Below are 211373 nucleotides of genomic sequence, written 5' to 3' on the forward strand. Positions count from 1 at the left end.
GTTACAGCATTTCTCAAAGTTAATATCTTGTTATTTTCAAGTGAAAAATTTTTAGAATAATAAAAATCAGAAATTATATTTGAAGAATTTTCCATATCATTTTCCCCCTCTTGAATAGATATGATTCTATAAGTCTAAAAATATGTAAGGTAATTACTTATCATTATATTATTATATCAAAAAATAGAAAGGCTATATAAAGCCTTTCTATAAATTAAAATTTTTATTATATCTTTTACTATATACAAAATAATCAAATACAGAACCTATAAAAAATAGTATTAAAAATTGAATCCATGAAATATCATTCCATAATCTTAAAATATATATTATATATGAAGCTAATAGCAAGTCTTCTGAAAAATTAAATGCTATAAATAATATTTTTCTGTTACCCCTTGATTTTATAAAAATTTCATGTATATAAGCAATAGCTACAACAAGAAAAATAGGTATTATAAATGAAAATATGCTTTCATTTCCAAATAAATATACTTCAAGAAGAAATAACATCATAATAAAAACAATATATCTGATACTTTTAATTATACTTTTAAGTAAAGTGTCCATACATAGACCTCCAATCAAATACTATTTTATTTATATTGAATATATCATAAAATGATAGTAGATACACATAGATATAGCAAAGTGTAACCTTTTGTAATATATTCAATTCAAAATAATGAGTGCGATTATGAGTATTTCACTACTGACAGAAATCGTATGATGCGATATAATAAACTATATGGAATTTTAGAATGGAAGCAATATATCCAAAAGATATGATAATGCGTCTATAGAGATAAAATGCAATAATAAGAAATACTAAATAAATGGAGGTAATGACTTTGGAAACAATCAAAGGGTTAAAAAGAAGCTGCTACTGTGGTGATCTTAGAGCAGAGAACATAGGGCAGGAAGTTGTACTTATGGGATGGGTACAGAAAAAAAGAAATCTTGGCGGTCTTGTATTCGTAGACCTTAGAGATAGAGGCGGAATATGCCAGATAGTATTCGATACTGAAGTTGACAAAGAAGCTTTTGAAAAAGCTGAAAAACTTGGTTCAGAATACGTAATAGCAATAAGAGGAGAAGTAAGAGAAAGACAGTCTAAAAACCCTAACATGCCTACTGGTGATGTAGAGATATTTGCAAAAGAGCTTAGACTTCTTAATAAATCAGAGACTCCTCCAATATACATAAAAGACGATGATGATGTATCTGAGGCACTTAGACTTAAATACAGATATCTTGACCTTAGAAAACCTCATATGCAGAGAAATCTTCTTCTTAGACAGAAGGTTACAAATATAGCAAGACAGTATTTTACAGAACAGAATTTCTGTGAAATAGAAACTCCTTTCCTTATAAAACCTACTCCAGAGGGAGCAAGAGACTATCTTGTACCAAGTAGAGTTAATGAAGGAAAATTCTATGCACTTCCACAGTCTCCACAGCTTTTCAAACAGCTTCTGATGGTAAGTGGTATGGATAGATATTTCCAGGTTGTAAAATGTTTCAGAGATGAGGACCTTAGAGCAGACAGACAGCCTGAGTTTACTCAGATAGACCTTGAAATGTCTTTCGTTGAAGCTGAAGATGTAATGAACACTATAGAAGGATTCCTGAAAATACTTTTCAAGGAAGTAAGAGGAATAGATTTAGAACTTCCACTTCAGAAAATGACTTATGCAGAAGCTATGAGCAGATATGGTTCAGACAAGCCTGATACAAGATTTGGATATGAGTTTACTGATATAACAGATGTTGTAGCTGGCTGTGGATTCAAAGTATTTGCAGACTGTGCAGTAAAAGGTAAGAGTGTAAGAGGTATAAATGTTGAGGGAATGGCTGATAAATTCCCAAGAAAACAGATATCTCATCTTGAAGATTGTGCAAAAACTTACAAAGCAAAAGGACTTGCATGGATGAAGATAACAGAAGAAGGTATAACTTCACCTATAGCTAAATTCTTTACAGAAGATGAGCTTAAAGCTATAACAGAAAAAATGAATGCAAAAGTGGGAGACCTTCTACTATTTGTAGCTGATAAAGATGCTATAGTATTTGATGCACTTGGACAGGTAAGACTTGCGGTTGCTGAAAAACTTGGAATACTTGAAGAGAAAAAAGATCAGTTCAATCTTCTATGGGTAACTGAGTTCCCACTATTTGAAGAAGACGAGGAAAATGGAAGATATGTTGCTAAGCACCACCCATTCACTTCTCCACTTGATGAAGATATAGACAGACTTGATACAGAGGAAAAAGATACACTAAGAGCCAAGGCTTACGATATAGTTATGAACGGATACGAAGTAGGTGGAGGTTCTGTAAGAATTTCAGATGGTGAGGTTCAGAAGAAGATGTTTGATGCTCTTGGAATGTCTCAGGAAGAAGCTCAGAATAAATTTGGATTCCTTCTGGATGCGTTCAGATTTGGTGCTCCTCCACATGCAGGTATGGCTTTCGGTCTTGATAGACTTGTAATGCTTCTTGCTGGAGAAGACAATATAAGAGAGGTTATAGCATTCCCTAAAAACCAGAATGCTGTATGTCCAATGACAAATGCACCTTCTTTTGCTGAAGAATCACAGCTTGAAGAACTTAATATAAAAGTTGATATAAAGAAGGATGAAGAATAATATAGTTGTAACAACTGGAGAGTCTATAATGTATACAAAACAGTAGACACAATTTAATGTTAAATAACTTTTACTTTTAAATATATAAAAAGTATAGACAGAATAATATACAGGATATATAATATTATCTATAAAATAAATACTTCTGAAGGGGAGTAGCTTACACATTTGTGCAGTCAATCGTCAGGCCAGTAGAAATACTCGGTTGGCTGGCAGAGTAAAATGAAATTTTAAGCTCTGATAGCAAGACCTTCAAAACAGATTTTTCTGTAGTACAGAAACTGTTTTGATGAGTCTTATATCAGAGCTTTTTTGTATTTGTATTTATTTTTGGAATATAAGAATCTAACTATAAGAAAGTAAATTAGGAGGGATAAGAATGTACTTTCAAAAGAATGTAGAGGAAACTCTGAAAGAACTGAATACCGATATAAACGGTATCTCGTCAGAAAAAGCCGCCGGGCTACTTGAAAAATACGGAAGAAATGAACTTCAGGAAAAAGATAAGGTTCCAACATGGAAGCTTTTCCTTGATAGTTTCAAAGATCCACTAGTAATAATACTTCTTATTGCGGCACTTGTACAGATTGTACTTGGAGAGACTATGGAGTCTCTGATAATATTTGCGGTAATAATACTTAACTCTATACTTGGAGTGGTACAGACGAAAAAAGCGGAAAGTTCGCTTGAAAGTCTGAAGGCACTTTCTGCTCCTAGTGCAAAGGTAATAAGAGATGGTGGAAAAGTAACTGTACCTGCAGCAGAACTTGTACCAGGAGATATAGTTTTACTTGAAGCCGGTGATTATGTACCTGCAGATGGTAGACTTATAGAAGCACAGACTCTTAAATCTGTTGAGGGTATGCTTACAGGGGAGTCAGAACCTGTACTTAAACATACAGATGTTATAAACGAAGATGCAGCTCTTGGAGATCAGAAAAATATGGTATTCAGTGGCTCACTTGTTGTATACGGAAGAGGTACAATGGTTGTTACTGGAACTGGTATGAACACAGAAATGGGTAAAATAGCAGGACTTCTTGAGGGAGCGGAAACAAAACTTACTCCACTTCAGCAGGGAATTGAAGTATTCAGTAAGAAACTTGGCGTTGGTATAACTCTTCTTGCACTTGCAATATTTGCAATACAGGTAGGTAAAGCATTTATGATGGGAACTTCTGATATGGGAGAGGTTGTTTTAAGTTCATTTATGTTTGCAGTTGCAATAGCAGTTGCAGCTATACCGGAAGCACTTTCATCAATACTTACAATAGTGCTTGCAGTAGGTACAAATAATATGGCTAAAAAACAGGCCATAATAAGAAAACTTCCTGCAGTTGAAACTCTTGGTTCAGCAAGGGTTATATGTACTGACAAGACAGGAACTCTTACACAGAACAAGATGACAGTTGTCGATTCATTTATGGTTGGTACTGATAATAGTATATTCAAGTCTGAAAACTCTATGGAAAACAGACATGCAAAACTTATGACACTATGTTCAGTTCTATGTAATGACTCATCTATAGGTGCTGAAGGACAGGAAATAGGTGATCCTACAGAGACAGCATTTATAAACTATGCTATGGCAAATAATGTAAGTTATGAAGATATAAGAAACAAAAATGAAAGAACTGCTGAAATTCCATTTGATTCAGACAGAAAACTTATGACTACAGTAAATAAAACATCTGATGGAACTCTTATGTTCACAAAAGGTGCGCCGGATATAATATTCTCAAGAGCAGATAAAGTTATAGTAGACGGTGAAGAAGTGGAATTTACTGAAGAATTAAAACAGAAATTCAGAGAAGCAAACGAGGGATTCTCAAAAAGAGCTCTTAGAGTGCTTGCATTTGCATATAAGAATGTGGACGATGGATTTGAACCTGAAATAGAGGATGAAAATAATCTTACACTTATAGGTCTGTTTGCTATGATAGACCCACCTAGACCAGAGGTTATAGATGCGGTAAAAGAAGCCAAAGAAGCCGGTATAAAAACAGTAATGATAACCGGAGACCACAAGACTACAGCAGCTGCAATAGCCCTTGAAATAGGTATAATGGAAGATGGAGATCTTGCATTTACAGGTAAGGAACTTGATGCGATATCAGATGAAGAACTTGACGAAAAACTTGAAAGAATAAGTGTATACGCGAGGGTTTCTCCTGAAAATAAAATAAGAATAGTAAGAGCATGGCAGAGAAAAGGATGCGTATCAGCCATGACAGGAGACGGTGTAAACGACGCTCCTGCACTTAAACAGGCTGACATAGGTATAGGTATGGGTAGTGGTACTGACGTTGCAAAGGATTCAAGTGACATGGTTCTTGTGGACGACAACTTTGCAAGTATAGTAAATGCTGTAGAAGAAGGTAGAACAGTATACAGCAATATAAAGAAATCTATAACATATCTATTTGCAGGTAATCTTGGTGCGATAATAGCAATACTTTTTGCGGTATTTGCAGGATGGTCAAATCCATTTACAGCGCTTCAGCTACTGTTTATAAACCTTGTGAACGACTCACTTCCAGCTATAGCACTTGGATTTGAGCCTTCTGAAAAAGGTGTTATGAAAAGACCTCCAAGACCTGCAGATGAAGGTATACTTGGTGGAGGAACAATGCAGACAGTTCTTTTCAGAGGTATAGTTATAGGTATAGTGACTATAGCGGCTCAGTATCTTGGAATGCAGGTATCTCCTGAGTTTGGAGTTGCAATGGCATTTACAACTCTTATATTCTCAAGAACACTTCAGACTATAGCAAGCCGTTCAAACTATTCTACAGCAATAAGTGTAGGATTCTTCAGCAATAGATTTGCACTGATTGCAATATGTATATGCTTTATGCTTTACTCAATAGTTCTTATACCAGGTGTGAGAGAAATATTCTCTATACCTGCTATGTTTGGAACAACAGAGCTTTCTATATGTATAGGTCTGGCACTTGTATCTACACTTATAATGGAAATATCAAAAATGTTCAGATCAAAAAATATCTAATTAACATATAAATAAAAAATACTGAAGGACCACTGTATATACAGTGGTTCTTTTTAGTTTATATAAATAGTAAAGATATGTGGAATTATTCAGAAAAATGTGGCATAATATAATTTATAACGGAAACCAGATTCGAAAATCAAAGTTAAAAAATAAAACCAAAAATAGGAGGTACACTATGAAATTATGGGGCGGCAGATTCAGAAAAGCTGAAAATAGTCTGATGGAGGAATTCAATCAGTCTTTTGGATACGATAAAATATTATATAAAAAAGATATAGAAGGAAGTCTGGCACATGTATTTATGCAGGTGAAGTGCGGACTTTTGACAGAAGAAGAAGGTAAGGCAATTGAAGATGGACTTTTAGGAATCCTTGAAGATATAGAAAATGGAAAACTTCCTCTTGAAGGCGATTATGAAGATATACATACATTTACAGAGGCAAACCTTATAAAAAGAATAGGTGATACAGGTAAAAAACTTCATACAGCAAGAAGCAGAAACGACCAGGTAGCTGTTGATATGAGACTTTATGCAAAAGAAAAAGCATTTGAAACAGCAGAACTTCTAAGTGAACTGAAATCTACAATAAAGAAAAAGGCGGAAGAAAATCCATGTATAATGCCTGGATATACTCATCTTCAGAGAGCTCAGGTTGTAACATTTAAACACCATCTGATGGCTTATTACAATATGTTTGACAGAGATGAAAAAAGAATAAAAAATGCGATAGAAATACTTGATGAATGTCCTCTTGGATGTGGAGCACTTGCCGGGACTACTCACAGCATAGACAGAGATATAACATCTGAAAAACTGGGATTCAAAAAGCCAGTAGACAACTTTATGGATGGAGTAAGTGACAGAGATTATCTTCTTGAACTTATGGGAGATTTTTCAATAATAATGATGCATTTAAGCAGATTAAGTGAAGAACTTGTTTTATGGAGTTCTCAGGAATTCAGATTTGTCGAAATAGACGATCTTTATTCTACAGGAAGTTCAATAATGCCTCAGAAGAAAAATCCTGATGGAGCAGAACTTATAAGAGGGAAAACAGGAAGAGTATATGGAAATCTTTTTGGTCTGTTTACAGTTATGAAGGGAATACCTCTTGCATACAACAAAGATATGCAGGAAGACAAAGAGGGATTTTTCGACAGTGCAGAGACAATATCAATGTGTATAAGAATAATGTCTGGAATGATAGAAACTCTTAAGGTAAGAGATGACAATATGAAAAAAGCTGTAAAAGGCGGATTCCTGAATGCTACAGAAGTTGCAGACTATCTTGTCAAAAAAGGAGTTGCCTTCAGAGATGCTCATGGAATAGTAGGAAATATAGTAATCTACTGTGAGGACAACGACAAGGCGATAGAAGAACTGTCTCTTGAAGAACTTTCAGGATTCTCAGATGTATTTGATGAGAGTATATATGAGTTTATAGATTATGAGAACATACTTGACAAAGGAATAAAGAAAAATCTTAGATAGAAAATAATATCAGGATTATGATAATAAATAAAAAAAGTCCATCTATTATGTGATAGATGGACTTTTTAATTAGTCAGTTTTGTTGTTTTTGCTTTTTCGTTTTACCACTACTTTTCCTGTATCTCTTTTTATACTCTTTTTCGTTTTCTTTCTTTTTTCTTTTGATATAGGAGTCTGAGATTTACCATGAATTTTTCTAGACTCTCTTTCAGAACTTTTTCTTCTGTTTCTACGTTTTTTTCTTATATAAAACTTTCTCAAGATAAGAAGAATTATTAATATAGCAATGATAGCTATTACAGTTTTTAATATTGCGGATAATATCTTAAATAGGCTGCTTTCTGTAAAGAAAGAGAAAATACTATCTAGATCATTATTAGCAACAAGATTTATTTTTTTTATAAGTTTCCCGTCTTTATAAACGGACATTTTACCGACTACATCACCTTTTTTTACAGGTAAATCTATATTATCAAGTTCTTTTTCTGCGGTATATTCACCGTCAAGAGGAGCTCCTTCTGAAACTAAAACAGTATAATTCTGTTCTGGTTGATAAACAAGTTCCTTTTGCTTAGTAAAAAGCTTTCTCTTGCTTTCAACAAATTCATCTTTATCAACAATTGTATATGAATCGTAGTTCTCAAATCCATAATCAATTATAGCTCTTGAATCAGGATAAATACCTTCATTTGTCGAATTGAATACTGCTGCAATAACTCTCTGTTTATCTTTGATGGCAGTTGAAAGAAGGCATTTTCCGGCGGCATTTGTAAATCCTGTTTTTATACCATCTACTATATCGTATTTTATAGGTACCTTTTTCCCGCGATAAGTCATATATCCGTTCGAAGTAAGAAACTGATTCGAGTTTGTATATACTCTTTTCTGGGGATATTGAGCTGTCGGTTCAAATGTAACACTTTCTGTTGATACAATTTCTCTGAATGTGCTATCTGTCATAGCCTGTCTTGCTATAAGAGCCATATCTTTAGCAGTAGAGTAATGGTTTGTATCAGGAAGACCATTAGGGTTATTAAAGTGTGTATTTGTACATCCGATAGCCTCTGCTTCCTCGTTCATAAGTTTGGCAAACTCTTCAATTGATCCGCTTACATACTCTGCAAGGACATAAGCGACGTCATTGCATGAATGAAGCATAAGCGCAAGAAGAAGCTCTCTTACAGTAAAGCTTTCACCTTTCTGAAGAAACATACTTGTAGGCTCTATATAAGGTAGATCACCTATAGTTACAGTCTCATCCAGATTTTTTACATGTTTTATAACAAGATATGCAGTCCATGCCTTTGTAGTAGAAGCAGGATACATTTTTACGTTTCCGTTTTTCTGATAAAGAACCTTACCTGTCTCGTAATCCAATAAAACTGCATATTTCGCTACAAGTGAAGGTCTGCTGGCAGCATAAGACGGAAACCGCGTATATAATACTGATGAAACGGAAATAATAGCGGCAAGAAGCAATGAAAATATCTTTTTCATCGCGACCTCCATAATTATTTTATTTTATATTTTAGTATATCATAAATATGTCAATAATAGAAAGGTAAGGGGGAGATAAAATGGATAAAAATCTGAATAAAAAAAAGAAAACTTTAATATTTACTGTAATTATAGCGGTAATTACAATTATGGCAGTTTATAGAAACTATTTTTCAGAGGAAAAGTACAGTATCGATGAAAGTACTCAGATAATTGAAGAGACTCAGGAAACAGATAAGGTATCAGATATAAATGAAGTTGTAGTATATATAAGTGGTGCTGTAAAAAATCCGGGAGTACTTACTATGACATCTGAGGACAGACTTGCTGATGCTATAGAAATGGTTGGGGGAACAGTTGATGGAGCGGATATGAATGCTGTAAATCTTGCTGAAAAACTTGCTGACGGAAAACACTATATAATACCTAAAATAGGAGAAAATGTGGCACCATCAGGTAATAATCAGGTTTCCGCATCAAATTCAAAAGGCAGTGACGGCAAAATAAATATAAATACAGCCACTGCTGAAGAACTTGACAAGCTTCCTGGAGTAGGGGAATCTACAGCTCAGAAGATTATTTCATATAGAGAAGAAAGTGGCGGATTTAAAAGTGTTGAAGAACTTAAAAATGTAAATGGAATCGGTGATAAAAAATTTGAAGATATGAAAGATAGTGTAACAATATAATATACATAAACCTCCTCAAATATGTTAATATAAATATGTATGACAACTTTTACAGAGAGAAAATTTCCATAAAAGGAAAACCTATTATTGAAAAAATAATTTGAAATACATAAATAGGAGGTAGTCAGATATGGCTGAAAAGAAAAAAGAATATAAAAGGCTGACAGAAATGACAACAGCCGGAGGATGAGCCGCCAAGATAGGGCCAGAAGTTCTGGCATCAGTTCTTGGACAGCTTCCTAAAAATGATAATGAAAAGGTTTCTAATTTACTTGTTGGAATAGATACTGCAGATGATGCGGCGATATATAAAATGGACGATGAAAAGGCGCTTATACAGACACTGGATTTCTTTACACCTATGGTTGACGATCCATATACATTTGGTCAGATAGCAGCTGCAAACTCGCTTTCTGATATATATGCAATGGGTGGAGAACCTATAGTTGCGATGAATATAGTGTGCTTCCCTTCATGTCACGATATGCAGGTTCTTGCAGAAATACTTAAAGGTGGATTCAGCAAGGTTGCGGAAAGTGGTGCTTTACTTGTAGGTGGACATACAGTTGATGACAAAGAGCCTAAATACGGACTTTCTGTATCAGGTATTGTACATCCTGATATGGTTCAGGCAAACTCTACAGCAAAACCAGGTGATCTTCTTATACTTACAAAACCTGTAGGTACAGGTATACTTAATACTGCTATGAAAGAGGATATGGTTTCAAAGAAAATAGCTGATAAAGTTATCGAGGTAATGGTTCATCTTAATAAATATGCTGCTATGAGTGTTAAAAACTTTGAAGTTCATTCAATAACAGATATTACAGGATTCGGTCTTTTAGGACATGTAATGGAGATGGCAAAGGCATCTGATGTTACTATAGAAATAAAGGCAGACGATGTTCCTATACTTGAAGGTGCTGTTGAAATGGCGGAAATGGGAATAATCCCTTCAGGAGCTTACAGCAATATGGGATATATACAGGACGATGTAATGATAGATGAATCTGTAAGAGAAGCTGTTTCAGACTGTCTTTATGATCCACAGACTTCAGGAGGTCTTTTAGTATCTGTAAGAGCAGATCAGGCTGAGGAAATGGTAAAAGATATGCTTAAGAACGGGGCAATAACAGCAGAGATAATAGGTTCTGTAAAAGAAAAATATGAAAATGGAAAATTTGTACATGTCATATAAATAAAACAGGAAAGAGTGGTTAGTTTGAATAAAAGAGAGTTATTTGCTATGCTTCCATCGGTAGATGAAGTTCTTGGTCAGGAGAAAATAGAAAAACTTTTAAATGATTATCCAAGAAGCCTTGTTCTTGAAGGAATAAGAGAAGTAATAGACGTAAACAGAAAGAAAATTGTTGATATAAAAGACGAAAAAGAGGCAGAGAGATTTTCTCTTACTATGGAGATGGTTGTAAATGATTCTATAGAATCAGTAAAGAGAAAATATGCTCTTTCACTAAAAAAAGTGATAAACGGTACAGGAACAGTACTTCATACAAATCTTGGAAGATCACTTATAAGTGAAAAAATAAAAGATGAACTTTGGACAGCTGCTTCAAGATATTCAAATCTTGAATACGACATTGAAAAAGGTGAAAGAGGTTCAAGATATGTTCACCTTACAGAGACTATAAAAAGACTTACAGGAGCAGAAGATGTACTTGTAGTAAATAACAATGCAGCTGCTGTAATGCTTGTACTGAGCACAATGGCAAAAGGTGGAGAAGCAATAGTATCTAGAGGAGAACTTGTTGAGGTAGGAGGATCTTTCAGAATACCTAGTATAATGGCTTTAAGTGGAGCTGACCTTGTTGAGATAGGTGCGACAAACAAGACTCATCTAAAAGACTACGAAAATGCAATAACAGAAAATACAAAAGTTCTTATGAAGGTTCATACAAGTAACTATAGGATACTTGGATTTACTGAGAGCATAGGTGTATCAGAACTTGTGGAACTTGGTAAAAAACATGATCTTCCTGTGATAGAAGATCTTGGAAGTGGTGTATTTATAGATCTTTCAAAATATGGTCTTGATTATGAACCTACAGTTCTTGACTCAATAAACCGGGGAGCGGATATAGTAACATTCAGCGGTGATAAAATGCTTGGTGGAGCACAGGCTGGAATAATCGTAGGAAAGAAAAAATACATCTCTCAGATGAAGAAAAATCAGCTTACAAGAGCTCTGAGAGTTGATAAACTTACAATATGTGCACTTGAAGCAACTCTTAGAATGTATCTTGATGAAAATACTGCGGTAGAAAATATACCTACACTTAAAATGATAACAATGCAGATGGATGAGCTTGAGAAAAAAGCTGAGAAGCTGTATGAAGAAATAAAAGAACTTAATCTGGATGCAGACGTACATATAGAGGACTGTATGTCTCAGGTAGGAGGAGGTTCTATGCCACTTGAAACTATGAAATCAAAGGCAATAGCGATAACTCCAAATCATATGAATGTAGCTGCACTTGAAAGAAAACTTAGACTTTCTGATGCACATATAATAGCCAGAATATACGATAATAAATATGTTCTTGATGTTAGAACAATATTTGAGGATGAATTTGCTGAAATTAAAAGAGAGCTTGAAAAAGCATTTTTATAGGCTTTAAGGGGGAATAAAAATGAAACATATAATAGTAGGAACAGCAGGTCATATAGACCACGGGAAAACTACCCTTATAAAAGCTCTTACAGGAAGAGAAACAGACACACTTGACGAGGAAAAGAAAAGAGGGATTTCGATAAATCTTGGATTTACATTCTTCGATCTTCCAAGTGGTAAAAGAGTAGGAATAGTTGACGTTCCAGGACATGAAAAATTTATAAAAAACATGCTTGCAGGTGCATCAGGCCTTGATATGGTTATGCTTGTTGTTGCAGCTGATGAGGGTGTAATGCCTCAGACTGTTGAGCATATAGATATATTATCATTCCTAAATATAAAAAATGGTATGGTTGTACTTACAAAATCTGATATGGTAGATGATGATTTCAGAGAGCTTGTAAAAGAGGATATAAAAGAAAGATTAAAAGGAACATTCCTTGAAAATGCAGAGATACTTGAAGTTGACTCTGTATCAAAAAGAGGAATACCAGAACTTATAGAAAAACTTGACGAAATGAGCGAGCAGATAGAGGAAAAAAATGAAAACTCACCTGCCAGACTTAATATAGACAGGGTATTTACAATAAAAGGACATGGTACTGTTGTAACAGGAACTCTTATAGAAGGAAAAATAAGCGTGGATGACGACCTTGTAATATATCCTGAGAAAATAAAGGCAAAAATAAGAAGTATACAGGTTCACGGAGAAAATGAAAATACAGCTTATGCAGGTCAGAGAACAGCGATAAATATTTCAAATGTAAAAAAAGATGAGATAGAAAGAGGGGATGTTCTTGCAGCTGCAGATTCACTAGAAGAATCTATGATGCTTGATGTAAGAATATCAATGATAAAACATGCCGAGAAACCTCTTAAACATTGGGATAGAGTAAGACTTTATCATGGTACAAGAGAAATACTTTGTAGAGCTGTTCCACTTGAAGGAGAGGAAATAGCTCCAGGTGAGAGTGGATTTGTTCAGCTTAGACTTGAGGAAAGTATAGTATGTAAAAAAGGAGATACTTTTGTAATAAGAAGTTATTCACCTATGACTACAATAGGTGGAGGTGTTATAATAGATGCATCTCCTAGAAAGCATAAAATTTCTGACAAGGATGTAATAGAAGCTCTTAAAGTAAAGGAAAAAGGAGAACTTCACGATATACTTGAGGAGTATCTGAAAAATAACTCTAAAAATTATCCGACTGTAAAGGATATGATGAGTTACAGCGGTGCTCATGAAGAAGATGTGAAAAATGCACTTGAAAAACTTGAATCAGAATCAAAGGCTGTATCTGTATTAAATCTTTATATGCATGCAACACATTACAGAAAACTTGGTGAAAAAATAGAGGAAACTCTTAGAGATTACCACAAGCATAATAGACTTAAAAAAGGTATGCTTAAAGAAGAACTTAAATCAAAAGTGGAAAGTAAATTCAAGACAAAGGAATTTGATGTAATTCTTTCTAGATTTGAATCTGAGGGAGTTATAAAAATTTCAGGAAATATAGTTTCTATGAGCGACTTTGAAGTTGTATTCAATGATAAGCAAAAGGAAACAAGAAAGAGAATACAGAATAAACTTAAAAAATGTGGATTTGAATCTGTTCCAACGATGGATGAAATAACTGAGGGTGATGTAAGAACAAAAGAGGTTCTTGAAGCGATGATAGGAGAGTCAGTTGAAATTCTGGGTGATGGATATATAATGGATTCAGATACATATAAAAAGGCAAAACAGATGCTTATAGATTATATAAAAGAACATGGTGAAATAACACTTGGAGAATATAGAGACCTTATAGGATCAAGTAGAAAGAACTGTATGATAATACTTGAAAGTTTTGACAGAAACAGAATAACAAAAAGAATAGAGAATAAGAGAGTTCTTATGTAAAAATAATGGGCGGAAATTGGGTTTAGTATAACTCAAATCCGCCCTTTTTCTAATTTGATGTTTCAAGAGTAAAAGAATCATCAAGTATTTCAAAATATTCTTCAAATCCTTTAGTTGTATAGACTTTCTTATCTTTTGTGACGAATACCGCATCAACTCCATCGATACTTTCAATAAGTTTTTTACCGTTTTCAAGTCCAAGTCCGAATGCAGATGTCGATAAAGCATCGCAGTTTATCGATTTATCAGATATGATAGTAACACTTAAAAGATTATTTTCAAATGGATAGCCGGTAAACGGGTTTAATATATGATGATATTTCTTTCCGTCTTTTTCGACATATCTTTCATAGACACCGGATGTAACAACAGATTTATTGGAAACTCTCACCTCAGCGAAAGAGTCTGAATTACCTTCTATAGGATTTTTTAGTCCGATATTATATTCTTTATTATCTTCATTATATCCTTTTGCGTATATATTTCCACCGAGATTTATTATGGCGTTTTCTACATTCTGTGTATCAAGATATTCGGAAACTTTGTCGGCAGCATATCCTTTTGCAATAGCCCCTAAATCCAGTTTCATACCCTTCTCAGGCAACATTACAGTGTTATTTTCCTTGTTTATTTCTATCTTTGAATAATCCACAAGGGATACTTTCTCTGAAATCTCGGATTCTGAAGGAACTTTTGCATCAGGTGTTCCTATAGCCCAAAGATCAGAAACAGGACCGATGGAAACATCAAAAACTCCATCTGACAATTTTGAGTATCTTATAGCTTCCTCAATTACATACATAGTTTCATCTGATACCTCAACAGGAGATATCCCGGCATTTTTATTTATTTTATATATATCACTTCCAGGAATTTTAGTACTCATCATATTATCAACATCCTGGATAGTATCATCACAACCGGCAAGTATTTTTTCGGCTTCTGATTTACTGTTTGAATATACTGTAACAGTATTTACAGTTCCAAGAAAATAATTTGTAGATGAATATGCTTCTGGAGATCTAAGTCGGAATATAGATATAATAACTGCGGCGATAATTAAGATAGCAGCTACTACTATTGCATATTTATTTCTTTTCATAAAATCCTCCCAAAATATATCTATTTTAAAAACACATTTTATAGTTATAAGATAACAATACCAATATTATATCATGAAAAATAAATATATAAAAATTAAAAGGTCGAAACAGAAATATATTTCGACCTTTAATTAATTATCTATTTAAGAGATTCCTCTATTTGTAATATAAGTTTAAAATTAGCTTTATCAAATTCATTAAAATCGTACATATTTATATCAGGAGATATAGGATTATACCAGCTCTTACCTTCAAAATAAGACTTATATGCACCTTCTTCATATATTCTTCCATTTTTTGCAAACAGTTCATTTCTGATAAGAGCAATTTCATCAACATTAAAAGAACTTAGTTCTTCTTTTGTAAGGTATCTTTCACTGCTATCAGGGAATACCATTGCATCATCTGGAATCATATATTTTTCTATAAATTCGTCACTATAATTTTTTACTTTTGCAAGTTCTGGAACATCATCTGTAGTAGATTCTTTTTTCTCATCAACATCATTATTTTCGGAAGTTTCATTTTCTATATATAATTCCTGAGAATTATTATTTTCTGAAGAGATATTGTTTTCACTCTTATTCTTATTGAAAAACCAGAAAATAGAAGCTAATAGTAAAACTATTACAACTGCTACTATAAATAATATAACCTTTGTATTTTTTTTCTTATTCATAGCTCTTACATCAGAAGCCTCTACGAACGAAATACCACCAGATAAATCATCGAGCTTGTTATGCATATCAGACTGAGAAGTATTATTTTTATCTGGAATAGATTCATTATTATCAGACTCTGAACTATTGTAATCTGACGCAGATGAAGATTCTTTGACATTATCTGATTCACTGATATTTATGCTGTTTGAATTGTATTTATTATTTTCATCAGAATCAGCTAAAGAAATTTCATTTTTAGAAGTGATTTCATCGGGATAAACATTATCATCTGTACTATTAAAATCGTATTCTGATGAATAATCATTTAGTTTTCTTCTCTTTGAATTTCTCTTATTTCTTCTTAATCGTTCAGTTTTTTTTACTGATTTATGATTTCTAGAAAAAGACTGGTTTTCTGATGAATTTTTATTATACTGAGAATTAGTTGCATCTAATGAGTTTATTTCATCTCTTATTCTGTGCATTCTGTTAAAACATTCCATTGATTCTATTTCTGAAATAATTTCGGATCTAGTTTTTTTCGGGATTGATTTTTATAACTCTGTTTCTATTATCAATACTATTAGAAATATTGAGCTTTTGAGCACTAGAGTTTTTATCTGAATCAGTATTTGTGTCAGAGATATTTTCATTATTACTTATTTTGTTATTATTATGATATTCATGCATAGAATTTTCAGGGTTAACTGCTTTTATATTATCAGTATCTATAGTTAAGTCTGATTTTGAGTTATTATTAAAGAATATTTCTTCTCTTTCGTATCTCTCAACAATTCTATCTAAGATATTATTGCATAATCCCAAATATTCATTTAATTCTGATTCTGAAAAATCGAATGAACCAATCAGAAGATTAAATTCTTTATTCCTGATATCATTTAGTGTTTTAAGTTCAGGAGTATATATAAAACCTATTCTGTAGAGGTCTGTAATTTTATCAAATGTATATCCATCAGATTTTATTTTTTCATAATCTAATACAATACCCGTTGATTTATCTATAAAATTTATAATTTGCATAAATGAAGAAAATTTATCAATTTTATATGAAGAAGAAATATTTTTTAACTGACTATACAATCTAAAGCCATAAGATAATCTGGTATCTTTTGATTTAATTGTATTATCATTAAAAATAGTATGTGTTTTTTCTTCTGTATTATTATTTTCTTCAAAATTATTGCAATTAAAATCAGGGATATTATCATAACTATTATCTGTATCAGAAGAAATTTCCTCTTCAATAGATATGTTTTCAGATAATAAATCATTAGCTGTATCTAAGATAGATTCATCTTTGTTTATCTCTGAATCATGAATATTATTATAATTATCAGTTGGTAGAGTATCTGACTCATATTCGTTTATTATTTTATTAAATATATTTTCACAAAGTTTACGATATCTACGAAGATCTTTTTTATTGAATGAAAGAGATCTATAAAGAGAATGAAACTCCTTGTTTCTTATCTCATTTAAAATCTTAAGCTCAGACTTATCAAAAAATCCCATATTATAAAGAGTAGATATTCTATTATGTGTATACTTATCACAATCTAATCCATTATATTTAAGGACTACAGCAGTACTTTTATCTATAAAATCAATTATCTGCATAAATGAAAATTTCTGGTCCATATTAAAAAATGAATTTATATTATCAAGTATCTCAGATAATCCGTACTCAGATGAAAGAGTATTAGCTTTTTCCAACCCAAACACCTCCTCTAAAAAAATAGTATATAAAAATTATATAATGAATTATGTGTTGATGTAAATATAAGATGTTCAAATGATATTACAGAAATTCTGCTAAAAGATTAGAAAATATAAAATTATTGTATTCATATTAATTTTTAGTGGATGTACTTAATTGAAAAACACATATTATGATGATATAATTTATTAAGCTAAATTAATGGGGGTGAAATCTTGAAAAAGAGAGATTTTATACTTATAGCGCTGCTTCTTATAATGTCAGCGGTGTTTTTTGTATATAATAGAAAAATTGATGAAAAAGAAGGAAAAGTAATACAGATATATTCAAATAATAAACTGTACAAGGAAATTTCAATAGATGAAGAAACAGAATTCAAAATAAAGGATGGTTCCGGATATAATATTGTAAAGGTTCATGATGGTGGAGTTGAAGTTACGGAGGCAAATTGTCCAGATAAGGTATGTGTAAATACAGGGCATATTTCAAAACCGAGTCAGACTATAGTATGTGTACCGAATAAATTAAGTATAAAAATAATAGACAGTTCATCTGATGATCACGATGCAATTGTTCAGTAGGAGGAAAATGTATGGATTTAAAAGATAAACTGACAAAAGAATACTGGGAGTCTATGTTGTCGGGAACATGGAAGGAAATTTTATCAACTGAATTTGAAAAAGAATACTTTAAAAAACTGAATTTATTTCTTGAAGATGAATACAATAATTATGAGGTTTTCCCAAAAAGAGAGAGAATATTTGAAGCTTTTAATTTAACTCCATTTGAAGATATAAAAGTAGTAATTATAGGTCAGGATCCATATCATGGAGATGGTCAGGCACATGGACTTGCATTTTCGGTTATGCCTGGAATAAAAACACCTCCATCTCTAAAAAACATATATAAAGAACTTAATTCTGAATATGGATGTTATATACCAGATAATGGATATCTCGTGAAATGGGCGAAACAGGGAGTTTTGATGCTTAATACATCTCTTACAGTCAGAGCACATGAGGCAAATTCACACAGCAAAAAAGGATGGGAAAAATTTACAGATGCAGCTATAAAGGCAATTTCAGAAAGAAGAGAATCAGTTGTATTTGTTTTATGGGGAAACAATGCGAAAAAGAAAGTAAAACTTATAGATTCAGATAAGCATATGATAATAGAAGGAGTTCATCCAAGTCCGTTGTCAGCATCAAGGGGATTTTTCGGATGCAATCATTTCAGAATGATAAATGAATTTCTTCAGGAAAAAGGATATAGCGAAATAGACTGGCAGATAGAGAATTTACAGAGCAAAATAGATATTTAATCTGTTTAAAATACAAATAAGATTTCAGCTATAGATTTTATCTATAATAAATATAAAAATATTTTAATAAATGCTTGTCAAAAGTAAGGTTATGTGATATATTATTACTGTTGAAAAAACAAACCACGGGGGTGGATGGGTGCTGGTGTGCCCTCTAGTCTTCAAAACTAGTATGAGGGGTTAGGAGCCTCTTAGGTGGGTTCAATTCCCACGCACTCCCGCCAGATTGACAGATATGCGGAACCTTTGGTTCCGCTTTTTTATTACAGAAAAATTATAATCTTTTATTATAAAATTCAGTTAAAAGGAGATATGATATGAAAGACTGGAGAATGAGAACTGGACTTGTTATAGGCGATGAAGGACTTGAAAAACTTAAAAATTCAAAAGTTATAATATTTGGAGTAGGTGGAGTAGGTGGATTTGCAGCAGAGGCTATAGCAAGAGCAGGTGTTGGAAATATAACAATAGTTGATTTTGATGATATAGATATAACCAACATAAACAGACAGGTTATAGCTCTTCATTCAAATGTAGGAAAATTAAAAGTGGAAGCTATGAAAGAGAGACTTCTTGATATAAATCCAGAGCTTAAGATAAATGCAGTAGCAAAACTGTACAATGCTGAAACTTCGGATGAAATATTATGCGAAGATTATGATTATGCGATTGATGCAATAGATATGGTGTCTTCAAAAATTCATCTTATAGAGAAATGTACGGAAAAAGGAATAAAAATAATAAGCTCTATGGGGATGGGAAATAAACTTGATCCTACTAAAATTGAAATAACAGACATATACAAAACAAGTATGTGTCCGCTTGCAAAAGTAATGAGAAGAGAACTGAAATCGAGAGGAATCAAAAAACTAAAGGTTGTATATTCTACTGAGAAAGCTATAGAACCAAAGAAAAAAATAATGAACGGAAATAAAATGACTGCAGGAAGTGTATCCTTTGTACCTTCAGTTGGAGGTCTTGTGATAGCATCTGCAGTCATAAGGGATTTAATAAATGAAATGCAGGGTTAATCAACCCTGTATTTTTTCTTTGTATAAATATTATCTTTTTCAAAATAAAATTCAAGAGTTCCATTCATATCAGTCCTGAAAACAGAACAGTCGTTGTCATTTAGAGTTTTTATAACTGTTTTATGAGGATGACCATATCTATTCCTGTAGCCGCATGATATAGCTGCAATTTCTGGAGATAAAATATCTATAAATTCTTTTGTGGATGAGGATGAACTTCCATGATGGCCAACTTTTAAAAAATCTATGTCAGAAATATTATAGCCAGAGGAAATAATATTTGATTCAACCGATTTTTCTGCATCTCCCATAAATAAAAGTTTATTATCGAAATACTTTATAAGAATGACAGCAGAATTATCGTTGTTGTTTTTAGATACGTATGACGGTGATAAAATTTCCATTTTGGTATTATTATTTATTTTAAAAGAATCTCCCTTATGAAGATATTTTATCTTTAGTGATTTTTCTCTGCACGAATCAAGTATATTATCATAGGATTCATCTGAAGTATCTCCATCGGTAATATATATTAGTCCTATATCCATTTTATCTATTATATAATCCATACTTCCAATATGATCACTATCTGTATGACTTGCAATAAGCATGTCAATTTTTCTTATTCCATTTTTTCTGAGATGTGAATAAACCTTATGTTCTGCATCCTCATCACCACAGTCTATCAAAATGTTTATATTATCTTCTGTATGTATAAGAATACTGTCTCCTTGTCCCACATCTATCACGACACCATTCTTAATACAACAAACCTTTTAGAGTGAACACAATTTAATATAAAGCAATAAGAAAAGTTTTGTAAGTGAACAAAATTTAAAAGTATAAAAAAAAGAGCCTTTCGGCTCCTATTATCTCAACTATACAAATTGTAATTTAGCGAATAGTAACTTAATTTTCTTTTTTATTAAACATATGGCGTACTTTATCTATTCGATTATTTGGTCTACGTGATTGAATAACTGGTTCACAAGTAGCAATTTGATAATCTTTTAATTCTGTCAAAAAAACTGCTTGCCCATTTGTATATAGAGTTAAAGTATTACGATATTCATTAATACAACGTACAGGAATATGTCCTGTAAAAATAATTTCATCATTTTTTGATTGACTAGTTTCAATTATTGCACAATGTTTTTGTGCATCATTATATGCACGAGAAAGGTATCCCTGTGGTGTAAAAAGTATAAACGAAAGATATGGCTCTAATAATTGCGTTCCCGCTTTTTTCAATGTTTGTTCAAGTACAATTGGGGCAAGAAAACGAAAATCCGAGGGAGTACTAACAGGGCTATAATAAACACCATATTCAAAACATATTTTACAATCTGTTACTTCCCAGCCATACAAACCTTGCTCCAGTCCATAATTAATACCTTCTCTTACTGCATTTTGGAAACTTTGATTTAAATAACCGAGTGAAACTTTGCTTTCGTACTGTATTCCACTGCCAATTGGAAGTGGAGTTATTGATAATCCAATTGATGCCCAAAATGGATTTGGTGGTACTTCAATATGAATAGTATAATCTGCCTTTTGTAATGGCTTTTCCAAATAAATTACGGTTGGATCTTCGATTCTTATGTTTATGTGATATTTTTCAATCAACAGAGAACAGATAACTTCTAACTGCACTGTTCCTAAAAAAGAAATGACGATTTCATGTGTTATCGTATCAACACAATAACGTAAAAGAGGATCAGTATCTGCAATTTCTGTAAGAGCATCCAATAATTTTTCTCTCTCTTCTATTTTTATCGGTTCAATTCTTGTTCGTAGCATTGGTACAGGCTTGTCATTCCATACATTGCATGGCAAAAGCTTTTCATTTCCTATAATATCGTTCAATCTTAATGTATTGTTAGGTATAATAAAAATATCTCCAGAACAAACTGTTTTTGTCTGTATCATTTCTCCATTTGAAGGAATATATATTTCTGTAAGTTTCACTTTCTTTTTTTCTGGCAATATAATTGTATCTCGTAAGTGTAATGTTCCACTGTAAAGACGCAAATAAACTAATCTTTGCTTATGGTCTGTATATTCAATTTTAAAAACCCTTCCACATAGTTCTGAATCATTCTCATTCATTTCAGGACAAAAAAGATTTGAAATAGCTTCGATGAGTTGTTGAGTCCCTATATTATTTCTAGCACTTCCATGGTATATAGGAAACAACGAACCTTTTTTAACACACCTATATTCTTCATACGTTAATTCTTGTATAGTCAATTTTTCTCCTGCAATATATTTTTCTAAAAGTTTATCATTTTTGGAAATTACAGGATCCCAATCATCTAAATCAATAATATTTTTAATTGATATTTCTGGAGTTAATGTTACATTTTGCATAACAATAATATCATTTGAAAGTTTTTCTTTGATATTTTGATAAATATTATTTAAGTTAATTCCATCCTGATCTATTTTATTTATAAAAATAATTGTTGGTATATTCATTTTTTGAAGTGCATGGAATAGTATTCTGGTTTGTGCTTGTACACCATCTTTAGCAGAAATTACTAAAATAGCTCCATCAAGAACAGATAAGGAACGATACACTTCTGTTATAAAATCTGTATGTCCAGGAGTATCTACAATATTGATTTTGTAGTCATTCCAATTAAAAGAAGTAACTGCTGCCTGAATTGTGATTCCACGCTGACGTTCTAAAAACATAGTATCTGTCCTTGTTGTTCCCTTATCTACACTGCCTAATTCTAAAATTGCTCCACTTGTATAAAGCAGACTTTCCGTTAAGGTCGTCTTTCCTGCATCTACATGAGCAAGAATACCAATGTTGATTATTTTCATGGAATTTCCCTCCCTACAAATTTATCTTTTAACTTAAAATCAATATTTGCTAATTTTGTTCTTTTAAACTATTCTCAAAATCAATTATCCACTTTTCTAATGTTTCTACTAATGCTAATTGTTGTTTGAACATTTGTTTTCCAACATTAGGAATATGTTGTCTATGAGAACGTCTTTCATTTAGTAATTCTTTTAATTCTAATATCTTTGATTTTATATTAGAAACAAGAATCTGTTTTTGTTCATCATCTACTAAATCTAAATTCGTGATAATAACATTAAAATCCAAATATAGACTAACATCAGAATTTGAAATATCATTCATAAGTTTATTAAAATAATCATTACCTTTGTTAGTAATAGTATATATTGCTTTATCTGGCATATTTCCCTCTTTCTCTTTATGGCTAACAATATATTCTTTTGATTCTAATTGTAATACTTTCTTATAAATAGACTGTTCACTAATTTTTACCCATCTTGGTATATTACGATATTCTATATTTTTTTTAATATCATAAGCACTTTGTGATTTTTGTTTAATAAGTCCTAATAATACCAAATCTATATTTGACATAATCTCTACTCCTTACTTAATATAATCTGTAACGCCAAGTCTATTTCCAAATGGATCTTCAAACTCGACTGCATTACCAGTTCCAATTTTAAAAGGCTCACTCAAAAATTTTATATCATTATTCAACATTTCTTTATAGAAGATTGCAACATCTTCTACTTCAAACCATATTGTAGGCTTTAAATTCTCAAATTTATTTTTGTCTTTTAAAATTATTGCAGGTTCTTCATTTCCAATATTATAAGCAACCATTCCCTTATCAGAGAAATCAAATTTCTTTTTTAACCCCAATATTTCCTCATAGTATCTTTTTGCTTCTTCCATATTATCTACAGGAAGAAAATAGTTGTCATAATTTTTCATATATTTAAGCCCTTCTTTCTACTACAAACTATACTACTATATTTTATAGTAGTTATAATTAAATGTCAATAAATAATAAAAAAATAATTGCATTTAATTCGTTTATAATTCTTATAAAAAATAGATTAGTTGCACTGAACTAATCTATTTGTATAACTGCTTGTCGTACAAAAAAGACTGTCATTACTGACAATCTTTTCGGTAAATTACTATAAATCAATAACTATAAAATTGTAATTTCTTATTCTAATTCTTTTTTATGATTTAAGTGTATTCCTATATGTCCTATTCCTAATACTATTGTTGATATAATAAGAAATATATTTCTACCATATATACCTAGTAACAGAAATGCAACTACTGGCAAAGTAGCTCCTGCAACTGGTATTCCTAACAAGCTACTATACATATCTTTCATTGTTTTATTACTTTTAAAATATCTTATCCAATATATTTCGTATAAAATCATTATAATAAAGGCAATTAACAATATACTAGACCAGTTTGATATTTTATTTATATTAAAATCACTAAATATCAATGACAGACAGGTTACTAGCATTTCTCCAAGCCACTCCAATAGTAGTAATACTTTATTTTCATTTTTTACATATTTATCATAGCCTTTAGGCTTATTTTTACTCCATATAATATTTGGTAACATCAACATTAGTAAAAATATTAAACCTATATATGAAAATCCAAAGTGAATATTCATTAACTCATCTCACTTCCATATTGTAATTTGTTATTTAATCGGAATATAGATCTCAATAACAGAATCTTCTCTATTCCAATGAAATTTATAATCATATTTTTCAAAATAAACAAATTGCCTATTTTCTACTAAAATATTATTTTTAGGTATTATTTCTTTATAAACATAATTGATAGTATCTTTTAGTTTATTCATATTACCAATATGTTCTACCCTTAAATATTTACTTTTCAAAATTATCTTTTCTGTAAAATCATTTGGTACAAAATCTTTTTTAGGAATAGATATATAATAAAATATCTTATTTTCTATTTTTTCAATAAAAGCATATTTACACCAATTACTTCCTAAATATAACTTATTATTTCTTAATTTACTATTAAATATTTTCCAATGGTTTTGTGCTAATTTTACATTATTACTTAATGATTTTGATAATTCATACCTTATTCCTATTACATTAAATTCTTCTAATTCTATTATTTGATAATCCATCTATTTTACCTCTTTAATTTGTGTGCTGTTATAATTGTATAACTATATGAATTGATTGTTATTTTTATATTATCAATTTCACAATACCAATTTTTACCCTGTTTATAGATGTTACAATTTTTATCTAAAACTTTATTCTTACAATACTCAACAACATCATCAGTATCTAATTTAAGATTTTTCTTAATTCTATCAATACCCATTTCGGTAGTGTGAACTTTATCTATATTATTAAATAATACTTGTTTATCTTCCATAAATATCTCCTCTACAAATTACTATTTATCTGTAATAATATAAATGCAGTAGCAAAACTGTACAATGCTGAAACTTCCGATGAAATATTATGCGAAGATTATGATTATGCGATTGATGCAATAGATATGGTGTCTTCAAAAATTCATCTTATAGAGAAATGTACGGAAAAAGGAATAAAAATAATAAGCTCTATGGGGATGGGAAATAAACTTGATCCTACTAAAATTGAAATAACAGACATATACAAAACAAGTATGTGTCCGCTTGCGAAAGTAATGAGAAGAGAACTTAAATCGAGAGGAATCAAAAAACTAAAGGTCGTATATTCTACTGAGAAAGCTATAGAACCAAAGAAAAAAATAATGAACGGAAATAAAATGACTGCAGGAAGTGTATCCTTTGTACCTTCAGTTGGAGGTCTTGTGATAGCATCTGCAGTCATAAGGGATTTAATAAATGAAATGCAGGGTTAATCAACCCTGTATTTTTTCTTTGTATAAATATTATCTTTTTCAAAATAAAATTCAAGAGTTCCATTCATATCAGTCCTGAAAACAGAACAGTCGTTGTCTTTTAGAGTTTTTATAACTGTTTTATGAGGATGACCATATCTATTCCTGTAGCCGCATGATATAGCTGCAATTTCTGGAGATAAAATATCTATAAATTCTTTTGTGGATGAGGATGAACTTCCATGATGGCCAACTTTTAAAAAATCTATGTCAGAAATATTATAGCCAGAGGAAATAATATTTGATTCAACCGATTTTTCAGCATCTCCCATAAATAAAAGTTTATTATCGAAATACTTTATAAGAATAACAGCAGAATTATCGTTGTTGTTTTCAGATACGTATGACGGTGATAAAATTTCCATTTTGGTATTATTATTTATTTTAAAAGAATCTCCCTTGTGAAGATATTTTATCTTTAGTGATTTTTCTCTGCACGAATCAAGTATATTATCATAGGATTCATCTGAAGTATCTCCATCTGTAATATATATTAGTCCTATATCCATTTTATCTATTATATAATCCATACTTCCAATATGATCACTATCTGTATGACTTGCAATAAGCATGTCAATTTTTCTTATTCCATTTTTTCTGAGATGTGAATAAACCTTATGTTCTGCATCCTCATCACCACAGTCTATCAAAATGTTTATATTATCTTCTGTATGTATAAGAATACTGTCTCCTTGTCCCACATCAATAATATGAACAGAAAAGATATCGCCTTTTGAACAACCTATAATCAAAAGAACAGATATAGAAGTTACCAATATGACTTTAAAAAAAGGAAATGTTTTCATTATATCACCTCAAAAAAATATGTTTAAATTTGTTTTGATAAGGGTAAAATAAGCAAGTATAATAATCTAATATTATTTTGGACGGAAAAAAGAAATAATATACATAAATATTCAATTTAAATTCATTTTAAAGTAGTATGATATGTCGATAGGGAGATGATAGGATGATAAACGGAATATTAAAGGAATTTAATGATATAAATATAGAAGCTATAGAAAAACTTACGCCATTCTTTGATATGGTGGATTATGATGCATGTGAATACTGTTTCACTACAATGTTTATGTGGCAGCATACATACAAAACAAAATACCATATAGAGGATGATTTTGCGGTTATATTCGGGGAATTTGATGGAGAGATATTCTCTGTGCTACCACTTGCATCAAGAGAAAATATGGAAAAAGCGATAAACTTTGCTATGGATTATTTTGAAAAAATAGAAAGTAAAGTATATCTTAGAGGGATAAATAAAGAGATAGTAGAGTTTCTGAAAGATAAATACGGTGAAAAATTTGAGTATATAGAAGAAAGAGATTTCTTCGATTATATATATGATGCAGAATCGCTTAGAACATTAAAAGGAAGAAAAAATCAGAAGAAAAGAAACCATTTGAATTACTTCCTGAAAGAGTACGAGGGAAGATATGAAATGAGACTTCTTACAAAAGATGATTTTGGTGCATGTATGGAACTTGTTGACAAATGGGCAATGCAGAAAGAAGAAAATGATCAGGAAGTTGAAGATGATGAAAAAATAGCTATAGAAAAGGTATTTAAAAACTTTGACAGATTTGATGGACGAGTAAAAGTATTTGGAGTATTTATGGATGGTACTCTTGAAGCATTCAGCATAGGTGAATATCTGAATGAAAATATGGCGCTTATACATATAGAAAAGGCAAATCCAGAAATAAGAGGTCTATATCCTTTTATAAATCAGCAGTTCCTTGTAAATGAGTTTCCAGATGTAGAGTTTGTAAACAGAGAAGAGGATCTGGGAATAGAGGGACTTAGAAAAGCAAAACTTTCTTATCATCCGATAAGATTTGCAGAAAAGTATACAGTAAGAGAGAAATAGGTTATTATAGATGCAGGGATTATTCCCTGCATTTATTGTATAAATAGAAATTATTAAGCACTGCATATGAAGATAAATTATTAAGAGTATAAAAAATACATTTAAAGTAAATATAAAATTATAAAAAAGCCAGATAGGAGATACGATATGAAAGTATATATAGCTGATGAAAAAAATATCAATGATATAAAAGAGATGTGGAGATACTGTTTTGCTGAAAGTGAAGCATACAATGAATATTATTTTGACAGAAAACTGAAGCCTGAGGATACAGTTGTGTGTTGTGATGATGAAAAGGCAATAGCATCTATACAACTTAATCAGTACAAAATAATGTTAAATGAAAAAGAAGAAAATGTATCTTATGTAGTAGGGGTATCGACTATGCCTGAAGCGAGAGGTAAAGGTATAATGAAGAAAATGATGAAGTTTTCCCTTGATGAAATGTATAAAAGAGGTCAGAATGTTTCTCTTCTTATGCCTATAGATTTCAGGCTTTATAGAAGATATGGATATGAAAACTGTTACGATATACTGGAACATAGAATAGATATGGAGGAACTTTCGGGATTTAGAATAGAACAAAATGTCAGAAGACTTACATTAGATGATATAAATGAACTTATAAAGTTATACGATTCTGTGAACAAAATGAACAATGGATATGTTATCAGAGATAGATTCAGATTTGAAAATATGTTTGCAGAAGCTGAAGCAGACGGATCGTATATATATGGAATAGAGGATGAATCTGGAAAACTTTCAGGATATATGGTGTATTCTATGGATTCTGGAACTTTGTTTGTAAGGGAGTTATATTTTACAGATATCAGTACTCTTAAAACAGCAATAGGATTTATATACAACCACAATACTCAATGCAGCAAGGCTGTAATAATGGAGGATATAAGAAACTGTGTAGGAAAAGTAATAAGAAACCCGAGAAAAACAGAAACTATTCAAAAGCAGTTTATGATGGGAAGAGTAATAAATTTTGATGGAGTACTTGACTCTATGGTTTCTGAATGTAATTCAGGTGTAAATGCTGAGGACTCTATAAAAGTAGCAATAAAGGATGATTATATAGAATCAAATAATGCAGTCTATGATATAAGAGCTTCTGATGATGGAATTACATATGAAAAATTTGAATATAATGAGGAAAACTCTGATGTATCAATGAATATAAACTGTATATCTCAGCTTGTCTTTTCGTATATAGATATAGATGAGGCTGATTTTGTTTATAATCTTGGAATTTCAGACGATAAAAAAGAAGTTCTAAAAAGACTTTTTGTTAAAAGAAGAAATCATATAAATGAATATGATTAAAATATAGATTGATATGAATATAAACTCAACTCCTGTAAATAATATTAGATAGAATATTATTTACAGGAAGTGCATATATGAGAAGACCAGCAGTTATATTGTGTATGATACTTATAGCAGTTTCATATATATCGACAAGCGGAAAAAATATAGTCTATGACACAACTCCAGATTATATAACGGGAATAATAAAGGACAAAACAGAAAAAGAGAAATATATAGAATATCTGGTGGATGATATTATCGTAAGGTGTAACTCTGATATAAATTCCTTTAATACAGGAGATGTGGTTAAGGTATCCGGTGAATATGAAAATATGAATGATATGGTGTACGATGATTTCAAATACGGAAGATATCTGAAAAGCTGTGGAATAGACGGATATATAAAATGCAGTACAATTGACAAAGTAGGAGAAGATACTTTTTATGTATTTATAGAAAAAATAAGGAAAACAATCAGAGAAGAAAACAGATTTCTGTACAAGGAAAAATCTGACTTTCTGAATTCGATGCTCATTGGAGAAAAAGAGTTTATGAATGAAGAGGATGAGAGGCTTTTTTCAAGGACTGGTGTGAGTCATATTATAGCAATATCGGGAATGCATATATCGATACTCTGTGTATTGATTGAATTTACAGGGAAAATACTGGATAGGAGATATACACTTATAATTTCTGATATAATGATATTTATATATTTCTTTGTGGCAGGTGGAACACCATCGGTTGGAAGGGCAGCTGCAGCAGCTTTTTTATCTCATATATGTTTTTTTTATGATATAAGAAGAGACGGTATAAATACTCTTGGATTTATAGCTTCGATCATGATAATAATGAATGAATATGTGATATACAATACGGGATTCCAGTTGAGTTTTCTTGCCGCTTTTTCTATAATATATTTCTATCCGATAATAAATGGGATTTTAAAAATCCCGATATTATCAGTGACATTGTCGGCAAATATAATGACGCTACCGATAATTGTATATCTGTTTGATGGAATTTCTGTTTTAAGTGCGATTGCCAATATTCTTGCGGTTCCATTTGTTGCATCTATTGTATATATGGATATTGTATCTATAATTTTTTCTGCAATAAGTATTATAGAATTAGGACAGATTATAGCGTTTATAAATTCATCTCTTATAGATTTTATATATTTTCTGCTCGATTGTGTAGATAAAATATGGTTTTCTTATATAGAATTTGATAAATTAGGCTTTAGTTTTATTCGGATTTATTATATAATAGTATGTCTAGGAATAAAATTTTACGGGTTTAAGGTTATCGGAGAACAGAAAAATGGATTACAGGGATATTGTTGCAAAAGTAAAAGTGAATAATTTTGACAGACTGTATCTTTTTTATGGAAAAGAGTATTATCTTCTTGAAGATGCCGTTGGAAAATTCAGGGCAGGGCTTAATCCGGATATGCTGGATTTTAACCTCGATATAATAGACGGCAAAGAGGTTCAGCTGGATCAGCTTTTAAGCTCGATAGAAACTTTTCCGTTTATGGATGCAAGAAAGGTAGTAATAGTAAAAGATTTTGAGATATTGACAGGAACAAGAAAAAACTTCTCTGACAGCGATGAAAAATATCTTCTTGAAAGGCTGGAAAATATACCGGAAACTACTGTACTTGTATTTATAGTATATGGTGATGTGGACAAAAGAAAATCCATGTTTAAAAAAATAAAAAATACCGGTGTGGTATGTGAATGCAGAAAACTTGAAGATATGGAACTTTTCAGATGGGTAAAAAGAGAATTTGAAAGAATGAATACTGTTATAGAAAATGCGGCAGTTGCATATTTTATAGAACAGCTTGGCTATAGAGATAAAAACAGTGATATGACTCTTACAGATGTAAAAAATGAAATTATAAAAGTTGCATCTTATACCGGTGCTGGAAACACTGTTACAAATGATATAATAGAAAAACTTTCTCCAAGAAAAGTTGAGAATAATATTTTTAGAATGATAGATTGTATCGGTGCAAAAAATGCACCTGAAGCGCTTAAAATATTTGGAGATATGATATTTGAAGGTGAGCCTGTACTTAGAATAATGAGCCTGATATCGAGACAGTTCAGAATAATTCTGAAGGTAAAGGATATGAAAAATGAAAAAATGAAGCCGGCTGAAATGGCATCAAAGCTCGGCGTTCAGGAGTTTGTAATCAGAAATGCTTCAAGACAGGCTGAGAACTTCTCAGATAGTATAATACTTGAAATTATGAATTATATGGTTGAAAGTGAATATAAAATAAAAAACGGTATGATAGGAGATGTTGTATCAGTTGAAATGCTGATAAGCAGATACTGCATACGGAAATAGAATGAAAAAGGTCTGAAATCTATTTATAAGGTTTCGGACCTTTTTAAGTGTATCAAAAAAAGGTGATGTATTATATAATTATATAAAAAATAACTTTATTTTGATGAAGGGAGCATAAGAGAATGAACGAAGACTCAGTTTTAGATAGATTGTATAAAATGTATGACGATTTTTATGAGCAGGAAAAGAAAGTTGCCTCATATATAATAAAAAACAGTAGAAAAGTTATAAATATGACTATAGGAGAACTTGCAAAAGAAAGTGGTGTGAGTGTGGCAACAATATCCAGGATATGCAAAAAATGTAATTCAGGTGGATTTCATAATTTGAAAATAAGTATAGCCGGAGAAATTGTTAATTCAGCTCATGGCACAAGAGAAATCGCAAATGATATTACGAGAAAAAATATAAGAGGATCTTTGAATCGCATTGCAGCAAATAAAGCTGCTGAAATACAGGAAACAATAGATATGATTGATAGCAATATACTGGAAAAAGTGATAGATTTAATAGAAAAGGCAAATATAGTAAATTTCGTTGCAGTTGGAAATACGATACCTGTAGCTCTTGATGGAGCATATAGATTGAGTGAAATAGGTATAAAAGCAGTATCTTCTCCTATATGGGAAACACAGCTTGCATTTTCTATGACACTTGAAAAAAATGATGTAATAGTTGCTATTTCGAATTCTGGGGAATCAAAAAAAGTTTATTCTATGGTTGAACAGGCAAAAAAACGAGGAGTAAAAACAATTGGAATAACGAACAATCCGGATTCTGCAATAGCTAAAATATCTGATTATCATATAAAAACAGTAACAAAAGAAAGATTATTTATGAATGAATTTTATTTTTCTAGAGTATCGGCGATGACTGTGATAGAAATAATACATCTTATATTGGCGTCAGGAGAAAAGGAAAGATATGAAAAAGTAAGTATGTGTGAAAAGATGATGGCTGATGAAAAAATTTAAACGATAATAAATATTGTGAAACAGAGTTGACCGAAAAAAAATATCGTGTTAATATATAGATGAAAAATACTCATCAATATATTAGGAGGTTGTTATGAAGGAATATAAATGGGCTACACTTGGATGTGGTGTCATAGCAAATCAGCTTGCAGAAGCTATGGAAAAAAGAGGCAAAAAACTTTATTCAGTAGCCAATAGAACCCACGAAAAGGCGGTTTCTTTTGCTGAAAAATACGGTATAGAAAAAGTATACAATAGAATAGACGATGTATTTGAGGATGAGAATGTGGATATCATCTATATATCAACACCTCACAACACTCATATAGAATATCTTAGAAAGGCTCTTGCAGCAGGAAAACATGTATTATGTGAAAAATCTATAACACTTAATATAGAGGAGCTCAGAGAAGCTATGGAAATTGCTAAGGAAAATAATGTTATTCTTGCTGAAGCAATGACGATATTCCATATGCCTATATACAAGGAACTGAAAAATATAATCGACTCAGGGAAACTTGGAAAACTGAATCTTATACAGATGAATTTTGGAAGTTATAAAGAATACGATATGAACAACAGATTTTTCAGCAGAAATCTTGCAGGAGGAGCGATGCTTGATATAGGTGTATATGCTCTATCATTTATAAGATGGTTTATGACATCAAAGCCTGATCAGATATTGTCGCAGGTGAGATATGCTCCAACAGGTGTAGATGAGCAGGCAGGAATTCTTCTGAAAAACAAAGAAGAGGAAATGGCAACAGTGATGCTTTCTCTTCATTCAAAACAGCCGAAGAGAGGAACTATATCCTTTGATAAAGGATACGTTGAGCTTTATGAATATCCAAGAGGTCAGGAGGCTGTAATAACATATACAGAAAGTGGAGAAAAAGAAACAATAAAAGCAGGAAACACTTCAGATGCACTTTTATATGAAGTTGAAGATATGGAGAAAACTGTATCCGGAAATGAAAATCTTATGTATCCTGAGTATACAGAAGATGTAATGGATATAATGACACAGATAAGAAGAGAATGGGGAATGAAATATCCTGAGGAAGAATAAATATAAAATAAGGATATATAAATAAAAACGGTATGAATGTATAAAATACAGACATACCGTTTATTTTGTTTTATATATAAAATAAAAAAACCCCCTTAGCGAACGGGGGTATAGCGATCTTTTTTATTATGGTAATTAAGCGTTCATACCATTTAATTTCTGAGCTAATTTAGCAACTTTTCTAGCTGCTGCATTTTTGTGTATAGTTCCTTTAGAAGCTACCTGGTATATTCTCTTCTGAGCGTACTGGAATCTAGCCTTAGCATCTTCTACGTTTCCTGCAGCAACTGCCTCGTCAAATCTTCTTATAGCAGTTTTTATCTGAGATTTTCTAACTCTGTTAAGAGCAGTTTTCTTTTCTATAACGCTTATTCTCTTCTTAGCTGATTTTATGTTTGCCATTCGTTTCACCTCCCATAATAACTTTATTATTAATCACTCATCGTCAACATATTAGATTTTAACAGATATAAAACTAAAAATCAAGGGAAAAATATACTTTATGAATATAATTTTTCATATCTATCTGTTTATCATTACTTATCTTATTGTATAATATACAGTATAGTGCAAATACCTGTCAATACAGCCGCTGTTTCTATTTACACAGGGCGTGATATAAAGTAAAATAGTAATTATGAAAATAAAAGAAGGAGGAAAATTGAGTGGCCAGCAAACAGAGCAGAACAAGAAATTTTAGTATAATAGCGCATATAGACCACGGTAAATCTACACTTGCAGATAGACTGATACAGAATACAGGTCTTGTAAGTGAGAGAGATATGAAGTCTCAGCTGCTTGATAATATGGACCTTGAGCGTGAGAGAGGTATAACAATCAAGCTTCAGAACGTAAGACTTGTATACAAAGCAAAAGATGGAGAGGAATACTATCTTAATCTTATAGATACTCCGGGACATGTCGACTTCAACTATGAGGTTTCAAGAAGTCTTGCAGCATGCGAGGGAGCGATACTTGTAGTTGATGCAGCACAGGGAGTTGAGGCACAGACTCTTGCCAACGTATATCTTGCCCTTGAACAGGATCTTGAAATACTTCCTGTAATAAACAAGATAGACCTTCCTAGTGCAAGACCTGATGAAGTAAAGGCTGAAATAGAGGACTATATAGGTCTTGATGCATCAGAGGCACCGCTTATATCGGCTAAAAACGGAATAAACATAGAGGATGTCCTTGAGGGAATAGTAAAACATATACCAGCTCCTGAGGGAGATGCTGAAAAACCTCTTAAAGCACTTATATTCGACTCATATTATGACGCATACAAAGGTGTTGTTGCATATGTAAGAATAGTTGAGGGAACTGTAAAAAAAGGTATGACAATCGAAATGATGAATACCAAAAAGAAATTCGAAGTTACAGAGGTTGGTGTAATGGCACCAAACCATTTTGAACTTCCGGAACTTGCAGCAGGAGACGTTGGATATATTGCAGCGAGTATAAAAGATATAAGAAGCTGTCGTGTCGGTGATACAATAACAGATGCGAACAACAGAACAGACGAACCACTTCCTGGATACAAAAAGGCAACACCGATGGTTTACTGTGGTATATATCCGGGAGAAGGAGAAAAATACGAAAACGTAAGAGATGCACTTGAAAAACTTCAGGTAAACGATGCAGCTCTTGAATTTGAAGCTGAATCATCAGCAGCACTTGGATTTGGTTTCAGATGTGGATTCCTTGGACTTCTTCATATGGAGATAATGCAGGAAAGACTTGAAAGAGAGTTTGACCTTAATATAGTAACAACTGCACCATCTGTTATATACAGAGTAACAAAAACAGATGGAGAGGTTCTTATGATACAGAACCCTGCAAACCTTCCTGAACCAGGTGAAATAAATATGATAGAAGAACCTATAGTAAAGGCTGATATAATAGTACCGAAAGACTTTGTAGGTGCTGTTATGGAGCTTTGTCAGGAAAGAAGAGGAACAATGCATAATATGGAGTATATAGATGATAGAAGAGTTATGCTTCACTATGATCTTCCTCTGAATGAGGTTATATACGACTTTTTCGATGCACTTAAATCAAGAACAAGAGGATACGGATCTTTAGACTACGAAATGAAGGGATACGTTCCATCAAAACTTGTAAAACTTGATATACTTATAAACAAGGAACAGGTAGACGCACTTAGTTTCATAATACATGAATCAAAAGCATTTACAAGAGGAAAAGCTATGTGTGAAAAGCTTAAAGACGAAATACCTAGACATCAGTTTGCAGTACCTATACAGGCAGCTGTAGGAAACAAGGTAATAGCAAGAGAGACTATAAGCGCACTTAGAAAAGACGTTCTTGCAAAATGTTACGGTGGGGATATATCGCGTAAAAGAAAACTTCTTGAAAAACAGAAGGAAGGTAAAAAGAGAATGCGTCAGATCGGAAGCGTTGAGGTTCCACAGAAGGCATTCATGTCAGTTCTTAAACTTGACAGCTAGAATTAGATTGTTTTGGGATATCCGTTATGGATATCCCTTTTTTAAAATATCGAAAAGGAGTATTTTTAAATACTATGGAAAAAGTAAATATATTAGATATAAGTGATATAAAAATCGATATACCGAAAGACGTTGAATATATAATAGAAGAATTTGAAAAAAATGGATTTGAAGCGTTTGCTGTAGGTGGATGTATAAGAGACAGTATACTTGGAAGAATTCCAAATGACTGGGATATTACAACAGATGCTCCACCAGATAAAATAGCATCTATATTCGAAAAAACAGTTGATACAGGAATAGAGCACGGAACTGTAACTGTGATAATAGACAGGAAATGCTATGAAGTTACTACATATAGAATAGATGGAGAATACAGTGACGGAAGACATCCGGACAGCGTGGAATTTTCAAAAAACATAGAAGACGACCTGAAGAGAAGAGACTTTACAATAAATGCGATGGCTTATAACTATAAAAGAGGCCTTGTTGATATCTCTGGTGGTATAGAGGACCTGAATAAAGGAATAATAAGATGTGTTGGAAATCCATACAAAAGATTTGAAGAGGATGCTCTAAGGATGATGAGAGCAATCAGGTTTTCAGCCCAGCTTGGATTCGAAATAGAAACAGATACAAAAGATGCAATAAAAAAACTGTCATCATCGATTGAGTGTATATCGAAAGAGAGGATAAATACAGAGTTTGTAAAACTTATAATGTCCGATGCATCTCAGATATATACACTTGGTGAGTGTAATCTTCTTACATATATAATAGAAGAAATTGAAAAGCTGAAAGGTGTAAAAGATTTCAGAGGGCTTGATTTATACAGAAAATCTGTCGAAATGTGCAGACTATGTGAGGGTGGAGCGGCTGAAAAAATGGCAGCTCTTATGTGGACGTATTATATATGTACAAATAATAAAGAAAGAAAAATTGAAGATATAATGAAAGCACTTAGATTTGACAATAAAACAGTTGAAAAATCTTCATATATAATAAACTATGGAGCGAGAAATATATATATAGACAGAGTGGATATAAAAAAACATCTGAACAGATTTGGAAATGCCGATAAATTCAATGAATACTTATATGTGAGAGAAGCTGAGATGAAAGCTGAGCTTGAACTTATAAAAGATGTGCAATTCTCACATGTGACAGAAATAATTGATGCATTTGACAATGAAGGCTTGTATGTAATATCTGAGATAAGAAAAATAATTGATGATATAAAAGAAAAAGGAGAATGTTTCAAGGTATCTGAACTGGAAATAACGGGGAAAGATATAATAAAAATGGGAATAAAACCGGGAAAACAGATTGGAATGATACTTGAAGAAATCCTGAAAAAAGTAATAAAAAACCCTGAAATGAACAGAAAAGATACGCTTTTAAAAGAGGCTGAAAATTTCGTAAAATTTCAAAAATATGTTTAATTATATTGTGTAAGGGTATATAATTAACGTAAGTAAGAAAAAATTCCAGTACGGGAAATAAAGAAGGGTGTGTTATTGATGATAGATTATAAAAATCTTATACTTAATTCAAAATCGGTTAGAAGTTTTAAAGAAAAGGAAGTAGAAAATAGATATTTCGATGAAATAAAAAGATTTGTCGAAACATCAAAAGTTCTTGTTCCAGAAATAGACACAGAAATATCTTTTTACAATAAAAATGAAATATATGATAAAATAGATGGACTTGCAGGATACAATGGATTCCTTATAGATTCTCCACACTATATGATTATGCTTTCAGAAGAAAAGGATAACTATATAGAAAATGCAGGATATGTGGCAGAAAAAGCAAGATTAAAAGCTACTGAGTTCGGAATAGATTCATGCTGGATAACTTTCAGCGATGGAAATGCAATACTTGAAAAACTTGGACTGCTTACAGACAAAAAACTTGTAGCTCTTATAGCATTCGGATATGCTGAAGAAGCAAAGAAAAAAGTTGTAAATGCTACAAAAACAGGAGAAAACTACTCTAAATCTGAAATGGCAAAAGAATCTGATGTAATAGCATCAGGAAGAAAAGCTGTTGAAGAAATAGTATTTATGGATAAATGGGGACAGAATGCAGATCTTGAAGTTCTTGAAGAAAGAGCTCTTCTTGAAGCTTTCTCATATGCAAGACTTGCTCCATCAGCTCTTAACAGACAGCCATGGAGATTTATAGTTGACGGAGGTAAGGTTGTACTTGCTGTAGATGTAGAAGAACTTAAAAATGAATACGAAGGAAGCATAGACTCAGGTATAGTAATGCTTTATTTCGGAGCAATAGTAGATGCTACATTAATGGATTCAAAATGGGTATTTGATGCAGATGCAAATGGATATGACGTACCAGCTGGATTCAAAGTTGTAGGATACTGCAAAATGTAATTTAAACTTAGGTTGATTTTTAGGGACAGTTTTTACTGTCCCTTTTTATTTTATAAATGCAGTAGTATTGACATTGTCTGGAAGTAAGAGGTACTGGTTCACAAGCATACGAAAACGTGTTATTATTGAAACTATAATATTCAAAGGAGGTATTTATGTACGGAATTTATATACATATACCGTTCTGTGTAAAAAAATGCAGATACTGTGATTTTAACTCATATAAAATAGATATAGAAAAGAAAAAAAGATATATAAAAGCACTTGAAAAAGAAATTGAAATTTATTCTAAAATGGATAACAAAAGAAAAATAGATACTATATTTCTTGGCGGTGGTACACCGAGTATACTTAAACCGGATGAGATAGAAAGTATATTTGAAAAACTTAACAGTTCATTTGATATATCAGAAGATGCTGAAATAACAATGGAATGTAATCCGGGTACACTTGATGAAGAAAAACTTAATGCCATGAAAAAATCCGGGGTAAACAGGCTAAGTATAGGTCTTCAGGCGGTTCAGAACGATATACTTGAATATATAGGAAGAATTCATACATTTGAAGAATTTGAAAAAACATATAATCTTGTCAGAAAATGCGGCTTTGACGATGTAAATATAGATCTGATGTACAACCTCCCAAACCAGAGGGAAAAAGAGTGGATGGAAACTCTGGAAAAAGTCGTATCGCTAAATCCGGAACATATCTCTGCATACTCTCTGATACTAGAAGAGGGGACAGAGCTTTGCGATATGTACGAAAGAGGTGAATTTACTCTAAGTGGAGATGATACAGATATAAAAATGTACAGATACACAATAGATTATCTGAAGAAAAATGGCTATATGCAGTATGAAATATCAAATTATGCAAAACCGGGAAAAGAATGCAGACACAATATAATCTATTGGAAATGTGATAACTACATAGGTCTGGGAGCAGGGGCTTCAGGATATATAGGAAATAGAAGATATTCAAATATACCGGAAGTTGATGAATACAATGAAACTGTTGAAGCAGGAAAACTTCCTGTGTTATCAGAGGAAGTGCTTACAGATGAAGAAAAATTTGAGGAACTTGTTTTTATGGGATTGAGAATGAATGAGGGAGTTCTGTACGAGGATTTTGAAAAAATATCTGGTATTGATATAAGAAAATACAGAAAAGAGATTATTGAAAGGCTGAAAAAAGATAATCTTATAGAATGTGATGAAAATAGAATAAAACTTACTCAATCAGGTAGAGAAATTTCGAACAAGGTGTTTCTCGATATAATATGTGGCTAATAGAAATCCGTATATGTTGCATGTGCAGTATATGCGGATTTTTTGCGTGAAAAAGGTTAATTTAAAAGTAACAAAAATATTTTAATCAAAGGTGTTGACAAAGAAGTTCTATGGTGGTATAAAATAGATATAAGGTTTTTAGCACTCCTACCTAGTGAGTGCTAACAAAACGAGAGGTGATAAAAATTGGAACTGAATGAAAGAAAATTAAATATACTCAGAGCCATAGTCAAAGATTATATAGAGACTGCTGAGGCAATCGGTTCAAGAACCATCTCAAAAAAATATGACCTTGGTGTCAGTGCTGCTACCATAAGAAATGAAATGGCAGATCTGGAAGAACTTGGATATCTGGTTCAGCCACATACATCTGCAGGTAGGGTACCTACAGAAAAAGGATACAGACTTTATGTAGATTCTCTTATGGGAAAAAATGAACTGACAGATGATGAGAAACATGCTATAGAAATGTGTATGGAACATAATATAGGAAATATAAACCGGCTTATGAATGAAACATCAAAAATGCTTTCTAAGCTGACAAACTATACGACAGTTGCCATAACAAAGAAAGTTCAGGATAACATAATAAAACATGTACAGCTTGTCAACCTTTCTGATGAGGACATACTTTTAATCGTTGTATCAGAAAAAGGAGACATCAGAAAAACTCACATAAAGACCACTTCAAACATAGAACAGTCTAAGCTGAACATAATCTCAGATAACCTTACAAAGAGGTTGTCTGGAAAGAGTGTATCAGACCTTGATGATAACTTTATATCATATATAAAATATCAGATAGGAGAGTTTTCAATAATAGTTGATGAGATTATAAACATGCTCAATCAGGAAAGCTCAAAAGGAGATTATTCGATGTATCTGAGTGGAGCAACAAATATTTTCAATTATCCTGAGTTCAGAGATGTAATAAAGGCAAAAGAATTTCTCAATATGATTGAGGAAAAAGAAAATATAGCAAAACTTATCAAAGAACCGGGAATAACAAAAGACAACCGGAAAATAACAATCGGGGTTGAAAATGGAGGGGAGCTTGCAAAGGACTGTAGTATTGTTACAGCAACATATAATGTAGGCGAAAATGCTCTTGGAAAGATAAGTTTTATCGGACCTACCAGAATGGATTATGAAAGACTTTGCTCTATAATAAATTATATGAGCATGCTTATCAATAAAAAATAAAAAACTGAGAGGTGTACGTCTTGGAAGAAAATAAGAAAACAAACGAAGAAATAAAGGAAACTGCAGCATCATCGGAATGTGAAGAAACCAAAGAAACAGTTTCTGAAGAAAAAGATGATAATGTTACAGATATAAATGAAAAGCTTGAGGAAAAGAAACTGAAAGATGAGATAGATTCTCTTAATGATAAATATCAGAGACTTCAGGCTGAATATGCAAACTATAGAAGAAGAACAAATGAAGAAAAAGAAACTATAGGATTATTTGCAAACGAGAAGATAATAACTGAGCTTATCCCTGTAATAGACAGTATGGAAAGAGCTATGGAATCTTCTCAGGATAAAGAAGATCAGATGTACAAAGGAATAGAACTTGTACACAAACAGCTTCTTGATACACTTTCAAAATTCGGTGTAGAGGAAATAGAAGCTGAAGGATGTGACTTTGATCCTAACTTCCACCTTGCAGTAATGCAGGAAGCAGTTGAAGGAGTTGAAGCAAACAAAGTTGTAATGGTGCTTCAGAAAGGATACAAACTTGGAAACAAGGTAGTAAGAGCATCAATGGTTAAGGTATCATGCTAAATGATATATTAAAAAAGTAAAAAATCAATTATATGTATAGATAAACAGGAGGAAAACAAAATGGCAAAAGTAATAGGTATAGACTTAGGAACAACAAACTCATGTGTTGCAGTTTTAGAAGGTGGGGAACCACAGATAATAGCAAACTCAGAAGGTATGAGAACTACTCCATCAGTAGTTGCATTTACTAAAGATGGAGAAAGAATAGTAGGGGAACCTGCAAAAAGACAGGCAGTAACAAACGCTGAAAGAACTATAAGTTCAATAAAAACTCATATGGGTACTGACTACAAAGTAAACATAGATGGAAAAGAATATTCACCACAGGAAATATCAGCTATAATACTTCAGAAATTAAAAGCTGATGCAGAAAGCTATCTTGGAGAAAAAGTAACTGAAGCTGTTATAACAGTTCCAGCATACTTCACAGATGCTCAGAGACAGGCTACAAAAGATGCAGGTAGAATAGCAGGACTTGACGTTAAGAGAATAATAAACGAACCAACTGCAGCTTCACTTGCATACGGAATGGATAAACTTGATCAGGATAAGAAAATATTAGTATTCGACCTTGGTGGTGGTACATTCGACGTATCATTACTTGAAATAGGTGACGGTACATTTGAAGTTCTTGCAACAGCTGGTAACAACAGACTTGGTGGAGACGACTTCGATAAAATAGTAATAGACTACCTTGCAGAAGAATTCAAAAAAGCTGAAGGTGTAGATTTAAGAAATGACAAAATGGCATTACAGAGATTAAAAGAAGCAGCTGAAAAAGCTAAAAAAGAATTATCTTCTACAATGTCAACTAACATAAACCTTCCATTCATAACAGCTACAGCAGAAGGTCCAAAACACTTAAATGTTGATTTATCAAGAGCAAAATTTGAAGAATTAACAGCTGGACTTGTTGAAGCTACAATGGAACCAATGAAGAGAGCAATATCTGATGCAGGAATATCAGTATCAGAAATAGACGATGTATTATTAGTTGGTGGTTCAACAAGAATACCAGCAGTTCAGGAAGCTGTTAAGAAATTCATAGGAAAAGAACCACACAAAGGAATAAACCCAGACGAATGTGTTGCAGCAGGTGCTTCAATACAGGCAGGTGTATTAACTGGTGAAGTAAACGACTTATTATTACTTGACGTTACTCCATTATCACTTGGTATAGAAACATTAGGTAATGTATTTACTAAGATAATAGAAAGAAATACTACAATACCTACTAAGAAATCACAGATATTCTCTACAGCAGCTGACAATCAGACTGCAGTTGATATACACGTACTTCAGGGTGAAAGAAGTATGGCTTACGACAACACTACATTAGGTAGATTCCAGTTAACTGATATACCACCAGCAATGAGAGGTATCCCTCAGATAGAGGTTACATTCGATATAGACGCAAACGGTATAGTTCACGTTACAGCAAAAGACCTTGGAACAGGAAAAGAACAGAAAATAACAATAACTTCTAACACTAACCTTTCTGAAGAAGAAATAGAAAGAAAAGTTAAAGAAGCTGAAATGAACGCTGAAGCAGATAAAGCTAAAAAAGAAAAAATAGAAGCTGTTAACCAGGCTGAATCAACTATATATCAGACAGAAAAAACATTAAAAGAAGTAGAAGACAAAATAAGCGCTGATGATAAAGCTGAAATAGAAAAAGCTATAGCAGATGTAAAAGCTGCAAAAGATAAAGAAGATGCAACAGCTGAAGAAATAAGAAATGCAATAGATGCTTTAATGCAGAAATTCCAGAAAGTATCTGAAGTAATGTATCAGCAGGCACAGCAGGCTCAGCAGCAGGCAGGTGCTGAACAGGCTGAAACAGGATCATCAAACAACGATGACAATGTTGTAGATGCAGATTTCAAAGAAGTATAAGATAAAAGATAACTATATTTCTGAAATAGTCCTATAAAACTTGAGTTTTGAGAGACTGAATAATATAATAATATAGTTAGGTAGAATGATATAGAAGATGATAGCTTGTAGTTTGTATTCTACAAGCTATTGTTTTAATGAGAGAAAATTAAATATTTAAAAGGGGTGCACAAAGTGAGCGGTAAGAGAGATTACTATGAAGTCCTTGGAGTTGCCAAAGGTGCAACTGCTCAGGAAATTAAAAAAGCATATAGAAAACTTGCCATGAAATATCATCCGGACAGAAATCCAGATGACAAAGAAGCAGAAGAAAAATTCAAGGAAGTAAACGAAGCGTATGAAGTACTTTCTGACGACGAAAAAAGAAAAATGTACGATCAGTTCGGTCATGACGGTGTAAACGGTCAGGGCGGATTCGGAGGCCAGGGAGGCTTCGGTGGATTCGGCGGTGGCGGATTCAGCGGAGGTTTCGGCGGATTTGAAGATATATTCGGCGATATATTCGGCGGAGGATTTGGAGGCTTCGGCGGTGGCGGAAGTGCCAGAAGAGGTCCTCAGAGAGGTGCCGATATAAGACAGTCTGTCAGAATAACATTTGAAGAAGCTGCAAAAGGTGTTAAAAAGAAAATAAAAGTAACAAGAAACGACGAATGTGACAACTGTCATGGAACAGGATGCAAACCTGGAACATCTAAAAAAACTTGTCCTAACTGTCACGGAACAGGATCTATAAGAAGCGTACAGAAAACTCCGTTTGGAAACATAGCTACAAACAGAACTTGTCCTACATGTGGAGGTACAGGTGAAATAATAGATACTCCATGTAATGTATGTGGTGGAAAAGGAAGCGTAAGAAAGACTAAGACTATCGAAGTCGATATACCAGCGGGAATAGACGATGGTCAGATGATAAAACTTGCAGGTCAGGGAGAATTCGGTGAACCGGGAGCTCCTAGAGGAAATCTGTATATAGTTGTAGAAGTTGCTCCACATCCTGTATTCAAGAGAGATGGATACGATATATACCTTGAAATACCTATAACATTTGTTCAGGCTGCTCTTGGTGATGAGATAGAGGTGCCTACACTTGATGGTAAGGTCAAATACTCTATACCAGAGGGAACTCAGAGTGGAACAGTATTCAGACTTAAAGAAAAAGGTATAAAACGTATGAGAGGAAATTCAAAAGGAGACCAGTATGTAAAGGTATCTGTTGAAGTTCCGAAAAAACTTAATGAAAGACAGAAAGAAATACTAAGAGAATTCGCAGGTGAATGTGGGTCGGGCAACCATGAAAAGAAAAAAACGTTCAGCGAAAAGATAGAGAATTTCTTTGGAAAGAAAAAATAAAATCTGATAAGGATTTTTGATATGCGAATAAAATAAACAATCCGTCGGGAAAATACATGCCTATATACGGGCAGTATGATCCAGACGGATTTTATTTTTATAATTATTAGAAAGCAAAATGATTGTTGGAATATAGTATATTATGCTTTTTTTTTTAAAAAAGGGTGAGAAAGAGTTGATTTGTATGAGGAATAGATATAAGATAACTAGACAAATAAATAAAAATACAGACAGAATGGCTCTGTCCTTTTATGTTGTAAAAAATTTTATAGATATATATAGGACACATTGTGCCCACGTTTTGCGTGGATATGATGTGTCCTTTTTGTTTGAATAAATCTTCTCTTGCTAAATTTACCTGTATATATATATGAAATTATAGAAAAGGAGGAAATGATTATGAGAAAAAAACTAATTGCGCTGTTTGCAAGTATGTGCATGATTATTTCTATACTGCCCGTCACGGCGCTGGCGGCTGCGCCGAACAGACAGGTGATCTATGTAGGCAACGAAAATGTGACAAGCGGCGGCTACTGGACGACGGACAGCGCTGGAACTGTCACCGCATTCACAGGCGAAGGCACACCGGCGGACAAATTTATCCATTATGACGCAGAGAACAATGTCCTGACCCTGCGCAACGCCACCATTAAAAAAGGATTGGATTATAATCCGGGTATTACAGGTAGCACATACATCAATAGTTCGGCCATTGGCGTGTTCAATGAGCACGGCAATGCAGAATTGACCATCAAATTGGAGGGTACCAATACAATCGCAGAGGTTAGCAAAGGGATTTATGTGTTGACGACCAGTAGTTCTGCCAGTAATGCTACCCTGACCATTGAGGGCGACGGCAGTCTGGATGCCAGCGCGAGTCAGACCGGCATCTGGGTTCAGGGCAACAGCTGCGCTGCCGCACTGAGTATCGAGAATGCCAAGGTCACTGCAACCGTAGTTGATGGCTATGGCGGCAATGGTGTTTTCGTGCAGTCCAGCGAGAACTCGTCCGTCTCTCTGACCGTGAATAGCGGCAGTCTGACCGCGACTGGCAGCGGTGAGATATATGCGGGAATTAAGTTGCAGTTTGGCTCCGGTGGTTCCGGCTCCGGCACGCCCACAGTCACCGTCAGCAACAACGCTATCGTGCGGGCCAACGGCAGTGCCGGTGGAATTACGAGTAATTCTTCTTCTCCGATCCAGTACGAAACAGGCAGCGATGGCAACGGAGGTGTCGTCTTTAACGGCAAGAATGGCACTGTGTACGGCGATGTTGAATTGCAGGAAAATTTGGAGATCAGTACGGACGAAACTCTGAACATCGGAAAGGACGCCAGCCTTACCGTGCCAAAGGGAACGACTTTGAACAATAACGGTACAATAAACAACGATGGAACCATTATCAACAAAGGTACACTGAACGGTGATGTAAGTGGCAGTGGTACGATTGAATCTATTCCTGAAATTAAAACAACAATTATGAAAGATGGAACAGTAGGTTCAGAATATAGCCAAAAACTTGAGGCTGAGGGAAATAATATTAGTTGGAGTATTGAACGTGGAAAAATACCTGATGGTTTAACCCTAAGCAATAATGGTACTATATCAGGTACACCAACTAATGCGGGTACTTATAGTTTTACTGCAAAAGCTGAAAATAAAGCTGGTAGTGCCAGTCAAGAATTTTCTTTGACAATCAATCCTACTACCTATAATGTAATAGTTGAGGAAAGTGCAAATGGTAAAGCAACCGCTTCAGAAAATTCTGCAACAGAGGGAACAGAAATTACTTTAACAGCAACACCAAATAGTGGTTGTCACCTTGTACGTTGGGAAGTTACTCAAGGTAATGTTACTATCAAAGATAATAAATTTACGATGCCGGCAGAACCTGTAACTGTAAAAGCAATTTTTGAACGCAATTCCAGTGGAGGAGGTACAGTTACACCACCATCACCTACTCACACAGAGATAATAGGAAAAGACCGTTACGAAACAGCAGCACTTATAGCTGATAAGATAGGATACTACGACACAGCTGTACTTGTAAATGCAGAGAATACTATGTCGGATGGACTTTCTGCATCTGCACTTAGCGGAAAATACAATGCACCTATACTTCTAACTAAAAAAGACAGTATCCCAGACTCTACAGTGAAAAGACTTAAAAAAGCATCTACAATATACATAATCGGTGGAGAAAATGCGATAAGTGAAAATGTGGAAAAAGAACTATCAGGCAAAAAAGTCATAAGAATAGGTGGAAGCAATAGATATGAAACATCAGAGCTTATTGCAGAGCATATAGGAAATTACGACAGGGCATTTATAGTAAACGGACTTGAAGGTGAGGCAGATGCTATGTCTGCATCAGTTGTATCGTCAAAATACAATGCACCTATAATACTTACAAACGGTAAAAATTCAGATTACGACCAAAAATCTGATACAAAATACTATGCTATAGGTGGAGAAGAAGTCCTTTCAGATTCTATCGTATCAGAATACAATGCGGAAAGAATTTCCGGAGATGACAGATATGAAACAAGTAGAGAAGTGATAGAGAAATTCTACAGCAGTTCTTCAAAATATTACTTTACAAATGGAAATACACTTGTAGATGCACTTTCAGCATCACTTCCAGCCAAAAATTACGGAATAGTGCTTGTATCTTCAAAATCAGACAACTCAGTCCTTGAAGACAAAAATACTGTTCAGGTCGGAGGAATGGATTTTGAAATATCTGCAAAATAATATATATAAAACTATGATACACGTCATATAAATATATAAAACAGGTATCTGATAATTGTCAGATACCTGTTTTTATTAATGAAATATTTACTTTTGGATACTTTCATATATTGCATTTTCAACTATATTCATAGATTCCGAAAGTTCTTCATCAGATATTATAAGTGGTGGTGCAAGAGTCAGAACATTTCCCTGTGATACCTTGAAACTCAGACCGTTTTCCAGACAGTTATACAGTATTTTTTCTGCAAGGTCTATATCTTTTTCTTTTGATGCTCTGTCTTTTACAATTTCAATGGCGATAAGTGCACCGACACATCTTATATCTCCTATACATTCAAATTTATCTCTCATTTCATATACTCTTGAAGTCATGAATTTTTCAATTTCGGAAACTCTGTCAAGTATATTATTGTTTTCTATGTATTCGATAAGAGATAATCCGATAGCTGTTCCCAGAGGACTTTTTTCATGAGTGTAATGTCCAAGTGATATTTCACTGCATACATTGTATTTTTCATTGGCTATTACAGCTGACAGTGGATAAAGAGATCCGCCAAGCCCTTTTCCTATGACAAGTATGTCAGGTTCTATGTCGTAATTCTGATAGGCGAACATTTTACCTGTTCTTCCGAATGCTGTAGGTATTTCATCAAATATCAGAGCTACATCGTATCTGTCACATATATCTCTCAGTTTTCTGTAGTATTCCTTTGGTGGAATCTGTACATCTGTACATCTTATGGGTTCCATTATTACTGCACCTATGTCACCTTCGCATCTGCATATATATTCAAGGTAGTCGAGACATTTGAATCCGCAGTCATCGCAGTTTCCAAATGGACATCTGTATGAATTGTACGGCATGATATGCTCTGTTCCTGGTAAAAGAGGTCCTATTCCCTCTCTGAAATGTGCTTCTCCGCCAACTGATATGGAGTCAAGTCCTGCACCGTGAAAAGAATCCCACAGTGATATCGTTTTGAATTTCTTTTTAGCGTATCGTACCATTTTAAGGGCAACTCCTATAGAAGCTGTTCCTGATGGTGTGAATAGAACTCTTTTGTTTCCTCCATTGAGTTCAGATAATTTTTTTGCAAGATTTATTGCTGTCTGATTTGTGTATCTTCTTGGAGAAAATGACAGATTTTCAAGCTGTGTTTTCAGTGCATTTATAAGGTATGGATGATTGTAACCAAGCTGATGAACACTGTTTCCATGAAAATCCATTATTTTTCTTTTGTCCTTTGTGTACAGATATATACCGTCTACGCTTTCGACACAGTCAAGACACGGTGTTGAAAGTGCCTGATGTATAAAATATTTGCTGTCTTCTTCAAGAATTCTGTATGTAGAGTCAGAAATGTTTTTTTTCTGCCACTCAATACGTCTGTCGCTCAGATTTATATCTCCTTCTGTTCTGTTTGCCATAAAATACCTCCTGATTTATATTTGCAGAGTAAATAATATCATATCAGTGTTAAGTAATTTTTAAATAGGAGGATAACAGCGTGTAGATATTTATAATATACGACAATAGAATTTATATGATATAATATAATTTAGAATTTATTGAAGACTAGGTATTTGATGCGGGTACAGATGAGCATTTTTTATTTGAAAGGAAAGGTGATAATATGGGTAACTGGATAGAGATAACTATAAGAACTACAACTGAAGCAGTTGAAGCTATAACTAATATACTTTATGAAAATGGAGCTGCAGGAGCTATGATAGAAGATCCTAGCGATTTCAAATTCCAGAAAAAACATGAGTACGATTGGGACTATGTTGAAGAGGAAGTATTCAAAAAAGGTGAGGACGACTGCGTAAAAATAAAAACATATATATCAGAGGAAAAGAACGTACCAGAGTTTATAGAAAATGTAAAACAGAGAATAGCACTTCTTTCTGAATGTGGTATAGATGCAGGTGAAGGTAGTGTATCTATGGATACAGTAAACGAAGCTGACTGGGCAAATAACTGGAAAAAATACTACAAGCCTACAAAAGTTGGTGAGAAGATAGTAATAAAACCTTCATGGGAAGAATATGAGGCTCAGGATGGAGATATAGTTATAGAACTTGATCCAGGTATGGCTTTTGGAACAGGAACACACGAAACAACAAGTATGTGTATATGCGAACTTGAAAAATATGTAACACCTGATTCAAAGGTATTTGATATAGGTTGCGGAAGTGGAATACTTGCAATAGCAGCTGCAAAATTAGGAGCAAATGATGTAGTAGCAGTGGATCTTGACGAGGTTGCTGTTGAAGTTGCAAAAGAAAATGTAGCAGAAAGTGGAGTTGAGGACAAGGTAACTGTTCTTCACGGAAACCTTACAGATGTCATAAATGACAAAGCTGACGTGGTTGTTGCAAATATAATAGCTGACATAATAAAAATACTTGCAAAAGATGTAAAAACATTTATGAAAGAAGATGCAATATTCATATCTTCAGGAATAATACTTGCAAAAATAGACGAGGTAGTTGAAAGCCTTGAGGAAAACGGACTTGAAATAGTTGAAGTTATAAGAAAAGGCGAATGGTCAGCTATAGTATCAAAAATAAAAAAATAGGAAAATAAATATGGACTGGACGTGGACTATGGATAGATTTTTTGTGGATAAAGCCAGTATAGATACAGAAAACGGAAAATGTACTATAACTGGTGAAGATGTAAAGCATATAACAAAGGTTCTGAGATATAGAGAAGGAGAGAAACTTGAAGTCTGTGATGGAGATGACAATGAATACGTTGCAGAGATAGTTTCTATGTCAAAGGACGAGGTAAATCTCGATATAATAGAAAAAAGAGATATAAAAAGAGAATCTGATATAAGAGTAAGACTTTATCAGGGAATGCCAAAAGGACCAAAGATGGAGTATATACTTCAGAAACTGACAGAGGCAGGAATTGATGAAATAATACTTGTGGATACAAAAAGAAGTGTAGCAAAAGTCGATTCAAAAAAAGAGGGCAAAAAGATAGAGAGATGGGAAAGAATAATGTATGAAGCTGCAAAACAGAGCAAGCGAGGAAGAATACCATCTCTGAAAGCTGTACTTAGTTTCAAAGAGGCACTTGAGGATATGAAAAGAAATGATCTTAATTTATGTCCTTATGAAGATGAGAGAAATATACCTATGATGAAGGAAATAAAAGGAACAGATGCAAAAAAAATAGGTATATTTATAGGGCCTGAAGGTGGTATAGCAGATGAGGAAGTAGCATCTCTGAAGGAAAACGGAGCAAAAGTTGTTACACTTGGACCGAGAATATTCAGAACAGAGACCGCTGGACTTGTGGCTACATCAATAGTTCAGTATGAACTTGGAGATATAGGTAGATTAGAGGAGGAATAGAGTGAAAAAAGTTGCTTTTTATACTCTTGGCTGTAAAGTGAACCAGTATGAAACTGAGGCTATGACGGAGCTTTTCGAGGCTGCTGGTTATGAAGCTGTAAACAGCGAGGAGTATGCAGATGTTTATGTTATAAATACATGTACTGTAACTCATATGAGCGACAGAAAATCGAGACAGTATATAAGAAGAGTAAAAAAGAAAAATCCTGAAGCTGTAATAGCTGTTGTAGGATGTTATTCTCAGGTTGCACCTGAAGAAATACTCGATATAGAGGAAGTAAACCTTGTTATGGGTACAAATGACAGAAGACATATAGTAGAAAAAGTTGAGTCTGTTACTCACAATGATAAAGTGTCTACTGTTGACGATATAATGAAGGTAAAGGAATTTGAAGAAATAGAAATAAGCCAGACAAACGGCAAGACAAGAGCTTTTATGAAGATACAGGACGGATGCGACAGATTCTGTACTTATTGTATAATTCCATATGCAAGAGGTAGAGTAAGAAGCAGGGATCTCGACAATATAGTTGAAGAGGTCAGAAATCTTGCTGAAAATGGATACAAAGAGGTTGTACTTACAGGTATACATGTTGCATCTTATGGAAAAGATATAAAGGATAAAAAAGTAGGTCTTCTTGACGTAATAAAGGCCATAAATGAAATAGACGGTATAGAGAGAATAAGAACAAGTTCTGTTGAGCCTATACTTTTCACAGATGAATTTGTCGAGGCTATATCTTCTATGAAGAAAGTGTGTCCTCATTTCCATCTTTCTCTTCAGAGTGGATGTGATGAGACTCTGAAAAGAATGAACAGAAGGTATACTTCAGGTGAGTATAGAGAGATTGTTGAAAGACTTAGAGAGAAAATGCCGGATGTCGCTATAACTACAGATGTTATAGTAGGTTTCCCTGGAGAGACAAATGACGAGTTTGCAAAGACAAAGAAATTCCTTCAGGATATAGGTCTTGCACAGACTCATATATTCAAATATTCTCCAAGAAAAGGAACTCCAGCTGCGACTATGGAAAATCAGATAGATCCTCAGATGAAACATATGAGAAGTGAACAGCTTATATCTCTTGGCAAAGAGAATTTCAGAAAGTTTGCTGAGAAATTTGTCGGATCTGAGATGGAAGTTCTGTTTGAGGAAATGAACAAGGATGGAAATTACGAGGGACTTACAACAAATTATATAAGAGTTGAAGTTCCATCAGAAAAAGATATATCAGGAGAGATACTGAAAGTAAAAATAACTGAGGTTAAAAATGAATCAGTAAAAGGAATTCTTGCCTAGTATATAGAAATAATATAGATAAGGTATTATAAATTGACAGTGTATACTGCTTATATAAAAATAGACTACGAGGTGATGAAAATGGATTGTATATTCTGTAAAATAGCTAATGGGGAAATACCTTCAACAAAGGTTTATGAAGATGATAAGGTACTTGCATTCAACGATCTTAATCCGGTTGCTCCATATCATATACTTGTAATACCAAAAAAACATTATGAAAGTATAATCGATGTTCCAGACGAAGAAATGGATATAATAGCACATATACACTGTGCAATAAATAAAATAGCAGCCGAAAAGGGATTTGACAAAGAAGGATTCAGAATAATAAACAACTGCGGTGAAAATGGAGGACAGGAAGTAAAACACATACACTACCATGTTCTTGCAGGAAAAAAACTTCCTAATTATGAAGCAGAGCAGAAATAATTAAGTATTTGCAGTCTGTGTAAAAAGAATGTAAAAAATTATGCAATTTGAGTTGTAAAAACACTTGATAAATGAATAAAATTAGTTTATACTAGATTAAGTGTTAGGTTTGTAATCCTTAACAGTTGTTACAGTCCCAGCATAATTGCGCTATCGAGGGGAGGGAAAAAGAATGTCAGAAGTTAGAGTAAGAGAAAACGAATCATTAGACAGTGCTTTAAGAAGATTTAAACGTCAGTGTGCTATGTCTGGCATAATGTCAGAAGTTAGAAAAAGAGAGCACTACGACAAACCAAGTGTTAAACGTAAGAAAAAAGCTGAAGCAGCTAGAAGAAAAAACGCTAAAAGATAGTAGCAAAAATTAAGCAAAGAGGTGAGGGGAAATGTCCCTTAAACAGAAGTTACAGGAAGATCTTAAAACTTCAATGAAAAATAAGGATACAGTCAGAAAATCTGTTGTTACCTTAATCAGATCTTCAATAAAGCAGATAGAAGTTGATAAACGCATCGAACTGAACGATGATGATATTATTGATATAATATCAAAACAGTTAAAACAGCGCAATGACAGTTTAGAGCAATTTCTTGATGCCGGAAGGGAAGATTTAGTTGAAGAAACTAGATCAGAAATAGAAATTTTAAAAGAGTACCTACCTCAGCAGTTAAGCGAAGAAGAGCTAAATGAGATTGTAAAACAGACTATATCTGAAGTAGGAGCAACTTCTATGAAAGATATGGGAAAAATAATGTCAGCTATAATGCCTAAAGTAAAAGGTAGAGCAGACGGAAAACTAATTAATAAATTAGTTAAGGAAAACTTACAATAATAATGTATATAATGGCCTGGATGTATGTCCAGGCTTTTAAACGTTTATCGGGAATAATTAAAAATATACAGACTTCAAAAAAATATTTCCAATTGTACAAAATATTTAATTTGTTCAATTGGAAATATTTTTTTCTGAATAAAAGAACGATTATAATACTTAACTCACATATTTTCATAATAACACAAAATTCAAAAAATTAAAAGACTTCAATTTATTCTAAAACCATAGTATTATATAACTAAGCTAAAAAGACATAAACATCAAAAAAATAAATCAAAAGAAAACGTTTATGTTGGCTTACGAAGGGAGAGGGTTTTATGAAAGTTACAGTATCTGCAAGACATATGAAGTTAACAGACGGTATAAAAGGATACACAGAGGAGAAACTAAAAAGACTGGGAAAATACCTTGATCCTGATACAGAAGTTAGAGTAACAGTCAGTGCAAAGAAAGACAGTCAGAAAGTAGAAATAACTATACCAAACGTAAATGGACGTACTATAAGAGTTGAAGAAGAGCAGGAAAATTTATATCCAGCAATAGATATGGTATGTGATACATTAAGTAGACAGATAGTTAAATACAAAACTAAATTCAAAACAAGAGTTCCTGGAAACTTCTCTATAAGATATGAAGGAATAGAAGAATTAGCTCAGGAATTAGATTATGAACCAGAAGAACCAGAAATGGTAATAGAAAGAAGAAAGAAATTTGCTCTTAAACCTATGAGCCCAGAAGAAGCTATACTTCAGATGGATTTAGTTGGACATGATTTCTATATGTTCAGAGATCGGGACAGCTTTGAAATCTGCGTTGTATATAAGAGAAAAGAAGGCGGATATGGTTTAATAGAACATGAAGAATAGATTATATAAGGGACTATCAGAAGATAGTCCCTTTTTTATTATTCAAAAGGATATATAACATTCCAGCTTTTTCTAAGAGTATCCATATACTTCATCACAGTAAGTGTAAGTTTATGATTTACAGATTCGGATTCTTTTTTACCTTTTGATATATCATTTATACATTTTTCCACTTCATATTCAAATCCTGTAATCTGATTTGAAAAATCTACAGTTTCTATACACTCTCCGTTTTTGAATATATCAGCTTTCTGAGGATTGTTTATATTATCTATAAATACATATCCATCTGATCCGTATATATATCCAGGATTTGAACTGTCTGAAAGAATGGTAGCCTGAAGTGTTGCAGATTTGCCGCTTTTCCAGTTCATTATTATAGAGTCCACCGCGTCAACACCTGATTCAAGATAAGTACATTTTCCAAATATATCTTCTATATCATTTCCGAACAGCATCATGGCAAGATGTATAGGATAAATACCTATATCAAGAAGTGCACCGCCGGCACATTCCGGTGAATTTATTCTTTTGACATCTCTTATATTGTATCCTATATTTGCAGTTAATGATTCAAGTGAACCGATTATTCCACTTTGTTCAAGACCTGCAAAGAAGTCTGCAGACGGCATAAATCTTGTCCACATAGCCTCTGATACAAATACATTATATTCTTTTGCAATATCAAAAACTTCTTTTGCCTGGCTGTAGTTAACAGTAAATGGTTTTTCAACTAGAATATTTTTACCGTTTTTTATACACAAAATAGCGTGTTCATAGTGCATAGTATGTATAGTAGCAATATATATAAGGTCTATGTCATTGTCCTTTGCAAGAGATTCATAGTCGCCATAGAATTTTTTTATATTGTATTTTTCGGCAAAAGCTTCGGCTTTTTCTAATGATGAGGCACCTATAGCATAAAGCTCTACATCATCTCTGTTCATAAGATTTATAGTTTCAGCCATTTTTCCGGCTATAAAACCAGATCCTAAAATACCTATTTTCATAAAATACCTCCCTAAAAAATGAATTATATTGAGTAAGTCAGATTAAATTAGTGCCAAATATCTTTTAATTATTTGAAATTTTTAGTTTTGACATATTTAATATGGGTATAGTTTATAATAACATAAATAATGGAGGTATATAATAATGAAAAAAACAGCTTTAATGAATCTGTCTTATGGATTATACACAATCGGAACACTTAAATACGGAAGAAAGGTAGGATGTATAGTTAATACAGTATTTCAGGTAACTTCAGAACCGGCTACTATATGTGTTAGTATGAACAAAAATAACTTTACACATGATTGTATAAAAGAAAACGGCAAGTTCAGTGTTTCTATACTTTCTGAGGAAACAAATCCTGCTGTTATCAGTTCTTTTGGATTCTCTTCATCAAAGGACAAGGAAAAATATGAAGGATTCAAATACGAATATGTTTCAAAAATGCCTGTAGTTATGGAAAATATGTGCGGATATTTAATATGTGAAGTGATATCATTTGTAGATGCAGGAACTCACAGCCTTATACTTGCAAAAGTTGTAGAATCTGATGTAACAAGTGATTACAAGCCAATGACTTATGAGTATTATCATAGAGTAGTAAAAGGAAAAGCTCCTAAAAATGCACCTACTTATGTAAAAGAAGATAATTCAGAAGAAAAATCAGCTCCAGCAGCGAAAAAATATTACTGTGATGTATGCGGATATGAATACGATGGAGATATAACAAAAGAACCGGATGACTATGTATGTCCTCTATGTAAAATGGACAAATCACACTTCAAACCAGTAATAGAGGAAGAACCAGCGGAAGATCTAAAATACTACTGTGATGTATGTGGATATGAGTATGTGGGAGATATAACAAAAGAATCTGATGATTATGTATGTCCTCTATGCGGAATGGATAAGTCACATTTCCACAAAGTAGAAGATAAGAAAGAAGAAAAGGTTGAAGAACCAGCAGAGGATTTAAAATACTACTGCGATGTATGTGGATATGAGTATGTGGGAGATATAACAAAAGAATCTGATGATTATGTATGTCCTCTATGCGGAATGGATAAGTCACATTTCCACAAAGTAGAAGATAAGAAAGAAGAAAAGGTTGAAGAACCAGCAGAGGATTTAAAATACTACTGCGATGTATGTGGATATGAGTATGTGGGAGATATAACAAAAGAATCTGATGATTATGTATGTCCTCTATGCGGAATGGATAAATCACATTTCCACAAAGTAGAAGATAAGAAAGAAGAAAAGGTTGAAGAACCAGTGGAAGATTTAAAATACTACTGTGATGTATGTGGATATGAATATGTAGGAGATATAACAAAAGAGCCAGATGACTATGTATGTCCTCTATGTGCAGTAGACAAATCACATTTCCACAAGGTAGAAGATAAAAAAGAGGAAAAAGTAGAAGAAACAGCTTCTGAGGAAGTTTATTACTGTGATGTATGTGGATATGAGTATGTAGGAGATATAACAAAAGAGCCGGATGACTATGTATGTCCTCTATGTGCAGTAGATAAATCACATTTCATAAAGAAATAAATAGTATAGAATAATTGTAAAATTTATATATTTTTAAGATAGGAGATGATAAGTCTCCTATTTTTTTATAATTATAAATGGTATAATATATAATGTAGAAGTATAAATATGGAGTTTTGTCCATATAAACAGGAGGAAGTAGTTTGATAATACAGAAAAAATTTTTAATCTCAGAACCGGAGTTTGAAAGAGAGCTTTTCGGAAATTTTGATGAGAATATAAAACTTATAGAAAGTACCCTTAATATAGATGTGACTCTAAGAGAGGGAAATATTATACTTATAGGAGACGAGAAAAATGTTGATGCTGCACTTAGTCTTATGAATGAACTTCATGCTACAGTATCAAACGGCAAAAAGCTGGATAAGCAGTCTATAATGTATTCTCTTTCTCTGCTTATGGAGGGAGAAGAAAACAGAATACAGGAGCTTGAAGGCACAATAGTTCTTACTAAAAAAGGAACGCCGGTACAGCCAAAGACAATAGGACAGAAAGAATATGTAAAACTTATAGAGGACAATGACATAACATTTGGAATAGGTCCGGCAGGTACAGGAAAAACATATCTGGCTGTTGCAATGGCAGTAAAGGCATTTAAAAGAGATGAAGTGAACAGAATTATTCTTACAAGACCGGCAGTTGAAGCCGGAGAAAGTCTTGGATATTTACCTGGAGATCTTCAGGAAAAGATAGATCCATATCTTAGACCGCTATACGATGCACTTTTCGAGATGCTTGGTGGAGATAAGGTAAATAAATATATAGAAAGAGGAATAATAGAGGTTGCTCCTCTTGCATTTATGAGAGGTAGAACTCTTGACAATTCATTTATAATACTTGATGAGGCACAGAATACCACTCCAGAACAGATGAAGATGTTTCTGACAAGACTTGGATTCGGGTCAAAGGCGGTAATAACAGGAGATGTTACACAGACAGACCTTCCTTCAAGCAAGAAAAGTGGTCTTGTACAGGCTACATACATTCTGAAGGATGTAAAAGGAATAGGTATCAAGGAACTTACAGATAGAGACGTTGTAAGACATGAGCTTGTTCAGAGAATAATCAAGGCTTATGATAAGTATGACAAGAGAGAAGCATACAAAAGAGAGCAGAAAGAAGAAAGAAAAAGAAACAGCAAAAGATAGTTAAAAAGCTATATATCAGAATAATAACTAAAAAGAAACAATAAATAAGCAGGTGAATTTTATGAGATTTATATTTGATGACAGACAGGACAAAATAGAATTAAGTGATGAGCTTTATGAAAAAATAGAAGATATTGTTTTGGAAGTACTTGACTACGAAGGATATGACGATGATTATGATATAAGTATATCTTTTGTTGACAACAAAGAAATACATGAACTTAACAAACAGTTCAGAGGCGTTGATAGAGCTACAGATGTACTTTCATTTCCAATGCTTTCAGATGAATTTGAAGATGTAGAATATGAGGAACAGTCACTGGGAGATATAGTTGTATCTCTTGAGAGAGCTCTTGAGCAGAGTGTTGAATATGGACATAGTTTTGAAAGAGAGGTATGTTTCCTTGTATGCCACAGTATGTTCCATTTACTTGGATACGATCACGATACAGAAGAAAATACAAAGGAAATGAGAGAAAAGGAAGAGGCAGTTCTTGCAAAACTTAATATTACAAGGGAGTAGTCGAATATGGATGAAAACGGAAAAAAGAAAAAAAGAAAGCAGAATATAATAAAATCCTTCAATGCGGCAATAGAGGGTATAATATATACGTTCAAGTCAGAAAGAAATATGAAAATACATTATCTGATTTCATTTGCCGTATTGGTGATAAGTCTTTTCTTTAAACTATCAAGACTGGAGTTTATAATGCTTTTGACTTCGATAACTGTAGTAGTTGTTGCGGAAATGTTCAATACAGCAGTTGAAAAAACTGTAGACCTTGTAACATCTGAATACCACGAACTTGCAAAGATAGCAAAAGATGTGGCAGCGGGAGCAGTTCTTGTAGCAGCCCTCAATTCAGTTGTGGTTGGATATATAATTTTTTATGATAAGCTGACACAGCTTTCCGGATATCTTATATATTCGATAAGAGAATCGGAACTTCATATAACTCTTATATGTATAGTTCTGGTACTTATTGCCGTTGTTGTCGCAAAGGCACTTACAGATACAGGAACTCCTATGCAGGGAGGTATGCCAAGTGGTCATTCGGCACTTGCATTTGCAATTGCCACTGCAATAACTCTTATGACAGAGAGGGTTGAAGCATCAACTCTTGCGTACATAATGGCGGTACTGGTGGCACAGAGCAGGATTGAAGGAAAGATTCATACATTCTGGGAAACTATAGCAGGAGGTGCACTAGGAGCATTAATTGCAATACGGGTATTTCAGCTCGGTTTGTTCTACTAGAAAAATGGAAATTGAAGCTGAATATGTGGTATAATAAACTTTAACACAAAATGATACAGTTTAAGGATTAGGAGAATAAATATGTTCAAATCAGGATTTGTCAGTATAGTAGGTAGACCAAATGTAGGTAAATCTACTCTAATGAATAATGTAGTCGGAGAAAAAATAGCTATAATGAGTGATAAGCCTCAGACTACAAGAAATACAATTCAGGCTGTCTATACAGATGAAGAGGCACAGATAATATTCCTTGATACACCGGGAATACATAAGCCGAAAAATAAGCTTGGAGAAATAATGGTAAAAGCTGCAACAGATGCATTCAGCAATGTTGAGATGATACTTTTTGTTGTAGACAGTTCAAAAAATATAGGTCCGGGAGACAGAAGAATAATAGAGGAACTTAGAGGTTCAAAAACTCCTGTAGTTCTTGTTATAAACAAGATAGACCAGATAGCAGATAAAGACGAACTTTTTGATATAATAAAAATGTACGACAAAGAAGGCGTATTCAGTGAAATAGTTCCAATATCTGCACTTAAAGGAAAAAATATAGAAACACTTGTTGAAGTTATCAAAAAAGGTCTTGAAGAAGGGCCAAAATATTTCCCTGATTATATGATAACAGATCAGCCGGAGAGAGTTCTTATAGCGGAACTTATAAGAGAAAAAGTTCTTCATTATGTTGATGATGAGGTTCCTCATGGAGTTGCGGTTGAGATAGAAAGAATGAGAAAAAGGGAAAACAGAGATATAATAGACGTATCAGCAGTTATATACTGCGAAAGAGATTCCCACAAGGGAATAATAATAGGAAAAGGCGGAAGAAAATTAAAAGGAATAGGAAAATCCGCAAGACAGGATATAGAACTTCTGCTTGGTTCACAGATAAACCTTCAGCTTTGGGTAAAAGTAAAGGAAAACTGGAGAAACCTGCAGAATTATATAAACAATTTCGGTCTTAATGACAATAAATAATACGACTGAAAAATATATTAAAAAGGTGGAAAAAAATGGACAGGACACGGGAAACATCGCAGGATTTGCTCGAAGAGGTCAAATCGCTAATAGAAAATCATAAATACTTTGAACTTAGAGAACTTCTTGAGGAATATCACATAATAGATATATTTGATATTATGGAATCTCTTGAAGATGAGGATATGCAGATAAAACTTTTTGAAGTACTGCCAAGTGATATGGCAGCATCAATTCTCGAAGAAAGTGGAGTTGAATTTTTCAGTAATATGATATCAAAGCTTGAGATAGAGCATGCAAAGAATATTCTTGAATGTATGTCTCTTGGAGATATGGCTGATATACTTAATGAACTTGAAGAGGATGAGAGATTAAAGATAATAGATTATCTTAATCCAGAAGATGCTGCAGCTGTAAAGGAACTTCTTTTCTATGAAGATGATACAGCAGGTGGTACAATGACAAAAGGATATATTTCAATAAACAAACATATGACAGCACTTGAGGCTATAGAACATATGAGAGAAGAGGCTGAAGATGCTGAGACAATATATTATATATATGTTGTCGACGATGATGGAAAACTTGTTGGAGTATTATCTTTGAGAGAGCTTATAGTAGCAAGAAATGACTCTATAATAGAGGATCTTATGATTGAAAATCTTGTATCCGTATATGATTATGAGGATAGAGAGGAAGCTGTAAGACTTGTATCAAAATACAATCTTGTTGCAATACCTGTAATAGATAAGGAAAATAAACTTAGAGGTATAATAAAGGTAGACGATATAATAGATGTTATGGAAGAAGAGGCAAATGAGGATATGTATAAACTTGCCGGAAGTTCAGAACATGAAATGGATGTAGCAGAGGACGAAAAATCAACTCTTCTTCAGCAGATAACTTCTTCACTTAGAGGGCGTCTTCCATGGCTTATACTTTCTCTGGCAGGTGGAGTGGTTGCATCTCTTATACTTACAAAATTTGAGGTTATAGGGGATTCAAAATTTGTTCAGCTTTTATTCTTCCTTCCTTTAATAATAGGAATGGGTGGAAATACAGGAAGTCAGGCCTCTTCAGTTACAGTAATAACACTTTCAAACAGAGATGTTGAAAGAAAGGATATTATAAAGGAATTCTGTGTAGGGCTTATAGGCGGAGTAATATGTTCTTTGATTTCGGCTATACTGATATATCTGATGTACAGAGATATGGATGTTACACTGATAGTTTCTATAACACTTCTTCTTAACATGGTTATAGGTGCTATTGTAGGTGTTTTAATGCCTCTTTTCATCAGAAAAATTGATTCTGACCCTGCGATAATATCGACTCCTGTAATATCAATGTTTCTTGATATTATAGGAATATGTATATACTATGGAACTGCCATTCTTATGCTTAAACTTATATAGATAAAAAGAAGGAAATCCTATGGGAAATATAAATACAATAAGTACTCAGGGAGTTGTACTGAGAACGGCAGGATATTCTGAAAATGATGTCGTGCTTACAATGTATACCAGAGGTCTTGGAAAAGTAACAGCAATAGCAAAAGGTGCTAAAAGAAACAGATCGCCTTTTACAGCATCTTCCCAGCTGTTTTCATTCAGTGAATTCGTGCTGAAAAAACAGAGGGGGATGTATAGAGTAATACAGGCGGATATAATCAAAAGTTTCTATGATATATCTTATGATCTGGATGCATTTTCATATGCTTCATATATATCAAGACTTGTTGAAAATTCAAGTCTTGAAAACCAGACAAATCACAGACTTTTCAATATGCTTGTAAAGACTCTGTATCTTCTTTCTGAAAAAGGTACAGACAAAGAATTTATAACAGCGGCATTTGAACTTAAGTTTTCAGATTATATGGGGATATGTCCCGTTGTGGATGTATGCAGTTTATGTGGAGACGATACAGGAAACTATTCTATATTCAATATAGAAGAAGGTGGAATGGTGTGCAAAAGATGTGCAGGAAACCTTCAAAATAATATAATTCTTGATGTAACCACAAAAAAACTTATGAAATATATACTTGAAAATGATATAGAAACAGTTAGCAGAGCAAAAGTGAATAGGATTCTTACAAAAGAGCTGTCAAAGCTTATGAAAAAATATATGACAGCTTATATGAGCAATCTGAATCTTAAATCACTTAATATACTTTATGATTTAAATCATTATAAAAAGGGAGCTGATTAGCATGAGCAACACAATAACAATAGAAATGGTAGATCAGGTAATGGAAAGAGTACCTTATGCGACATACAAGGAAGTGAAGGAAGCTCTTGTAAAATCTGAAGGAGATGTACTTGATGCAATTATACTTCTTGAAGAAGAAACATACGCATCAAAAGCAAAGAAAAAGGTTGAAGATATATTCGGAAAAAGCAAAGAGGATATAAAGGATGCCAGGGAAAATGCTGAAAAAGCTATTCCAAAGGATATAAATGAAATAAAGGCTCAGCTTAAAGAACTTTTTTCAAAAACAAATCAGATAAGAGTAATAGTTGAAAAAGATGGTAAATCAATGATGAATATACCATTTACTATAGGAGTTATGGGAACTGCCATAATGCCTATGATAACACTTCTTGGGCTATCAGCGGCTCTTATAACAAAATACAGAGTAAAAATACAGAATGAGTCAGATGGTAACATAGTCGACCTGGGAGAACTTAATGAAGAAAAAGTAAAAATACTTAAGGATATATTCCTTAATACAGCAAACGATATAAAAGAGACATTTGCTGCAAAAGAGGAAGAGGAAGACGATAAGGATGTTACAGATGACTTAATGAAAGAATATGATGAGGTTAATGAAGAAAAATAGTATAAAATACTGATATTCTTTATTTTACTTAATCTATATAATGTCAGTAAGTTGACAATCATGTTTTAATCTGATATGCTTAAAACATATGAAAGTATTGTAAAATAGCCTTTCGTGTATCTGCGAGAGGCTATATATCTATAGGAGGGATTTTTATGAATTTTCAGGAGATGATTCTTGCTTTACAGAACTACTGGTCTAAGCAGGGATGTATCATAACACAGCCGTATGACGTTGAAAAAGGTGCGGGAACTATGAACCCTAATACATTTTTAAGATCTTTAGGGCCAGAACCATGGAAGGTATGTTATGTGGAACCTTCAAGAAGACCTGCAGACGGAAGATACGGAGAAAATCCAAACAGACTTTATCAGCATCATCAGTTCCAGGTTATACTTAAGCCTTCTCCAGCTGATATACAGGATTTATATCTTGACAGTTTAAAGGTTATAGGAATAGATCCTCTTGAGCACGATATAAGATTTGTTGAAGATAACTGGGAAGGAGCAACTGTCGGAGCATGGGGACTTGGTTGGGAAGTATGGCTTGATGGTATGGAAATAACTCAGTTTACTTACTTCCAGCAGGTAGGAAACCAGGAATGCGAGCTTGAGACAGGAGAAATAACTTACGGTCTTGAGAGAATAGCAATGTATCTTCAGAATGTAGACAGTGTTTACGATCTGAAATGGAATGATGAGATAACTTACGGAGAGGTATTCCAGAAACAGGAATATGAAAACTCTGTATATTCATTTGATGAATGTAATGCGGAACTTCTTTTCCATCTTTTCGATGAATATGAAAAAGAGGCTTTAAAACTTATGGATAAAGGACTTGTTGTTCCTTCTTATGATTATGTATTAAAATGCTCTCACACATTCAACACTCTTGATGCAAGAGGAGCAATAGGAGTAAGCCAGAGAGCATCATTTATAGCTAGAGTAAGAAATATGGCTAAAGTAATAGCTGAAACATATATAAAACAGAGAGAAGAAATGGGATTCCCTCTATTAAAAAAGGAAGGTGACAAATAATGAACAACTACCTTTTATTCGAAGTCGGCGTTGAGGAAATGCCTTCAAGATTTGTTGCAAGTACTTTAAAACAGATAAAGGAAAGCGCAGAATCAATGCTTAATGAAAAAAGAGTTAAGTTTGACAATATAAAAACATATGCAACACCAAGAAGACTTACTTTTATAATAGAAGGACTTGCTGAGAAGCAGGAAAATCTTGAAGAAGAAGTAAAAGGACCTTCAAAGAAAATATCTCTTGATGCAGATGGAAACTTTACTAAGCCAGCTCTTGGATTTATGAAGAGCAAGGGACTTAATCCTGAAGATATATACTTCAAACAGGCTGGAAAAGACGAATACCTTTTTGCAACAATAAGAGAAGAAGGTGCTGAAACATCTGAAGTATTAAAAGAAATACTTCCTCTTGCAGTAAAATCAGTTGTATTCCCTAAGGCAATGCACTGGGCAGGAAAAGATATAAGATTCGTAAGACCTATAAGATGGCTTGTAGCTCTTCTTAACGATGAGGTTCTTCCTGTAGATTTAGAGGGAATAATAGCTTCAAATGTTACAAAAGGACATAGATTCCTTGGAGCAAAAGAAATAACTGTAAACTCAGTTGAAGACTATATGACAAAACTAAGAGAAAACTTTGTAATACTTGATCAGGCTGAAAGAAAAGAAATGATAGTAAAACAGGCTGAAGAAGTAGCAGCATCTCTTGGTGGAAAAGTAATAATGGATCCGGATCTTCTTGATGAGGTTACTTGTATAGTAGAATATCCAACAGCATTCTATGGAGAATTTGATAAAGAATACCTAAAACTTCCTAAAAAGGTTGTAATAACTCCAATGCAGGAACACCAGAGATACTTCCCTGTAGAGGATGGATGTGGAAATCTTCTTCCAAACTTCATAGCAGTAAGAAATGGTAACAGCCATGGAATAGAGAATGTAAAAGCTGGAAACGAAAAAGTTCTTGAAGCAAGACTTGCCGATGCTTTATTCTTCTATAGAGAAGACCAGAAGAGAGATATAAACTACTTCAAGGAAAGATTAAAAACTGTAGTATTCCAGGCTAAACTTGGAACTATATACGATAAATCTGAAAGACTTGAAAAACTTGCGGGAAGTATAGCTGACATGCTTGGATGCGCAGATGAAAAAGCTGATATAGTAAAAGCTGCAGGTATATGTAAGGCAGACCTTGTAACAAACATGGTATTCGAGTTTGATGAACTTCAGGGTTACATGGGAATGGAGTATGCTAAACTTGATGGAGAAAAAGAAGAAGTTGCAAAAGCTATATACGAACACTATATGCCTAGATTTGCAGGTGACGAGCTTCCATCATCTATACACGGTTCAGTTCTTTCAATAGCTGACAAACTTGATTCAGTTGCAGGATTCTTCGCTATAGGAATACAGCCAACAGGATCTCAGGACCCATATGCTCTTAGAAGACAGGCACTTGGAATAATAAACATACTTATGGAAAACAAACTTACTATAGATATAAGAAAAGCAGCTGAATATGCTCTTGATAACTATACTGAGATTGAATTTGATAAAGAAAAAGTTGTATCTGAGATAATGGATTTCTTTGCAGAGAGAATCAAAAACTCTTTCAGAGATATGGGAATAAGATACGACGTTGTAGATGCTGTACTTAACTCAGATGTAAGCGATATATACGACATGCATAAGAGAGCATCTGAACTTAACGAGTGGATAAACAAAGATGAGCTTGTAGAAATGCTTACTGCATTCAACAGGGTATCAACTTTAGCTGAAAAAGCTGAGGGAACTTGTGTAGACGAAAATCTTCTTAAAGAAGCTCCTGAAAAAGAACTTTATGAAGCATTCAAGTCAGTTAAAACAGAGGTTGAAGTATATCTTGATGCAAAAGAATACGGTAAAGCTCTTGATTCATTCGCATCTTTAAGACCTGCCGTTGACAACATGTTTGATAATGTAATGGTAATGGATAAGGATGAAGCATTAAAGAACAACAGATTAAATATGCTTAAGAATATATCTGATACTATGCTTAAAATATGCGATCTTAACAAAATAGAATATAAGTAAAATCTCTATTATATGACTGCCTGATGAATGTCAGGCAGTTTTTTTGTCAACAAAATAAATAGATTTAATCTATGAATATATAGTAATAAACTATAAACGGTATACAGTTATATAAACTATAATGTATATAGCATATTTTAGGAATGGGAGAGATATAATGCAGATAAATAAGAGATTAAAACAGTTTGGAGTAATAGCTGTAATAGTATTTCTTGTAATTTTATATAAAAAATATCTTAGTGGAATAGGTGTTGAAGATATAAGAATATGGGTAGATGGATTTGGAATTTTTGCACCTATTGCCTATATGGTACTTTTTGCCTTACTTCCTATAGCTTTTTTTCCTGTACCTGTCCTTGCAGTTGCAGGTGGGATAGTATTTGGACTTTTAAAAGGAACTGTTTTTACACTTATAGGAGCGTGGCTTAACAGTGCAATCATGTTTGTAATGGCAAAATTCTTTGCAAGAGAAATGGTTCTTAATTTTCTAAAGAAAAGACTGCCGGAAAAATGGTGGAATAAATTTATAGAAGCAGATGACAAAAGCTCTTTTTTTGTTATATTTGTAATGAGGCTTATACCAGCCATACCATATAATGTAATAAATTATGCAGCAGGACTTTCCGGAATAAGCTTCAGAAATTATATACTGGCTACTATGATAGGGATTTTCCCTGGAACTTTGGTGTTTATAAATATAGGAGACAAGGCATCGGATATATCAGATCCAAAATTTATAATATCTATAGCTCTTCTTGTAATATTAACTGTTGTTTCACTGATACTTGCAAAAAGAATAAATTCAGAAAAAGATATACGGGATGGAGATAAATAATATGAATAAATACAAAGAGAAAATGGAAAAAATGGTTTCTGATTGTATAGAATGCGGTCTATGTACAAGGAACTGTTTATTTTTAGATAAATATAATATTAATTTAAGAGAATTTTCCACAAGAGAAGATATAGCATACCATTGTTTTTTATGTGGAGAATGCAAAAGAGTATGTCCAAAGAATATAGACGGCAGACAAATAGCTCTAGAGATGAGAAAAAAGCTGGTTGAAGATAATTCAGGTAAAATACCGGAAAAAGGCTATTCAATGCTTGTTATGGAAAAGAAGGATTATATATTTAAAAATTACGGAAAAGCAAAAGGAGATACAGTATTATTTCCCGGTTGCAATTTTCCGTCATTCTATCCCGAAGCAACTGATAAAATAGAAAAACTATTGGAATCATATGGTATAGGTGTTGTATATGATTGCTGTGGAAAACCTATATCAGAACTTGGAATGAAAACGGAATCTGATAAAATTATAGAAAATATAAACTACAATCTTGATAGAATAGGTATAAGACGAATAGTGACAATGTGTCCGAACTGCTATTATTTTTTAAAAGACAGGATAAATGCTGAAGTAATAAGTATATACTCTCTTCTTTCAGAGCTTGGAATAGGAAAAAATATCGATATGGAAAATAAATCGTTATTCATACCTTGTCCGGATAGAGACAACCGGGAAATAATTGATAGTTTCTCATGTTTCATAAACGATACTAATAAAATAAAAATTATAAAATCTCAATGCTGTGGTCTTGGCGGATGTGCAGGGGGAAAAGAATCAGATATATCTAAGAAGTTTGCGGATGAAGCAATAAAAAATTCTGAAGAAGAGATGCTTGTATACTGTGCATCATGTGCAGGAAACTTCAGCAGAAATGGCCATAATAATGTAAAACATATTCTAAATGAGATACTGGAAATAGAAGAAAATCCAGAAAAAAGTATGAAGAGTATATTCAATAGAATGAAAAAGAAATTATAAATTATTTAATATAGAATAGATATTATCTATTCAAATAATGAAAGCCATAGTATTTTTCTATTTATATATAGGAATATACTATGACTTTTATTGTCTTAATATATAGAAAATATAAAATGTCAGATATATAATATCTATAGTAATATATATAAATTATAATAAATTTTTATAAAGGGGGAGAAGCTATTGAAAAAGCTTAGTGTAATATTGTTAAGTTTTTCTATGCTTATATCATTTATGCTTTCTGGATGTTCTCAAAAGAAAGCCTCTGAAGACGAAGATACAATAAAAGCCCGGATAGAGGAATATTCTGATGTGGACTTTATAATAAGTGCAGATGAACTTGAAAGTATAAGAAAAAACGATGATGTACTTATTTTTGACTGTAACAAGCCGGAAGTATATGAAAAAGGTCATATCCCTGGTGCAGTAAATATAGGTATACAGCCATTTTCCGATATAAGTGGTAAAATAGGTGAAGAAGGCTGGGGAACAGTTGTAGACAAGGATGAAATGGTAAAAAAACTTAAGGAACTTGGAATAGATAATGAAAAGACAGTTGTATTCTATTCAGATGTAATGAATGGACCTGGAGCCGATGGTAGAGCTGTATGGCAGCTTAGAATGGCTGGTATGGACAATGTGAAATTCCTTAATGGTGGATATACTTACTGGGTTGAAAAAGGATATGAAACTACTAAGGAAGAATCAAAGGCAGTTCCTACAGATAAAGATGTAAAACTTTCTGAACTTGATAAGAGCAGTTCTGCAACAAAAGATTATGTATATGAGAATCTTGATAAAGAGGTTATCCTTGATGTAAGAACAGACAGCGAATATGGCGGTTCACAGAATGCTGGAGAACCAAGAGGAGGACATATAAAAGGAGCAGAAAATCTTCTTTGGCAGGATCTTATGTACTCAAATGGTGTAATAAAGAGTAAAGAAGAAATAAAAGATATAATGGCTGAATACGGTGTAAAACCGGAAGATAGTTTCTGCGTATACTGAACTATGGGTATCAGGTCAGGTTATGTGACTATGATACTTGAAGCCGTTGGCTTCGATAATGTAAAGAACTATGAAGGTTCTATATACGAGTGGGGCGGAGACGAGTCAATGCCTATGGAAAAATAAATAATACAATGAGGTGCCGGTTATTATGGCACCTTTTTATTTTTTGGATATAAAATGTGAAAATGCTATTTACAGAATATGATAATAGGTTATATAATATACTATATAAGCGTGATATGTTAAAAAGTGTAGCACAAATGAAAGAAGGTGATTACCATACAGCTTAACGACAGACAATTGAAGATTATAGAGATTGTTAAGGAAAGAGAGCCAATCACAAGTGAGAACATAGCATCAAGCCTCAATGTGACGCGTGCTACCTTAAGATCTGACCTTGCGATACTTACTATGACAGGAATACTAGATGCAAGACCTAAAGTGGGGTACTTTTATTCAGGAAACAATGAAGTAAATCTTATTGGAAACAATATAAAAGAAAGAAAGGTCGAAAACATAATGAGTGTTCCAGTACTTACTAAAAAGGATGGAAGCATATATGATGCGATAGTGAATATGTTTCTTTCTGATGTAGGAAGTATTGTGATAATTGACGACGATGATAATCTTTGTGGGGTGGTATCAAGAAAAGACCTTTTAAAGGCCACTATGGGTGGAACTGATATACAGAAAATGCCTGTAGGAATGATAATGACCAGAATGCCAAATATAGTTACGCTTGATAAAAATGATACTGTGCTTACAGCAGCAAAAAAAATCATAGAGCACGAGGTCGATTCTCTTCCTGTTGTAGAAAAGTCAGAAGATGAATCAAAAATAAAAGTGGTAGGAAGAATTTCAAAAACAACAATAACCAAGTTGTTTCTTGAAGTTGTTGACAGTTAGGAGGAATGCCCGTGGAAAAGCTTATAGTATATGTTATATCTGATTCTATCGGTGAAACAGCAAGAAATGTTGTAAAAGCTGCAATGTCACAGTTTTACGGTAAGGATCCATATGAAATAAAGAGATTTCCTTTTGTAACAGATCAGAATACGCTTTCTGATATACTTACAAATGCAAAACAGCAGGATGCAATTGTAGTATATACACTTGTTGAAGAAAAGCTTATAGAATTTCTTGAAGATTTTGCTCAGAAGGAAAATATAACAACTATAGACCTTATGTCTGATATGTTAAAGAAGATAAGTGGACGTCTTAATAAAAAACCAAAGAGAGAACCGGGTATAATAAGAAAGCTTGATGAATCATATTTCAAGAGAATAGATGCAATAGAATTTGCTGTTAAATATGACGACGGTAAAGATCCTAGAGGAGTGTTAAAAGCGGATCTTGTACTTGTAGGAATATCAAGAACTTCAAAAACACCTCTAAGTATGTACCTTGCAAACAAGCATATAAAGGTTGCAAATGTACCTCTTGTTCCGGAAGTACCTATTCCAAAGGAACTTTCAGATGTTTCATCAAAGAAAATAATCGGACTTACTAACTCTCCTGAAAAACTGAATCAGGTGAGAACAGAAAGACTGAAGGCTCTTGGACTTTCAAGTAAAGCTAACTACGCTAACTTTGAAAGAATACTGGATGAGCTTGAGTATTCGGAAAAGGTATTTAAGAAGCTTGGATGTCCTGTAATAAATGTAGCAAACAAGGCTATAGAAGAAACAGCCGGGATAATCCTGGATATAATGAAAGAAAATGGACTTAATATATTCAAAGATGGAGAAATATAAAGCTGTGTAATAATAAATTTGGAGAAGTTATTGATACTCAGCTTTAGATATAAATAAAAATATTTTAGAAGGTTATAAAATAACTATTATTGGGGGATTAAAAATGGAAACTAAGTATGTTTACAGTTTTAAAGAAGGAAGTAAGGAGATGAAATCTCTATTAGGAGGAAAAGGAGCAAACCTTGCAGAAATGACAAAAATAGGTCTACCTGTTCCTCAGGGATTCACAATAACAACAGATGCATGTAATGACTACTATGATAATGACAAAGTTATAAGAGCTGAAATAGTAGCAGAAATAGAAGAGCATCTTGCAGAACTTGAAGAACTTCAGGGTAAAAAGCTTGGATGCACTAAGAATCCTTTACTTGTATCAGTTCGTTCAGGAGCAGTATTCTCAATGCCTGGTATGATGGATACAATACTTAACCTTGGACTTAACGATGATAGTGTAATAGGTCTTTGTGAAGCAACTCAGAATGAGAGATTTGCATATGACAGTTACAGAAGATTTATACAGATGTTCTCTGATGTTGCAATGGAGGTTCCTAAGTATAAGTTTGAAAACGTTTTAGACAGAGTTAAGGAAGAAAAAGGATACAAATTTGATACAGACCTTACAACAGAAGATTTAAAAGGCATAGTTGAAGAATTCAAGGGAATATACAAAAAAGAAGTTGGAGAAGATTTCCCTCAGGATCCTAAAAAACAGCTTATGCTTGCAATAGAAGCAGTATTCAGATCTTGGAACAACCCAAGAGCAATAGTATATCGTAAACTTAACGATATATCAAACAAACTTGGTACTGCAGTAAACATACAGTCAATGGTATTCGGTAACATGGGACAGACAAGTGGTACAGGTGTTGCATTTACAAGAAATCCTGCTACTGGAGAAAACAAACTATTCGGTGAGTATCTAATAAATGCACAGGGTGAAGACGTTGTTGCAGGTATAAGAACTCCTCAGAATATATCTACTTTAAAAGATGTAATGCCTGAAATATACGATCAGTTTGTAAAAGTAACTCAGATACTTGAAAACCATTACAGAGATATGCAGGATATAGAATTTACAATAGAAAATGAAAAATTATTTATACTTCAGACAAGAAACGGAAAAAGAACTGCAAAAGCTGCAATAAACGTAGCAGTTGATCTTGTTGAGTCAGGAATAATAGACAAAAAAGAAGCTATAATGAGAGTTGAACCAAATCAGCTTGACCAGCTTCTACACCCAACATTTGAAGATAAAGCATTAAAAGAAGCTCATCATATAGCAAAAGGTCTTCCAGCATCTCCTGGTGCTGCATGCGGTAAAGTTTACTTCAATGCAGACGATGTTGTAGAAGCAGTTGCAAATGGAGAAAAAGCTCTTCTAGTAAGACAGGAAACTTCTCCTGAAGATATAGAAGGTATGGTAAAAGCAGAAGGTATACTTACTGCAAGAGGTGGTATGACTTCTCATGCAGCAGTTGTTGCCAGAGGAATGGGTAAATGCTGTGTTGCGGGATGCGGTGAAATAAAAGTTGACGAAGCTGCAAAAGAAATAAGAGCAGGTGAAGATCTTGTTATAAAAGAAGGAGATTACCTATCAATAGATGGTTCAACTGGTAATGTTTATCTTGGAGAAGTTAAACAGTCTCCTGTTGAGGTAACTGGAAACTTCGAAAAACTTATGAACTGGGTAGATGAAACTAAACAGATGATGGTAAGAACAAATGCCGACAACCCAAGAGATGCAAAAGCAGCTATAGAGTTCGGTGCAGAAGGTATAGGACTTTGTAGAACAGAGCACATGTTCTTTGAAGAAGACAGAATACCAGCAGTTAGAGAAATGATACTTTCTGAAACTGTAGAACAGAGAGAAAAAGCATTAGAGAAAATACTTCCAATGCAGAGAAAAGACTTCTTCGAAATATTTGAGGTAATGGAAGGAAGACCGGTTAACATAAGACTTCTTGACCCACCTCTACATGAGTTCCTACCACAGGATGATGAAACTATAAAAGAACTTGCTGAAAGTATGGGAATACCAGCAGAAAAAATAAGAAAAAGAATAGTAGACCTTGAAGAGTTCAACCCAATGCTTGGACACAGAGGTTGTAGACTTGCAATAACTTACCCTGAAATATGTGTAATGCAGGCAAGAGCTATAATGGAAGGTGCAATACAGGCTGTTGAAAAAGGTATAAAAGTTGTTCCGGAAATAATGGTTCCATTAGTTGGTGAAGTAAACGAGCTTAAAGTTATAAGAGAAATGATAACTGAAACAGTTGAAAAAGTAATGGAAGAAAAAGGTGTAAGAGTAGACTACACAATAGGAACAATGATAGAAATACCAAGAGCATGTGTAACTGCTGATGAAATAGCAGAAGTTGCTGACTTCTTCAGCTTTGGTACAAATGACCTTACTCAGATGGGATTCGGATATTCAAGAGATGACGCTGGTAAATTCCTTGGAGAATATGTAGACAAAGAAATACTTGAAAAAGACCCATTCCAGGTACTAGACCAGAAAGGTATAGGAAAACTTGTACAGATGGGTGCTAAACTTGGTAGAAGTGTAAAACCAGAGCTTAAACTTGGTATATGTGGAGAGCACGGTGGAGAGCCATCTTCAGTAGAGTTCTGCTACAATACAGGACTTAACTATGTATCTTGCTCACCATACAGAGTTCCAATAGCAAGACTTGCTGCAGCTCAGGCTTCAATAAAAAATCCAAGATATTAATAAGTACATTAAAAATAAATAGAAAACAAAAGGTATCCTCTAAAAAGGGGATACCTTTTTTCATGTAGAAATATATTAGAGTAGTATAATTGATATTATTGTAATAATTATATTAAAATTTATATTCAGGTGGTGTATTTATGGGCAAAATAAAGGTATGGACAAAACAGAATATAAAAGTATTAGATGAAATAGAGAAAACGGGTAGATACCTGACAAAGAGAGAATTTATAAAAAAGGATCTCGGAGATGAGGCAGATCTTGTACTTGAAACATATGATTGGCTTGTAAAAAATGGACCTAAAGCTTCAGAAAAGCCTGATTATGCCGATTATCCTGTATGGGTTTCATTTTCAAAGGATGCAACAATGAAACCTGAAAAAGGATTTGCAGTTCTTGAACTTGAAATAGATGAGGATATGATAACTTATATAAATATAGAAAAATGGGGTATGATACTTAATTATTCATATATTCCAAAAGATGAAGAGGATGAGAAAAGACATAAGCAGCTTCTGAAAGACTATGGAACAGGAGATGCACAGGCATATATGAGCAGGTTTTATCCTCAGATAAAGATGGAGATACAAAACAGCTGGAAAAGACTTTTTGACGACTCAATATCAATGGGAAATAATTCATGTTATGGAAATATATGGGAGGTAAGAAAAGAATGGATATTAGGGATAACAAAATAATACTATATGCGAATCAGTCAGATACTGTACTTGATGTTATAGAAAAAGATGGTGTATGTTACTCAAAGAAAAAATATGTAGAGAAAAAATATGAGGAAAGTGCACAGGTTTTTACAACTGCGTATTCTTGGTTTGTAAAAGAGGCAGAAAAATATTCAAAAAAACCTGAAGAGGCAGAATATCCTTATTGGGCATTTGCAGATATGTATAACCTGGATATGTCTGGAGGTGGCAATTTTCTCAAACTTGAAGTTCCGCTTGATGAGGTTGTACTATTTGATGTAAGGGACTGGAACAGAATTCTATGCATGAAATATGTTGGAAAAAATGAAAATGAAGAAAATGAATTCAAGGAACTTCTTAAAAATTATGGAGTAATGGAAACAAAAGTTATGTTTACGACTTTTTATCCAGATTTAAAAAGACAGATAGAAATGAGTTGGAGTAATCTGTTCAGACATAACGACAGTATAAAATCAGGAAATGATACAACAACTTCTGGAGTACAGGCAGGACTTTGGAGAATAAAAAAAGAGTGGATAATAAAATAAAGATATCTGTATAATAAAATGATAGTATAGTTTATGTAAGGTGTAAAAGAAGGGTTTGACAATGGATTTAAAAGAAGCAATAGAAAAAAGAATATCAAGAAGAAGCTATACGGGTGAAGAGATGAGACTGAAGGAAAAAAACAGGATAAATGGTCTGATAGATAGAATAAACCGGACAACGGGTATGTCTATTGAACTTATAGAAGATGGATCATCTCTTGTATCAGGAATGAAAGGATACGGATTTTTCAAGAATGTAAAGGAAGTAATCGTATTAAAGGGCAAAAAAGATATAAAAAACCTAAAAGAAAAAGTTGGATATTACGGAGAAATAATAGTTCTTGAGGCTGAAAAACTTAATCTTGGTACATGTTGGGTAGGTGGAACGTACGACAGGAAATCAAAACTTGTGGATGTGTCAGAAGATGAAGTTGTTGTTTCGCTGATAACGATTGGGAAAGTTCAGGAAAATACTACTCTCAAAGAGAATGTAATAAGAAAGATGATACATAGAAAGAGTAAAAGCATATATGATATGAGCGATTGCGATATAGATATGCCGGATTGGTTTGTCGACGGTATGAAAAGTGTTGTAAGAGCTCCCTCTGCAATTAACTCGCAAAAAACTGTCATATCATTAAAAAATGGGATAGTCTATGCTGGTATAGCTATGGATTATCCGTTTGATGAGGTTGATCTCGGAATTGCAAAACTCCACTTTGAAATTATATGTGGAGGAAATTTTGAGTGGGGAAATAATGGAGTCTGTAACGCCGAAGAAAAAAGTGATTATACTTATGTTTTATAATTAAATACTATAAATATAGGATTGAAGTAGACTGTCTGATATTAATTCAGACAGTTTTTATTTGTTTTTAATATATTTGATAATATGTAAAATACTTTACTTCAATATGTAAATAAAACACTATTGTTTGTTTAAAAATAATGCTATAATATATATTATATAAAATATTTAAATTTCAGTTTTGTGGGTATATATTATAACAGATAAAGACATTGATATTGGTATCGTCATGGAGGTAGTGTATGTATTTTTTTAAGGAAAGTGTAATATCATTTATAGTTGGAAGTATTGCGTTATATGGAATAAATTATTTTAATTTATCATTTAATTTACTGATTATGATTATCGCCTGGTTTTTACTGATTTTGGAGGCTTGTTTCACAGCAAATGTAATAGTAAGACTTTATGAGATTATTATGAAAAAGATAATGAAATAAATAAAACCCATTTTATCAAAGTAATCTACTCGATAAAATGGGTATTTTTATGCTCAAAATTTTGCAATAAAAGAAAACAACATCAGAATAAAACCACAGATTCTAGAGGTTCTTTCCAAGGTTTTATGATTTCCGGAAGCTGATTTTGGATATACAGGGTTTATAAAAAAAGCCAGACCATATATGAAAGTACCTGCATTTGAGAAAAATTCAATTTTGGTAACTGTAGATACAGCGAATAAAATTATTAATATAGTTATCATAATACACATTTGAGTCTTAAAATCAGGTTTTTTCATAAAATCATCTCCTTTAGATATAATCCAATTCGTGATTATATTGTTAGAATTCTATTCATATATAAATTTTTCCTTTATACTGCATAAATAATCGTAAAAGTTATATCAATTGTTATATGATTATTACTTCTCAATATCTCAATGTGAATGTTATAATTATAATAACTTATATAATAGGTTGTTTGAAATTATTAGTGGAATAAGTATAAAATTTAAAAGAATGGTAATAATATATTAGGGGGAGTAAGTATGAAAGAAGAAAAAGTATTTGAAATGCTTTTTAGCAAGGTATATCCGATGTTGATAGCAAAAGCTGAAAGAAAAGGTCGTACAAGAGAAGAGGTAGAAGAGATTACCTGTTGGCTGACTGGATATAGCAAAGAAACAATCAATCAACTTCTGAATACTGATTTGTCATATGGTGATTTTTTCAGACAAGCTCCAAATCTAAATCCGAACAGAAAATTAATTAAAGGTTCCATATGTGGTGTAAGAGTAGAAAATATTGAAAATCCATTAATGCAGGAAATAAGATGTCTTGATAAATTAGTGGATGAACTTGCAAAAGGTAAGAAAATGGAAAATATTTTACGAAAGTAAATTAGTGAATCTATATATTATGAAACAAAATAATATATGAAATATATATCGACTTATAATTTATAAAAAAACGACCATACGGTAATTTTGCTGTATGGTCGTTTTCTTTATTGACTTATATTAGTTATCTTCCCTCTTTACTATCCATCCGTACATTCCATTTGATGGATTTTTCTCATATTTAACAACAGCATCAAACTTATTTCCGTCGCTGTCTTTAAATCCTTTTACCTTTGCCTCTCCCTTTTTAAGTAGGGATTTAACCATAGTCTTAGTAGGTTTCTTCTTCATTCTCTTGAAATACCGATCCTCTTTCCAAATACCGTATCTGCATTCCTTGTAGTTTACGCAGAAAAATCCTTTCTCAAATTCTTTTACATCATTTCCACATACAGGACACTTTCCAAGAACTTCATCTGTATTCTTCTGAGCTTTTGACTCTTTAGATGAATTCCGACCTGATGTCTTGCCGGCAGATTTTGATGATGAAGATTTTGAAGTTTTATTTGTGGAATCAGTTTTTCTTTTCAGAGAAGATGCTTTTACGTATTTCTTTGTCTTCTGGTTGTAGACATAGCTTTCTGTATTTATATTCTGTTTTCTGTCCATCTTCATAGTGTTGACACTTTTGACTATAAACGAGCATATATTATTTAGGTATTCTCTTCTTGTGAACTGTCCTTTTTGTATATCGCTCAGACTTTTTTCAAGTTTACCTGTAAAATCGACGTCGAGAAGTTCTTTGACAGGGAATATTTCAACGAGATTTATTCCAAGCTCTGTGATGGAGTAGGATTTACCTTTTTTTGAGACATATCCGACATCTTTTATTTTTTTCAGAACTTCAGCTCTTGTGGCAGAGGTACCTATAGAATATCCTGAAAGAACTGTAGTATCATCCTCGGATACATTTTTTCCACAGTTTTTCATAGCTTTAAGAAGAGTATCTTCTGTGTATGATTTTGGAGGAGTGGTCTGCTTTTCTACAGGTTTTATATCAAGAACATCTACAACCTCGTTCTTTTGTACTTCTGGAAGAAGATCGTTTTTTTCCTGTCTTCCGTATATTTCAAGATATCCTTTGACTTTCAGAACTTTTCCCTTTGTGACAAATAAATTTCCGTCGACATCCGTTTTTATTTCTGTATTTTCAAATTCTGCAGGAGGCATAAATGCAGCGAGAAATCTATCTCTTATAGCCTCGTACACAATTTTTTCGTCTTCAGAAAGATTTGATGGAACTATGTATGTAGGTATGATGGCACTGTGGCTGTCTACCTTTGAAGAGTCGAAAACTCTTTTTGTCTTTGAAAATTTCAGTTTATCCTCGTATGGAAGTCCTTGTTTAAGTTTGTTCAGGGTCTGCTCGGCCTTTGGAGCCAAACTTTCCTCAAGGTAAATAGAGTCGGTTCTTGGATATGTTATAAATCCACCTTTTCCTTTTCCTTCATAAAGAGACTGACATACACTTAGGACTTTGTCAGATGTGAATCTGGCGTACTTTGAAGTTATATACCCCTGAAGAGATGTAAGAGAAAAAAGTTTTGGTGCATATTCTTTGCTTTTAGTAACTTTTTTATCTTTTATTGTTCCCTTATCAGATGTTATAGAGTCTATAACAGCCTTCCGATCCTCAATAGTATCTATTTTTGATTCTTTTCCTTTAATATATTTTCCCTTGTATGTTCCTTTTTCAGTTTTGAAGTTACCTTCGATTTCATAGTATATTTTTGGAACAAAGTTTTTTATCTCCATTTCTCTGTCGTATACGAGTTTGACAGTTGGAAGTATTACCCTACCGATGTTGAGCATTTTTCCATTTCCGTATTTTAAAGTAGCTACTGATGTGAAATTGATTCCAATAAGCCAGTCTGTTATAAGTCTTGTATATCCAGCTGCCTGAAGATTAAGCATTTCATCATTTTCCTTTAGAGAGTTCATTCCTCTGGTAATATCCTCAGGAGTCCACTCATTTACAAGTATTCTTTTTATAGGTTTCTTTGGTTTTGCCAGAAAGAAAATAAGAAAAGCTATAAGCTCTCCCTCTCTATCATTATCGGTTGCGTTTATTATAAGTTCAACGTCATCTCTTTTTATTAGAGATTTGACTATATTGAACTGTTCTTTTTTATCTGATGTTACTTTGAATTTAAATTTATCCTCGGGTATAAATGGAAAGTTTTCCATTTTCCATGAACCTGAGTAGCGGTCTTTGTCATAGTCTTTCATATCATAAAGTGATACCAGGTGTCCGACCGCATATGTAACTATATATCCGTTTCCCTCAAAATAGCCTTTGTGTTTAGTTTTTGCACCTAGAAAAGACGCTATTGTTCTGGCTACAGAGGGTTTCTCTGCAAGTATAAGTTTCATTTTTTTACTCCTGTATTTTTAGTATATATGTATTATTTCCATTTATTATAGTTTAATATACAATGTAATTACTGAAATATAAGCAAATTACAATAAAGATTTATAACTTATTGTAATTAATATACAAAGTGCATATATTAGTATATAATATTTTTAGATATTTATCAATTGGAGGTCGAAAACATGTTCGAATTAAAAATAAAAAAACTTAATGAAGAGGCTATAATACCAAAATTTGCTCACAAGGGAGACGCAGGAATGGATCTTTATTCTGTATCTGAGGTCGAGATACCTGCAGGTGAGACTAGACTTATAAAAACAGGTATAGCAATACAGCTTCCATCTATGACAGAAGCACAGGTAAGACCTAGAAGTGGACTTGCACTTAAGCATTCTATAACAGTTCTTAATACTCCGGGAACTATAGATGAGGGATATAGAGGAGAGATAGGGGTAATACTTATAAACCACGGAAAAGAGACTTTTACTGTTGAGAAGCATATGAAGATAGCTCAGATGATTGTAAAACCAATATACGAGGTAAATGTTGTAGAGGTTGATGAACTTACTGACTCTGAAAGAGGAGAAGGCGGATTCGGATCAACAGGAACAAAGTAGTATCCAAAAAGGAGTGATTATAGTGAAACGTATTATTATTTATGGAAGTTGTTATGGTTCGACCAGAAAGTATGCAGAAAAACTTTCTGAATTGACAGGAATAGACTGTATATCTTTTGATAAGATAAAGGATATCGAAAAGTATGAACAGATTGTATATTTTGGTGGACTTTATGCAGGTGGTGTAGTAGGACTTTCAAAGACTTTTAAAAAGATTAGTTATGATACGGACACTGTAATTATAACAGTTGGTATAGCTGATAACAAAAGTTCTACTAATATAGAAAATATACGAAATTCTATTAAAAAACAGATTTCAGAAGGACAGTTTGAAAATACAAAAATCTTTAATCTGAGAGGAATACTTGACTATGGTACTATGGGAATCAAACATAAAATTATGATGTTTGGACTTTATCAGAGTATAAAGAAAAAGCCATATGATGAACTGGATGAAGAATCAAAGTCTATTATTGTCACATATAATAAGAGAGTAGATTTTATAAATTTTGATGATCTCGAAAAAATAGTTGAATATTTGAACGTATAATAAAAAGCTGGTGTAATATATATGATATTTACATCGGCTTTTTTATTTAATTTTTGTAGGTATATATGCAATAATATAGTATTTGACGTATAATTATATCATCGAGCTAATAAAGGAGAATTAAAATGAAAAATAGATTTAAAAATATAATTACTTTTTCTGTAATAACTGCAATATCTATGACTTTTATGTCGGGATGCAGTTCAAAAACTACATCAGATGATAAGAATGTTATAAATATATCTGCTGCAGCAAGTCTGAAAGAACCTATGGAAAAAATAGAGAAAACATATGAGGCAAATAATAAAAATATCGATATAAGGGTTAATTACGGTGCATCGGGATCTCTTATGCAACAGATAGAAAACGGAGCACCGTGTGATATTTTTATATCAGCTGATACAAAACAGGTAGAGGAACTTTCACAGAAGAAACTTACTGAAAAAGAAACTGAAATGGATTTTCTGAAAAACAGATTGGTCGCAATAGTATCGGATAATAGCGAAATGGAGAATATAGAAAGCATATCAAATACAGATGGAAAAATAGCAATAGGTGAGCCTGAAAGTGTACCAGCTGGAAAATATGCAAAGGAATACCTTGAGAATATAGATTTGTGGAATAAGCTACAGAGTAGATTTGTGTTCGCAAAAGATGTCAAGGAAGTATATTCATGGGTAAGTACGGGAAATGCCGAGCGGGGATTTGTATATTACACAGACACTGTTGGAAAAGACAATATAAAAATAATAGATGAAGCCGATGAGTTGTCAGAAATAATATATCCAATAACTGTAATAAAAGGAAACTACAGTGAAGATGTAAAAAATCTCTACACATATATAACAGATGATGATTCATCTGTGAAAGTATTCAGGGAATGTGGATATACGGTTATTGAATAGATTTTATTGACTAAAAAATTATAAGGAGAAACTGATTGATGGGATTTGATATATCACCGTTTATAATATCTCTGAAAGTATCTTTTCTGGCAACTATGATAACCTTTGTATCTGGGGTTATTGTTGCGTATTTTGTTACATTTATGAAAAAAAGAGTCAGGATAATTATGGACACAGTATTTACTTTGCCGATGGTTCTTCCACCTACAGTTGCGGGTTTTATACTTCTTGTAATACTGGGAAGGAATGGAACAGTCGGAAAAATTCTTTATAATATGGGAATTGATGTTATATTTACACAGTCAGCAGCAGTGATTGCAGCAGCGGTTGTTTCTTTTCCGATGATATATAGGACAGCGAGATCTTCATTTGAAAGAATAGATGAGGACATACTTCATTCAGGAAGAATTACAGGAATGAATGAGTTTGAATTATTCACAAAAGTAGCGTTTCCAATAGCACTTCCGGGTATAATTGGAGGAACAGTTCTCGGTTTTTCGAGAGCATTTGGCGAGTTTGGAGCGACACTTATGATAGCTGGAAATATACCGGGAGAAACTCAGACAATTCCAATGGCTATATTCTTCGCTGCTGAAGGAAATGATATGAATACGGCTTATATATGGGTATTTGTTATGCTGTCTATGGCATCAATTGTGCTTTATATTATGAACAGTATATCTGAAAAAAATAGTCATATTTAGTTTATATTTTGATTATGATATTATTTATAATGAGTAGCTATATAAAACGATTGTTTAAATAAGTTTTAAGTGGGGGATTAAAAATGTACGAGTTTAGAGATTTAAAAGAAGTATCATATTGTGAGTTAGTTGAATGTTTTAATAAGGCTTTTTCTGATTACGAGATTTCTATAGTATTAAATGAAAAAGCCATAAAATCAGAAATGAAAAGAAATGGTGTTGATAGAAGTATATCATGTGGTGCATTCTATAACAACAAAATGGTAGGATTTATAATGAACTGCCGAGGAATATATAATGATGAAGTATCAGTATTTGATTTTGCAACAGGAGTTGTCCCTGAGCATAGAGGAAAGCATGTTCTCGGAGAAATGGTAAAATTTGTAGAAGAGAGAATAAAATCAAAAGGAATAAAAAAATACTATCTTGAAGTTCTAAAAAATAACGAAAAAGCTATCAATTCATACAAGTCAAAGGGATTTGATTTTGAAAGAGAGTTTGCAGTTTTTCAATTTGATAAATCGGACTCAGAGGATATAAACCAAAATTGTGATAGTATAAAAACAGATTCTTTTGAGAATTTTAAATCAGAAGTATTAAAAGTAGAAGTAGATGTTCCATTTTCATTTGAATATAATAAAACAAATTTAGATAATAATATTGAGGATTATGAGGTTGTATATATAAAAGATGGTGCTGAAGTATTCTCTTATATCATATACATGAAGGAAAATGGAAGAGTAGCAAAGATAGCGTACTCACAAAAGGAAGATATTGTTGTACTTATAGAAAATCTTATAAACAGATACGGGAAAGTATATATAAAAAATGTAGATACAAAATACGAGGAGCTAATAAATGTACTGTATTCTATTGGTTTTAAATATATAGTAGGACAGTATGAAATGTCAAAGGAAGTTTAATGTTATACAAGCCATTGAAAGGTGGTAGTACATGATAGATATAAATATAAACAAAAAAATAGGAGATTTCAATCTCAATGTAAATATAAAATCCGAAAAAAACAGACTGTGCATACTGGGAAAATCTGGTGCAGGTAAAAGTATGCTTCTTAAATGTATTGCGGGAATAGAAACACCAGACTATGGAAAAATATCAATATCCGGTAAAGAACTGTATAACTCAGACAAAGGAATAAATCTCTCTATAAAAGACAGAAATACTGGATTTCTATTTCAGAGTTACGCACTTTTTCCTCATATGAGCGTAGAGAAAAATATATTAAGCGGTGCAGTAAAGAGATTTTCAAAAGAAAAAGCCATCGATAAAACAAACAATTTAATAGAGAAATTTGGACTTGGGGACATAAGAAACAAAAAGCCTTCAGAAATTTCAGGTGGTCAAAAGCAGAGAACAGCACTTGCAAGAGCTATAATATCAGATCCTGATATACTGATACTTGATGAACCTTTTTCAGCATTGGATATAAATTTGAGACGACAGATGGAAAGAGAAGTCAGAGATATAATAGATGAGTTTGATGGAACAGTGATTATAGTTACCCACGATGTAGGAGAGGCATACAGGCTTTCTGACGATATAGCAGTTATATACGATGGAAATATAAAAAGATCGGCATATAAATATGATATATTTGAAAGACCGGTTAGTATTGAGGAAGCTATGGCTACAGGCAGATATTGCATCGTCGAGGTAGAGAAAGAAAAAGATGCATATAGTCCTGATAGTATAGAGTATATATTATATGAAGAAATTATAGAAAAAAACGATTGGAAAAATACAGGAAAACACTGTTTTGCAATAGATAGAAGGGACATTTTTGTATCCGATGAGAATTGTGAGAATGAAGAATTTATAAATACAAATATAAGGGTTGATTATGCAGAGGTAAGTCCAGATAGTGTAAGGATATATACAGGAAAAGTATATATTGATATGGATAGAGATGTTTACGATGAGAATAAAAAAGAATATAGAATTTCTATAAAAAAAGAAAGTATAGTATATTTTGTTTGGAAATAGTTTGTGATATAAAATCATATGTACAGATAGAATATTATATATAAAAGAAGGGACAGATTCAAATTAACCTGATGTAGGTTGAATAAGAATCTGTCCTGTTTTTATAGTTATCAATTGAATAAAAATATTTTGTTTTAATTATTATATATTACTTGAATGTTACATTTTCAAGATTATCTGCATTTAATCCAAGTTTTTTCATAACATTTTTATTTACTATAAGCTGAGTATCTTCAAGAGTTGTAACAGGTATATCAGAAGGAGATTTTCCATTTAATATATCTGCTGCCATTTCTCCTGCTTTTTTACCAAGTTCTTTGTAGCTTATACCGTTGCAGGCAAGTGCTCCATTTTCAACGTGTCCTTCTTCAGTTCCTATTACCGGAATATTATTATCTGAAGCCACTTTTGATATTATAGACATTGAAGATGCTACAAGGTTGTCAGTCGGTGCAAATATTACATCTACATTTCCTGCTATAGCTGAAACTGCCTGGTTTACTTCGTTTGCCCGTGTAGCCCCTTTATCTATAACTTCTATACCTTCTTTTGAAGCGGCCTCTTTAAGAGCATCAACCTGAAGTTTTGAGTTTATCTCACTTGTGTTACATACAACACCGATTTTCTTAACATCAGGCACCATTTTCTTTATAAGGTCAAGTGCTTTTTCAACAGGTATTGCATCAGAAGTTCCTGTTACATTTCCTCCAGGATTTTCATTTGATGATACAAGTCCTGCCTCAACTGCGTCTGTAACAGCTGTAAATACTATAGGTATATCTTTTGTTGCATTAAGTGCAGCCTGTGCAGATGGAGTAGATATTGCAAATATAAGGTCTTTTTTATCGTTTACAAAGTTTGAAGCTATAGTCTGAGAAGTAGGGTTGTCATTTTGTGCATTCTGGAAATCTATTTCTATATTTTCACCTTCAACAAATCCTTTTTCTGCAAGTCCTTCAATGAATCCTTCTTTTGCCTGGTCAAGTGCAGGGTGCTCAACAAGCTGTGTTATACCTATCTTTTTAACATCCCCTGATGAACCTGCGTTAGATGAACATCCTGTAAACATCATAGCTCCTAGTGATACTGATAATAATATTGATAAAAGTTTTTTGTTTTTCATTTTATTTTCCTCCTGATTATAATTAATTGTGATTATGATTTTTTTGTCGTATAATCCAGGGATTAAAAAAGCTGTCATGGATATTATGACAGCCGGTATTTGCAAAAGAAAAGCCGCATAATATCGATCTATGCGGCATATATAAGCATGAAAACATCATTAAAAACAGACTTATTATAACCTCACAGATACAAACCCTGGAATTGTGTTCCGGCCTGTACCTGTAAGTCAGATACAGACCTAAATGTATAGGCTATAATAGTAATAATAAGTTTTGCTGTTTAATAATGCTGTAGTTTTCATATCATTTTCTCCTTTTCATTAAATTTATTCTTTAATTCAAGTTCTTAAAATATTCTGAACTTGTTATGTATATATACTAAACTCTTAGATTAATAATGTCAATAGTTTTTTTTGAAATTATCTGAAAAATAAATTTTAGTTTGTTTCAGTAGTCACAGTTTTTACTTCTACATCAGCAGGTTTTTCTATAGAAAGAGTTTTCATAGTATCCTCGTTCATAGTTATAACCGGCTCATCCATAGTTTCTACTGCTAAGTCAGCTGGAGTAGCTTCACCTTTAAGTATTTTTACAGCCATTTCTCCAGTTTTGTATCCTAACTGATAGTAGTCAACACCTGCACATGCAAGAGCTCCAGAAGTAACAGATCCTTCGTCAGATGCAAGTATTGGAAGGTTATTTTCGTTTGCAGTTTTTGCTATTATTGGCATAGAAGATACAACTAGGTTATCAGTTGGAACATAAAGAGCGTCTACTTTTCCAACTAAGCTTGATATAGCCTGGTTTACTTCTGATGATGCACTTATACCTTTTTCTACAACTGTATATCCTTTAGTTTTTGCATATTCTTTAAGAGCATCAACCTGTACTTTTGAGTTTACTTCACTTGTAGAATACATTACACCTATAGTTTTTACATCAAGTTTGAGTGTGTCTATAAGTGAAAGAGATTTATCTATAGAAAGATAGTCAGATGTACCTGATACATTTCCACCATCTTTGTTATCAAGTGATTTTACAAGTCCAGCTTCCACTGGATCAGTAACTGCTGTGAATAATATAGGTATATCCTTTGTAGCGTTATATGCAGCCTGAGCAGATGGAGTTGATACTGCATATATAAGGTCTTTTTTATCGTTTACGAAATTTGATGCTATAGTCTGAGAAGTAGGGTTATCGTTCTGTGCGTTCTGATAATCTATTTCTATATTTTCGCCGTCTTTATATCCGTTATCTTCAAGAGCTTTTATGAATCCCTCTCTGGTCTGGTCAAGTGAAGGGTGTTCAACAAGCTGTGTTATACCTATTTTTTTTACTTCATCAGATGAAGCTGTATCTCCTCCTCCAGAGCAACCTGTAAGAAGAGATGCTCCTAATATTCCTGCAAGTAGTAGTGATGTAAGTTTGCTGTTTTTTATCATTGTTCTGTCCTCCTGTTTTTTAGCCTTATGTATATTATTTATACGGGTTTATTCCCAATTTAATAATATCGATAATTAATAATCATAATATTCTGAAATATATTCTTTTGATAATCATATCTGATTTTTTGCTTTTGGTTATTGATAAATTTTTTATACTGCGTATTCGAATTTTTCAAGTATATCTTCAACAGTCATATTTTTCTTTTCTTCACCTTTTACGTCCATTACTATTTCACCTTTGTGAAGCATAACAAGTCTATCTCCGTATTCAAGAGCGTGTTTAAGGTTGTGAGTAACCATTAGAGTTGTTATGTGTTTTTTTCTGACAATCTCATCTGTAAGTGCGATTACCTCGTTTGATGTTTTTGGGTCAAGTGCAGCTGTGTGCTCATCAAGAAGAAGAACCTTAGGATCTGCAAGACAAGACATTATAAGTGATAGAGACTGTCTCTGACCTCCAGAAAGAAATCTTACTTCTGTATCAAGGAATTTTTTCAAATCAAGAGAGATTCCATCAAGAAGACCTTCAAGTTTATCTGTTTTGTATCTTAGACATTTTTTCAGATTAAGAAGTTTTCCCTTGTTAAGTGCAAGAGAAAGATTTTCTCTTACTGTCATTGAAGGGCATGTTCCAAGACTAGGATTCTGGAAAACTCTGCTTATAACCTGTGTTTTTTTGTATTCAGGCAGGCTGCTGATATCGACACCATCAAGCATTATCTGTCCTGATGTTTCTTTTAATAGACCTGAAATTATATTTAGTAAAGTTGATTTTCCTGTACCGTTACTTCCTACGATACATACGAATTCTCCATCCTGTACATCTATTGAAAGTTTATTTAATACTGTATTTGCTTCACCGTATGGGTTTGGGAAAGATTTTGTTACTTTTTTTAACTGTAGCATAGTGATTACCTCCTGAAAATTTATATTTATTTCGCTTTTTGTTTTTTCTCGATTTTTAGATTACTTACTGCAAGGAATGCGACTATTATAAGTGATGATATAAGTTTAAGATCTGTTGAAAGCATTCCAAGGTTTAGAGCAAAGTATATAGTGAACTGGTATATGAAAGCTCCTACAACAATTGCCATAGTGTCTTTTACAAATTTTACTTTTTTGAATAATGTAAGTCCTATTATTATTGAGGCTATTCCAAGTACAAGAGTACCGATACCCATTGTAACATCTGAGAATCCCTGGAACTGAGCCATTAGAGCACCAGATAATGCTATTAGTGCGTTTGATATCATAAGTCCAAGTATTTTTATGTTTCCTACATCTATACCAAGAGATTTTATCATCTGTTCATTATCGCCGACACCTTTTAGAGTGTAGCCCATTCCTGTCTTAAGGAATAAATCAAGAAGAAGCTTTGTTATTATTACAAATACAATTGCTATTATTACCGGAGAAACTGTACCTGAGAAAATACTTTTGTATGAGAAAAGTGGTATATTTGATTTTCCCATTATTCTAAGGTTTATAGAGTAAAGCATTCCCATTGTAAGTATTCCTGATAAAAGATTTGATATCTTAAATTTTATATGAAGTAGTCCTGTTATAAGTCCTGCAAGAGCTCCTCCTATAACTGCAAGAACTATACCGATTACCGGTGATATTCCGCTTGCAAGTGATATTGCTATTATAGATGCTCCCATTGTGTAACTTCCATCAGCTGTCATGTCAGGGAAGTCAAGAATTTTGTAAGTGATGTAAACCCCCAGGGCCATAATTGCGAGAATTAAACTTTGTGTAAATACTGAAATCATAAATGTAACACTCCTATTCTAATTAATTTTGAGATATTTCAATTTAATTAAAAAAGCCGCATAGATTTGAATACTATGCGGCAATAATTATACACGAAAAAGCCACATAGTCGTTTCTATGTGGCTACATATTATAATATAAAAACTATAACAAACGTAAATCCTAGCCAACATAGATACAAGTTCCTTCTGTCTTAAGGGGCCTGTATCTAGTCGCATAAGGATTAGACACAAACCCTATCTAAACTGGCTATAATAAAATCGTCTCTGAACATTTGCTAAAGTTTTCATAATACATTTCTCCTTTTCTAAAAATTGATTTTTCTAAAATTAAAATATCTATTTTCTGAATCTTTTGTGATTCGCTTTTCTATGTTATTCATTCTAACTCACAAAAAAGCATCTGTCAACAAAAAAAAGAAAAAAATTCTAAATTTATACACAATTAACAAAATAGTGAATATGAAATAAAGGGAAAACAACTCTTTTAGAGAATAAATACCTATAGGAAAAATTATGGAGGGTTGAGATATGATAATAGGAACATCAAATATGACATCTAATATAGATAATGCCTGTTCAAATGATATAGGTATCCCAATGATTGTAATGATGGAAAATGCAGTTCATGCTGCGATGAAACATATAGATACAAAAATTCATAAAAGCATATGTGTAATATGTGGTATGGGTAACAACGGAGGAGATGGTTTTGGTATAGCAAGACATCTTATACTGAAAGGAATAGATGTAAAAATATTTGCTGTAGGAAATATAAATAAATTAAGCGAGTGTGCAAAAATAAATTTTGATATACTGAAAAATATGGACGCAGATATAAAAATACTTGATGAAATAAATCTGGAGTATGCAAAAGATCGGTTTTCAAAAAGTGATGCATGTATAGATGCGCTTTTTGGAACAGGTCTAAAAAGAAATATAGAGGGAATATACAGAAAAGTTATTGAAGCGATAAATGAAAAATCAGCATATACATATGCAATAGACATGCCTTCAGGTCTCAGCAGTGATACGGGAAAAGTCATGGGTATTTCAATAAAAGCAGATAAAACAATAAGCTTTGAATTTTATAAAAGGGGATTGATTGAATATAGTTCCGACGAATATAAAGGTGAAGTTGTTGTTGAAAAAATAGGAGTACCAAAAGAAATAAAAGAAAAATTTCATAATTATGAATTTATAACAGAAAAAGAAGATATAAGTAAGTGGATCAAAAGAAGGAAGAAAAATGATCATAAGGGAAGTTATGGAAAAGTAACAGTGTTTGCCGGAAGCAGCGGATTTTCAGGTGCTGCGTATATTGCCGCGCAATCTGCTGTAAAGACAGGAAGCGGTCTTGTTACACTCGTTACTGAAAAAGAGATACAGGATATAGTTTCTCGGAAATTATCGGAGGCAATGACATGTTCATATGATGAAAAAAATAGAGTTGAAAAAATTATATGTGACTCAGATGCCATTGCGGTAGGTCCGGGAATGGGAAATAATAGCAAGACTCTTTCAAAGATAAATGAAATAATGGAAAAAACAAGCTCTACTCTTGTAATAGATGCAGATGGAATTAATTCTCTTTCAGAAAATCTGAAACTTATAAAAGATTATCCTGGGAAAGTGATACTGACTCCTCATCCGGGAGAATTATCGAGACTTACAGGAAAAAGTATTTCAGATATAAATTCAAATAGAATAGATACAGCTAAAGAAGCGGCAAGAACCACAGGAGCGATAATTCTTTTAAAAGGAAACAGAACGGTTATAACTGATGGATATAATACTTTTGTAAATCCTACAGGAAACAGTGCCATGGCAAATGGAGGAATGGGAGACTGTCTTACTGGAATTATTACTTCACTTTGCGGAATGGGAACAGAACCACTTCATGCTGCAGCTGCAGGAGCGTATATTCATGGATATATAGCGGATATTATTTCGGAAAAACAGTTTGTGGTAAATGCATCAGATATAATAAATTATCTGCCTGTCGCTATCAAAGAGATATTGAGATAATAATGAGAATATTGAAACCTAATTGTAACGTATTGTACATACAATTATAGTGTATAATATAAATAAGAAACACGACAGGAGGAGATTAATATGGCTGAATTAAGTATAGATATGATAAAAATAATGTGGTTATCAGCCGCTGTTGTATTTGGTGTTGCAGAGATATTTACAGCCAGTCTTACGCTTATATGGTTCAGCTTTGGAGCTATAATAGCAATGGTAGCATCTTCATATGTGGAAAGTATAGTTGTACAGATAATAATATTTGGTGTTACATCGACAATCATGCTTATAATAGCTACAAAATGCATAATAAAAAAAGATAAGACTTATGTATCAAATACAAATATTGATGCTATAGTTGGCAAAAAAGCTACTATAAAAGCTCTTACAGGAAAAATGATATATGGAATAGCAGTTCTGGATGGAGAAGAATGGAGCGCTGCAGCTGAAGAAGATGAACTTATCGAACCTGGAACTGTAGTTGAAGTTGTAAGAATAGAGGGAGTAAAACTTATAGTAAGAAGATGTAAGGATGATACAGAAAAAGATGATGATAAACAGGAATAGACTACGGATTATCCGTTTCTATAGAAATTAAAGTCAAGGGAGGAAAAAGACATGACTGCAGGAGCAATAGTAAGAACAATTATACTTCTTGTGCTGATTATAGCCATAGTAGTAATAGCAATATCATGTGTCAAGGTTATAAAACAGTCAAAAGTAGGTATAATCATGAGACTTGGTAAATTCAGGAAAGAGGCAAAAACAGGGGTTCATTTTCTTGTACCTTTCATAGATACAATGGCATATGTAATAGACCTTAGAGAACTTGTTGTAGATTTCCCGCCTCAGCCGGTTATAACAAAGGATAACGTAACTATGCAGATAGATACAGTTGTATACTATAAAGTTACAGATCCTGTAAGATATGTATTTGAAATAGCAAATCCTATATCTGCCATAGAAAATCTGACAGCAACTACACTTAGAAATATAATAGGTGAGCTAGACCTTGATGAAACTCTTACTTCAAGAGATATAATAAATGCCAAGATGAGAACAATACTTGATGAGGCAACAGATAAGTGGGGTATAAAAGTAAACAGAGTTGAACTTAAGAATATAATGCCTCCTCATGACATTCAGGTAGCTATGGAAAAACAGATGAGAGCAGAGCGTGAAAGAAGAGAGGCAATACTTCAGGCAGAAGGTAATAAATCTGCATCAATACTTCAGGCAGAAGGAGAAAAACAGTCTGCTATACTTAGAGCTGAAGCAAAAAAAGAAGCCATGATAAGAGAGGCAGAAGGGGAGAAACAATCTGCTATACTTGTTGCAGAAGGTGAAGCAGAAGCTATAAAACAGACTGCAATAGCAAAAGCTGTAGGAGAAGCTGAGATGATAAGAAGAGCTCAGGAGGCTACCGCAGAAGGTCTTGCAATGGTATTCAAGGCTATGAAGGAAGCGGATATAGACGAGAATATACTTGCACTTAAATCAATGGAAGCACTTGAAAAACTTGGTGAAAGTGACTCTGCAAAACTTGTACTTCCATCAGACACAGTAAAACTTCTTGGAACATTTAAGGGAATAAAAGAAGTTATGGATGATGCAGTGGAAAAATAAAAAATTATGTTTTTTAGTTACTATTTCATAAAATAAAAAATATAATAAAGTTATATTGTTAAAAAAATGTTAAAAAAGCCGCAATATACTATACTATAGTATAAATTGTGGCTTTTTTTGATGTGTCAGAAAATTATGCATATTATACACGGCATTAAAATATTGAAAAAATATGTTATAATTATTAAACGTAAAAGGTTGAAGAATTGTGGAGTTTGATTTATTAAGGAGGGAAAAGAAGTGCTTCAGTTTGAAACACAGCTAAAAAAATTAAAACATGATATTCTTGTTGAAATAGTAAAATATGCAAGAAAAGATGAACTTACAAAGGAAAATCTTGATAAGATACCAGATAAGGTAATACATGGGAAAAAAGCCACTTACAGATGCTGTATATATAAAGAAAGAGAAATAGCATTTGAAAGAGCAAGAATGGCTGTAGATATAGACCCAAATACAGAAGAGAATAGAGATGTAAATATAGATGATATAAAAATATCTGAGGGAGATCAGATAATATACATACTTGAGGCTGCATGCGACAGTTGTCCTATAAATGATTTTATGGTAACTGACTTATGTAGAGGATGTCTTGCACATAGATGTAAGGAAGCATGTAAATTTGATGCGATATACTATATAAACGGAAGAGCCTATATAGATCATGATAAATGTAAATCATGTGGTGCATGTAAAAGAGCATGTCAGTACGATGCAATAGCAGAAATAATAAGACCATGTAAATCTGTATGTCCTACAGGAGCTCTTGATATAGATCAGGATACATCAAAAGCTAAAATACATGAAGAAAAATGTGTAAACTGTGGTTCATGTATGTCTGCATGTCCATTTGGAGCTATATCAGATAGAAGTCTTATAGCACCTGTGGCAAGAATGCTTGAAGAAGGTGGAAAAAATATATATGCAATAGTTGCACCAGCTATAACAGGACAGGTTCCTCAGATAATAACTTATGGTCAGGTTAAAAATGCTATAAAAGCACTTGGATTCAAAGATATGTACGAAGCTGCATGTGGAGCAGATGCTGTTACTGTTCACGAAGCAAATGAATTTGCTGAAAGAATGGAAAATGGAGATACAATGATGACAAACTCATGTTGTCCAGGATTTGTAAGCTATGTTGATATAATGTATCCTGAGCTTAAAGATAAGGTTTCAGGGACAGTATCTCCAATGATAGCAACAGCCAGATATATAAAAAATATGGACCCTGAGGCAGTTGTAGTGTTTATAGGACCTTGTACTGCAAAGAAAAAAGAGGCTGTTAGACCTGATGTTGCAGGAGCAGTTGACTACGTTCTTACATTTGAAGAAATAATGGCGATGTTTGAAGGATTCGGTATAGAATTCGCAAAATGTGAGAGTGAAGATGTAGATGATGCTTCTATATTCGGTAGAGGATTCGGTGCAGCTGGAGGACTTACAAAAGCTATAGAAAACTATGTAAATGACTCAGAGGTAAATGTTGAATTCAAACCTGTAAAAATTTCTGGTGGAAAAGAAGCTAAGAAAGTTATGACAATGGCTAAAGTCAACAGACTTGGTGGAAACTTCATAGAAGGTATGATGTGTGAAGGTGGATGTATAAACGGTGCCGGTAAATTTATGTCTATGATGAAGGCTAAACCTTCTTTTGACAAGAAAAATGCACAGTCTACTATGAAAACAGTACTTTCAAATGAAATTCTTGAAGAGTATAAAAATATAAATCTTGAAAGAAATCTATAATAATATATAAAAATCAAAAGAAGAACTGTTTATTGAATAGCAGTTCTTTTTTGATGCGGGAAAATCAGGAAAATATTCACCGGGAAATAAGGACAATATAATTTTATGTACCGGGAAATAAAAGCAATATAATTTTATGAATATGAAAAGGTGTTTTTAATTTTAAAAAGCAAAAATAATGTTTTACCTATTGAAAATTAAAAATAAAAAATGTATAATAACGATTATGTTTTTAAAGGAGGACAAAAGTTCTCGGGAAAAGAAAGGGGTTATAGACATGAGAAAAATAGGATTCGACCACGAAAAATATTTACAGGAACAGTCAAAATACATATTAGAAAGAGTAAACAACTTTGATAAACTTTATCTTGAGTTCGGTGGAAAGCTTATAGCAGATCTTCACGCAAAGAGAGTTCTTCCGGGATTTGATGAGAATGCAAAAATAAAAGTTCTTAGCCATATGAAAGATTCTGTTGAAGTTGTAATATGTGTTTATGCAGGAGATATAGAGAGAAATAAAGTAAGAGGAGATTTTGGTACTACATATGATATGGAAGTACTTAGACTTATAGATGATCTTAGATCATATGAGCTTGATGTAAACAGTGTTGTTATAACAAGATTTGAGGGACAGCCTGCAACAACAGTATTTATAAACAAGCTTGAAAAAAGAGGTATAAAAGTTTATAAACATGGTCCTACTAAAGGATATCCATCAGATGTAGATACAATAGTAAGTGAAGAGGGATTTGGGGCAAACCCATATATAGAAACAACTAAACCAATAGTAGTTGTTACAGCTCCAGGACCAAACAGTGGTAAATTAGGTACTTGTTTAAGTCAGCTTTATCATGAAAACAAAAGAGGAAACAAAGTTGGATATTCAAAATTCGAAACATTCCCTGTATGGAATGTACCACTAAAACATCCTCTTAATATAGCGTATGAAGCGGCAACAGTGGACCTAAAAGATGTCAATATGATAGATTCATTCCACCTTGAAAAATATGGTGAAATGGCAGTAAACTACAATAGAGACCTTGAACTTTTCCCAGTTCTTAAGAAGATAATAGAGAAAATAACAGGAAAAGAGTCAATGTTCCAGTCTCCAACAGATATGGGTGTAAACAGAGTTGGATTTGGTATAGTTGATGATGAAGCAGTTAAAGAAGCTTCAATAGAGGAAATAATAAGAAGATATTTCAACACTGCATGTGATTTCAAAAGAGGTCAGGTAGATAAAGGCGCATACCAGAGAATGCAGTTTATAATGGAAGAGCTAAACCTTAAACCTGAAGACAGAAAAGTAGTAAGTCCAGCAAGAAAATACAGTAATGTTCTAAAAGAAAGAAGCAACGATGAAAATGATATATGTCCTGTAATGGCAATAGAGCTTAATGATGGAACAATACTTACAGGTAAAGGTTCAGAACTTATGAATGCATCTGCAGCACTTCTTCTTAATGCAGTAAAATCTCTTGGAAATATACCTGATGAAATGCATCTTATATCAAGAGCAATACTTGATCCGATAGTTAAATTAAAATCAGATATACTTTCAAGTAAGAATGAAGCACTAAGCTGCCAGGAAGTTCTGGAAGCATTAAGTATATGTGCAGTTACAAATCCTATTGCACAGTGTGCACTTGAAAAACTTTCAGAACTTAGAGGATGTCAGGCTCATTCAACAGTAATGATGTCAAAAGATGATGAGCAGACTCTTAAAAAACTTGGAATAGATGTTACATGTGATCCTGAGTTTGCATCTCAGAACCTATATTATGTATAAAATAAACTATAAAGACGTAGATAAATATGTTATTATATAGTTAATGCTACAAACAGCAGTTCGATTGATAAATAAATCATATCATCTGCTGTTTTTATTTTGCTGTAATACATTAATTTAGAGGGTGGTTTTATGAAAAGGAAAATTATACATATAGACATGGATGCTTTTTATGCATCTATTGAGCAGAATGATGACAGGACTTTGAAAGGGAAACCGATAGTCGTAGGAGGTTCTCCAAAAGGAAGGGGAGTTGTATGTACATGTTCATATGAAGCAAGAAAATATGGAATACATTCAGCAATGTCATGCAGAGAAGCTTATAAAAGATGTCCGTATGCGATTTTTATACGACCAAGATTTGATAGATACAAGGAAATATCCTCGATAATAAGAAATATATTTCATAAGTATACAGATATTGTTGAACCACTGTCGCTTGATGAGGCATTTCTTGATGTAACGAATAACAAACTTGATATAGAAGACCATGTTATTATAGCAAAAATGATAAAAGATGAAATAAAACTTAGAACAGGGCTTACCGCATCAGCAGGAGTATCATACAATAAATTTATAGCCAAAATAGCCTCAGATTACAGAAAACCAGACGGTATGACGGTAATAACAGAAGAGAATTCACAGGAGTTTCTGGATAGGCTTCCTGTAAAAAAATTCTTCGGTGTTGGAAGGGTTACAGAAAGAGTTCTAAAAAATCATGGAATAGATACAGGGTATGATCTAAGGATGACACCGCTTGATGAACTTGAAAAAATATTCGGTAACAGAGGTTATGAACTTTATAATCTTTCAAGAGGAGTGGACAATAGACCGGTAGAAGCGGAAAGAACAAGAAAATCAATAGGCTCAGAAACTACACTTGACAATAATATGTATATAGATGATGTAGAAACAATCGGAATACTTGATGAATTGTGTGAGGATGTAACACTTAGAATGAAAAAAGAATCAAAGGCAGCCAAAACAGTAACACTAAAAGTCAAGTTCAGCAATTTCAGAACGATAACAAGAAGCATGAGTCTGGACAAATATATATATGAAAATGAGAAAATAAGATTCTGTATAGGGGAACTGATAAACAATATAGAAGATACAAGTGATTCCATAAGATTATTTGGAGTTTCAGTTTCAAATCTTATTGATGTAGAAGATATAGAAGAAGAGATTACCTTGTTTGACTATATAAAATAATTGCAAAAAATAAACCTGAATACGGCAAAAAACGAGCCGATTCAGGTTTTTATTTTACCATATTGTATGAACTGCAAGAAAATAAACTGCAGGAATAAATATTAAAAGTCCTATGATATTATATAGAGTAAATTTTTTCATGTATGCAGAAGTTTCCTCGTTGTTTTCTGCCGCATATATTTTATATGATATAAGACTTGCAAGGGATGCGATAAGAGTTCCCATACCACCGATATTTACGCCAAGTAAAAGTTCTTTGAAATGGTCAGTGAATCCTGAAAGTAAAACTGTAGCAGGAACATTACTTATAATCTGACTCATTGCTATCGAAGTAAAGAATGTACTCTCTGGAGTTTTTAAAAGAGAGGACATGAAATCTCTAACAGTAGGTACAGCCGATATATTCCCTATAAATATAAAAAATCCGATAAATGTAATCAAAAGAGCATAATCAACTTTCATAAAAAGAGATCTGTCAACAATGAATACAGTTAGAATAGTTATAAGTAAAACTATTTTATAATCTATGACATTGAATACAGATAAAAGAATTATTATAAAAAGTGCTGAAAAAACAATTGTATCTGTTTTTGAGCTTGGATAAATAGGTTTTATATCCACTGTAAGATTATTTCTATCTGAAATAAGTGTAACAACAGCAAGAACAATAGCTGATATCAGTATAATAACACCGGTTATACGGAAAAACTCAGCAGATGGAACTGAATAAAACGAATAAATATAAAGATTCTGAGGATTTCCTATAGGAGTAAAGCAACTTCCAAGATTTGCAGCTATAGTCTGAAGAACCACTGTTTTTATTGGATTTATTCCGGCTTTTTCAAGTGTTATAAGTGAAAGTGGAACAAATGTTATAAGTGCCACGTCATTTGTTATTATCATAGACGAAAAGAATGTTATAAAAACAAGTGCAAATGAAAGTGTAGATGAATTGTTACATTTTTTTAGTATAGAAACTGCAATACTATCCATAACACTTAGTTTTCTATATGCAGATACAACTATCATAAGATTAAATAAAAGTATAAGCACCCTAAAATCTATGTACTCCATTTTTGGGGAAGATATAAATGATGATAAAACAGCGAGTATGACTGCAATTGTCATAACGGATTCTTTTTTTAAAAAATCCAAAACACGTCTAAAAAAAGAAATTCTATTTAAATTCAAACCTAAAACCTCCATGAATGATAAAATATAAATGCTAGTATATTTTATCATATTTAAAATGTTTGTCTATACTATAAAGAGGTTTAAACAGTTTATACATAAAATAATAATCATTAAAATGATTGCAATATGATATAATATATTTCATATCAAATAATATAAGAAGGTGAAAAAATGGATAATAAAAGTTCAGAGCTTGGTACAGAGAAAGTTGGAAAACTTCTTTTAAAGCTGGCTGTTCCCGCAATAATAGCACAGCTTGTAAATGTACTTTATAACATTGTAGATAGAATGTTTATAGGTCGTATGCCGGGAGGAGAACTTGCTATGGCTGGAGTAGGACTTGCATTTCCTATAATAACACTTATAAGTGCATTTTCTTCACTTATAGGGATGGGAGGGGGACCTCTTGCAGCAATAAAAATGGGAGAGCAGGATAATGAATCTGCTGAAAAAATAATGGGAAACTCATTTATATCGCTGATAATAATTGCAGTGGTACTTACTGTATTTTTCCAGATTACATCCGAAGATATTTTATGGATGTTTGGTGCGAGTGATAATACAATAGGGTATGCCATGGATTATATGAGAATATATCTTATAGGAACTATATTTGTAATGATTGCACTTGGGATGAATCCTTTCCTGAATACTCAGGGGTTTGCAAAAATGGGTATGATAACAGTTGTTATAGGAGCTGCACTTAATATAATTCTTGACCCGGTATTTATATTCGGATTCAATATGGGCGTAAAAGGAGCTGCACTTGCGACAATAATATCACAATGTGTATCAGCAATATGGGTATTTTTATTCCTTATTGGGAAAAAGACAATTCTTAAATTAAAAATAATGAATATGAAGCCATCTATGAAGGTAATACTTTCTATTACTTCTTTGGGGGTATCTCCATTTATAATGCAGTCTACAGAAAGTCTGGTTCTTGTATCATTGAATACAAAACTTCAGATGTACGGTGGGGATATAGCAGTAAGCGCCATGACAGTTATGAGCAGTATTATGCAGATGGTAACACTTCCACTTATAGGGATAATGCAGGGTGCGCAGCCTATTATAAGTTACAATTATGGAGCTAAAAACATAAAAAGAGTTAAAAAGGCATTTATACTTTCTTTGAAAACGTGTCTATTGTTTACATTAGTAACTGTATCTATGTGCCTTATATTCCCTCAGATGTTTGTAAGAATTTTCAGCAGTAACGCGGAACTTATAGAATTTACATCGTGGGCAATGAGGATATATTTTGCAGGAATGGCGATTTTTGGTATACAGATAGCATGTCAGCAGACATTTCTATCTCTTGGAAAGGCAAAGATTTCGCTTATACTTGCAATGCTTAGAAAAATAATACTTCTTGTTCCACTTATATTTATACTTCCTGCAATTATGGATGATAAACTTTTTGCCGTATTTCTTGCTGAACCTATAGCAGATATACTTGCTGTTATATCTACAGCCATATGTTTCAGTATATTCTACAGAAAAAATCTTCTAAACAAAGAGTAAATTATATATACAGATATATCATTATCAAAATAATGAAAATAAATGTGAAAATAGGTCATAAAAAATGGTATAATACTAAGTGTATAAAAAGTAACAGATATTATGATTACAAAAAATAACTGAAAGGATGTTTCAACATGGAAGAATTAACAATGCAGGAATTACTTGAGCAGCAGGAACAGGAAATGTCAAAAGTAACTCCTGGAGAAAAAATAACTGGAAAAATTACATCTATAAACAATGATGAGATAACACTTGATTTAAATATGGGGTTCATAGGACTAATACCTGCATCAGAGCTTAACCTTGAAAAAGGAGTATATGCATCTGATGTATATAACGTAGGTGACGAAATAACTGGTATAGTTACAGAAATACACCCCAAAGATACAACTATAAGAATATCAAAACTTAAAGCTGATAGAGAAGATGATTATGCAGAGCTTAAAAAAGCATTTGAGGAAAAGACAATACTTACTGTTACAGGTGTAAAAGCTATAGAAAGAGGTATATTTGCAGCATATAAAACTCAGGAATTATTTATACCTATTTCTCAGCTAGATACAAAATTTGTAACAGATACAAAAGAGTACGAAGGAAAAACACTTGAAGTATATGTAAAAGAGCTTGATAGAAGAAGAAACAGAGCTGTTGCTTCAAGAAGAGAAGTTCTTCAGGAAAGAATAGATAAAGAAAGAGAAGAAAGAAGAGCTAGAATAAAAGCTGAGAGAGAAGCGGAAAGAGCTAGAATAAAAGCTGAGAGAGAAGCGGAAAGAGCTAGAGTTAAAGCTGAAAGAGAAGCAGAAAGAGCCAGAATAAAAGCTGAAAAAGAAGCTATGTTTGATTCTCTTGAAGTTGGTCAGAAAAAATCTGGAAAAGTAACTAAAGTTATGGAATACGGAGCATTTGTTGACATCGGTGGCATAGAAGGTCTTGTACACAAAACAAATCTTTCTTGGCATAGAGTTGAAAATGTAGAGGATTACGTAACAGAAGGACAGGAAGTTGAAGTATACGTTCTTGGAAAAGATGAGGAAAAAAGAAAATTCGCTCTTGCATTAAAAGATATAAACAATGATCCATGGAAACTTGCAGCGGAAGAAATAAAGGTAGACGATGTAATAACTGTTAAAGTTCTTAGAATAATAGATAAAGGTGCATTCGTTGAAGTAAGAGATGCTGTAGAGGCATATCTTCCAATATCTGAACTTAGCGAAGATAGAGTATTAAAGGTTCAGAATGTTGTAAATGTAGGGGATGAAGTAAAAGTAAAAGTATTAAACTTCAAACCATCTGATAAGAGAATGCTTGTATCAAAAAAAGAGGCAGAAAGAGAGCCTGAAGAGGATATAAGTGAATATCTTGAAGTTGAAGATTCTCTTGGAAGTCTTGGAGAGCTTTTCAAAGATAAATTCAAGGATCTGGATGTTGAATAATCTTTCTGATTGAATCTGGAAATAGAATAGAGCATTATTATAGAAAGGCTGCTTTTAAAATTCGGGTAGAATGTATAGAGGCAGCCTTTTATAATTACAGATAAAACAGAAGAGGTACAATATTAAAAAAAGGCAGGAATTTACTTATGATAGATAGAGTTCTTGATAGAATTGGAAAAGACAGAGTATTTTCTGTTATGATGCTCGTGGTTATATGTATAAATATTTTTATAATAGGTCGTGTTTATACAGGATATGAGACTTTTTTAGTAGATAATCAGAGATATAGGTATATGGGGACCGACGGAAATACATCAAAGATAAGATGTGAAGATGGAACAGAGTATGAGCTTATAGAAACCAGACGTGGTGAGGAACGGAATACCGGTATCTATATGGAAGGAAGATACAACAGTGATTATATATTGAAAAGTAAAGACAATATGGCAACTTATATAAGTACAAATGATAGTCATAATACCATAGTTATGAAGCTTTTCAATAATAAAGAGTTCAGAATAGATGATAAACTGCAGAGTGAACTTTTAAAATCTGTAATATCGATATCAAAGGAGACCGGTGAGCTTAAATACGATTTTAAATATGAAGATCAGGTGCCATTTGAATATAAGCTCATTGAATCTGCAATAATGTATCATTCAAGTGGAAAAGAGATGCTTAATTTCTATAGTATGATATTTGTACCATTTCTTCTCACATTTATTGGTGTAATACTATTTGTATATCCAAAGGAGATTCTAGGCATTAGCGGGGTAGAGAAACTTCAGGATGGATTCCTTATGGAGTTTATCGTGTTCATAATGAGAATAATTGGAGTTGTCGGCATAATTCTTAGTTTCTATATAAAAGATATATAAAAGGGGGAATGGAGTTTGATATATAAGGTATTAAAAAAACAGAATATAGGTAAAAGCTGTATTGTTTGTGGAAATAAAAATGAACTTGGCTTAAAATCAGATTTTTATGAACTTGAAAATGGAGAACTTGTATGTGTATGCAATACAAAAGATTGGCATCAAAGTTATCCGGGAAGAGTTCATGGAGGAATATCCGCAGCACTTCTGGATGAAACAATAGGAAGAGCTGTCAGTATAGGTGATGATCAGGTTTGGGGAGTAACGGTTTCTCTGGAATTAAAATATAAAAAACCGGTTCCTACAGATGAGAAAATATATGTTGTAGGAAGAATAACAAAAGAGAACAGAAAATTATTTGAGGGAACAGGTGAGATTATTCTTTCAAATGGGGATATAGCAGCTACTGCACATGGGAAATATATGAAAATGCCTATAGATATGATTGCAGGGGAAGAATTTGGAAGCGATGAATGGTTTGAAAATCCCGACGATGTAGAATATATAGAAATACCTGATAAAAAATAAAATGGAGGTGAATTGATGGAAAATAAATTTCTGCCTATCAGTATGGATGATATGCGTGAAAGAGGATGGGAAGAAGTCGATTTTGCAATTGTAACCGGTGATGCATATGTGGATCACCACAGTTTTGGAACGGCTATAATCTCAAGAGTACTTGAAAACGCGGGATACAAGATAGGAATAATTGCACAGCCTGACTGGAAAAGTGATAAAGATTTTATGAAATTTGGAAGACCGAGACTCGGATTTCTTGTAAATTCAGGTAATATGGATTCTATGGTAAACCACTATTCTGTGAGCAAGAGAAGAAGAGATCACGATCTTTATTCTCCAGGTGGAAAAATGGGCAAAAGACCAGATAGAGCAGTAATAGTATACTGCAACAAAATAAGAGAGATTTACGGAGATATACCTGTTGTAATCGGTGGTATAGAGGCAAGTTTAAGAAGATTTTCACACTACGATTATTGGAACGATAGAGTAAGAAATTCAATCCTTGTAGATAGTGGAGCTGATATGCTTATCTACGGGATGAGTGAAAAACAGATAGTAGAAGTTGCGGATGCCATAAATGATGGATTCAATCCTAAATATATAAGACATGTAAACGGTACATGTTATATAGCAGATGCACTGGATGAAATATATGATGATTATATACTTCTTCCATCACATGAAGAAGTTGCAAGTGATAAAAGAAAGTACGCTGAAGCGTTTAAAATTCAGTATGAAGAGCAGGATCCTATAAGGGGTAAGGTGCTTGTTCAGAAACACGGGGATAAATACCTTGTTCAGAATGTACCGGAAAGACCACTTACAAGAGAAGAACTTGATGCTGTTTACGATCTTCCATATCAGAAGGCGTACCATCCTATATATGAAAAAGACGGTGGAATACCTGCTATAAATGAGGTTAAATTTAGTATAGTCAGCAATAGAGGATGCTTTGGTAGCTGTTCTTTCTGTGCGATAACTTTCCATCAGGGAAGAATAATACAGAGCAGAAGCAAAGAGTCTATAGTAAGAGAAGCTACAGAAATGACAAAGATGAAGGATTTCAAAGGATATATACATGATGTCGGTGGTCCTACAGCAGATTTCAGACAGCCTGCATGTAAAAAACAGCTTACACATGGAGCATGTAAAAACAGACAGTGCCTGTATCCTTCGCCTTGTAGGAATCTGAATGCAGATCACAGCGATTATATAGACTTATTAAGAGCAGTAAGAAATATAAACGGAGTAAAAAAGGTATTTGTAAGATCCGGAATAAGATATGATTTTGTAATGGCTGAAAAGAACGACAGATTCATAAAGGAACTTATAAAACACCATGTAAGTGGACAGCTTAAAGTAGCTCCTGAACATATCTCTGAAAGAGTTCTAGATTATATGCAAAAGCCCGCCGGAAAGACATATGATAAATTCAGAAAAAAATTCTTTGAAATAAATGAAAAGATGGGACTTAAACAGTATCTTATCCCATATCTTATGTCAAGTCATCCGGGATGTGAGCTTGATGATGCGGTTGAACTTGCGGAATTTTTAAGGGATACACATTATCAGCCTGAACAGGTTCAGGATTTCTATCCTACACCTGGAACACTTTCTACGGCGATGTTTTATACAGGGCTTAATCCTCTTGATATGAAGCCTGTATATATACCAAAAGACAGACACGAAAAGGCTATGCAGAGAGCACTTTTACAGTTCTCAAATCCTAAAAACTACGATCTTGTTCACGAAGCACTGGAAAGAACAAACAGAGAAGATCTTATAGGATATGGTCCTAAATGTCTTATAAAACCGAGAAAAGGTGATTGGAGTTACGACGAATCAAGAGACAGAAGAAATTCAGCCTCATCTTCAAAGAAAAAATCATCAGGAAAAAGAAATAATAAATCATCAGATAACAAGAAAAAAGACAACAGAAAAACAGGAAGCAAGGACAATAGAAATAGAGGAAGAAATAATACAGAAAGTAAAAGAAACAGTAAAAACGGAAATTCTAGAAAATCAGGTAAACGCACAAAAAGATAAAGATATGACAGAAGGTGATTTCATATGGCAAAATCAAAAATGGTAAAAACTAATGCTATGAGGATACTTGATGCTAATAAAATAGAGCATAAGGAACTTTCGTATCCGGTGGATAAGGATCATGTAGACGGAGTAACTGTTGCCGATAGTATAGGTAGAGATTATAGTGAAGTTTATAAGACACTTGTCGCACAGGGACACAGCAAGGAATTTCTTGTGTTTGTAATTCCGGTAAATGAATCTCTTGATATGAAAAAGGCTGCAAAAGCTGCTGGAGAAAAAAATATCGAGATGATACATGTCAAGGATATAAATAAAGTAACCGGATATATAAGAGGAGGATGTTCTCCTATAGGAATGAAAAAACAGTACAGAACATTTGTAAATGATACTGCAGAAATACTTGATACAATGATTGTAAGTGCAGGAAAGATAGGATATCAGGTGGAACTTTCACCAAAAGATCTTCAGAAACTTACAGAATGTAAATTTGCAGATATAATAAAATAGATTGAGGGTGTGTATATGAGAGTTATAAACTCAAGAGTTATAACTGATGAAGTCAAAAGACTTTGTATGGAAGCTGCTGTATATCTTGGTGAAGATGTAAAAAGCTGTATAAGAGAAAGAATTGAGACAGAAGAAAGTGAAACAGGGAAAAATATACTTTCAATACTTCTTGAAAATGCAAGGAAAGCCGAAGAAACGAAAACTCCTATATGTCAGGATACAGGAATGGCAGTATTCTTTGTAAAGGTAGGACAGGATGTAGTAGTTGAGGGAGAAACTATTACAGAGGCGATAAACAGAGGTGTGTCTGAAGGATACACAGAAGGATATCTTAGAAAATCAGTCGTATCTCCTATAGATAGAATAAACACTCAGGATAATACTCCTGCTGTAATACACTATGATTTTGTAAAAGGCGATAAAATAGAAATAGAGTTTGCAGCAAAGGGATTCGGAAGCGAAAACATGAGTGCTCTGAAAATGCTTAAACCTTCAGATGGAGTAGAGGGAATAAAAAAATTCGTTGTTGAAACTGTATCAAATGCAGGACCAAACCCATGCCCTCCTACAGTAATAGGAGTTGGAATAGGTGGTACTATGGATAAGTGCTGTCAGATAGCGAAAAAAGCATTATTTAGAGAACTTGGAAAACACAGTGATGATGAATTTACAGCAAATCTTGAAAAAGAGATACTTGAAGAAATAAATAAACTTGGAATAGGTCCTCAGGGATTTGGTGGAAGTACTACATCTTTTGCAGTTCATATAGAAACTTATCCTACTCATATAGCAGGACTTCCTGTGGCAGTAAATGTAAACTGCCACGCATCAAGACACAAGAGTACTGTGATATAGGGGGTTTAGATATGAGAAAGCTAGAGATGCCGATAACAGAGGAAATTGCAAGAGAGCTTAAAGCCGGAGAGATGGTTGAACTAAGCGGAATAATATATACAGGAAGAGATGCCGCACACAAAAGATTTGTAGCAGCTATAGAAAATGGAGAGGAACTTCCATTCAATCCGGATGGACAGGGGATATACTATGTAGGTCCTACTCCATCAAAACCAGGACAAGCCATAGGTTCAGCAGGACCTACTACAAGTTATAGAATGGACGACCTTACAATACCTCTTCTTGAAAAAGGCCTTAGAATAATGATAGGAAAAGGTAAAAGAGCAGACCACGTTATAGATGGAATGAAAAAATACGGAGCTGTTTATCTTGCTGCAATAGGTGGAGCAGGGGCATATATATCAGACTCTATAAAAGAATGTGAAGTAATAGCATATGATGATCTTGGAGCAGAGGCTGTCAGAAAACTTAGAGTAGAAGGATTAAAACTTACAGTTGCAATAGATGCTTCAGGAAATAATATATATGAAACAGGAAGAAAAAAATACGAAAAGAAATAGTTGGAGGGTATTATGAGCAAGAATTATGCAGAATTAGCTTTAAAACTTCATGAAGAAAAAGCTGGAAAAGTAAGTATATCAAGCAAGGTTTCTGTAAATGACAGAGATGACCTTTCTATAGCATATACACCAGGTGTTGCTGCACCATGTGTGAAAATATCAGAAAATCCTGATGATGTATATAAATATACATGCAAAGGAAATATGGTTGCTGTAGTAAGTGATGGAAGTGCTGTACTTGGACTTGGAAACATAGGTGCAGAAGCAGGAATACCTGTTATGGAAGGAAAGGCAATACTTTTCAAAGAGTTTGCAGGAGTTGAGGCATTCCCTATATGCCTTGATACAAATGATACAGAGGAAATAATAAAGACTGTAAAATACATAGCTCCTGTATTTGGGGGAATAAATCTTGAGGATATATCAGCTCCAAGATGTTTTGAAATAGAGGAAAGACTTAAAAAGGAACTTAATATACCAGTATTCCACGATGATCAGCACGGAACAGCAATAGTTGTTTCAGCGGCTATAATAAATGCTGTTAAACTTGTAGAGGGTAAAAATATAGAAGACCTTGAGATAGTTATAAACGGAGCAGGTTCTGCTGGTATAGCAATAGCAAAAATGCTTCTTAATATGAACGTTAAAAATGTAATACTTTGCGATAGATTTGGAGCTATAACAGAAGACTACGAAGATCTTAACTGGGCTCAGAAAGAAATGGTAAAAGTTACAAATAAAAACAACGAAAAAGGTCTTTTAAAAGATGTAATAAAAGGAAAAGATGTTTTCGTAGGAGTTTCAAGACCGGGAATGCTTACTAAAGAGATGGTTGAAACTATGGCAGATAAACCTATAATAATGGCTATGGCAAACCCAACTCCAGAGATAATGCCTGATGAAGCAAAAGCAGGTGGTGCGTTTATAATGGGTACAGGAAGATCAGATTTCCCTAACCAGATAAACAACGTTCTTGCATTCCCTGGAATATTCAGAGGAGCACTTGATGTAAGAGCAACTGATATAAACGAGGAAATGAAGGTTGCAGCAGCATATGCAATAGCAGACTCTGTATCTGATGATGAACTTGGAGTAGATATGATACTTCCTATGGCATTTGATGCAAAAGTAACTGAAAATGTTGCAGAAGCTGTTAGAAAAGCTGCAAGAGAAACTGGTGTAGCTAGAATATAATTGTTTGGAGGAGCGTCCTTAATGGTTTATCCAGAGGGCGCTTTTTATATGTTATTGAATTATAATGAACGATGATAAAAATATATTTTAATCGTTTTATTTACAGTTATTTCACTTTCAGAACACACTGTATTATGTTATTATAATATAATGGAGTAATTGTATCGTATAATAGAAAAGAGGTGTAAAAATGGGTGAAATATCTGAAAAAACAGAGCTTAGAACACTTGAAGAAATAGAGAGAAGTATAGTAAAAAGATATAGAAAACACATATGGTCAAAATTTTTAAAGGCAGTAAACGACTACAGGCTTATAGAAGATGGAGATAAAATAGCTGTTGCAATATCAGGTGGAAAAGACAGTATACTTATGGCAAAGATGTTTCAGGAACTAAAAAAATATTCAAAGACAGATTTTGAACTTGTCTTTCTTGCAATGGATCCGGGATATAGACCTGAACTAAGAAAACATCTGGAGGATATGTGTGATTATCTAAATATACCTTTGACAATATTTGAATCGGGTATATTTGAGATAACTGACAGAATAGCAAAGGAATATCCCTGCTATATGTGTGCAAGAATGAGAAGAGGAGCTTTGTATAACAAGGCCGAGGAGCTTGGATGCAACAAACTCGCTTTAGGTCATCATTTTGATGATGTAATAGAGACCACAATGATGAATATTCTATGCTCTGGGAATTTTAAGACAATGATTCCAAAGATAAATTCATCTGAAAGCAGCGATATGCAGGTTATAAGACCTCTTTATCATATAAGGGAAGAATACATAAAAAGATTTGTAAGATACAGTGGAATACAGCCTCTTGACTGTGCATGTACGGTAACAGCAAAAAAAACAGGAAATAAAAGATATGAGATAAAAGAGCTTATAGAAAGTCTTACTGATACGTTTGATAATGTTGAAAAATCAATATTCAAGGCGGCTCAAAACGTAAATATAGATTCTGTTTTAGGCTGGGAGGAAAATGGAGTAAAACATTCTTTTATGGAGAAGTTTGAATAGAGAATTTGAGGTGATAAAGATGGAGCAGATAAGTATGCTTGATGAGAAATTTATAGTTGTTGATATTGAAACTACGGGACTCGATCCTTTTGATGGATGTGAAATAATAGAAATAGGTGCAACTGAAATCTTAAACGGAGAGATAGTAAGAAACCACAATAGACTTATAAAACCGGAAAAAGAAATACCTGAATTTATAACAGGACTTACAAATATATCAAATGAGATGGTTGAAAATGAACCTACAATAAATGAGGTACTTCCAAAGTTCAGAAAGTATATAGGGGATACTACTTTAATTGCACATAATGCAAAATTTGATATAAAGTTTCTCAACTATTATCTGAGAAAACTTGGACTTAAGGAAATAACAAATTATATGTGTACGCTTGAAATGTTGAAAAGAGTGAGTTCTTATAAAGGAAAGAACAAAAAACTTGCTACAGCATGTGAGTATTATGGAATAGAAAATAAAAATGCTCATAGAGCAAGCAGCGATACATTTGCTACAGCACAGCTTTTCCTGAAAATAAGAGATAGGGTAGATTTATAAAATCTTAAGAATTTATTTTCTATTTTATGCAAAAATAAATAGTATAATTTATTAAATAGCATAGATAGGATATATATTATTAGGGGGCAGTAAAATGAGTAGCAGATATAATTTAAATAAAATAAGAAGACGAAAAGTAAGTTCTTCAGAGACCGAAAAGACACCAGTATCGTCGGGAAGAGTAAGAAGACCGTCAAATGCATTAGAAGAAAAAAATCTAAGAAAAAAAACATCTGTAAGACCTTTATATGAACCGGAGCCTGATTCAATTATAAAAAGGATGAAGTCTGTAGCAGGAGATAAGGTTTCAAGAAAAAAAGAAAAAGCTGAAACAGAAAGAAAAAGTTTTGGGGAAAGAAAAAAAGATGTATCAAGTGGATACAGTATAAAAAAAGGCTCAAAATCATCTGGAAAAGCGCGCAAAAGAAGAAGGGATTATTCGAGCGCAGGTGTAATTGCAAAGTGGATTGTAAGTATTATTCTGATTATATCTATTGCCGGAGGAGTTTTTTCATTTGGATATTATAAATATGTCACATGGGGAATGCCTGAAGTTACAAAGAAAATGGTTCAGGAAAACTATATAAGCACATCTCCTGTGTCAATAAAAGATATGCCAAAAGATCTTAGAAATGCTATTGTATCAATTGAAGATGAAAGATTTTATAAACATAGCGGAGTGGATATACAGGCCCTTGTGAGATCTCTTATACACAATATAACGACAGACTCGCGACAGGGAGGAAGCACTTTGGAAATGCAGCTTTCAAAAAATCTTCTTACAAGTTCAGAGGTATCTATAAACAGAAAAATAAAGGATATATATAATGCATATGGAATGGATAAAGTAATGAGCAAAGATGAAGTCCTGGAGGCATATCTTAACAATATATATTTTGGAAAAAATGCATATGGAGTTGAAGCAGGTGCACAACTTTATTTTGGTAAACATGTGAAGGACTTAAATCTTGCGGAGTGCGCTATGCTTGTAGGAATAACAAATAATCCTGGAATATACAGCAATTACAGTGCAGCAAAAGGTCGTCAGAAGGTTATTCTAAGAAAAATGCTTGAGCTTAAATATATAAATCAGAATCAGTATAATGAAGCTCTGGCTACAGAAGTATATTTTAAAAGTGAGATAGATAAGTAGGAGGAATATATGAGTAAATACATATTTAAGTGCGACGAAAAAGAATATTGTATAGAATCAGATAAGTGTGATGAGCTTATAAATGATGAGGAAAAACCTGTTGAAGGTTTTGATGTAGAGGAAGCTTTCAGATTGCTTAATGAATCTGATGAGATAGAATTTATGTCTGAATACTATCAGGAAGCCTGTCCTGCATGTCTTGACGGTGTAAAAGAAAAACAGAAATTCTTTAAATTTTTTGAGGCTCACTACTATATATTTACAAAAAATGGAAAATATATAATAAGTGATGTAGATAAAGCTTATAAAGGTCAGTCGTTCAACAAACTTTCTGCAGCAGGAAAGGTTGATGATAGCTATATAGTAAGTTTTATAATATGTGCGAATTGTATGGATTATATAATTCAGATAGAAAACTGCGAGGTTTAAAAAATATATTTTATATGTATGGGGGAAATCAACAATGGAATTTAGAATACTAGTTATAAATCCGGGTTCTACATCTACAAAAATAGCCGTATATGACGATGAAAAAATAATACTTTCTGAATCTATATCTCATTCATCGGAAGTTCTTTCAAAATATAAAAGTAATATGGACCAGCTTGATATGAGAAAAGAAGCGGTTCTTGAAGTACTTGAAAAAGACGGTATAGATATAAAAACTTTAAGTGCAGTTGTGGGAAGAGGTGGAGCTCTTCCTCCTGTAAAATCAGGTGCATATGAGGTTAATGACGAGATGATAGAAAGATTAAAAACAAATCCGGTTCTCGATCATGCGTCAAATCTTGGAGGAGTAGTTGCAAAATCTATAGCCGATTCTATCGGTGTTAAGGCATATATATATGACTCCATATCTGTGGATGAGATGAGTGATGTGGCAAGAATTTCAGGTCTTTCTGATATAAAAAGGGCGAGCTTAGGTCATGCTCTTAATACAAGAGCTATGGCTTTGAAATATGCAAAAGAAAATAATCTTGAATATAAGGATTTAAATTTAATTGTTGCACATATCGGAGGAGGAGCCACTATATATCTTCATAACAAAGGTGTTATGAGCGATATGATATCTGACGATGAAGGACCTTTTTCTCCTGACAGATCAGGAAGAGTTCCTTGTGTAGCTCTTATAGATGAATGTTTTTCAGGAAAATACACACAGTATGAAATGAAGAAAAAAATAAGAGGTCGTGGAGGAATATATTCTTATCTGAAAACAAATGATGTAAGAGAAGTGGAGAAGATGATTTCAGAGGGAAATAAGGATGCTGAGATTGTATACGAAGCAATGGTATATCAAATGGCAAAAGGTATAGGAGAACTTGCTACGGTTGTTGATGGAGAAGTAGATGCTATAATTCTTACAGGGGGAATAGCACATTCTAAAAAACTGACAGAAATGATTATTAAAAAAGTAAAATTTATATCTCATGTAGAGGTTATGCCTGGGGAAAATGAACTTGAGTCATTGGCATATGGAGCATTGAGAGTTTTAAGAGGCGAAGAAAAAGCCAGAGAATATCATGAATAAAATGAATAAAAAACAGGATATCCAATTGGACATCCTGTTTTTTATTGTTTATGAATTATTTTAAGGCAGCTCCATCAAGCTGTTTTTTACCTTTTCTAATAGTAAGTGCAGCATATACTATAGCAAGAATTACTCCAAGTATATATGCAACATTCATAGGAAGTCTGAATCCTATTTCCGCATTAAGTATGTATGATGATATTATAAATACATAGAACATACCTGGGATAAGAGACATTATATAATTTTTCTTATTGATAAGAAGATATATAGTTATCATAGCAAATGCGAAACATGCTATAGTCTGGTTTGCCCATGCGAAATATCTCCAAAGTATATTGAATCCCTCTGCATTTATTTTTGCGAATACAAGTATAAGAGCAACTGGCACGAATATGCATGCAGATAATGTAAATCTGTTTTTCTTCTTAGTCTGATCTATATGAAGAGCATCACCTATCATAAGACGAGCAGATCTAAGAGCAGTATCTCCAGAAGTTATAGGAAGAACTATAACACCAAGTATAGCTATAAGTCCACCTACAGAACCAAGTAAATCATTTGCAACTATACCGATAACACTAGGAGTACCGATAAGAGCAGAATCTATTCCGGCGTTGTAAACACCCATTGCAGCTGCAGACCATATCATAGCGATAAGACCTTCAAGTATCATCATATCATAGAAAGTAGTTTTACCTTCTCTTTCATTTGTTACAGATCTTGCAATAAGAGTTGCCTGAGTTGAGTGGAAACCTGAAACTATACCACATGCAACAGTAACAAAGAATATAGGAAGTATAGGTAATCCTGCAGGATGAACTCCCATCCAGTTCTGAGCAGTAAGAGGAGTAAGTTCATATCCTTTTACAAATATACCAAGTCCTACACCTATTGCAGATAATAAAAGAATAATACCGAATATAGGATAAACTCTACCGATTATTGCATCTATAGGGAATAAAGTAGCTGCAAGATAGTATGCAAATATAGCTCCGTATACAACCCATACAATTGGATTTGAAACTATAGATTCCTGATGAAGAATCTGAGTTACAACTAGATCCCCTGGAGTATAGATGAAAACTGCACCGACAAGTATCATAAGGAAACAAAGGAAAACATTGTATATTTTATAAACTCCGTTTCCAAGATATTTTCTGATAATTCCCGGCATCTGTTCACCGTTCTCTCTCATAGATATCATACCACTCATATAGTCGTGCATTGCACCGCCAAGAACACAACCTATAGGAATAAGTATAAATGCGATAGGACCGAATAATATACCCTGGATAGGTCCAAGGATAGGTCCAGTACCAGCTATATTAAGAAGCTCTATAAGTGCGTTTTTCATTTTTTTCATAGGAACGAAATCGACACCGTCTTCAAGAGTTATTGCTGGTGTTGGTCTGTCATCTGGTCCGAAAACCTTTTCACAATAGCGGCCATAAAGAAAACCTCCGCCGATAAGCATTACTAAACCGATCAAAAATGCTGTCATGCTTAAAACCTCTTTTCATAATATGATTTTTATAATTCCGGATAATTCATAATATAGTAAATGTTGTTTTAATAACAATATGAATATCCATGACAAGAGTATAACTCTTCAAGAATGAATTTTCAATATATTTAAAAAAATAACATGAAAAAATTTCTTGAATCAAAATAAAAAATAGAACAAAGAAGAAAAAATATATAATTTATAAGAAAAAAATATATATACAAAAAAATTACTAATTTATAAATAATGTTAAAAGATAAATATAGAAAAGATAAATGATAAAAAAATAACAAATAATGATTAAAAATATGTTAATAATTTTATATAAAGTCAGAATGTTAAAAAAATCATTATCATTGAACTGTTGTCAGCCTAATGATATAATGTTTCTGTAATCATTTAGGTTAAAAATATTGTAATAAAGCGGTATCTTTAGAAAAATAATGGTAAAAAAATAACAAAAGGTAGGTATTGAAATGGTTAAAGAATTAACAAAAAAGATAAATGAGTTAAAGAAGGAAAAAGATGCAATTATACTGGCTCATTTTTATCAGCCACCAGAAATTCAGGCTATAGCAGATGAAGTTGGAGATTCATATTATCTGAGTGAAATAGCAAGAGACTGTCCTCAGAAAACAGTTGTATTCTGTGGTGTAAAATTTATGGGTGAAAGTGCAAAAATACTTTCTCCGGAGAAAACAGTACTTATGCCTGTAGCTAATGCAGGATGTGTGATGGCAGATATGGCAAATGACATACAGGTTGCAGCACTTAAGAAAAAACATCCGGATGCACTTACAGTGTGTTATATAAATTCTACAGCAGCAGTGAAGGCTCACTGTGATGTATCTGTTACATCTTCAAGTGCACTTAATATACTTGGAAAAGTTGAAAATAAAAAAATAATATTCCTTCCAGATAGAAATCTTGGAGAATATATAGCAGAGCATTTCCCTGAAAAAGAATTTATACTTTGGGATGGATGTTGTCTTTTCCACGATAGAATCAAACTTGAAGAGATAGAAAAACTAAAAGAAGAATATCCGGATGCAGAGGTTCTTGTACATCCTGAATGCAGAAAAGAAATAAGAGATATGGCAGATTATACAGGAAGCACATCAGGAATAATAAAATATGCTACAAACAGTAACTGTAAGGAGTTTATAGTTGCTACAGAAGAAGGAATTCTTTATGAGCTTGAAAAACAGAATCCGGATAAGAAATTTATGATTCCAGGTGGAAGTGTAAGATGTGCCGATATGAAGAAAACAACTCTTGAAAACCTATATACAACTTTACTGAACGGAGAAAATGAAGTTGTAGTTGACGAGCAGATAAGAGAAAAAGCTTTGAAATCTCTTCTTAATATGCACAAACTTGCAGAGCAGTAAATGAAAATACAGGGGATAGAAGTATTAGAGGTATAAAAAATGAAAACAGATGTACTTATAGTAGGAAGCGGGGTAGCAGGTCTTTACTGTGCCCTTAATATAGATAACAGTAAAAAAGTTACAGTTATTTCAAAATCAAAAGTGGATAATAACAATACCTACCTTGCACAGGGAGGAATATCTACAGCTCTTGATGAGGAAGATATAAAACCTTTTGTTGAGGACACTCTAAAGGCCGGAAGATATAAAAATAGAGTTGAGGCTGTTGAAGTTCTTGCTGAAGAGTCTATAGAAAATATATCCCAGATTGTTGAGGAGTATGGAATGCCGCTGGATAAAGTGGATGGAAAAATAGACTATACAAGAGAAGGTGCTCATAGAGTAAACAGAATAGTTCACAGCAAGGATAATACAGGTGAAATAGTATTCAAAACACTTTATAAAGAGGTCCTAAAAAGAAATAATATTGAAATAATAGAAGATGCATCTCTTATAGATATAATATCAGAAAACAATGTATGCGTTGGAGCCAGAATATATAAGGATGAAAAAGAAATACATGTATTTTCAAAAGCAACTGTTCTGGCTACCGGTGGAATAGGAGGACTTTTCAAAAATTCAACAAACCAGAGACAACTTACAGGAGATGGTATAGCCATAGCTCTAAAAAATAATATAGAAATAGAGAATCTTAAGTATATACAGATTCATCCTACAGCTTTTTATGAAGAAAACAGCAATGGAAGAAGAATGCTTATATCAGAATCTTTAAGAGGAGAAGGAGCAGTTCTTAGAAACAAGGCAGGAGAAAGATTTGTGGACGAGCTTCTACCTAGAGATGTTGTTTCACATGCTATATTTGAGCAGATGAAAAAAGACAACAGTGAATATGTATATCTTGATGCAACTCATCTTGGAGAAGAATATCTTAAAAACAGGTTTACATTTATATATAACGGATGCCTTGAAAAGGGAGTAAATATAGGAAAAGAAATGATAAAAGTATCTCCTGCACAACACTATTTCATGGGTGGTATACATGTAGATCTTGACTCAAAAACTACTATGGATAATCTTTATGCAGTAGGAGAAGTAAGCTGTACAGGTGTTCACGGTGCAAATAGACTTGCAAGCAATTCTCTTCTTGAAGGTCTTGTATTTTCAAAAAGAGCAGCTCAAAGCATAAACCGTACAATATCAGATGATGAGATAGATGAAAAAGATATACCATCGCTTGAAAAAAATATAGAAGATATTTTCTGCGAAAATAGAAAAATGGTAATTGATGAGATAATAAAAAGTAGTGAGGATTTTGATTATGAATTATTTGATTATAGATAAAATGATAAAAGATGCTCTTATAGAAGATATACCAAATGAAGATATAAGTACTAATTCAGTTGTAAAAGAGGGATCTGTTTCAGCGGTGGATCTTATATGTAAAGCAGATGGAATAATAGCTGGGTTAGGTGTATTCAAAAGGGTATTTGATATACTTGGAGATGTAGAAATAGAGTTTTTTGTAAAAGATGGAGATAAAGTGAAAAAAGGGCAGATGCTTGCTGAACTTAAAGGAAGTACAAGAAATCTCCTTATGGGAGAGAGAGTAGCACTTAACTATCTTCAGAGAATGAGTGGTATAGCAACTATGACAGGAAAATATGTAGAAAAGCTTAAAGGAAGTAAGACGAAGCTTCTTGATAGCAGAAAGACAATGCCTAATATGAGAATACTTGATAAATATGCAGTGAGAATGGGTGGAGGAAACAACCATAGAATGAATCTTTCGGATGCTGTAATGCTGAAAGATAACCATATTGGTGCTGCAGGTGGCGTAAAAGAAGCTATAGAAGCAGCCAGAAACTATGCATCATTTGTTGTGAAGATAGAAGTTGAAGTTGAAACTCTTGATATGGTAAGGGAAGCTGTAGAAGCTGGAGCAGATATAATAATGCTTGACAATATGGATATGGAAACTGCAAAGGAAGCTGTAAAAATAATAGACAACAGAGCTATTGTAGAGTTTTCTGGAAATGTAACTCTTGAAAATATAGAAGAAGTCGGGAAAATAGGTGTAGATGTGGTATCTTCTGGATCACTGACACATTCAGTAAAAGCTCTCGATATAAGTATGAAAAATCTCAGAAATATATAATTATAATTAAAAAACTGTATCTTATATAGGATTTATATGGGGTACAGTTTTTTTATTGTCTATAGCTAAAGATAAATATGAAGAAAATATATTTATAAAATCTTGTATTACAAATATGTTTGTATCAATTCCTCTGTGGTATAATATTTCAGAAAAAAGGAAAAGGAGGGTGTATTATGAAATTTTCAGAATACAAATATCAAAGACCGGACTATGAATATGAGAAAAAAGTGTTTTCTGATAATATGGAAAAACTGAAAAAAGCAGAAAGCTTTGAGTCTTTCAGAAAAATACTTGATGATATAAATAAACAAAGAAATAGAATTGAGAGTATGAAAATTGTAGCATCGATAAACTACAGCATAAATACAGGAGATAAAAATAATATAGCCGAAAAAAATTACTGGGATGAAAATGCTCCTAAATATGACAAATTAAATGTGGATCTATACAAAATAATTATAGATTCAAAGTATGATAAAGAGATAATAGAAACATATGGAATGCAATTTTATAATATTATAAAATGCAGTATAAGTGAAATATCAGATGAAATAATAACAGATCTTATTGAAGAAAACAGATTATGTTCAGAGTATACAAGGCTTCTTGCAGCGGGAAATGTAGTCTTTGGTGGTGAAAAATTAAATCTATCTGAAGTGAATAAATATACGACTGACAGTAACAGAAATATTAGAAAATCAGCGGCTGAAGCATTTTCCGGATATTTTGAAGAGCATGAAGAAGAATTTGATATTCTGTTTGATAAGCTCGTAAAAGTGAGGGATAGAATTGCTAAAAAGCTTGGGTATGAAAATTTTGTAGAACTTGGATACAAAAGAATGAAAAGAACCGATTACAATGAAAATGATGTTTCAAAGCTTAGAAAAGCAGTAGAAAATTCATGGGATATTATTATAGATAAAATAAATAAAAATAAATCTGAAAGATTGTCGATAGAAAAAATAAAGTATTATGATGATGAAGTTGAATTTCCTGGATGGAATATGGAACCGGAAATTGAATATGATGAAATGATAAAGTCTGCTGAGAAAATGTATTCAGAGTTGTCAGATGAAACAGGTATGTTTTTCAGGAATCTTGTTGAAAATGAAATGATGGATTTGAAAACAGCACCTCGGAAGGGGATGGGTGGATACTGTACGTATGTGCCTGATCTGAAATCACCTTTTGTATTTGCCAACTTCAATAGAAGCTTTGATGATGTTGATACATTGACTCATGAGATGGGGCACGGTTTTCAGCTTTATATGTCGAATTGGATAGATATGCCGGAAATAAACTTTCCGACTCTTGATAGTTGTGAAATTCATTCAATGACTATGGAATTTATTACAATGCCGTGGATGGAACTTTTCTTTGGAAAAAATGCTTCAAAATACAAATATTCGCATTTATGTACTATATCGAGGTTGATTCCATACTGTATGGTTGTAGATGAATTTCAGCATATAATATACAGAAATATAAATATGACTCCTAACGATAGAAAAAAATTATGGAGAAATCTGGAAAAAAAATACATTAAATACAAAGATTATGATGACAACAGCTTTCTTGACAGAGGAGGATGGTGGTTAAGACAAGGGCATATATTCAAAAATCCATTTTATTATATAGATTATGCTCTTGCATCTCTTTGTGCAATTCAACTTGCAGAAAAATATACAGAAAATCATCATGAAGGGTGGAATCTTTATATGGATATATGTAAGGTGGGAGGTACAAGATCATTCAATGAAATAGTCAATATAGCTAATCTGGACTCTCCTTTTGAAGACGAAAGTATATCTAAAATAGTGAGAAAAATTTCACAAAGTTTAGATGTAAAAATAGCAAATGAAAAATAATTCTGAATATTTATAACCGAGTATGATATATACAAATAAAAATTGATGTTATACATAAAATAATATTTATATCTTTTATGTATATATAAAAAATAAAATTGCAAAAACGCATCAAATCAAGTATTTGTAGATATTAGAGGATATACTAAAAACAGGCACCGTTTTCATTGTTAAAAAATATTAAAAAAATATCAAAAAAAGACTTGATATTTTGATTGAAAATTTATATACTTAACTTAACGAATATAGAGCAAGCCAAATAAAGACTGGATGAAGCATAAGGGAGACTTCCTTAAATGGGGACCGAAGGGACAAGTCGATATCATACCCACGGTATTGATGAAATTCTCAGGTGAATATACTTTATGTGGACAGGACTCTGAAGATTATTTTGACAGGGTAAACAAATGGGGACGTTTGTTTAACCTGTTTTTTTATTGTAAAAAAGGCTATGCAATCTTAATTGAAAGAGAGAAATGTTATGTTTATAGTAACAAATAATCCTTTAGTCAAAGAGAAGTTTGAAGATAAGAAAATTCTGTTCTTTGAAGTATCTTATATAGGTATACTTGAAGAATGCAGAAAAATGATACATAAGGGAAATAGAATGCTTTCACATCCTCTGTATGGAAGTGTAAAACCAAATGAAACACCATACAGAACAGTTATAATGACTGAGGGTGAAGAACTTGATTATATGTCAGTCGAACTGATTGAAGATGCGATAGCAACTGCTTCCAAGTTTCAAAAAAATCAGAGAACTCCAGACTGGAGTGAAAGTATAATGGAAGATTTCCAGGTTATAGATCTGGATATAATGACACATACAATATCAAGAATAGAATATGAGTACTAGATAGCAATGTTGTTTGAATGAATAGTTGTTGCATTCGGGAAAATGTTTTACAAATATGTCAAAATATAAAAATTTATATTTATAAATAATCTTGTATAAATCAGGAGGAATTTAAAATGGAAAATGTATACGATATTGCCATAATCGGTGCAGGTCCTGCAGGTCTTGCAGCTGGATTATACGGTGCAAGAGCAAAAATGAAAACAGTAATATTTGAAAAAAGTAAAAATGGTGGTCAGATAGTTATAACTCATGAAGTTGCAAACTATCCTGGATCAGTTGAAAATGCAAGTGGACCTTCTCTTGTAGCAAGAATGGTTCAGCAGTGTAAAGAATTCGGTGCTGAAATAAAAAGAGATGATATAGTTGAAGTTCAGCTTGAAGGAGATATAAAAGTAATAAAAGGACAGAGCGGTGAAGAATACAGAGCTAAAGCCGTTGTAGTTGCAGCAGGTGCGTCTCCAAGAAAAATAGGATGTCCTGGAGAAAAAGAATTCACTGGAAAAGGTGTTTCTTACTGTGCAACATGTGATGCTGATTTCTTTGAAGATTTCGAAGTTTTCGTAGTTGGTGGAGGAGACAGTGCTATAGAAGAAGCAATGTACTTAACTAAATTTGCAAGAAAAGTTACAATAGTTCACAGAAGACAGGGATTCAGATGTGCTAAGAGTATAGAAGAAAAAGCAAAAGCTAATCCAAAAATAGAGTTCCTTTTAGATACAGTTGTTGAAGAAATAAAAGGAGACGGAATACTTGAATCAGTAGTATTCAAAAATGTTGTTACTGGTGAAACTTTCGAGTACCATGCAGATGAAGAAGATGGAACAATGGGAGTATTCGTATTCATAGGTGTTGTTGCTCAGACAGATTTATACAAAGGTATAATAGATATGAACGAGCAGAACTACATAATAACAGATGACTGCATGAGAACAAATATACCAGGTGTATTTGCAGCAGGAGACTGTAGAGTAAAACCTTTAAGACAGGTTGTAACTGCAACTGCTGACGGTGCTATAGCAGCTGTTATGGCAGAAAAATATATAAATGAGAAATTCGGAGAATAGTAAATACTATTTTCATGAATAGATATATAAAATAACAAATAAACGGTGGAGGTAACAAAATGATAGCATTAGATAAAGAAATATTCGAAAAAGAAGTATTAGAAGCTGAAGGATATGTATTCGTAGATTTCTGGAGCCAGGGATGCGAACCTTGTAAAGCTTTAATGCCAGAAGTTCATGAATTAGCTGAAAAATACGCTGAAGGAATGAAATTCTGTGAAATGGATATAACAAAAGCAAGAAGACTTGCTATAAAACAGAAAGTTTTAGGACTTCCAACTCTAGCTGTTTATAAAGATGGAGAAAAAATAGATGAAGTTACTAAAGACGATGCTACTATAGCTAATATAGAAGCAATGATAAAAAAATATGTTTAATCAATAATCAGCATATTATTAGCTTTTAATTTTAAAAGGTTAATTTTATACAAAATTTTATAGGAGGTGCGTTATGCGTCTTGAATTAGGAAAAATCTTTATAAAAGATGTTCAGTTTGGAGAAAAAACTGAAGTTAAAGATGGTGTTTTATTCGTAAACAAAGAAGAGATGCTAAAAGAAATAGGTGGAGATGAGCATATAAAATCTATAGATATAGAATTAGCTCACCCAGGTGAAAGCATAAGAATAACACCTGTTAAAGATGTTATCGAGCCAAGAGTTAAGGTAGAAGGTAACGGAGGAGTATTCCCAGGTATCATATCTAAAGTAGATACAGTTGGTGAAGGAAGAACTCATGCATTAAAAGGTGTTGCTGTAGTAACAACTGGAAAAATAGTTGGTTTCCAGGAAGGTATAGTTGACATGACTGGAGAAGGAGCAAAATACACTCCATTCTCAAAATTAAACAACGTTGTTGTTATAGCTGAGCCAGTTGATGGTTTAAGACAGCATGATCACGAAAAAGCAGTAAGAATGATAGGATTCAAAGCTGCTACATATCTTGGAAAGGTTGCTAAAGACCTTACTCCAGATGAAGTTTCTGTATACGAAACTAAGCCTATATTTGAGCAGGCTGCTGAATATCCAGAACTTCCAAAAGTTGGATATGTATACATGTTACAGACTCAGGGACTATTACACGATACATATGTATACGGTGTAGATGCTAAGCAGATAGTTCCAACAATACTTTACCCAACAGAAGTTCTTGACACTGCAATAGTAAGTGGTAACTGTGTTTCTGCATGTGACAAAAACCCAAGTTACGTACATATGAACAACGGTGTTATAGAAGAGTTATATGCTCAGCATGGTAAAGAAATAAACTTCATGGGTGTTATAATCACTAATGAAAACGTATATCTTGCTGACAAGGAAAGATCTTCTAACTGGACTTCAAAATTATGTAAATACCTAGGATTAGACGCTGTTATCGTATCTCAGGAAGGATTCGGTAACCCTGATACAGACCTAATAATGAACTGTAAGAAAATAGAAATGCAGGGAGTTAAAACTGTTATAGTAACAGATGAATACGCAGGACGTGACGGAGCTTCTCAGTCATTAGCAGATGCTGACGTAAGAGCTAACGCAGTTGTTACAGGAGGAAACGCAAACCAGGTTGTTGTATTACCTAAACTTGACAAAGTAATAGGACATCTTGAAGTTGTTGATGTAATAGCTGGTGGAGCTGCAGGATCTCTAAGAGAAGATGGAACTATAGAAGTAGAAATACAGGCAATAACTGGAGCTACAAACGAAACTGGTTTCGGATATTTAACTGCAAAAGGATATTAATCCCTAAAAAAATTATTAAAAAATTAATTACTAACTAAAAATTAAGAATGAAAAAATAAAATCAGGAGGACTATTATGAGCGTACTTGAAAATAAAAAGGTCATGATAATAGGCGACCGTGATGGTGTGCCAGGACCTGCAATAGAAGAATGTGTAAAAACAGTTGACAGCGCAGAAGTTATATTCTCATCAACAGAATGTTTCGTCTGAACAGCTGCTGGGGCTATGGACCTAGAAAATCAGAAGAGAGTTAAAGAAGCTGCTGAAAAATTCGGAGCTGAAAATCTTGTGATATTACTAGGTGCCGCTGAAGCCGAAGCTGCAGGTCTTGCAGCAGAAACAGTAACAGCAGGAGACCCAACTTTTGCTGGACCTTTAGCAGGTGTAGAATTAGGATTATCTGTATTCCACGTAGTGGAAGAAGAAGTTAAAGAGCTATTTGATGAAGAAGTTTACGAAGAGCAGGTAGGAATGATGGAAATGGTTCTTGACGTAGACGAAATAGCTGAAGAAATGAAATCAATAAGAGACGAGTATTGTAAATATTTATAAAATTTTTTAGGGAGGAAAATGAAATGGCAATAAAAGCAGTTCATTACGTAAACCAGTTCTTCGCCGGAATAGGTGGAGAAGAAAAAGCTGACACTAAACCACATGTGGCAGAAACTTTACCTCCAATAAGTGCACAGCTTAATGCTAAATTAGGTGAAGATATAGAAGTTGTTGCTACAGTTGTTTGTGGTGATGGATACTTCAATGAAAATATAGAAGAAGCAAGTGCTGAGTTACTTGAAATGATAAAAGGATTTAATCCAGAATTATTCATAGCAGGACCAGCATTCAACGCAGGTAGATACGGAGTTGCAGCAGGTACTATAACTAAAGTTGTTAAAGACGCTTTAAATATACCTTGCTTAACTGGTATGTACGTTGAAAACCCAGGTGCAGATATGTTCAAAAAAGAAGTTTATATAGTTGAAACAGCAGACTCTGCAGCTGGAATGAGAAAAGCTCTTCCAAAGATAGCTAAATTAGCTTCTAAACTTGCAAAAGGAGAAGAAATAGGATCTCCAGCAGAAGAAGGATACATGGCTAGAGGAATAAGAGTTAACTACTTCCATGAAGATAGAGGATCTAAGAGAGCAGTTGATATGCTTATCAAGAAAATAAAAGGTGAGGAATTCGAAACTGAGTATCCAATGCCAGATTTCGACAGAGTAGATCCAAACCCAGCTGTAAAAGATTTATCTAAAGCTACTATAGCTCTAGTTACTTCTGGTGGTATAGTACCAAAAGGAAACCCTGACAGAATAGAATCTTCATCAGCTTCTAAATACGGTGAATATTCTATAGCTGGAGTAGAAGATTTAACTGAAGCTACTCATGAAACAGCTCATGGTGGATACGACCCAGTATACGCTAATGAAGATGCTGACAGAGTATTACCAGTAGACGTTTTAAGAGATCTTGAAAAAGAAGGCGTTATAGGAAAATTATATGATTACTTCTATACAACAGTTGGTAATGGTACTGCTGTTGCAAACGCTAAGAAATTCGCAGCTGAAATAGGTAAGAAATTAAAAGCTGACGGTGTTGACGCAGTTGTACTTACTTCTACATGAGGTACTTGTACTCGTTGCGGTGCAACAATGGTAAAAGAAATAGAAAGAGCAGGAATACCAGTAGTACACATGTGTACAGTTGTTCCTATATCTCTAACAGTTGGAGCTAACAGAATAGTTCCTACAATAGCTATACCTCATCCTCTTGGAAATCCAGCTTTAACTCACGAAGAAGAGAAATCATTAAGAAGAGGATTAGTTGAAAAAGCATTAAACGCATTAACTGTAGAAGTTGATGGACAGACAGTATTTGAAGACTAATTTTTTAAAAAGCTAATAATAAACTGATAAATATAGATTTCGCGGGCTATATGCCTGCGGAATCTATAATAATATATGAAACAAAATGAATTATAACTATATACATAAAAACAATATTAATATGCAATAAATTCGAAAATAATTAATTTTATTAATTATAAATAAAATTTTTATCATAAAACAATAAATTTTCGGGGGTGCCTAAAAATGACTTTTCCAGTATTTAAAAGTGCAGGATACGTATTAGTTCATACACCAGATATGATAGTACAGAATGGTAGTACATGTGTAGTAGAAAGAGCTACAAATCCTGACTCTGAATTCCTAAAAGAAATAGGAAGCCATATAAGAAGCTATGAGGATGTTGTAAACTATTTACCAAACCAGGTATATATAGGAAACAATAGACCAGAAGAATTAAAAGGTATGGCTTTACCTTGGTGTGAAACAAAGGTAGAAGGAACAAGAGAAGGTAAAATGGGCGAAATAATGCCTCAGGATGAGTTCATAGCTCTTATGCAGATATGTGACGTATTCGATCTTGTTGAATTATCAGAGGAATTTGTAGCTGAAGTTAAACCTAAAATAGAAGCAAACTACCCTGAACTTGCTCCATTTATGGACAAAGTTAAAGGATGTGACGTTGAGTCAGGAAAAGCTGATGTTGAAGCTCATAAAGCAGAAGCATTATACAACAATGGAAAATTTGTTGGATATGTAAAAGCAGCTCATGATGTAGACGTTAACCTTAATGCTCATACTATGTTTGAAAACCTTGTTGTTAAAGCATCAGGTGTTTTAGCAGCTTTACATATGCTTAGACATTCTGCAGTAGACAGAAAAGAAATAGGATACGTTATAGAATGTTCAGAAGAAGCATGTGGAGATATAAACCAGAGAGGTGGAGGAAACTTCGCTAAATCTATAGCTGAAATAGCTGGAATAGAAAATGCTACAGGATCAGATACAAGAGGATTCTGTGCAGGACCTACTCATGCATTAATACATGCAGCTGCACTAGTTAAAGCAGGTGTTTACAAACATGTAATGGTAGTTGCAGGTGGAGCTACTGCAAAACTTGGTATGAACGCAAAAGACCATGTTAAGAAAGGCCTTCCAGTATTAGAAGACGTTGTTGGAGGATTTGCAGTTCTTGTATCTGAAAACGACGGAGTAAGCCCAGTAATAAGAACTGACCTTGTAGGTAACCATACAGTTGCTACAGGTTCAGCACCACAGGCTGTTATGAGCGCTTTAATAAGCGAAGGAATAGATAAAGGTGGATTAAAAATAACTGATATAGATGTATTCTCTGTAGAAATGCAGAACCCAGATATAACTAAGCCAGCTGGAGCAGGTAACGTACCTGAAGCAAACTACAAAATGATAGGTGCTCTTGCTGTTAAACGTGGAGATCTTGAAAAGAAAGAACTTAAAAACTTCATAGAAGCTCATGGTCTTCCAGGTTGGGCTCCTACTCAGGGACATATACCATCAGGAGTTCCTTATGTAGGATTCATGATAGACGATTTGACTACAGGAGACAAAAACAGAGCTATGATAGTTGGTAAAGGAAGTCTTTTCTTAGGAAGAATGACTAACTTATTCGACGGAGTATCTGTAGTTGTTGAAAGAAATAATGGTGTTACAGAAGATGCTTCTGGAATATCTAAAGATGAAATCAAGAAAATAATAGCAGAAGCAATGAAAAAAATGGCATTAGATATGGTGCAGGAATAGGGGTGAGAATATGTCATCAAACAAAATAATAGCAGATGTATTCCTAGAAGTAGCTAATGCAATAGAAAGTGGAGAGTTTGGACCAAAAGTAAAAATAGGTCTTACTACACTTGGAAGTGAGCACGGAGTAGAAAACCTTGTTAAGGGAGCAGAGCTGGCAAAATCAAAATTATTTGATATAGTTCTTATAGGACCTAAGGTTGATACAGATCTTGAAATAGTAGAAGTTAATGACGAATCTGAAATGCATAAAAAAATGGAAGAACTTCTAGACAGCAAGTATATAGATGCATGTGTAACTATGCACTACAACTTCCCTATAGGAGTATCTACAGTTGGTAGAGTACTTACTCCAGGTAGAGGAAAAGAAATGATACTTGCAACTACAACAGGAACAAGTGCTACAAACAGAATAGAAGCTATGATAAGAAATGCCGTATACGGTATATCTGCTGCTAAATCTATAGGAATAAAAGCTCCTAAAGTTGGTATATTAAACGTTGACGGAGCAAGACAGGTTGAGAAATACCTAAAAGAACTTCAGTCTAATGGATATGGTATAGAATTTGCCGAGTCTATGAGAGCTGACGGTGGATGTGTAATGAGAGGTAACGACTTACTAGCAGGAACTCCTGATGTAATGGTTACTGACACATTAACAGGAAACTTATTAATGAAAGTGTTCTCATCTTTTACAACTGGTGGAGATTTCGAATCTCAGGGATTCGGATACGGACCAGGAGTTGGTGAGGATTATGATAGAAGAATATTCATAGTATCTAGAGCATCAGGTTCTCCGGTTGTTGCAAATGCATTAAAATACGCATACGAAGCAGTTCTAGGAAAAGTAAGCGATGTTGCAAGAGAAGAATATTCAAAGGCTAAAGCTGCAGGAATAGATGCTATATTTGCATCTCTAAATGCTAAGAAAGAAGATAAAGGTGAAGCTGAAGAAGTTAAAATGCCTGACAAGGAAGTTGTAACTCATCAGATATCTGGTGTAGATATAATGGAACTTGATGATGCTGTTGAAGCATTATGGAAAAAAGGTATATACGCTGAAAGTGGAATGGGATGTACAGGACCAATAGTTCTTGTGTCTGAAGCTAAAGGCGAAGAAGCTGCAGCTCATCTAAAAGAAGCTGGATTTTTAGCTTAATAGATTGAAGAAAAAGCTCTGATTTATTTCAGAGCTTTTTTATTCTGCAAATATATCAATCATTTTTGCCTATTTGGTTATTATATTTTCATATATACTAAAGGAGATATAGATATTGTTTTTTTAGAATAAATGTTATGATAAAATAAAAAGGAAGATTTATTATGAAAAATTTGGAATCTACTTTAAAGATAAGTTTTATCATAATAGTTGTATTTATCCTAGGATACAATTTTAATAATTATTTCAACTGGTCAACACATACGGATGTTTATGGGATATTGTTTTTCAAACGGTCGTATTGTATACGTTTTGTAGCTTCTGCATCTATTGGAGTGTTGTATTACTTATTTGGCAAATATGACAATATTTTTGGCAAATATGACAATATTGTACTTAAAACAAATGACAGTAAAGTAATGAAAATAATTACTTCTATATTTTTAGGGATAATAGTACAGTTTATAGGTTTTATTTTAGCGACAGGTATTTTACCAGATTGGATTTCAGAGTTTGATACACCTTATGCAAATCATATAAGTGAGCTGATAAATGATCTTATTTTTATTTGCATAGTAATCCCAATCTCGTTATATCATTTTCTGAAGAATAAATAATAAATATTTATTATTTTTAAATTTAAACAAACAAAAAAGACTGCTATTAAGCAGTCTTTTTATTTATATATTATAAGTTTCTATTGTCTTTTAATAATACGTCGTGAGCTCCACCCTCTACTATTGATGTAGCAGAAACAAGTGTAAGTTTAGCATTTTTCTGTAATTCTTCTATTGTAAGTGCACCACAGTTACACATAGTAGATCTTACTTTTGCAAGAGATGCATTTACGTTGTCTTTTAATGAACCTGCGTATGGAACGTAAGAGTCAACACCTTCCTCGAAAGAAAGTTTTTTATCTCCACCAAGATCGTATCTCTGCCAGTTTCTAGCTCTTGCAGAACCTTCTCCCCAGTATTCCTTCATGTAGCTTCCGTTTATATTAACTTTGTTTGTTGGAGACTCGTCAAATCTTGAGAAGTATCTTCCAAGCATAACGAAGTCAGAACCCATTGCAAGTGCAAGTGTTATATGATGATCGTAAACTATACCACCATCTGAACATATTGGTATATAAACACCAGTTTCTTCAAAGTATTTATCTCTCGCAGCAGCAACTTCTATAACAGATGTAGCCTGTCCTCTACCGATACCTTTCTGTTCTCTTGTTATACATATAGAACCACCACCGATACCGATTTTTATAAAGTCAGCACCAGCTTCAGCAAGGAATCTGAATCCTTCTTCGTCAACTACGTTACCTGCACCAACTTTTACAGTATCGCCATAGTGTTCTCTTATCCAGTCTATAGTAAGTTTCTGCCACTCTGAGAATCCTTCTGAAGAGTCTATACATAATACGTCTACACCAGCTTCAACAAGAGCAGGAACTCTTTCTGCGTAGTCTCTAGTGTTTATTCCGGCACCAACTATATATCTTTTTGAATCATCAAGTAATTCAAGAGGGTTTTCTTTGTGAGAAGAGTAGTCTTTTCTGAATACCATGTACATAAGATGTCCGTCATCGTCAAGTACAGGAAGAGAATTTAATTTATGATCCCAGATTATGTTGTTTGCTTCTTTTAAAGTAACGTCTTTAGGAGCTGATACTATCTGCTCAAGTGGAGTCATGAAGTCTGCAACTTTTGTGTCAAGAGACATTCTGCTCACTCTGTAATCACGGCTTGCAACTATACCTAAAAGTTTTCCGTTAGCAGTTCCATCATCTGTTATAGCAACAGTTGAATGTCCTGTTTTTTCTTTTAATGCAAGTATATCTTCAAGAGTATTTTCTGGTGTAAGATTTGAATCACTTACAACGAAACCAGCTTTATAAGCTTTAACTCTTGCAACCATAGCAGCCTGATCTTCTATAGTCTGAGAACCGTATATAAAAGATATACCACCCTCTTTTGCAAGTGCTATAGCCATGTTGTCATCAGAAACTGCCTGCATTATAGCAGAAGTCATAGGTATGTTCATTGATAATGGAGATTCCTCTTCTCCTTTTCTGAATTTAACAACTGGTGTTTTTAAACTAACATTTGCCGGGATACACTTAGCTGAAGAATATCCTGGAACTAAAAGATACTCACTAAAAGTATGAGATGGTGTTTCAAAATAAAATGCCATTTCTTAAGTCACTCCTTAAATATATATTTATTTTTTTATTTTATAAAAGTCAAAAAAAGACACCTGTAAGGGTATTGCCAAACGTGTATCTTTAAAATAAGTCAAATAAGATAATAATTATTTTTTAAATTTTAACATTAATTTGGTAAATAGTCAATATTTATACGGGGATTTGTGGGAAATAATATATAAATTTTCCTAACTATAAAAATATTTATACTTATTGAAGAATATTTTAGGATAATATATAATTTAATGTATATAATATAACAATGAATTTTTATTTTTTCGGAGGTGTACTGAATGGAACTGTTAAAAAAGAAAATACTTGATGAAGGTGCAGCAAAGGGAAGTGATATAATCCAGGTTGGATCATTTCTTAATCATCAGCTTGATATAGACCTTCTTAATGAAATAGGAAAGGAATTTGCTGAGAGATTCAAAGATGTAGGTAAAATAGATAAGATACTTACAATTGAGTCTTCAGGTATAGCGATAGCATCTATTGCTTCTCAGTATTTTGGAAATGTACCTGTTGTATTTGCAAAAAAAGTGATGTCAAGTAATATGGATACAGATGTATATGAAACAACAGTATATTCTTATACAAAAGGTATAGAATACTCTGTTAGAGTAAATAAAAAATATATAAATAAAGGTGAGAAAGTTATAGTTATAGATGATTTCCTTGCAAAAGGTGGAGCCGTAATGGGACTGAAGGATATAGTTGATCAGGCAGAAGCGGAACTTATGGGTGTTGGTATAGTAATAGCGAAAGCATATCAGGAAGGTAAACCAATACTTGAAGCAAATAATATAAGAGTAGAGACACTTGTTTCTGTTGAAGCTATAAATGATGGTGTTATAACTTTTAGTGAATAATAATATTATTAATAAAAGGGAATCAGAAATCTGATTCTCTTTTATTTGACTTATAAATCTTTGGAAAGGGTTTTTTTGATGAATAGAATTATAAAGGAGATAGATAGAGAGGATAAAAAGAATCCGTATACTGATCAAGAACTTTCAGATATGCTTGGAATAAAGAGATCAGATATTGTAAATTTCAGAAAAGAAAAAGGGATTCCGAATTCAAGAGATAGAAGAAGAGATCTTGTAATGAGAGAAATAAGAGCAGTAATAATGGAAACTCCTGATATAACAGAGAGAGGATTGACTGATATTCTTGTAAAAAATGGATATAGAATATCAAGAAGTGCAGTTGCCAAGATGATGAAGGAAGTAGAAACTAAAGGAGAATTCTTAAATAAAAAGACAGAAAACAACGATATAAGTATAAAAAAAATTACAGAAATAAATAAAAAAATAGAAAATGATTTAATAAATGAAAATGTAGGTTTTGAAAATCTTATAGGAATAAACGGAAGCCTTAAAGAAAAAGTAAATCTTGCAAAATCAGCAATAATGTATCCTCCTAACGGTCTTCATACTATAATATACGGAGAATCTGGTGTAGGAAAGAGTGAGTTGGCAAATTGTATGTATGAGTATGCTGTAAAGAAAAAAATAAAGGATGATAAATCGCCATTCATAGTTTTTAACTGTGCAGATTATGCAGAAAATCCTAATTTGCTAATATCTCAATTGTTTGGAGTAGTTAAAGGAGCGTATACAGGTGCTGGAGAGGATAGAGCTGGACTTGTAGAAAAAGCGGATGGAGGAATATTATTTTTAGATGAAATACATAGATTACCACCATCAGGACAGGAAATATTATTTTCTCTTATAGATAGAGGTGAATATAGAAGACTTGGTGAAAGTAGTAATAAAAGAAAGGCAAATGTACTAATAATAAGTGCAACAACAGAAAATCCAGAATCAAGCTTACTTACAACATTTAGAAGGCGTATACCTATGTTTATAACATTACCTAATCTTGATTCTAGATCTGTTGAAGAAAGATATGAAATAATATTAAAATTTTTTGAAAGAGAATCTAAAAGAATAAATAGAAATATAATTGTAACTAAAGAAGTTCTTTACGCACTTATGAACTATAAGTGTAAAGGTAATATAGGACAGCTTAAGAGTGATATACAGGTTAGTTGTGCAAGAGCTTTTAGTAAGAGTACAAAAGAAGATAATAAAGTTATAATAGATACTGACAGTCTTAGAGAACATATAAAAAAATCTTTGCCGAAGGAAAATAAAATTTTAAAAAATGAAAAATATGATACTTTAGAAGATATATACATTGATATAAATGAAATAAATAATGTGAATAAAAATTATTTTAGTAAGCATGAAGTAAATGAAATTTATCGGTATGTTGAAAAAGAATTAAAAGTATTAGAAGGGAAAAATTACTCAGAAGATGAAATAAAAAATATTTTCTTTGACAAATTAGATAAAAAATTTAATCAGATTAAAAAAAATAATATAATGTCTGATAGAAGTGAAAAACAAATGATTAGTATGAATCTAAAAAATGAGACTGTAGAGATTGTAGATAAAGTTTTTGAATTGTTGAAAAATCAATATGAGTCTATAAATAATGCGTTATACCCAGCATTAGCAATGCATTTAGAACATGCGATACAAAGATTAAAAGATGGAAAAAAAATTATAAATCCGGGTCTAGAAAAAATAAAAAAATCTTTTACTGAAGAATATGAGATAGCAAGATATGTAGTCGGAATAGTAGAAGATGTGATAAATATTACATTTCCTGATGATGAATTAGGCTATATAGCATATTATATACATAAATTCTGTATGAATAAAGATGAGGTTGAACAAAAGGTTAAAGTCATTATAGCAACACATGGAAAAGTAGGAATAGAAATGTCAAAGGTTGTAAATAATGTTCTCGGACTAGAATGCACATATGGAATAGAAGTTCCTTTGGAGGAATCTCCTTCTGATGGAGTTGAATCTGCAATGCTAGATATTATAAATAAAGGATTTAATACAGATATTCTTCTTTTAATGGATATGGGGTCACTTATAATACTTGGAGACAAAATAGAAGAGAGCCTTGGTGTAAGATGTAAAGTATTAAGTAGAGTGGATACGGTGCTAGCAATGGAAGCGGGCAAAGCAGCTGTAATAGAAGGTAAAAGTTTAGATGCAATAATACATGATTTGAAAGATAGCACAAATATCTCTGTTATAAATCAAAAGAATGGAGATTTTCACACTAAAGCTTCAGAAAATAAAGAAAATATTTTAATTACTATATGTTTAAGTGGAAAAGGAACTGCGATTACAGTAAAAGATATTTTAGAAAAACAATTGAAGGACATGAAACATGAAGAAATAAAAGTTGTTCCTCTTGGGATGATTTTGGAAAATGAATTTGAAGATGAGATAAAGCAGTATGAAAAAGAATTCAACATAATTGCAATCTGTGGAACTATAGATATAGGCTATAATAATATACCATTTATATCATATTCTGATGTTATGAATGGAAAAGGTGCAGAAAGAGTTGTTGAAATTCTAAAATCAAATAAGAATCATATGGAAAAGGATAATCATATAGGATTGAAAAATTTAATATATGAAGAGCTTGTTCTTGAAAATATAGAAGGAATTTCAAAAGAATATATTATTGACACATTAGTTAAAAAACTTGAAGATGGTGGATTTGTAGATTCAAGGTATATTCTTAGTGTATATAAAAGAGAGGCAATGGGAAGTGTAGTAATTTCTCAGAAGGTAGCAATACCTCATGGACTTCCTGAAAATGTGATAAAGCCCGCAATAGCAATAGCAAAGCTTAGTAAACCAATAATATGGGATAATGAATTTATGGTTGAAGTAATCGTGCTTATTGCGATGAAAGAAAATAATAAATCAGAGATAAAGGATCTTCTTTTCAAGCTTAGTGATTTAGAATTCATGGAAGAATTGCTAAAAACAAACAATAAGAGAGAAATAATAGAGCTTTTTTCTGAGGAATATTAATTGCATAAAAGACATATACAAAAAAAACCAACTAAAAATAAAAATAAAATCGTTTTCACTGAATAAAGTGGAACGATTTTTTTTGTATGTTAATAAAAAAACATAAAAAATATAAAGAAAAAGAACGTGATGAATTCAAGGAAAACGATATTTTGAAAATAAAAATACACTCGTTTAACAAAAAAAACCAAAAGTTGGCACACATAATGCTTTAATATAGGGTGTAAAGATAAAAAAGAAATTGGAGGGCTGAGAAGTGGAACTTATAAAATTTATTAATCCGAAACTTATATTTCTCAACCAGGAATGTAGTACAAAAGATGAATTCTTTAAAATAATACATGATAAGGCATTAGAAAATGGCTTTGTAACAGATGAATTCTATACAAAAGTTCTTGCAAGAGAAAATACGTTTCCAACAGGAATAAATCTTGGAGAGTTTGGAGTAGCAATACCACATACAGATGCTGAGTATATAAAAGAACAGTTTATAGCAGTATGTAATTTTAAATCTGGAGTGGAGTTCAGATCAATGGAAGATGAAAATGAAAAAGTTAATGTGAAGTTAGCTTTTGTGTTAGGACTAAATCAACCTCATAGTCAACTAGAAGTACTTCAAGAACTAATGGGGATAATACAAAATAGTGAAGCTGTAAAAAGTTTAATAGAATGCGAAAATGAAGATGAGATAATAAAAATAATCGAATCTTTATAATAAAATAATAAAAAGATAAATTTAGGGGGAATAAAAATGAAAAAAAGAATATTAGTAGCATGTGGAGCAGGAATAGCAACATCAACAGTAGTATGTACAAAATTAGAGGAGTTAATAAAAAACAACAATATAGAAGCTGAAATAGTTCAGTGCAAAATAGCTGAATGTGCATCTAAACAGGATGAAGCAGATCTTATAGTAACAACAACTATATTACCAACTACATATAAGATACCAGCAATAAAAGCGACATCTTATATAACAGGTATAAATGTTAAAGCAACAGAAGAAAAGATACTTGAAGTACTAAGAGGGTAGTTTATTATTCCATACTCTCCATATTGGAGAGTATGGTTTATAAATAAAAATAGGAGGTATTATCAATATGGATAAATTATTATTTGTAGTACAGTATATCCTTAATATGGGAGCTACTGTAATATTACCAATAACGATATTAATACTTGGCGTGATATTCAAAATTAAGTTTACTAAAGCTTTAAAGTCAGGTTTAACAATAGGAATAGGATTTGTTGGTATAAACCTTGTAGTTAGTTTATTAACTGAAACTCTTGGGCCTGCAGCTCAGGGAATGGTTGAAAGATTTGGCTTGAATCTTACTGTAATAGATGTAGGATGGCCTACAACAGCAGCTGCAACATGGGCATCTCCAGTTGCTCCTATATTAATACCGGTTTGTATTGTAGTAAACCTTATATTAATATATTTCAAAAAGACAAAAACTTTAAACATAGACTTATGGAACTACTGGCATTTTATAGTAGCGGGAGCTACAGGATATATAGTAACAGGAAGTTACATCTGGGCTATAATATGTGCAATAATAATGGAAATAATAGTTCTTTATACAGCTGATAAAACAGCACCTTATGTTCAGGAGTTCTATGGGTTAGAAGGAGTATGTCTTCCAACAGGATCAACAGCTTCATTTGCTCCGCTAGGATTTCTTGTAGGTAAGCTTGTTGAAAAAATACCAGGAATAAATAAACTTCATGCGGATCCGGATTCTATACAGAAAAGATTTGGTATATTCGGAGAACCTATGATGATGGGTATAATACTTGGTCTTATATTAGGTGTTCTTGCAGGATATCGGCCAGATAAAATATTCAATGTTGGTATATCAATGGGTGCAGTAATGTTTCTTATGCCTAGAATGGTTAAAATACTTATGGAAGGTCTTATACCAATATCAGAGGCTGTTAGAGATTATCTACAGGAAAAATATGGAGATAGAGAGCTTTATATAGGTCTTGATGCAGCTCTTGCAACAGGACATCCATCAGTTCTTTCTACAGCTCTTATACTTGTTCCTATAACTTTATTACTTGCAGTTATACTTCCTGGAAATAAAGTTCTTCCTTTCGGAGACTTATCAACTATACCATTCTATATGGCGTTTATAGTATGTTTCAGAAAAGGAAATATAGTTCAGTCAGTTATAACAGGAACTATAGTAATAGCAATATCACTTTATATGGCAACAAACTTTGCACCTGTTCATACAGAATTACTACAGCAGGCTAATATGATGCCTGATGGAACAACAATGGTAACAAGTATAGACACTGGAGGAAACTTATTCAAGTGGGCTATATTAAAATTATCTCAGCTAGTAGCAAGTCTTGGAATATTCTAATAGACATAAAAGTCAATAAGAATAGAGATATTGTTCAGCTAATAAAATGATATTACTCTTTTTTAGCTAAAAATATCAAAAGCTAAAAAAGAGTAATATTTTTATGAAATAGTATTTAAATAGATTTAAGCTAAAAAGTTAGTTATATGTTGTAAGGAGGAATATGAAAATGAAAGCTGTTGTTAAAACTAAACCAGGATACGACAATGTAGAGGTTCTTGATGTAGAAGAACCGAAAGCGACAGGAGATAAAGTAAAAATAAAGGTTGAATACAGTGGAATTTGTGGTTCTGACATACATTCTTTTAAAGGAGAATATGCGAATATAAAAGCGCCTGTTACACTTGGACATGAATTTGCGGGTATAGTGGTAGAAGTAGGTGAAGATGTTAAAAACATAAAAGTAGGAGATAGAGTAACATCTGAAACTACATTTGCTACATGTGAGAAATGTATTTATTGTGCCACAAGAGATTATAATTTATGCCCTACAAGAAAAGGAATAGGGACTCAGGTAGATGGAAGTTTTGCAGAGTATGTACTTTCAAGAGAAGAAAGTATTCATATTCTTCCAGATAACGTATCAACATTGGCAGCTTCTTTAACAGAACCATTAGCTTGTTGTTGTCATGCGGCTCTTGAAAAAACAAATGTTACAAATGACGATACTGTTCTTATAATTGGCCCTGGACCAATTGGATTATTATTGGCTCAAGTTATAAAAGCTCAAGGAGCAAAAGTAATAATGACAGGTATAAGTAAAGATATGCCTAGACTTGAGATTGCAAAAGAACTTGGAGTAGATAGGGTTGTAAATGTTGCAGAAGAAAGCCTTGAGGAAATCATAATGGAAATGACAGATGGAAATGGAGTAACAAAAGGATTTGATTGCTCTGGATTTATGCCAGCTGTAAACCAGGCTCTTCCTCTTATGCAGAAAAAGGGTACATTTGTTCAAGTAGGAATTTTTGCAAATAAATTTAATGAAATGGATCAAGAATCTATAATACAAAGGGAAATTACTTATGTAGGAAGTAGGTCTCAGAAGCCTAGTTCTTGGGATTTAGCACTTGATCTTCTAGAAAAAGAAAAAGTAGATACAGAAAGATTAGTTACAAGAATAGTATCACTTGATGAGTTTAAAGATGGTATAACGTCGCTTATGAATGGGGAAGAGATAAAGGTTGTTGTTAAATCTTTTTAAAGATTATTAAAAAGGGAGAGATGTATAAAATGAAGGCACTAAATTTATATTCTGCAAGAGATATAAGATTTGAAGATACTGAAAAACCTGTTATAACAGGTAATGATGATGTGATTGTAAAAGTAAAGGTTGCAGGAATATGTGGTTCTGACGGACATAGATACGCTCAGCTTGGTCCATATATAGAAGGTATGACATGGGGACATGAATTTTCTGGAGTGGTGGAAGAAGTTGGAGCAGAAGTAACAAACGTAAAACCTGGTGATAGAGTAACTGTTTGTCCAGCGTTATATTGTGGAAAATGTGAATCTTGCAAAAAAGCAGAGTTTGCAAGATGTGATAGTCTTAAAGTTATAGGAGCAAAAGATCCAGGAGCATTTGCTGAATATGTAAAAATACCTTCAGAAAATGTCTTGCCTATTCCAGATGAAGTTGATTTTGAAGCTGCTTCTATGGTTGAGCCTACAGCAGTTGCAATACATGGACTTTATAAAACAAAGCTTCAGCCAGGAGAAGATATAGCAGTAATAGGATGTGGAACAATAGGTTTACTTGCTATACAGTGGGCAAAAATATTTGGAGCAAAAAGGATAATAGCCCTTGATATAGATGATAGAAAACTTGAACTTGCAAAACAACTTGGAGCAACAGATACAATAAATTCTATGGGAATAGAGCCTTGTGAAGAAGTTGAAAAAATAACTAATGGAAGAAGAGCAGATGTTGTAGTTGAATCAGCAGGTTCACCAATAACTTCAGCACAATCATTCTCTCTTGCTAAAAAAGGTGGTAGAGTAGTATTTTTAGGAATACCATATGGAGATGTAATGGTTAAGAGATTTTATTTCGAAAAAATAGTAAGAAATGAATTACAGGTATTTGGATCATGGAATGCTATTTCTTCTCCATTCCCAGGTATTGAATGGACAACAACTATAGATTGTATGAAGAAAGGGCTTATAAATACAAAACCTTTAGTAACACATAGAGTACCACTGTCAAAAGGTCCTGAAATGTTTGAAAAAGTAGCAGAAAGAAAAGAGTATATAGGAAAGGTATTATTTTTCCCTGAGGAAAACTAATATAGATTAAGTAACCCTAAACATTTATCTTAACTACAGAAAATATATCCCTCATAAATGAGGGATATATTTTTGTATAAATAAATATTTGTTTTTTCAGTTGATTAAATGTATATTGATTTATTATAATATATTTGTAATTATAAATAGATTGGAGAGCATAATAATGAAAAATATTTATAAACTGCAGAATGGAACAGATATAAGAGGTATTGCTGTAGAAAACTCAGAAAAAGAAGTAAATCTTACTGTAAAAGAGGTTGAACAGATAGCAAAAGCTTTTCATACTTGGATAAAAGAAAACAATAATAATGAAAAGATAGTAATTGCAGTAGGAAATGACTCAAGAGTAACAGGAGAGGAATTCAGAAAAACTGTAATAAAAGCTCTTACAGAGCAGGGATGTGATGTAATAGATTGTGGACTTGCAACAACACCTTCGATGTTTATGACAACAGTTATGGACGGTTATAAATGTGATGGGTCTATAATGATAACTGCAAGTCATTTACCATATTTCTATAATGGACTTAAATTCTTCACAGAAAATGGTGGACTGGAGAAAGCTGACATAAAAGCAATGCTTGACATAGTTACAGAAGGAAAATATGCAGCTTCATCAGAAACTGGTTCTGTAACAGAAAAAAATCTTATAGATGATTATTCTGATATACTTGTTGATAAAATAAGAAAAGGAGTTTCATCAGATAAGAATTATGAAAAACCATTTGATGGAATGAAGATACTTGTAGATGCAGGTAATGGAGCAGGAGGATTCTTTGCTGAAAAAGTAATGGAAGTTCTAGGTGCGGATACTAAAGGAAGCCAGTTCCTTAATCCTGATGGAATGTTCCCTAACCATATACCAAATCCTGAAAACAAAGAAGCTATGAAGAGTATAAGCGATGCAGTTCTTGCGAATGAAAGCGACCTTGGTATAATATTTGATACAGATGTGGACAGAGCAGCTCTTGTTGGTAAGGACGGAAAATCAATAAACAAAAATGCTCTTATAGCTGTTATATCTTCAATACTTCTTGAAGAAAATCCAAATACTACAATAGTAACAGACTCTATAACATCTGTAGGATTAGCCGAATTTATAGCTAATCATGGTGGAAAACATCACAGATTTAAAAGAGGATATAAAAACGTTATAAATGAAGCTATAAGACTAAACTCTGAGGGTGAAGAATGTCACCTTGCAATAGAGACTTCAGGTCATGCGGCAATAAAAGAAAACTACTTCCTTGATGATGGTGCATATCTTATAGCTAAAATACTTATAAAAGCCGCAAAAATGGCACAGGAAGGAAAAGAAATATCAGATCTTATATCAGATTTAAAAGAAGCTAAAGAGGAAAAAGAAGTTAGAATAGGAATAAATAAAGAAGACTTCAGACCTTATGCAGAAGAAATACTGGAAGATCTTAAATCATATGTATCAGAAACTGAAGGATGGGAAATGGTTCCTAAAAACTATGAAGGTATAAGAGCAAACTGTTCAGCTGCCGGTGAAGATGGATGGTTCCTTATAAGAATATCTCTTCATGAACCTCTTCTTGCTCTTAACATAGAGTCAAATGAAGATGGTGGATGCGATACAATATATGCAAAACTAAAATCATTCCTTGAAAGATATGATTTAAAAGGATTATAAAATATAAATTCTTTATAAATGTTAATAAAATTTATTAAGATATGTTAAGAAGGATTACACCTCTGTCACTTACGGTTACAAATATGTAACCGTAAGTGACAGAGGTGTAATCCATTTTTTTGTATTTAGATGCTATTATAATAGTATAGATAAACAGCAAAGGAAGTGATTAATATGAAAAACACTAATAGACTTACAGCAATAATAATGGCATTTTTAATGGTAACAATGATATCTTTTGCAAATACAGATGGAGTATTTGCAGCAAGAGTAAAGTCAAAACCATCAGTGAAAATAACAACTTTAACATCTAAAAATAATTATATAAATAAAGATCAAGCACTTTCTATATTGAAGAAAAAAGAAAAAAATAAAACATTTATATATATGGGAACAGAAAAAGATTTTGAATACTTATCAGAATCAAAACAGAAGGGTTATGTTTTTCTTCCGGATGAAGAAGGTGACATAGGATATTTTGTAAATCGTATAAATAAAAAAGTATATTATTTCCATCCAAGTGGATATATGGAACTTATGAAGTAAAGATATATAAAGGGAATTATCAAACCAACAGTAGAAATGGAATATCTATAGTATTATTCTATGAGTTGGCGAGATGATTCCTTTTTTAAAATTTAATATTTATATGTAAATTTCATTTTAATATGTAAATAAGCTTAATATCAAAAATAAATTATATTTAACAAATAAAATTATCTATAAATAAAAGTTATTCATGCGTTTGTAAAGTATATATTATATTTTGTATTAAATTTTATAAAATATAAAAAAATATCAAAATAACATTATAAAATTAAATGTATTTATTGTTTTTATAAAAAATACAAATAAAACTTATTTAATGATGATTATTGATAAGGAGTTTATATAAAAGCATTCTCTTTTTATATAGAATATTATATAATGTTTAGTATAAAAACATTTTATTCAATATAGAAGGGGGCTGTATTTTGAAAAAAATAGATATAATCAGAGTTAGATACAATGATGTAAAAATAGAAAACAGCGATGGACCCAAATTAAGAGGATTTTTTGGAAGAAAGTTTATGAGAGTGGATTATTTTCATAATCATTCAAAAGAAGGAATATTATACAGATATCCTCTTGTACAGTATAAGGTGTTAGAGGGAACCCCTGTAGTAGTTCTTTTATCAAAAGGGTGTGAAATAGCATCAAGATATAATGCTGTAGATAAAATAATAATAGATGAAAATGAATTTATATCTGAAAATATAGAAGTCTCTATAAAAAAGGAAAATTTTGGTGTAATAGATAATCGTATAAAATATAGATTTATAACACCGTGGATCGGTCTCAATCAGAAGAATATTATACAATACAGTAAAACATCGTCGTTAGAAGAGCGAAAGTATATACTTGAAAAAGTTATAAACGGTAATCTGTTATCCTTGTCAAAGGGTATGGACTATAGAGTTGAAGAAAGAATAGAATCGAATATAGATATATCAACTATAGATGAAAAAAAAGTGTATTTTAAGGGAAAAAAATTAATCGGTCATACTTTTGAGTTTGATGTAAATTTTGATATACCAGAATTTATAGGTATAGGTAAGGCATGTTCCAGAGGTTTTGGAAGCGTAGAAAAATGTAAATAAATTGTTTATGGTGCTTTTATAAAGCACCATATTTTATGAGAAAAAATTTAATTAAATATAATTATCCAAGTGTAGATTCATATTAATGTGGTATATATAATATAACGATTATAAAAATGCAGGAGGAATTATGATAGGAAATTTAAAGAAAAAGAGTATAGCGATACTATTAATATTTTATATATGTTCTTTTGTGTATTTTGTTGTAAAAATGAACACAATGGGAATTTCTGTAACTATATTTGGAATATTGTCTATGCCTGTATTGATAAAAATAAATCAGATAAATAGAAAGTTATTGAGTGATAATTTTTTTGTAGCTATTGTATGGTATATATGCATTGCTTCAATATTAGGATCAGGGTACGGTTTTTATGATATAAATCATTATGATGATTTTCTTCATATACTTTCGGGAATTCTATCGGCAACTGCCGCATATGATATTATTCTGTATTTTGAAAATGATACTACAATTGATAAAAGGCTTGCTGTTATAATGATATTCATGTTTAGTATGGGAGTTGCATCTTTGTGGGAGATAATGGAATTTTCAATGGATACAGTGATACATACGAATACGCAGGTAGGTGGTTTGAGTGATACAGTAATAGATATGATAGATGCTATGATAGGTTCTATTTTTACAATATCATTAGTACTATATAAAAAAATAAAAAATCATAAATAATTCCTAATCTATTCATAATGAATTCATTCTAAAGAATACAAAACTGTGTAATAATATTAGTATAAATGAAAATATAGAGGAGATGAAAAAATGAAAAAAATCAATCCTTATATTAAAAAAAAGGTGATGAAATCAACATTACTGGTTATTGTATTTCTTATAGGAGTTACTTTTTATACACTTAAAATTAAAAAATATACTTTAAGAGATTCTGAATCAGAATACGATGAAGTAGTTATGTCTATAGATGGAAGTAAATATACAAAGGAAAAAGTATTCAAAGAAATGGGTATGTTTTCTGAAATCAACAGTATCTCTAATAACAGAAACGATATAGATTATAATACGAGAAGTACTATAAAACAGGCCATCGACAGAGAAATTCTTTATAAAAAAGGTGTTGAAGAAGGTGTAAAAGCGGATAATAAGGAAATAGAAAGACATTATAAAAGAATTTCTGATACTATATATGAAAAAGAAGGAGAGACACTGGAGGAATTTGCAGAAGAGAACAATATATCAGAATCAGATATAAAAGAAAGTATAAAAAGAAATATAATAGCTAACAAATATATAACAAAAGAGACATCTGTAACAGAGGATGAGATAGAAAAATATTATGAAAAAAACAGGGAAAACTATAGAGAGTGCAGCTATTTATATATACTTATACCTGAAATAGAAGATTCATCAGATGAAATAATAAATGATATTTTATATGAACTTAAATCGGGTAAAAATTTTGAGAAAACTGCAGAATTATATACTGATGAATATAAAGATATTGAATGGGGTAAACTCGGATATGTTTCAGATAGATACATAAAAAATGAAAATATGGACTCTGTTTTAAATCTGAAAAACGGTGAATATACAATAGAACCGGTAAAAAATGAATATGGTTCAAATATAGTTATGAAGGTTGATTCCAGATATATGCCAATGAGCAAGGTCCAGGAATCAATAAAAGAAAAGATTTCATATCAGAAATATTTTTCAATTCTAAATCATCTAAAAAAAGAGTATAATGTAATTATAAATGATAAATACGAGTAACATGAAGGAGTGTATCGAGTATGATAAATAAAAAAGAAAATCTTGTTTCAAATGTGAGAGAATGTGTACAAAACGGCAAAGGAAAAGGAACTTTTACAACAATTGTCCCGATAGAAGATTTAAGAGGACATGGGAGACTTTTCAGCAGAATATCTCTTGAAGTAGGATCATCTATAGGTATGCATGATCATACTGAAGACTTTGAAGTATACTGCATACTTAGTGGAAATGGTGTTGTAAATGACAATGGAAAGAATATAGAGGTTTCAGAGGGAGATGTTATATATACTGCAGATGGACGGGTACATTCAATTGAAAATACAGGTGACAAAGAACTTGAATTTATAGCAGTTGTTTTATATGATAAAAAATAAATAATATAATATTATATAGAAAGGAGAGGATGCAGATGATAAAATCATTAAACAAAAGAACGAAGAAAATTATCCTTATAATAGCGATACCAGTGATTTTTATTGTCCAGTATCTTCTTTTTTCATATGGGATAATAAGCCCTCTCGTAAAAGGAGTAGAGGTTCAGATCATAGGTGGAAACTATATAAAAGAAATGGATAAATATGTGATAAAACTTCATGATACTGTTGAAATTTCAGCAGGAAATTATATAAAATTTCCAGGATATGCAAAAGAGCCTGAATTATGGTTCAATGTGCTTGATGACAGTGGAGTCGTAAAAATAGAAGATGATAATATAACTGCTATGAAAGAAGGATATACTTCCGTTGCTGTAATGAAAAAAAACAGAGTTTTGAAAAAAGCAGCGATAAAAGTTGTAAATCCGGAAATAGAATCATTGGATATAGACTTTTCAAATGATATAAAATATGTCGGAGATAGTGCTGAAATAATAGGAAGTGTAAATGTATCTGATTACAAAAAATTTGAAAAAAGCTATACTCCAGAATATACAAGCAGCAATAAAAAAGTGATAAAAGTAAATGGCAAAAAAGTAAATGCTGTCGGAGTAGGAAAGGCTACTATAAGTGCAATATGCGGCGATAAGACTGTGGAAACAACTTTTAAAATTGAAGCGAAAGTAAGTAAAATAGACGTGAAATCAGATTTAGAAGTTGAAGAAGGTCAGAGTGTTTATATAAAACCTGAAATAACTACAGATCCAAAGGGTCTTGAACATCCAACAATATATTATGAATACAGTCAAAGTAAATCATATAGAAATGCCAGAGTATCGTCTTCCGGAAAAGTAACTGGAGTAAAAGAGGGTACAGAAAAAATAACCGTAAAATGTGGTGAAAAGGAAAAGACAGTAGTAATTACAGTTAAGCCTAAATCTATAAAAAATACGTATATAGAAAATATTTCTTATACATGTACAAGAAATGGAAATATGCTTATCATAAATATTTCCTGGGATTCAGTAAATGGTGTAGATTCGTATGATGTTTATTTGAAAAACAGCGAAAAGGACGAATCGTATAGACTTATAAAATCCATTGAAGCTGGATCATCTTCAAAAATGAGTACAGAAATAAATGAAGAAATAACAGGTGCTGAAGGAGAGAATATACAGATTTACATAAAAGGAAAAGGCGATGGACAGGAAACAAAAGTAAATGACAGTATATATATAAAGACATCTGAATATCCATTAGAAGATAATACTGACGAAAGCGAAGATAATGAACAATAAAAAATGTGAAGGTAGTTATACCTTCACATTTTTTATTCAAATTATATTAAGAAGAACAATCTTCTGAGTTTTCACATCTTGAGTTTATATATGCAAGTAGATAAATCTTACATACACCCATTATAGGAGTCGAAAGAATCATTCCCGGAATACCGAAAAAGCCTCCACCTATGGTAACCGCGAGTATTGTAAGAAAAGGGCTAAGACCAAGTTGTCCGCCGACAATTTTCGGTTCGATGAATGCCACTTCAACCTGTTGTACAATAAGCAGATATATAAGGCAGAAAAGCGCTGTCTGTGGACTATAGAACATATTTATAATCACAACAGGAGCCATACCTATAACAGGACCAAAATAAGGAATCATATTCATGATACACATAAGAGTTCCGAAAAGTAGTGCATATTTTGATTTCAGGAAAAATAAACCTATACCTGAAAGTACACCTACTATTATAGAATCCAGAATTTTTCCTGTGAAATATTTTCCTACATTTTCGTTAAGCGTTCTTGCAAGCTCTATTCCAATAGATGCTTTTCTTTTTCCTAATGCTATATACATAACTTTCTTTGCAAAATCTCCGAATTTTTCTTTTTCAAGAAGAATATAAAAACAGATGATAAATGCAAGAACAAAGTTAACTATAAACTGTCCAAAAGAAAATGTTCTTTTGAATATTTCTCCGATGGATCCGATTAGGATACTACTTATACCAGGAATCATTTTTGAGAATTTTTCCCAAAGCTCCCTCATAGTATTGGCATCTATATTTTTCAGATTTTTAGACTGCTCTATAAGGAAATTCTCGGTTTTATTGAAGTATATAGGAGCATTGTTTACTATATCGATAACACTGTCCACTATAATAGGAAGTGTAAGTATGAGTATTCCTATTATAATAAGTATAAGCGAAGCATATATAATCAAAAGCGATATAGTCCTTTTTGTTTTCAGTTTCTTTTCAAAGAAATTGATTATTGGATTGAATATATATGCAAGTATAAATGCTATTACAAATGGTGTAAGTATACCTATAAACAGATTAAGGCTATCAAAGAAAAACTGATAGTTATCGATGCATTTTATAAGTATATATGTAATTAGCACAGTAATAACTATATTTATATAGAATTTTTTATCGTCAAAACGACCATTCAACTAGTATTCACCTCCCTTTACCAGGCTGTTAATAAGAATTATACATTTTTTAAATGTATTAAACAAGAGTTTTAATTTAATAAAATCACTTGACTGAAAATTATAATATTGATATAATTTCAATATATTTAAAGATTAAATGCTATGAAGAGAAGAGTAGATATTCTGTTCAGTTACAGAGAGCTGGTGTATGCTGTAAATCCGGTACTGATATTATATTGAAGAACATCTCGGAGCACCTGACCGAACAATTATATTTAGTAGGCTCAGGCGGATTGGAACCGATAAAGTCCAGGAAGCTGACAGGCTTCGTAGAGTGGCTGTATTTACAGCAATCAGGGTGGTACCGCGATAGATTATTATACCTTTCGTCCCTATTAGGGATGAAAGGTTTTTTTTATTTTCAGTATGTGTTTTGATATCGACACTTCTGAAAAAATAAAGACTATATCTGAATTTAATCAGAAAATATAAAACGGGAGGATAATATGCAGAAGGAATTTTTAGAAGTAAAAGACCTTTACAGAAACAAAGAAGAATATGCAGGTAAAACAGTAAAGGTAGCAGGATGGATAAGAACATCAAGAATGTCAAAAAACTTTGGATTTATAGAACTTAATGACGGAAGTTTCTTTAAGAATATGCAGATAGTTCTTGATGAAAAACTTGATAATTTCAAAGAAATAGGAAAACTTCCTATATCATCATCAATACTTGTAGAAGGAGAACTTGTACTTACAGAGGGTTCAAAACAGCCTGTAGAAATACATGCTACAAATATAGTTGTAGAAGGAGAGTCAGATAGCTCATATCCTCTACAGAAAAAAAGACATACTATGGAATATCTTAGAACAATAGCTCACCTAAGACCTAGAAGTAACACATTCTCAGCAGTATTCAGAGTAAGATCTCTTGCAGCATATGCTATACACAAGTTCTTCCAGGATAGAAACTTCGTATATGCACATTCACCAATCATAACAGGAAGTGACTGCGAGGGTGCAGGAGAAATGTTCAGAATAACAACTCTAGATCTTGAAAACCCTCCAAAAACAGAGGACGGAAAGATAGATTATTCTCAGGACTTCTTCGGTAAAGAAGCAAATCTTACAGTTTCTGGACAGCTTAACGCAGAGATAATGGCACTTGCATTCAGAAATGTATATACATTTGGACCAACATTCAGAGCAGAAAACTCTTATACAGGAAGACATGCATCTGAGTTCTGGATGATAGAGCCTGAGATAGTATTTGCAGACCTTGAAGACAACATGGAACTTGCAGAAGACATGATAAAATACGTTATAAACTATGTAATGGAAAATGCTCCAGAAGAAATGCAGTTCTTCAATAATTTCATAGATAAAGGTCTTCTTGAAAGACTTAACAATGTTGTAAACTCAGATTTCATAAGAATAACATATACAAAAGCGGTTGAACTTCTTATAGAATCAGGACATAAGTTTGAATACCCTGTTGAATGGGGATGCGACCTTCAGACAGAGCATGAGAGATATCTTACTGAAGAGATATACAAAGCTCCAGTATTCGTAACTGACTATCCAAAGGATATAAAAGCATTCTACATGAGAATGAATGAAGATGGAAAAACAGTAAGAGCCATGGACCTTCTTGTTCCAGGAGTAGGAGAAATAGTTGGTGGTTCTCAGAGAGAGGAAAGAGAGGATGTTCTTCTAGCCAGAATGGAAGAAATGGGACTTAATAAAGAAGATTACTGGTGGTATCTGGAACTTAGAAAATATGGAACAGCTACTCACTCAGGATTTGGTCTTGGATTTGAAAGAATCATAATGTATATGACAGGTATGTCAAACATAAGAGACGTAATACCATTCCCAAGAACTCCTAAAAATGCTGAATTCTAAAAAATAATATAAAAAATACATCCCTCCAGGATTTGAGAATTTATTTTCTTGTATCCGGGGGGATTTTTATATATTTTTATTTCTTAAGTTTGAGTTAAGATTTGAGTGATAATATATCCATATCAAATAAAGAAGGAGACGATAAGATGGACATAAATTATAAAGAAAAGTTTAATGAAAAATTCGGCAGCAGGGTAGAATATTTTAAAAACTATGTAAGATTTGAAAAAAAAGAGGTTGCTGTAGCCGCGATTTCAGCAATTATCCTGGGAATTATAAGCATAGGAATATATGGATATATGAGATTTTCCGGAGGCAATGAGGCTGTATTATCACCGCTTCAAATGATGTTCCTTGCAGTAGCCGGAAAAATAAAGGTAAATGTAGTCGGGCAGTTAGATCTTTTCAGAAGTAATATAGATATGGGAATATTTATTGCTGTAGCCGCGAATTTTTTACTTCTAATGATCGTAAATCTGGCTGTATATAAAAGAAAATATATAAACTCATCGAGAGAAAATATAGCGGCGTCACTTAAAACCGGGTTATATTATGCATTAATAATGTCTATCATATCGGTATTTTCAAAGTTAAAAGTAGAAACTGGTTCAGATATGATGTTTAGTTCTGTTTATATATCATTCGGTTATACATTTATATCAGTATTTGCAAATTCTTTTATAATTGCAGTTCTGGCAACTATGGCTGCAAACTGGAAAAAGGAATTTAATGGAGAGAATGAATATATTGATATATTTACTGGTACGGTAAAATTTGTATTATCAATTCTTGGAATAAGTGCTTTGATTGCACTTGTAATAATATTTTTAAAACCAGCTGTATTTGCAGGAAGTTCTGTATTAGGATATCCAAAAGTTGTCTCATTTGCTCAGATAGGTGCATATATTATAATGATAGCATCAGGAGGAAATATAGGTATATCTAATGGGAGTATATCAGCTTTAAATATATTTACTGGAAACATAAACACTGATATGAGATTATTTTTAATGTTATCTGTTTCTGTAATCTGGATTATGTTAATTATAAAAGGAACAAAAATAAAAGATAAAAAGAGTGTTATGGCCAATGCTGTAATATATGCGTTTATGATATCTATAATAGCGAGATTTGCATCTATAAATATGGATATAAGTGACATAGGTATTGATATAGGTATTATAGAAACTCAGATGATATATAGTATAAGTCCAATATCTATGTTTATATGTTCGGCTATCATTTCATTTGTGATGATGTATATAGGTTATATGTTTTCAAATCCAGATGAGGAAATAAATGAGAATGACAGAGCCTATGATAAAAAATGGAAAAAATATGATAACTCTGAAGAAACACATATATATGATGTGGAATATGAAGAGGTAAAATAATATAAAAAGCAGACTGGTGGAGAACTAAGTCTGCTTTCTTTATGATAAAGGTAGATATATGAAATAATTTTTTTTAAATTATATAGAAAATATTGAAATATAGTTTATAGAACTTGAAAATAATTTTCTTTAAATATATTTATAATATATTATTTACAAATAAAAGAAATATAAAATATAATAACTTTGTTGCAGAAAAAGTTTTTCAATGATATAATTAACATATAAAAATGAAAAAAAATTTCAAAAAAGGAGCTGTTACAATGTTTGATAAAATAAAAGGAAACCTTATAGTATCATGTCAGGCTCTTCCGGAAGAACCTTTACATAGTTCATTTGTAATGGGTAAGATGGCAAGTGCTGCAAAAGAGGGAGGAGCAAAGGCCATAAGAGCTCAGGGAGTAGAGGATATTATAGAAATAAAAAAAGTTACAGGACTTCCTGTAATAGGGATAATAAAAAGAAATTATGATGATTCAGATATATATATAACTGCAACAAAAAAAGAAGTGGATGAACTTCTAGAAACTGGGTGCGAGATGATAGCACTTGATTGTACAGACAGAAAAAGACCAGGTAATGAAAGTCTTGAAGAACTTATAAAATACATAAAAGAAAATAATGTACTTGTTATGGCTGATATATCTACATATGAAGAGGCAGTAATAGCACAGAAATTTGGTGCTGATTGTATATCGACAACACTTGTAGGTTATACTCCATATTCTGTCAAAAAAGAAGGTCCAGATTTTGAACTTATAGATAGGCTTGTAAATGATATGAAAATTCCAGTAATAGCAGAAGGAAAAATAAATACTCCTGAAGATCTTAGAGAGGTTTATAATCATGGTGTATATTCTGCAGTAGTTGGTTCTGCTATAACAAGACCACAACTTATAACAGAAAAATTTGTAAATGCCATAAAATAAAAATTATAATAAAATGGAAAAATCAAATATGAGTATACTTCATCAGCTTGAAGAGCCCGAATTTAAGGCGACGAAATCAGACAGAATATTAATGGAATACATAAAAAGTAATATAGAAGATGTATTTTATAAATCCATATCACAAATATCAAGAGAAAGCGGTATAGGTGAGGCTACTATAACAAGATTTTCTAAAAAAATGGGATTTAATGGACTGCAGGATTTTAAAGTAACACTTGCTCAGGAAATATCTAGTGCAAGAAATAGAAAGATAATAAATAAAAGTATTGAAAATGATGAACCAGTGTATGAAAGTATGAATAAAATATTAAGCTCTAATATAAGAACGCTTGAAAGAACATGTGGCTCGATAGTTCCAGAAGATGTTGATAAAGCTTCTGATATGCTTATAAAAGCTAATAAGATATATTTTATAGGTGTTGGATATTCAGGAATAGCCGCAATTGATTCAAGTTATAAATTTATGAGAATAGGTTTTAACTGTATGGGAACAGGTAGTACTCACGATATGATAATGATGTCATCTCTTATGAATAAAGATGATGTTATTGTTGCTATATCACATTCAGGTGAAACAAAGGAAATAATAAAAGCAGTAGATATGGCAAAAAGAAACGGTGCTGGCATATTATCGATAACAGAAAAAAAAGACTCGGAACTTAGAGAACTTTCCGATGTTAATTTTGGTTATATATCTGGAGAAAGTGTTCTTGAAACTGGCTCAATATCATCTAAACTGGCACAAATTTTTATAATGGATGTTATATATACTCAAGTTGTAAAAATAAAGGCTGAGAAAGTTGTAGAAATAAAAATAAAAACCACAGATGCAATTAAATTATATAATGAATAAAAAATTGGCTATCTCAAATTTCGGAGATAGCCTTTAAATATCTTAAGATAATATAAAAATCTAATTACTTTCATTGAAAAAATAATTTTATTAAGTTAAACTATAATAATAGATTGATTCTGGAGGTAATATTGATGAGAGAAAATAAAAGCTCTAAGATAAGAAAAAGAAAAAATAAAAAAGAGAGCAAATATGATACATTCAGTCTTACAATGGAGCTTAAAACACCTTTGATAACTGAAGAGGAATTAGAAAAAGAAAAAAAGGAAGCGGAAGCAAGAAAAAGAAAGATTGCCATGAAAAAAATAAAGAAGGTAGTTCTTGCGATACTTGTTCTGGTAATTCTTGCGGGAGGATTTTGGATATCTGATTCATATAAACCAGGTCAAAAGGCATTGGAAGCGTTGAAATCAGATGAAGAAGTTACAGTTATAGAAGGAAAAGTAACAGAGTTTATGCCAAATCAGAATAAATCAAACACAGGTATAATAATATACCCAGGTGCGAAGGTAGAGGGAAATGCATATGCCACTCTTGCCAGAAAACTTGCTGAGAAAGGATATCCGGTGTATACAGTGGATATGCCATTTAATATAGCAATACTATCTTCAAAAAGTGCAGAAAATATAATAAACGAAAAAACAGATATAAAAAACTGGGTTATAGTTGGACATTCTCTTGGAGGAGTAGCTGCTACTACTGCAGCTGAGAATATAGATTCAATAAAAGGTTTGGTTTATCTTGCGTCATATCCTTCAAATGACAATATAAAGGACAATGGAGTAAAAGTTTTATCTATATCTGGAAGTAAAGATGGAGTTATAGATTTTAAAAAACTGGTTGATTCAGAGAAGTATCTTCCTAACGATACAGAGTATGTAGAGATAGAAGGAGGAAATCATTGTCAGTTTGGAGACTATGGGCATCAAAAAGGAGATAATAAGGCTGTTATATCAGAAGAAGAACAACAAAATATAACAGTAGATAGTATAGATTCGTTTATAAATAAAAATATGATATAATTATATTGATAATAATATTTAAAAATTAAAATGTATGTATTTAATATATCATATACGGAGGAAAATATGAAAAAGTATGTATTAGAATGTTGTGTTGATTCTGTTGAATCAGCTATAGAAGCTGAAAAAGGTGGGGCTGATAGAATAGAGCTTGCAGCTAACCTTATAATAGGTGGAACTTCTCCAAGTATGGAGCTTTACAGAGAAATAAGAAAACAGACAGACATAGATATATTTGTTCTTTTAAGACCTAGATTTGGAGATTTTAATTATACTGAAAATGAATTCAAGATACTTAAATCAGAAATAGCGGCCTTTAGAGACGCGGGTGCTGATGGAGTAGTTATTGGATGTCTTAAAGAAGATGGAACACTTGATATGGAGAGAATGAAAGAGCTTGTAGATGAAGCCGGACATATGCATGTAAGCCTTCATAGAGCTTTCGATATGACAAGAGATCCGTTTGAATCGCTTGAACAGGCCAAACAGCTTGGAATAAAAACAATACTTACATCAGGACATAAAAATACTGCTCCTGAAGGGAAGGAACTTATAAAGGAACTTGTTGAAAAAGCCGGTGATGACATTGAAATTCTTGTAGGAAGCGGTGTTAATGCTGATGTCATAAGAGATTTTATGAAGGATACTGAGGCCACAGCATTCCATCTGTCAGGAAAGGTAACTCTTGAAAGTAAAATGGAGTATAGAAAAGAAGGTGTGAATATGGGGCTTCCTATGATGAGCGAATATGAAATAATTCAGACAAGTGCTGACAAAATAAAACAGGCAAGAGATGTTATAGATGCAAACAGAAAATAGGATATATTAAAAAAGAGCCTGAGCTGTTTCAGGGCTCTTTTTTTTAGATATTTAAAAATCGTTTTCATGATTTAAGTGACACTTTGCAAGGAGGAGTTTTTATGGAGAAAAAATATATAATATCTCTGGATCAGGGAACAACGAGTTCCAGATGTATAATATTTGATAGAAATGGAAATATAATAAAAACAGCCCAAAAGGAATTCAGACAGATATATCCAAATCCAGGATGGGTCGAACATGATGCCATGGAAATATGGGGCTCACAAAGTGGGGTATTGAGAGAAGCTGTAGATACAGCGGGTATAAATCCCGAGGAAATAGCGGCAATAGGTATAACAAATCAGAGAGAAACAACAATTGTATGGGATAAGAATACTGGAAAACCTGTGTATAATGCAATAGTATGGCAGTGTAGAAGAACATCTGAAATATGCGAAGAACTAAAAGAAAAAGGATTCAGTGATATTATAAGAAAAAAAACAGGTCTTATAATAGATGCATACTTCTCTGCTACAAAAATAAAATGGATACTTGATAATGTAAAAGGAGCCAGAGAAAAAGCTGAAAAAGGAGAGCTTCTGTTTGGTACGGTTGATACATGGCTTATATGGAAGCTTACAGGAGGAAAGGTACATATTACAGATTACTCGAATGCATCAAGAACAATGATGTTTAATATACATACTTTGAATTGGGATAAAGAAATACTTGAAATACTTGGAATACCGGAATCAATGCTTCCTGAAGTGAAACCATCAAGCTGTATATATGGATATACAGAGCCATCTATGTTTGCAGATGTTCATATACCTATTTCAGGGTGTGCAGGAGATCAGCAGTCGGCTCTTTTTGGACAGACATGCTTTGAAGAGGGTACAGCAAAAAATACGTATGGAACAGGGTGTTTTCTTCTTATGAACACAGGAGATAAGCCGGTTGAATCAGAAAATGGACTTCTTACAACAATAGCATGGGGAATAGATGGAAAAGTGGAATATGCACTTGAAGGAAGTATTTTCATGGGTGGCGCATCTATACAATGGTTAAGAGATGAAATGAGAATGCTTAAAAATGCAGCTGATAGTGAAATATATGCATCAAGAGTAGATGATACAAATGGAGTTTATATTGTGCCTGCATTTACAGGATTAGGAGCTCCTTACTGGGATATGTACGCAAGAGGAACTGTTGTAGGACTTACAAGAGGAGCAAAAAAAGAGCATTTTATAAGAGCAACACTTGAATCAATTGCATATCAGACAAAAGATGTTCTTGAAGCAATGCAGAATGATTCAAAAATAAAACTGAAATCGCTTAAAGTAGATGGTGGAGCAAGTAAAAATAATTTTCTTATGCAGTTTCAGTCAGATATATTAAATGTGGAAATAGACAGACCCGAAATTGTGGAAACTACAGCACTTGGAGCAGCATATCTTGCTGGTCTTGCTGTAGGATATTTTAAAGATAAAAATGAGATAAAATCAGTATGGAGATGTGATAGAGAATTTTCACCTGCAATGAGTGAATCTGATAGAAATAAAAGATACAATGGTTGGAAAAAAGCTGTATCAAGATCTCTTGCGTGGGAAGAATAAAGTTAACTAGAGGGAGGCATTTATAATATGTCTCCTTTTTAATTTTTATAGTGTATGAATCTGAAATACCGCCATAATTATTGACATAATATGGAAATAATAGTATTATTGTACTAATAAATCAATACAATATACATAAGAATAAGCTAATTACTAGGAGGGAATCTATTATGGCATGGAATTTTGATAATAACAGACCTCTTTATATACAACTTCTGGAAGTTCTAAAATTAAAAATTGTATCTGGTGAAATAAAACCAGGGGAAAAATTTCCAACAGTAAGAAATCTTGCAGAAGAAGCAGAGGTAAATCCAAATACAGTACAAAGAGCTCTATCAGAACTGGAAAAAGAAGAACTTATAGAGACTAGAAGGACTATAGGTAAATTTGTGACGGAGAATGCGGATAGAATAGAGTCTATAAAAGAAGAGCTTGCTGGAAAGGTTGTTGAAAAATTCATGATTAATCTTAAAGCAATCGGATATGATGAAAATCAGATACTTGAACTTATTAAAAACAGTATAAAGGAGGAACAGTGATGGATAGAAATATAATAGAAATAAAAAATCTTAAAAAAAGCTATGGAAATAAAGAAGCTTTAAAAGGTATAGATATAAATATACCAAGAGGGAAAATAGTTGGGCTACTTGGGCCAAATGGAAGTGGGAAAAGTACTCTTATAAAAATAATAAATGGTCTTTTACAGCCAGATGGTGGAGAGGTTAATATAAATGGATTGAAACCATCGATTGAAACGAAAAAAATAGTATCCTATCTGCCTGAAAGAACATATCTCAATGAATGGATGAAGGTAAAGGATATTCTCAAGTTTTTTTCGGATTTTTATGATGATTTCAATATGGGAAAAGCTGTTGAAATGCTTGGAAATCTAAATATAGACCGGGAAGAAAAGTTAAAAAACCTATCAAAAGGGACAAAGGAAAAAGTACAGCTTATACTTGTAATGGCTAGAGAAGCAGAAGTTTATATACTGGATGAACCAATAGGAGGAGTTGATCCGGCAGGAAGAGCTTATATACTGAAGACAATACTACAGAATTTTTCAGAAAACAGTACGCTTATAATAGCTACACATTTAATAAGTGAAATAGAAAATATATGTGATGAGGTTATTTTCCTTGCATACGGTTCAGTAACGTTAAGTGGAAATGTTGATGAGATAAGAGAAGAAAAAGGAAAATCAATCGACTCAATTTTCAGGGAGGAATTCAGATGCTAGGTAAATTATTAAAATATGAACTTAAATCTACAATGAGGACGTTTCTGCCTCTATATGCAGCAATCCTGGGGATGTCATTTATTATAGGTATGTTTGGGATATATGATATGGCAGAGATAGGAAGCTTTGCAATAATCATATTTATATCGCTAATGGTTGCGCTTACTGTTGTAACTGTACTTATGATAATAAACAGATTCAATAGGAACCTCTTAAAGGATGAGGGATATCTTATGTTTACACTTCCTGTAAAAGTCGAGAGTCTGGTTTTATCAAAGGTGATTTCATCAATTATATATATAATTTTGAGCACAATTGTTGTTATGATAGCCTTCGTAATAATAATGCTGCTTAGTGGAGTTTTACCTCTGCTTAATGATGGTTTACGGAATTTATGGAGCTATTTAACAGCACAACTTATGAATTCAAAAGATATAGTAATGAACTTTGTGTTCTACTTTGTGGATATAATGTTTGGATATATAGTATTTATTCTTACAATATATTTTTCTATATCTCTTGGGCAGCTTAGAATCTTCAGAAACAAAAGAACAATCGCAGCGGTTATAGGTTTTATGGTTATAAACTCAGCAAGGGCGTCTCTTACATCTTTCATAATAAATTTACTTGGAGGAAATGCGGAAACATTTTCAATGAATATGTGGACAGAACCTGTAGGGATGGTTTCAATAGGTATGTCTGTTGTTGTATCGCTTATATTATTCTTTGGAACAGTATATATACTGAAAAACAAATTAAATCTTGAATAGAATTAAAAAACAGGCTGTAGTTTAATCAATACTACAGCCTGTTTTTTATTTTTTATATTTTGAACCCTGGAAAGTTCCTCTTCTTTTCATTTCATCGTCTATCCGGTTTAGAACCTCCCATTTTTTCAGGCTCCACATAGGCGCCAGAAGTTCATCTCTTTTTCCGTCACCGGTAAGTCTATGAACAACCATTTCAGGTGGAAGAATTTCAAGCTGATCACATACAAGACTTATATAATCGTCCATTTCCATAGGAACAACTCTGCCATCTTCAAGAAACTTCCGAAGAGGAGTATTTTTTATCACATGAAGAAGATGGATTTTTATACCATCTACTCCCATATCTGCAACAGCTTTTGCAGTCTGCATCATCATATCTCTATCTTCTCCGGGAAGGCCATTTATTATATGTACTACAACTTTAATATTTTTGTCCTGTAGTTTTTTCAGTCCGTCAAGAAAATCCTGATAGGTGTGCCCTCTATTAATAATTTCAGATGTTTTATCATGTATAGTCTGAAGTCCAAGCTCTACCCAGAGATTTGTTCTTTTATTAAGCTCGGCAAGATAATCAACCACATCATCAGGAAGACAATCAGGTCTTGTTGATATTGATATTCCAACAACATCCTCAAAATCTAAAACAGCTTCATATCTTTCCTTTAGTACTTCAACAGGAGCGTAAGTGTTTGTAAATGCCTGAAAATAGGCTATATATTTTGCATGAGGCCATTTTTTATGCATCATTGCTTTTATATCGGTAAACTGTTTTCTGAGACTGTCTGCCGGATTTCCAGCAAAATCCCCTGAACCCTCTCTGCTACAATATATGCAACCGCCTCGGCTGACTTTTCCATCCACATTTGGACAAGTAAATCCGGCATTTAAAGATACTTTAAATACTTTTTCTCCAAAAGTCTGTCTAAGACAGTAATTCCATGTATGATATCTTTTATTTGAATCAAAAGCGTATTTGAATTTTTCCATATGAACACCTCTCAATGAATAATTTCATAATATATAATATATCAGATTATATGTGTATAAATCCATATCAAATTTGAATATATGCGATTTCAACTATTTATAATCAATATGTTATAATACATATTAATGCTGAAAATATTTATAATTACGGAGGAATTTATGAATAATAAATTTGTACTATCATTCAGTGGAGGAAAAGACAGTATAATGGCTATGTACAGAATGATACAAAAAGGATATGAGCCATATGCACTTATAATGACAGTCAAAGATAATGGAAATAGATCATGGACGCATTCAATAGAGAAAAAGATAATAGATGAATACCGAAAAAAACTTGGAGTAAGAATAGATTGTGTTGAATGTGGAATATCAGATTATGAAAAAAGTTTTGAAGAAAAACTAATGGAATTCAGGCAGGAAGGTGTAAATATATGTGTGTTTGGTGATATAGATATAGAAGAACACCTAAGATGGAATATAGACAGATGCAAAAAAGCCGGTATGACTGCTGTAATGCCTCTTGAAAACATAGATAGGGAAAAGGCTGTAATGGATTTTATAGATTCCGGTTTTGATGGAATAATAAAAAAAGTGAATGCAGACTATCTGGATGACACGTTTCTTGGACTGCATATCAACAAAGATACAATTGAAAAATTCAGAAAAAAAGGAATAGACTTATGTGGTGAAAATGGTGAATACCATACAATTGTTGTATCGGGTCCACTTTTTAAAGAGCGGATAGATATATCTCCACAAAAGGATGAGAACGGAGAAATTATAATAGAAAGAGAGTATAACAGTGCCATACTTAAGATGATATAGATATATCTGAAAGGAAGAAGTCAACATGAAAGATTATTATAAGATAGGAGAAATTTCAAAAATATATGGGTTTGGGAGAGATTCTCTAATGTACTATGAAGAAATAGGAATACTCAGTCCCGAAAGAGATACAAACGGATATAGAATGTATAGTATTCAGGATCTATATAAATTAAATCTTATAAAAGAACTCAGGAGTATAGGATTCTCGATGAAAAAGATAAAAGAATATCTTGAAAACAGAACACTCCAGACAACTGAAAATATATTGAGAGAAGAGCTAAAGCTTACAGAAAAAAAGATAGAAGAAATGCAAAAGCAAAGAGCGAATATAATACATAGAATCAATGCAATTGAAGAGGCTAAATCCGATGTGGAATATGAAAAAATAGTACTTAAATATATTCCAAGAAGAAAGGCAATAGAGTTGAATATAAATATAAAAAGAGATGCGGAATTTGATTTCTGTGTACAGAAACTTCAAAGTGAGTATGAAGGTCGATTTGACATACTGGGAAATAACAATATAGGTTCTTTCTTTTCAGAAGATGCCCTGAAAAACGGTAAAAATAATGTATTTAAATCCATATTCTGTTTACTTGATGATGACGAAGAAGTTTATAATGTTACCCTTGAAGAAGGTGAATATATAACAATGGAATATAAGGGTGATTATCGGAAGAATCATATTTATCTCGAAAGAATGAAGAAATATATAGATAAAAATAATCTTGAAGCTGTAGGTGGTCCTCTTGAAATATACAAAATAGATATACATGAAACAGGAGTTTTTGATGAATTCATAACAGAAATACAGATTCCGGTAAGAAAGAAACAAAAATAAAATATAAAAAAACTTGACCTTGGTATAATACCATAGTTTATCATTTTATATGAAGAGAGAGGAGAGTATATAAAATGGATGCTAAATTATTATATGATGAGTCAATTAGTCTTAGAACAAGATTTCTTAGGTATATGATACCGTCGGTGGTTGCAATGTGGGTTTTCTCACTGTATACAATGGTAGACGGAATTTTTGTTGCAAAAGGAGTTGGTGAGACTGCGCTTGCAGCAGTTAATATATCTATGCCATTTATAAATTTTATATTTGCAATATCACTTATGTTTTCTACAGGAGCTTCTACAATAATAGCAGTTCACCTTGGAAGAAAAGATATAAAGTCTGCTAATCAGGTATTCAGTATGAATACAGCTGTTATAGTAATTCTTTCTATAACAATAATGGCACTTGTCCACTTTAATCTGGATAATATAGCATATTTTCTTGGGGCTACGGAAACCACTGTAGAATATGTAAAGAATTATCTTGGAATAATAGCGTTGTTCAATGGATTTTTTATAGTATCTTATTCACTTGAAGTAATAATAAAAACAGATGGCTTCCCGGCTATGGCTACAGTTGGAGTTATAATATCAGCAATAAGCAATATAATTCTTGATTATATATTTATAATGCATTTTCACTGGGGAGTTCAGGGAGCGGCAATAGCTACAGGTCTTTCTCAGGTATTTTCAACAGTATTTTTCCTTACACATTTTCTGAGGAAAAATTCCACACTTAATTTTTCGAAATTCAAAATTGATTTTCATGATATAAAGAAAATAATGTTTATAGGATTTCCTGATTCAACTACGGAACTTAGCTGTGGTATAGTTGTAATGCTTTTCAATATAAATATAACAAAGTATATAGGAGAACAGGGTGTTGTATACTACAGTATACTTAACTATGTAAATACACTTATACTTATGACTATGATGGGAATTGCACAGGGAATGCAGCCGCTTGTAAGTTTTTATTTTGGAGCAGAAAAAACAGAAAATATGAAGAAATTACTGAAGATGGCGCTAAAAGCAGTTGTAGTTGCGGCAATAGCATCAGTTGCTATATGTATGGTTTTACCAGGATTTATAGTGGGGCTTTTTATAGATCCTTCAGAAACTGCAGTATTTTCAGAAGCTGTGAGAGTACTTAAAATATATTCTGTATCATTCCTTTTTATGGGATTCAACGTTATAATATCTGCATTCTTTGTATCTGTTGAAAAGCCTTCACTTGCTACAGTAATATCTCTTGGAAGAGGTCTTGTACTTGTTCTTGCAGCATTATTTATAATGATAGCAATAGCTGGTGGAGAGGGTATATGGTACTCTACTATACTTTCAGAAGGCGTATGTATGATAATAGCTTTTGTTATATTAAAGATGAAAATAAATTCAGTGTCAGATTCAATTCCTGCTATGTAAAGTTATGTCTATCTGATAAAATATAATTTGCAGATTAGTTTCTGTATTTATATTGGATGAGGTGAAAAAATTGGCTAAGAAGAAATTCTATGGTGTAAGAAAAGGATATAAAACAGGAATATTTGATTCATGGGATGAATGCAAAAGACATATAAGCGGATATAAAGGTGCGGAATTCAAAGGATTTACTACATATGAAGAAGCGGAACAATTTGTATATCCTGAAAATAAGAACACAAAATTAGAAGGAGATTATATAGAAGCATATGTTGATGGAAGTTATGAACATTCTATAAAAAGATATGGATCTGGAATAGTTATTCTGAAGAATGGAGAGATAGTCCATAAAAAATATTTTGGAGGAAACAGTCCGGAATATGTAACTATGAGAAATGTTGCAGGAGAAATTATGGCATCAGAGTATGCTATGAATTATTGCATAGAAAATAATGAGAAAAATCTTATACTTTATTATGACTATAAAGGTATTGAAAACTGGTGTACCGGTGAATGGAAAGCAAATAAAGAAGGTACTATAAAGTATAAAGATTTTTACAATAAAATAAAGGGAAAACTGAATGTGAGATTCGTGAAAGTAGCAGCACACAGTGGAAATAAATATAATGATATAGCTGATGAGCTTGCCAAGAACGGAGTCTTGGATTCCTGTGTATAAAAAAAGAATGATGCACCAGATTTGGTGCATCATTCTTTTTTTATACACAGGATATATATTATAAAATGATAATTTCAAATTATAAGGCTTAGTTTTTTACAACTCTTGAAAGAACACTGTAAAGAATTATTCCTGCGATAAGATTTATTATTGTAGAAGGTATAACTATTGATACAAATAATACAGAAAATCCTGCAGGAAGTCCTACTATATACTGTGCAACAAGAAGAAATACTGTACCACTAAGAAGAGTTCCAAGTGAACATATTGCTATGTTTGCAATTTTTGATATTTTTTTAGGATCCATTTTTTTTACAAAAGGAGCATTGAATATCATGTATACGACAATAAAAGCAAAGTTTACAGATATAACTTTATCAACTATATTTGGTATCTGTCCTCCAGGAAATTTTGTAGTAAGAGCAGCAAATATACCTGTTATTATTCCCGCAAGAAGACAGCTTTTATAATCATCTTTATTAAGAAGAACTATCATAAACATTGTAAGAAGTGCCAGATCCGGCTGCATTGGAAGTCCAAGTGCAGGTGTAAGCTGATGTAGTAAAAGACCTATAGCAAGAAGTATTGAATTTAGAACCATTTTTTTTGTATTTGTTTTCATTTTTAAATCCTCCGTTTATATAAAAGTTTTTTATCATTAAAAAGTAGTTTATCCAGTCACAATCAGTCTTTTCTGAAGTTCACATCATATCGGGCACCTCCTTTCCTGAAAATAAAAAAACTCCGCCCTATATATAGGGCGAAGTATAAATCCGCGTTGCCACCTAAATTATATTTCCATTACAGAAATACATCTCATCAAGGATACTAACATATCCTGTGTGCGATAACGTGCACCAGACGTCAGAGTCTACTTTCAAAAGATTTCAATCTGATTCTCGAGGGTCCATTCACTGAATCTATTCATATCGGCTCTCACCACTACCGATTCTCTGTGATGAAATCAAAACAGCTACTAATCCCTGTCATAGAATTTAATTTGTTGTTGTGTATATAATATGATAAAAATAATTCAGTGTCAATAAGAAAAAAATAATTCTGATGGAATTGAAATAATATTTCGAAAAAACAGAACTATTTAAAGGAATTTCAGAATATATATGGAATAAATTATAGTATAGATTTGTAAAGAAAGGAGAATATTATGTTTAGAGAGATAAGAAGAAAAGATAGAAAGATACCAAATGAAATTGGGGAAAAAATATTAAAAGAATCAGAAGTAGGATATTTTTCTGTTATATCATCAGATAATGGATATCCTTATGTAATACCGGTAAACCATGTATATGCAGATGGAAAAATATATTTTCACAGTGCTTTAGAAGGGCACAAAATTGAAAGTATTAAGAAAAGCGATAAAGTGTCATTCTGTGCGGTATCTGAATATGAAATAAGACCATCAAAATTTGCTACAGGATATAAAAGTGCAGTAATTTTTGGTAGAGCATATATAGTATCTGATGAAATTGAAAAGAGAAAAGCTCTTGATGCTATAATAGACAAATTTTCAGCAGAATTCAGAAAAGAGGGAGCTGAATATATAGATAAAGCATCATCAGCAGTAGTGGTTGTAGGTATCAATATAGAAAACATGTCCGCAAAATCGGCTGAATAGATATTAAAATGAAGTGTTTTTAATGATTTCTTGCAATATACAAAAAAAATTGTTATTATATAAATGTATATACTATACTGTCAGAGGAGGTGAAAGGTTTGTTTGCAGGGATCGGATCAAAAGTTGGGAATCTTAGAAGATATTGGAAATTATATCTTAAGAGAATTGCACGTTACGGAATGATATCAGTATTTTTATGTATTGTGGTGGCATTATTTCTTGGAGTATCAAATACTTTAACTGGTGTGAATATAGACTTTTTTTATTATATAGTTGGAATAGTATTATCGTCTCTACGGTTATTTATACTTATGTGTCTTGGAAATATAGATAGAATAAAAAGAGTTCCAAGAAAAAGAACTGTCAAAACAAACAGAGTTTCAAAAACAGGAACAAGACCTCGGGTATCATACTCTGATATGTATAGAAGAAAGGTTTCTTAACGTATCAAAATTTAATTTTATGATAAAAAATATGAGCAGGCTTTTATATATTAATATATAGCTTGCTCTTTTTTGATTATATATAAGATATAGTATAAATAGGTTTGTTTTACAGCATGGGTTACAATCTTGTTATTTTTAAATTTAATACTGCTTTTAAATTTTATGTTATAATAAGAAAGTGCTGTATATTGTCGGAATAATAAATTATGCGGGTGAGAACTTATGAAAATAGATGATTGGATAAAAGAGTCTGAAAATGAAAAATATAAAAATAGAAAGAAAAAAAGCTCTATTATAGAGAGTTTATATTATAAAATACCGGAGTTTAAAATAAATTATAAATTTCTTGTGGCGCTTATAGTTGCAGCTATAATAATTTTTTTTGCAGGTAGATTTATGAAGTATGATATGAAGGCAATCCATCTAATGTCACTTATAGAACAGAGAGAATATGCAGTATCTCTTGACTATTATGAAAATGTAGAAACTCGGTTTTCCGTTTCAGAAATGAGTAAATTTAATGAATGCCTTGCATCGAAATTTGAAAAATTCATAACTGAATCCGGAGAATCGTTTATAGAAGGTGGAACTTCAAAGGATCTTATTTCAGGATATATAAACATAATAAATGCTATGGGAAAAGTTGAGATAAAAGGAGATAGGATAAAATCACTTTGTCAAAAAACATCTGATATGTACAATAAATCCGAAATTGAATATGATACAGCCATATCGCTTGTTGATATGATGTCTTATATAAATGGAATGAGTGCAAAAGTGGAAACATATAGACAAAATATAGAATTTATAAGTAACTCCAGAGAAATGTATGAAAGTGCAGTTGGTAAACAGGAAAAATATCAGTACCATCAGGCAATCGAAGATTATGATAAAGTCATAAAAGATGATGAAAAATGTTATAAATCGGCACAAAAGAAAAAAGATGAATGCATTGAAAAAATGTATGACTACTATATAGAACAGGCTAAATCATTTTCAAACGATGGAGATTATGAATCTGCATTAGAGTATGTTGAATATGTGAAAAAATACTATCCTGATGACGAAAAAGTAAATGAACTTGTTAAAACATACAGTGAAAAAGTATCTGTATACACATTAAAGACATCTGATATAAAAGAAATATATAGCGATGTTTCAGGTGTGGAATCAAAGGATATAGAAGTAAGTATGCTTCCTCAGATGTATAATGGTAAAAAATATTATTATGCGGAGGTTATGAAAAATAAAAAGGTTATTGATGAAATACTTGTAAATCCTGAAGATAAAAAGGTATATTCATACAAAGGTGAAAACAGATCTTATAACATAGATTATACTGAGGATTATTTTAGAGTTAATACAGATGGAAATATTGAGTTTTCAATAAATAAAACAGATGCAGAAAAAGTTTTAAAAGATAAATTTGAAAAAAAGAAAATAAATTATAAAAATATAAAAGAAATAGATACTTCAAAAGCGGAACATTATACAGGTTCAGAAAAAAGCATTTCAGAAATGACGTCATCAAGTGAAGAAACATATTATTATTTTTTATGTGATAATGGATTTTTCAGTAAAAAGGAACTTTATTGTGTAAATATGTACAATAGTCAGGTATATATATTCCAAAATAATAAAATATCTCAATATTAGGAGGCAAGTGAGTTTTGATGAATAAAAAAATACGGATAACAATATCAGCCGCAATTGCAGTAATAGTAATTGCAGCAGGCGGATTTTCAATATATATGGTAAAACGGGATAAGATTGCGCCAAATACAATAATAAATGGAGTAGATGTAGGAGGTCTGACAAAAGACGAGGCTAAATCCAAAATAAAGATATTTACAGAGGATACGTTCAATTTAGAGTATAATGAAAAAAGCTATTCTATAGAGCTTAAAGATATAGATTTCAAATATAATCTGGATAAGACTGTGCAGGATGCATATGATGTAAATAGAAAAGAAGGTACTTTAAAAAATATGGTATCTATGCTTGGTTCAAGATTTGGACACAAAGAAAATATTTATATAGCAACAGAGTACAATCAGAAAAAAGCTGATAATGAAATAGAGGAAAAAACAAAGGAAATAAATAAAGAAAAAGAAGATGCCAGATTTGAAACATCTGATGGAAAAACTACTTTGAAAAAAGATGTTGATGGAATATCAGTAAATATAGAAAAAACAAGACAAAATATGGAAAATAGTCTATCAAAAAATAAATTTGAGTCAGAAGTGGCAGTGGATACAGAAACAGCAGAGATAACGACATCAGATTTAAAAGGAATAGATTCAGTTTTAGGAACATCAATGACTACATTCAGAATGTCAGATGAGAATAGAAGCCATAACATAAGAGTAGCAACAGAGGCATCAAGCAAGGTTATTCTTAAACCAGGTCAGGAATATTCATTCAACGGAGTTGTAGGAAAAAGAAGTGCTGAAAACGGATATAAAAATGCGCCTGTAATAATGGAGGGAGAAATGGAACAGGATCTTGGTGGTGGAGTATGCCAGGTTTCATCAACTCTTTATAATGCAGTTTTAAAATCAGGACTTGAAATAGTAAATGTTAAAAACCATAGTATACCATCTTCATATGTAGGTATGGGTAGAGATGCAACTGTAACTGATAGTGGAATAGATTTTGTATTTAAAAATCCATATAAACATAATATATATATTCAGAACTATGTTTCAGGCGATACTATAGTATGTCAGGTATTTGGAAATAGTTCAGATGAGCAGAATGTTGAAATAACAACTTCAGTTATAGGAGTAAATGCGGCTCAGACAAAAGAGGTTGAGAAAAAGGATCTTGAAGAAGGCAAAAAGGAAGTGGACAAGAGTCCAAGAAATGGATATACAGTTGTAACATATAGAATATTCAAAGATAAAAACGGTAAACAGATAAAGAAAGAAAAAATATCAACATCATATTATCCTAAGAGAGATGGTCTTGTATATGTAGGAACAAAACCTAAAGAGGAAGAAAAACCAGAAACAAAACCGGAAGAGAAACCTTCAACTGGAGATGAAAACCAGGCAACTCTGGATAATGAAACAGATAAAACTACTGTATAAAAAAGCAGCCTTACGGCTGCTTTTATAATATAAAATATTCTAGGAGGAATTTATGGAAAATATAGATGATTTAATAAAAAAACAGGATGAATATTTTAAATCAGGAAAAACACTTGATATTAAATTTAGAATTGATATGTTAGATAAGTTATATAGTTCGGTTGAAAAAGATGAGGAAAAATTGGCAGAGGCAGTTTATATGGATTTCAAAAAGCCAATTCGGGAAACTTTTATTACAGAGATAGAGCCAATTAAATCAGAGATAAAAAGCATGATAAAAAATATAAAAAAATGGAGCAGAGTGGAAAAAACAGGAATGGATATGATAAATCCATTTTCTAAAAATCGTATATATAAACAACCATACGGGAAAGTACTTATAATATCACCTTGGAATTATCCGATACAGCTGTCAATTATACCGCTAATAGGGAGTATTGCAGCAGGAAATTGTTCCATTGTAAAAATGTCTGAATATGCACTTAATACAGCGAAAGTAGTAAAAAGAATTATAGAAAAAATTTATAAACCTGAATTTGTGAGTGTTTTCTATGGTGAATCAGATGAAAGCGAAAAACTTCTGAATTCTGATGTAGACTATATATTCTTTACGGGAAGTCCACAAATAGGAGCTCTAGTGGCTGAATCTGCAGGAAAAAGACTTATACCATATACACTTGAACTTGGAGGGAAAAGTCCTTGTATAATAGATGAAACTGCGGATATATCGTCAGCAGCAAGGAAAATAATATGGGGAAAACTGATAAATTCCGGTCAGACATGCGTTGCTCCCGATTATGTAATTGTAGAAGAATCGGTGTACTCTGAATTTGTGAAACAGTGTATAAAATTTATAAACATATTTTATGGTGACAACCCTATTATGTCAGAGAGTTACGCAGGTATAATCAACAAAAGAAATTTTGATAGGATTTTAAAACTTATAGAAAATGAAAATATTATCTATGGTGGAAATTATAATTCAGAAATTCTGAAAATAGAACCTACTATTGTAAATATAGAAAATATGGATTCGGAAATTATGAGACAGGAAATCTTTGGGCCTATCTTGCCGGTCATAAAATATAAAAGAAAAAACGAAATATATGAAATCATAGATAAAAACAGAAATCCATTGGCACTTTATATTTTTACTACTGATGTACAGTTTGAAAAAAATATAATAAAAAATGTATCATTTGGCGGGGGATGTGTAAATGATACAATAATACATTGCACTATGAATAATATGCCGTTTGGAGGAATAGGAAAAAGTGGTATAGGATCATATCATGGAAAATATAGCTTTGAAACTTTTTCTCATAAAAAGTCTATTGTAAAATCAGTTTCATTATCAGAAATAAAATTAAAATATCCTCCATATACGAAAGAAAAATCAGACAAAATAAGAAAAATGATGAAACTGGCAAGGTGGAAATAAATATATTATATATTAAAATAAAAGTTGACTCCATATAATATATATGATAGTTTTGAATATGTCAGAAAAAGGAGGTAGACAATGAAAGTTTTTAATCAGCTTGCAGTGATATTAGGAATATGGGCAATAGGGGAATATATAAGCTCTTTAATTTCGGGATTTATAGCTATACCGGGAAGCATAATAGGGATGTTGTTGCTTTTTATAATGCTTCAGACAAAAGTAATAAGTATAGAAAGTGTAGATAGTATATCTTCATTTTTCCTTGATAATATGGCACTTTTCTTTGTGCCTGCCGGTGTATCTCTTATAACATCATTAGATATTATAAAAAGTAATATAATAGTACTTATAGCAACAATATTTATAACTACAGTAATAGTAATGTGGGTTACAGGAATTGTAGTTGAAGTTATGATGAGTCGAAAGGAGGGAAAAAAGAATGTATAATATTTTTGAAACACCAATATTTGGACTTATAGTTACAATACTTTTTTATAATATGGGAAGATATATACAAAGAAAAACAGGAAATCCTGTATTTAATCCGCTTCTTATAGCAATTCTTTCTATAATAATTTTTCTGAGTATATTTCATATACCATATAAGGCATATAAAATCGGTGGAGATAGTATAAATTTTTTCCTGGGACCTACAACAATAGTTTTAGCAGTTCCACTTTATAAGCAGTTTGAACTTTTCAGAAAAAATATGGTTGAAATAATTTCAGGTATTATAGTTGGTGTTGCAGCTTCATTTGTATCAGTAAAAATTATGGGACTGCTTTTCAATACAGAGCAGAATATGATAAATTCACTTTTCCCTAAATCAATAACTACACCGATGGGAATATCTCTGGCTAATACACTTGGAGGTATAGAATCAATAACTGTTGTTGCAATAATATGTACAGGAATATTAGGAGCAATCATATCGCCAATAGTATTCAGATTTGGAAAGATAAAGCATCCAATAGCGAGAGGTATAGCTCTTGGGACATCTTCTCATGCGCTGGGAACGACAAAAGCAATCGAAATGGGAGAAGTTGAAGGAGCAATGAGTGGTTTATCAATAGGTATATCGGGAACACTTACAGTAATACTTATACCTATAATACTGAGATTTATGCGGTAAATATTTCAAAAAAATAAAAACACAATAAAAATAAAAAATGTAAATATTATAGTTTTTATAATTCATAAAAATGAAATAAAGGATAAAAATAATTCATAAATACGTCACTTATGCAACAAAAACAAGCTCTAATGCAGGAATTAAAAAAGATATTCCAATTTACTCATAAAAAAGAAAATAATCCTAAATTAAAGTTAATATAAAAGCTGTATATTAACACAATTACAAAATAAAAAATACTAGACAAAATGTCTGAATGGATTATAATATATGATGTAAAAACAATTTGGAGGGAAAAAAATGAGTGAAGTCAAAGATACTCTTAAAGAATATCCCAGTCTAAGATTCGGAGCGATGCTTCTGGGAATGTTGATAACATCTATAGGAGTAAATGGATTTTTAAGACCAGCACATCTTCTTAGTGGGGGAGCTACCGGAATATCTACAGCCATAAACTATCTTACAGGAATTAATATAGGTCTTCTTACATTTATTGTAAATATGCCGGTATTTATACTTGGATTTATATATCTTGAGAAGGAATTCTGTATTCTTAGCCTTATAAACATGGCAATATTTTCTTTTATGCTTGGTATAACATCAGATGTATCACAGATTATACCAATACAGAATGATGTAATTCTTCAGGCTATATATGGAGGACTGCTTTCTGGAGCTGGGGTAGGACTTGTATTTAGAACAAAGGCATCTACAGGCGGAACAGATATAATTGCAGCCATACTGAAAGTAAAAAGAAATATAGAAATGAAGGACACAACAATGGCAATAAATGCCGTAATAATATTTGTCGGAAGTTTTCTGTTTGGACTTGATCTTGCACTTTATACACTTATCAGTATATTCATGAACGTTACTACAATGAACTTCGTAAAAGATGCTATGAACTCTCAGAAAGCTGTTATGATAGTTTCTGATAACTACGATGAAATAGCTGAGCATATAATGCAGGAAATCGTAAGAGGTGTCACATTCCTTGAAGCAGAAGGTGCGTATACACACAATAAAAAGAGAATAATATATACAGTGGTTTCTACTAATGAGATTCCAAAAATAAAGGAAATATCTCTGAAATATGATAATAAGGCTTTTATATCAGTCAATGATATAACAGAGGTAAAAGGTAGAGGTTTCAAAGCAAAAGATTTATAATATATGACCGGTTTTATAGCCGGTCTTTTTATATTTTAAGAAATATTTATGCTATCTTTTTTATGTATGATATAATATAAGCAGATTAAAAAGATTTTATGCCGATAACGGAGGGACAGAAATGGAATTACCTAGAAGATATAAAGATATTTTTAATAGATATGTGTCAGAGATAAAAAAGGTTGAGAAAATAATAAAAGGATTTGATTCTAAAAAAGAAAAGCTTATAAAAAACGAAGTATATGCAACAGAGTTTGAAATAAATGAGATAGAAATGCAATGGAAATTGTATGAAGATGAAATGGAAAAAGATATGGAAAATTTCAGAGAATCCGAATTTTATACTGAAGAACAGTATGAACCTGAGAATAAAACTGATTATAGTGATATAGAAAATCTGATTGAAGATGATTATGGTCTTGATGAGGAGGATATAAACAAGGCATTTGAACTGTTAAACGATAATGAGGATTCATTTGAGGACGATGTAAATATTTCCGGCGATATAAAATATAATGAAGAGATGTTTGACGATGATATATTAGAAGCAATGAGAGAAAGTGCTGACGGAAATATAGAGTACGATGATGATTACTATTTTGAAGATGAGAGAGAATACGGTATGGATATGGAAATAGATGTCAGCATGCCTAATGTTGAAAGCAAAAATGTAAAACCTGTAGATAGAATATATAAGTTCACAAATGGTGATATATATATAGGAAAGATGATAAATAATAGAATGCAGGGAGTAGGAAACTATATATTCCATTCTGATAGAGAAGTGAAAAATGAGTATATAGGCGAATTTAGAAACGGTTTAAGATACGGAAAGGGAATATATATGTTCTCAAATGGAGATGAATATATAGGTAATTTCAGAAATGAAATGGCAAATGGAATAGGAAGAATGCTTTATAAAAATGGTGCGGAATATATAGGAGAATGGACAAACAGTAGAAAAAATGGATATGGATTCTACCAGTGGGAAACAGGAGAAGTATATATAGGAGAATTTAAAAGAGGAAAGTTCAATGGAAGAGGAATATGCTATGCTTCTGATGGACAGATTATGTATGACGGTACATGGAAAAACAACCAGATTCACGGGAAAGGAAGATTTTTCTGGGGAGACGGAAGAAGATACGAAGGGGATTTTGTTGAAGGAAGAAAACATGGTGAAGGAACCTTCTATTTTGAAGATGATGTAATTTATGAAGGAACATGGGAAAATGATGAACCTATAATATTTGGAATGAAATTTGATGAGATATTTAAATAAAAATATAGTTGAGCTCTACAGAAAAATTATGTTTATATCTGTAGAGCTCTTTTTTTATTATTTATTATAAATTAAGTGTATATATAAAAAATCTATTTATAAAAGCAAAATCATATAAAAAAACTATAATAAATACAACAAAACACAATTGAAAATTAATTTATTAATATGATATTATAAAAAAGTAATATGTAAAAAACTACATGTATTTACAAACGTCTAAAAGTCTGAATTTATAGGGGGATTAATGGTGATAAAAATATCAGGATTAAAAAAGAAATTTGATAATCTAGAAGTTTTGAAAAATATAAATCTTACCATAGAAGATGGCGATATTTATGGGTTGGTAGGCAGAAGTGGAGCTGGAAAATCAACACTATTACGTTGCATAAATGGACTTACTGATTATCAAGAGGGAAGTCTTACAGTAGATGGTAAAGAAGTAAAGAATTTTTCTTCATATGAGATGAGAGAATTTAGAAGAGGAATGGGAATGATTTTTCAACAATTTTCACTTTTGAATAGAAAAACAGTATATCAGAATGTTGCAACACCAATGCAATGTTGGAATTATCCTAAAGATGAAATCGACAGAAAAGTCAAGGAACTTCTTGAACTTGTAGGATTAAGTGACAAAATGGATGCTAAACCAAGAAACTTATCTGGTGGTCAGAAGCAAAGAGTTGCTATTGCTCGTGCATTAAGTATGGACTCGAAAGTATTGCTTTGTGATGAAGCAACATCAGCACTAGATCCAAAAACAACATTATCAATACTTGAATTATTAAAAAAGATAAATAAAGAAAGAGGAATAACAATAATAATAGTAACGCATCAGATGGAGGTTGTAAGAAATGCTTGCAACAAAATATCTATTCTTGAGAATGGAGAAATTGCTGCACAAGGTGAGACAAAAGAAATATTTGCTCAGAGACCTAAGGCGTTACAGAATCTTCTTGGTGAAGAAAGTACGAAACTTCCGAACATAGGAAGAAATATAAGTATAGCTCATTATGTGAATGATATATCTGATGGAATGCTTATAACAAAAATGTCTTCTGATTTAAATATGACATTCTCTGTAGTTGATGGACAGATACTTAACTATAGTGACGACAAATTTGGAACAGTTATAATAAATGTTACAGAAGAACAGTTCCCTGCAATAACTAAATATCTGAATGATAGAAATTATGAATGGAGAGAAATAGTTTCATCATTAGAGAAAAGTGAGGTAGAAGACAATGACATTAACTAATTATACAATGATGGACATATTTAATATGCTTATTGCACCAGCGTTTATAGATACTGTAAAAATGACTGTTATTTCAGGTGTATTATCTGTTATTTTTGGTTTTATCGTTGGTGTTTTACTTGTCATAACAGAAAAAGGAAATTTATGCCCAATGCCTATATTTAATAGAGTACTTGATATAATAGTAAATATTTTGCGATCATTTCCATTTATAATACTTATGATTTCAATAATTCCGCTTACACGTTTGATAGCAGGCTCATCAATAGGATTAAAGGCAGCACTTGTACCACTAACAGTTGCGGCAACTCCTTTCATGGGAAGAATATTTCAGAATAGCTTAAAAGAGGTAGACCCAGCGCTTATAGAAGCGGCAAATTCATTTGGTGCATCAAAATTTCAAATTATATTTAAAATAATGCTTAGTGAAGCAGTACCATCTATAATATCTGGAGTTTGTCTAGGAATAATAAATCTTTTGAATGCAACTGCAATGGCTGGAATTGTTGGGGCTGGTGGTCTTGGAGCAATAGCTCTTACATATGGATACCAAAACTTCAATATGAAAATAATGTATTCAATCTGTATAATTCTTGTCATACTAGTTGCTGTTATACAGTATTGCAGTGATTTATTGTACAGAAAATTAAAGTAGAATATGAAAATTAATTTTTAGTTTAATATAAAATTTCACTATAAAATAGACAAATATTAAAGGAGGAAAAAATGAAAAAACTACTAGCAATATTACTTGCATCATTAATGAGTTTATCTCTAATGGTAGGATGCTCAAGTAATGGAACATCAGATTCAGAAAAAGAAACGTCTGAAGTAAAAACAATAAAAATAGGGGTAAGATCTGATATGGTTGATCAGGTGGAATCAGTACGTCAGCGGGCGCTTGATGGTGGATATGATTTAGATGCTGTAATATTCAATGACAGCGTTCAGCCAAATGTTGCTTTAGCAGAAGGAAGTATAGATATAAACTGGTATCAGCATGAACCTTATTTATTAAGTTATAATGAGTCAAATGGAACTGATTTAGTCATGATAAAACCAAAGACTTTTTATCCTCTATTTGCAATGTATTCTGAAAAATGGAAAAGTCTAGAAGAACTTCCAGACGGTGCGACAATAGGACTTTGTAATGATGCAACTAACAAATCTCGTGCATTATTCATGTTACAGGATGAAGGTCTTATAAAATTAGATGAAAGTGTGGAATCTCCAACGGAATTTGATATAAAAGAAAACCCTCACAAATTTAAATTTATAGAAGCTGAAATGAGTGTGTTACCACAGTCAATAAGCGATTGTGATGCGATATGTCTTGCAGCTGGCCACATGGTAAATGCAGGAAAATCAATAGATAATCCTTTATGTGAAAGCAAAGATAATGATACATATGCAGTAGGTATGGTTGTAAGAGCTGAAGATAAAGACGCACAGTGGGCAGCAGATTTAGCAAAACTTGTTCAGTGTGATGAATTAGCCGAATATTTTAAAACTGATAAGCAGGGTACACAGGTTCCAGCATGGGAATAAAAATATTATAAGGATATAAAAAGGGTAAAAATATTTACCCTTTTTTCCATATTGAAGAAAAATATGTGGATGGTGAAAAAATGGAACTTGCAGTAATAACACTTGAAAAAGTAATGATAATGTGTGTTTTGGCTTTTGTAGGGTTTATATGTTACAAAAGGGGTTTAATAGATGAGGAACAGAATAAAGGTTTATCAGAGCTAGTATTACAGGTATTTACACCTATACTTCTTTTTACATCATTACAGCAAGACTTTTCAGAAGAAAGAATAAGAGGATTTATCATATGCGTAATAGTATCTATTGTAGGCTTTTTTATAAGTTTAATAATAGCGCAGATAGCTTCCTTAAAAGAGAATGATTATAATAAACCAGTTGAACTTGTTGCACTTATATATTCAAACTGTGGATTTATAGGGATACCCCTTGTACAAGGTATATTTGGAAGTGAAGGAGTTTTCTATATGTCGGCATTTGTAGCAGTATCTAACTTTCTTATATGGACACACGCAGTACTTGTAATGTCAGGAAAAGCTGATATAAAATCAATACTATTGTCCTTCAAATCACCTACAATAATATCAATTGTAATAGGAATGATTTTTTTTGTGATGCAATGGAAACTTCCAAAGTTTGTTATGGATCCTCTTGAAATGTTTGCAGCTGTAAACACACCTCTTGCCATGATGGTTGCGGGTATCAATATAGCACAAGAAAACATTCTAAAATTATTGTCACATAGAAGGCTATATTTAATATGTACTCTTAGACTGATTGTTATACCGTTTGTACTACTTATCCTTTTGAAACTTACACCAATAAACAAAGTAATCTCACAAGTTGCAATATTAGCAACAGCATGTCCCGCTGGAGTTACCGGAACATTATTTGCTATGAGGTATAATAAAAATTCAGGATATGCAACAGAAATCTTTGCGATGACAACAATTCTATCTATACGGACATTGCCGTTTATAATGATATTTTGCTAATTAAATACATGAAAGGAAGTATTAATATGGAACTTATAAAAACCGAGATGACTCCAAAAGAAAGATTAACGCTTTATGGAAAAGGAAAGGAAGTAGATAGAATACCTACTACACTTTCTGCAGGAGAAACGATACCTGTACTTTATGGAATTTCAATACATGACTATTATTTTTCGGCAGATCTTATGGTTGAAGTTGAATCTAGGATGGCAGAAGATTTTGGCGCTGATAATATGGGGATGGGGCTTGGACTTCGTACGGTAGCAGAAGCAATCGGAACAAAGATGCATTATTCTAGTGATAGTGTAGCGTATATAGAAGATCCTGTAATAAAAAATTATAGTCAAATTGACAATATGGATATAATTAATATAAAAAAAGATGGAAGAATACCAATAATGATTGAAGCCTTTAAAAGGTTAAAAGATAAATATGATAAAGAGAGAATAATAGGAACTGGTATGGCAGGACCACTTACAACAGCATGTGCACTTGTGGGAACAGATAAATTTTTGAAAGATTGTATAAAGAAACCCGATGAAATAAAAAAACTTATGGAGTATTCAACCGAATGTATTATAGCTTGTGGTAGAGACATATATAATGAAGTTGGAATAACAAGTAGTTTATCGGAACCAATAGCTTCTGCCAATCTTATAAGTAAGAAGCAGTTTGAACGTTGGGCGAAGCCGTATATAAAAAAAGTAGTAGATGAGTGGAACAAATTTCAAAATGCACCGAGTATACATATATGTGGAAAAACGAATGATAGATGGGATGATGTCATAGAAACGGGAATATCTGGATTTTGGGTAGATAATTGTGAAAGTCTTAAAGAACTAAAAACTAGATTGGGAGATAAAATTTCAATAAGTGGAAACGTAGCGCCTGTTGATATACTACGAAATGGTACTCCTGAAATGATAGAAAATGAAATATTTAACTGTATAAAACAGGCAAGTGATTCACCTAAAGGTTTTGGTCTTTGTCCAGGATGTACAACACCAGTAGGTACTCCTAAAGAAAATATTATAGCATTTATGAATGCAGCTTATAAATATGGAAAAGGTGCTAAAAAAGGACATATGTGTAAAGGTATTGAAAAATTTTTATAAAAAGGAGAAATTATTATTAATAAAACTATTGTTTCTTGAGAGAAACTTAAAAGAAAAAAGTATTTCAATAACCATATATGTCTAGGTAAGTAATGAATATGATTACTATAGAAATCGATTTAAAACCAATGGCAAAACTTACTGAAGCATAATATAAATTATATGTGGATTAGGAACTAGAACAATAATAGATAGTATAAAAATAATAATTATGGAAACTGCAAAAGAAAATATGAAAGAAATATAATATGTAAAAACTAAATCCCACAAAGAAAAACACGTTGTCAAAATGAATATATCCTTATACCAGGAGAGAGATATAAGAGATATTATAGAAAGTACAGAAATAAACTATAATAAATAATATAAATAAAAGTTATAGAAAATAGTATCCAAAGGGAATTTGTAGAGAATATATAATTGTAATAAGTTAATGTGTAAGAAGTAAGAAATCGAATAATAGCAAAGATAAAAAGTCTTTCAAAAGATAGTAAAATAATATAAATAAATTATTCTAATTGTAAAATAAAAATATATAAATGATATAATGGTTAAAAGTATATTAAATAAGAAAGTATTATAAAAAATTATTTCTATGTACATTAGAAAAAATAGAGAAAATGTCATATATAAAATTATCTATATCTAAAAAGTATAAAAGCTTATATAAAAAGACTTTAGTTGGGGGGGAGGAAAATGGAAAGGTTTGTATGTACAGTAAGATTCGGAGAAGACTTTAAAATAGTAGAAGACATAATTAAAAAACTTGGAATTGAAAAAACCGAACCTAAACAGATACATGAAAATGCAAAATATATATACAATATAGCAAGGAAATCAGAATACAACGATTGGATAATATTGCCATTATGTAGTACAATTGCTGCAGAATCGCTTGGAGCAGATGTGAAATTATCTATAGATGGGGCAAGGATAAAAGAGGAAAAATATAAAAATAAAGAAGATATTGAAGAGTTATTTTACAAAAGCATGGATAAAGATTGCAAAAGGCTATCGGTAATGATGGATGTTTTGAAAAGTCTATCATCTGAAGGAAAACATATTATATATGGAGTAGAGGGGCCTTTCACATTGCTTAATGCACTTATGCCTATGAGTAAGATGTTTCTTACTATTAGAAAAGATAAAGAAGAAAAACTTTTATCAAATGCAAAAAAATGGACCTTAGATTATATGACAATGGCGATTGAAAATGGAGTGGAAATAATATCATATGCTGACCCAATAGCCAACATAGAAATTATAGGTGAAAAAATGTTTAAAGATATATATATGCCTCTATTTAAAGATATAATGCAGACTATAAAAGAAAAATATCCTAACATAGTGATACATATATGTGGAAAGCTTACACAAAGTATAATAGATTCTGATGAATGTAATATAACAAAAAAATCATATAATGAGAAAAGTAATTATGGAGAAGTTATAAAAAAATATATAGATAGTGGGGAAAACAATATAATAGGCCACTATTGTCTAAATAGATTGGATAGTAATAGAAATTATGTTGAAATTATATCATGGAAATAAAATTAGGAGGGTATATATGGATAATAAAGAAAGATTATTAGCAGAGCTAGATAGATGTGTTCTTGAAATGGAGGACGAGGATGTTATTGATGTAGCAAGAGAGTATGTTAAATCAGGGTATGATGCATATGATGGTATAACAGATGGACTTGCAAAAGGTATGGAAAAAGCTGGAGATTTATTTGAAGAAGAAGAATATTTTGTTCCGGAACTTCTTATATGCTCTGATGCAATGTATAATGGTCTTGAGGAATTAAAACCATACCTTAAGCAGAATACTAGCGAAGAAAAATGTAATATAATAATCGGTGTTGTTGAAGGAGATACGCATGATATAGGAAAAAATCTTGTAAAAATAATGATGGAAACTGCTGGATTTAAAGTATATGATCTTGGAAGAGATGTTGCAGTAGAATCATTCATAGAAAAAGTAAGAGAACTAGGTAGTGGAATAGTTTGTATGTCAACATTAATGACGACAACAATGCCGAATATGAGTAAGGTAATAGATGCGCTTGAAGAAGAAGGTCTTAGAGATTATGTAAAAATAATGGTAGGGGGAGGTCCTTTATCACGATCTTATGCGGAGCGTATAGGAGCAGATGCATATACAAGTAATGCAGCAGAAGCTGCTAAAAAAGCAAAAGAGCTTGCTGATGAACTAAAGAGAAATCAATAATACTAAATAGCTATTGATTGTTAAAAAATGAAGTAAATCCAATTTTTGGATACTAATTTCAATTTGCCTTTAAGCAATTGACAAGGATTGATTCCTATACTCAATAGGAGTCGATCCTTTTAATTTTACCGTTATTTTTTTATGTATTGTAATGTTTGATATAATCCTCTATAGATACCTTCAATTCTTCTAATGTTTTAAATGTATTTTTATGTCCATAGAACATATAATTTTCTATTTTTCAAAATGAATTTTCTATATGAGAGTTATCAAGACATTTTTCTTTTCTCTATATAGATTGGTGGATACTATAATTTTTCTATATACATCCATTTGATATTGCTATTCTTGTTCAGAATGTAGTTTAAGTTCGGCAAGGTTCTCATATTTGGTGAATACTACAAAGCAGATCTTTTACCTGTTTAAGATTAGGGATTATAGATATGTTAAATGACGCAATTTACTTGTTATGCAAATATAAAATTGGAGATAGATAAAGTTTCTTTCATAATATGTTCTGTGATTTTCTCTGCTAACAATCTTATCAAGAGATAGTTTTTTACAGCTTTACTTATGTTGCCATTGTATGATTTGTATTTCATTTTCGATGTTTCTGCATATAGCCTATTATTGACATAAGTCTTTTAACCTTCTTATGATTTACTAAGTATCTTCTGTTTTTTAATTCCAAGGTTATTCTACGATATCCTAGTATTTTGAATAAAAATTTTTTATAAAAATAAAAAAAGGATATTTAAAAGTTTTGTAGAAATGTATATAGTATTTCGTATATGAGAGGACATATACATTTGCAAAGGATGTGATTTAATGGCTTGTACAGAAGTAAAAAAATCTGTAGATAAAGAAAAAATAAAAAAAGCTGTAAGAGAGATACTCGAAGCAATAGGGGAAGATCCTGATAGAGAAGGACTTATAAATACTCCAGATAGGGTGGCGAGAATGTATGAAGAAATATTCTGTGGTATGTTTCAGGATCCGAAAGAGCATCTAAAAGTAACCTTTGAATCGGAAAAATACGAGGAAATGGTAGTTGTAAAAGATATACCATTTTATTCATGCTGTGAACATCATCTGGTTCCATTCTTCGGAAAGGCACATGTTGTATATATTCCAAAAGATGGTAGACTGACAGGTCTTTCAAAGCTTGCAAGGGTAGTCGAAACAATAGCAAAAAGACCTCAGCTTCAGGAAAGAATCGCAAAGGATACAGCGGATACAATAATGAGTGAACTTAAACCATATGGAGTAATGGTGGTTATAGAAGCTGAACATATGTGTATGACTATGAGAGGTGTAAAAAAACCTGGTTCAAAAACTGTTACATCTGCTGTAAGAGGTGTTTTTGAAAAAAACATGGCTGTAAAAAGTGAAGCAATGAGCCTTATAATGATGAAATAAAATATAAATCCTGGAGGTTGAAATGTTTGAATTTGGTAAAAGAACATATATAATGGGTATATTGAATGTTACACCGGACAGTTTTTCTGACGGTGGAGATTTTTCATGTATAGATAATGCAATGAAACATGCGTATGAAATGGAGGCCCAGGGAGCGGATATTATAGACATTGGAGGAGAATCAACCAGACCGGGACATTCATATGTGGATGCAGATGAGGAACTGAAAAGAGTTATTCCGGTCCTTAAAAAGATAAAAAGTGCTATAAATTTACCAGTATCTGTTGATACATATAAGGCATCAGTTGCTGAAGAGTCTCTAAAAAATGGTGCGGATATGATAAATGATGTATGGGGACTTACTGCTGATGAAAATATGGCAAATGTAATAGCAGAATACGATGCATGGGTATGCATTATGCATAATCAGAATGGAACAGAATACAATAAAGATATAATGGATGAAATATGTGACTTTCTAGAGAAAAGCATTGAAAAGGCTATAAGTGCAGGGATAGACAGAAATAAAATAGTAGTAGATCCGGGAATAGGTTTTGGAAAAACATATGAGCAGAATCTTGAGGTGCTGAGAAGACTTGGGGAACTTAAAAAGCTTGGATATCCTATACTTCTTGGAACATCAAGAAAATCTGTAATAGGAAATACGCTGAATGTAGCTCCTAAAGAGAGAACTGAGGGCACTATTGCAACGACAGTACTTGGAATAAGAGATGGAGTTGATATCGTGAGAGTCCATGATGTGCATGAAAATCTTATGGCGGCAAGGATGACAGATGCAATATACAGATAGATATGATAGGAGATATTTATGGATAAAATAATTCTTGATGGAATGGCATTTTATGGATTTCATGGTCTTCTGGATGAAGAAGCGGTTCTTGGTCAGAAATTTTTTGTGGATGTAGAAATATACACTGATACCAAAGAGGCTGGAAAGACAGATGATATGAACAAATCTATAAGTTATGCTGATGTTTATGATTTAGTAAAAATGCATACAGAGGAGAAAAGATATAATCTTATAGAGGCTCTTGCAGAAAATATAGCTTCAGATATACTTGAAAATTTTGAAAGAGCAAACTCTGTATCTGTAAAAATAAGAAAAAAGGAAGCTCCTGTAAGAGGAATATTCAATTATATGGGAGTTGAAATAAGGAGAGATAGAAATGAATAAGGTTTATCTGGGTCTTGGAACCAATATGGGAAATAGACTTGGCTACCTTAGTAGAGCATGCGACATAATAGAAAATGACGAAAGAGTATTTTCTGTTGAAAAATCCGACATATATGAAACGGAAGCATGGGGATATACTGAACAGAATGATTTTCTGAATATGTGTATACGTATATATACAGATATGAATCCTCAGGAAGTTCTTCGTATGTGTCAAAGTATAGAGGAAAAACTGAACAGAAAAAGAATAATAAAATGGGGGCCAAGAACAATTGATGTGGATGTACTCTTGTTTAATGATGAGAAAATTAATGATGATAATCTAAAAGTTCCACATCCATATATAAATCAGAGAGGTTTTGTGCTTAAACCTCTTATGGATCTCGATGAAGATATTAATGTAGAAGGCAAGAATATAGTAGAATCATTTGAATTACTTGATGAAAAAGACAAAAACGGAATAAAATTGTACAAACTGCCTGAAGATAATATTTTTATTAATCAGAAAAAAATCAGAATCCATTCGCCTTCTGGAAAAACTGTCATCGAATTTGGCAGGGATAATATAGTAATCGCTGGCCCTTGTGCTATAGAGAGCTATGAACAACTTCTTGAAACGGCAAACTCTGTCAAAAGAAGCGGAGCAAATATTTTAAGAGGAGGAGCTTTTAAGCCTAGAACATCGCCAAGGTCGTTTTCCGGACTAAAAAAAGATGGTCTTGAAATTCTTAAAAAAGTAAGAGAGATAACAGATATGCCTGTAATAACTGAGGTTATGGATATAAGGGACATAGATATGATATATGAAACTGCAGATATACTTCAGATAGGCTCTCGAAATATGCAGAATTTTTCACTTCTGAAAGAAATCGGTAAACAGGACAAACCGGTAATGTTGAAAAGAGGTCTTTCTGCTACAATAAATGAATGGATTTGTTCTGCTGAATATATAGCAGCAGAAGGAAATGAAAATATAATAATGTGTGAAAGAGGTATAAGAACATACAGCGATTATACCAGAAATACAATGGATATATCTGCAATTCCAGTAATCAAAGAAAAAACAGGTCTTCCTGTAATTGCAGATCCAAGTCATGCAACCGGTATAAGAAATCTTGTAGAACCAATGGCTCTTGCATCTATAGTTGCCGGAGCAGACGGAATAATGACTGAAGTACATCCTGAACCAGAGGAAGCTCTATCTGATGGAGAACAGTCGCTTACATTTGATATGTTTGATGAAATGATGAAAAAAATCGATAAAATAAGAAAAATTAATCTTTAAAAAAGGAAATTCCAATAATAAGTCGAATAATTATAATATTAAACATTGACAAAGATAAAATATCATGTAAAATAGAAATGTTAAGACAAAAAATCACGTTTAAAAGATTTTACTGAAACCAAAATCATAGAAGGGTGTGTTAGTATGAATGATATGAAGGAAATCATAGACGAGATTAAAGCCAGATGCGATATAGCAAGTATAATTTCAGATTATATAAAAATAAATCCATCAGGCGGAAATTACAAGGGTTTATGTCCTTTTCATGTTGAAAAAACACCCTCTTTTTATATTAATACATCGAAACAGATCTACAAATGCTTTGGATGTGGTGAAGGTGGAGATGTTATAAATTTTATAATGAAAATTGAAAATCTTGATTTTATGGACGCGGTTAAACTTCTTGCATCCAGATGTGGTATAGATATAAATTTCAATATGGATGAAGATACAAAAAAGAAAATCGAGCTTTCTAAAAAATATCAGGATATACATGTTGAAGCAGCGAGATTTTATTATGCGCAACTTATGAAATCAAAGAATAGAGGCTATGATTATCTGAGAAACAGAGGGCTTGACGATAAGACAATAAAGAGCTTCGGACTTGGTTTCGCGCCTGATGGATGGAGCAGTCTTATAGATTATTTAACAGAAAATAAAGGTTATTCGATAGAAGAACTTATGGAGTGCGGTCTCGCGGGGAAAAGCACAAAATACGAGGATAGATATTATGATAAATTCAGAAATCGCGTTATGTTTCCTATTTTTGATTATAGAGGAAATGTAATTGGATTTGGGGGAAGGGTTCTTGATGATTCTCTTCCGAAGTATTTAAATTCTCCAGATACTCTGATATTCAATAAAAGACATAATCTTTATGGTCTCAATTTTGCCAGAAAGAATATAAAGGATAGGACTCTTATACTAGTCGAAGGATATATGGATCTTATATCGCTCAATCAATATGGTATAAAAAATACTGTCGCAACTTTAGGAACTGCTATAACTCAGCAGCAGGCATCTCTTATAAAAAGATATGCGGATGTTGTTATTATATCGTATGACTCCGATGAGGCAGGTATAAAGGCTGCTATAAGAGCTATAGACATACTTCAGAAAGAGGGATTATCAGCAAGAGTACTTAATCTTTCAGATGCTAAAGATCCTGACGAGTATGTCAGAAAATATGGTGTAGCTAATTATAATAAAGCTGTAAAAGAATCCATTGAACGGACAAAATTCAGAATAGATATAATGAAAAGAGATTTTGATATAGATAATGGAGAAGATGCGATAAAATTTGCAAGAAAAGCGGCAAATCTTATAAAATCTATAAAAAGTCCTGTAGAGATAGATTATTATGCAGGATATGTAGGAAAAATAGCCGGGATAGATGTTGAATCAATAAAAAAAGAAATTTATGGAAAATCATATACGGCGAATAGAAAAAGCGGTAAAAACAATACAAGTTTAAAAAATGAAAAGATTCACATAGAAAAAATGAGTGCCATAGAGCATGGCGAAGAAAATACGGAGGCATTGCTTTTAAAGTCTATGCTTGAAAAAAGAGATATAAGGGAAATAGCGTCTCTTAAACTTGATTATGATGATTTTATATCTGAGGATGCCCAGAAGGTATTTAAAGAGATATTAGAATATGATTCAAAGGAAGAATCAGAAAGAATAGATATTAAAGAAATAAACATACCAGAGAATTACATGAATTTGCTACAGAAAACAGAAATATCAGCAATAGATATATTCAATAGAAAAGAAGTAGAAGAGATGATAAGAAATGTAAAGAAAAATGGTATGAAAAATAAAATGGAATCACTTGTTGTAAAGCAGGCAGAGCTTGAAACAAAGAGAAAAAGTCTTGGCTCTGAACAAAAAACAGAATTGAAAGAGGTTGATGTTGAGATTATGAATATTGCTCTACAAATAGTTGAAATGAACAAGAGATTAAGAAGTTTATAGGAAGGGGGTCAATCTTGTGGCAGATAGCGTAAAAAACAAAGGAAAAAATATAAACGATGAACTTAAGGAAAAAGCCAGTATACTTATGGCTAAGGGTAAAAAAAGAGGCTCACTTACTTTTGAGGAAATAAGTGATACTTTTGAAACTGTCGAACTTGACAAGGCACAGATGGAAAATCTATATGAGACTTTACAGAATGTAGGTATAGAGCTTATAGATGAAAAATCTCAGAACAGTGGTGCTGAATTTGCAGCAGGAAGAGATGATATGGAACTTGATAGTATCGACGATTTATCTGGTGAAGATGACAAAGACTCATCAGAGGAAGGTGAAGCTGTAGATTTAAGTTTACCAAAAGGAATAAGCATAGATGACCCTGTAAGAATGTATCTTAAGGAAATAGGAAAGATACCCCTACTAAAACCTCACGAGGAAGTTGAATATGCGAAAAGAATGCATGAGGGAGACGAACTTGCAAAACAGAGACTTGTAGAGGCAAACCTTAGACTTGTTGTAAGTATAGCGAAAAGATATGTAGGTAGAGGAATGCTTTTCCTTGATCTTATACAGGAAGGAAACCTTGGTCTTATAAAAGCCGTTGAAAAATTTGACTATACAAAAGGTTATAAATTCTCAACATATGCAACATGGTGGATAAGACAGGCGATAACACGTGCAATTGCTGACCAGGCAAGAACAATAAGAATACCTGTACACATGGTTGAAACAATAAATAAACTTATAAGAGTTTCAAGACAGTTACTTCAGGAACTTGGTAGAGATGCAAAACCTGAGGAGATAGCAAAAGAAATGGATCTTTCAGAAGAAAAAGTAAGAGAAATCATGAAGATAGCTCAGGATCCGGTATCTCTTGAAACACCTATAGGAGAAGAAGAAGATTCTCATCTTGGAGATTTTATACCAGATGATGATGCGCCAGCTCCAGATGTTTCAGCGGCATATTCGCTTCTAAAAGAACAGATAGAAGAAGTTCTTGGTTCTCTTAACGAAAGAGAGCAGAAAGTTCTTAAACTTAGATTTGGTCTTGAAGATGGACGTGCAAGAACACTTGAAGAAGTTGGTAAGGAATTTGACGTTACTAGAGAGAGAATAAGACAGATAGAAGCAAAAGCACTTAGAAAGCTTAGACATCCAAGTAGATCTAAAAAGCTTAGAGACTATCTTGATTAATAAGAAATTATTATTTTGTTATAGGAAAGGATACGCCTTGTTATAGGCGTATTTTTTCTATATAATAATATAATGAGCAAAATATCGAAAAGGAGAAATAAATTGAAGATAACAGATAGACTTTTAAAAATAGCATCTTTTGTATCTGAAGGCAAAAGAATAGCTGATATAGGAACTGATCATGGATATATACCAGTATATCTTTTAAATAAAGGTATAATACCATTTGCAATACTTGCAGATATAAACAAAGGACCTCTTGAAAATGCAAGAAAAGAAGTAAGACATAACGGTCTTGAAAATAAAACAGATTTAAGACTGGGATCTGGTATAGAAGTACTTGAAAAAGGCGAAGTGGATGAAATAATAATTGCAGGTATGGGTGGTGCGCTTATAGCTGAACTTCTTGAAGCAAAAAAAGAAGTTGCTCACAGTGCAGAAAAACTTATACTTCAGCCAATGCAGGCACAGGATGAACTTAGAAAATATCTTTTAAACAATGGATACGAAATAATGGAGGAAGTACTTGAAAACGAGGACTTCAGAATATATGAGATAATGATTGCAAGATATACTGGAAAAAATAATACTCCAGAAGATGAAATATATTATGAGGTTGGAGAAAAACTTCTGGAAAATAAAAACGATCTTTTTGTCAAATTTATAGAGAAAAAGATAAATACCAATAAATCAATACTGGAAAAACTGGAAGGAATAGACAGTGAAAATATTATATCGAGAAAATGTGAAGTAGAGGAAAAAATAAAAAAACTTTCAGATATGATATAGCATTAAAGAAAGGATGATATTATGAAATTAAGAGAAATAATTGATACTATAGAAAGTTCTTATCCTACTCATCTTGCATATGATTGGGATAATGTAGGACTTATGGTAGGAGATTATGAACACGATATAGAAAAAATAATGACTGTTCTTGAAGTGAATGAAGATGTTGTAGATGAAGCTATTGAAAAAAATGTGGATCTTATAGTTTCGCATCATCCATTTATATTCGGAAAAATAGCAAAGGTTAACAGTGAGACTCTAAAGGGAAGGCTTATACAGAAACTTATTAAAAATGATATAGATGTATATTCTATGCATACAAACTACGATATAGCATTTGATGGACTTAATGATTATTTCATGGAAATAATCGGTATAGGAAATACAAAAGTTCTTGATGCTATAGATTCGGACGAATTCTACTATGACGGTAAAAAATACGGTATAGGAAGAATAGGGGAGCTGAAAGAAAAAACAACTCTAAGAGAATTCTGCAAAAGATTAAAAAATATACTTGAGAGTGATTGTGTAAGAGCAGTAGGTAATCCTGATGCATCTATACAGAGAGTAGCTGTTGTTACAGGTGCAGGATCTGAATTTGCATCAAAATCTATGGCTATGGGAGCAGATGTAATAGTAACAGGAGATGTAAAATATCATGAAGCCCAGGATGTGTACGATGCAGGTATGAATATGATAGATTGCGGTCATTTTGATACAGAAAACATATTTAAAGATGTTATGTACAGATTCCTTTCATCTGAAATAAGCGACGTTGAGATAATAAAAAGTGAAGTTAATCTTAATCCATTTAATATAATTGTATAGAGTAAAAGGGTGGAAAATTTTATCCACCCTTTTTTATATTAATTTATGAAACTGCTATTGAAAATATAATTGAAACGACAATCAGAATAATTACAGCTGCTACCGATAATTTACCATATATATTTCCGATATTTACAGTCCAACCTATTCCAAATCTTTTCTGAACAAATACTGATGGATCATCTGGATTGTTGTATATGCTTCCTATAATCCAATATTTTTCTTCATCGTCTGGTGTATAAGACGATGAAATACTTCCTCTTTTTAATTTTGTTGAAAAATAAAGCATTGGAAACATTGAAACGAATAGAAAAACAACGCATGCAATCATTATTCCAGGAGGAATTGAGCCCCATATAGGAGCAAGTACTATAGCAGATAACATAACAGCTATAGATATCTCAAGGATAAGCATTGATGCAGCAAGTCCTTCAAAATAGAAAAGACATTTTTTTATACTTTCAACAGTATCATTATGATTTATTTTAATCCTTGCTCTAAGAGAAAATAAAGTTGATGCAGGTATAATTATATTCACAAGAGAAATCAGTGCTATATTTGAATAATAATTAAAAGGAGTATTTTCTACAAATCTGTCGGCTTCACCGCTGAATCCATAGTGTACAGGTATAGGACCATCTACAAGTCTGTAATTAAAAGCTGCATAAATAGCTATTATAATTGAAATACAAAGGGGTATCATATATATATAAGTGTATTTTTTTATAATTCTGTTTTTCTCTGATAAAAATTCAATATCCTGTGTCTGAATTTTGCTTTTATCAAGCAGTGATTTAATTTCTGTTATATGAGAGTTTTTAAACTCAAGTATACGTTTGTATGTACGATAATATACTATAAAATCGACTAATACAGATGCCAGAAGAGGTAAAGTGATAAAAAATACACTTAAGCCATCATATGAATTACCACATAATATGCTGAATATAATCTGCATAACAGAAAACAGTATTCCTGATATTATAATTGATTTTTTATAAGATCTTTCGCAGTTTATAAGCTCATCAGTTTTTCTGAATTCAAATGGTATATAAACTCCGTAGAAAATTCTTTTTCCTGAAAGTCTCTGCATATTTAAATACAGTATAGTTATAAATATTATTGTAGGTAGATAGACAAGGACTGATATTAAGTTTGTCATTTTTCTGACACCTCGCATTCATCGTATATTTTTCCGCATAGATCAATAAATGATTCTTTATCCATACCTGAAAGAAAAGCTTCATATACAAGTATCTCCAGTTTTTTCTCTATATCAGAAAAAGTTTTTTCGTCCGGTTCAAGGGGAAGATTGGCCACTATGGCTCCTTTTCTTCTATCTATATTTAAAAACCCGGAATCTTTAAGCTCGTTATAGGATTTATTAACAGTATGCAAATTCACTCCTATGCTTTCTGATAGATTTCGTACTGATGGAAGAGACTCGCCTTTGTGAAGTTCTCCTTTTGCAATTGATTTTAAAATGCTTTCTTTTATTTGTATATATATAGACCTATCGCTGTTGAAATCCAGATTTATCTTCATAGAACCACCTCCTGTTATATATATTATAATTGTTATATATAATATATAACAATTATAATAAAAGGTCAATATGGACAAGGTAATTTTCTGAAAATTTACTGTTAAATCATTGAAAAAAATGTTAAAAAATGTTAATATATAAGTGAAAAGATGGTGGTGTAAAACACGAGTTGACGGGTTTTACTCTACCTGAGTAGTGGAATAGCGAAAAGGAGCGGGACACGAGTTGACGGGTTCTGCTTTTTAAATGTAAAAAAGCTGTGCGTATTATATACGCTACAGCCTTTTTTATTTCATGCCTATAAACATTCCTATTACATATGGAATAAGCCATATTGCCCATACTGCAATACTGAATTTATGGAAAGTTTTCTTTGACTCTTCGCTTCCTCTGATAAGTATAACAGTTGCCCATACTGCATGGAATGCCATAAGAAGAAGTGCTACTAATCCGGTTATACCGTGAAGATCAAAATTAAAACCTTCTCCAGCTATTTTTGACATAAGAGTTGTGCCAGAAGTATCAAAAACAAATCCTGCCCAGAATACAGCAGCATGCCATTTTTTCAGTTTTCCTGATTTTCTTTCTGAGAACACCCCGATTGTATAAAATACAAGCGCAAGAGTTATACAGATAACTGCATAAATTAAAAGACCTGACATATTATAATTCCTCCTTTTTTCTTATATGATTTATATAATTTAAACCGAAAACAGCTCCTGCAAGAAATAAAGCAGAACCTAGTCCAGTATAAAAAACTGCAATAAATTTCAATGGCATAAGTTTGAATGTGCGTATACATATACCAAAACTCATCATAAACGCCATAATCATAAATGATTTTTTATCGAAAAATTTAAGGAAAAACTGATATTCCTCGTCATAAGATATAATTCTAAGTGTATGTTTCGATGTAAGTTTTGAAAAAACCAAAAACCAGAATAAAGAAAATATAATCAAAGAAGTTATGATGTTTATAATGTTTACATATCCTATATAAGAAGAAATACCTATTTTAAGTATATTAAAACCTGCAATAGCCCAAACAAGACAGGCTATAATAAGAAGATTTTGCTTTCTTATATTCATATTGTATACCTCCTCGAAATTTATGTGAACATAGTTCATGTTGGGTGATAAAATTCCCGCATAATAAAGCGGGCTAATAAAGATATTTTTCTGCAATTTTAAGTATACCTCTATAGTCATGATGAAGAGTTATAGTATTCGATATAAATAATTCGAATATAAAATCAACAAATATTTCAGCTGTCATATTCTCATCAAAAGCGTCAGGTGATATTGAAGAATCATTTAAAAGAACAAAAATAAGATTATTCTTTATCTTTTGTATGTACTTTGACATGCTTTTTACCGCAGCGGATTTATCTTCCGGAGCAAATGCCACTGCATGTGTGAGAATAAACTGTGGATATTTTCTGGCGCTTTTGTCAATGCTTTCAAATAAATATGAAATTGATTTTATAAAGTTATCTGAACTGAATCCATCTCCCGGAACATCAAAAATATCCATCCATATTCCCTCTGTAACAGAACATAAAAGATCGGATTTAGATTCAAAATAATTATAAAGAGCACCGACAGAAATTCCACATTCAGCGGCAACACTTCTCATATTTATAGAAGATATACCATTCTTTTGAACCATTTCTGTACAAACATAAATAATTTCCTTTCTGGAAGTAATTTGTGGATTCAAAATATCATCTCCTCTATATGAACATTGTTCATATAAATTGTATATGCAGCATCAATAAAAGTCAACTCTTTATTAAAAAAAGAGAATCCTACAGGATTCTCTCTATAATATTATAAGGTTCAATTATTTCAAAAAGTTCTTCAGCTATTTTCTTGTGCTTATAGTTATCTTTTTTTATGTTATGCATAAGTTTCATGTTTGAGGTGTATGCACAGACATCCGCAATCTGAATATTTACACTTTCATAACTTTTTTTCTGCATTATTTCGGAACTTATTCGATTATTTGGATGTTCAATAACATATGGAACAGTAAAATTTTCAACTGTATAATTTCCCTCATCTGCAATAATACATGCGTATTCATCATTTTTCTCAAGATAATGAAAAAGACTTTCCATCAGAGCCTCATTCATTCTTTTATTAAGAAGGGTATCACTTTCAGAAGATTTTCCGTGTCTGCAGGTAAATTCATGTTTATCACAATAGACAGTAAAAATCTGTATATTCAATTTGTCTATTATTCTAAGCACTCTTTTGATTGTATTTATTCTATCATCCTTATCGAGTATTATATATGGAATATCTCCTCTGATTATTTCAGAGCAGTGAAGCTCAAATTCTTCAGATATAACCATTTCCGTAAGAAGATGTGACAATTTATTTGATCTTCCAAATGTATAGGAATTTTTTTCGAATGCTGAATACATAGTGGCTTCTATTTTTTCCTTTAATCTGGATATTATAGTATTCATTTTATCAGATACATCATTAAAATCTGTGTTATCTATACACACAGCTGAAAGCAGATACACAGGCTGATCTAAATCTTTTAGACTTCTACTTCCGGAATCATCTATATATATGTTGATCAATTTAACTCCTCCAGTTTCAATTATTTGTGAATATTGAACAATCATATTCTATATAATAATCATAACATAATAATAGTTAAAATCAAAATATATTAAGAAAGCAGTGATTTTACAAGCACTTAAAACTATATTTATTGAATAAAAAAAGTGTTTAATATATAATGATATATAAAGTAAATAAGGAGGAAACAAAATGTATAACGAAATAAAAAAAGCAGCAGAGTATATAAAAGAAAAAATAGATGTAACACCAGAAATTGGACTTATATTAGGTTCAGGTTTAGGAGTAATTGCCGACAAAGTTGAAAATCCTATATCAATAAAATATTCGGATATACCTGGATTTCCTGAATCTACTGTAAAAGGTCATGCGGGGGAACTTGTTGCAGGTAAATATATGGGAAAAAATGTAATCGTGATGAAAGGTAGATTTCATTTTTATGAGGGACATTCTCAAAGGCTTATAGCAATGCCTGTAAGAGTTATGAAAGAATTAGGAGTAGAAACTTTAATAGTTACAAATGCAGCAGGTGGAGTAAATAGAGATTTTAAGGCTGGAAATCTAATGCTTATAAAAGATCATATAAATTTCAGTGGTTCAAATCCTCTTATAGGAGAAAATGATGACAAAATAGGACCTAGATTCCCGGATATGTCAGATGCATATAATTCCGAGTATAGAAAAACAGTAAAAAATATTGCCGAAAGAATAGGTATGGACTTAAAAGAAGGGGTGTATATGTTTTTCTCAGGTCCAAACTATGAAACACCTGCAGAAGTTAAAATGGCTGGAATAATGGGAGCTGATGCGGTTGGAATGTCTACTGTTCCTGAAGTAATAACGGCTGTACACTGTGGTATAAAGGTTATCGGTATTTCATGTATATCCAATATGGCGGCGGGAATACTTGATGAAAAACTAAACCATGAGGATGTAATAGAGGTAACCAATAGAATAAAATCTGATTTCATAAACCTTGTATCTGAAATAGTAAGTGAAATTTAACAGCGATTATTCAATAAAAATATTTTTTGCATAAAATTATTAAAAAGTTATATTTTTTTGTTTGAGACTCAAAAGAGCGGGTATATAAATACCATAACAAAGATAAATAAAATCTTTAAACAATAAATAATTTAGAATGATAAGGTTAATGGAGGATTTAGTTATGAAAAAATGGATATGTACAGTATGTGGATATATACATGAAGGAGATGCTGCACCAGCTGAGTGTCCAGTATGTAAGGTTGGACCAGAAAAATTCGAGGAAATGGCTGGAGAGAGAGTTTGGGCTGACGAACACAGAATAGGTGTTGCAAAAGGTGTTGACGAGGAAATAGTTGAAGGATTAAGAGCAAACTTCACTGGTGAATGTACAGAAGTTGGTATGTATCTTGCAATGTCTAGACAGGCAGACAGAGAAGGATACCCAGAAGTAGCAGAAGCTTACAAAAGAATAGCTTTCGAAGAAGCTGAGCATGCTGCAAAATTTGCTGAATTATTAGGAGAAGTTGTTGAGACTTCAACTAAGAAAAACCTTGAATTAAGAGTTGACGCTGAGTACGGTGCAACTGATGGAAAATTAAAATTAGCTAAGAGAGCTAAAGAACTAGGATTAGATGCTATACATGATACAGTTCATGAAATGTGTAAAGATGAAGCTAGACACGGTAAAGCATTCCTAGGATTATTAAACAGATACTTTGGTAAATAATACTTTATAATACTGCACACATTATGTGTGCAGTATTTTTTATGCAATAAAAGGGGGTATTATAAGCTGTCTTATATAATTAAATATATGAATACTTATATTCCTACAAAAATAAAAGTATTTATATATTTTCAATAATAAATTTCATATACTAGTATAATATGCATTTATGATGTATACTAATATTAAATAAAGTGAATTATCAAAAAATACAGTGTATTTAAATAAAATAGAGGGATGCATATGAGTGGATATATAGAATTCAAAGACGTAAAAAAAATATATCATATGGGAGAAATTGACATAGCCGCACTTAACGGAGTTGATTTTTCAATCGAAAAAGGAGAATGTGCAATAATAGTAGGTGCAAGTGGTGCCGGAAAAAGTACAATACTTAATATTCTTGGAGGAATGGATACTGTAACTTCCGGAATGGTTAAAGTTGATGGTAAAAGAATAGATGATTTTTCTGACAAAGAACTTATAACATACAGAAGGTATGATATAGGTTTTGTATTCCAGTTTTATAACCTTGTACAGAATCTTACAGCAAGAGAAAACGTTGAACTTGCGACACAGATATGTAGAAATCCATTGGATATTGACGATGTTATGAGAGATGTTGGACTTGAGGACAGAAAGGATAACTTTCCGGCACAGCTATCAGGCGGAGAACAGCAGAGAGTAGCAATTGCAAGAGCGATCGCTAAAAATCCTAAAATACTTCTGTGTGATGAACCTACTGGGGCATTGGATTATAATACAGGTAAAGCAATACTTAAGCTTCTTCAGAAAACATGCAGAGAAATGGGAATGACTGTAATAATAATAACACACAACCTTGCTATTGCACCTATGGGTGATAAGGTCATAAGAGTAAAAAATGGAAAAATTGAGAGTATAGAAATAAATGAAAATCCTGTTTCAGTGGAAAGGATTGAGTGGTAATTATGAAAAATGCGTTGAGAAAGGATATTATAAGAGATATAAAAAAATCCAGAGGAAGATTTCTTTCTATAATGCTTATAGTGGCACTCGGAGTTGCATTTTTCTCTGGTATAAAAATAACACCTCTTGTTATGAGAGATACAACAGATAAATATTATGACGAATATAACCTTATGGATATACGAGTTATTTCAACTTTAGGGCTTACAGATGAGGATGCCTCAGAACTAAAAAAAGTGGAAGGTGTAGATGGTGTATTCCGGTCAAACTCAATGGATGTTATAGCAGAAATTGATAATAGAGAAGATGTTATAACAGTTCATGGACTTCCGGATAAAGACAGCGGCAATAATTATATAAATAAAGTGAAGGTAGTAGAAGGCAGACTTCCTGAAAAACAGGGAGAATGTGTAATAATAAAACCAAAATACTCAGATATATCAAAGAATGTTGGAGACCGTATAGATATAAAATCAGGTACCGATGATCCTATAACAGATAGTTTAAAAAGCGATAAATATACTGTCACAGGAATAGTGGAAACCCCATACTACTTATCTTTTGAACTTGGAAGTACTTCTATCGGTGATGGAAGTGTAGATGGAGTAATGATGGTTCCTCAAAGTGATTTCAAGACAGAGGCGTTTTCAGAGATATATCTTACAGTAAAGGATGCAAAAGGAAAGAACTCATATTATGATGAGTATAAAAATACGGTTAAACAGGTTGAAAATAGAATAGAAAAAATTTCTGGGGCAAGAATTGATGCCAGATATAATGAGATTGTAGGAGAAGCGACTGCAAAGCTTAATGATGCAAAAAAAGAATACAATGATAAGAAAAATGATACCGAGAAAAAATTAAATGATGCTGAAGATGAAATAAAAAAAGGAAAACAGGAACTTGAAGATGGAAAAGCTGAGCTGGCATCAAAGAAAAAAAGTACAGAAAAACAGATAAAAGATGGATTTGCTGAAATTGAATCAGCACAGAAAAAGCTTGAACAGGCAGAGAAAGAATTAAATAAAGCCGAGGATAATCTGGCTGAAAAAGAAAATCAGGCAGATCGGGAGATTGAAAAAGCACAGGAGCAACTGAAATCTCTTGAGACTCAGATCAGTAATCTGAACCGGACGATATCCTCTCTTGAGGAGAGTCTTAAAAATCCTAATATTTCAGATGAAGAAAAAGATGCTATACAAAATAATATTTCTCAGAGTCAGAGTCGGTTAAATGAGTTAAAAGCACAGTATGATACAGGAATGGCTCAGATTAATCAGATACAGGAAAATATAGATTCCGCAAAAGAGCAGATTTCCACTCAGAAAGCGTATTTGAAAAATAATAAGGAAAAGCTTGCAAAAGAAAAAAGTAATTTATATACTATGCAGAAAAAAGCAAAAGTTGAATTTGAAAAAGCTGAGGCTGAGATAAAATCAAATGAAGAAAAGCTGAAAGATGCGGAGAGTGAACTTGAAGAATCAAGAAAAAAAGCGGAAGATGAGTTTAAAAAGGCGGAGAAAAAAATACAGGATGCCGAGGATGAGATTGAAAAAATAGAAAAACCGGAATGGTATATTCTAAATAGAGATAAATTATATTCAACTGCAGAATATAGCGGATGTACAGATAGTATAGATGCACTTGCAGCAATTTTCCCTGTATTTTTTGTACTGGTAGCTGCACTTGTTGCGCTTACTACAATGACAAGAATGGTCGATGAACAGAGAATAAATATAGGAACAATGAAAGCTCTTGGGTACAGTACCTGGGATATTGCTAAAAAATATATAGTATATTCGTTTTCAGCAAGTATAACAGGGTCTATCATAGGCCTTATGATAGGCTATACTGTATTCCCGATAATAATATATAATGCCTATGCGCTTATGTATACAGTTCCAGAAATACAGCTGGAATTTAATGTACCTATAGCTGCAGCATCTGTAATAGTTTCTATACTTGTAACTACTCTTGCAGCATTTGGAGCATGTTACAAAGAACTTATGGAAACACCATCAGTTCTTATGAGACCGAAAGCACCTAAGATAGGAAAAAGGATACTTCTTGAAAGAGTTCCATTTATATGGGGCAGAATAAGTTTTATAGGAAAAGTTACTCTTAGAAATATATTCAGATACAAAAAGAGATTCATGATGACAGTTCTTGGAATATCAGGATGTACGGCTCTTATACTTACAGGTTTTGGTATAAAAGATTCTATACAGATGATAGTGGATGGTCAGTTTGGAGAACTTTTTATATACGATGCATCTGTGACATTTGATGATGAGGAGTCATCAGAAAAACTAAGCGAACTTGAAGAGTATATAAAAAGTCAGAAAGATATATCAGAGTATACACTTTTTGGAAGTCAAAATGGAAAGGTTGTTCTGAATGATGAGGAAAAAAGTGTAACTATAATGATACCGGATGATAACTCCAAAATGGATGATTTTATAACCTTGAGAGAAAGAAAAGGTCACAATTCTATAAAACTCAAAGATAATGGAATTGTGATAAGTGAAAAAGCAGCCAGAAATCTTGGAGCATCTGTAGGAGATGAGGTAGAGCTTACAAATGAAAACGAGATAAAGAAAAAGGTTAAGATAACAGGTATAACAGAAAACTATACAAATCATTATGTGTATATGTCAAAAGAATCCTATAAAAACATATATGGAAGAGATCCTGAAATAAATACAGCACTTCTGAATATGAAAAAAGAACTTTCTTCTGATGATGAGGGAGTATTCTCTGAAAAAATAATAAATAGTACATGTGCGGAAGCTGTAAGTTTTAATACTGGTATAAGAGATAGTTTTTCAGATACAATAAAATCACTTAACTATGTAGTACTGCTTATGATAATATCAGCTGGTGCACTTGCATTTGTTGTACTTTACAATCTCAGCAATGTAAATATCTCAGAAAGAATAAGAGAAATAGCAACAATAAAGGTTCTTGGGTTCTACGATAGAGAAGTATCGCAGTACATATATCGTGAGAATGTGATACTTACAATTATAGGAACTATATTGGGGTTATTTATAGGAACAATTCTTCATCAATTTATAATGGTTACAGTAGAAGTTGAAAATATGATGTTTGGAAGAATAATAAATCCTATAAGTTATGTTATAGCAGCTGTACTTACAATAATTCTTGGAATTATCGTAAATTTTGCTATGAATAGGAAACTTAAGAATGTAAAAATGGTTGAATCTTTAAAATCAGTAGACTAGAAGAAGAATAAGAGTTAAAATATATAGGAAAGATTAAAAAGTTGACTGAAATAAAATCAGTCAACTTTTTATATCACATATAATGCGGAGGTGTAATATGCCTATAGTAGATGAAGTAGTAAATACTATAAAAAAACAGATTGCGAAGATGCTTCTTGGTAAAAAATACAGCGATTATTATGATATGGATGTTGTGTATGAACCAGATGAAGAAATATTTCTTATAACCTTAAAAAGACTTGTATTTGAGAATAAAATAAATGAGGCTGAAGAATATCTTTTTGATAGGGCTGAAAACAATCCTTCTGAAAACCTAAAGTATATAGCTATAGAGTTTTATACTATGGTCGCTGAGAAGTCAGATAAGGAACTTGAAGAAGCCGGATTTGAAAGAATAGAGATAAATACAGGAATAATGGACATTAGAGAAGTCCTGGATATAGAATAGCTTGAGAGGAGAATTTATGAATTATATAGATAGATATAAAGAGTGGATGGAGAATCCTTATTTTGATGACTCTGTAAAAAAAGAATTGAAATCTATTGAAAACAATGAGAAAGAAATAGAAGATAGATTTTACAAAGAACTTGAATTTGGCACAGCTGGACTTAGAGGTATCATAGAATATGGGACAAACAGAATAAACAAGTATACTGTGAGAAAAACAACATATGGTCTTGCGAGATATTTAATAAAAAATAATATTGAGGATATGGAAAAAGGCGTTGTAATAGCCCACGATAACAGATACAAATCAGATGAGTTCTGCAGAGAGGCAGCAGAGACACTTGCAGCAAGCGGGATAAAAGTATATATATTTGATAGTCTTAGAACCACACCGGAACTTTCTTTCCTTGTGAGATATCTGAAATGTGCAGCAGGAATAGTAATAACTGCAAGCCATAATCCACCTGAATACAATGGATATAAAGTATATGGACCAGATGGAGCGCAGATAATGCCTGAGATAGCAAATAAAATAGTGGATGAAATAGAAAATATAGATGATTATTCAAAAATACCTGTAATTGATGAAAAAAGCAGAAAATCTATAGAATATATAGGTGAAAAGGAAGACAAAGCATTTATAGAAGCTGTTAAAAAACAGATTTCAAGACCTGAGATAATAGAAACATACGGAAAAAATATGAAAATAGTATATACACCGCTATGTGGTACAGGAAATATACCTGTAAGAAGAGCTTTATCAGAAGTCGGTTTTAAAAATGTCATTACTGTGCCAGAAGAGGAGAATCCTGATTCTGAATTTTCAGGAATAGAGTATCCGAATCCTGAAGATCCTAAAGCACTTAAAAGAGCAGTGAAACTTGCCGAAGAAAAAGGGGCAGATCTTGTCATAGCGACTGATCCTGATTGCGATAGAGTTGGTACTGCTGTAAGGACTTCAAATGGAGAGTATGTACTTCTTACAGGAAATCAGATAGGTGGTCTGCTTGTAGATTATATAATAAGCTCGAGAAAAGAAAAAGGAGTTCTTCCGGAAAATGCAGTCATGGTCAAATCAATAGTTACATCAGAATTTGGAGCAGTTATAGCATCTGAAAATAATGTTGAAGTTGAAAATGTACTTACAGGATTCAAATTTATAGGTGAAAAGATGAGAGGCTATGAAAAAGAAGGAAATAAAGAGTTTATCTTTGGATATGAGGAAAGCTATGGATATCTAGCCGGAACTCATGCAAGAGATAAAGATGCGGTTGTAACTTCTCTTTTAATAGCAGAAATGGCGGCATATCATGTTTCAAAAGGAAAGACTCTTTATGAAGCATTAAATGATCTTTATGAAAAATACGGATACTATAGAGAAAAAACTGTATCTGTAACTTTAAAAGGAATAGACGGTGTAGAAAAGATAAAAAATATAATGACATCGTTTAGAAATAACCATCCTGATGAAATATCTGGAAAATCTGTTTCAGAAATACAGGACTTTAAACTAGGTGTAGAAGGATATCCAACTGCAGATGTTATAAAATATATACTTTCTGATGGTTCATGGATTGCAATAAGACCATCTGGTACAGAACCTAAAATCAAGTTCTATATAGCCATGTCGGGAAAAAGTGATGAAAAAGCAATAGACAGTTTAAAATCAGCAGAATCTTATATAAATGAAAGAATAAAGGATCTTATATAAAATAAAAACAGTACAGTCAATTTAGACTGTACTGTTTTTATTTTATATACTCTATGATTTCATCAATCTTATCAGCTGCATCAGATTTTCCAAGCTCATATATTACTTTTAACTTATCTACACTTTTTTCGAATCTATCTGCAACGGGAGGAACAGAAGGAGCTAATACAATAATTTTTTTCTGTTTTTCAAGTTCAAATAGAAAATTTCGTGTTTCGTTATATACGGAATCTCTTATATCAAGTGTTTTTATCATTTCCGGATATTTTCTAAGAATAGTTTTATATATAGGTCTGAAACTTTCTTTACTTTTGATATAATTTCTATCTCTGGTAAGAACGACAATTATTTTGTCGCATCCATCTGAAATAGCCTTTCTTATTGGAATTGGATCAGATGTACCACCGTCCAGATAAATCCCATCTCTGAATTTCACAGGTGGAGAAAAAACCGGTATGGAAGATGATGCTCTTAAAATAGTGGTATCATTATTTTCATATACATCTTTTCCAAAATATACAGGCTTGCCTGTTTTTACATCTGTAACACCAGTAACAAACTCACAATCTGACTTCAGAAATGTATCAAAATCAAACAAATCTATTTTATTTGGTATTTCATCGAATATAAAGTCCATACCAAAAAGAGAACCTGTTTTAATGAAGTTTGACACACTTAAATATCTTTTATCTGAGAGATATTCTGTATTTACTCTATAATTTCTTCCTGGTTGTTCTGATACATATGAAGTACCGGAGCATGCACCAGCAGAAACACCTATTATATAATCAAATTTTATATTGTATGAAGCGAAATAATCAAGGACACCGATAGTATAAAGACCTCTCATTCCGCCACCCTCAAGAACTAATCCTGTTTTCATAAAATCACCTCCGGAATAAGTATAAATACTATTATAACCTAAAATATTTTCCTAATAAAGAATAATTGGATTAATTTATATAAATAGACAAAGTACAGATTAAAATATATAATATTTATAATCATATAAAATTATAAGAAGGGAAGTTTTTGGTTTTATGATAGATAGAAAAAAGATGAACTATATATTTGGAAAGCTGAATTATAGTGAACTTAGCTCAAAATCGGCAGAAGTGGCTTTTTTCCTTACGCTTTCTATTTTCCCTTTTCTGATGTTTACAGTTTCAGCTGTAGCATATATACCGGCTCTTAAAATTGAATCTTATGTAGGCATGATAGAAAGAGTTATTCCAGGGCGGGCTACAGATTTTATTGTTCTAATTGTAAAATCAGCTGTAACAAACAGAGATACAAGATATCTGTTTCTGAGTTTTGCTATTACCATGTGGTCATTTTCAAGGGCTGTAAAAGCACTCATAAAGGGTATGAATAGAGCTTTTCTTTCACCGGAGACAAGATCTTTTATAAAGGTAATGTTTATTTCTTTTGTATTTACATTGATACTTGTTATTCTAATCTTTTCTTCGATGATACTTCTTGTATACGGTGAAAAACTTGGTCACCTTGTATTCGATTTTCTGCATATAGATAGAATCTTTATAAAAGTATGGGACATAACAAGATATGTTGTCGGTACTGTATCAACAGGACTGGTATTCTGTCTTCTCTATAAATATACTCCGAATATAAAGCTTAAAATTACAGAAGTTATTCCAGGAGCTGTATTTGCAACTTTGGGATGGTTTACTATGTCATTTATATATTCATTTTACACTAACAACTATTCAAATTATGAAGTTATATATGGAAGTTTTGAGGAAGTAATAGTTCTTCTTACATGGATATATCTGAGTAGTTGGGTTATTGTAATAGGATATGAAATAAACTCAAGGATATATAAGAGAAGAAGGAGAAGAGAGGGACACAGATTCAATATACATGCAGGAACTTATATAGACAATGCCCAAATTCAGAATTCTGAAAAAAGATATTAAAAGTATGTAAAAATATATTGACATGAGATTAATTGTATAATACAATAAATACAATTTAATCATAAAAAAGCTGAGAAAGGGCGAGTAAACATGATTCTGTCTTCAGAGATTGGAAATCACAGGCTGAAAGTTTCCTTAGATAAGAAATGTTGAAAACTACCCTGGAGCTGCTTTCTGAAGTTTCTGAAAAATACAGGATTAGTAAGAAGTGACGTTAACTGCGTTAAAGTAAAGAGTGAATTGATGCAATCAGGCATAATTAAATTAGGTGGAACCGCGGATAAAACCGTCCTTATATAAAAGGACGGTTATTTTTTTACACCTTATTTGGTTTTCGTACGAGAAGCCCGAAAAGATAAATTATAAAACGACATCAGGATAATCAGAAAGACATAATTGAATTTATAGTATAATTGGAGGGATTAATATGAAACTTGGAATATTAGGATATGGAGTAGTGGGAAGTGGACTTATAAATATGATAGACAAGGATTCAAAGGACAGAGGGATAGAAATCAAAGGAATCCTTGTAAAAGACAAAAGAAAGCACATAGATAAAAAGCACTATGAAAAAATAACTGAAGATATAGAGGATATATTTTCTGAGGATATAGACACACTTGTAGAGCTTATAGGAGATGAGGAGAATGCATATAAGTATATAAAAAGAGCTCTGGAAAATGGAATAAATGTTGTAACAGCAAATAAGGCTGTTATAGCAGATTATGGAGATGAACTTATAAATATCGCCAGAGAAAAAGGTGTTTCCCTGAGGTTTGAAGCATCTGTTGCAGGTGGAGTTCCTGTGATAAAAGTATTGAGTGAGGCTATGTCTGGAAACCAGATAAAAAGTATAAATGCAATATTAAATGGAACTACTAACTTTATACTTTCAAAAATGCATGATGAAAAACTGGAGTATAAAGATGCTCTAAAAAAAGCTCAGGAAGTAGGATTTGCAGAAGCTGATCCGTCGGCAGATGTATTTGGATATGATGCGGCAAGAAAACTTGCTATACTTTCCAATATAGCTTTTGAAAAAAGAGTTAACTGGAAAGATCTATACATATGCGGTATAGATAAAGTATCAGCATTGGATATAGATTCAGCATCTGAGCTTGGATGTAGAATAAAGCTTATATGTCATAGTGAAGTTGAAAATGGTAAAGTATCAGGATACGTTAGACCAGCTGCTGTTGAAACTGGCAATCCACTTTCTGGAATAGTAAATGAAAACAATCTTGTTGAAATATGTGGTGACTCTGTAGGTAAAATTGCTCTTGTAGGAAAGGGTGCTGGAAGTTTTGCGACAGGAAGTGCGGTATACTCTGATGTTACAGATATAATTGAAAATCCGGGGTCAAATTTATCAGAAATATCTGATGAGATTACAAATGTATATAAAAATCCTGAAAAGAAAGAGGATTTTATAGTAAGATATCCTGTTGAAAGTTATGAGGTTGTAGAAAATATTTTATCTGATAATAACTTAATCTTCAGAAAAATACTATCTAAAGATGGAGATATATCTGTATTTATTGAAAAAGTAACAGAAAAGAAACTTGATGAAATAGATGAATATCTGAAAAATACAGGTTTTCAGAAGTCTTCAATAAGAATTATCAAGATAGACTAAAGATAAATCTTAGTATAAGTGATTTTTGTTCAAAAGATTAGTATAAGTAAACAGTAAAAAAATTAATAAAAACATGTTGTTTTATTGTACTAAACTTTATATAAATTAATAAAAACTTCAGGAAAACAGGAAAACAGTGAATATATTGAAAACACTAGATTCTGTAAATGAACTCAAAAACTTATCGAAAAATTAATAAAAAGCATTGAAAAAAGTATAACAAAGTAGTATAATATTTAATTTTAAAAAATGAGGTTTACAGAGTACTTTTCTTTGAGTATAATGAGTGTAACTTAAAGAAAAGGAAGGGATATTATGTACGACCGACGATCTTTAAAAACAATATTTATGATAGTTTCAGGATCGGCTATACTGGCTTTTGGATTTTATAATTTCTATTATCTTAATGACATAACTGAAGGAGGTGTCCTAGGACTCTTACTTATATTAAAAAATATATTCAATATAGATATGTCAGTTGCCAGTATAATAATAGATGTTATGCTACTTGCAATGGGATATAAATTTTTCGGAAGAAAGTTTTTTATATACTCTGTTATAGCATCTGTATTTTTCTCAGTTCTTTACGGACTGTTCTCTTATATAGGACCTGTACTTCCTAGATTTGGAATATTAACATCTTCAGTTTTAGGTGGATTATGTGTTGGTATAGGAAGTGGTATAGTAATAAAAGCTGGATGTGCGGCTGGAGGAGACGATGCACTTGCTCTTATGTTATCTAAGCTTTCATCTATAAAAATAGGAACTATATATGTAATTATGGATATAGTTGTGCTTTTGCTTTCATTGTATTATCTTTCAGTAGGAGATATTATGTATTCTATGATAGCAATTACAATAAGTGGAAAAGTAATCGATTTTGTATACGATTTTGGTGGTAAAAATATAAACAAAATGAGAATTGCCTAAGATATAGATAAAAAGAAGCCTTTTGGCTTCTTTTTTTGTTATTATTATATACACTAATTCAAAAATACATCATAAATAATTAATTAACACAAAAAAGTATTGAATAAAGAAAAGAAATAATGTATACTAAATAATGTAAAAAATAGTAATAGTGAAACACATTAATATTATAGGTTATGTTATATGGGAGGAAAAACAAATGGCAATAAAAGTAGGTATGAATGGATTCGGTAGAATAGGAAGAACAGTACTTAGAATTATTCAGAGCAACAATATGGGGGAAGATATAGAACTTGTTGCAATAAATGCCAGAGCCAATACTGAAACTCTTGCACATCTTTTCAAATATGATTCTTGTTTTGGTATATTCAATGGGGATGTATGTGCCAAAGGGGAAAACGTTATGGAGATAAACGGAAAAGAAATAAAAATATTCAGATGTGCAGATCCAGAGGATATTCCATGGGGAGAGCTTGGAGTTGATATAGTAATAGAGTCTACTGGAAAATTCAGAGATAAGGAAAGTGTATCAAAACATATAAAAGCTGGTGCAAAAAAAGTCGTTATAACAGCACCTGGTACTAATGAAGATATAACAATTGTAATGGGTGTAAACGAAGAAAAATATGATCCTGAAAAACACAATATAATATCAAATGCATCTTGTACTACAAACTGTCTTGCACCTATGGCTAAGGTTATAAATGATAAATTTGGTATAGAGAGAGGACTTATAACAACTGTTCACTCATATACAAACGGACAGCAGATAGTAGATAAAACTCACAAGGATTTGAGAAGAGCAAGAGCAGCAGGAGAGTCTATAATACCTACAACAACAGGTGCAGCAAAGGCTGTATCTAAGGTACTTCCTGAACTTGCAGGAAAACTTAACGGTTTTGCTCTTAGAGTTCCTACACCAACAGTATCTCTTGTAGATATGGTATGCGAGCTTAAAAAGCCAGCAACTGTAGAGGAAATAAATGCAGCACTTAAGGAAGCTGCTGAAGGAGAAATGAAAGGAATACTTGGATATTGTGAACTACCACTTGTATCAGTTGATTATAAAGGTGATTCAAGATCATCTATAATAGATGCATTATCAACAATGACTATAGAAGAAAAAATGTTTAAAATTGTTTCATGGTATGATAATGAGTGGGGGTATTCAGCAAGAACAGTAGATTTAGTAAAATATATAGCAGAAAGAATGTAAGTTGTATTTGGCGACCAAGGTGAATGTATCACCTTGGTCATTTTTTATGTTCAGGAAGGATTTTAATTTCTAATAAGTAAAAATATATTGAAAATACTGTGTATAAGAAAAATAAATAGAAAGATACTACAAGTTGTTGGTTTGACTAGAATAGGAAAATGTTTTTTGTAAAAAAGAAATTATATGGAGAAATAAAAAAATACGATAAAAAATATGCTTAAAAAGAAAAGTTTGATATTAATTTAAAGATTTTTTTTGAAAAAAATAAAAAAAATACAATATCAAAATGAGCGTGAAAATGAATAAAAAATAATCATAAACAACATTTTTTCAGAATATAGTAACAACTTGTAACAATGCTGAAAGTCGCTAGTTGTAAGTGATACGCTTAAAATATCACAAAATAATGCCGAAAATAATAAACTCAAAAATGCCTGATGCTATTCAATTATCTGAAAAGACTGACCTTTGTGCAAACATTTGGCTGATAAAAGTTAAACAAATTATGTTGCAAAAAATATAAAATGAAAGTATAATGTAATTAGAAACAACAAACAACAAACAACCATAAAAAAATCATATTGATTTCAGAAAGGAAGATTATTATGGAAAAGAAAAAAGTCAAAGCGGTCAGTACTGAAACCTTTGTATTTTTAGCAGTGCTAATATTGGTATTCGGTTATATCGGTAGAATAATGGGTGTTGGGCCAATGTTCAAAACAATGATGGCTACAGCGCATGACCTATTATTACAGACAGTATTCCTAATCATGGCACTAGCAGTTTTAGCAGGAGCTCTTAGTGCACTATTATCTGAGTTTGGTGTAATAGCATTAATAAATAAGATATTCGCACCTATAATGAAACCAGTATATGGACTTCCAGGAGCAAGTATAACTGGTGCAGTTGCAACTTATTTATCAGATAACCCAGCTATAATATCATTCGCTAAAGACAAATCATTTACTCAGTATTTCAAAAAATACCAGACACCAGCGTTATGTAACCTTGGTACAGCATTTGGTATGGGTCTTATAGTTACAACTTTCATGATGGCGCAGGGAAAAGAATATATGCTTCCAGCACTTATAGGAAACCTTGGAGCTATAATAGGATCTGTAATATCTGTTAGACTTATGTTAATGCAGACTAAGAAATACTATGGAGATGCAGCTATGGATTCTGTTGGAGATGCAGCTGATGTATCAGAAGGTGAATTCAGAGAAGTAAGAGAAGGAAATCTTTTCCAGAGAGTTCTTGATGCTATGCTTGAAGGTGGTAAACTTGGTGTTGACATGGGTATGGCTATAATACCAGGGGTATTAATAGTTTGTACAGGTGTTATGATGCTTACATTTGGACCATCAGCTGATGGAACTTATACAGGAGCAGCATACGAAGGTGTTAAGCTTCTTCCTCTATTAGGTGAAAAAATAAAATTCATAATAGAACCTCTATTTGGATTTAAATCTCCAGAAGCTATAGCATTCCCTATAACATCTCTAGGAGCAGTTGGAGCGGCAATGTCACTTGTTCCAGAATTTATAAAAAATGGTGTTGTTACACCTAACGATATAGCAGTATTCACAGCTATGGGTATGTGTTGGTCAGGATACCTAAGTACTCATATAGGTATGATGGACGCACTAGATGCAAGACCTTTAGCAAGTAAAGCGATAGTATCTCATACAATAGGTGGTCTTTGTGCAGGTGTTGCAGCGCATCTGATCTTTATGCTAGTAGGATAGTATAATAAAATAAAGAATAATTATGATAAGATAAATAGAAGAACTACTGTACCATAATGGTTACAGTAGTTCTTTTTATATTGAAAACAAAATGTTTTAATATAAAATATAAAAAGAGCAGGTGATTATTTCTTATAAATATGTTACAATTTAATAATATGGACATATGGTTTTATCACCAGGTATAAAACCGTTTGCCCATTATAGCAGCAAAAAATGGAGGGAAATTATGAGTAAATTTTATAAGGTTGGAGTGGATGTCGGATCTACTACTGTAAAAATAGTAGTATTGAATGACAGTAATGAAATACTTTATAAAGAGTATAGAAGACATTTTTCAGATGTTAAAAAATCTTTGACTGAAGCACTTGAAAATATTAAAGATATAACAGAAGGAAAAAATATAAAAATAGTTATAACAGGATCTGGAGGAATGGGAGTCTCAGAAAAACTGGGTGTAAAATTCGTTCAGGAAGTAATTTCCAGTACAAGAGCAATAGAATATTATCATCCTGAAACAGATGTTGTTGTAGAACTCGGTGGAGAAGATGCAAAAGTAACATATCTTACTGGTGGTATAGATCAGAGAATGAATGGTATATGTGCAGGTGGTACAGGTGCATTTATAGACCAGATGGCAACTCTTCTAAAAACTGATGCAGCAGGACTTAATGAACTTGCGAAAGATTATGATACTATATATCCGATAGCATCTAGATGTGGTGTATTTGCCAAAACTGATATACAGCCACTTATAAACGATGGTGCCAAAAAGACTAATATAGCGATGAGTATATTCAACGCTGTTGTAGTACAGACTGTCAGTGTGCTTTCATGCGGAAGAAAAATAGAAGGAAATGTAGCTTTTCTGGGGGGACCACTTTATTTCCTTTCAGAACTTAGAAGAGCATTTAAAAATGTACTTGAGCTTAAAGATGAAAATATTATATTTCCTGAAAATGCCCAGCTTTATATAGCTATTGGTGCAGCTCTTATATCAGAAGAGGAAGAAGAAAAATCTCTTGATGAAATAATTAATACTTTAAAAAGTATAAAGGCTATAGATGATGCTAATGTAAATCTTCTTGAGCCTCTTTTTAAGGATGAGGAAGAATATAGAGAGTTTAAGGAAAGACATGATAAAGATGTAATTGAAAAATATGATATAAATAAATATGAAGGTAATTGTTTTTTAGGTATAGATGCAGGATCTACTACTACAAAAGCGGCTCTTATAGGGGACAATGGAGAGTTCCTTTACTCTTACTATTCAAGTAACGAAGGAAGCCCTCTTAAAACAACTATAAAAATAATGAAGGAAATATACAGCATACTTCCTAAAAAATGCAGAATAGCTGCAGCTACAGCAACAGGATATGGAGAAGGGCTTATAAAAAGAGCTCTTAAACTTGATTTCGGTGAAATAGAGACAATTGCACACTATAAAGCCGCTAAATTCTTCAATAAAGATGTAGATTTTATACTTGATATCGGCGGTCAGGATATGAAGTGCCTGAAGATAAAAAATGGAGTTATAGAAAATATCATACTTAACGAGGCATGTTCTTCAGGATGTGGATCGTTCCTTGAAACATTTGCAAAATCATTATCTATGGATATAAAAGAATTTGCGAAGGAAGGGATATTCTCTAAAAAGCCGGTAGATCTTGGTTCAAGATGTACAGTATTTATGAATTCAAGAGTAAAACAGGCTCAGAAAGAAGGTGCAGAAATTGCTGATATATCTGCAGGACTTTCTTATTCAGTTATAAAGAACGCAATGTTCAAAGTAATAAAAATGAAGGATATAAATGAAATCGGAGACAATATAGTTGTACAGGGTGGAACTTTCTATAACGATCTTGTTTTACGTGCATTTGAAAAACTTATAGGCAAGGAAGTAATAAGACCCGGAATAGCAGGAATAATGGGAGCTTTTGGAGCTGCTCTTGTCGCAAAGGAAAGATACAGAGAGGGATATATAACAGAAATACTTGGAAATGATGAACTTGATAACCTTAGTATAGAAACAAATGTTACAAGATGTAAGGGATGTTCAAACAGATGTCTTCTTACTATAAATAGATTCTCTGATACAGAAGTATTTATATCAGGAAACAGATGTGAAAGAGGAGAAGCCATATATAGTGGAGTAAGAAAGAAAAAATCTGATGATGAAATAAATCTGTTCAAATATAAGTATGATAGATTATTCAAATATAAGCCTCTTAAACCGGAAGAAGCACCAAGAGGTGAGATAGGTATACCTAGAGTACTTAATATGTACGAAGACTATCCTTTCTGGTATACATTCTTTACAAATCTTGGATTTAGAACTGTGCTTTCAGGAAGAACCTCAAAACAGATGTATGAAAAAGGTATAACAAGTATTGCATCTGATACAGCATGTTATCCTGCAAAACTTGTCCATGGACATATAGAGGATCTTATAGAAAAAGGAATAAAAACAATATTCTATCCTTGTGTTACAAATGAAGATAGAGAAGATGAAAAAGCAGACAACTATTATAACTGTCCGGTAGTAGTTTCATATTCAGAAGTAATAAAAAATAATGTAGATAATATAAGAAAGAAAAATATAAGATATATAAATCCATTTATAAGTATAAACAACAAAGAAAAACTTAAAAAGAGATTATATACAGAGCTTTCAAAATACTATGATGTATCAAAATCTGAAATTGAAAAAGCTGTTGATGAAGCAACAAAAGAACATATCAGATTCAGAAAAGATATGATGGAACAGGGTGAAAAAGCAGTTAAATATCTTGATAAACACAATATGAAAGGTATTGTATTATCAGGTAGACCTTATCATATAGATCCGGAAATAAACCACGGTATGCCTGAGCTTATAAATTCTCTTGGAATGGCTGTTCTTACAGAGGATTCAATATGTCATCTTGGAAAACTTGAAAGACCTCTTAGAGTCGTGGATCAGTGGGTATATCATTCAAGATTATACAAGGCAGCTGCATTTGTAAGAGAGCATGACAATATAGAACTTGTGCAGCTTAACTCATTTGGATGTGGACTTGATGCGGTAACTACAGATCAGGTTCAGGAAATTCTGGAAGAAAAAGAAAAAATATATACTCTTCTGAAAATAGACGAAGGAAATAACCTTGGAGCAGCAAAAATAAGACTTAGATCTCTGAAAGCGGCTATGGAGGAAAGAGATCAGAGCGGTATAAAACCAAGTAGAATAAAAGCAAGAAAAATAAAATACGCCAAAAATAATAAAATAACACCAGAAAGAACAATACTTGCCCCTCAGATGGCTCCTATGCAGTTCGATTTTATAGAGGCTGCCATGAGACAGAGTGGATTAAATGTGGTTCTTTTAAAAGATGAAAGTCCGGAAATAATAGAGGAAGGACTTAAATATGTAAATAATGATGCCTGTTTCCCTGCAATAATAGTTGTAGGCCAGCTTATAAAAGCTCTTAAGTCAGGTAAATATGACCTTAACAATACCTCTGTAGCTATAACACAGACTGGTGGTGGATGTAGAGCGACTAACTATATAGGATTCCTTAGAAAAGCACTTCATGATGCAGGTTTTGGAAATATACCTGTAATAGCACTTAGTGTATCGGGTCTTGAAGACAGTGGAATCATGGATAATATAACGCTTAAAATGGCTAACAGACTTCTTATGGGTGTTATATATGGAGATCTTTTAATGAAAGTTCTTCTTAGAGTAAGACCTTATGAAAAAGTTCATGGAAGTGCCAATAAACTTTATGAAAAATGGAAAGTAAGATGTATAGAGTCACTAAAAAGACCAAAATTCAAAGAGTTTAAGAATAATATAAGATCTATTGTAAAAGAATTTGATACACTTGAATTAAAAAATATAGAAAAACCAAGAGTAGGACTTGTGGGAGAAATACTTGTCAAATTCCATCCTGTGGCAAACAATAATCTTGTTGAAATTCTTGAAAAAGAAGGAGCAGAGGCTGTTGTACCGGAGCTTATGAATTTCTTTATGGCATGTGCGCTTAATACTATATATAAATATGAAAATCTTGAGGGGACAAAGAAAAACAGCTTCCTTGCAAATGCATTTATAAAAATAATAGAACTTTATCAGAAGACATATAACGATGCTCTTAGAAAAAGTAAAAGGTTCACACCTATAAAACCTATAAAAGAAATGGCTAAAGCTACAGAAAAAGTTGTATCAATAGGAAATCAGACTGGTGAAGGATGGCTTCTTCCGGCAGAAATGATAGAACTTATAGAAGATGGAGCAAATAATATAATATGTATGCAGCCATTTGGATGTTTACCTAACCATATAATAGGAAAAGGTGTAATAAAGGAAATGAAACGACAGTTCCCTGAATCGAATATAATACCTATAGATTATGATCCATCGGCAAGTTCTGTAAACCAGCTTAACAGAATAAAACTTATGCTTTCAAAAGCTTTTCTTGAGATAAGAAAAAAACAAAGCCTTGAATCATAAAAAAATTAATTATATAATATAAATCTGAAATATAAACTGAAAGGAAGTATATTATGGCAGAAACAATAAAACCATCAGAAATATATAAAGAAGGATATAACTGTGCTGAATCAGTGGTAATAGCATATAACAAAGAATTTGAATCAGATATACCATCAAGACTTTGTACGGCTCTTGGTGGAGGCTGTGGAGTTGCAAGCCTTTGTGGTGCGATAAATGGTTCTACACTGATAATAGGACATGTAAAAGGAAGAGATGATGCATCAGGAGATAAGATGATATCAAAGAGATATGTTCAGGACTTTATGAAAACATTACATGAAAGATATGGAACTCATATGTGTAAAGACTTAAAAGCCAATAAAGTTTCATGTGCTGAAATAATGGATATAAGTTATGAACTTGTAAAAGAAACTCTAAAAAAAGATTTATAAGATTAGGTGCTGTCGCATTAACGTTTTTTATAACGTTTTGCGACAGCATTTTTTCTTGTTATCAGTAAATAGTGGTTGTAAA

194 protein-coding genes, 1 tRNA gene, 2 pseudogenes, 1 riboswitch and 3 other annotated features (1 of these 201 only partly in view) are annotated in these 211373 nt (G+C 32.4%); of the genes and pseudogenes, 160 read left to right on the forward strand and 37 right to left on the reverse strand.

Going from position 1 to position 211373, the window contains the following annotated elements:
* Positions 1-95, reverse strand: partial view of a GNAT family N-acetyltransferase gene (locus tag EXD82_RS00265; RefSeq protein WP_142534916.1) — the 5' end (the start) only. It extends 478 nt beyond the left edge of the window; only the first 95 of its 573 coding nucleotides appear in the window; its start codon is at positions 93-95; its stop codon lies beyond the left edge, outside the window.
* 756 nt (positions 96-851) lie between these two features.
* On the opposite strand from EXD82_RS00265, the gene aspS reads away from it, so the two are divergent.
* From aspS to argH, 3 genes are all read left to right on the forward strand, one after another.
* Entirely contained in the window at positions 852-2648 is a 1797-nt protein-coding gene (gene aspS / locus EXD82_RS00270) for an aspartate--tRNA ligase (protein WP_142534917.1), read from the forward strand.
* 379 nt (positions 2649-3027) lie between these two features.
* Positions 3028-5658, forward strand: a complete 2631-nt coding sequence (locus EXD82_RS00275; protein WP_142534918.1) for a calcium-translocating P-type ATPase, PMCA-type — start codon at positions 3028-3030, stop codon at positions 5656-5658.
* A gap of 178 nt (positions 5659-5836) precedes the next feature.
* Complete coding sequence (gene argH / locus EXD82_RS00280; protein WP_142534919.1) at positions 5837-7153, forward strand: argininosuccinate lyase; 1317 nt, start codon at positions 5837-5839, stop codon at positions 7151-7153.
* Positions 7154-7222: 69 nt separating this feature from the next.
* Here the strand turns inward: argH and EXD82_RS00285 are convergent, their stop codons facing one another.
* On the reverse strand, positions 7223-8650 hold the full coding sequence (locus tag EXD82_RS00285; RefSeq protein WP_142534920.1) for a D-alanyl-D-alanine carboxypeptidase family protein: 1428 nt from the start codon (positions 8648-8650) through the stop codon (positions 7223-7225).
* A gap of 80 nt (positions 8651-8730) precedes the next feature.
* Between EXD82_RS00285 and EXD82_RS00290 the strand changes: the two genes are divergently transcribed.
* From EXD82_RS00290 to selB, 4 genes are all read left to right on the forward strand, one after another.
* Positions 8731-9339: a helix-hairpin-helix domain-containing protein gene (locus EXD82_RS00290; RefSeq protein ID WP_246081974.1), complete on the forward strand. Its 609-nt coding sequence runs from the start codon at positions 8731-8733 to the stop codon at positions 9337-9339.
* Between the two features lie 130 nt (positions 9340-9469).
* Positions 9470-10537, forward strand: coding sequence for a selenide, water dikinase SelD (selD, locus tag EXD82_RS00295; RefSeq protein WP_142534921.1), 1068 nt, complete (start codon positions 9470-9472; stop codon positions 10535-10537).
* Positions 10538-10585: 48 nt separating this feature from the next.
* The gene (gene selA / locus EXD82_RS00300; RefSeq protein WP_213084654.1) at positions 10586-11968 is read left to right on the forward strand and encodes an L-seryl-tRNA(Sec) selenium transferase; all 1383 of its coding nucleotides are present in this window, start codon (positions 10586-10588) and stop codon (positions 11966-11968) included.
* A 19-nt stretch (positions 11969-11987) separates the two neighbouring features.
* Positions 11988-13871 (forward strand): selenocysteine-specific translation elongation factor, encoded by a 1884-nt coding sequence (selB, locus tag EXD82_RS00305; protein ID WP_142534923.1) that lies wholly within the window; start codon positions 11988-11990, stop codon positions 13869-13871.
* Positions 13872-13920: 49 nt separating this feature from the next.
* On the opposite strand, the gene EXD82_RS00310 is transcribed toward selB, so the two are convergent.
* The 3 genes from EXD82_RS00310 to EXD82_RS00320 all read right to left on the reverse strand — a co-directional run bounded on the left by EXD82_RS00310 (position 13921) and on the right by EXD82_RS00320 (position 17370).
* The gene (locus EXD82_RS00310) at positions 13921-14973 is read right to left on the reverse strand and encodes an FAD:protein FMN transferase (protein WP_142534924.1); all 1053 of its coding nucleotides are present in this window, start codon (positions 14971-14973) and stop codon (positions 13921-13923) included.
* Positions 14974-15113: 140 nt separating this feature from the next.
* Positions 15114-16121: a YARHG domain-containing protein gene (locus EXD82_RS00315; protein WP_174919115.1), complete on the reverse strand. Its 1008-nt coding sequence runs from the start codon at positions 16119-16121 to the stop codon at positions 15114-15116.
* A 46-nt stretch (positions 16122-16167) separates the two neighbouring features.
* Positions 16168-17370 (reverse strand): hypothetical protein, encoded by a 1203-nt coding sequence (locus EXD82_RS00320; protein ID WP_142534926.1) that lies wholly within the window; start codon positions 17368-17370, stop codon positions 16168-16170.
* Between the two features lie 219 nt (positions 17371-17589).
* Between EXD82_RS00320 and EXD82_RS00325 the strand changes: the two genes are divergently transcribed.
* From EXD82_RS00325 to EXD82_RS00340, 4 genes are all read left to right on the forward strand, one after another.
* Positions 17590-17955 carry a NusG domain II-containing protein gene (locus tag EXD82_RS00325; RefSeq protein ID WP_142534927.1) on the forward strand — a complete coding sequence of 122 codons (366 nt, stop codon included), beginning with the start codon at positions 17590-17592 and terminating at the stop codon, positions 17953-17955.
* An 11-nt stretch (positions 17956-17966) separates the two neighbouring features.
* The gene (locus tag EXD82_RS00330; RefSeq protein ID WP_142534928.1) at positions 17967-18695 is read left to right on the forward strand and encodes a uracil-DNA glycosylase; all 729 of its coding nucleotides are present in this window, start codon (positions 17967-17969) and stop codon (positions 18693-18695) included.
* A 127-nt stretch (positions 18696-18822) separates the two neighbouring features.
* Positions 18823-18919 (forward strand) — tRNA-Sec (locus EXD82_RS00335).
* A 93-nt stretch (positions 18920-19012) separates the two neighbouring features.
* On the forward strand, positions 19013-19726 hold the full coding sequence (locus EXD82_RS00340) for a tRNA threonylcarbamoyladenosine dehydratase (RefSeq protein WP_142534929.1): 714 nt from the start codon (positions 19013-19015) through the stop codon (positions 19724-19726).
* Here EXD82_RS00340 and EXD82_RS00345 read toward each other — a convergent pair.
* From EXD82_RS00345 to EXD82_RS00375, 7 genes are all read right to left on the reverse strand, one after another.
* Positions 19723-20475 (reverse strand): ComEC/Rec2 family competence protein, encoded by a 753-nt coding sequence (locus EXD82_RS00345; RefSeq protein ID WP_142534930.1) that lies wholly within the window; start codon positions 20473-20475, stop codon positions 19723-19725. The genes EXD82_RS00340 and EXD82_RS00345 overlap by 4 nt on opposite strands.
* 160 nt (positions 20476-20635) lie before the next feature.
* Positions 20636-22558 carry a tetracycline resistance ribosomal protection protein Tet(44) gene (tet(44), locus tag EXD82_RS00350; protein WP_142534931.1) on the reverse strand — a complete coding sequence of 641 codons (1923 nt, stop codon included), beginning with the start codon at positions 22556-22558 and terminating at the stop codon, positions 20636-20638.
* Positions 22559-22607: 49 nt separating this feature from the next.
* Positions 22608-23135, reverse strand: coding sequence for a PadR family transcriptional regulator (locus EXD82_RS00355; protein WP_087302312.1), 528 nt, complete (start codon positions 23133-23135; stop codon positions 22608-22610).
* Between the two features lie 12 nt (positions 23136-23147).
* Positions 23148-23498 (reverse strand): VOC family protein, encoded by a 351-nt coding sequence (locus EXD82_RS00360; protein WP_087302310.1) that lies wholly within the window; start codon positions 23496-23498, stop codon positions 23148-23150.
* Positions 23499-23739: 241 nt separating this feature from the next.
* Complete coding sequence (locus EXD82_RS00365) at positions 23740-24216, reverse strand: hypothetical protein (protein ID WP_009270354.1); 477 nt, start codon at positions 24214-24216, stop codon at positions 23740-23742.
* 30 nt (positions 24217-24246) lie between these two features.
* Positions 24247-24711 carry a GyrI-like domain-containing protein gene (locus tag EXD82_RS00370; protein WP_021974313.1) on the reverse strand — a complete coding sequence of 155 codons (465 nt, stop codon included), beginning with the start codon at positions 24709-24711 and terminating at the stop codon, positions 24247-24249.
* Positions 24712-24716: 5 nt separating this feature from the next.
* Positions 24717-24968, reverse strand: coding sequence for a DUF3781 domain-containing protein (locus EXD82_RS00375; RefSeq protein WP_021974314.1), 252 nt, complete (start codon positions 24966-24968; stop codon positions 24717-24719).
* Positions 24969-25022: 54 nt separating this feature from the next.
* Between EXD82_RS00375 and EXD82_RS00380 the strand changes: the two are divergent.
* Positions 25023-25442, forward strand: a pseudogene (locus EXD82_RS00380) (tRNA threonylcarbamoyladenosine dehydratase); the annotation flags it as partial.
* Here EXD82_RS00380 and EXD82_RS00385 read toward each other — a convergent pair.
* Positions 25439-26287, reverse strand: a complete 849-nt coding sequence (locus EXD82_RS00385) for a ComEC/Rec2 family competence protein (RefSeq protein WP_142534932.1) — start codon at positions 26285-26287, stop codon at positions 25439-25441. The pseudogene EXD82_RS00380 and the gene EXD82_RS00385 sit on opposite strands and share 4 nt — an antisense overlap.
* A gap of 164 nt (positions 26288-26451) precedes the next feature.
* Between EXD82_RS00385 and EXD82_RS00390 the strand changes: the two genes are divergently transcribed.
* The 6 genes from EXD82_RS00390 (at position 26452) to EXD82_RS00415 (ending at position 33090) form a co-directional block, all read left to right on the forward strand.
* Positions 26452-27369 (forward strand): DUF2156 domain-containing protein, encoded by a 918-nt coding sequence (locus tag EXD82_RS00390; RefSeq protein ID WP_142534933.1) that lies wholly within the window; start codon positions 26452-26454, stop codon positions 27367-27369.
* Positions 27370-27516: 147 nt separating this feature from the next.
* A complete protein-coding gene (locus tag EXD82_RS00395) occupies positions 27517-28701 on the forward strand; it encodes a GNAT family N-acetyltransferase (RefSeq protein ID WP_142534934.1) in 1185 nt (394 codons plus the stop codon).
* A 77-nt stretch (positions 28702-28778) separates the two neighbouring features.
* A complete protein-coding gene (locus tag EXD82_RS00400; RefSeq protein ID WP_142534935.1) occupies positions 28779-30050 on the forward strand; it encodes a ComEC/Rec2 family competence protein in 1272 nt (423 codons plus the stop codon).
* On the forward strand, positions 30010-31047 hold the full coding sequence (gene holA / locus EXD82_RS00405; protein WP_142534936.1) for a DNA polymerase III subunit delta: 1038 nt from the start codon (positions 30010-30012) through the stop codon (positions 31045-31047). The genes EXD82_RS00400 and holA overlap by 41 nt, the downstream gene beginning before the upstream one ends.
* Before the next feature lie 122 nt (positions 31048-31169).
* Positions 31170-32021 carry a MurR/RpiR family transcriptional regulator gene (locus EXD82_RS00410; protein ID WP_142534937.1) on the forward strand — a complete coding sequence of 284 codons (852 nt, stop codon included), beginning with the start codon at positions 31170-31172 and terminating at the stop codon, positions 32019-32021.
* 94 nt (positions 32022-32115) lie between these two features.
* Positions 32116-33090 (forward strand): Gfo/Idh/MocA family protein, encoded by a 975-nt coding sequence (locus tag EXD82_RS00415; RefSeq protein ID WP_142534938.1) that lies wholly within the window; start codon positions 32116-32118, stop codon positions 33088-33090.
* A gap of 135 nt (positions 33091-33225) precedes the next feature.
* On the opposite strand, the gene rpsT is transcribed toward EXD82_RS00415, so the two are convergent.
* Positions 33226-33492, reverse strand: coding sequence for a 30S ribosomal protein S20 (rpsT, locus tag EXD82_RS00420; protein WP_142534939.1), 267 nt, complete (start codon positions 33490-33492; stop codon positions 33226-33228).
* A gap of 263 nt (positions 33493-33755) precedes the next feature.
* Between rpsT and lepA the strand changes: the two genes are divergently transcribed.
* The 9 genes from lepA to EXD82_RS10240 all read left to right on the forward strand — a co-directional run bounded on the left by lepA (position 33756) and on the right by EXD82_RS10240 (position 47030).
* The gene (gene lepA / locus EXD82_RS00425; protein ID WP_142534940.1) at positions 33756-35561 is read left to right on the forward strand and encodes a translation elongation factor 4; all 1806 of its coding nucleotides are present in this window, start codon (positions 33756-33758) and stop codon (positions 35559-35561) included.
* A 74-nt stretch (positions 35562-35635) separates the two neighbouring features.
* A complete protein-coding gene (locus tag EXD82_RS00430) occupies positions 35636-37003 on the forward strand; it encodes a CCA tRNA nucleotidyltransferase (protein ID WP_174919116.1) in 1368 nt (455 codons plus the stop codon).
* Between the two features lie 78 nt (positions 37004-37081).
* A complete protein-coding gene (locus EXD82_RS00435; RefSeq protein ID WP_142534942.1) occupies positions 37082-37954 on the forward strand; it encodes a nitroreductase family protein in 873 nt (290 codons plus the stop codon).
* Between the two features lie 155 nt (positions 37955-38109).
* Complete coding sequence (hemW, locus tag EXD82_RS00440; RefSeq protein ID WP_142534943.1) at positions 38110-39243, forward strand: radical SAM family heme chaperone HemW; 1134 nt, start codon at positions 38110-38112, stop codon at positions 39241-39243.
* A 186-nt stretch (positions 39244-39429) separates the two neighbouring features.
* Positions 39430-40446, forward strand: a complete 1017-nt coding sequence (gene hrcA, locus EXD82_RS00445; protein WP_142534944.1) for a heat-inducible transcriptional repressor HrcA — start codon at positions 39430-39432, stop codon at positions 40444-40446.
* A 20-nt stretch (positions 40447-40466) separates the two neighbouring features.
* The gene (gene grpE, locus EXD82_RS00450) at positions 40467-41030 is read left to right on the forward strand and encodes a nucleotide exchange factor GrpE (protein ID WP_330573670.1); all 564 of its coding nucleotides are present in this window, start codon (positions 40467-40469) and stop codon (positions 41028-41030) included.
* A gap of 60 nt (positions 41031-41090) precedes the next feature.
* Entirely contained in the window at positions 41091-42926 is a 1836-nt protein-coding gene (gene dnaK / locus EXD82_RS00455; protein ID WP_142534946.1) for a molecular chaperone DnaK, read from the forward strand.
* A gap of 174 nt (positions 42927-43100) precedes the next feature.
* Positions 43101-44276 (forward strand): molecular chaperone DnaJ, encoded by a 1176-nt coding sequence (gene dnaJ, locus EXD82_RS00460; protein ID WP_142534947.1) that lies wholly within the window; start codon positions 43101-43103, stop codon positions 44274-44276.
* Positions 44277-45566: 1290 nt separating this feature from the next.
* Positions 45567-47030 (forward strand): cell wall-binding repeat-containing protein, encoded by a 1464-nt coding sequence (locus EXD82_RS10240; RefSeq protein WP_174919117.1) that lies wholly within the window; start codon positions 45567-45569, stop codon positions 47028-47030.
* A gap of 87 nt (positions 47031-47117) precedes the next feature.
* On the opposite strand, the gene EXD82_RS00470 is transcribed toward EXD82_RS10240, so the two are convergent.
* Entirely contained in the window at positions 47118-48461 is a 1344-nt protein-coding gene (locus EXD82_RS00470) for an aspartate aminotransferase family protein (protein ID WP_142534949.1), read from the reverse strand.
* 206 nt (positions 48462-48667) lie between these two features.
* On the opposite strand from EXD82_RS00470, the gene prmA reads away from it, so the two are divergent.
* The 7 genes from prmA (at position 48668) to hpf (ending at position 53830) form a co-directional block, all read left to right on the forward strand.
* Positions 48668-49615, forward strand: coding sequence for a 50S ribosomal protein L11 methyltransferase (gene prmA, locus EXD82_RS00475; protein ID WP_142534950.1), 948 nt, complete (start codon positions 48668-48670; stop codon positions 49613-49615).
* 28 nt (positions 49616-49643) lie between these two features.
* A complete protein-coding gene (locus EXD82_RS00480; protein ID WP_142534951.1) occupies positions 49644-50402 on the forward strand; it encodes a 16S rRNA (uracil(1498)-N(3))-methyltransferase in 759 nt (252 codons plus the stop codon).
* Between the two features lies 1 nt (position 50403).
* Entirely contained in the window at positions 50404-51702 is a 1299-nt protein-coding gene (mtaB, locus tag EXD82_RS00485) for a tRNA (N(6)-L-threonylcarbamoyladenosine(37)-C(2))-methylthiotransferase MtaB (protein WP_142534952.1), read from the forward strand.
* An 81-nt stretch (positions 51703-51783) separates the two neighbouring features.
* Positions 51784-52134, forward strand: a complete 351-nt coding sequence (locus tag EXD82_RS00490) for a histidine triad nucleotide-binding protein (protein ID WP_142534953.1) — start codon at positions 51784-51786, stop codon at positions 52132-52134.
* A 172-nt stretch (positions 52135-52306) separates the two neighbouring features.
* The gene (gene rpsU, locus EXD82_RS00495; protein WP_002844447.1) at positions 52307-52486 is read left to right on the forward strand and encodes a 30S ribosomal protein S21; all 180 of its coding nucleotides are present in this window, start codon (positions 52307-52309) and stop codon (positions 52484-52486) included.
* Between the two features lie 31 nt (positions 52487-52517).
* Positions 52518-52961: a GatB/YqeY domain-containing protein gene (locus tag EXD82_RS00500; RefSeq protein WP_142534954.1), complete on the forward strand. Its 444-nt coding sequence runs from the start codon at positions 52518-52520 to the stop codon at positions 52959-52961.
* 320 nt (positions 52962-53281) lie between these two features.
* The gene (gene hpf / locus EXD82_RS00505; RefSeq protein WP_142534955.1) at positions 53282-53830 is read left to right on the forward strand and encodes a ribosome hibernation-promoting factor, HPF/YfiA family; all 549 of its coding nucleotides are present in this window, start codon (positions 53282-53284) and stop codon (positions 53828-53830) included.
* 38 nt (positions 53831-53868) lie between these two features.
* Here the strand turns inward: hpf and EXD82_RS00510 are convergent, their stop codons facing one another.
* On the reverse strand, positions 53869-54840 hold the full coding sequence (locus tag EXD82_RS00510; protein ID WP_142534956.1) for a Gfo/Idh/MocA family protein: 972 nt from the start codon (positions 54838-54840) through the stop codon (positions 53869-53871).
* 145 nt (positions 54841-54985) lie between these two features.
* On the opposite strand from EXD82_RS00510, the gene EXD82_RS10370 reads away from it, so the two are divergent.
* The 20 genes from EXD82_RS10370 (at position 54986) to EXD82_RS00615 (ending at position 75555) form a co-directional block, all read left to right on the forward strand.
* Entirely contained in the window at positions 54986-56398 is a 1413-nt protein-coding gene (locus tag EXD82_RS10370) for a flavin reductase (protein ID WP_246081975.1), read from the forward strand.
* Positions 56399-56541: 143 nt separating this feature from the next.
* A complete protein-coding gene (locus EXD82_RS00525; RefSeq protein ID WP_142534957.1) occupies positions 56542-57546 on the forward strand; it encodes a PhoH family protein in 1005 nt (334 codons plus the stop codon).
* Between the two features lie 61 nt (positions 57547-57607).
* Entirely contained in the window at positions 57608-58069 is a 462-nt protein-coding gene (gene ybeY / locus EXD82_RS00530; protein WP_142534958.1) for an rRNA maturation RNase YbeY, read from the forward strand.
* 6 nt (positions 58070-58075) lie between these two features.
* Positions 58076-58804, forward strand: a complete 729-nt coding sequence (locus EXD82_RS00535; RefSeq protein WP_142534959.1) for a diacylglycerol kinase — start codon at positions 58076-58078, stop codon at positions 58802-58804.
* A gap of 81 nt (positions 58805-58885) precedes the next feature.
* On the forward strand, positions 58886-59782 hold the full coding sequence (gene era / locus EXD82_RS00540; RefSeq protein WP_142534960.1) for a GTPase Era: 897 nt from the start codon (positions 58886-58888) through the stop codon (positions 59780-59782).
* 35 nt (positions 59783-59817) lie between these two features.
* Positions 59818-61197 (forward strand): magnesium transporter, encoded by a 1380-nt coding sequence (gene mgtE, locus EXD82_RS00545; protein ID WP_142534961.1) that lies wholly within the window; start codon positions 59818-59820, stop codon positions 61195-61197.
* Positions 61198-61216: 19 nt separating this feature from the next.
* The gene (gene recO, locus EXD82_RS00550) at positions 61217-61993 is read left to right on the forward strand and encodes a DNA repair protein RecO (protein ID WP_142534962.1); all 777 of its coding nucleotides are present in this window, start codon (positions 61217-61219) and stop codon (positions 61991-61993) included.
* Position 61994: 1 nt separating this feature from the next.
* Positions 61995-62624 carry a DUF4342 domain-containing protein gene (locus tag EXD82_RS00555; protein ID WP_142534963.1) on the forward strand — a complete coding sequence of 210 codons (630 nt, stop codon included), beginning with the start codon at positions 61995-61997 and terminating at the stop codon, positions 62622-62624.
* A 155-nt stretch (positions 62625-62779) separates the two neighbouring features.
* Complete coding sequence (gene glyQ, locus EXD82_RS00560) at positions 62780-63661, forward strand: glycine--tRNA ligase subunit alpha (protein WP_142534964.1); 882 nt, start codon at positions 62780-62782, stop codon at positions 63659-63661.
* Complete coding sequence (gene glyS, locus EXD82_RS00565) at positions 63661-65730, forward strand: glycine--tRNA ligase subunit beta (protein WP_142534965.1); 2070 nt, start codon at positions 63661-63663, stop codon at positions 65728-65730. The genes glyQ and glyS overlap by 1 nt, the downstream gene beginning before the upstream one ends.
* Positions 65731-65887: 157 nt before the next feature.
* Entirely contained in the window at positions 65888-66565 is a 678-nt protein-coding gene (locus tag EXD82_RS00570; protein WP_142534966.1) for a TVP38/TMEM64 family protein, read from the forward strand.
* A gap of 1 nt (position 66566) precedes the next feature.
* Positions 66567-67559: a (Fe-S)-binding protein gene (locus tag EXD82_RS00575; RefSeq protein ID WP_246081976.1), complete on the forward strand. Its 993-nt coding sequence runs from the start codon at positions 66567-66569 to the stop codon at positions 67557-67559.
* Positions 67560-67745: 186 nt separating this feature from the next.
* Entirely contained in the window at positions 67746-68570 is an 825-nt protein-coding gene (locus EXD82_RS00580; protein ID WP_142534967.1) for a sulfurtransferase, read from the forward strand.
* 273 nt (positions 68571-68843) lie between these two features.
* Positions 68844-69479, forward strand: a complete 636-nt coding sequence (locus tag EXD82_RS00585) for a helix-turn-helix transcriptional regulator (RefSeq protein WP_142534968.1) — start codon at positions 68844-68846, stop codon at positions 69477-69479.
* 5 nt (positions 69480-69484) lie between these two features.
* Complete coding sequence (locus tag EXD82_RS00590; protein WP_142534969.1) at positions 69485-70327, forward strand: pyruvate, water dikinase regulatory protein; 843 nt, start codon at positions 69485-69487, stop codon at positions 70325-70327.
* Between the two features lie 103 nt (positions 70328-70430).
* On the forward strand, positions 70431-73061 hold the full coding sequence (gene ppdK / locus EXD82_RS00595) for a pyruvate, phosphate dikinase (protein ID WP_142534970.1): 2631 nt from the start codon (positions 70431-70433) through the stop codon (positions 73059-73061).
* Between the two features lie 140 nt (positions 73062-73201).
* Complete coding sequence (locus EXD82_RS00600; protein ID WP_142534971.1) at positions 73202-73759, forward strand: DUF3841 domain-containing protein; 558 nt, start codon at positions 73202-73204, stop codon at positions 73757-73759.
* The gene (locus EXD82_RS00605; protein WP_142534972.1) at positions 73735-74310 is read left to right on the forward strand and encodes a DUF3841 domain-containing protein; all 576 of its coding nucleotides are present in this window, start codon (positions 73735-73737) and stop codon (positions 74308-74310) included. The genes EXD82_RS00600 and EXD82_RS00605 overlap by 25 nt, the downstream gene beginning before the upstream one ends.
* Positions 74311-74371: 61 nt before the next feature.
* Positions 74372-75118 carry a nitroreductase family protein gene (locus EXD82_RS00610; RefSeq protein ID WP_142534973.1) on the forward strand — a complete coding sequence of 249 codons (747 nt, stop codon included), beginning with the start codon at positions 74372-74374 and terminating at the stop codon, positions 75116-75118.
* A 242-nt stretch (positions 75119-75360) separates the two neighbouring features.
* Entirely contained in the window at positions 75361-75555 is a 195-nt protein-coding gene (locus EXD82_RS00615; RefSeq protein WP_142534974.1) for a hypothetical protein, read from the forward strand.
* 53 nt (positions 75556-75608) lie between these two features.
* Here EXD82_RS00615 and EXD82_RS00620 read toward each other — a convergent pair whose 3' ends face one another.
* Positions 75609-75854, reverse strand: coding sequence for a hypothetical protein (locus EXD82_RS00620; protein WP_142534975.1), 246 nt, complete (start codon positions 75852-75854; stop codon positions 75609-75611).
* 249 nt (positions 75855-76103) lie between these two features.
* Between EXD82_RS00620 and EXD82_RS00625 the strand changes: the two genes are divergently transcribed.
* Positions 76104-76454, forward strand: coding sequence for a DUF2200 domain-containing protein (locus EXD82_RS00625; protein ID WP_142534976.1), 351 nt, complete (start codon positions 76104-76106; stop codon positions 76452-76454).
* 120 nt (positions 76455-76574) lie between these two features.
* Here the strand turns inward: EXD82_RS00625 and EXD82_RS00630 are convergent, their stop codons facing one another.
* Positions 76575-78827 (reverse strand): type IA DNA topoisomerase, encoded by a 2253-nt coding sequence (locus EXD82_RS00630; RefSeq protein ID WP_142534977.1) that lies wholly within the window; start codon positions 78825-78827, stop codon positions 76575-76577.
* Positions 78828-79010: 183 nt separating this feature from the next.
* Between EXD82_RS00630 and dut the strand changes: the two genes are divergently transcribed.
* The 6 genes from dut to EXD82_RS00660 all read left to right on the forward strand — a co-directional run bounded on the left by dut (position 79011) and on the right by EXD82_RS00660 (position 83608).
* Positions 79011-79445 carry a dUTP diphosphatase gene (dut, locus tag EXD82_RS00635; protein WP_142534978.1) on the forward strand — a complete coding sequence of 145 codons (435 nt, stop codon included), beginning with the start codon at positions 79011-79013 and terminating at the stop codon, positions 79443-79445.
* A 22-nt stretch (positions 79446-79467) separates the two neighbouring features.
* Entirely contained in the window at positions 79468-79995 is a 528-nt protein-coding gene (locus EXD82_RS00640; protein ID WP_174919118.1) for a flavodoxin domain-containing protein, read from the forward strand.
* A gap of 125 nt (positions 79996-80120) precedes the next feature.
* Entirely contained in the window at positions 80121-80900 is a 780-nt protein-coding gene (modA, locus tag EXD82_RS00645; RefSeq protein ID WP_142534980.1) for a molybdate ABC transporter substrate-binding protein, read from the forward strand.
* A 38-nt stretch (positions 80901-80938) separates the two neighbouring features.
* The gene (gene modB, locus EXD82_RS00650) at positions 80939-81604 is read left to right on the forward strand and encodes a molybdate ABC transporter permease subunit (protein WP_142534981.1); all 666 of its coding nucleotides are present in this window, start codon (positions 80939-80941) and stop codon (positions 81602-81604) included.
* A gap of 83 nt (positions 81605-81687) precedes the next feature.
* Positions 81688-82527 (forward strand): GNAT family N-acetyltransferase, encoded by an 840-nt coding sequence (locus EXD82_RS00655; RefSeq protein ID WP_142534982.1) that lies wholly within the window; start codon positions 81688-81690, stop codon positions 82525-82527.
* A gap of 31 nt (positions 82528-82558) precedes the next feature.
* The gene (locus EXD82_RS00660; RefSeq protein WP_142534983.1) at positions 82559-83608 is read left to right on the forward strand and encodes a sulfate/molybdate ABC transporter ATP-binding protein; all 1050 of its coding nucleotides are present in this window, start codon (positions 82559-82561) and stop codon (positions 83606-83608) included.
* Positions 83609-83756: 148 nt separating this feature from the next.
* Here EXD82_RS00660 and EXD82_RS00665 read toward each other — a convergent pair whose 3' ends face one another.
* The 4 genes from EXD82_RS00665 to EXD82_RS00680 form a co-directional block, all read right to left on the reverse strand.
* Positions 83757-84731, reverse strand: a complete 975-nt coding sequence (locus EXD82_RS00665) for an ABC transporter substrate-binding protein (RefSeq protein WP_142534984.1) — start codon at positions 84729-84731, stop codon at positions 83757-83759.
* 438 nt (positions 84732-85169) lie between these two features.
* On the reverse strand, positions 85170-86174 hold the full coding sequence (locus EXD82_RS00670) for an ABC transporter substrate-binding protein (protein ID WP_142534985.1): 1005 nt from the start codon (positions 86172-86174) through the stop codon (positions 85170-85172).
* A gap of 153 nt (positions 86175-86327) precedes the next feature.
* Positions 86328-87083, reverse strand: a complete 756-nt coding sequence (locus EXD82_RS00675; RefSeq protein WP_142534986.1) for an ABC transporter ATP-binding protein — start codon at positions 87081-87083, stop codon at positions 86328-86330.
* Positions 87084-87109: 26 nt separating this feature from the next.
* Complete coding sequence (locus tag EXD82_RS00680) at positions 87110-87949, reverse strand: ABC transporter permease (protein ID WP_142534987.1); 840 nt, start codon at positions 87947-87949, stop codon at positions 87110-87112.
* Between the two features lie 531 nt (positions 87950-88480).
* Here EXD82_RS00680 and EXD82_RS00685 point away from each other — a divergent pair.
* The 6 genes from EXD82_RS00685 to dinB all read left to right on the forward strand — a co-directional run bounded on the left by EXD82_RS00685 (position 88481) and on the right by dinB (position 96356).
* The gene (locus tag EXD82_RS00685) at positions 88481-89977 is read left to right on the forward strand and encodes an NAD(P)H-hydrate dehydratase (RefSeq protein ID WP_142534988.1); all 1497 of its coding nucleotides are present in this window, start codon (positions 88481-88483) and stop codon (positions 89975-89977) included.
* A 90-nt stretch (positions 89978-90067) separates the two neighbouring features.
* Positions 90068-90547 carry an NfeD family protein gene (locus EXD82_RS00690; protein ID WP_246081977.1) on the forward strand — a complete coding sequence of 160 codons (480 nt, stop codon included), beginning with the start codon at positions 90068-90070 and terminating at the stop codon, positions 90545-90547.
* Positions 90548-90598: 51 nt separating this feature from the next.
* Positions 90599-91606 carry an SPFH domain-containing protein gene (locus EXD82_RS00695; RefSeq protein WP_142534989.1) on the forward strand — a complete coding sequence of 336 codons (1008 nt, stop codon included), beginning with the start codon at positions 90599-90601 and terminating at the stop codon, positions 91604-91606.
* 240 nt (positions 91607-91846) lie between these two features.
* A complete protein-coding gene (locus EXD82_RS00700) occupies positions 91847-93355 on the forward strand; it encodes a 4Fe-4S dicluster domain-containing protein (protein ID WP_142534990.1) in 1509 nt (502 codons plus the stop codon).
* A 277-nt stretch (positions 93356-93632) separates the two neighbouring features.
* Positions 93633-95144: a DUF1846 domain-containing protein gene (locus tag EXD82_RS00705; RefSeq protein ID WP_142534991.1), complete on the forward strand. Its 1512-nt coding sequence runs from the start codon at positions 93633-93635 to the stop codon at positions 95142-95144.
* Between the two features lie 132 nt (positions 95145-95276).
* Complete coding sequence (gene dinB, locus EXD82_RS00710) at positions 95277-96356, forward strand: DNA polymerase IV (protein WP_142534992.1); 1080 nt, start codon at positions 95277-95279, stop codon at positions 96354-96356.
* Between the two features lie 54 nt (positions 96357-96410).
* Here dinB and EXD82_RS00715 read toward each other — a convergent pair whose 3' ends face one another.
* Positions 96411-97547 (reverse strand): SLC13 family permease, encoded by a 1137-nt coding sequence (locus EXD82_RS00715; protein WP_246081978.1) that lies wholly within the window; start codon positions 97545-97547, stop codon positions 96411-96413.
* A 174-nt stretch (positions 97548-97721) separates the two neighbouring features.
* Here EXD82_RS00715 and EXD82_RS00720 point away from each other — a divergent pair, with 174 nt between their 5' ends.
* The 14 genes from EXD82_RS00720 to buk all read left to right on the forward strand — a co-directional run bounded on the left by EXD82_RS00720 (position 97722) and on the right by buk (position 111336).
* Positions 97722-99077, forward strand: a complete 1356-nt coding sequence (locus tag EXD82_RS00720) for an MATE family efflux transporter (protein WP_142534993.1) — start codon at positions 97722-97724, stop codon at positions 99075-99077.
* A 137-nt stretch (positions 99078-99214) separates the two neighbouring features.
* Complete coding sequence (locus EXD82_RS00725; RefSeq protein ID WP_142534994.1) at positions 99215-100513, forward strand: S1 RNA-binding domain-containing protein; 1299 nt, start codon at positions 99215-99217, stop codon at positions 100511-100513.
* A 146-nt stretch (positions 100514-100659) separates the two neighbouring features.
* Positions 100660-101391: a hypothetical protein gene (locus EXD82_RS00730; protein ID WP_142534995.1), complete on the forward strand. Its 732-nt coding sequence runs from the start codon at positions 100660-100662 to the stop codon at positions 101389-101391.
* 15 nt (positions 101392-101406) lie between these two features.
* Positions 101407-101916 carry a PaaI family thioesterase gene (locus EXD82_RS00735; RefSeq protein ID WP_142534996.1) on the forward strand — a complete coding sequence of 170 codons (510 nt, stop codon included), beginning with the start codon at positions 101407-101409 and terminating at the stop codon, positions 101914-101916.
* A 15-nt stretch (positions 101917-101931) separates the two neighbouring features.
* Positions 101932-103953 carry a YgiQ family radical SAM protein gene (locus tag EXD82_RS00740; protein ID WP_142534997.1) on the forward strand — a complete coding sequence of 674 codons (2022 nt, stop codon included), beginning with the start codon at positions 101932-101934 and terminating at the stop codon, positions 103951-103953.
* Positions 103954-103992: 39 nt separating this feature from the next.
* Positions 103993-104463 (forward strand): Cys-tRNA(Pro) deacylase, encoded by a 471-nt coding sequence (ybaK, locus tag EXD82_RS00745; RefSeq protein ID WP_174919124.1) that lies wholly within the window; start codon positions 103993-103995, stop codon positions 104461-104463.
* A gap of 15 nt (positions 104464-104478) precedes the next feature.
* Entirely contained in the window at positions 104479-105318 is an 840-nt protein-coding gene (locus EXD82_RS00750; RefSeq protein WP_142534999.1) for a fumarate hydratase, read from the forward strand.
* An 11-nt stretch (positions 105319-105329) separates the two neighbouring features.
* Positions 105330-105878, forward strand: a complete 549-nt coding sequence (locus EXD82_RS00755; protein ID WP_142535000.1) for a Fe-S-containing hydro-lyase — start codon at positions 105330-105332, stop codon at positions 105876-105878.
* 12 nt (positions 105879-105890) lie between these two features.
* Complete coding sequence (locus EXD82_RS00760) at positions 105891-107072, forward strand: NAD(P)-dependent malic enzyme (protein ID WP_142535001.1); 1182 nt, start codon at positions 105891-105893, stop codon at positions 107070-107072.
* A gap of 190 nt (positions 107073-107262) precedes the next feature.
* Complete coding sequence (locus tag EXD82_RS00765) at positions 107263-108099, forward strand: tRNA 2-thiocytidine biosynthesis TtcA family protein (protein WP_142535002.1); 837 nt, start codon at positions 107263-107265, stop codon at positions 108097-108099.
* A gap of 19 nt (positions 108100-108118) precedes the next feature.
* Entirely contained in the window at positions 108119-108652 is a 534-nt protein-coding gene (locus EXD82_RS00770; protein ID WP_142535003.1) for a 3'-5' exonuclease, read from the forward strand.
* 94 nt (positions 108653-108746) lie between these two features.
* Entirely contained in the window at positions 108747-109805 is a 1059-nt protein-coding gene (locus EXD82_RS00775; protein WP_142535004.1) for a transglycosylase domain-containing protein, read from the forward strand.
* Positions 109806-109814: 9 nt separating this feature from the next.
* Positions 109815-110234 carry a DUF3785 family protein gene (locus tag EXD82_RS00780; RefSeq protein WP_142535005.1) on the forward strand — a complete coding sequence of 140 codons (420 nt, stop codon included), beginning with the start codon at positions 109815-109817 and terminating at the stop codon, positions 110232-110234.
* Between the two features lie 34 nt (positions 110235-110268).
* Entirely contained in the window at positions 110269-111336 is a 1068-nt protein-coding gene (buk, locus tag EXD82_RS00785) for a butyrate kinase (RefSeq protein ID WP_142535006.1), read from the forward strand.
* 55 nt (positions 111337-111391) lie between these two features.
* Here buk and EXD82_RS00790 read toward each other — a convergent pair whose 3' ends face one another.
* Entirely contained in the window at positions 111392-112840 is a 1449-nt protein-coding gene (locus tag EXD82_RS00790; RefSeq protein WP_142535007.1) for a carbon starvation CstA family protein, read from the reverse strand.
* Between the two features lie 479 nt (positions 112841-113319).
* Here EXD82_RS00790 and nadA point away from each other — a divergent pair, with 479 nt between their 5' ends.
* The 13 genes from nadA (at position 113320) to EXD82_RS00855 (ending at position 127319) form a co-directional block, all read left to right on the forward strand.
* The gene (nadA, locus tag EXD82_RS00795; protein ID WP_142535008.1) at positions 113320-114234 is read left to right on the forward strand and encodes a quinolinate synthase NadA; all 915 of its coding nucleotides are present in this window, start codon (positions 113320-113322) and stop codon (positions 114232-114234) included.
* 39 nt (positions 114235-114273) lie between these two features.
* The gene (locus EXD82_RS00800) at positions 114274-115575 is read left to right on the forward strand and encodes an L-aspartate oxidase (protein ID WP_142535009.1); all 1302 of its coding nucleotides are present in this window, start codon (positions 114274-114276) and stop codon (positions 115573-115575) included.
* Positions 115553-116389 carry a carboxylating nicotinate-nucleotide diphosphorylase gene (gene nadC / locus EXD82_RS00805; protein WP_142535010.1) on the forward strand — a complete coding sequence of 279 codons (837 nt, stop codon included), beginning with the start codon at positions 115553-115555 and terminating at the stop codon, positions 116387-116389. Before EXD82_RS00800 ends, nadC begins: the two co-directional genes overlap by 23 nt.
* Before the next feature lie 176 nt (positions 116390-116565).
* The gene (locus tag EXD82_RS00810) at positions 116566-118260 is read left to right on the forward strand and encodes a M3 family oligoendopeptidase (RefSeq protein WP_142535011.1); all 1695 of its coding nucleotides are present in this window, start codon (positions 116566-116568) and stop codon (positions 118258-118260) included.
* Positions 118261-118530: 270 nt separating this feature from the next.
* A riboswitch (glycine riboswitch) is annotated at positions 118531-118634 on the forward strand.
* A gap of 107 nt (positions 118635-118741) precedes the next feature.
* The gene (locus EXD82_RS00815) at positions 118742-119116 is read left to right on the forward strand and encodes a GrdX family protein (protein WP_142535012.1); all 375 of its coding nucleotides are present in this window, start codon (positions 118742-118744) and stop codon (positions 119114-119116) included.
* A 116-nt stretch (positions 119117-119232) separates the two neighbouring features.
* Entirely contained in the window at positions 119233-120183 is a 951-nt protein-coding gene (gene trxB / locus EXD82_RS00820; RefSeq protein ID WP_142535013.1) for a thioredoxin-disulfide reductase, read from the forward strand.
* Positions 120184-120242: 59 nt separating this feature from the next.
* On the forward strand, positions 120243-120560 hold the full coding sequence (trxA, locus tag EXD82_RS00825; RefSeq protein ID WP_142535014.1) for a thioredoxin TrxA: 318 nt from the start codon (positions 120243-120245) through the stop codon (positions 120558-120560).
* Between the two features lie 73 nt (positions 120561-120633).
* A complete protein-coding gene (locus tag EXD82_RS00830) occupies positions 120634-121920 on the forward strand; it encodes a glycine/sarcosine/betaine reductase component B subunit (protein ID WP_142535015.1) in 1287 nt (428 codons plus the stop codon).
* 75 nt (positions 121921-121995) lie between these two features.
* Positions 121996-122472 (forward strand): glycine/sarcosine/betaine reductase complex selenoprotein A, encoded by a 477-nt coding sequence (grdA, locus tag EXD82_RS00835; RefSeq protein WP_142535016.1) that lies wholly within the window; start codon positions 121996-121998, stop codon positions 122470-122472.
* A 23-nt stretch (positions 122473-122495) separates the two neighbouring features.
* Complete coding sequence (grdB, locus tag EXD82_RS00840) at positions 122496-123803, forward strand: glycine reductase complex selenoprotein B (protein ID WP_142535017.1); 1308 nt, start codon at positions 122496-122498, stop codon at positions 123801-123803.
* A 207-nt stretch (positions 123804-124010) separates the two neighbouring features.
* Positions 124011-125543, forward strand: coding sequence for a glycine/sarcosine/betaine reductase complex component C subunit beta (gene grdC / locus EXD82_RS00845; RefSeq protein ID WP_142535018.1), 1533 nt, complete (start codon positions 124011-124013; stop codon positions 125541-125543).
* 10 nt (positions 125544-125553) lie between these two features.
* A complete protein-coding gene (gene grdD, locus EXD82_RS00850) occupies positions 125554-126702 on the forward strand; it encodes a glycine/sarcosine/betaine reductase complex component C subunit alpha (protein ID WP_142535019.1) in 1149 nt (382 codons plus the stop codon).
* Between the two features lie 164 nt (positions 126703-126866).
* A complete protein-coding gene (locus EXD82_RS00855; protein WP_142535020.1) occupies positions 126867-127319 on the forward strand; it encodes a hypothetical protein in 453 nt (150 codons plus the stop codon).
* 70 nt (positions 127320-127389) lie between these two features.
* Here the strand turns inward: EXD82_RS00855 and EXD82_RS00860 are convergent, their stop codons facing one another.
* Complete coding sequence (locus EXD82_RS00860; protein ID WP_142535021.1) at positions 127390-128892, reverse strand: IMP dehydrogenase; 1503 nt, start codon at positions 128890-128892, stop codon at positions 127390-127392.
* A gap of 303 nt (positions 128893-129195) precedes the next feature.
* Here EXD82_RS00860 and EXD82_RS00865 point away from each other — a divergent pair, with 303 nt between their 5' ends.
* From EXD82_RS00865 to EXD82_RS00930, 14 genes are all read left to right on the forward strand, one after another.
* A complete protein-coding gene (locus tag EXD82_RS00865) occupies positions 129196-129774 on the forward strand; it encodes a xanthine phosphoribosyltransferase (protein WP_142535022.1) in 579 nt (192 codons plus the stop codon).
* Positions 129775-129852: 78 nt separating this feature from the next.
* Positions 129853-132822: a sigma 54-interacting transcriptional regulator gene (locus EXD82_RS00870; RefSeq protein WP_142535023.1), complete on the forward strand. Its 2970-nt coding sequence runs from the start codon at positions 129853-129855 to the stop codon at positions 132820-132822.
* Positions 132823-133078: 256 nt separating this feature from the next.
* Positions 133079-133537 (forward strand): PTS sugar transporter subunit IIA, encoded by a 459-nt coding sequence (locus EXD82_RS00875; protein WP_142535024.1) that lies wholly within the window; start codon positions 133079-133081, stop codon positions 133535-133537.
* A 36-nt stretch (positions 133538-133573) separates the two neighbouring features.
* Positions 133574-133855 (forward strand): PTS sugar transporter subunit IIB, encoded by a 282-nt coding sequence (locus EXD82_RS00880; protein ID WP_142535025.1) that lies wholly within the window; start codon positions 133574-133576, stop codon positions 133853-133855.
* A 67-nt stretch (positions 133856-133922) separates the two neighbouring features.
* The gene (locus EXD82_RS00885; protein ID WP_142535026.1) at positions 133923-135197 is read left to right on the forward strand and encodes a PTS galactitol transporter subunit IIC; all 1275 of its coding nucleotides are present in this window, start codon (positions 133923-133925) and stop codon (positions 135195-135197) included.
* A 169-nt stretch (positions 135198-135366) separates the two neighbouring features.
* Complete coding sequence (locus EXD82_RS00890) at positions 135367-136401, forward strand: zinc-binding dehydrogenase (RefSeq protein WP_142535027.1); 1035 nt, start codon at positions 135367-135369, stop codon at positions 136399-136401.
* A 29-nt stretch (positions 136402-136430) separates the two neighbouring features.
* Positions 136431-137483, forward strand: coding sequence for a galactitol-1-phosphate 5-dehydrogenase (locus EXD82_RS00895; protein WP_142535028.1), 1053 nt, complete (start codon positions 136431-136433; stop codon positions 137481-137483).
* A 166-nt stretch (positions 137484-137649) separates the two neighbouring features.
* Positions 137650-139143 carry a phosphohexomutase domain-containing protein gene (locus tag EXD82_RS00900; protein ID WP_142535029.1) on the forward strand — a complete coding sequence of 498 codons (1494 nt, stop codon included), beginning with the start codon at positions 137650-137652 and terminating at the stop codon, positions 139141-139143.
* A gap of 174 nt (positions 139144-139317) precedes the next feature.
* On the forward strand, positions 139318-139689 hold the full coding sequence (locus EXD82_RS00905) for a hypothetical protein (protein WP_142535030.1): 372 nt from the start codon (positions 139318-139320) through the stop codon (positions 139687-139689).
* A gap of 428 nt (positions 139690-140117) precedes the next feature.
* On the forward strand, positions 140118-140783 hold the full coding sequence (locus tag EXD82_RS00910) for a CRISPR-associated endonuclease Cas6 (RefSeq protein WP_142535031.1): 666 nt from the start codon (positions 140118-140120) through the stop codon (positions 140781-140783).
* A 130-nt stretch (positions 140784-140913) separates the two neighbouring features.
* Positions 140914-141474 carry a DUF2238 domain-containing protein gene (locus EXD82_RS00915; RefSeq protein WP_142535032.1) on the forward strand — a complete coding sequence of 187 codons (561 nt, stop codon included), beginning with the start codon at positions 140914-140916 and terminating at the stop codon, positions 141472-141474.
* Positions 141475-141564: 90 nt separating this feature from the next.
* On the forward strand, positions 141565-142530 hold the full coding sequence (locus EXD82_RS00920) for a peptidyl-prolyl cis-trans isomerase (RefSeq protein WP_142535033.1): 966 nt from the start codon (positions 141565-141567) through the stop codon (positions 142528-142530).
* A gap of 20 nt (positions 142531-142550) precedes the next feature.
* Positions 142551-142904, forward strand: a complete 354-nt coding sequence (locus EXD82_RS00925) for a cupin domain-containing protein (protein ID WP_142535034.1) — start codon at positions 142551-142553, stop codon at positions 142902-142904.
* Between the two features lie 35 nt (positions 142905-142939).
* Positions 142940-144202 (forward strand): hypothetical protein, encoded by a 1263-nt coding sequence (locus EXD82_RS00930; protein WP_142535035.1) that lies wholly within the window; start codon positions 142940-142942, stop codon positions 144200-144202.
* Between the two features lie 46 nt (positions 144203-144248).
* On the opposite strand, the gene EXD82_RS00935 is transcribed toward EXD82_RS00930, so the two are convergent.
* Complete coding sequence (locus tag EXD82_RS00935) at positions 144249-145361, reverse strand: AI-2E family transporter (RefSeq protein WP_142535036.1); 1113 nt, start codon at positions 145359-145361, stop codon at positions 144249-144251.
* 135 nt (positions 145362-145496) lie between these two features.
* Positions 145497-145740: a binding site (T-box leader), on the forward strand.
* 109 nt (positions 145741-145849) lie between these two features.
* On the opposite strand from EXD82_RS00935, the gene asnS reads away from it, so the two are divergent.
* The 10 genes from asnS (at position 145850) to EXD82_RS00985 (ending at position 155893) form a co-directional block, all read left to right on the forward strand.
* A complete protein-coding gene (gene asnS, locus EXD82_RS00940) occupies positions 145850-147247 on the forward strand; it encodes an asparagine--tRNA ligase (RefSeq protein WP_142535037.1) in 1398 nt (465 codons plus the stop codon).
* Between the two features lie 146 nt (positions 147248-147393).
* Entirely contained in the window at positions 147394-148641 is a 1248-nt protein-coding gene (locus EXD82_RS00945; RefSeq protein ID WP_142535038.1) for a hypothetical protein, read from the forward strand.
* A gap of 263 nt (positions 148642-148904) precedes the next feature.
* A complete protein-coding gene (locus EXD82_RS00950; protein ID WP_142535039.1) occupies positions 148905-149570 on the forward strand; it encodes an N-acetylmannosamine-6-phosphate 2-epimerase in 666 nt (221 codons plus the stop codon).
* A 28-nt stretch (positions 149571-149598) separates the two neighbouring features.
* Positions 149599-150444, forward strand: a complete 846-nt coding sequence (locus EXD82_RS00955) for a MurR/RpiR family transcriptional regulator (protein ID WP_142535040.1) — start codon at positions 149599-149601, stop codon at positions 150442-150444.
* A gap of 134 nt (positions 150445-150578) precedes the next feature.
* A complete protein-coding gene (locus tag EXD82_RS00960) occupies positions 150579-151466 on the forward strand; it encodes an alpha/beta hydrolase (protein WP_142535041.1) in 888 nt (295 codons plus the stop codon).
* Between the two features lie 66 nt (positions 151467-151532).
* A complete protein-coding gene (locus tag EXD82_RS00965; protein WP_142535042.1) occupies positions 151533-152285 on the forward strand; it encodes a copper homeostasis protein CutC in 753 nt (250 codons plus the stop codon).
* 101 nt (positions 152286-152386) lie between these two features.
* A complete protein-coding gene (gene glpK, locus EXD82_RS00970; protein ID WP_142535043.1) occupies positions 152387-153883 on the forward strand; it encodes a glycerol kinase GlpK in 1497 nt (498 codons plus the stop codon).
* Between the two features lie 170 nt (positions 153884-154053).
* A complete protein-coding gene (locus EXD82_RS00975; protein WP_142535044.1) occupies positions 154054-154422 on the forward strand; it encodes a GntR family transcriptional regulator in 369 nt (122 codons plus the stop codon).
* On the forward strand, positions 154422-155123 hold the full coding sequence (locus EXD82_RS00980) for an ABC transporter ATP-binding protein (protein ID WP_142535045.1): 702 nt from the start codon (positions 154422-154424) through the stop codon (positions 155121-155123). The genes EXD82_RS00975 and EXD82_RS00980 overlap by 1 nt, the downstream gene beginning before the upstream one ends.
* The gene (locus EXD82_RS00985) at positions 155117-155893 is read left to right on the forward strand and encodes an ABC transporter permease (protein WP_142535046.1); all 777 of its coding nucleotides are present in this window, start codon (positions 155117-155119) and stop codon (positions 155891-155893) included. The genes EXD82_RS00980 and EXD82_RS00985 overlap by 7 nt, the downstream gene beginning before the upstream one ends.
* A 45-nt stretch (positions 155894-155938) precedes the next feature.
* Here the strand turns inward: EXD82_RS00985 and EXD82_RS00990 are convergent, their stop codons facing one another.
* Positions 155939-156880: a TIGR01212 family radical SAM protein gene (locus tag EXD82_RS00990; RefSeq protein WP_142535047.1), complete on the reverse strand. Its 942-nt coding sequence runs from the start codon at positions 156878-156880 to the stop codon at positions 155939-155941.
* 159 nt (positions 156881-157039) lie between these two features.
* On the opposite strand from EXD82_RS00990, the gene EXD82_RS00995 reads away from it, so the two are divergent.
* The 4 genes from EXD82_RS00995 to EXD82_RS01010 all read left to right on the forward strand — a co-directional run bounded on the left by EXD82_RS00995 (position 157040) and on the right by EXD82_RS01010 (position 160655).
* Positions 157040-157708 (forward strand): Dph6-related ATP pyrophosphatase, encoded by a 669-nt coding sequence (locus EXD82_RS00995; RefSeq protein ID WP_174919119.1) that lies wholly within the window; start codon positions 157040-157042, stop codon positions 157706-157708.
* 25 nt (positions 157709-157733) lie between these two features.
* A complete protein-coding gene (locus EXD82_RS01000; RefSeq protein WP_142535049.1) occupies positions 157734-158552 on the forward strand; it encodes a MerR family transcriptional regulator in 819 nt (272 codons plus the stop codon).
* Positions 158553-158626: 74 nt separating this feature from the next.
* Complete coding sequence (locus EXD82_RS01005; protein WP_142535050.1) at positions 158627-159979, forward strand: MATE family efflux transporter; 1353 nt, start codon at positions 158627-158629, stop codon at positions 159977-159979.
* 70 nt (positions 159980-160049) lie between these two features.
* The gene (locus tag EXD82_RS01010) at positions 160050-160655 is read left to right on the forward strand and encodes a ribonuclease H1 domain-containing protein (protein WP_142535051.1); all 606 of its coding nucleotides are present in this window, start codon (positions 160050-160052) and stop codon (positions 160653-160655) included.
* A gap of 88 nt (positions 160656-160743) precedes the next feature.
* Here the strand turns inward: EXD82_RS01010 and EXD82_RS01015 are convergent, their stop codons facing one another.
* Positions 160744-161277 carry a tryptophan transporter gene (locus tag EXD82_RS01015; protein WP_142535052.1) on the reverse strand — a complete coding sequence of 178 codons (534 nt, stop codon included), beginning with the start codon at positions 161275-161277 and terminating at the stop codon, positions 160744-160746.
* Between the two features lie 131 nt (positions 161278-161408).
* Positions 161409-161654 (reverse strand) — a binding site (T-box leader).
* Between the two features lie 166 nt (positions 161655-161820).
* Between EXD82_RS01015 and EXD82_RS01020 the strand changes: the two genes are divergently transcribed.
* The 16 genes from EXD82_RS01020 (at position 161821) to EXD82_RS01095 (ending at position 178003) form a co-directional block, all read left to right on the forward strand.
* Positions 161821-162291: a pyridoxamine 5'-phosphate oxidase family protein gene (locus EXD82_RS01020; protein WP_142535053.1), complete on the forward strand. Its 471-nt coding sequence runs from the start codon at positions 161821-161823 to the stop codon at positions 162289-162291.
* Between the two features lie 98 nt (positions 162292-162389).
* A complete protein-coding gene (locus EXD82_RS01025) occupies positions 162390-162734 on the forward strand; it encodes a hypothetical protein (protein ID WP_142535054.1) in 345 nt (114 codons plus the stop codon).
* A gap of 225 nt (positions 162735-162959) precedes the next feature.
* On the forward strand, positions 162960-164393 hold the full coding sequence (locus EXD82_RS01030; protein WP_142535055.1) for a hypothetical protein: 1434 nt from the start codon (positions 162960-162962) through the stop codon (positions 164391-164393).
* 17 nt (positions 164394-164410) lie between these two features.
* Entirely contained in the window at positions 164411-165829 is a 1419-nt protein-coding gene (locus tag EXD82_RS01035; RefSeq protein WP_246081980.1) for a VanW family protein, read from the forward strand.
* 52 nt (positions 165830-165881) lie between these two features.
* The gene (locus tag EXD82_RS01040; RefSeq protein ID WP_142535057.1) at positions 165882-167270 is read left to right on the forward strand and encodes an aldehyde dehydrogenase family protein; all 1389 of its coding nucleotides are present in this window, start codon (positions 165882-165884) and stop codon (positions 167268-167270) included.
* A gap of 81 nt (positions 167271-167351) precedes the next feature.
* Positions 167352-167720 (forward strand): CidA/LrgA family protein, encoded by a 369-nt coding sequence (locus EXD82_RS01045; RefSeq protein ID WP_142535058.1) that lies wholly within the window; start codon positions 167352-167354, stop codon positions 167718-167720.
* Entirely contained in the window at positions 167713-168405 is a 693-nt protein-coding gene (locus EXD82_RS01050) for an LrgB family protein (protein WP_142535059.1), read from the forward strand. The genes EXD82_RS01045 and EXD82_RS01050 overlap by 8 nt, the downstream gene beginning before the upstream one ends.
* A 300-nt stretch (positions 168406-168705) precedes the next feature.
* Positions 168706-169575, forward strand: a complete 870-nt coding sequence (locus EXD82_RS01055) for a YitT family protein (protein ID WP_142535060.1) — start codon at positions 168706-168708, stop codon at positions 169573-169575.
* Positions 169576-169696: 121 nt separating this feature from the next.
* Positions 169697-170857 carry an MORN repeat-containing protein gene (locus EXD82_RS01060; protein ID WP_142535061.1) on the forward strand — a complete coding sequence of 387 codons (1161 nt, stop codon included), beginning with the start codon at positions 169697-169699 and terminating at the stop codon, positions 170855-170857.
* Positions 170858-171104: 247 nt separating this feature from the next.
* Positions 171105-172115, forward strand: coding sequence for a methionine ABC transporter ATP-binding protein (locus EXD82_RS01065; RefSeq protein WP_330573676.1), 1011 nt, complete (start codon positions 171105-171107; stop codon positions 172113-172115).
* Positions 172102-172770 (forward strand): methionine ABC transporter permease, encoded by a 669-nt coding sequence (locus EXD82_RS01070; RefSeq protein ID WP_142535062.1) that lies wholly within the window; start codon positions 172102-172104, stop codon positions 172768-172770. Before EXD82_RS01065 ends, EXD82_RS01070 begins: the two co-directional genes overlap by 14 nt.
* Before the next feature lie 71 nt (positions 172771-172841).
* Positions 172842-173663: a MetQ/NlpA family ABC transporter substrate-binding protein gene (locus EXD82_RS01075; protein WP_142535063.1), complete on the forward strand. Its 822-nt coding sequence runs from the start codon at positions 172842-172844 to the stop codon at positions 173661-173663.
* A 65-nt stretch (positions 173664-173728) separates the two neighbouring features.
* A complete protein-coding gene (locus EXD82_RS01080) occupies positions 173729-174655 on the forward strand; it encodes an AEC family transporter (RefSeq protein WP_142535064.1) in 927 nt (308 codons plus the stop codon).
* A gap of 26 nt (positions 174656-174681) precedes the next feature.
* Positions 174682-175770, forward strand: a complete 1089-nt coding sequence (locus tag EXD82_RS01085; protein WP_142535065.1) for a uroporphyrinogen decarboxylase family protein — start codon at positions 174682-174684, stop codon at positions 175768-175770.
* 696 nt (positions 175771-176466) lie between these two features.
* A complete protein-coding gene (locus tag EXD82_RS01090) occupies positions 176467-177324 on the forward strand; it encodes a uroporphyrinogen decarboxylase family protein (RefSeq protein ID WP_142535066.1) in 858 nt (285 codons plus the stop codon).
* Positions 177325-177340: 16 nt separating this feature from the next.
* Complete coding sequence (locus EXD82_RS01095; protein WP_142535067.1) at positions 177341-178003, forward strand: corrinoid protein; 663 nt, start codon at positions 177341-177343, stop codon at positions 178001-178003.
* 139 nt (positions 178004-178142) lie between these two features.
* On the opposite strand, the gene EXD82_RS10580 is transcribed toward EXD82_RS01095, so the two are convergent.
* Positions 178143-178229, reverse strand: a complete 87-nt coding sequence (locus EXD82_RS10580; RefSeq protein WP_142535103.1) for an IS3 family transposase — start codon at positions 178227-178229, stop codon at positions 178143-178145.
* A gap of 372 nt (positions 178230-178601) precedes the next feature.
* Entirely contained in the window at positions 178602-178757 is a 156-nt protein-coding gene (locus EXD82_RS10585; protein ID WP_142535104.1) for an IS3 family transposase, read from the reverse strand.
* A gap of 74 nt (positions 178758-178831) precedes the next feature.
* On the opposite strand from EXD82_RS10585, the gene folE reads away from it, so the two are divergent.
* The 9 genes and pseudogenes from folE to EXD82_RS01145 all read left to right on the forward strand — a co-directional run bounded on the left by folE (position 178832) and on the right by EXD82_RS01145 (position 186688).
* On the forward strand, positions 178832-179422 hold the full coding sequence (gene folE / locus EXD82_RS01110; RefSeq protein WP_142535068.1) for a GTP cyclohydrolase I FolE: 591 nt from the start codon (positions 178832-178834) through the stop codon (positions 179420-179422).
* Between the two features lie 22 nt (positions 179423-179444).
* Complete coding sequence (folP, locus tag EXD82_RS01115) at positions 179445-180233, forward strand: dihydropteroate synthase (protein ID WP_142535069.1); 789 nt, start codon at positions 179445-179447, stop codon at positions 180231-180233.
* An 18-nt stretch (positions 180234-180251) separates the two neighbouring features.
* A complete protein-coding gene (gene folB, locus EXD82_RS01120; RefSeq protein WP_142535070.1) occupies positions 180252-180617 on the forward strand; it encodes a dihydroneopterin aldolase in 366 nt (121 codons plus the stop codon).
* A pseudogene (gene folK, locus EXD82_RS10605) lies at positions 180610-180993 on the forward strand (2-amino-4-hydroxy-6-hydroxymethyldihydropteridine diphosphokinase); the annotation flags it as partial. The gene folB and the pseudogene folK, both read left to right, overlap by 8 nt.
* Positions 180994-181128: 135 nt before the next feature.
* A complete protein-coding gene (gene aroF, locus EXD82_RS10610; RefSeq protein ID WP_246081981.1) occupies positions 181129-181902 on the forward strand; it encodes a 3-deoxy-7-phosphoheptulonate synthase in 774 nt (257 codons plus the stop codon).
* Positions 181903-182046: 144 nt separating this feature from the next.
* Positions 182047-183879, forward strand: a complete 1833-nt coding sequence (gene dnaG / locus EXD82_RS01130; RefSeq protein WP_142535072.1) for a DNA primase — start codon at positions 182047-182049, stop codon at positions 183877-183879.
* A 16-nt stretch (positions 183880-183895) separates the two neighbouring features.
* Positions 183896-185071: an RNA polymerase sigma factor RpoD gene (gene rpoD / locus EXD82_RS01135; RefSeq protein WP_142535073.1), complete on the forward strand. Its 1176-nt coding sequence runs from the start codon at positions 183896-183898 to the stop codon at positions 185069-185071.
* A gap of 102 nt (positions 185072-185173) precedes the next feature.
* Positions 185174-185860 carry a tRNA (adenine(22)-N(1))-methyltransferase gene (locus tag EXD82_RS01140; RefSeq protein WP_142535074.1) on the forward strand — a complete coding sequence of 229 codons (687 nt, stop codon included), beginning with the start codon at positions 185174-185176 and terminating at the stop codon, positions 185858-185860.
* A gap of 21 nt (positions 185861-185881) precedes the next feature.
* On the forward strand, positions 185882-186688 hold the full coding sequence (locus EXD82_RS01145) for a Nif3-like dinuclear metal center hexameric protein (protein ID WP_142535075.1): 807 nt from the start codon (positions 185882-185884) through the stop codon (positions 186686-186688).
* A gap of 43 nt (positions 186689-186731) precedes the next feature.
* Here the strand turns inward: EXD82_RS01145 and EXD82_RS01150 are convergent, their stop codons facing one another.
* From EXD82_RS01150 to EXD82_RS01175, 6 genes are all read right to left on the reverse strand, one after another.
* Positions 186732-187850 (reverse strand): DUF5808 domain-containing protein, encoded by a 1119-nt coding sequence (locus EXD82_RS01150; protein ID WP_142535076.1) that lies wholly within the window; start codon positions 187848-187850, stop codon positions 186732-186734.
* A complete protein-coding gene (locus tag EXD82_RS01155; RefSeq protein ID WP_142535077.1) occupies positions 187847-188233 on the reverse strand; it encodes a GntR family transcriptional regulator in 387 nt (128 codons plus the stop codon). The genes EXD82_RS01150 and EXD82_RS01155 overlap by 4 nt, the downstream gene beginning before the upstream one ends.
* Positions 188234-188521: 288 nt before the next feature.
* Positions 188522-188896, reverse strand: coding sequence for an HsmA family protein (locus EXD82_RS01160; protein ID WP_142535078.1), 375 nt, complete (start codon positions 188894-188896; stop codon positions 188522-188524).
* Position 188897: 1 nt separating this feature from the next.
* The gene (locus EXD82_RS01165) at positions 188898-189323 is read right to left on the reverse strand and encodes a hypothetical protein (RefSeq protein ID WP_142535079.1); all 426 of its coding nucleotides are present in this window, start codon (positions 189321-189323) and stop codon (positions 188898-188900) included.
* 73 nt (positions 189324-189396) lie between these two features.
* The gene (locus tag EXD82_RS01170) at positions 189397-189954 is read right to left on the reverse strand and encodes a TetR/AcrR family transcriptional regulator (RefSeq protein WP_142535080.1); all 558 of its coding nucleotides are present in this window, start codon (positions 189952-189954) and stop codon (positions 189397-189399) included.
* Between the two features lie 88 nt (positions 189955-190042).
* Complete coding sequence (locus EXD82_RS01175; protein ID WP_174919121.1) at positions 190043-190828, reverse strand: DUF3800 domain-containing protein; 786 nt, start codon at positions 190826-190828, stop codon at positions 190043-190045.
* A 193-nt stretch (positions 190829-191021) separates the two neighbouring features.
* Here EXD82_RS01175 and EXD82_RS01180 point away from each other — a divergent pair, with 193 nt between their 5' ends.
* The 6 genes from EXD82_RS01180 to EXD82_RS01205 all read left to right on the forward strand — a co-directional run bounded on the left by EXD82_RS01180 (position 191022) and on the right by EXD82_RS01205 (position 198895).
* Entirely contained in the window at positions 191022-191834 is an 813-nt protein-coding gene (locus tag EXD82_RS01180) for a purine-nucleoside phosphorylase (RefSeq protein WP_142535082.1), read from the forward strand.
* A gap of 163 nt (positions 191835-191997) precedes the next feature.
* Positions 191998-192543 (forward strand): NADH peroxidase, encoded by a 546-nt coding sequence (locus EXD82_RS01185; RefSeq protein WP_142535083.1) that lies wholly within the window; start codon positions 191998-192000, stop codon positions 192541-192543.
* 243 nt (positions 192544-192786) lie between these two features.
* The gene (locus tag EXD82_RS01190) at positions 192787-193491 is read left to right on the forward strand and encodes an ABC transporter ATP-binding protein (RefSeq protein WP_142535084.1); all 705 of its coding nucleotides are present in this window, start codon (positions 192787-192789) and stop codon (positions 193489-193491) included.
* 2 nt (positions 193492-193493) lie between these two features.
* Positions 193494-196736 carry an FtsX-like permease family protein gene (locus tag EXD82_RS01195; RefSeq protein ID WP_142535085.1) on the forward strand — a complete coding sequence of 1081 codons (3243 nt, stop codon included), beginning with the start codon at positions 193494-193496 and terminating at the stop codon, positions 196734-196736.
* A gap of 97 nt (positions 196737-196833) precedes the next feature.
* Entirely contained in the window at positions 196834-197184 is a 351-nt protein-coding gene (locus EXD82_RS01200; protein WP_142535086.1) for a DUF6483 family protein, read from the forward strand.
* A 16-nt stretch (positions 197185-197200) separates the two neighbouring features.
* Entirely contained in the window at positions 197201-198895 is a 1695-nt protein-coding gene (locus EXD82_RS01205) for a phospho-sugar mutase (protein WP_142535087.1), read from the forward strand.
* A gap of 37 nt (positions 198896-198932) precedes the next feature.
* On the opposite strand, the gene EXD82_RS01210 is transcribed toward EXD82_RS01205, so the two are convergent.
* Entirely contained in the window at positions 198933-199778 is an 846-nt protein-coding gene (locus tag EXD82_RS01210) for a patatin-like phospholipase family protein (protein WP_142535088.1), read from the reverse strand.
* Positions 199779-199935: 157 nt separating this feature from the next.
* Between EXD82_RS01210 and EXD82_RS01215 the strand changes: the two genes are divergently transcribed.
* The 7 genes from EXD82_RS01215 to EXD82_RS01245 all read left to right on the forward strand — a co-directional run bounded on the left by EXD82_RS01215 (position 199936) and on the right by EXD82_RS01245 (position 211291).
* Positions 199936-200832: a YihY/virulence factor BrkB family protein gene (locus tag EXD82_RS01215; RefSeq protein WP_142535089.1), complete on the forward strand. Its 897-nt coding sequence runs from the start codon at positions 199936-199938 to the stop codon at positions 200830-200832.
* A 63-nt stretch (positions 200833-200895) separates the two neighbouring features.
* Positions 200896-201129, forward strand: a binding site (T-box leader).
* Between the two features lie 130 nt (positions 201130-201259).
* Complete coding sequence (locus EXD82_RS01220; RefSeq protein ID WP_142535090.1) at positions 201260-202468, forward strand: homoserine dehydrogenase; 1209 nt, start codon at positions 201260-201262, stop codon at positions 202466-202468.
* A gap of 315 nt (positions 202469-202783) precedes the next feature.
* A complete protein-coding gene (locus tag EXD82_RS01225) occupies positions 202784-203398 on the forward strand; it encodes a YitT family protein (RefSeq protein WP_142535091.1) in 615 nt (204 codons plus the stop codon).
* 199 nt (positions 203399-203597) lie between these two features.
* The gene (gene gap, locus EXD82_RS01230; protein ID WP_142535092.1) at positions 203598-204614 is read left to right on the forward strand and encodes a type I glyceraldehyde-3-phosphate dehydrogenase; all 1017 of its coding nucleotides are present in this window, start codon (positions 203598-203600) and stop codon (positions 204612-204614) included.
* 605 nt (positions 204615-205219) lie between these two features.
* Positions 205220-206362, forward strand: coding sequence for a CD0519/CD1768 family membrane protein (locus EXD82_RS01235; protein ID WP_142535093.1), 1143 nt, complete (start codon positions 205220-205222; stop codon positions 206360-206362).
* A gap of 229 nt (positions 206363-206591) precedes the next feature.
* Positions 206592-210857: a 2-hydroxyacyl-CoA dehydratase gene (locus EXD82_RS01240; protein WP_142535094.1), complete on the forward strand. Its 4266-nt coding sequence runs from the start codon at positions 206592-206594 to the stop codon at positions 210855-210857.
* 53 nt (positions 210858-210910) lie between these two features.
* Positions 210911-211291, forward strand: a complete 381-nt coding sequence (locus EXD82_RS01245; RefSeq protein ID WP_142535095.1) for a C-GCAxxG-C-C family (seleno)protein — start codon at positions 210911-210913, stop codon at positions 211289-211291.
* The last annotated feature ends 82 nt before the right edge of the window (positions 211292-211373 follow it).

The sequence above is a fragment of the Peptacetobacter hominis genome (assembly GCF_006861675.1).
GTDB lineage: Bacteria > Bacillota > Clostridia > Peptostreptococcales > Peptostreptococcaceae > Peptacetobacter > Peptacetobacter hominis.

What these genes read in the sequence shown, in the direction of transcription:
- EXD82_RS00385 (WP_142534932.1), bottom strand. Translation starts at nt 26,287, where the DNA reads ATGAAAACATTTCCTTTTTTTAAAGTCATATTGGTAACTTCTATATCT.
- EXD82_RS00810 (WP_142535011.1), top strand. Translation starts at nt 116,566, where the DNA reads ATGAAATTTTCAGAATACAAATATCAAAGACCGGACTATGAATATGAG.
- EXD82_RS00290 (WP_246081974.1), top strand. Translation starts at nt 8,731, where the DNA reads ATGGATAAAAATCTGAATAAAAAAAAGAAAACTTTAATATTTACTGTA.
- EXD82_RS00990 (WP_142535047.1), bottom strand. Translation starts at nt 156,880, where the DNA reads ATGGAAAAATTCAAATACGCTTTTGATTCAAATAAAAGATATCATACA.
- EXD82_RS01150 (WP_142535076.1), bottom strand. Translation starts at nt 187,850, where the DNA reads ATGACAAACTTAATATCAGTCCTTGTCTATCTACCTACAATAATATTT.
- EXD82_RS00925 (WP_142535034.1), top strand. Translation starts at nt 142,551, where the DNA reads ATGATAAATAAAAAAGAAAATCTTGTTTCAAATGTGAGAGAATGTGTA.
- EXD82_RS01020 (WP_142535053.1), top strand. Translation starts at nt 161,821, where the DNA reads ATGTTTAGAGAGATAAGAAGAAAAGATAGAAAGATACCAAATGAAATT.
- selB (WP_142534923.1), top strand. Translation starts at nt 11,988, where the DNA reads ATGAAACATATAATAGTAGGAACAGCAGGTCATATAGACCACGGGAAA.
- EXD82_RS00365 (WP_009270354.1), bottom strand. Translation starts at nt 24,216, where the DNA reads ATGAATATTCACTTTGGATTTTCATATATAGGTTTAATATTTTTACTA.
- EXD82_RS00655 (WP_142534982.1), top strand. Translation starts at nt 81,688, where the DNA reads ATGTACGAGTTTAGAGATTTAAAAGAAGTATCATATTGTGAGTTAGTT.
- EXD82_RS01220 (WP_142535090.1), top strand. Translation starts at nt 201,260, where the DNA reads ATGAAACTTGGAATATTAGGATATGGAGTAGTGGGAAGTGGACTTATA.
- EXD82_RS00610 (WP_142534973.1), top strand. Translation starts at nt 74,372, where the DNA reads ATGGATTTAAAAGAAGCAATAGAAAAAAGAATATCAAGAAGAAGCTAT.
- EXD82_RS00720 (WP_142534993.1), top strand. Translation starts at nt 97,722, where the DNA reads ATGGATAATAAAAGTTCAGAGCTTGGTACAGAGAAAGTTGGAAAACTT.
- folE (WP_142535068.1), top strand. Translation starts at nt 178,832, where the DNA reads ATGGCTTGTACAGAAGTAAAAAAATCTGTAGATAAAGAAAAAATAAAA.
- EXD82_RS00975 (WP_142535044.1), top strand. Translation starts at nt 154,054, where the DNA reads ATGGCATGGAATTTTGATAATAACAGACCTCTTTATATACAACTTCTG.
- EXD82_RS00775 (WP_142535004.1), top strand. Translation starts at nt 108,747, where the DNA reads ATGAGTAGCAGATATAATTTAAATAAAATAAGAAGACGAAAAGTAAGT.
- EXD82_RS01030 (WP_142535055.1), top strand. Translation starts at nt 162,960, where the DNA reads ATGAAAATAGATGATTGGATAAAAGAGTCTGAAAATGAAAAATATAAA.
- EXD82_RS00740 (WP_142534997.1), top strand. Translation starts at nt 101,932, where the DNA reads ATGGAAAATAAATTTCTGCCTATCAGTATGGATGATATGCGTGAAAGA.
- EXD82_RS00625 (WP_142534976.1), top strand. Translation starts at nt 76,104, where the DNA reads ATGAAAGAAGAAAAAGTATTTGAAATGCTTTTTAGCAAGGTATATCCG.
- EXD82_RS00660 (WP_142534983.1), top strand. Translation starts at nt 82,559, where the DNA reads ATGATAGATATAAATATAAACAAAAAAATAGGAGATTTCAATCTCAAT.
- EXD82_RS00415 (WP_142534938.1), top strand. Translation starts at nt 32,116, where the DNA reads ATGAAGGAATATAAATGGGCTACACTTGGATGTGGTGTCATAGCAAAT.
- EXD82_RS00695 (WP_142534989.1), top strand. Translation starts at nt 90,599, where the DNA reads ATGACTGCAGGAGCAATAGTAAGAACAATTATACTTCTTGTGCTGATT.
- EXD82_RS01185 (WP_142535083.1), top strand. Translation starts at nt 191,998, where the DNA reads ATGAAAAAATGGATATGTACAGTATGTGGATATATACATGAAGGAGAT.
- EXD82_RS00960 (WP_142535041.1), top strand. Translation starts at nt 150,579, where the DNA reads ATGAGAGAAAATAAAAGCTCTAAGATAAGAAAAAGAAAAAATAAAAAA.
- EXD82_RS00490 (WP_142534953.1), top strand. Translation starts at nt 51,784, where the DNA reads ATGGATTGTATATTCTGTAAAATAGCTAATGGGGAAATACCTTCAACA.
- EXD82_RS00690 (WP_246081977.1), top strand. Translation starts at nt 90,068, where the DNA reads ATGGCTGAATTAAGTATAGATATGATAAAAATAATGTGGTTATCAGCC.
- EXD82_RS00900 (WP_142535029.1), top strand. Translation starts at nt 137,650, where the DNA reads ATGAAAAATATTTATAAACTGCAGAATGGAACAGATATAAGAGGTATT.
- EXD82_RS00980 (WP_142535045.1), top strand. Translation starts at nt 154,422, where the DNA reads ATGGATAGAAATATAATAGAAATAAAAAATCTTAAAAAAAGCTATGGA.
- mgtE (WP_142534961.1), top strand. Translation starts at nt 59,818, where the DNA reads ATGGACAGGACACGGGAAACATCGCAGGATTTGCTCGAAGAGGTCAAA.
- EXD82_RS00285 (WP_142534920.1), bottom strand. Translation starts at nt 8,650, where the DNA reads ATGAAAAAGATATTTTCATTGCTTCTTGCCGCTATTATTTCCGTTTCA.
- hemW (WP_142534943.1), top strand. Translation starts at nt 38,110, where the DNA reads ATGTACGGAATTTATATACATATACCGTTCTGTGTAAAAAAATGCAGA.
- EXD82_RS00770 (WP_142535003.1), top strand. Translation starts at nt 108,119, where the DNA reads ATGGAGCAGATAAGTATGCTTGATGAGAAATTTATAGTTGTTGATATT.
- buk (WP_142535006.1), top strand. Translation starts at nt 110,269, where the DNA reads ATGGAATTTAGAATACTAGTTATAAATCCGGGTTCTACATCTACAAAA.
- EXD82_RS01045 (WP_142535058.1), top strand. Translation starts at nt 167,352, where the DNA reads ATGAAAGTTTTTAATCAGCTTGCAGTGATATTAGGAATATGGGCAATA.
- EXD82_RS00885 (WP_142535026.1), top strand. Translation starts at nt 133,923, where the DNA reads ATGGATAAATTATTATTTGTAGTACAGTATATCCTTAATATGGGAGCT.
- EXD82_RS00870 (WP_142535023.1), top strand. Translation starts at nt 129,853, where the DNA reads ATGAATAGAATTATAAAGGAGATAGATAGAGAGGATAAAAAGAATCCG.
- trxB (WP_142535013.1), top strand. Translation starts at nt 119,233, where the DNA reads ATGGAAAATGTATACGATATTGCCATAATCGGTGCAGGTCCTGCAGGT.
- EXD82_RS10580 (WP_142535103.1), bottom strand. Translation starts at nt 178,229, where the DNA reads ATGTTCTATGGACATAAAAATACATTTAAAACATTAGAAGAATTGAAG.
- EXD82_RS00500 (WP_142534954.1), top strand. Translation starts at nt 52,518, where the DNA reads ATGTCCCTTAAACAGAAGTTACAGGAAGATCTTAAAACTTCAATGAAA.
- EXD82_RS00375 (WP_021974314.1), bottom strand. Translation starts at nt 24,968, where the DNA reads ATGGAAGATAAACAAGTATTATTTAATAATATAGATAAAGTTCACACT.
- holA (WP_142534936.1), top strand. Translation starts at nt 30,010, where the DNA reads ATGGATTACAGGGATATTGTTGCAAAAGTAAAAGTGAATAATTTTGAC.
- nadA (WP_142535008.1), top strand. Translation starts at nt 113,320, where the DNA reads ATGGTTAAAGAATTAACAAAAAAGATAAATGAGTTAAAGAAGGAAAAA.
- EXD82_RS01060 (WP_142535061.1), top strand. Translation starts at nt 169,697, where the DNA reads ATGGAATTACCTAGAAGATATAAAGATATTTTTAATAGATATGTGTCA.
- rpsT (WP_142534939.1), bottom strand. Translation starts at nt 33,492, where the DNA reads ATGGCAAACATAAAATCAGCTAAGAAGAGAATAAGCGTTATAGAAAAG.
- EXD82_RS01195 (WP_142535085.1), top strand. Translation starts at nt 193,494, where the DNA reads ATGAAAAATGCGTTGAGAAAGGATATTATAAGAGATATAAAAAAATCC.
- glpK (WP_142535043.1), top strand. Translation starts at nt 152,387, where the DNA reads ATGGAGAAAAAATATATAATATCTCTGGATCAGGGAACAACGAGTTCC.
- ppdK (WP_142534970.1), top strand. Translation starts at nt 70,431, where the DNA reads ATGGAAACTAAGTATGTTTACAGTTTTAAAGAAGGAAGTAAGGAGATG.
- modA (WP_142534980.1), top strand. Translation starts at nt 80,121, where the DNA reads ATGAAAAATAGATTTAAAAATATAATTACTTTTTCTGTAATAACTGCA.
- EXD82_RS01210 (WP_142535088.1), bottom strand. Translation starts at nt 199,778, where the DNA reads ATGAAAACAGGATTAGTTCTTGAGGGTGGCGGAATGAGAGGTCTTTAT.
- EXD82_RS00315 (WP_174919115.1), bottom strand. Translation starts at nt 16,121, where the DNA reads ATGCACAGAATAAGAGATGAAATAAACTCATTAGATGCAACTAATTCT.
- EXD82_RS01065 (WP_330573676.1), top strand. Translation starts at nt 171,105, where the DNA reads ATGGTGATAAAAATATCAGGATTAAAAAAGAAATTTGATAATCTAGAA.
- EXD82_RS01015 (WP_142535052.1), bottom strand. Translation starts at nt 161,277, where the DNA reads ATGAAAACAAATACAAAAAAAATGGTTCTAAATTCAATACTTCTTGCT.
- EXD82_RS00310 (WP_142534924.1), bottom strand. Translation starts at nt 14,973, where the DNA reads ATGAAAAGAAATAAATATGCAATAGTAGTAGCTGCTATCTTAATTATC.
- EXD82_RS00865 (WP_142535022.1), top strand. Translation starts at nt 129,196, where the DNA reads ATGGAACTGTTAAAAAAGAAAATACTTGATGAAGGTGCAGCAAAGGGA.
- EXD82_RS00575 (WP_246081976.1), top strand. Translation starts at nt 66,567, where the DNA reads ATGAATAAATACAAAGAGAAAATGGAAAAAATGGTTTCTGATTGTATA.
- EXD82_RS01000 (WP_142535049.1), top strand. Translation starts at nt 157,734, where the DNA reads ATGAAAGATTATTATAAGATAGGAGAAATTTCAAAAATATATGGGTTT.
- EXD82_RS00760 (WP_142535001.1), top strand. Translation starts at nt 105,891, where the DNA reads ATGAGCAAGAATTATGCAGAATTAGCTTTAAAACTTCATGAAGAAAAA.
- EXD82_RS00890 (WP_142535027.1), top strand. Translation starts at nt 135,367, where the DNA reads ATGAAAGCTGTTGTTAAAACTAAACCAGGATACGACAATGTAGAGGTT.
- glyS (WP_142534965.1), top strand. Translation starts at nt 63,661, where the DNA reads ATGAACAACTACCTTTTATTCGAAGTCGGCGTTGAGGAAATGCCTTCA.
- EXD82_RS00630 (WP_142534977.1), bottom strand. Translation starts at nt 78,827, where the DNA reads ATGAAACTTATACTTGCAGAGAAACCCTCTGTAGCCAGAACAATAGCG.
- EXD82_RS01075 (WP_142535063.1), top strand. Translation starts at nt 172,842, where the DNA reads ATGAAAAAACTACTAGCAATATTACTTGCATCATTAATGAGTTTATCT.
- EXD82_RS01035 (WP_246081980.1), top strand. Translation starts at nt 164,411, where the DNA reads ATGAATAAAAAAATACGGATAACAATATCAGCCGCAATTGCAGTAATA.
- EXD82_RS00435 (WP_142534942.1), top strand. Translation starts at nt 37,082, where the DNA reads ATGATAGATTATAAAAATCTTATACTTAATTCAAAATCGGTTAGAAGT.
- EXD82_RS00880 (WP_142535025.1), top strand. Translation starts at nt 133,574, where the DNA reads ATGAAAAAAAGAATATTAGTAGCATGTGGAGCAGGAATAGCAACATCA.
- prmA (WP_142534950.1), top strand. Translation starts at nt 48,668, where the DNA reads ATGGGTAACTGGATAGAGATAACTATAAGAACTACAACTGAAGCAGTT.
- grdC (WP_142535018.1), top strand. Translation starts at nt 124,011, where the DNA reads ATGACTTTTCCAGTATTTAAAAGTGCAGGATACGTATTAGTTCATACA.
- EXD82_RS01235 (WP_142535093.1), top strand. Translation starts at nt 205,220, where the DNA reads ATGGAAAAGAAAAAAGTCAAAGCGGTCAGTACTGAAACCTTTGTATTT.
- asnS (WP_142535037.1), top strand. Translation starts at nt 145,850, where the DNA reads ATGCAGAAGGAATTTTTAGAAGTAAAAGACCTTTACAGAAACAAAGAA.
- EXD82_RS01165 (WP_142535079.1), bottom strand. Translation starts at nt 189,323, where the DNA reads ATGAATATAAGAAAGCAAAATCTTCTTATTATAGCCTGTCTTGTTTGG.
- dut (WP_142534978.1), top strand. Translation starts at nt 79,011, where the DNA reads ATGTTCGAATTAAAAATAAAAAAACTTAATGAAGAGGCTATAATACCA.
- EXD82_RS00730 (WP_142534995.1), top strand. Translation starts at nt 100,660, where the DNA reads ATGATAGATAGAGTTCTTGATAGAATTGGAAAAGACAGAGTATTTTCT.
- EXD82_RS01215 (WP_142535089.1), top strand. Translation starts at nt 199,936, where the DNA reads ATGATAGATAGAAAAAAGATGAACTATATATTTGGAAAGCTGAATTAT.
- EXD82_RS01005 (WP_142535050.1), top strand. Translation starts at nt 158,627, where the DNA reads ATGGATGCTAAATTATTATATGATGAGTCAATTAGTCTTAGAACAAGA.
- EXD82_RS00275 (WP_142534918.1), top strand. Translation starts at nt 3,028, where the DNA reads ATGTACTTTCAAAAGAATGTAGAGGAAACTCTGAAAGAACTGAATACC.
- EXD82_RS00330 (WP_142534928.1), top strand. Translation starts at nt 17,967, where the DNA reads ATGGATTTAAAAGATAAACTGACAAAAGAATACTGGGAGTCTATGTTG.
- EXD82_RS00340 (WP_142534929.1), top strand. Translation starts at nt 19,013, where the DNA reads ATGAAAGACTGGAGAATGAGAACTGGACTTGTTATAGGCGATGAAGGA.
- EXD82_RS00780 (WP_142535005.1), top strand. Translation starts at nt 109,815, where the DNA reads ATGAGTAAATACATATTTAAGTGCGACGAAAAAGAATATTGTATAGAA.
- EXD82_RS00665 (WP_142534984.1), bottom strand. Translation starts at nt 84,731, where the DNA reads ATGAAAAACAAAAAACTTTTATCAATATTATTATCAGTATCACTAGGA.
- EXD82_RS00915 (WP_142535032.1), top strand. Translation starts at nt 140,914, where the DNA reads ATGATAGGAAATTTAAAGAAAAAGAGTATAGCGATACTATTAATATTT.
- EXD82_RS00395 (WP_142534934.1), top strand. Translation starts at nt 27,517, where the DNA reads ATGAAAGTATATATAGCTGATGAAAAAAATATCAATGATATAAAAGAG.
- EXD82_RS00905 (WP_142535030.1), top strand. Translation starts at nt 139,318, where the DNA reads ATGAAAAACACTAATAGACTTACAGCAATAATAATGGCATTTTTAATG.
- glyQ (WP_142534964.1), top strand. Translation starts at nt 62,780, where the DNA reads ATGAATTTTCAGGAGATGATTCTTGCTTTACAGAACTACTGGTCTAAG.
- folB (WP_142535070.1), top strand. Translation starts at nt 180,252, where the DNA reads ATGGATAAAATAATTCTTGATGGAATGGCATTTTATGGATTTCATGGT.
- rpsU (WP_002844447.1), top strand. Translation starts at nt 52,307, where the DNA reads ATGTCAGAAGTTAGAGTAAGAGAAAACGAATCATTAGACAGTGCTTTA.
- folP (WP_142535069.1), top strand. Translation starts at nt 179,445, where the DNA reads ATGTTTGAATTTGGTAAAAGAACATATATAATGGGTATATTGAATGTT.
- EXD82_RS00620 (WP_142534975.1), bottom strand. Translation starts at nt 75,854, where the DNA reads ATGAAAAAACCTGATTTTAAGACTCAAATGTGTATTATGATAACTATA.
- EXD82_RS01160 (WP_142535078.1), bottom strand. Translation starts at nt 188,896, where the DNA reads ATGTCAGGTCTTTTAATTTATGCAGTTATCTGTATAACTCTTGCGCTT.
- EXD82_RS00955 (WP_142535040.1), top strand. Translation starts at nt 149,599, where the DNA reads ATGAGTATACTTCATCAGCTTGAAGAGCCCGAATTTAAGGCGACGAAA.
- EXD82_RS01200 (WP_142535086.1), top strand. Translation starts at nt 196,834, where the DNA reads ATGCCTATAGTAGATGAAGTAGTAAATACTATAAAAAAACAGATTGCG.
- selA (WP_213084654.1), top strand. Translation starts at nt 10,586, where the DNA reads ATGCTTCCATCGGTAGATGAAGTTCTTGGTCAGGAGAAAATAGAAAAA.
- EXD82_RS00680 (WP_142534987.1), bottom strand. Translation starts at nt 87,949, where the DNA reads ATGATTTCAGTATTTACACAAAGTTTAATTCTCGCAATTATGGCCCTG.
- EXD82_RS00370 (WP_021974313.1), bottom strand. Translation starts at nt 24,711, where the DNA reads ATGGATTATCAAATAATAGAATTAGAAGAATTTAATGTAATAGGAATA.
- EXD82_RS00685 (WP_142534988.1), top strand. Translation starts at nt 88,481, where the DNA reads ATGATAATAGGAACATCAAATATGACATCTAATATAGATAATGCCTGT.
- gap (WP_142535092.1), top strand. Translation starts at nt 203,598, where the DNA reads ATGGCAATAAAAGTAGGTATGAATGGATTCGGTAGAATAGGAAGAACA.
- EXD82_RS00605 (WP_142534972.1), top strand. Translation starts at nt 73,735, where the DNA reads ATGGATATTAGGGATAACAAAATAATACTATATGCGAATCAGTCAGAT.
- EXD82_RS00570 (WP_142534966.1), top strand. Translation starts at nt 65,888, where the DNA reads ATGCAGATAAATAAGAGATTAAAACAGTTTGGAGTAATAGCTGTAATA.
- EXD82_RS01050 (WP_142535059.1), top strand. Translation starts at nt 167,713, where the DNA reads ATGTATAATATTTTTGAAACACCAATATTTGGACTTATAGTTACAATA.
- EXD82_RS01245 (WP_142535095.1), top strand. Translation starts at nt 210,911, where the DNA reads ATGGCAGAAACAATAAAACCATCAGAAATATATAAAGAAGGATATAAC.
- EXD82_RS00615 (WP_142534974.1), top strand. Translation starts at nt 75,361, where the DNA reads ATGTATTTTTTTAAGGAAAGTGTAATATCATTTATAGTTGGAAGTATT.
- EXD82_RS00800 (WP_142535009.1), top strand. Translation starts at nt 114,274, where the DNA reads ATGAAAACAGATGTACTTATAGTAGGAAGCGGGGTAGCAGGTCTTTAC.
- EXD82_RS00790 (WP_142535007.1), bottom strand. Translation starts at nt 112,840, where the DNA reads ATGACAGCATTTTTGATCGGTTTAGTAATGCTTATCGGCGGAGGTTTT.
- EXD82_RS00995 (WP_174919119.1), top strand. Translation starts at nt 157,040, where the DNA reads ATGAATAATAAATTTGTACTATCATTCAGTGGAGGAAAAGACAGTATA.
- EXD82_RS01180 (WP_142535082.1), top strand. Translation starts at nt 191,022, where the DNA reads ATGTATAACGAAATAAAAAAAGCAGCAGAGTATATAAAAGAAAAAATA.
- EXD82_RS01070 (WP_142535062.1), top strand. Translation starts at nt 172,102, where the DNA reads ATGACATTAACTAATTATACAATGATGGACATATTTAATATGCTTATT.
- EXD82_RS01090 (WP_142535066.1), top strand. Translation starts at nt 176,467, where the DNA reads ATGGAAAGGTTTGTATGTACAGTAAGATTCGGAGAAGACTTTAAAATA.
- EXD82_RS00860 (WP_142535021.1), bottom strand. Translation starts at nt 128,892, where the DNA reads ATGGCATTTTATTTTGAAACACCATCTCATACTTTTAGTGAGTATCTT.
- EXD82_RS01155 (WP_142535077.1), bottom strand. Translation starts at nt 188,233, where the DNA reads ATGAAGATAAATCTGGATTTCAACAGCGATAGGTCTATATATATACAA.
- nadC (WP_142535010.1), top strand. Translation starts at nt 115,553, where the DNA reads ATGAATTATTTGATTATAGATAAAATGATAAAAGATGCTCTTATAGAA.
- modB (WP_142534981.1), top strand. Translation starts at nt 80,939, where the DNA reads ATGGGATTTGATATATCACCGTTTATAATATCTCTGAAAGTATCTTTT.
- EXD82_RS01040 (WP_142535057.1), top strand. Translation starts at nt 165,882, where the DNA reads ATGGAAAATATAGATGATTTAATAAAAAAACAGGATGAATATTTTAAA.
- EXD82_RS00600 (WP_142534971.1), top strand. Translation starts at nt 73,202, where the DNA reads ATGGGCAAAATAAAGGTATGGACAAAACAGAATATAAAAGTATTAGAT.
- EXD82_RS01225 (WP_142535091.1), top strand. Translation starts at nt 202,784, where the DNA reads ATGTACGACCGACGATCTTTAAAAACAATATTTATGATAGTTTCAGGA.
- EXD82_RS01095 (WP_142535067.1), top strand. Translation starts at nt 177,341, where the DNA reads ATGGATAATAAAGAAAGATTATTAGCAGAGCTAGATAGATGTGTTCTT.
- EXD82_RS01085 (WP_142535065.1), top strand. Translation starts at nt 174,682, where the DNA reads ATGGAACTTATAAAAACCGAGATGACTCCAAAAGAAAGATTAACGCTT.
- EXD82_RS00355 (WP_087302312.1), bottom strand. Translation starts at nt 23,135, where the DNA reads ATGTCAAATATAGATTTGGTATTATTAGGACTTATTAAACAAAAATCA.
- EXD82_RS01205 (WP_142535087.1), top strand. Translation starts at nt 197,201, where the DNA reads ATGAATTATATAGATAGATATAAAGAGTGGATGGAGAATCCTTATTTT.
- hpf (WP_142534955.1), top strand. Translation starts at nt 53,282, where the DNA reads ATGAAAGTTACAGTATCTGCAAGACATATGAAGTTAACAGACGGTATA.
- era (WP_142534960.1), top strand. Translation starts at nt 58,886, where the DNA reads ATGTTCAAATCAGGATTTGTCAGTATAGTAGGTAGACCAAATGTAGGT.
- EXD82_RS00400 (WP_142534935.1), top strand. Translation starts at nt 28,779, where the DNA reads ATGAGAAGACCAGCAGTTATATTGTGTATGATACTTATAGCAGTTTCA.
- recO (WP_142534962.1), top strand. Translation starts at nt 61,217, where the DNA reads ATGGGAAATATAAATACAATAAGTACTCAGGGAGTTGTACTGAGAACG.
- EXD82_RS00590 (WP_142534969.1), top strand. Translation starts at nt 69,485, where the DNA reads ATGCCCGTGGAAAAGCTTATAGTATATGTTATATCTGATTCTATCGGT.
- trxA (WP_142535014.1), top strand. Translation starts at nt 120,243, where the DNA reads ATGATAGCATTAGATAAAGAAATATTCGAAAAAGAAGTATTAGAAGCT.
- EXD82_RS00755 (WP_142535000.1), top strand. Translation starts at nt 105,330, where the DNA reads ATGAGAAAGCTAGAGATGCCGATAACAGAGGAAATTGCAAGAGAGCTT.
- EXD82_RS00510 (WP_142534956.1), bottom strand. Translation starts at nt 54,840, where the DNA reads ATGAAAATAGGTATTTTAGGATCTGGTTTTATAGCCGGAAAAATGGCT.
- EXD82_RS00470 (WP_142534949.1), bottom strand. Translation starts at nt 48,461, where the DNA reads ATGGCAAACAGAACAGAAGGAGATATAAATCTGAGCGACAGACGTATT.
- EXD82_RS00360 (WP_087302310.1), bottom strand. Translation starts at nt 23,498, where the DNA reads ATGAAAAATTATGACAACTATTTTCTTCCTGTAGATAATATGGAAGAA.
- argH (WP_142534919.1), top strand. Translation starts at nt 5,837, where the DNA reads ATGAAATTATGGGGCGGCAGATTCAGAAAAGCTGAAAATAGTCTGATG.
- dnaK (WP_142534946.1), top strand. Translation starts at nt 41,091, where the DNA reads ATGGCAAAAGTAATAGGTATAGACTTAGGAACAACAAACTCATGTGTT.
- EXD82_RS00535 (WP_142534959.1), top strand. Translation starts at nt 58,076, where the DNA reads ATGGATGAAAACGGAAAAAAGAAAAAAAGAAAGCAGAATATAATAAAA.
- EXD82_RS00815 (WP_142535012.1), top strand. Translation starts at nt 118,742, where the DNA reads ATGTTTATAGTAACAAATAATCCTTTAGTCAAAGAGAAGTTTGAAGAT.
- EXD82_RS01240 (WP_142535094.1), top strand. Translation starts at nt 206,592, where the DNA reads ATGAGTAAATTTTATAAGGTTGGAGTGGATGTCGGATCTACTACTGTA.
- EXD82_RS00965 (WP_142535042.1), top strand. Translation starts at nt 151,533, where the DNA reads ATGAAAAAGTATGTATTAGAATGTTGTGTTGATTCTGTTGAATCAGCT.
- EXD82_RS00950 (WP_142535039.1), top strand. Translation starts at nt 148,905, where the DNA reads ATGTTTGATAAAATAAAAGGAAACCTTATAGTATCATGTCAGGCTCTT.
- EXD82_RS00855 (WP_142535020.1), top strand. Translation starts at nt 126,867, where the DNA reads ATGAAAAATTTGGAATCTACTTTAAAGATAAGTTTTATCATAATAGTT.
- EXD82_RS00930 (WP_142535035.1), top strand. Translation starts at nt 142,940, where the DNA reads ATGATAAAATCATTAAACAAAAGAACGAAGAAAATTATCCTTATAATA.
- EXD82_RS10370 (WP_246081975.1), top strand. Translation starts at nt 54,986, where the DNA reads ATGAAAAAAACAGCTTTAATGAATCTGTCTTATGGATTATACACAATC.
- EXD82_RS00830 (WP_142535015.1), top strand. Translation starts at nt 120,634, where the DNA reads ATGCGTCTTGAATTAGGAAAAATCTTTATAAAAGATGTTCAGTTTGGA.
- EXD82_RS00555 (WP_142534963.1), top strand. Translation starts at nt 61,995, where the DNA reads ATGAGCAACACAATAACAATAGAAATGGTAGATCAGGTAATGGAAAGA.
- EXD82_RS01055 (WP_142535060.1), top strand. Translation starts at nt 168,706, where the DNA reads ATGAGTGAAGTCAAAGATACTCTTAAAGAATATCCCAGTCTAAGATTC.
- ybeY (WP_142534958.1), top strand. Translation starts at nt 57,608, where the DNA reads ATGAGATTTATATTTGATGACAGACAGGACAAAATAGAATTAAGTGAT.
- ybaK (WP_174919124.1), top strand. Translation starts at nt 103,993, where the DNA reads ATGGTAAAAACTAATGCTATGAGGATACTTGATGCTAATAAAATAGAG.
- EXD82_RS00765 (WP_142535002.1), top strand. Translation starts at nt 107,263, where the DNA reads ATGGGTGAAATATCTGAAAAAACAGAGCTTAGAACACTTGAAGAAATA.
- EXD82_RS00480 (WP_142534951.1), top strand. Translation starts at nt 49,644, where the DNA reads ATGGATAGATTTTTTGTGGATAAAGCCAGTATAGATACAGAAAACGGA.
- EXD82_RS00945 (WP_142535038.1), top strand. Translation starts at nt 147,394, where the DNA reads ATGGACATAAATTATAAAGAAAAGTTTAATGAAAAATTCGGCAGCAGG.
- EXD82_RS00670 (WP_142534985.1), bottom strand. Translation starts at nt 86,174, where the DNA reads ATGATAAAAAACAGCAAACTTACATCACTACTACTTGCAGGAATATTA.
- grdD (WP_142535019.1), top strand. Translation starts at nt 125,554, where the DNA reads ATGTCATCAAACAAAATAATAGCAGATGTATTCCTAGAAGTAGCTAAT.
- EXD82_RS00920 (WP_142535033.1), top strand. Translation starts at nt 141,565, where the DNA reads ATGAAAAAAATCAATCCTTATATTAAAAAAAAGGTGATGAAATCAACA.
- EXD82_RS00750 (WP_142534999.1), top strand. Translation starts at nt 104,479, where the DNA reads ATGAGAGTTATAAACTCAAGAGTTATAACTGATGAAGTCAAAAGACTT.
- EXD82_RS00410 (WP_142534937.1), top strand. Translation starts at nt 31,170, where the DNA reads ATGAACGAAGACTCAGTTTTAGATAGATTGTATAAAATGTATGACGAT.
- EXD82_RS00675 (WP_142534986.1), bottom strand. Translation starts at nt 87,083, where the DNA reads ATGCTACAGTTAAAAAAAGTAACAAAATCTTTCCCAAACCCATACGGT.
- EXD82_RS01190 (WP_142535084.1), top strand. Translation starts at nt 192,787, where the DNA reads ATGAGTGGATATATAGAATTCAAAGACGTAAAAAAAATATATCATATG.
- EXD82_RS00390 (WP_142534933.1), top strand. Translation starts at nt 26,452, where the DNA reads ATGATAAACGGAATATTAAAGGAATTTAATGATATAAATATAGAAGCT.
- dnaG (WP_142535072.1), top strand. Translation starts at nt 182,047, where the DNA reads ATGAATGATATGAAGGAAATCATAGACGAGATTAAAGCCAGATGCGAT.
- EXD82_RS00895 (WP_142535028.1), top strand. Translation starts at nt 136,431, where the DNA reads ATGAAGGCACTAAATTTATATTCTGCAAGAGATATAAGATTTGAAGAT.
- dinB (WP_142534992.1), top strand. Translation starts at nt 95,277, where the DNA reads ATGAAAAGGAAAATTATACATATAGACATGGATGCTTTTTATGCATCT.
- EXD82_RS00985 (WP_142535046.1), top strand. Translation starts at nt 155,117, where the DNA reads ATGCTAGGTAAATTATTAAAATATGAACTTAAATCTACAATGAGGACG.
- EXD82_RS00725 (WP_142534994.1), top strand. Translation starts at nt 99,215, where the DNA reads ATGGAAGAATTAACAATGCAGGAATTACTTGAGCAGCAGGAACAGGAA.
- EXD82_RS01145 (WP_142535075.1), top strand. Translation starts at nt 185,882, where the DNA reads ATGAAATTAAGAGAAATAATTGATACTATAGAAAGTTCTTATCCTACT.
- EXD82_RS00430 (WP_174919116.1), top strand. Translation starts at nt 35,636, where the DNA reads ATGGAAAAAGTAAATATATTAGATATAAGTGATATAAAAATCGATATA.
- EXD82_RS00705 (WP_142534991.1), top strand. Translation starts at nt 93,633, where the DNA reads ATGAGAAAAATAGGATTCGACCACGAAAAATATTTACAGGAACAGTCA.